The 166,667-nt window shown below is 46.7% G+C and carries 115 protein-coding genes and 1 tRNA gene; 61 read left to right on the forward strand and 55 right to left on the reverse strand.

Annotated features, from left to right (window positions below; genetic code table 11):
- Positions 1 to 141 precede the first annotated feature (141 nt).
- Together QUB77_RS14680 and QUB77_RS14685 are read right to left on the reverse strand one after the other, a co-directional pair.
- Entirely contained in the window at positions 142 to 681 is a 540-nt protein-coding gene (locus QUB77_RS14680; RefSeq protein ID WP_333177433.1) for a GIY-YIG nuclease family protein, read from the reverse strand.
- Between the two features lie 59 nt (positions 682 to 740).
- A complete protein-coding gene (locus QUB77_RS14685; RefSeq protein WP_333177431.1) occupies positions 741 to 1,067 on the reverse strand; it encodes a hypothetical protein in 327 nt (108 codons plus the stop codon).
- A 373-nt stretch (positions 1,068 to 1,440) separates the two neighbouring features.
- On the opposite strand from QUB77_RS14685, the gene QUB77_RS14690 reads away from it, so the two are divergent.
- Positions 1,441 to 2,241: a hypothetical protein gene (locus tag QUB77_RS14690; protein ID WP_333177429.1), complete on the forward strand. Its 801-nt coding sequence runs from the start codon at positions 1,441 to 1,443 to the stop codon at positions 2,239 to 2,241.
- A 125-nt stretch (positions 2,242 to 2,366) separates the two neighbouring features.
- On the opposite strand, the gene QUB77_RS14695 is transcribed toward QUB77_RS14690, so the two are convergent.
- Together QUB77_RS14695 and QUB77_RS14700 are read right to left on the reverse strand one after the other, a co-directional pair.
- Positions 2,367 to 3,230 (reverse strand): sulfite exporter TauE/SafE family protein, encoded by an 864-nt coding sequence (locus QUB77_RS14695; RefSeq protein WP_333177427.1) that lies wholly within the window; start codon positions 3,228 to 3,230, stop codon positions 2,367 to 2,369.
- Positions 3,231 to 3,310: 80 nt separating this feature from the next.
- Complete coding sequence (locus tag QUB77_RS14700) at positions 3,311 to 4,153, reverse strand: pentapeptide repeat-containing protein (RefSeq protein ID WP_333177441.1); 843 nt, start codon at positions 4,151 to 4,153, stop codon at positions 3,311 to 3,313.
- Positions 4,154 to 4,544: 391 nt separating this feature from the next.
- Here QUB77_RS14700 and ilvD point away from each other — a divergent pair, with 391 nt between their 5' ends.
- Entirely contained in the window at positions 4,545 to 6,230 is a 1,686-nt protein-coding gene (gene ilvD / locus QUB77_RS14705) for a dihydroxy-acid dehydratase (protein ID WP_333177440.1), read from the forward strand.
- Positions 6,231 to 6,340: 110 nt separating this feature from the next.
- Here the strand turns inward: ilvD and QUB77_RS14710 are convergent, their stop codons facing one another.
- A complete protein-coding gene (locus tag QUB77_RS14710; RefSeq protein ID WP_333177426.1) occupies positions 6,341 to 6,871 on the reverse strand; it encodes a hypothetical protein in 531 nt (176 codons plus the stop codon).
- Between the two features lie 252 nt (positions 6,872 to 7,123).
- A complete protein-coding gene (locus tag QUB77_RS14715; protein WP_333177423.1) occupies positions 7,124 to 9,055 on the reverse strand; it encodes an ATP-binding protein in 1,932 nt (643 codons plus the stop codon).
- A 1,614-nt stretch (positions 9,056 to 10,669) separates the two neighbouring features.
- Between QUB77_RS14715 and QUB77_RS14720 the strand changes: the two genes are divergently transcribed.
- The 5 genes from QUB77_RS14720 to QUB77_RS14740 all read left to right on the forward strand — a co-directional run bounded on the left by QUB77_RS14720 (position 10,670) and on the right by QUB77_RS14740 (position 24,504).
- The gene (locus QUB77_RS14720) at positions 10,670 to 18,907 is read left to right on the forward strand and encodes a PAS domain S-box protein (RefSeq protein ID WP_445251743.1); all 8,238 of its coding nucleotides are present in this window, start codon (positions 10,670 to 10,672) and stop codon (positions 18,905 to 18,907) included.
- Between the two features lie 9 nt (positions 18,908 to 18,916).
- Positions 18,917 to 19,993 (forward strand): hybrid sensor histidine kinase/response regulator, encoded by a 1,077-nt coding sequence (locus QUB77_RS14725; protein ID WP_333177417.1) that lies wholly within the window; start codon positions 18,917 to 18,919, stop codon positions 19,991 to 19,993.
- Positions 19,994 to 20,050: 57 nt separating this feature from the next.
- On the forward strand, positions 20,051 to 21,184 hold the full coding sequence (locus tag QUB77_RS14730; RefSeq protein ID WP_333177414.1) for a hybrid sensor histidine kinase/response regulator: 1,134 nt from the start codon (positions 20,051 to 20,053) through the stop codon (positions 21,182 to 21,184).
- 513 nt (positions 21,185 to 21,697) lie between these two features.
- Complete coding sequence (locus QUB77_RS14735; RefSeq protein WP_333177411.1) at positions 21,698 to 23,341, forward strand: GTP-binding protein; 1,644 nt, start codon at positions 21,698 to 21,700, stop codon at positions 23,339 to 23,341.
- A 233-nt stretch (positions 23,342 to 23,574) separates the two neighbouring features.
- A complete protein-coding gene (locus tag QUB77_RS14740; RefSeq protein ID WP_333177408.1) occupies positions 23,575 to 24,504 on the forward strand; it encodes a phosphoribulokinase in 930 nt (309 codons plus the stop codon).
- Between the two features lie 202 nt (positions 24,505 to 24,706).
- On the opposite strand, the gene QUB77_RS14745 is transcribed toward QUB77_RS14740, so the two are convergent.
- The gene (locus QUB77_RS14745; RefSeq protein WP_333177405.1) at positions 24,707 to 24,913 is read right to left on the reverse strand and encodes a hypothetical protein; all 207 of its coding nucleotides are present in this window, start codon (positions 24,911 to 24,913) and stop codon (positions 24,707 to 24,709) included.
- A gap of 112 nt (positions 24,914 to 25,025) precedes the next feature.
- Here QUB77_RS14745 and QUB77_RS14750 point away from each other — a divergent pair, with 112 nt between their 5' ends.
- The 6 genes from QUB77_RS14750 (at position 25,026) to QUB77_RS14770 (ending at position 28,355) form a co-directional block, all read left to right on the forward strand.
- Positions 25,026 to 26,006: an ABC transporter ATP-binding protein gene (locus QUB77_RS14750; RefSeq protein ID WP_333177438.1), complete on the forward strand. Its 981-nt coding sequence runs from the start codon at positions 25,026 to 25,028 to the stop codon at positions 26,004 to 26,006.
- A 594-nt stretch (positions 26,007 to 26,600) separates the two neighbouring features.
- Positions 26,601 to 26,948 (forward strand): IS110 family transposase, encoded by a 348-nt coding sequence (locus QUB77_RS14755; RefSeq protein WP_333177403.1) that lies wholly within the window; start codon positions 26,601 to 26,603, stop codon positions 26,946 to 26,948.
- Between the two features lie 79 nt (positions 26,949 to 27,027).
- Positions 27,028 to 27,174, forward strand: coding sequence for a transposase (locus tag QUB77_RS14760; protein ID WP_333177401.1), 147 nt, complete (start codon positions 27,028 to 27,030; stop codon positions 27,172 to 27,174).
- Positions 27,175 to 27,187: 13 nt separating this feature from the next.
- On the forward strand, positions 27,188 to 27,265 hold the full coding sequence (locus tag QUB77_RS31745) for a hypothetical protein (protein ID WP_445251745.1): 78 nt from the start codon (positions 27,188 to 27,190) through the stop codon (positions 27,263 to 27,265).
- A gap of 5 nt (positions 27,266 to 27,270) precedes the next feature.
- The gene (locus QUB77_RS14765; RefSeq protein WP_333177400.1) at positions 27,271 to 27,411 is read left to right on the forward strand and encodes a hypothetical protein; all 141 of its coding nucleotides are present in this window, start codon (positions 27,271 to 27,273) and stop codon (positions 27,409 to 27,411) included.
- A gap of 92 nt (positions 27,412 to 27,503) precedes the next feature.
- On the forward strand, positions 27,504 to 28,355 hold the full coding sequence (locus QUB77_RS14770; protein ID WP_333177398.1) for a hypothetical protein: 852 nt from the start codon (positions 27,504 to 27,506) through the stop codon (positions 28,353 to 28,355).
- A 17-nt stretch (positions 28,356 to 28,372) separates the two neighbouring features.
- Here QUB77_RS14770 and QUB77_RS14775 read toward each other — a convergent pair whose 3' ends face one another.
- From QUB77_RS14775 to QUB77_RS14815, 9 genes are all read right to left on the reverse strand, one after another.
- Positions 28,373 to 28,849, reverse strand: coding sequence for a hypothetical protein (locus QUB77_RS14775; protein WP_333177395.1), 477 nt, complete (start codon positions 28,847 to 28,849; stop codon positions 28,373 to 28,375).
- Positions 28,850 to 29,009: 160 nt separating this feature from the next.
- Positions 29,010 to 29,894, reverse strand: coding sequence for a PhzF family phenazine biosynthesis protein (locus tag QUB77_RS14780; protein ID WP_333177392.1), 885 nt, complete (start codon positions 29,892 to 29,894; stop codon positions 29,010 to 29,012).
- A 76-nt stretch (positions 29,895 to 29,970) separates the two neighbouring features.
- Positions 29,971 to 31,518 (reverse strand): anthranilate synthase component I, encoded by a 1,548-nt coding sequence (gene trpE, locus QUB77_RS14785; protein ID WP_333177390.1) that lies wholly within the window; start codon positions 31,516 to 31,518, stop codon positions 29,971 to 29,973.
- 131 nt (positions 31,519 to 31,649) lie between these two features.
- On the reverse strand, positions 31,650 to 32,510 hold the full coding sequence (locus tag QUB77_RS14790) for a GNAT family N-acetyltransferase (RefSeq protein WP_333177386.1): 861 nt from the start codon (positions 32,508 to 32,510) through the stop codon (positions 31,650 to 31,652).
- Between the two features lie 163 nt (positions 32,511 to 32,673).
- Positions 32,674 to 33,099, reverse strand: coding sequence for a photosystem I reaction center subunit II PsaD (locus QUB77_RS14795; protein WP_332949173.1), 426 nt, complete (start codon positions 33,097 to 33,099; stop codon positions 32,674 to 32,676).
- A 277-nt stretch (positions 33,100 to 33,376) separates the two neighbouring features.
- Complete coding sequence (locus QUB77_RS14800; protein ID WP_333177383.1) at positions 33,377 to 33,880, reverse strand: peptidoglycan-binding protein; 504 nt, start codon at positions 33,878 to 33,880, stop codon at positions 33,377 to 33,379.
- A gap of 1,099 nt (positions 33,881 to 34,979) precedes the next feature.
- A complete protein-coding gene (locus QUB77_RS14805; protein WP_333177380.1) occupies positions 34,980 to 36,995 on the reverse strand; it encodes a DICT sensory domain-containing protein in 2,016 nt (671 codons plus the stop codon).
- A gap of 642 nt (positions 36,996 to 37,637) precedes the next feature.
- Positions 37,638 to 37,949, reverse strand: coding sequence for a DUF2973 domain-containing protein (locus QUB77_RS14810; RefSeq protein WP_333177378.1), 312 nt, complete (start codon positions 37,947 to 37,949; stop codon positions 37,638 to 37,640).
- A gap of 158 nt (positions 37,950 to 38,107) precedes the next feature.
- Positions 38,108 to 38,437 carry a DUF2605 domain-containing protein gene (locus QUB77_RS14815; protein WP_333177376.1) on the reverse strand — a complete coding sequence of 110 codons (330 nt, stop codon included), beginning with the start codon at positions 38,435 to 38,437 and terminating at the stop codon, positions 38,108 to 38,110.
- A gap of 388 nt (positions 38,438 to 38,825) precedes the next feature.
- Here QUB77_RS14815 and thrS point away from each other — a divergent pair, with 388 nt between their 5' ends.
- The 3 genes from thrS (at position 38,826) to QUB77_RS14830 (ending at position 42,401) form a co-directional block, all read left to right on the forward strand.
- Positions 38,826 to 40,655: a threonine--tRNA ligase gene (gene thrS, locus QUB77_RS14820; RefSeq protein ID WP_333177374.1), complete on the forward strand. Its 1,830-nt coding sequence runs from the start codon at positions 38,826 to 38,828 to the stop codon at positions 40,653 to 40,655.
- Between the two features lie 109 nt (positions 40,656 to 40,764).
- The gene (locus QUB77_RS14825; RefSeq protein WP_333177372.1) at positions 40,765 to 41,556 is read left to right on the forward strand and encodes a DUF4058 family protein; all 792 of its coding nucleotides are present in this window, start codon (positions 40,765 to 40,767) and stop codon (positions 41,554 to 41,556) included.
- A gap of 32 nt (positions 41,557 to 41,588) precedes the next feature.
- Positions 41,589 to 42,401 (forward strand): DUF4058 family protein, encoded by an 813-nt coding sequence (locus QUB77_RS14830; protein WP_333177369.1) that lies wholly within the window; start codon positions 41,589 to 41,591, stop codon positions 42,399 to 42,401.
- Here QUB77_RS14830 and QUB77_RS14835 read toward each other — a convergent pair.
- A complete protein-coding gene (locus tag QUB77_RS14835) occupies positions 42,398 to 43,333 on the reverse strand; it encodes a DUF1350 family protein (protein ID WP_333177366.1) in 936 nt (311 codons plus the stop codon). The two genes, QUB77_RS14830 and QUB77_RS14835, sit on opposite strands and share 4 nt — an antisense overlap.
- Before the next feature lie 99 nt (positions 43,334 to 43,432).
- Complete coding sequence (locus tag QUB77_RS14840; protein WP_333177363.1) at positions 43,433 to 44,251, reverse strand: hypothetical protein; 819 nt, start codon at positions 44,249 to 44,251, stop codon at positions 43,433 to 43,435.
- A gap of 434 nt (positions 44,252 to 44,685) precedes the next feature.
- On the opposite strand from QUB77_RS14840, the gene QUB77_RS14845 reads away from it, so the two are divergent.
- The 6 genes from QUB77_RS14845 (at position 44,686) to QUB77_RS14870 (ending at position 48,945) form a co-directional block, all read left to right on the forward strand.
- Positions 44,686 to 44,904, forward strand: a complete 219-nt coding sequence (locus QUB77_RS14845; protein ID WP_333062727.1) for a DUF3285 domain-containing protein — start codon at positions 44,686 to 44,688, stop codon at positions 44,902 to 44,904.
- A 206-nt stretch (positions 44,905 to 45,110) separates the two neighbouring features.
- On the forward strand, positions 45,111 to 45,647 hold the full coding sequence (ybeY, locus tag QUB77_RS14850; RefSeq protein WP_333177361.1) for an rRNA maturation RNase YbeY: 537 nt from the start codon (positions 45,111 to 45,113) through the stop codon (positions 45,645 to 45,647).
- 161 nt (positions 45,648 to 45,808) lie between these two features.
- On the forward strand, positions 45,809 to 46,321 hold the full coding sequence (locus QUB77_RS14855; protein WP_333068132.1) for a diacylglycerol kinase family protein: 513 nt from the start codon (positions 45,809 to 45,811) through the stop codon (positions 46,319 to 46,321).
- Between the two features lie 178 nt (positions 46,322 to 46,499).
- On the forward strand, positions 46,500 to 47,087 hold the full coding sequence (locus QUB77_RS14860) for an aminodeoxychorismate/anthranilate synthase component II (RefSeq protein ID WP_333177358.1): 588 nt from the start codon (positions 46,500 to 46,502) through the stop codon (positions 47,085 to 47,087).
- 280 nt (positions 47,088 to 47,367) lie between these two features.
- Positions 47,368 to 48,150, forward strand: a complete 783-nt coding sequence (locus tag QUB77_RS14865; RefSeq protein ID WP_333177356.1) for an MBL fold metallo-hydrolase — start codon at positions 47,368 to 47,370, stop codon at positions 48,148 to 48,150.
- Between the two features lie 165 nt (positions 48,151 to 48,315).
- On the forward strand, positions 48,316 to 48,945 hold the full coding sequence (locus tag QUB77_RS14870) for a fasciclin domain-containing protein (protein ID WP_333177352.1): 630 nt from the start codon (positions 48,316 to 48,318) through the stop codon (positions 48,943 to 48,945).
- Between the two features lie 260 nt (positions 48,946 to 49,205).
- Here QUB77_RS14870 and QUB77_RS14875 read toward each other — a convergent pair whose 3' ends face one another.
- Positions 49,206 to 50,153: a cobalamin-binding protein gene (locus QUB77_RS14875; RefSeq protein ID WP_333177349.1), complete on the reverse strand. Its 948-nt coding sequence runs from the start codon at positions 50,151 to 50,153 to the stop codon at positions 49,206 to 49,208.
- A gap of 77 nt (positions 50,154 to 50,230) precedes the next feature.
- Positions 50,231 to 52,939: a phospholipid carrier-dependent glycosyltransferase gene (locus QUB77_RS14880; protein WP_333177347.1), complete on the reverse strand. Its 2,709-nt coding sequence runs from the start codon at positions 52,937 to 52,939 to the stop codon at positions 50,231 to 50,233.
- A 132-nt stretch (positions 52,940 to 53,071) separates the two neighbouring features.
- Between QUB77_RS14880 and QUB77_RS14885 the strand changes: the two genes are divergently transcribed.
- A tRNA-Phe gene (locus QUB77_RS14885) sits at positions 53,072 to 53,144 on the forward strand.
- A gap of 114 nt (positions 53,145 to 53,258) precedes the next feature.
- Here the strand turns inward: QUB77_RS14885 and QUB77_RS14890 are convergent.
- Entirely contained in the window at positions 53,259 to 53,444 is a 186-nt protein-coding gene (locus tag QUB77_RS14890) for a hypothetical protein (protein WP_333177343.1), read from the reverse strand.
- A 230-nt stretch (positions 53,445 to 53,674) separates the two neighbouring features.
- Positions 53,675 to 54,523: a site-specific DNA-methyltransferase gene (locus tag QUB77_RS14895; RefSeq protein ID WP_333177340.1), complete on the reverse strand. Its 849-nt coding sequence runs from the start codon at positions 54,521 to 54,523 to the stop codon at positions 53,675 to 53,677.
- Positions 54,524 to 54,693: 170 nt separating this feature from the next.
- On the opposite strand from QUB77_RS14895, the gene ribBA reads away from it, so the two are divergent.
- From ribBA to QUB77_RS14925, 6 genes are all read left to right on the forward strand, one after another.
- Entirely contained in the window at positions 54,694 to 56,412 is a 1,719-nt protein-coding gene (gene ribBA, locus QUB77_RS14900; RefSeq protein WP_333177337.1) for a bifunctional 3,4-dihydroxy-2-butanone-4-phosphate synthase/GTP cyclohydrolase II, read from the forward strand.
- Between the two features lie 49 nt (positions 56,413 to 56,461).
- Complete coding sequence (locus QUB77_RS14905; RefSeq protein ID WP_333177335.1) at positions 56,462 to 57,901, forward strand: pentapeptide repeat-containing protein; 1,440 nt, start codon at positions 56,462 to 56,464, stop codon at positions 57,899 to 57,901.
- A 98-nt stretch (positions 57,902 to 57,999) separates the two neighbouring features.
- Complete coding sequence (locus QUB77_RS14910; protein WP_333177333.1) at positions 58,000 to 59,733, forward strand: ATP-binding protein; 1,734 nt, start codon at positions 58,000 to 58,002, stop codon at positions 59,731 to 59,733.
- Positions 59,734 to 60,622: 889 nt separating this feature from the next.
- Positions 60,623 to 61,627 carry an RNA polymerase sigma factor, RpoD/SigA family gene (locus QUB77_RS14915; protein ID WP_333177330.1) on the forward strand — a complete coding sequence of 335 codons (1,005 nt, stop codon included), beginning with the start codon at positions 60,623 to 60,625 and terminating at the stop codon, positions 61,625 to 61,627.
- 464 nt (positions 61,628 to 62,091) lie between these two features.
- Complete coding sequence (locus tag QUB77_RS14920; RefSeq protein ID WP_333177328.1) at positions 62,092 to 62,589, forward strand: hypothetical protein; 498 nt, start codon at positions 62,092 to 62,094, stop codon at positions 62,587 to 62,589.
- A gap of 195 nt (positions 62,590 to 62,784) precedes the next feature.
- Complete coding sequence (locus tag QUB77_RS14925) at positions 62,785 to 65,322, forward strand: CHASE4 domain-containing protein (RefSeq protein ID WP_333177325.1); 2,538 nt, start codon at positions 62,785 to 62,787, stop codon at positions 65,320 to 65,322.
- Positions 65,323 to 65,469: 147 nt separating this feature from the next.
- Here the strand turns inward: QUB77_RS14925 and cobO are convergent, their stop codons facing one another.
- The 3 genes from cobO to QUB77_RS14940 all read right to left on the reverse strand — a co-directional run bounded on the left by cobO (position 65,470) and on the right by QUB77_RS14940 (position 67,514).
- On the reverse strand, positions 65,470 to 66,093 hold the full coding sequence (gene cobO / locus QUB77_RS14930; protein WP_333177323.1) for a cob(I)yrinic acid a,c-diamide adenosyltransferase: 624 nt from the start codon (positions 66,091 to 66,093) through the stop codon (positions 65,470 to 65,472).
- Between the two features lie 59 nt (positions 66,094 to 66,152).
- Positions 66,153 to 66,731 (reverse strand): Uma2 family endonuclease, encoded by a 579-nt coding sequence (locus tag QUB77_RS14935; protein ID WP_333177321.1) that lies wholly within the window; start codon positions 66,729 to 66,731, stop codon positions 66,153 to 66,155.
- A gap of 165 nt (positions 66,732 to 66,896) precedes the next feature.
- A complete protein-coding gene (locus tag QUB77_RS14940) occupies positions 66,897 to 67,514 on the reverse strand; it encodes a hypothetical protein (protein WP_333177318.1) in 618 nt (205 codons plus the stop codon).
- Positions 67,515 to 67,634: 120 nt separating this feature from the next.
- Between QUB77_RS14940 and QUB77_RS14945 the strand changes: the two genes are divergently transcribed.
- The 3 genes from QUB77_RS14945 (at position 67,635) to rimM (ending at position 70,524) form a co-directional block, all read left to right on the forward strand.
- Positions 67,635 to 68,909 carry a molybdopterin-binding protein gene (locus tag QUB77_RS14945; protein ID WP_333177315.1) on the forward strand — a complete coding sequence of 425 codons (1,275 nt, stop codon included), beginning with the start codon at positions 67,635 to 67,637 and terminating at the stop codon, positions 68,907 to 68,909.
- Positions 68,910 to 69,026: 117 nt separating this feature from the next.
- Positions 69,027 to 69,659, forward strand: coding sequence for a response regulator transcription factor (locus QUB77_RS14950; RefSeq protein ID WP_333129729.1), 633 nt, complete (start codon positions 69,027 to 69,029; stop codon positions 69,657 to 69,659).
- A gap of 223 nt (positions 69,660 to 69,882) precedes the next feature.
- Positions 69,883 to 70,524 carry a ribosome maturation factor RimM gene (gene rimM, locus QUB77_RS14955; RefSeq protein ID WP_333177313.1) on the forward strand — a complete coding sequence of 214 codons (642 nt, stop codon included), beginning with the start codon at positions 69,883 to 69,885 and terminating at the stop codon, positions 70,522 to 70,524.
- 70 nt (positions 70,525 to 70,594) lie between these two features.
- Here the strand turns inward: rimM and QUB77_RS14960 are convergent, their stop codons facing one another.
- The 8 genes from QUB77_RS14960 to QUB77_RS15000 form a co-directional block, all read right to left on the reverse strand.
- Entirely contained in the window at positions 70,595 to 71,065 is a 471-nt protein-coding gene (locus QUB77_RS14960; protein WP_333177310.1) for a phosphate-starvation-inducible PsiE family protein, read from the reverse strand.
- A 365-nt stretch (positions 71,066 to 71,430) separates the two neighbouring features.
- The gene (locus tag QUB77_RS14965; RefSeq protein ID WP_015179102.1) at positions 71,431 to 71,739 is read right to left on the reverse strand and encodes an RNA recognition motif domain-containing protein; all 309 of its coding nucleotides are present in this window, start codon (positions 71,737 to 71,739) and stop codon (positions 71,431 to 71,433) included.
- A 634-nt stretch (positions 71,740 to 72,373) separates the two neighbouring features.
- Complete coding sequence (locus tag QUB77_RS14970) at positions 72,374 to 74,581, reverse strand: nitrate reductase (RefSeq protein ID WP_333323259.1); 2,208 nt, start codon at positions 74,579 to 74,581, stop codon at positions 72,374 to 72,376.
- A gap of 375 nt (positions 74,582 to 74,956) precedes the next feature.
- A complete protein-coding gene (locus QUB77_RS14975; RefSeq protein WP_333177305.1) occupies positions 74,957 to 76,603 on the reverse strand; it encodes a nitrate ABC transporter ATP-binding protein in 1,647 nt (548 codons plus the stop codon).
- A 104-nt stretch (positions 76,604 to 76,707) separates the two neighbouring features.
- A complete protein-coding gene (locus tag QUB77_RS14980; protein ID WP_333177303.1) occupies positions 76,708 to 78,732 on the reverse strand; it encodes a nitrate ABC transporter ATP-binding protein in 2,025 nt (674 codons plus the stop codon).
- Positions 78,733 to 78,936: 204 nt separating this feature from the next.
- Positions 78,937 to 79,806, reverse strand: a complete 870-nt coding sequence (gene ntrB / locus QUB77_RS14985; RefSeq protein WP_333177300.1) for a nitrate ABC transporter permease — start codon at positions 79,804 to 79,806, stop codon at positions 78,937 to 78,939.
- 166 nt (positions 79,807 to 79,972) lie between these two features.
- Positions 79,973 to 81,307 (reverse strand): CmpA/NrtA family ABC transporter substrate-binding protein, encoded by a 1,335-nt coding sequence (locus QUB77_RS14990; RefSeq protein ID WP_333177296.1) that lies wholly within the window; start codon positions 81,305 to 81,307, stop codon positions 79,973 to 79,975.
- Between the two features lie 115 nt (positions 81,308 to 81,422).
- Positions 81,423 to 83,354, reverse strand: coding sequence for a ferredoxin--nitrite reductase (locus QUB77_RS15000; RefSeq protein WP_445251744.1), 1,932 nt, complete (start codon positions 83,352 to 83,354; stop codon positions 81,423 to 81,425).
- Positions 83,355 to 83,916: 562 nt separating this feature from the next.
- Here QUB77_RS15000 and QUB77_RS15005 point away from each other — a divergent pair.
- From QUB77_RS15005 to QUB77_RS15015, 3 genes are all read left to right on the forward strand, one after another.
- The gene (locus QUB77_RS15005) at positions 83,917 to 84,132 is read left to right on the forward strand and encodes a hypothetical protein (protein ID WP_333177293.1); all 216 of its coding nucleotides are present in this window, start codon (positions 83,917 to 83,919) and stop codon (positions 84,130 to 84,132) included.
- Positions 84,133 to 84,763: 631 nt separating this feature from the next.
- Positions 84,764 to 85,201: a secondary thiamine-phosphate synthase enzyme YjbQ gene (locus tag QUB77_RS15010; RefSeq protein ID WP_333177290.1), complete on the forward strand. Its 438-nt coding sequence runs from the start codon at positions 84,764 to 84,766 to the stop codon at positions 85,199 to 85,201.
- A gap of 363 nt (positions 85,202 to 85,564) precedes the next feature.
- On the forward strand, positions 85,565 to 86,467 hold the full coding sequence (locus QUB77_RS15015; RefSeq protein WP_333177287.1) for a PEP-CTERM sorting domain-containing protein: 903 nt from the start codon (positions 85,565 to 85,567) through the stop codon (positions 86,465 to 86,467).
- Positions 86,468 to 86,563: 96 nt separating this feature from the next.
- On the opposite strand, the gene QUB77_RS15020 is transcribed toward QUB77_RS15015, so the two are convergent.
- On the reverse strand, positions 86,564 to 89,218 hold the full coding sequence (locus QUB77_RS15020; protein WP_333177283.1) for a C39 family peptidase: 2,655 nt from the start codon (positions 89,216 to 89,218) through the stop codon (positions 86,564 to 86,566).
- Positions 89,219 to 89,652: 434 nt separating this feature from the next.
- A complete protein-coding gene (locus QUB77_RS15025) occupies positions 89,653 to 90,093 on the reverse strand; it encodes a peroxiredoxin (protein WP_333126462.1) in 441 nt (146 codons plus the stop codon).
- A 606-nt stretch (positions 90,094 to 90,699) separates the two neighbouring features.
- Between QUB77_RS15025 and QUB77_RS15030 the strand changes: the two genes are divergently transcribed.
- The 4 genes from QUB77_RS15030 to ileS all read left to right on the forward strand — a co-directional run bounded on the left by QUB77_RS15030 (position 90,700) and on the right by ileS (position 96,022).
- Positions 90,700 to 91,110 (forward strand): Npun_F0494 family protein, encoded by a 411-nt coding sequence (locus tag QUB77_RS15030; RefSeq protein ID WP_333177280.1) that lies wholly within the window; start codon positions 90,700 to 90,702, stop codon positions 91,108 to 91,110.
- A 490-nt stretch (positions 91,111 to 91,600) separates the two neighbouring features.
- Positions 91,601 to 92,164 (forward strand): Uma2 family endonuclease, encoded by a 564-nt coding sequence (locus tag QUB77_RS15035; protein ID WP_333177277.1) that lies wholly within the window; start codon positions 91,601 to 91,603, stop codon positions 92,162 to 92,164.
- On the forward strand, positions 92,149 to 92,283 hold the full coding sequence (locus QUB77_RS15040; RefSeq protein WP_333177443.1) for a hypothetical protein: 135 nt from the start codon (positions 92,149 to 92,151) through the stop codon (positions 92,281 to 92,283). The genes QUB77_RS15035 and QUB77_RS15040 overlap by 16 nt, the downstream gene beginning before the upstream one ends.
- A 145-nt stretch (positions 92,284 to 92,428) precedes the next feature.
- Positions 92,429 to 96,022, forward strand: coding sequence for an isoleucine--tRNA ligase (ileS, locus tag QUB77_RS15045; protein WP_333177274.1), 3,594 nt, complete (start codon positions 92,429 to 92,431; stop codon positions 96,020 to 96,022).
- Between the two features lie 83 nt (positions 96,023 to 96,105).
- Here the strand turns inward: ileS and QUB77_RS15050 are convergent, their stop codons facing one another.
- The 5 genes from QUB77_RS15050 to QUB77_RS15070 all read right to left on the reverse strand — a co-directional run bounded on the left by QUB77_RS15050 (position 96,106) and on the right by QUB77_RS15070 (position 98,073).
- On the reverse strand, positions 96,106 to 96,399 hold the full coding sequence (locus QUB77_RS15050; protein ID WP_333177270.1) for a hypothetical protein: 294 nt from the start codon (positions 96,397 to 96,399) through the stop codon (positions 96,106 to 96,108).
- 18 nt (positions 96,400 to 96,417) lie between these two features.
- Positions 96,418 to 96,753: a XisI protein gene (locus QUB77_RS15055; RefSeq protein ID WP_333177268.1), complete on the reverse strand. Its 336-nt coding sequence runs from the start codon at positions 96,751 to 96,753 to the stop codon at positions 96,418 to 96,420.
- A complete protein-coding gene (locus QUB77_RS15060; protein WP_006632859.1) occupies positions 96,741 to 97,157 on the reverse strand; it encodes a XisH family protein in 417 nt (138 codons plus the stop codon). Before QUB77_RS15060 ends, QUB77_RS15055 begins: the two co-directional genes overlap by 13 nt.
- Before the next feature lie 67 nt (positions 97,158 to 97,224).
- Positions 97,225 to 97,737, reverse strand: a complete 513-nt coding sequence (locus QUB77_RS15065) for a dihydrofolate reductase family protein (RefSeq protein ID WP_333177263.1) — start codon at positions 97,735 to 97,737, stop codon at positions 97,225 to 97,227.
- A 66-nt stretch (positions 97,738 to 97,803) separates the two neighbouring features.
- A complete protein-coding gene (locus QUB77_RS15070) occupies positions 97,804 to 98,073 on the reverse strand; it encodes a hypothetical protein (RefSeq protein WP_333177261.1) in 270 nt (89 codons plus the stop codon).
- Positions 98,074 to 98,338: 265 nt separating this feature from the next.
- Between QUB77_RS15070 and QUB77_RS15075 the strand changes: the two genes are divergently transcribed.
- A complete protein-coding gene (locus QUB77_RS15075) occupies positions 98,339 to 99,238 on the forward strand; it encodes an aspartoacylase (protein ID WP_333177259.1) in 900 nt (299 codons plus the stop codon).
- Between the two features lie 523 nt (positions 99,239 to 99,761).
- On the opposite strand, the gene QUB77_RS15080 is transcribed toward QUB77_RS15075, so the two are convergent.
- A complete protein-coding gene (locus tag QUB77_RS15080; protein ID WP_333178257.1) occupies positions 99,762 to 100,463 on the reverse strand; it encodes a phosphatase PAP2 family protein in 702 nt (233 codons plus the stop codon).
- A gap of 161 nt (positions 100,464 to 100,624) precedes the next feature.
- On the opposite strand from QUB77_RS15080, the gene QUB77_RS15085 reads away from it, so the two are divergent.
- The gene (locus QUB77_RS15085) at positions 100,625 to 101,704 is read left to right on the forward strand and encodes a M23 family metallopeptidase (RefSeq protein ID WP_333178260.1); all 1,080 of its coding nucleotides are present in this window, start codon (positions 100,625 to 100,627) and stop codon (positions 101,702 to 101,704) included.
- Positions 101,705 to 101,845: 141 nt separating this feature from the next.
- Positions 101,846 to 102,427, forward strand: a complete 582-nt coding sequence (locus QUB77_RS15090; protein WP_333178262.1) for a hypothetical protein — start codon at positions 101,846 to 101,848, stop codon at positions 102,425 to 102,427.
- Positions 102,428 to 102,589: 162 nt separating this feature from the next.
- On the opposite strand, the gene QUB77_RS15095 is transcribed toward QUB77_RS15090, so the two are convergent.
- Positions 102,590 to 102,823, reverse strand: a complete 234-nt coding sequence (locus QUB77_RS15095) for a hypothetical protein (RefSeq protein WP_190662685.1) — start codon at positions 102,821 to 102,823, stop codon at positions 102,590 to 102,592.
- A 193-nt stretch (positions 102,824 to 103,016) separates the two neighbouring features.
- On the opposite strand from QUB77_RS15095, the gene QUB77_RS15100 reads away from it, so the two are divergent.
- On the forward strand, positions 103,017 to 105,158 hold the full coding sequence (locus tag QUB77_RS15100; RefSeq protein WP_333178264.1) for a flavin-dependent dehydrogenase: 2,142 nt from the start codon (positions 103,017 to 103,019) through the stop codon (positions 105,156 to 105,158).
- Between the two features lie 38 nt (positions 105,159 to 105,196).
- Here the strand turns inward: QUB77_RS15100 and QUB77_RS15105 are convergent, their stop codons facing one another.
- From QUB77_RS15105 to QUB77_RS15115, 3 genes are all read right to left on the reverse strand, one after another.
- A complete protein-coding gene (locus QUB77_RS15105) occupies positions 105,197 to 106,528 on the reverse strand; it encodes a hypothetical protein (protein WP_333178267.1) in 1,332 nt (443 codons plus the stop codon).
- A gap of 274 nt (positions 106,529 to 106,802) precedes the next feature.
- Positions 106,803 to 107,465 carry a (2Fe-2S) ferredoxin domain-containing protein gene (locus tag QUB77_RS15110; protein ID WP_333178269.1) on the reverse strand — a complete coding sequence of 221 codons (663 nt, stop codon included), beginning with the start codon at positions 107,463 to 107,465 and terminating at the stop codon, positions 106,803 to 106,805.
- 73 nt (positions 107,466 to 107,538) lie between these two features.
- Positions 107,539 to 107,784 (reverse strand): Asr1405/Asl0597 family protein, encoded by a 246-nt coding sequence (locus QUB77_RS15115; RefSeq protein WP_333085491.1) that lies wholly within the window; start codon positions 107,782 to 107,784, stop codon positions 107,539 to 107,541.
- Positions 107,785 to 108,140: 356 nt separating this feature from the next.
- Between QUB77_RS15115 and QUB77_RS15120 the strand changes: the two genes are divergently transcribed.
- Positions 108,141 to 108,683 carry a Dps family protein gene (locus QUB77_RS15120; RefSeq protein ID WP_006632871.1) on the forward strand — a complete coding sequence of 181 codons (543 nt, stop codon included), beginning with the start codon at positions 108,141 to 108,143 and terminating at the stop codon, positions 108,681 to 108,683.
- A 128-nt stretch (positions 108,684 to 108,811) separates the two neighbouring features.
- Here QUB77_RS15120 and chlP read toward each other — a convergent pair whose 3' ends face one another.
- Positions 108,812 to 110,032, reverse strand: coding sequence for a geranylgeranyl reductase (gene chlP, locus QUB77_RS15125; RefSeq protein ID WP_333178272.1), 1,221 nt, complete (start codon positions 110,030 to 110,032; stop codon positions 108,812 to 108,814).
- Positions 110,033 to 110,472: 440 nt separating this feature from the next.
- Here chlP and QUB77_RS15130 point away from each other — a divergent pair, with 440 nt between their 5' ends.
- Complete coding sequence (locus QUB77_RS15130) at positions 110,473 to 110,865, forward strand: hypothetical protein (RefSeq protein ID WP_333057711.1); 393 nt, start codon at positions 110,473 to 110,475, stop codon at positions 110,863 to 110,865.
- A 1,090-nt stretch (positions 110,866 to 111,955) separates the two neighbouring features.
- On the forward strand, positions 111,956 to 117,325 hold the full coding sequence (locus tag QUB77_RS15135; RefSeq protein WP_333178274.1) for an AAA family ATPase: 5,370 nt from the start codon (positions 111,956 to 111,958) through the stop codon (positions 117,323 to 117,325).
- Between the two features lie 128 nt (positions 117,326 to 117,453).
- On the opposite strand, the gene QUB77_RS15140 is transcribed toward QUB77_RS15135, so the two are convergent.
- Both QUB77_RS15140 and QUB77_RS15145 read right to left on the reverse strand, forming a co-directional pair.
- Complete coding sequence (locus QUB77_RS15140) at positions 117,454 to 122,196, reverse strand: DUF4347 domain-containing protein (protein ID WP_333178277.1); 4,743 nt, start codon at positions 122,194 to 122,196, stop codon at positions 117,454 to 117,456.
- A gap of 207 nt (positions 122,197 to 122,403) precedes the next feature.
- Positions 122,404 to 126,252, reverse strand: a complete 3,849-nt coding sequence (locus tag QUB77_RS15145) for a CHAT domain-containing protein (protein ID WP_333178335.1) — start codon at positions 126,250 to 126,252, stop codon at positions 122,404 to 122,406.
- A 567-nt stretch (positions 126,253 to 126,819) separates the two neighbouring features.
- On the opposite strand from QUB77_RS15145, the gene QUB77_RS15150 reads away from it, so the two are divergent.
- The 5 genes from QUB77_RS15150 (at position 126,820) to QUB77_RS15170 (ending at position 137,463) form a co-directional block, all read left to right on the forward strand.
- Positions 126,820 to 132,921: an AAA family ATPase gene (locus QUB77_RS15150; RefSeq protein ID WP_333178280.1), complete on the forward strand. Its 6,102-nt coding sequence runs from the start codon at positions 126,820 to 126,822 to the stop codon at positions 132,919 to 132,921.
- Positions 132,902 to 133,165, forward strand: coding sequence for a hypothetical protein (locus QUB77_RS15155; RefSeq protein ID WP_333178283.1), 264 nt, complete (start codon positions 132,902 to 132,904; stop codon positions 133,163 to 133,165). The genes QUB77_RS15150 and QUB77_RS15155 overlap by 20 nt, the downstream gene beginning before the upstream one ends.
- Positions 133,166 to 133,689: 524 nt before the next feature.
- Positions 133,690 to 134,322, forward strand: a complete 633-nt coding sequence (locus QUB77_RS15160; RefSeq protein ID WP_333178286.1) for an alpha-ketoglutarate-dependent dioxygenase AlkB — start codon at positions 133,690 to 133,692, stop codon at positions 134,320 to 134,322.
- Positions 134,323 to 135,091: 769 nt separating this feature from the next.
- Positions 135,092 to 135,985 carry an isoaspartyl peptidase/L-asparaginase family protein gene (locus QUB77_RS15165; RefSeq protein WP_333178289.1) on the forward strand — a complete coding sequence of 298 codons (894 nt, stop codon included), beginning with the start codon at positions 135,092 to 135,094 and terminating at the stop codon, positions 135,983 to 135,985.
- Positions 135,986 to 136,188: 203 nt separating this feature from the next.
- A complete protein-coding gene (locus tag QUB77_RS15170; RefSeq protein ID WP_333178292.1) occupies positions 136,189 to 137,463 on the forward strand; it encodes a carbamoylphosphate synthase large subunit in 1,275 nt (424 codons plus the stop codon).
- A gap of 41 nt (positions 137,464 to 137,504) precedes the next feature.
- On the opposite strand, the gene QUB77_RS15175 is transcribed toward QUB77_RS15170, so the two are convergent.
- The 3 genes from QUB77_RS15175 to QUB77_RS15185 form a co-directional block, all read right to left on the reverse strand.
- Positions 137,505 to 137,933 carry a universal stress protein gene (locus QUB77_RS15175; RefSeq protein WP_333178295.1) on the reverse strand — a complete coding sequence of 143 codons (429 nt, stop codon included), beginning with the start codon at positions 137,931 to 137,933 and terminating at the stop codon, positions 137,505 to 137,507.
- Positions 137,934 to 138,256: 323 nt separating this feature from the next.
- Positions 138,257 to 139,570, reverse strand: a complete 1,314-nt coding sequence (hisD, locus tag QUB77_RS15180; RefSeq protein ID WP_333178298.1) for a histidinol dehydrogenase — start codon at positions 139,568 to 139,570, stop codon at positions 138,257 to 138,259.
- Between the two features lie 188 nt (positions 139,571 to 139,758).
- Entirely contained in the window at positions 139,759 to 139,989 is a 231-nt protein-coding gene (locus QUB77_RS15185; RefSeq protein WP_333178300.1) for a hypothetical protein, read from the reverse strand.
- Between the two features lie 465 nt (positions 139,990 to 140,454).
- Here QUB77_RS15185 and rpsT point away from each other — a divergent pair, with 465 nt between their 5' ends.
- From rpsT to QUB77_RS15220, 7 genes are all read left to right on the forward strand, one after another.
- Positions 140,455 to 140,757, forward strand: coding sequence for a 30S ribosomal protein S20 (gene rpsT / locus QUB77_RS15190; protein WP_333066838.1), 303 nt, complete (start codon positions 140,455 to 140,457; stop codon positions 140,755 to 140,757).
- 335 nt (positions 140,758 to 141,092) lie between these two features.
- The gene (locus QUB77_RS15195; RefSeq protein WP_333178303.1) at positions 141,093 to 141,872 is read left to right on the forward strand and encodes a TatD family hydrolase; all 780 of its coding nucleotides are present in this window, start codon (positions 141,093 to 141,095) and stop codon (positions 141,870 to 141,872) included.
- A 309-nt stretch (positions 141,873 to 142,181) separates the two neighbouring features.
- Positions 142,182 to 142,376 carry a hypothetical protein gene (locus QUB77_RS15200; protein WP_333178306.1) on the forward strand — a complete coding sequence of 65 codons (195 nt, stop codon included), beginning with the start codon at positions 142,182 to 142,184 and terminating at the stop codon, positions 142,374 to 142,376.
- Positions 142,377 to 142,474: 98 nt separating this feature from the next.
- Entirely contained in the window at positions 142,475 to 145,861 is a 3,387-nt protein-coding gene (gene rpoB / locus QUB77_RS15205; protein WP_333178309.1) for a DNA-directed RNA polymerase subunit beta, read from the forward strand.
- Between the two features lie 141 nt (positions 145,862 to 146,002).
- A complete protein-coding gene (locus QUB77_RS15210; RefSeq protein ID WP_333178312.1) occupies positions 146,003 to 147,094 on the forward strand; it encodes an HNH endonuclease in 1,092 nt (363 codons plus the stop codon).
- An 85-nt stretch (positions 147,095 to 147,179) separates the two neighbouring features.
- Positions 147,180 to 149,054 carry a DNA-directed RNA polymerase subunit gamma gene (locus tag QUB77_RS15215; protein WP_333178315.1) on the forward strand — a complete coding sequence of 625 codons (1,875 nt, stop codon included), beginning with the start codon at positions 147,180 to 147,182 and terminating at the stop codon, positions 149,052 to 149,054.
- 466 nt (positions 149,055 to 149,520) lie between these two features.
- Positions 149,521 to 153,654: a DNA-directed RNA polymerase subunit beta'' gene (locus tag QUB77_RS15220; protein ID WP_333178318.1), complete on the forward strand. Its 4,134-nt coding sequence runs from the start codon at positions 149,521 to 149,523 to the stop codon at positions 153,652 to 153,654.
- A gap of 311 nt (positions 153,655 to 153,965) precedes the next feature.
- Here QUB77_RS15220 and QUB77_RS15225 read toward each other — a convergent pair whose 3' ends face one another.
- On the reverse strand, positions 153,966 to 154,361 hold the full coding sequence (locus QUB77_RS15225; RefSeq protein ID WP_006632892.1) for a response regulator: 396 nt from the start codon (positions 154,359 to 154,361) through the stop codon (positions 153,966 to 153,968).
- A gap of 1,569 nt (positions 154,362 to 155,930) precedes the next feature.
- Here QUB77_RS15225 and gyrA point away from each other — a divergent pair.
- The 3 genes from gyrA to QUB77_RS15240 all read left to right on the forward strand — a co-directional run bounded on the left by gyrA (position 155,931) and on the right by QUB77_RS15240 (position 160,299).
- On the forward strand, positions 155,931 to 158,483 hold the full coding sequence (gene gyrA / locus QUB77_RS15230) for a DNA topoisomerase (ATP-hydrolyzing) subunit A (RefSeq protein ID WP_333178321.1): 2,553 nt from the start codon (positions 155,931 to 155,933) through the stop codon (positions 158,481 to 158,483).
- Positions 158,484 to 158,735: 252 nt separating this feature from the next.
- Positions 158,736 to 160,025 carry an ABC transporter ATP-binding protein gene (locus tag QUB77_RS15235; RefSeq protein ID WP_445251746.1) on the forward strand — a complete coding sequence of 430 codons (1,290 nt, stop codon included), beginning with the start codon at positions 158,736 to 158,738 and terminating at the stop codon, positions 160,023 to 160,025.
- A gap of 121 nt (positions 160,026 to 160,146) precedes the next feature.
- Complete coding sequence (locus QUB77_RS15240) at positions 160,147 to 160,299, forward strand: chlorophyll A-B binding protein (protein ID WP_333178327.1); 153 nt, start codon at positions 160,147 to 160,149, stop codon at positions 160,297 to 160,299.
- A 210-nt stretch (positions 160,300 to 160,509) separates the two neighbouring features.
- Here the strand turns inward: QUB77_RS15240 and rpoD are convergent, their stop codons facing one another.
- The 3 genes from rpoD to trxB form a co-directional block, all read right to left on the reverse strand.
- Positions 160,510 to 161,676, reverse strand: coding sequence for an RNA polymerase sigma factor RpoD (gene rpoD / locus QUB77_RS15245; RefSeq protein ID WP_333178329.1), 1,167 nt, complete (start codon positions 161,674 to 161,676; stop codon positions 160,510 to 160,512).
- 1,846 nt (positions 161,677 to 163,522) lie between these two features.
- Positions 163,523 to 164,407, reverse strand: coding sequence for an ABC transporter permease (locus QUB77_RS15250; protein WP_333178332.1), 885 nt, complete (start codon positions 164,405 to 164,407; stop codon positions 163,523 to 163,525).
- Between the two features lie 265 nt (positions 164,408 to 164,672).
- Positions 164,673 to 166,043: a thioredoxin-disulfide reductase gene (gene trxB / locus QUB77_RS15255; protein ID WP_333178333.1), complete on the reverse strand. Its 1,371-nt coding sequence runs from the start codon at positions 166,041 to 166,043 to the stop codon at positions 164,673 to 164,675.
- Positions 166,044 to 166,667 lie beyond the last annotated feature (624 nt).

The raw sequence follows: 166,667 nt of genomic DNA on the forward strand, positions 1-166,667 counted from the left end.
GGCAACGATCTATATATATCTTGCCTTACAGATTTTTTTTTGCTCACTTTTTCAGTGCCATTGGACTTTAGTCCTTAGAGAGAGGACTGAAGTCCTCACTACAAACAGGGTTGAGTGTGGGGAATTAACCTGATATCGCACTTACTTTAAATCCAGCAATCCGCTAGTTTTTAGCTTGGGATTAAACCGGATTTCTTCAGTTACGCCGCGAGCTTTCAACAGCGATAAAATTTCATTTTCCACGCGCCGCGCGACATTTTTCAACAATTTATCTTTGGCAATTTCATCGGCGAAGATACCTTCATAATTTGCCGTTTCTTGGGCGGTCATCACAGTTTTGGTGTCGATGGGATCGTTCCACTTGGCAGCATCGACACCGTTACCCTGGGGTTGGGAACCGTTTTCGGCAATCCAACTTTCTCTAATACTTTCTAGAATAGTGCGGCTGGGCTTGTCAATAGTTTGGACTTTCAGCCAGTAGCAATATTGGGTTTGGCGTACCAAATGCTGTTTAAGGCTGAGGTAAATGTCGCGAGAATAGCCGACAAATTGCAGCACTTTGTCGTTGTCAAAAATCGAGTAGACACCGATTTTTCCCTGGACAAAATCGGGCAATTTTCCCTCGGAGTCTATGTAGGGAATGAATTCTAAGCTGGCGAGAGATTGAATGTCTTCTGTCATCCGATTTTAGATTTTAGATTTTAGATTTTAGATTAAACCACAGATTAACCAGCCTTTACCTAACTCTTAAAAACTCGATAAATTGCACAGAGGCGGCTGGGTTTAAATATTTTGGCTTGGAACATGAAATTAGGCGGGACGTTGACGATCGCAAAATCGCTCGATTCGTGATACTTTTCAAATTCCGCAGGCATTCCCTTCGGCGTCTCGCTGCTGTAAGGGACTGGCTGAAAAAGTAACTCGGCAAACTCAATGCGCGAACACTGCAATTGTAGGGCTACTTGTTGGAGAAAGCTTTCACCTGTTAACAAACCGAACAGTGCAGTTTTAGCCTCTGGTTCGAGGACAAAACTGCTATCGTAGCTTTCAATAATCTTAAGACCCATTTTCTCTATACTCCTGACAGATGGCGGTGAATGGTTATTGGTTAACTGTTGAGCGATCGACTTAATCCTGAATTTTACCTGAGACTGAGCGTTTTAAACGCAGAACGTATTCGGCAGGAGGTCAATCGATTTTAGATTTTAGATTTTAGATTTTAGAATTGAAGCATTGACCCCACGGATAAATTCTGGGGGCAAGTTTCATCGGATACAGGTTTTTTATTTCTGGACGGATGAATCCGGCGGCTTGTATCCTGGATGCTTTCGGTCAATTAAAATACCACAATCAGGAAATTTTGACAAATAGGCCTGATTTATTTGCCGATCGCTTTTATCATGTCCGTATCGCCATCTATCCGACTACGACTAAAAGGCTATGCAGAAGATTGAAAAAGCATCATTCCCAGCTTCCAGAAGTGCCCCGAACCAGCCGGACTGGCTAGAATTGGCAGAATACGCCTCGGTTGGTGGTTCAGCGATTGGCACGATTGCTGCTGTATTGTCGGGCCAAATTCTCTACGCTGCCGCCCCCTTAACTGCAGCACTCTCCCTAAATCTCGCCAATCGCCAGCGTTTCGAGCAACAAATGCAACAAAAGGCAAATTCTGCGATTACGGACGTACAGGCGGCAGTAGAACGTCGCTCGCAGCAAGTTCAGATACTACCTGGAGAACCTGCGGAACTCTACACCGCCGTCTCCGACTTGCAGCAGAAACTCGTCGGCTTGGAATCCGGCGTCATAGCCGAGGTACAAGCTGCCGTAGCCTCCCTCGAACGCCAAGCCCAGGCGCTGCCAGCAGATTCTCAGGATTTCAACACGCAACTGTCGGATTTGCAGCAAAAACTCCGCATTTTGGAAAATAGCGCCCTGAGAGAGCATGATTGGGAAAATGTCAACGTCCGATTTTTATTGATGGGCGAACAGTTAACTGAAGTTAAAACTATTACGGCTCAGTTACAGGAGCGATCGAACGAAGTAGACTTGGATCAAATCCAAGGTTCTCTCAAGCAATTGCAGGATTTGCTCGATCGACCCACAATAGACACAGGGATGTTGCAAACCGAGATTCAGCAGTTGCAGCAGCAAGTTTCCGAGTTGCAGAGGCAAAATCAAGAAATTGTCAAGCCTTACTTGCAGCGTCTGACTCGCGCCGTGAAGAAACTATCAGCAAATTAGTCTTAGTTATTAATCTTTCGTAGGGTGCGCAATGCGCACATTCCCTCTTTCCTTCGTAAGGTGGTCAATCCGCACATTCCCCAGTCATTCGTAGGGTGCGCAATGCGCACCTTACCAATTATCAATTACCCGTTACTAAATTTTTGCCAAGCTTGCCAGAAAACATAAATCGATAAGATTGCCAAGAGCGATCGAAAAGCTAAACTAACAATACGATCGGGCAATCTCGGCAAAAACCGCGTGCTCACCTGGGCGCCCAACAAACCGCCACCACCCAGAATCAACCCTACAACCCAAAAAACATTACCGCGCGCCGCGTGTCCCGCCGTCGCCGAAATTGCCGTGATGACGATGACGCCCAAGCTGGTTTGGATTGCGGTTTTAATGCTTTCTCCTAATAGCAAAATTTGCAGGGGAACCATAATCACGCCGCCGCCTACGCCGAACAAACCCGCTAATAAACCCGCCGCACTGCCGGTAGCAATTTTAGCAAAGGTTGGATTGAATAAAATATTAGAATTATTGGGTAATTCGTGATTAGTAATTGGTAATTGAGCCTTGTCTCCTTGTCCCGCTTCTCCTCCTATTTCCCCTTGTTCTGCTTCCGCTTTCTTCTTAGCTGTCAGGTGCTTGCGAACTTCAATCAAATAAATATTCAGCCACAGCAACAGCCCAAAAGTAAGTAACAGCAAGTAAGGCGGAAAAAGCCCCGCCAAATAAGCACCGATTTGTGCGGTGATGACGGCGGGAAATCCGATGCCTGCGACTTGGCTCAAGCTGAGGTAGCCCATGCGCCAATTCTGGATGCTGCCAGAAATAGCTGTAATGACGATCGACAAACCGCTAGTAGCAACCGCTTCCACCGGATCGTAATTGAGAGCCACCAACAAAGGCACGAGCACCGTACCGCCACCAATACCTAAAAATCCAGCTAGAATTCCGGCAAAAATTCCGGCCGCACCCAACATCAATAATTCACTGATAGTCATTAGTCATTAGTCAACAGTTAACAGTCCACAGTCCACAGTCAACAGTTAACAGTTAACAGTTAACAGTCAACAATCAAATTTTAAGAATCATTAGTCGTGCCGTCCGGCATAATTGCCCGCCTCAAATCTGCATCGCGGAAGTTAGTTCGATTGAGATTAGCATCAATCAAAACCGCTTCCAACAAAACAGCCCCGCTAAAATTAGACCAGCACAGCTTAGCACGGTACAAATTAGCACCGCTCAAATTAGCTCTTGCCAGCGTTGACCAACTCACATTAGCAACTCTCAAATTAGCATTGCTCAGATTAGCTTCGCTCAGATTAGCTCCAATCATCGTTACTTGGCGCAAGTCTGCACCAGTCAGGTTGGCCCCGCTCACCATCGCCCCGCTGAGAATTGCCTGAGTCAGATTAGCTCTTTCTAAAAGCGACTCGCTGAGGATAGCATTTGTCAGGTTTACCGCTTTGAGAGTTGACCAACTCAAATTTGCCTTCATCAAATTAACGCGAATCATGCTAGCGTCGGTTAAGTTGGCCGCAAACAAATTCGCTTCGGTAAAGTTGGCTTCGGTCAAATTAGCTTCGGTCAAATTAGCCTTGGTCATGTTGACTTCTCTCGCCATTGAGCCGCGCAGGTTGGCTCCCATCAGGTTAGCCCCGCTGAGATTGGCGCGGCTCAAATCGGTACCGATGAGATTTGCTTCGCTGAGGTTGGCTTCTGTCATGTCCACCCCTGCCAATTTCACCTCGCGCAAGTTCGTTCCCGTCAGGTTAGCGCCTTTGAGGTTTGCGTCTTGGAAATTCGCTCTGGTAAAGTTAGCCTCGCTGAGGTTTACCCCTTTTAAGTCGGCCCCGACGAGGTTAATCTCTCGAAAATTTCTTTCTCCGGCCGCATATTGCCTCAGAATTCGATCGGCCTCCATGTCATTCGCCTCGCAATTTTTTTTAAACGTTAGAGTGATGGGTGTTACCACATCATCCCAGATAACTACGGTATTCACTCTGCACGCTGTAGTATCTGTAGAATCTTTGCATTGCTTTCCGGGCACTGCTGTGCCACTGCCTCCTAAAAGGTCTGACAAATATCAAAGCTTCTGAGAAAATCAACAATAGGGTAAAACTCTCGGCGCTCGGCACTGAGTCAGTCGATTTTAGATTTTAGATTTTAGATTTGCTCGACAGATTCATCTGGGAGCCGGAACTTTGGTCTAAAATTATGGGCTCACCACGACGATTATCGGAAACTTGTATTCGTTTTTGGGCGAGCTGACAACTGTCAACTGTCAAATGTCAACAGACAAAGGAAATTTTAAAATGCCTGAAAATTTGAGAAGCCAAGCTGTGACTGGGGGTGTGCAGCGCGCGCCCAACCGAGCAATGCTGCGGGCAGTCGGTTTTGGTGACGGCGATTTCACTAAGCCGATTGTGGGGATTGCCAACGGGTACAGCACAATTACGCCCTGCAATATGGGATTGAACGACCTCGCTTTGCGGGCTATTGCGGGTGCAAGGGAAGCCGGCGCGATGCCGCAGATGTTCGGTACGATTACTATCAGCGACGGAATCTCAATGGGAACTCAAGGGATGAAATATTCTCTGGTGTCGAGAGATGTGATTGCCGATTCCATCGAAACTGTTTGCAACGGCCAAAGTATGGACGGGGTGCTGGCTGTCGGCGGTTGCGATAAAAATATGCCGGGGGCGATGATTGCGATCGCCCGCATGAACATTCCTGCTATTTTTGTTTACGGTGGCACGATCAAACCCGGACACCACAACGGAAAGGATTTAACCGTTGTCAGCGCTTTTGAAGCAGTCGGTCAATTCAGCGCGGGCAAAATTGACCAAACAGAACTCAATGCAGTGGAACAGAATGCTTGTCCGGGTGCAGGTTCTTGCGGCGGAATGTTCACAGCCAATACGATGTCGAGTGCTTTTGAAGCGATGGGCATGAGTTTGCCTTATTCTTCGACAATGGCTGCTGAGGATGCCGAAAAAGCTGACAGCGCTGCCGAATCTGCAAAAGTTGTCGTGGAAGCGATCCGCAAACAGTTGTTACCGAGCCAAATTTTGACACGAGCGGCCTTTGAAAATGCGATCGCGGTAATTATGGCAGTCGGCGGTTCAACCAATGCTGTGCTGCATTTATTAGCCATTTCCAATGCGATCGGAGTTGAACTGTCCCTCGACGATTTTGAAACTATTCGAGCGAAAGTGCCGGTGCTGTGCGACCTCAAACCAAGCGGCAAATACGTAGCAACCGATTTGCACAAAGCCGGCGGCATTCCCCAAGTAATGAAAATCCTGCTAGAACAGGGTTTGCTGCACCCAGACGCGCTGACAATTACCGGTCAAACTCTTGCGGAAGTGTTAGCAGATATTCCAGCCGAACCCCGCACCGACCAAGATGTCATCCGCCCTTGGAACAACCCGATTTACGCCCAAGGACATTTAGCGATTCTCAGGGGAAATCTGGCAACAGAAGGAGCCGTTGCTAAAATTACTGGCGTTAAAAAAGCGCAAATTACCGGCCCGGCGCGGGTATTTGAATCTGAAGAAGATTGTTTGGATGCAATTTTAGCGGGCAAAATTCAAGCCGGAGATGTGGTTATCGTCCGCTACGAAGGGCCCAAAGGCGGGCCGGGAATGCGCGAAATGTTAGCACCAACTTCGGCAATTATTGGCGCTGGTTTGGGGGATTCTGTAGGGTTAATTACTGACGGTCGCTTCTCTGGCGGAACTTACGGCCTGGTTGTCGGTCACGTTGCACCCGAAGCACAAGTTGGCGGGACAATTGCTCTGGTAAAAGAGGGCGATTCAATTACGATTGATGCTCAAAATCGCTTGTTGCAGCTCAATGTTTCTGATGCAGAATTGGAGCAGCGGCGGGCTCTTTGGCAGCCTCCTAAACCTCGCTATACTAAGGGCGTTTTGGCTAAATACGCTAAGTTGGTTTCTTCTAGCAGTCTTGGTGCTGTGACTGATTTGGGTTTGGGTTAAAGTAGGAAATTTTTAACCGCAGATCAAGGCAGATAAACGCAGATGAACGCAGATAAAATCCTATCTGCGTTCATCTGTGTCGCTAATATCTGCCGTTAAAAAATTCCAAATTAACTGCGCTGATTCAAAAAGCGGCCTGCCATCGACATGGCGTCAGTAATATCTACGTCGCCGTCTCCATCTGCATCTAAAAACGTATTCAAAACGGGATTTCCACCCTGGGCTGGATTTTGGGGGTTGCCACCGGTTTGTAGCAAATTCAGTATGAGCGGCACCAAAACAGGTATCATCGCCTGCACTGTGGCGTTATTCAAACCGGTTCTGTGGGCGATATCGTTCACTATCTGCGTGAGTTGGCCGACTCCGAACAAACTCTGTACCGCTTGCGGATTGGGATTTGTGCCGCTAAATTGGTTGACAACTTGTTGAGCTTGTGCATCTCCTGACTGCGCTCGCACGTTTTGCAATGCCGATCGCACATATCCGCCCAAAACCGACATCGCTAGCTGAGTCGTGCCCGTATTGACGCCCTGGTTGGTGCTCAACTGTTCTACCGCACCGAGAATGTTGCCCAACTGATTGGGACTTGCTTGTTGGTTGGGATTGTCGATCGCGCTCAAAATTTGGTCAAATAGTCCCATAATTTTCGCTCCGTACAGTGATTGCTCAACTTTAAATTATAGCAAATCCTGTTTTTCAAGATTACCGAAAATAGTTTTGATGTGGGTCTTATAACTCATCTCTTGGCGTAGCGACAGTCATTCAAGCAGCAATCTCATACCATTTTAGATTTTAGATTTTAGATTTTAGAGGTGGAATGAATTCTGACATCAGAGTGGAGAGCTTGCTGGCAGTTGCATTCTTTTTTCAAACAGGGATAAAACGGATGATTTTTAAGTTTTTACAGTTCCTCTTTTTTCAGCCTTGGTTGGCACTTTCTCGTTGCCTATGGAATTTGATTCCCGAGCAATTGGAGGTTGTAAGAGCGTATTTTGCCTTAAATCCCCCTGCTTAATCGGCAGCGCGATCGAAAATTCCGTCCCCGTTCCCACCTCCGACCAAAAGTTAATTGTCCCCCCGTGTTTCTTGACGATAATTTCGCGACCAATTGCCAATCCCAAACCAGTACCCACACCTCTCGGTTTAGTAGTAAAGAATGTTTCAAACATTTTTTCTTGACTCTCTGGTGCTATTCCCGTACCGTTATCAGAAATTCGCACTACCACTGAGTCGTCGTCCAAGTATTCTGTAGCAATCACAATTCTCGGCGAAAAACTCGGTGCTTCCTGTTTCATTGACTCCGAAGCCGATTGTTTTTTCGCCTCGGCTGAGCTGGATTTCTCACTTTTTGCTTTCTCTTCCACAGCATCTAGTGCATTGTTCAGAAGATTCACAAATACCTGGTAAAGCAAACCCATATAGCCTTCAACAGTCGGAATATCCCCGTAATTTCGCACCACTTCAATGCCCTGTTTGATGCGGCTGTTGAGAATCAGCAAACTGCTGTCTATGCAGGCGTGCAAATCGACGGGATGAGGGGCGGCATCGTCGAGGCGAGAAAAATCTTTCAAGCTTAAGATAATAGCTTTGGCTCTTTCAGCACCTACTTGCATCGAGTCAAATATTTTGATCAAATCTTCTTTGAGAAAATCGATGTCTATTTCTTCGCCTTTCTCGATCACTGCGGCAGGGGGGTTGGGAATTTCTGTTTCGTAAGTTTTGAGCAAATCTAAAATATCTTCAACATAATTTCTGGCCGGATCGATATTGGCATAAATAAAATTGATTGGGTTGTTAACTTCGTGAGCAACACCGGCTAACATCCGCCCCAAAGTTGCCATTTTTTCATTTTGAAGTATCTGGGTTTGTTGTTCAGATTTCAATTCTTGTAGCAACTGATTTACTTTCTGAATCAGTTGATTCAGCGAAGCTGCTAATACTCCGACTTCATCGGTGCTGGTAACAGGTACTTGCAACTGAAAATTCGATTCTTCAGTCACTCGCTGAGCAATTTTAGTTACAGCGGCGAGGGGTTTGGCGATCGCCCGACTGGTGAAACCTGCTAGCAGTGCTGCAACGACGATCGACAGTGCCATGCTACCCAAAATTATTTGCACCCGCAGCGCCTGGGCTCGCAGCAGATCCTGCCGCCCTGCATCTTCTTGCTCTTGGGCGCGATCGATAATTTCTGCTATATCATTGACCGCCCTATCTAGTTGCAACCCTATTTTATCTCGATCTAAATTCGACAGCAACTTACGTTTTACAAGTTGTTGAGCGGGGTTATTGGGCAATTTACTAATTTCTTTATTAACTGTTTCTATTCGAGCAAGATAATTAGATAATAGCGAAGCGCAAGTTTTTTTAAATTGTTTTATGCCTTCTATGTCTTCCATGTATTTAGAGTTTTTGACTTCAAATAATAACAACTTCAATTTGTAAATGTTGTCTTGTAGTTGTTCGTATTTATTGTCAAAATTTTTGGGTTGTTCTAGCCCGTAGATAAGCCATTCTTGGCTGTTTTTAGTTCGCAGTAAAGCCACCTGTAACTTATTTAAAAGCTGAGTTTCTCGCTCGATGTGTACTTGATTGTTAGTTCTGCGATAGTAATGAGTGCCCACCAACATCCCGATAGTCGTTCCCCCAATCGCAACACAAAGAGCCAGTGCGTAGCCGCTGCTGATTTTGTCGCGAATACTGAGGTTGCCCAAGGAATGGGCTATGTGAGCGAAATAATTGGGCTTGAGTGGCTGGCTCTCTTTGATGTTATGCTCGCAAGAGGTAGAGAGTTCTTGTGAAGGCTGATTTAGATGTTTGAGCTGCATAGATGCTAACCTGTGAATAATTCACGCACTGACAATTCAGTCTAACTTAACTCGCGGCTGATTTGAGAGTACCGCATAGATACTTAATTTGATAATTTTTGTGAATTAGGATGCTCTTACCCTGCCTAAGAAACCCGGTTTCTCGTTTCCGCTTTCGGAGCTTCCAAGACCCACTTACGTTAACAAACCTGGTTTCTCTGTACTTAATGTCATATTTTTTTATTAATAAAAAACTATTGCTAGACTTGCGAGCGAATAACTCACTGAATAAATAAGTAGGTAGATGCAAATAAGCCAGCCTGCAGTTCTGTCTAGTAATAAGGTGTAGCTTAAGTAGGTAGGCGGGAAAAATAATCTTTATGTAACTAAATATTAAGTAGCGTGAACAAACTTAAATTTAACACGTTGCCTACGGTAGTTTCCTATTTCTCCTCTACCTTCTAATCCATGAATTACGGCGTGGCGACTTCTAACTTCGAGTCAAATATATCTCCCGTTAATTCATCTTTTTTTTTCATAGGTTGCCACTCCAATTCAATAGGGTTCCTTTCTACCCAATTTTGGGATAAAAAAATATGTGAAACCTATTTTCTTGTTTTTATTCTAACTGGCGGAATTCTTGACATCGGTGTATCAGCAGTTGTTGTAGATAGATGATTATTCGGGAGCGTCTACTTTTTTGAGCATATTTTGGGGGTTATTGCTCCATCATATTAATCTAAACTTTCGCTAAATATAACCAAACTTGTCAACAGTAAACCCAGCTAATTTAATGTTATAACAATAGTGCGGACATTTTTCAATTACTAACCGCATAATGGGGGTTTTAGCCTTCTCATTGAAGTCAAATACTAACGGTAAAATGAGGGTTTTAGCCTCTGGATCAAAAACGGTTCGGGGAAGTGAATTAATTAACAATAATTATAAAAATTTATTGTTGGGCTAGTTATTTTATAACAAGGTTTAATCTAGCTCTTTTAAGCGTTCTAATTTTCAAGTAATGCGCTTAGAAAATGCCAGAGTCTTTGTTCATTGTTTTCTCCCACTACACGAGATATTGCGGGAGCATCTCATATTTGTAAAAACACTTCTTCTGGCTCCTTCCTTCTTCCTCTTTTCTCCTGGCTCCTGACTCCTGACTCCTAACTCCTATTTTGGGCTTGGCTGCAAAAGTGAGATGCTCCCGATATTGCTGGTAGTATTTGACGCTTCATATCACATAATCGGCACATGAAAGTAATTAAAATTCTCACAGTTTATCACTTTAGGAAGAGTGTTACTTATGCTAGGTATAACTAACAGTAATCGTCAATCGTCAACAAATTTTATCTTTACGGCGAGTTCTCGGAGCTTCAACAGAGTCGTAAAGGGTTGACGGCACTTGCTCTTTTTATTATCTCAAGAAAGTGATGAAAGAGCGTTACCTTAGAGTCGCCGAATTTCCCTAACTCATTTTATGCAGGAGCCAACAGTAAGTAAATATAATATCTAGAGAATGTCGTGCAGCTAAGTAACTCTTATCGTTACTAGGGCTGACCCTAGGCTACGCTATCAGCTCATGTGTTTAAGGCGAAGTGTTTAAAAAAATAATCAGCAATAAAACCCTATAAACTCATGTTCATGCGTACTACGGCTCTGACTCCAATAGAGCTCAGGACTGCGATCGTCCGGGAACCATTGGTGGTTTCGCCCGATAGGACGGTGATAAATGCGATCGCCCAAATGAGCGGCGTGCGATCGCTCTGCAACACCCCTAGAACTGCCGACGGTCAACTCGACGACCTCCACCTAGAGGCGCGATCGAGTTGCGTGTTGGTAGTGGAAAACGAGCAATTGGTCGGCGTACTGACGGAGCGAGACGTGGTGCGGCTCAGTGCTGGGCAGCGTTCCTTGGAGAATTTGGCGCTCCGGGAGGTGATGGCACATCCCGTCGTCACCCTCCGCGAGTCCGCCTTCACCGATTTATTTTTGGCGATTAATCTGCTCCAGCAGCACCAAATTCGCCATTTGCCCATCCTGGACGAGCACGATCGCCTAGTGGGCCTAGTGACTCACGAAAGCCTGCGCCAAACCTCTCGACCGATCGACCTGCTGCGGTTGCGTATAGTAGCAGAAGTGATGACCCGCGAAGTGATTTGTGCTGCGCCAGATTCTTCCCTACTGGCGATTGCTCAACTTATGGCAGAGCATCGCGTCAGTTCCGTGATGATCGTGCACCCAGGCGGAATCTCTACTGAACCGCTACAAATTCCAGTGGGGATTCTCACCGAGCGGGATATTGTGCAATTTCAGGCCTTGGGCTTGAACCTGGAAACCTGTCTAGCTCAGGCGGTAATGAGTACGCCGATTTTTGCCGTTAGACCCGACGATTCGCTCTGGACTGTGCAGGAGATCGTGGAGCAGCGATCGATCCGTCGGTTGGCGGTGACAGGGGAGTTAGGAGAACTATTAGGCATCGTCACCCAGACCAGTTTGCTGCAAGCCCTCAACCCGCTGGAGCTATACAAACTGGTCCAGAAGTGGGAAGAGAAGGTGGTGCGCCTAGAGGCGGAAAAGGTGGCTCTGCTGGCAAATCGCAACCTTGAACTCGAGCAGCAGGTGGAAGCTCGGACAGTCGCCCTCAAAGCAAAGGCCGATCGAGAGCAACTTCTCAATACCATTGCCGAGCAGATCCGCTCCTCCCTGAATTTGTCAGATATTCTGCAGACTACGGTGCAGGAAATTCACTCGCTTCTGGGATGCGATCGCGTCATCATTTACCAGTTTCGGCCTGACTTGAGCGGCACGGTGATTGCGGAAGCGATTACTGACACGGCGCGATCGGTGCTCCATAGGGAAGCCCACGATCCTTGCATGAGCCCAGAATGGCTTGAACCCTATCGCCAGGGCAGAATTCGCGTCATCAACGACATCTACGGCGAAGAAATGACCCTGTGCCATCAGGAAATGTTAGTGGGGTTTGATATTCGCGCCAAGCTGATGGTGCCGATCGTAATTGAGCAACAACTGCGCGGATTAATGATCGCCAGTTATCGAGCCACTCCACACTCTTGGACGACTGAGGAGATCGAACTCCTGCGACAAGTTTCTCTACAGGTGGCGATCGCCCTTGGGCAATCCCTGATCCAGCAAAAATTGCAGAATGAACTGGTAAAGCGACAGCGGATCGAAGCCACCCTGATCGAGAGCGAACAACGCTACGCCGCCCTTGCCGCTGCTGCTCCTGTGGGGATTTTTCGCACCGATGCCGAGGGGCTATGCACCTATGTCAACGATCGCTACTTTCAGCTCAGCGGACTCAGACCAGGAGCCACTATCGCACAGGGATGGCAACAAGGAGTACACCCGGACGATCGCGATTTGGTTATCGCCCAATGGGAGCAATTCATTCAAGGGTACCGCTCTTTTGAACTCGAATTTCGCTTTCAACGTCCCGACGGTACGGTAACGTGGGTTTATGGGCAGTGCGTCGCCGAACTCGATGCCAATGGACATCGGAGCGGCTATATAGGCACCATTACCGACATTAGCGATCGCAAACGAACAGAAGCCTTCCTGCAAGAAAGCGAAGAACGCTACGCCAGCCTAGTGGAAGCCGTACCCGTGGGGATTTTCCGCGCTGATGCTGTGGGCAAGTGCATCTACCTTAACGATTGGTGGTGTCTGATCAGCGGACTCACCCCAAAAACCGCCATCGGGGAAGGATGGCAACAAGGGCTACACCCCGACGATCGCGATTGGGTCATCGCCGAATGGGAGCAATCTCTCCAAGAAAAAGGCTCTTTCCAACTCGAATATCGCTTTCAACATCCCGACGGTGGTGTGGCTTGGGTATATGGGCAGTCCGTTGCCGAACTGGATGCAGACGGGCAAGTAGTCGGGTATGTAGGAACTATTACAGACATTAGCGATCGCAAACTTGCCGAACAACAACTCCAGCAACTCAACCAACAGCTAGAAACCAAAGTCGCAGAACGCACCCAAGAGCTTTCGCAAGTCAACAGCCTGCAACGCGCCATCCTCGATGGTGCTGATTACTCCATCATCTCCACTGACCCAACTGGCATCATCCAGACCTTTAATGCTGGAGCCGAAAGGATGCTGGGTTACAGTGCTCGAGAAATCATCGGCAAAGCCACCCCCGCACTCTTCCACGATGCAAATGAGATAATTGACCGGGCAGCATCACTATCTGCCGAACTAGGGCAAAATATTCCCCCCGGCTTTGAGGTTCTTGTTGCCAAAGCACGTCAAGCTATTGTCCGCGAAGAAGAGTGGAGCTATATCCGCAAAGATGGTTGTCGATTTCCTATGTCGCTATCCGTCACCGCCCTCAAGGATGTCAATCAGCAAATTATCGGCTTTTTAGGCATCGCCAAAGATATTAGCGATCGCAAACGTGCAGAAGTGGAACTACAGAAAGTATCGGATCGCCTCGCTTTGTCTCTCAAATCAGGGGCGATCGGCTGTTGGGACTTCGATCTTGTACAGAACACCGTCTTTTGGGATGAGCGGATGTACGAACTATACGGTGTCACAAAACAATCTGATTCCCCTCTGCCTTACGACATTTGGGCAAACCGGTTACATCCCGAAGACCGCACCGCCATCGAAACATTGCTCCAGCAAGCCGTCTTAGGACAGGCAGAATACGATACCGAGTTTCGAGTGTTGCATCCCGATGGCAGCCTCCACTTTATTAAAGCCAATGGAGTGGTGGTGCGAGATGCCCAAAGCAATCCCCAGAGCATGATTGGGATCAACTTTGATATTAGCGATCGCAAACAAGCTGAACTCGAACGACAGCAGTTAATTCAAGAATTATCAGCCTTTAAACAGGCTTTGGATCAGTCTGCCATTGTGGTCATCACCGATCGCGAAGGGGTGATCTCCTACGTCAACGATCGCTTCTGTGTAGTCTCTGGCTACTCCCGCGATGAACTGATCGGACAAACCCATCGCATTGTCAACTCTGGCTATCATCCCCCTGCTTTTTTCCAAGACTTGTGGCGCACCATTAACAGGGGTCAGATTTGGCGCGGTGAAATTTGCAATCGGGCAAAAAACGGTAGCCTGTACTGGGTTGCCACCACCATCGTCCCCTTTTTGGACGAACAAGGGCGACCTTTTCAGTATCTAGCCATTCGCTTCGACATTACCGATCGCAAGTTGGCCGAAGCAACGCTTCGGCAGGAAAATACTTTCCGTCAACAAATTGTAGAAAACATGGCAGAAGGGCTGTGCGTTTTCCATCAAGTTGAGGAGTTTCCCTTTATCCGCTTCACAGTCTGGAATCAGCAAATGCAAACGATTACGGGTTACACCTTAGAAGAAATTAACCGTCTGGGGGCGTATCAAACCTTGTACCCGAATCTAGAAGATCGAGAACAGGCGATCGCCACCTGTAGACAGATGCAGCCGATGGCTGTGGAAAGGGAAATCCAGCGTCAAGATGGACAGCGGCGCACTATCTCCATTTCCACCTCTGTCCTATCGGGTGATGATGGACATCTCTATTCGCTGGCCCTGATCCAAGACATTACCCATCGCCAACAGACAGAGCGAGAAAATCGCCTGTTGAAAGAACGCCTCGAATTTCTTCTGGCATCCAGTCCCGCGATGATCTATAGCTGTAAGCCCTATCGCGACTATGACTCAACCTTCATCAGCAAAAATATCGAAACCATTTTGGGCTACAAGCCAAAAGAAGTTGTATCGACCCCCAGCTTCTGGATTAACCATCTTCACCCCGAAGATGCCTCTAGAGTTTTGGCCGATCTATCGGCTCTCTTTGAGTACGACACTCATCAGCATGAATATCGATTTTTGCATCGCGATGGTTACTACGTTTGGATACGGGATGCAATGCGCCTGGTGCGAGATGAACAAGGTCGCCCAACCGAGATTGTTGGCTATTTTGCCGATATTAGCGATGTCAAACAAACCGAAGAAACCCTAAAAATACAACTGGCGGCAATTGAGGCGGCGATCGAGGGCATTGCGATTCTCCAAGCAGATACCTACCTCTATTTGAATCAAGCCCATCTAGAACTGTTTGGCTACGAACATCCCCAAGAACTGCTGGGCAAAAACTGGCAACTTTTGTATTCCCAACAGGAGTTAGAACGGTTTGAGCGGGAACTCTTGCCGGTGCTGAGGCGCGATCGCGCTTGGGAGGGAGAGGCGATCGCCACCCGCAAAGATGGCTCTACCTTTGCCGAAGGCTTATCCCTCACCCTCACCGAGGATGGATTATTGATTTGTGTATGCCGCGATATCAGCGATCGCAAACAGATTGAAGCCGAATTAGCAGAGAGTGAAGCTAAATTCCGGCGGCTCGTAGAAGGGGTTAATGATTTGATCTGGTCATGTGAACCCGATGGCAGACTCACTTATGTGTCACCGCAATTCAAGACGATGTTTGGCTGGGACGAGAGTGCATGGATTGGTAAGTCGTTTATATATCTGGTGCATCCAGACGATCGCCCAATGGTAGTTACTGGTTATCGGGAGAATATCAAATTTGGTAAAAAGTCAAGTGATTATGAGTTCCGACACCGCCACCGAGATGGCAATTATGTCTGGGTGAGAAGCAGCGCCACACCCGTTATAAATGCTGAAGGGGAATTGATTAGCATCCAGGGAATTTTATCGGATATCAGCGATCGCAAACAAGCTGAACTCGCCAGGGAAAGCAGTGAAATGCGCTTCCGCCGGGTGTTTGATTCCTGTGTGAGCGGCATGATGTTTGCCGATTTTCAGGGGAAAATTACCGATGCCAACGATCGCTTCTTACAGATGGTTGGCTACACTAGGGAGGAACTAAATGCTGGGATGATTCATTGGGATGCTATGACCCCCCCCGAATATCTCCCCGCTGATTTTTTAGCGATCGAGCGCCTGACACAGGAGGGCGAGATCGAGTCCTTGGAAAAGGAATACTACCGTAAGGATGGCAGCCGGATTTCTGTCCTGCTCGGAGCCGCACTTCTTCCAGGCTCAGAGGATCAAACTATTTGTGTATTAGTAGACATCAGCGATCGCAAACAGGCCCAGAAGGCTTTGCAGGAATCTCAGCAGTTTCTGCAAACGGTACTCGATACCATCCCGCTTTCGGTGTTTTGGAAGAATCGAGAGTCGGTTTTTTTAGGATGCAATCAGCAGTTTGCCATAACTCTAGGCTTGCCATCTACGACCGAAAGTATAGGTAAAAGAGATTTAGATATTTGCCAGAAAGAAGTGGAGGCGCACGAGTATTGTGCGATGGATCGGCGGTTAATCGAAACGGGTGAAGCTATATTAGGGATCGAAGAAACCCTAACCCTACCCAATGGTAAACCAATATTTCTCGAAACCCACAAGGCTCCCCTGCGAGACTGCTCAGGTAATATTATTGGTCTGGTAGGCACGTTTCAGGATATCACCGATCGCAAAGAAGCCGAAGCGAGATTCCAACAACAAGCAAAACAGGAACGTTTGCTGGGAGCGATTACTCAACGGATGCGATCGTCTCTGCATCTGGACGAGATTCTCAATAGCACTGTTGAGGAAATCCATCAGGTATTGCAATCAGACCGAACGCTGGTTTATCGGATTTTTCCTGAAGGGACGGGAGCTGCCATTGCTGAATCTGTTTCGCCAAATAGGCTTAAGCTCCTGGATATCCTCTTCCCAGAAGAGGTTTTCCCCGAAGAGAACTACGAGCGCTATATCCAAGGAAGAGTTTATGCCCTCAACGATAGCGAAGATGAAAACGAGTCAATCTTACCATGCTTGGTTGAATTCCTCGCAGACATCGAGGTCAGAGCCAAACTCGTAGTTCCAATTATTCAGAATCAAAACCTCTGGGGGTTGCTGATTGTTCATCAATGCGATCGTCCGCGCCAATGGCAAGACTGGGAAATCAATTTACTTAAACAAATTGCTAACCAATTAGCGATCGCAATTCAGCAATCTTACCTCTACGAACAGGTACAATCAGAATTGGCTATCCGCAAGCAAACAGAAAATGCGATCGCTTTACAACTGCAACGGCAGCGAACTTTGGGAGTCATCGCCCAGCAAATTCGCGAATCGTTGGATATTAACGAAATTTTGGCGACTGTGACACAGCAAGTCAAAGAAATCTTGCAAGGCGATCGGATCATCGTGTTCCGGGTATTTGGGGATGGCAGAAGTCAAATTGTTGAAGAAGCTGTGTCTAGCGAGTTCCCCGCGCTCAAAGACCATCACTGGGAGGACGAACTGTGGTCTCAAGAAATCCTGAACTGGTACTGGCAGGGCAAGCCCCGCATCGTCCCCGATGTAATGACCGATATCTGGACTGATTGCTTGGTGGAATACGCAACCGTTTGTCAAGTCCAGTCCAAAATCGTTGCACCTATCCTGCAAGAAGTCCGAAGCAGCGAAAGCCATAGATGGGTGGCCCCAGGACAAACCAAGAAGCTCTGGGGGGTTTTAGTCGTCCATGCCTGTCGAGAACAACGAGTGTGGCAAGAGTCTGAAGCGCAACTCCTGCAACAAATTGCCAACCAGTTGGCGATCGCAATTCAACAAGCTAGCCTATTTAAGCAGTTGCAGCAAGAACTCACCGAACGACAACAAGCCCAGCAGCAACTCACCGAGCGCAACCAACAACTGGGAGCCTCTAACGAAGAACTGGCCCGTGCTACCCGTCTCAAAGACGAATTCCTCGCCAACATGAGCCACGAACTCCGCACCCCCCTTAATGCCATTCTGGGCATGAGCGAGGGGCTACAAGATCAAGTCTTTGGCATCGTCAACGAACAACAAATCAAAGCTTTACAGACCATCGAGCGGAGTAGCTCTCACTTGCTAGAGTTAATCAACGACATTTTGGATGTCGCCAAAATTGAATCGGGTCAAATGGAGCTCGATTGCACCCCAGTTTCAATCAATCATCTCTGTCAATCCAGTCTGGCATTTATCAAACAACAAGCCCTGCAAAAACGCATCCAGCTAGAGATTAAAGTGCCACTCAATCTGCCCGACTTATTGATTGATGAACGGCGGATGCGCCAAGTCTTGATCAACCTGCTCAATAACGCTGTCAAATTCACTCCTAACGGAGGACGCATCACCGTAGAAGTCAGCGGTCAACTGCGCCGGCCCGACCCAGATTCTGTTGATTCCCCACCCCATTTTTTGGTCAAAGAGACTCTGCGAATTGCCGTCATCGATACAGGTATTGGTATTGCCCCAGAACATATCAACAAACTGTTTCAACCCTTTATCCAAATCGATGGCGCCCTGAATCGTCAATATGCTGGCACTGGCTTGGGGCTTGCCTTGGTGAAACGCATTGTCGAACTCCACGGCGGGCAGGTGGGGCTCACCAGCACTGTGGGTGTAGGAAGTTGCTTCAAGATCGACCTTCCCTGCACTGGTTGTGCGCCCTCCTCTGTTGACCTGGAATCCCAGACAGAGCCAAGCATCGAACCCAGCGGGCCCGAACAGGCAGGTTCTCCCTTAATCTTGCTGGCGGAAGACAACGAAGCCAATATCAATACGGTTTCGAGCTACCTGAGAGCTAAAGGCTATCGCATTCTCTTGGCTAAGGATGGAGAGGAGGCGATCGCCCTGGCCAAGTCTGAAAACCCCAATCTAATTTTGATGGACATTCAAATGCCTGGTATGGATGGTCTAGAAGCTATGCAGCAGATCCGCTGCGACCCAAATTTAGTTGATCTGCCGATCGTTGCCCTAACTGCCTTAGCGATGACGGGCGATCGCGATCGTTGTCTTGCCGCCGGAGCCAATGATTACCTCACCAAACCCGTCAAGCTGAAGCAATTGGCAAGCACTATTCAACAACTTTTAGCTTCTAAGTAAAGATAACCCGTGAACAGACCCTCCGTTTTAATCATTGATGACGATCCCAATAATTTTGATGTAATTGAAACCCTCTTGAGCGACCAAGACTATCAATTGCATTACGCTGCCAGCGGGCAAGAAGCGATCGCATCCCTCGACATATTTGAGCCTGATATTATTTTGCTGGATGTGATGATGCCAGGAATAGATGGTATCGAAGTTTGTCGGCAAATCAAAGCCATGTCAAAATGGCAAGCCGTTCCCATCATTATGGTGACAGCATTAAACTCAAAATCAGACCTTGCCCATTGTCTGACTGCCGGCGCTGACGACTTCATTAGTAAACCTGTAAATGCTATTGAACTGCGTGCCAGAGTTCACTGTATGCTGCGAATTAAGCACCAGTATGACGACCTGCAAAGCTTACTCAAATTGCGGGAAGATATGGTTAAAATGGTAGTCCACGATTTACGCAATCCCCTGGCTGGTATCTTGCTTGGCTTGGAACTCCTAAAAAGCGTAGAGTATCCTAGAGAAAAACAACAAACACAACTGGCTCGACTTTGCTCTTCAGCACAAGCAATACAGCTATTAATTGATGATTTATTGCAAATTGCTTTACTAGAATCAGGTAAAAATCGTCTCAATTACACAGAGGTTTATCTGTGCGATCTCGTAAAGTCTGCCCTATCAAACTTTGAAGCTATCGCTGCTAACAAAAATCAATCGCTGGTCGCTCAATTACCCGAAGAAACCAGTAGGAAAGTCTCGGTTGATGCCACCATGATACATCGAACCCTGGATAATCTTCTCTCGAATGCCATTAAGTTTTCCCCACCCAATAGTCAAATCATAGTGAATGTAGAATTCCTCACATCTGGCAAGGCCAAAATCCAGGTTATAGACTTGGGACCGGGTGTTCCTGATACATTGCAGCACAAGATTTTTGAGAAATACGAGATTGGAAGTTTGATGTCGGATATCTCTCAAATAGGGCTGGGTTTAGCTTTCTGTAAAATGGTCGTTGAGGCACATGGGGGCGAAATTTGTGTAAGAAGCAACCAACCACAAGGAGCCATTTTTGAAATCACTTTGGCAGCCTAGCTGAAGGCTAGCACGTGAATTAATCAAACTTTTTACATTGTTGAACGGGTGACAATTATGTCTCAATTTTCTATCTTAATTGTTGATGATGAGCCGGATAACTTTGATGTGATTGAAACTCTGTTATCAGAGCAGGATTATCAATTGCATTACGCTGCCAGCGGGCAAGAAGCGATCGCATCCCTCGACATATTTGAACCCGATCTTATTTTGCTGGATGTGATGATGCCGGGAATAGACGGCATCGAGATTTGTCGGCAAATCAAAGCCATGTCAAAATGGCAAGCCGTTCCCATCATTATGGTGACAGCATTAAGCTCAAAATCAGACCTTGCCAACTGTCTAGCTGCCGGAGCAGACGACTTCATCAGTAAACCTGTAAATGCTATTGAACTGCGTGCTCGCGTGCATTCAATGCTCAGAATCAAGCAACAGTATGATAATATCCAGAACTTATACCACATCCAAGAAAAGACCATTAATGTCTTGGAAAGCACCCTCAATGAGCTGCGTGGCAACTTAGCTTCTACTCTATCCCACGAACTGAACACGCCCCTCAATGGCATCTTAGGCACGATCGGGTTGCTCAAGGACGATATCGAAAACATGGATATCGCCCAAATCCGTGAGATATTAGGCTGGGCAAATGACTCTGCCCGTCGCCTAGAAAAATTAACGAAAAAATTCCTGATTTATTTAGGATTAGAACTATCCGCAAGCCAACAGCACAAGATCCAATCTGCCCAAACTCAATTTTCAGCTTCCGCCATTGAAACCGAGTTGAAATACCAAGCTCAGAAGGTCAACCGTAGCAACGATCTGTTGTTCACTCTTGAGGAAGCGGAGATCGCTCTATCAGAGCGATATCTATCAACGATGCTCCGTGAATTAATTGATAATGCACTGAAATTCTCCTCACCAGAGACAACCATTAAAGTTAGTAGTCAAGTCCTAGGGGAGATGCTGCATTTATCTGTACATGACTCTGGGCTGGGCATGACAGAAGAGCAAATTGCTAAAATTGGTGCCTTCATGCAGTTTGAGCGCAAGAAGTATGAGCAACAGGGTACTGGCATCGGCTTAAAAATTGTCCATAAAATAGTCGAACTGGCAGGAGGAGAGTTCTCAATTACCAGTATCTATCAAAAGGAAACAACGGTACATCTCACTCTGCCGATTGTCCGCAATTAGCATGAGTTTTTCTATCAAGTCCGGTGGCATCGTTATGGAGTTTGAGAAGGAATAAATTTGCTTTGCATGGGAGCGGCAACAGATTAAAAAAGATGAACTAGCAGGATAAATATTGGACTCCCAGTTAGAGCTTGCTTCTGCGCTAATTCATGGGGTAGAAGGTAAAGAAAAAACCGTACACAACCTTACACAACCTATTAAATTTAACTCGAATTACCCTACTTAATCTTTTGTTACATACTGGTGGCACATTTTCCCACCGACCTAGTTAGTTCTCGTGCAAGCTACAATTGCAGACTCCGGCGCGATCGCACTTTATCTGCACCCGCTACCACTAAAGCCCCGCAAATCGCGCCCGCAGTCGGACAGAATCGGGATTTGCGGGTTCGCGCAGTACGATCGGGCGCTTCGCCATTTTAGATTTTAGATTTTAGATTTTAGATTTGCAATGACTGATGACTATCGGCGTAATGTAAAAATCAAAGCATAACCATTTTATTTGCCACTCCCCTCATGCCTTTGCCGCGCCTGTTAACCTTAATTGCTGCTTTATGCCTCGCCCTGGGGCTGATTATTGGGCTGGTGAGTTCCTTAACAGGGCTTTACAGTCAAGTTGCGTGGTCTGCCTCTCCGCTGTTGGCTAATTTGCTGATTTTCCTGATAATTGTACTTTTGGGAACCCTAATTTTTGCGCTGGTTTACTATTTTAGGCTGCTGCAACGCCCTCAGAAAGTTAAGGGAAAACGGCCGATTACTCCGAAGGTTCCTGTTGTCAAAAGTGAAGCAGCTTCGGAAAATCTCAAAGCAATCAGGCAACAAGTCGATCGCATTCAAGATGAAGTAGCGCGGCAAGCTTTGCTGTTAAGAGCCCGCGAAATTGAAGCTAGCATGGCTCGCGGCAGCGTTCGAGTAGTTGTTTTCGGCACCGGTTCTGCGGGCAAAACTTCCGCTGTGAATGCGCTGGTGGGGCGGATGGCGGGACAGGTGGGCGCGCCGATGGGAACTACGGAAGTTGGGGAAACTTACACTCTGAAATTGAAAGGAATCGATCGAGAATTAGCAATTACTGATACCCCAGGTATCTTGGAAGCGGGAGTGGCGGGGACTTACAGAGAAGAATTGGCGAGGCAGTTGGCGGCGAGGGCAGATTTGATCTTATTTGTTTTGGACGGCGATTTGCGAAAATCCGAGTACGAACCGCTGCGGACTTTGGCGGAAATTGGCAAAAGGTCGATCGTGGTTTTTAATAAAGTTGACCTTTATCCAGACACCGACAGAGATGAAATTCTCGATCGACTGCGGCAGCGAGTCAAAGGTTTTGTAGCAGCAATGGATGTAGTAGCCATTAGCGCCAATCCGCAAAAAGTTGTACTAGAAGACGGCACAATTTTTCAGCCAGACCCGGATATTATGCCATTAATTCGGCGCGTCGCTGCGATTTTGCGAGCTGAAGGCGAAGACTTAATTGCGGATAATATTTTGCTGCAATCTCAGCACTTGGGAGACCAAGCGCGCAAGTTAATTGATGCTCAAAGAAGGCGGCAAGCTGATAAGGCAGTAGAGCGATTTCAGTGGATCGGAGCCGGAGTAATTGCTGTCACGCCTTTGCCAGTTGTGGATTTGTTAGCGACAGCAGCAGTTAACGCTCAAATGGTAGTAGAAATTGCCAAGATTTACGGCTGCGAATTAAATATCGATCGGGCCAAAGAATTGGCATTGTCTCTAGCAAAAACCCTAGCAAGTTTGGGAATAGTTGAAGGAGTAATTCAAGTAGTATCAAGGGCGCTGCAGTTAAGCGTAGCGGGGTTTGTACTGGGCAAGGCAATTCAAGCAGTCAGTGCCGCTTATTTAACCCGAATTGCTGGTAAAAGTTTTATTGAATATTTCCGCCATGACCAAGATTGGGGCGACGGCGGCATCGCCGAAGTCGTGCAGAGGCAGTTTCAGTTAAATCGTAAAGACGAGTTTGTCAAAGCATTTGTCAAAGATGCGATCGCCCGGGTTGTCGAACCTCTAAATATTTATCAGCAGGAATCGGAACCAGAATTAGAAATGTCAGCCCAATTAGAATCAGAAATAGAACCAGAAGCATTGTATCAACAGCAGCAATACGATGATTGGGAAACTTACAACAACAAACGAAAGGATGACTGGTAATGAGGCATTGGGAATTGGGCAAACAGGGAATTGAGAATTGGGTAATTACGATCGTTCAATGAGATGTTCCCTGAGTATGATTTGTTTAATTTTATTAAGAAATTTTACAATAATTTTACACCTCGGATAGACTCCGGGGAGATCAAATCAAACCGAGCGATCGGATGGAACATAATTTTGATAAGATTTAAGCTTGATAACAAAATTTGCTATTGTGCGTCCGGGTAAAAACAATGAGCGATCGACCAATTATTCTCGGTATTGTCGGAGACAGCGCAGCGGGCAAAACTACCCTGACGCGGGGAATTGCCCAAGTATTGGGGCCAGAAAATGTCACTGTGATTTGTACTGACGACTATCATCGCTACGACAGAAAGCAGCGGGCCGAAATCGGAATCACAGCATTGCATCCCGACTGTAATCACCTCGACATCATGCAGCAGCACCTCAGCCTGCTGCGTACCGGACAAGCAATTCTCAAACCCATCTACAACCACACGACAGGTACATTCGACCCGCCGGAATACATCAAGCCCAGCAAATTTGTAATAGTTGAAGGTTTGCTGGGTTACGCAACCCGAACAATCCGCGATTCTTACGACGTAAAAGTTTATCTTGCTCCTCCTGAAGAGTTGCGAACTCAGTGGAAAGTTAAGCGCGATGTCATGAAGCGCGGTTATACTGAAGAACAGGTGCTTGCAGAAATAAAAAAACGGGAACCCGACTCTGAAGACTTCATTCGTCCTCAGCGCAAATCTGCCGACGTTGTAGTTAGTTTTTACCCGCCCGAAGCGGACAATGAATCAAATTTGAGCGTCCGTTTAGTGCTCAGGCCGACAATTCCTCACCCTGATTTTACTGAAATTTTAGGTCGAGGTAGCGATAGTTTTCAACCTGCAATTCGCTTGGGACTCGATCGGGATATGGGCAAACCAGTTGACGTTTTGGAAGTAGACTCGCACGCTACCAGCGAGCAAGTAAACGAACTGGAAATGATTTTGTGCAGCGAGTTGCCCCACCTGCGCGGATTTTGCTCCGCCCAAGGCAACCCGGAAATTGGCAAACTGATCGGCACAACAGGCGAAGTTTTGCAAAGTTACCCGCTAGCTTTGACGCAGTTGCTAGTTGCATATCACATGATGAAAGCAATTCATGTGTATTAATTGAGTGATACAACTCGGCGGTTGAAACCGCTCAAGAGTCAAACTTTTGTCGGCGGCTCGACTGAGCTTCCCGGCACTTCCTGGGCGGATTAAATAGTGGTAAGGTGCGCATTGCGCACCCTACAAATAGCAGCATTTCGCCAGTAGTGTTATGTACATAATTTAGGGGCGAAATTGCGTAATTTTAATTATATTATTTGTGTCACACTTGAGGATTTATCCTCAGTGATGGCCAATCCTGATTAACATTAGCCAACTGCTGAAGTGGCATGGAGACTGGCAACTGACTTTGAGGTGCGGGCACCATTTCGCCTCGGAAGTCGAGGAGGGTGACGAGCAGCAGATAGGCAACTGCTAAAATTATAGAAATCACTCCAGTGATAATAGCAACAAGTTTTGAACGATCCATATTCAGCAAATTTTAACTACAGCTAATATTAGTTTAACATTAAAAATAGCAACATTATTACTTAACTTATGCAATAGAATATAATCAGGTGCTAGTTATTTCTGTGACCAAAATGGAACCTCTTGTAGATGCGCCAAATCCCATCGAGATGCCCAGAGCTACCCCAGTGGTGGAAACATTTAACCTGGGGAAGTTCTACCGTACCGGCTTCTGGATGAATGAAAAAATTGAATCGCTCAAAAATTGCACTCTGACTGTCTCTGAGGGCGAAACTTTCGGGTTGTTAGGGCAAAATGGAGCGGGGAAAACTACGCTGCTGAAAACTTTGCTGGGTATAGTGCGCCCCACTTCTGGGCGGGCATTGCTTTTGGGGAGGCCTTTGGGCGATCGCACTGTGAAGCAGCGAGTCGGCTACTTGCCAGAAAATCCCTATTTTTACGATTATCTCACGGGCTGGGAATTCTTGCAATTTGCGGCGGGGTTATTTCAAATTCCCCCCTCGATTCAGCGGCAGCGAATTCCGAATTTGTTAGATTTAGTTGGGCTATCTCAATCGGCGGCAATTAAAAAACAGTTGCGCCAGTATTCTAAGGGAATGCTGCAACGGATCGGTATGGCTCAAGCTTTGATTAACAATCCAGATGTGGTATTTCTAGATGAGCCAATGTCGGGTTTAGATCCGATGGGGCGCTATCAGATGCGGGAGATAATTTTATCGCTGAAAAATCAAGGAAAAACAATTTTTTTTAATTCGCATATATTATCGGATGTGGAGAAGATTTGCGATCGGGTGGCAATTTTGGCGAAGGGTGAGTTAATCTGCATTGGTGCGATCGACGAAATCCTAGGTAATACTGAAACTTACCGGGTTGAAGGTAGGGGCGGCCACTTGAATATCCTGCACAAATGGATACCGGATATGGAAGTTGATAATGATTTGTGGTACGGTCATTTGCAGGGCGATCCGAAGGAGTTTCTTTCTAGTCTGAGCGGTACGGGAGGGCAGCTAATTGGGATGAATTTGGCTAAGCCGAGTTTGGAAGAGTTTTTTATGCAGCAACTGCAAGAAAGAGGGATTTATTCTAGTGGTTGATGTATCTTAAAAGAGGTAAATTGGGATTGATGGTGGCGCGGGGGCGGGTTTATGAGATTGTCGGTTTTTGGCAAATATTGTCGGTGAACCCACTTGTTGTATCTTAAAGGAGTGAGTTAGTCGATCGCCTGATTGATTCAGGCGATCGTAGCGACAGCAAGTGAATCTAAAGAAACAAGGAAAGTTTTGTATAAAAGGTTCTGTAACAGGCGAAAGTGCTGGCTATAAAACATCAGCAATCGGTGGAGTTGACCCGCCCCGAGTGACTGCATAAGCCTGTTGCGTAGATAAGCGGACATTACTGATGACAGCCGCACATAACACACAGGTGGTATCTTAAGCTCTCGGTATTATCGGGAAAGCCTGCATTCACAAGGTTAGTCTTCACTTACCTGTCGGTTCTTTCATAAATCGGAGTACATCGGGAGCAAAAAATGACATCAACAGTATTAGGTATAGACCTCAGTAAAAGAGATTTTCATGTCTCATTCCTAAAGGAAAGTCGTGCGACTAAACCCAAAAACTTTACTAATAATACTCAAGGGTTTGAGAGTTTACATAACTGCCTTAAACAACAAAGTGTAGTCGAGATCCATGCTTGCATGGAAGCGACTAGCATTTTGGCGTGAAGCCTTAGCCGAATTCCTATATGCGGCTGGCTTTCAGGTTAGTATTGTGAATCCCGATCGGATTAAAGGGTTTGCAAAAAGCGAACTCCTACGAACTAAAACTGACTCGGTAGATGCGGCACTAATTGCTCGTTTTTGTGCGACGATCAAAGCGGATCTGTGGCCATCAACCGCGCCCGAAGTCAAGGAATTACAAGCTTTGTTGCGACGGGTCGAATCTGTCATAGAAATGATGACGAGCGAACCAAACCGTTTGGAGACAGCTACGCCAACTGTTGCTGCACTTACCCTCGAACACAGGCGAGTATCTTAAACAACAGCAACAACTAATCAAAAAACTGATTAGTGACCATTTTGAGCAACACCCACACTTAAAACAACAGCGTGACTTGTTGACCTCAATTCCTGGCATTGGCGATTTAACAGCTTCTATATTATTAGCCCAAATTGGTGAGGTTTCCGATTACGATAATGCTCGTCAATTAGCAGCATACGCTGGTCTAACTCAAGCACGAACGGATTTATGGAATTTCGGTTAAGGGCAAAACTCGTTTGTCCTGCACTGGCAATGTCCGACTGCGAAAAGCATTATATATGCCCGCGGTAGTGGCGATGGCAATCCCTTGCTAAAAGCCATGAGTGAACGATTATTCGGTCGTGTCCAGGTCAAAATGCAGGTGATTGATGCCCTGATGAGGAAACTGCTGCATTTGGCTTTTGGGATTTTAAAATCCCACAAGCCTTTCGACCCCAATTATTTGACTGCTGCCCCTTGACAGGTCAAGACAGTATCTACCAAATCTGGGTAAATGTATTTTGCAAAAATACCGGGTTTTCCCCGCACAAGCAGTTAAAAATGAGATTTGGGATGAAAATAACAAAATCAGATTTTGTCGATCGCCAAACGGGAAGGCACTTGCTAGATTCCCTGTATGAAAAGTTTGCAAAACCGCAACTGCACGATACTTTTAAACCCAATAATCCTTCAATTTACATTCGGCACGAAGAAGGGCAAGTTATTGATGGAAATTATATCATAAAAAAAGTGTTTGAAGACTATCGCACTGGTTTTTATGCTGAAAGTCGTGTCCCCATTTCTGGCAATAATCCGCCTGTCTTTGTGATTCGCGGCTACGGTTCTTGGTATCCTTTCGAGCGCGTTTTGGAAGATACGCCAGATGTATTTATGGCCAAACTAGAACGCCAGTTAAAATCGGCGCAAACTGTGGGTGCTATTGATTGGATAAAGCAGCAATTTCACAGCGGGAATCCGCCGGATGTCATCGGAGAAAGTTTGGGCGGCAAAGTTGCTCAGCAAATAGCAGCAAAATACCCGGATTATATTCGATCGACTGTAACTTTTAATTCTTTGGGCGTTTCGGAAAAATTAGCTAAAACTTCCACCGCTAACAATGTTTTTCACTACTTTACTTTAGGCGAAAGATATGCTTTCTGGGCAAATGGAGGCGATTACATACCGGGAACGATTTTTGTGATTTCCCAGAAAGGGAAGAACTGTTGTTATAAAATCGAAGAGGCGATCGTCCGAATGGCGCGTTTTGAAGGCAAGTTTCTCAAAAGGCGCGCGATTGTGGCAATATTCGCTCAGTGGCTTTTGCTAAACAGACATAATGCGATCGTCCTCAACAAGCGACGGCCGGTAGTCGTTGAGATCGATCGCACTCAATTGCAAATTTTCCGAAAAAAGCGCTTTGTTTAAACTCAGATAGAATTGCTTCAGGCCGCAGATGGCTGATTTTCCCGCGCTGCGACTGCCAGAAGCAGACAAAGTGCTGCGATCGCTTTTTCCCATTCTTGCTTTACAGCGGTGGGTTGAACTTCATCAAAGGCGCTAACTAAACGAGGGATCGCTCGTTCTAATGCCTGTCTGGGAATTGATTTGTGCAGATCGACTAAACGAGTTAAACTTTCTTGATTCTTCAAAAAACCGACTACCCATTTCGTAGTATGATCGGGACTCTCAGGGACGTTTTTAATTCCTAGTTCAGTTTGCAACCAGTCGTAAAAAGGCGGCAGCTTTTGAGCTAAAACAGTTCCAGCAGTTGGCAAAGTTTCTTTGAGTAAAGCAGTATCCAGACTTCCCAAGACTTGATTGAATTCCGGTGAATCGAGCAAGCTGGTTAATGGCAGTGAAAGCAGGGCTTCAGAAGCGTCAGGGGATACATTTAAAGTCCGCGAAAATGTTTGCAGCATTGGAAAGTCTCTGGTTTTGATGACTTTTTTAGCCTAACAATCACGCGAATCAATGAATATGAGCTACCTCATATTAGCAAAATTGCAAGATCTCGATCGCCAAAGGAGCCTCTAAATCTAGCTGTCTGCATCTGCGGTTAATAATTTGCCATCAAATATTCTACACAAATTCTCCCTTAGCAACCATCACCACCTTACCCCCCACCAAAACTGTTATTTCCCCTTCATTCTTAGCGGCTTGTAACAACAGCAAAGAAGGCCGATCGATTTCATAACCCTGCTCAACTCTGACATCAATCTTTGCTTCCCCATAATAACCATATTCTACTAAATATCCAGCCAAACAGCCGTTAGCACTGCCAGTCGCCGGATCTTCAGGAATTCCTAATGAATGGGCAAAAACTCGCACGCTTAAATCATTAAGGTCGCTGTAGGTTTCTGGGCAAAATATCAAAATTTCTTTTGCTTCCATTGTATCAACTAGCTCAAAATATTTATCTAAGTTGACTTGAGCTTTTTTGAGCGAGGCGAGAGTTTTTAACGGTACAATAATAAACGGCACTCCGGTCGAAACTTCTTGAATAGGGAAGTTGACATCAATTTCATCGGGTTGTAAATTCAAAACATTTGCCAGAGTCTCGGCTGATAAAACTTGACCAAAACTAGGCGCGTTTTGTCGCATCCACAAAATATCTGCCGATTCATTGTGGTAATTAAATGTAACGGGAATTTGACCGACGGCTAGATTGAGAATTACTCGATCGACCTTTTCGCGAATAATCTCTTGCTGCAACACAAACGCAGTGCCCAAAGTCGGATGACCGGCAAAGGGCAATTCCTTCTTGGGCGTGAATATCCGCACGTCATAGCCACCATCTCGCGGATCGGGCGATCGAATAAACGTAGTTTCTGAATAATTGATTTCCCTCGCTATCAGCAGCATTTGCGCCTCAGATAGTTCGGCAACTCCCGCACCGCAAAATACAGCTAGCTGATTGCCAGCATATTTTGACTCCGCAAACACGTCAACTATATAAAAATTCACATTCCCCTCGTTCAACAGTAGTTTGTGTAGCAGCGGTATCAACCGCCGACTCCTTATAAAAGAAGTTTTTAACTTGCTATTTCAAACAGCGAATTGCTTCCAACATTCCCCTGGCTTTATTAAGCGTTTCTTCGTACTCCATATCCGGGTTAGAATCAGCCACCAAACCAGCACCTGCTTGCACAGAAACCGAATGTTTGTCACCACCTAAAGACCGAACAACCATAGTCCGAATGGCGATCGCACTATTCAATTGTCCCTCAAAATCATAATAGCCGTAAACCCCAGAATACGGCCCCCGCCGACAACCTTCCAACTCGTGCACAATCTCCATCGCCCGAATCTTCGGAGCACCGCTAACCGTACCTGCAGGAAAACCAGCTTTCAACAAATCCCAAGCTGTCTTATCCTCAGCCAATTCTCCCACCACATTGCTCACAATGTGCATGACGTGAGAATAACGCTCAATTTCCATTAATTCGTCAACTTTTACAGTACCGTTTCGGCAAACTCTGCCTAAATCGTTCCTGCCCAAATCAACTAACATGACGTGTTCCGCAATTTCCTTCGGATCTTGCAGCAAGTCAGCAGCCAAAGCATCATCTTCTTGAGGAGTTTTACCCCGGCGGCGAGTGCCGGCAATCGGTCGCAAAGTTGCAATCTTTTTGCCATCAGCAGTATTTTCCGCCTTCACCATAATTTCGGGACTCGAACCGATAATCTGCCAATCTCCGAAATGAAAATAAGCCATATACGGAGAAGGATTAATCAGACGCAAAGATCGGTAAAGTGCAAAAGAATCGCCACTGTATTCAGCTTCTAGTCGCTGCGAAATAACTACTTGAAAAATATCTCCGGCTTTGATATAGTCCTTAGCCTTTAAAACATTGGCACAATACTTTTCACGGGTAATATTGCTCGTGTAAGCCAATTCTGTATTTCCCGTTGTGGAACGGGCATCTTGCCCGTTATTGGGAGGTGTCCATTCTATGAGAGTAGATTGCCGAGAAAGCGGCGATTGCAGCTTCTGAACTAACTTACCAACCCGATCGCACGCTTGCTGATAAGCATCGGCCAAATCAACGCCAACCTCGCGCAAATCCGCATAGGCGACGGCCCAAATTTTCCGCTTCACCTGGTCAAAAATCAGCAAATTATCCACCTGCATCCACAACCCATCCGGCAAATCATTCTCGCTGGCTGGATGCACGGGAACTCGCGGTTCTATCCACTTAATTAACTCGTAACCCCAAAAACCGAATAACCCGCCAATTCCCGGCGGCAACTGCGGCAATTTCACCGGTTGATAAGACTCCAAACACTCGGTTAAAGCTACAAACGGATCGCCCGTAAATACTTTTTCGGAACCGTCACGGTAAACTTGAGTTGTGCGATCTCCCCTTGCCTCCAAAATCCACAACGGATCGCACCCTAAGAAACTATAACGCCCAAGTTTTTCCCCACCTTCTACCGACTCCAGCAGAAAACTGTAAGGTTGACCGGCACAAACCCGATACCACGCAGACACCGGCGTATCCAAATCAGCAACCCATTCTTGATACACGGGTACAAAATTGCCTTGTTTAGCCAGTTCCGAAAATTGTGAGAAATCGGGAAATATCATATATATCAGAAGGAAGAAGGAAGTTCGGCAACGGATTCTGTAACGGATGTAACGGATGTAACGGATGTCAGGAAGAAGGAAAATGCAATCCTAGGATTTCAGCGATTAAAAGCGTCCTAACCGTCTTGGGTTCAATAAACAAAAGACGGAAAGCAACAGCCATGAGGCTGCTGGTACTCGCCAATTGCCATCACCGCCATCGGTTTGAGCGCGCGCAGCCCCTCTTGCAAACACCAGCGAAACAAACTTGCGTAACGCACCGGCAAGTGGAAAGAAACCTGTGCTTCGGAGTTCGAGGCGGCCGCCCCCAACAGTAAAGCCTGCATATCCGCCTCAGTTTCTGCGACGCTGTGGCTCAAAGCCGACACCGCACAAGTATAAGCCACAATCCGACCTTGTTTGCAAGCAACCCAAGGAGAAAAGAAATTCAGGGCGTACTCAATATCGCTAGTTCGATCGCACCTGTATAATTTCTTGCACAACGCCGCACATTCACCAACATCCTCACTAGCCATCGCCCGAACCTCAAACCCATTCTGTGGCTGGCTGCGAAACTTCCCTTCCATTAACACGAAAGGTTCCTTCACCTCAAGACCCAAAGAAGCGTACAGCGACAGCGACGCCATATTAAAAGATTCCTGAACCAAACGGATGCCTACAGCGTCCTGTGCGCGTTCCAGCAAAGCTTTCATGATTTCCCGTCCCGTGCCGCGGCCTTGAAAAGTTCGATCGACACTGACGGGCCCGATACCGCGAATCGGGCTGCGTTCGTCCATAAACCCGCAGCCGACAACCGTACCGGAGCTCTCGGCTACTATGCCAAAAAACAACGGACTTTCGATTAGCAAGCCCGTTATTTCGGTTGCAAACTCCAGCGTCGGAAAATCTGTAGGGAATTGGTGGCGATCGGAAATATCTTTAAAAGCTTCATAAGTAATGGCAGCGCAAACATCGATATCAGAAGGCTGCGATCGCCTGATTACGACATTCATTTTTAATTTAACGATTAACTTTTAATAAGATTAGAAGTTTGCAGTAGTATTTTGGCGCTGCGGGCTTAGCCTGCTGCGTCAGAATACTACTGCAAAAACAAGTTTACAAGCTGAGCCTTACAGGGAATATTACCTATGTTTTGCTCAGCCATCCAGTCATGGTCTAAGGATCGAAAGTCTTCTTACCGCTGAACTTCAGCTTAGCCGGATTTGGATTGCTGCCAATATTGCGGTCAATCTTACCGTTGTAGGGACGACCTTCGTTCACCTTCTCAGGGAACACGCCATCCTTGGGATGCAGGTACTCAGTAGTACCGTCTGGAAACACGCGGTAAATTTTGTAGTTCGTGATTTTGAATTTAGCCCGCAGTTGCTGGCCGCCCAAAGCGATGCACTGCTCCTTCCGGGGCAGATGCAGCAAGTTGTCGCCTTGACGCATAATCGCAGCGCCACCCGTAGGCATTTCAAACACCTGCTCCTTGGGGCTAGTCCAAGTGATAGCGTACTTCTCTTCAACTAGCGCCTTGGTCAGCAAGCCGCCTGTGCTGCCGCCGAAGATTGGGGGTTGTCCAGTAAGTTGTTCGGCCATAGATATATCCAAAGGATTTTTACGGCATCGTATCATCGAGACTGCACGCTGTTCTCGAAATTGTAAGGAAAATTAACAGTTTTTTGGCGATCGATCTTTTCTGATAATTGATAATTGGTAATTTCCACCCAAGTTAGAAAACAGAATGAGGCAGCACAAATCCCGAAAAAATAATCAAAAAAAAACAGCAATTATTCTGGTGCTTGTGGGGCACCCGAATAATCGCACATCCCCCCAATTTCCCCCCACACACGATCGAACAATTTACCGCGCTACCCTAAGTCAAGAACCAATTAGGGTCATAGCCGCGCGGAATTTGGCTCAAAGCAGTCCAAGTTTCTTGATTGACAATCCCGTCGGCCTCAATCCTAAAGCTTTTTTGAAATGCCCGAACAGCTTTGTCCGTCAAAGTAGCAAAGTCGCCGTCAATTTTACCGCCATAATGCTGGGAAATTTTGAGAACTTCCTGAACAGTAGCGACTGCTTCCCCAGAACTGCCGAATTTGAGTACCGGCATATTAACTGGGGCACCAGTATAAAGCGCCTGCCAAGTCAGCGGCCCGACAATACCGTCCGGCGACAAGAAAACCCGAAACTGAAACAGTTTCACAGAAAATTCAACTGCTTTGTTAAAAAATCCTTTAGCAGGCTGCCGATAAAGGTGCAACTTAGTTAGCAGTTGTTCGAGTTCCAATACCGCTTTACCTTGAGAACCTAATTGCAGTTGTGGCTTATTGCCACCTATAGCTTGAGTAGATTTCATCTGGGTTGTTGATGACATAATCGATTTTTCTAACCTCTAGGTTTGAGTATTCTTCTGGAAAAAAACTTTTTCCGGGCGAAACATTTGCATTCTCAAATTTTCACGAATCAACACTGGCGTCGGCAGTGACTCAACAGATTCGAGCGACTTTTACCATCTCACAACTTGTGGACAGGAGACTTATAGCATTTTAGATTTTAGATTTTAGATTCGGCATGACTGATCACTATCGGGGTTTGCAGCTTACCTACAGTTGGATTCTTTTTTTAAACTGATATTAATTTTCGGCAGCCTCCCTAGGTATTCTGTCGCCAAATCGGCTTTAAGACGGCAAGCGCATCCTGAATCTGCTTTGATACTTTTGATTTTAAAGCTGAACACCGCGTCGCCACATCACCTTTAAGGCTGATCTCACAGGGTGAGGATTGAGGGTGAGAAAGGGTGTAGCAGCCGAGGCTGGTTTTGTGAAAACTTTTCTGTGCTATCGTGTCTCGGTCGATCGATTAATTCGAGCGATACTTGCGCGATCTGACACTCACAAACCCGGTTTTTTAACTTTGTTCGAGGGCTTTAAGCAAGTATTTTCGTTACCTAACAAAACCGGAAATAATCCACCCGATTTTGATTCGCATTGCTGACAGCGGGCTGGAAATACCGGAATCATATCAATTCCGGTAGCATCGGAATTGTATAATCCAGTCAACGGTCAACAATCACGGATGAGGCAACCGAAATCGATCTAATTCATCTGCCTTAATCTGTGTTTATGTGCCCTCATCTGCGGTTCAGAAAAAGAGAATGTATTAACCGCCCCGGACAAGGGATCGGCGCAGATTCACGCAAAAATCGAGAAGAGAGATATAAATAATTCCGCTGCTAACAGATTTGATATTAGTCATATAAAAATTATTTACAGCATTTGTTACAACAAAAGCAGAAGGCAAAGGTACGGGATTGGAACTGTCTATTGGCTATCAGATAGTAACTCAAAAACATTGGGGAAATTGGAAATGTTTGTCATCGCTAGAAGGTGGAACCGAGTTTGCGATCGGTATTCCAATGTAGGATAGACTGAGGGGTAGTTGGCAGTCATTAGTAATTAGTCATTAGTGATTAGTCATGAGTTAACACTTGTCAATTGATTCTCAACAGTGGGAATAGTAAAGTGAAATTCACTTCCTCGGTCTTTTCCTGCGGAATCTACCCAAATTTTACCGCCCCAGCCGGCAACAATCTGTTTGCAAATTGCCAATCCCAAACCGGTACCGCCGGCGCTGCGGCGCAAAGCTCCTTCTTCTTGATAAAATCGATCGAACACTACTTTTAAACTGTTCGCCTCTATTCCCCTCCCCGTATCGGCTACGAGCACTTCCACCATCCGAGAACCGTTGCATTTCGCTCTTATGGTCACGCTTCCTTGAGGTGTGGTGAATTTGCAAGCGTTGTCTAGCAGTTTGGAGAGCACCTCCACCAACCACTCTCCGTCAGCTTGCACTAAAGGCAATTCTGCCGACACTTCGGCGATAATTTCCGGTAACTGTCGATCGACCGTGCGCGATCGCACGCTGCTGAGGGCTAACTCAACGCATTCTTGCAGCGTCAGCGATTCTACATTCCATTGAACTCGCCCGCTTTCTAAATGAGAAAGAGTTAAGAAATCCTGCACGAGTTTCCGCATTCGATCGGCATCACCGAGGGCAGTTTCTAACATGATTTGCCGCAATTCTGGGGGCATATCTGGTTCGGAGTTCAAACTTTCCAAACAAACTTGAATCGTAGAAAGAGGGGTGCGGAGTTCGTGTCCGGTGATCGCAATTAGATTGCTGCGAGTGCGGTCTAATGCTTCTAATTGTTGGTTGAGTTCTTCTAAATGAGCGTAGGTTTCGGCTTGAATTAATGCCGCTCCGAGTTGGGTGGCGATCGCCTCTACTAAAGCAATTTCGTCTTCTTCCCAAGGCAAAACCGATCGGCACTGGTGCATTTCCACCATTCCCAAAACCCGCCCCTGATAAAGCACTGGCACCATTAACCAAGAGACTATTTGCCAATTTTTTACATTTTTTTCCAGGTATTTTGTATTGACAATCAGCGGGTGTTGTGCTGTGTCTTGGATGTAAACTCGCTCTTGCCGCGCCACCGCGTCGCTCCATATTTGATTTTCCTGCAACAGCCAAGTCTGATCCAGCATGGAACTAGCGCCAGGAGCCAAAAACTCGCGATCGATTTTGACCGCCACATCTGTGGCCTTGCACCGATAAATCAAACACCGGCTGGCCGACAGGGCAGTGCCCAGTTCTTGGACTGCAACTTCGACGATTTCTTGCGGGTTGAGAGACTGCCGCATTGCCGTGGTAATTAAGTTTACCAGGCGTTCTTTGCGTTCCTGAGCGGCGATCGCGCTGTATGCTTTGAGCAATTTGTGCTGACCTGCTTGCAAGTAGGTTACTAAGCGTTCGGTAAAAGCATCGCTCAATTTGGGATTGGGAATTTTTGAGTTTTTTCTCGTACTTATGTCGGGTTTTGCGGCTTTGGAAGTGGCGGATTTCCTCGTTTTTTTCGGTGTTTTGAGCTTGTAAGTAGTTCGCGCTCGATCGATCTTTTCGGCCAATTCCGGGCGATATTTGACAATTCTATCGAGCAACAATGCGGCCGCCTTGCAGCTTACCTCGCGATCGAACGTCCAAATTCCTTCAAATCTGCGAGCTTGATCCATCAACTGCGGCCCGCGATCGTCCTGGTTGTCGATCGGCACAATTTTTTCTTGACAAATCAGGCAAGTTGAGTAGTTTTGCCCCAGCACCACTAAGTGCCACTCTTTACTCAATCCGTCCTCCGGTGTAAACGCCACAGTTTCGTGACACTCCGAAGCATTTTTAAAGTCAGTTTCCGGTGCTGCCAGCACGTATACCTGAGACGAGCGTGAGGCAATTCGCCGATAGCGGTGAGCTTCCTGGCGGTAGAAGCGCTCTCGCTGAAAGCTTGCAATGACTAGCGGTTCCTCGTCGGAACCCGCCAAAACTAAGTCTTCCATCGCGTGAGACAAAGCTGTCATGGAAGATTTGAAATAAATTTGTGCCCGCAGTTGGGGCAAAGCTTGCAGAAGTTCTGCCAGTAGCGAAATAGGGACGATCATCTAGCCTTAAACGTGCATTTTTGCCGATGACAAAACAGGATCGATAGGAGGTTTAGAGCGATCCCTTTTCAGTATCTGATACATTTATGCTTCATAACACGACTCTTTAAGTCATATCATGCTAGCCATATCATTTAGACGAATCTAAGCAGAGGTATGCCTCCCAGACCTTGAGTTCATCCCAAAGTCACCTGTTTTTACCTCTAGGTTTTGACGCTAACTCATCTATTCAGGCTTCGATTCGGCCGTTAGCACTCTCACCATTCAGACTTGTTAGGCACCGCTTGCGGATCTCTTGCATTATACTATTCTTGAGGTATTTGATATCAGTGCCATCTGTATCGGTTTTGGGCGAACCAGTTTTTGGCGATCGATCGGGCTAATCGGTAATTAAACTTTCCAAAATCACACATAATTGGCCATTAGCTAAAAACTAACGGCCAATTATTTTGAGGACTTATATCCAATCTGGTTAGAGGCGGAATGAGCCACGGGTGCTCGGAAAATTATTATTCCGATGAAGCGCGGAAACGATTTTCACCAAAATCTATGAAGAAAAAGGGTTTCGGACACCTAGCGTGTAAGTCCTATATTTTTTTTGAGGCATCGCGCCTAAGTATAAATGCTGCGGCTGTGGTTGTCTTAGGCTAGTTCGCCCCCTTCGTCGCTGCCGCCTGGAGATGATTTGTAGAGAGCATCTAATTGTTCGCGGGCGTCTTGGACAGTCAGCGAACGCATCACTAACAGTGGCTCATTGACTATGTTGCCGTATTCATCTAAAAGTTCTGGATGCGGTACTGATTGAGAGCGAGGATAGGATGCGTAGGGATTATTTGCCCTGAACTGTTGAGGGCGCTGGGACTCCATACCTACCGTGACTAGACTGCGGATTAAGTTACCGACTGCCAGAAAGGCAAGAACGGTAAAAGCTAAAATATAAAGCAAGTGCAACATTATCTTCTCCTCCGGGCTAAACAGCCACACAGCAATTTACAAAAGTGTTTCAGCAAGTAATAACTTATTAACTGGAAATCTGTTTGAGGTTGTCAAGTCGGCCGCCACATTTCCCAAGGTTGGGGATTTGACTGCAAATTTAACTTGAACTCGCTTCCTTATTTTCCAGGGGGAGCTGACTGCCATGAGCGAAAGCGTGCCGATACTTGCCAGCATTCGGCGAGCAGTCTGTGCCACGGCATCAGTGCTGTGGTTTCAATCCCAACTTGACCTCCGGTTGCTTGAAATAGAGCTTTAGCAGCGCCTACTTCTTGCTGAGCCTGTTTGACTCGCGCCAGCAAGTCAGATTGATCCTCGTCGCCCAGAAAGGGAATTTCCTCAGTTTCTAAGAGCTTTGCCGATCGATCGAACCAGTAATTGAAATCCTCTAACAGCGGTTCCAGTAACGCTTTGAGCAATTCTGGCTCGGGCAAATTGGAATTAAGCATGGATCAAAATTGGGTTATTTATCTATTATAGTCTTAGACGGTCTTTACAAATTGTAACATATTTTTAACAAAAATTCAATAATTTAACAACAATTAGCAGGTGGGTGTGAATAAATTTAACTGTGCCAGCAGCGATTTTTGAGTCAAAATCCCCAAATTCTGCCAACTTTGTTCGTGAGTTCACGGATGGTTAGAACCGGGTTTTTTCAGGCAATACTTTAAAAAACCCGGTTTCTGAGAGTCGGATTGCGTCCCGCACTAAACGTGGCAACCATCAGGGCCCTTGTTGTAATTTCCCGGAGTGTCCCCCAGCCGGAAGTCGGCGCTTGCTGTCCCATTCTGAGTAAGATAGAAGCAACTGCAACTAAATTAATTGCTAATTCAGCCGATGTCTAGCTCACAATCCATGTCCCCTCCAGAAGAGTCCGTTAAGATTGAGTTGCCCCGCACGAGTGAGTCGGAGGCACTAAAAAAAATTCGCCACACCACCTCCCACGTTATGGCGATGGCGGTGCAGAAGTTATTTCCCAAGGCGCAAGTAACCATTGGCCCTTGGATTGAAAACGGTTTTTATTATGACTTTGACACTCCCGAACCTTTTACGGAAAAGGACTTAAAAGCCATTAAAAAAGAGATGATCAAAATCATCAACCGTAAATTGCCTGTAATTCGAGAAGAAGTCAGCCGCGAGGAAGCGGAACGCAGAATTAAGGAGATTAACGAACCTTACAAATTAGAAATTTTAGAAGGTTTGATAGAACCAATTACTCTTTACCATTTGGGCGAGGAATGGTGGGATTTGTGCGCGGGGCCTCACTTGGATAATACCAGTGAGTTGAATCCAAAGGCGATCGAGCTAGAAAGCCTAGCAGGCGCGTACTGGCGCGGCGACGAAACCAAAGCTCAATTACAGCGCATTTACGGCACTGCTTGGGAAACTCCCGAACAATTGGCAGCATACAAACACCGCAAAGAAGAAGCATTAAGGCGCGATCACCGCAAATTAGGCAAAGAATTAGGCTTATTTATTTTTGCCGATCCAGTTGGACCAGGTTTGCCTTTGTGGACGCCGAAAGGCACTGTTTTGAGAAGTATTTTAGAAGATTACTTGAAACAAGAACAAATCAAGCGCGGTTATTTGCAAGTAGTGACTCCGCACATTGCCAGAGTCGATTTGTTCAAAATTTCTGGACATTGGCAGAAATACAAAGAAGATATGTTTCCGCTGATGGCGGAGGATGAAGAAGCGGCAGGAAACGAACAGGGTTTTGTCATGAAACCCATGAACTGCCCTTTTCACATTCAAATTTACAAAAGCGAATTGCGTTCCTATCGCGAATTGCCGATGCGGTTAGCGGAATTCGGAACGGTTTACCGATATGAACAATCGGGAGAATTGGGCGGTTTAACGCGGGTGCGCGGCTTTACGGTGGATGATTCCCACTTATTTGTCACGCCGGAACAGTTGGATGCTGAATTCTTGAATGTGGTGGATTTGATTCTGTCAGTATTCAAGAGTCTGCAACTGAAAAACTTTAAAGCCCGTTTGAGTTTCCGCGATCCGAACAATTTAGAGAAATACATCGGTTCCGATGAAGCTTGGGAAAAGGCTCAAGGTGCAATCCGCCGCGCGGTGGAAACTTTGGGAATGAATTATTTTGAGGGAATTGGGGAGGCGGCTTTTTACGGGCCGAAACTCGATTTCATTTTCCAAGATGTTTTGGATAGAGAATGGCAATTAGGAACTGTTCAGGTAGATTACAATTTGCCAGAACGTTTTGATTTGGAATACGTTGCTGAAGACGGCACTCGCAAGCGCCCGGTGATGATTCACCGCGCTCCTTTCGGTTCTTTGGAACGTTTGATCGGGATTTTGATCGAGCAGTATGCGGGGGATTTTCCCCTGTGGTTGGCGCCAATTCAGGTGCGGTTGTTGCCTGTCAGCGCGGAGTTTTTGCCGTTTGCGAAGGAAGTGGCGGCGAAGATGAAAATGCTCGGAATGCGCGCTGAAGCTGATGAGAGTTACGAGCGTTTGGGCAAGTTGATTCGCAATGCTGAGAAGGATAAAATTCCGGTGATGGGTGTTGTGGGTGCCAAGGAGGTTGAGGCGAATAGTTTGAATATTCGGACTCGGGCTTCTGGGGAGTTGGGGGCGATTTCGGTTGATGAAGTGATTCGGAGGTTGCAGGCGGCTATTAGTAGTTATGGCGATTTTTAGGGGATTTTAATCGCAAATGCACGCGGATTAACGCAGATGATAGTTTGATATTGTCTGCGTTTTTTTTATTGAGCTGCTAAAATAGTAGTGGTAAACGGGAAGTACGCTAATGCCTAATCCATTTCCGGGGATGAATCCTTATTTAGAACATCCTGATTTTTGGCCAGAAGTCCATCATTTACTGATTAGTGTGATTAAGGAGTCGTTAACTCCGCAATTGCGCCCGAAATACCGCGTCGCTATTGAAAAGCGAATTTACGAAATTAAAGGTGAAAATTCTCTATTAGTAGCGATTCCTGATGTCTCTATCCAACAGAAACGCCGTCCCGCAAGTGCGATCGCATCTAATGCTGTCGCCGTCGCTTCCCGAACTGTGCAGCCTTTAAAAGTGAGAATCCCAGTGTCGGAAGAATTTAGGGAAGGATATTTAGAAGTAATCGATATGGCAACCAAGGAAGTTGTCACGGTTCTGGAAGTGCTTTCGCCTGCAAATAAACGCCGAGGGGAAGGTAGAGAAAAGTATGACAATAAGCGAAATAAAATATTTGATAGCAGTACCCATTTAGTCGAAATAGACTTGTTGCGGAGTGGGGAACCTTTGCCAGTTTTCGGACATTCCCATAAAAGCGACTGCCGCGTTTTAGTCAGCCGCAGCAATCAACGCCCGATCGCAGATTTATACTTATTTAACCTTCCCGATACAATTCCTGCAATTCCCTTGCCTTTGCGTCCAGAAGATGTAGAGCCTGTTCTGGATTTACAGGCGCTGATTAATCAAGTATACGATCGCGCAGGTTATGATTTTGAAATTGATTACACAGCCGAAGCAGTGCCCCCGCTGTCAGAAACGGATGCTGTTTGGGCCGATTCTCTGTTGCGGGACAGAGCGTTAAGGGGATAATACAAGTAGGTAAATTAACAGGAGCTAGATTAATGCCTAATCCGTTTCCAGGAATGAATCCTTATTTAGAAAGTCCTGAATTGTGGCGTTCTGTTCACAATAGGTTAATAGTGGCGATCGCAGATTTGTTAACTCCGCAATTGCTGCCTAAATATTTAGTAGATATCGAACAAAGAATTTATCAACTCAGCGGCGAAGATGCTTTATTAATTGGCATTCCCGATGTCACAATACAACGCTCACTCGCTCCAACAACCGAGACTAATTCTAATGTCGCCGTTGCCGCTCCGCCCACCCAGTCTTTGAAGGTGAGAATACCTTGGCCAGTGGAAGTTAAAGAAAGTTATTTGCAGATCGTCGAAACTGAAACTAAAAAGGTAGTGACTGTAATTGAAGTGCTTTCTCCAACAAATAAGCGCCCTGGCAAAGGGCGAGAAATGTATGAAGCAAAGCGAGAAAAGGTGTTTGGTAGTCGCACTCATCTGGTTGAAATTGACTTGCTGCGAAGTTACCAACCTCTACCAGTTTTTGGTAACGATATTGAGGCAAGTTATCGGATTTTAGTGAGTCGGAGAAATCAAAGGCCTTTGGCAGATTTGTACCTTTTCAATTTACCCGATATGATTCCTCCGTTTCCTTTGCCTTTGCGCGCGGGCGATGCGGAACCAATTGTAGATTTACAAGCGTTATTAAATGGGGTTTACGATCGCGCTGCCTATGACTTTAGAATAGATTACACCGCCGCACCAGTTCCCCCGGTGTCCGAAACTGATGCTGCTTGGGCGGATGCTTTGTTGGATGAGAGGGGATTGAAAGGGCGATCGCAAATAACAACCGATATTTAAGCGCCTAACCGCTTTTTCAAAGCCTCCAAAAAATGAACAGACCAATATTCAAGGAATCGGCTTTTCAGAGGTTTGATGAATTTATCCCAAGGATTGAGGTCAACAATATAATAACCGATTTTGATGCCAATTGGCTCTAAATGTTTGCCTTCTATTTCCTTGCTCAATAAAGGCAATTTTCTATTACTTAGCTGTTGAATGAGCCAAAGTACATCGCTGTTTTTTTGTTCTTCGGGGCTTTTGTTGATATCAGTGGTAGAACCAGCAATATCATCTGGATCAAAAGAAATTATTGCAGTCAAATTAAACAGAGCACTATTAGCAATAAAGCATTGAGTTTGTTCTCTGGTTGGTAGCACTCCTAAACGGAATTTGTCTAACAGTTTTGCTAGCGATCGCACTGGAATAGCGCTCTCTGTATTGCTGATATCAGGAGCTATTAATAAGGACGGCTGGTCTTTAATTGAAGGTCTGTCGATGCCCAGATTTTCGATTAAGCTGTGAATCTTTTCGTAGTCAGGGCGATCGCAGAATTTATTCACAATATTTGGATACCGATCGTCGCTTAAAAATTCTAAAAGAGCAATGTACTTGCATCCCAGACTGTGACCAACCCAAAAATAACTTGATGGTTCTTGATAAATTTCGCTTTCATAGCCTAATCGTTGAGCAATTTTGGTCAGTTCTGTTCTCAGTATCTCCTGCTCTTTTAATAACCCAATAGCGATCGGCCAGTGACGAAAAGTAAATCTAAATGGCAAAGCAACTACGGTATAACCTTCTTCAAACAACTGCTGTAAAAAATATCGATAAAACAAAGTTGGCAAACTACCAAAAAAAGTTCCACCAATAAATTGAACAACACCTTTGGGCTGCGGATGAACAGCCACCCAACTAAAAGAAACAGGCTGAAATTTAAATGAGTTCGACATTTGAATAAAGCTCAGTGAGTGTATAAGTAGGCTTAATTAAACGTAATCAAACGTAAGGTGGGCATTACCCACCCTACAGTTACTTATCATTTAACAGTTCTAGCCGCGAGACATTCTGACAGGAATATCGAATTTATCCATTACTGTATTTAGCTCTTTCAAATTGACATCATTGGCATCGAGTTGGGCCAGCAGTTGCACTAGCAGTTGAGCTTTTTCTGAATTGTCTGCTTCCAAAGTAGCCAAGTCCAAATTACCGTTGCGTAACTCTTCCAAAATTGGGCCAACAATTGGTAAATCGATGATAATTGGTTTACCTGGTTCAGGCGTAATCTCGTTCAAGCCTTTTCCACTGGCGATCGCTAAAGTGTAATTAATTTGATCGAAGTCTGGTAAAGTTGCAGTTGGTGATGGGAAATCGTTTGGCAAGAAAGTACCGCGAATTTCGGGATTCAATAACACCTTGACTGGTTTCTTGCTTTGTGGTGCAGGCTTTGGAAAGATGGAGCGCGCTGGCACAAATAGCGAGACATAGCCGCGCACTTCCAACAAACCTGGAGTCAGAGTTTTTGGCAGAATGGGCAACAATTGAACAGATGCAGTTTTGTGAGCGGGTATTGTGAAAAATCCGCGATATACCTTCGGTTTCCCTGGCTGCTGAGTCAGAGGTACCTCGATGTTACTGCCTTCAACGTCAACAACTAAGAAAGCGTTGTTGAGCAAGATTTTATTAGGATCTGCCGGCACGGGTAAGCTGATGGTAAACTCAATCCGATATCGCAAGTCGATCGCTTCGAGATTGGAGATGGTGAGAAAGTATCCCTGAACGATTCGACGGGCCACTGGGATGAGTTGTGGAGGGATGCCCATCACAGGTGCGATCGGTGCGGTGAGGATTTCAAAGGTGGAAACTTCCATGTTTGTGTCCGAGTAATGTAACTTTTAGCTTGGGTTATTTAGCCGGAAAATTTTGTTTCTGTCTTTCCGTGGCTATATCTATGAATAACTGCCCGTCGCGGTTGGTTAACAGTCGCTTTTTCTGGTGACACTCATTTGAGTTAACTAAAATGAGTGTCGCTTGATTGTGGGACTTGACAAGTTAAAAATTTTTGTTAAAGCGCACAGGATCACGGATCGGGAATTTAATTTATCCTCGTGTATCTGAAGATAAAAATAAAATATCAAATTGATAATCAGCCCGATCGCACATTAATCTGTTGGTATAATCCCCGTTCAAGGGGCCCGGGGCGATCGAAAGCCTAAAAAATCCTACACAAAACGTTACATATTTGTTACCATCGGGGCGAGTATGTTCTCAGCAGCCCCTCTGTTAACCATCTAAACTAACCGTTATGAGTCAACCTCCCTCAGCAATTCCCGCCTCCGAAGAGTCCGCCGAAACCCAGACAGCGCCGACAAACACTGCACCTCCACCGAGTTATGTCAAGCTGGCGATGCGGAACATGGTTCGCAAGCGGGCAACTTCTCTGTTTCATTTTGCTTTGACAGCCGCCGGACTTTTGGGCGTACTCGTCGGTTTGGCTTTTCTCGATCGATATTTCAATTCTTAATCGGGGATTCAAACAATCAGCCTCTAATTTCTGCTGATGTTTTTGATATTTCTTAATCGAGAGTTAAGCTGATTGTTCTGCCTGCCTGTTGCAATCTCTAACAGATTACTGTATCTTTCCAGCAACAGCAAAATCCCCTGCCGTTCGATCGCGCAATTGGAATTTGTAAAAAAATTGAATATATCCCTTGACAGGAGAGCAAAATAATGTTAATTGAGGTGAACGTCGAAGACTGTTACGGGGTCGCCCAGCAGTCAGCCGACGCTTCCAACCTCCCTGAGAGTGCACCCAGCGGGGAGATTTGGGCCGAAACCTGGGAAAATTGGTTTAGCGTTTGGCTGGAAAACCAGGCGGCGGATGTGCCAGCGGCCCCGGGCTACGAAGTCAGTCTGCGTTTAACCGCCGATACCGAGATGCAAGCCCTCAACCTCCAGTACCGCCAGCTCGATCGCTCGACCGATGTACTAGCTTTCGCAGCTTTAGAGGTAGACTGTCCTCAGCTAGAGGAAATGCAGTCATCTGAACCCCTATACTTGGGTGATATCGTCATCTCGATCGATACAGCTAACCGACAAGCTCAGCAGCAAGGACATCCCCTGAAGACCGAACTAGCTTGGCTGGCAGCCCACGGTTTTCTGCATCTTTTGGGCTGGGATCACCCGGATGAAGAAAGTCTGACTCAAATGCTCGATCAACAAGAAAAATTGCTGCTGGCGATCGGTCTTACGATCCAAACAGCATAACAGAAGTTGATGGTTATTTAACAAATCATGTCAGGCCCAACATAACTTTCTGAAATTAAACCAGAACTTTAGTAAAAACTTAGAAAAGTTACCTAGACTTGATGAAGTTAATTTGAAAAGTTTAGCTTTCATTCATCTCTGTAAATTAAAGTTGGTTCTTTATGACACTAGATAGACCCTCAATTTCATCACAAGTCGCACAGTTTCTGCCCATGCCTCAAGACTCTTCTAGCCAGACAGTCCACGAGCCTAAAAAAGCCTTGAAATACAACCGAGAGCTGTCCTGGAAAATCGCATCTAGCTTAGCTACGAGTTTTAGATACGCTTGGGGGGGTCTGAGTTATGCTTTTGAAACTCAGCGCAATTTTCGGATTCACACTGTTATTGGCACTTTGGCGATCGGACTCGGCCTATTTTTGCAACTGAAACCTGTAGAAATATCTGTGATCGGCGTCACCATTGGCATAGTTTTAGCAATGGAACTATTGAATACGGCGATCGAATCCGTGGTAGACTTGACAGTCGGGCAATCTTACCACGAACTAGCCAAAATTGCCAAAGACTGCGGTGCCGGAGCGGTTCTGGTATCGGCAATGGCTGCGATCATCGTCGGTACTGCACTTCTGCTGCCTCCTTTGTGGGCAGTCGTTCAAATTGCGATCGCCCGTCAGTAACTTATTGGGCGATCGCAAATTTTAGGTTTTAGATGACAAATTTGAGATTTTTAGTTTTATTCGTCTATATTGCAGCTATTTTTATCTTCGGCATCTATCTAAAATCTTGAAACCCTTGCTTTCAGACAGCGAGTTAACCTAAAATCTAAAATCTAAAACCTAAAATCTAACTTAACCCGTGATTATAGTCATCGATAACTACGACAGTTTTACATACAATTTGGTACAGTATCTAGGAGAACTCGGTGCTGAGTTGCCCGTAGCAAGCGAAGTGCAAGTCTACCGCAACGACCAAATTTCTTTAACAGAAATTCGCCAATTACAGCCTGCCGCCGTGGTGATTTCTCCAGGCCCGGGACGGCCGGAAGATGCGGGAATTTCTCTGGAATTAATCAAAGAGTTGGGGCCGACTCTGCCAATTTTAGGCGTGTGCCTCGGACATCAAAGTATCGGTCAAGTATTCGGCGGCAAAATTGTTTCTGCACCCCTGTTGATGCACGGCAAAACTTCTCAGGTAGAACACACAGGAGTCGGAGTTTTTCAGGGCGTGGAATCGCCGATGATTGCAACTCGCTATCACAGTTTAGTAATTGAAAAGCAGAGTTGTCCAGAAGTTTTGGAAATTACCGCTTGGGTTGAAGACGGAACTATTATGGGCGTGCGGCACCGGGAATATCCGCACATTGAAGGTGTACAATTTCACCCGGAAAGTATTTTGACGACTTCCGGAAAGCAATTATTGCGAAATTTCTTAGAAAGACTTTAGTTGGGTTTTGAATTGTGAGTTTTTCTGTAAAGCTTTTGGGTGCGCAATGCGCACCTTACGGTTGAGTATTTCTGGATTTGTAGGGTGCGCATTGCGCACCTTAATGTTGAGTGTTTTTAAGTTTGTAGGGTGCGCAATGCGCACCTTACGGTTGAGTATTTCTGGATTTGTAGGGTGCGCATTGCGCACCTTACCTTAAAACTAGATCGCACTTTTCGCACCTGGCGGTGTTTTGTGGTATAACAACAGACGACCAACACCCGATAACCGCAACCACAAGATGAAACGGCGACAATTAATACGTTACGCACAGACGGGTTTGCTAGCAGCTTTCTTCACTGGTTTACCATCTGCATGGGAAAGCTATCAAGCTCAAACTGCTGATTCTTTGTCGGTTCAGTGGTTGGGCCACACTTGCTTCTTGTTCGCCGGAGGCGGTGCGAGGGTGCTGGTGAATCCTTTTCGCCCCCTAGGCTGTACCGCAGGCTATCGCTCTCCTAAAGTGCCAACAGATTTGATTCTGATTAGCAGTCGCTTGCTTGATGAAGGGGCGATCGACGGATTTGCGGGCAATCCCGGCCTTTTGTACGAGCCAGGGGCTTACAGGTCTAACGGGCTGCGGATTCAAGGGATTCGGACGGAAAAAGACCGTGAGGGAGGAAGGCGATTTGGGGTCAATGTGGCTTGGCTGTGGCAGCAAGCGGGCGTTAAGATTTTACACTTGGGCGGAGTTGCTGGCCCGATCGGCATTGAAGAACAAATCTTGATCGGGCGGCCAGATTTAGTGCTGATTCCCGTGGGCGGCGGGCCGAAAGCTTACACTCCGGCGGAAGCGAAGCAAACTTTGCAACTTCTCAAACCGAAGATGGTGATTCCGACACATTTCAAAACCCAAGCCGCCGATGCTGCTGCGTGCGATTTAGTGCCGCTAGATGAATTCTTGGCGCTGATGGATGGTACGCCGGTGCGCCGATTGAATAATGACACGATTTCGATCAAAGCTGCTGACTTACCCCAAACGGGTTCGGTGATTGAGGTTTTGAGTTACAGATTTAGCGGTTGATGCCAGATTTCTTAGGTTGCGTTATATTAAGGAAGTTTTGTTCGATCGGGGATGCAAGAGAAATTTCTCTCTACCTTAGCCTCTGGCAACCTTGCCTTTTGTCGAGATTTGGCTAACATAACAATTCATGTTCACTGTTTTATCTCATAAGGAAATGCAAGCGAAATGAAAAATCAAAATTTACCTAGCTGGATGAAACAATTGACAGGTTTCGCAGGAATAATCGGCGCTAGCGCGTTAATCGGTTTCCCTGCTTGGGCTCACATCACCTCCAACACCAATGTTGCTAATGCAACTCAAACTCAACAAGTTGCAGGAAATGTGAAAACCGCTGCTTCACCGGCACCAACTGGCGCTTCACCGGCATCAACTTCCGCTGCTAAGGATATTGTTGGTATTGCATCGGGCGACCCTCAATTCAAGACGCTGACAAAGGCTTTGGAAGCAGCCGACTTGGTTGCAACTTTACAAAGAAAAGGCCCTTTCACTGTTTTTGCACCGACAGACGCGGCATTTGCTGCTTTGCCAGAAGGAACTGTGGAGAATTTGCTCAAACCGGAAAACAAAGCCAAACTTACTAAGATTTTAGCTTACCACGTTGTTCCTGGTTCGGTTGTATCAACTAGCCTAAAATCCGGCGATGTTGCAAGTGTGGAAGGCAGCTCGCTGAAGGTAGCAGTTAACGCAGGCAAAGTTACTGTCAGCGGCGCTAATGTTGTGAAAGCTGATATCAAAGCTAGCAACGGCGTGATTCACGTAATTGACAAGGTGCTGATGCCGCCCGATGCGAAGTAAGACTAGGGGTTTTTGCATCAATTGAGATCGAATTCGGTTAAATGAACGGGAAGTAAGGACACAACATTGTTGTGTCCTTATTTGTATGGCAGGCAATTCAGAATTAATACAGATAAAGCTTTAGCTAGCAGCAGGTACTTACCACAAAGAATTGGTTTAAAGCCGGAACCCTTCTAGGGAGAAATTAAAAGAAGACTATTCATTACTCCAATCCTCTTCCTTCCAGTTAGAGGTCGCTATCAACTGTCAACTGTCAACTGTCAACTGTCAACTGAAAAAAATGGCTGCCAACCCTTACCCCGATAGCCAAAATCGAAGATTTCGGGATGGAGAATTTCAGCTAAAATTTCTAACGAATCAACCAATCTCGGCCCCGGTCGATTAAAGTAAGAATTGCCATCAGTTATGTAAACTTTCCCCGTTTTTACAGCTTGCAAATTAGGCCATTCTGCGTATTTAGTTATCTGCATTGCTTCGCTGCGAGTGCGGTTTAAATCAAACCCACAAGGCATGAAAATAATTACATCGGGATTAGCTTCTACTAGCGATTCCCATTTTAACCAAGGGGAATGTTCCCCGACAATTCCAAATAGCGAATTGCCTCCCGCCATTGCCACTAATTCGGGAATCCAGTTACCCGCAGCCATCAAAGGCTCAATCCACTCGATGCAGGCTACTTTGGGAAATCTCTCTTTTGTGGTAAGAATAGATGATGCTTGTGTTTTCGAGGTAATAGCATTGATGCGGGATTGCAAAAGGTCGAGCGCACTTTTGCCATCTACACCCAAAGCCTCAGCAACTCGCTGAATATCCGTCCAGATTTCTGCTAGCAGATTCGGCTGCAAAGAAATAATTTCCGGCTTGCTATTTACCAGCGTGCTTACTGCTTGTTCAACCTCTGTTAGAGAACAAGCGCAGACTTCACATTGAGCTTGAGTAATAATGTGAGTCGGCTGCAATTTTTCCAAAGTATCTATTTCTACTTTATACACGCTTAGGGCATTTTGCAACAATTCTGTCACGCGGTTGTGAATTTCGCTGCTAGTTCCTTCGGGATTGAATTTAGGCTGAGTGCAAACAGGTAAATTTTGGATTTCTGGGGGATAGTCGCATTCGTGGGAACGACCCACAATTGCATCGGTTAATCCTAAAAGTGCTACAATTTCGGTGGCACTGGGAATTAGAGAGACAATTCTTGGTTGGTTCATTGGTTTTCTGTTTTTTACTGCTTAGCAAGTACAGGCAAAGCACAGGCGGGACGCCCGTGCCACTATAAAAGGGATTGTTAAATTTTTAGTTTTTTTAAGTATTGCAAATCTTGCCATGCTTGAATGAGATTACCTTGCATCAGAGCCGATACACCGTTTAAAATTCTAATTTCCGGTAGATTGGAGTTAAGAGCGAGAGCGGGTTTTAAGGCTGTTTGAGCAGCTTTGGGATGCCAGCCGTACAGGTGTACGAAAGCGAGATAGGCGTAAGCGTAAGGGTTTTTTGAGTCGAGTTGAGTGACTTTTTCTAAGGCTGCGATCGCACTTTCGACATTCTGCTGCAATACTCTAGAAAATGCCAAAGCATAAGCCAATTCTAGATTATTTGGTTCCTGTTTCAACCGATATTCTAACGTTTGTTCCGCTTGCACGGTATAATCTTGAATTGGATCGTACTGATTGATGCGCCCAATCTGCTCGAACACAGGTTCTAAACCTGGCAATCCTTTGGGTAAATTAACCGCCATCGCTCGCAATTGAGTCACCAAATCTAACTCAGGCTTATCTGTATTATCCTCGTTTCCACGCTCTGCCTGAGAACGCATATCCAGAGGCTCTGCCTCGATCTTAACACTAACTGCCGACACATTAATCGGATAAGTTTCGCCGGTTTTCCGATTTAGATAAGTAGCTTGCAGATGGTAAGTTCCCGGTGCAATATTAGCAGGAGGAAGCATCGCCGTGCGATCGACAACTCGAAACCCCACAGCAAATTTATCCGCTTCCAGAATCCCCGGATGCAAAGTCGCCTGGGCGATCGCGCGATCGTGTAAAATCCTGAAAGTCTGTCCCGGTGGAATATTGCCAGACTGCTGATTTTGCCACGTTACCAACACTAAACCAGACTGCAACTGCTGCCAAGGCCCAGACCAAGTATAAGTAACCGGCAGCGCCACTCCGGGAACTGCTTTTGCAGCGACAGTAACTCGATCTAATTGTACTTGCGATCGCGCTTCATTCAACGGCTGTATTTCGACAGGCTGTACTCGCTTGCGATAAAGATTTAAATTAGTATAATCTGGCAAAATCCAAGTTTTTTGTAACTCAAATTTATCGCCTTTTTCAATCGCAGTAACCGCTGCCTTTTGAGCTTGTTTAATCCGTTCCCGAATCGAACCTTGCGGGCCACTTTTAGTTACGAACCAAGAGAGCGATCGCACATCTTGCGGCACGTCTTTTAAATTCGTTCCCACCTGCCGCCCGTAAACCTGAAAATTCGCCAAAGCACCGTAAAAATTTAAATTATGCTGATTAATTTCCGGCGTCGAAGGCAACACGCCTAAAGTAGATTGCAAATAAGGTTCCTTATCAATAATCTCTGCAATTACCTCTCGGTGCGGCCACTCTTTCCCCAAGTAAGGATAGTGAGAATTGCCGGGACTGATAATTTGGGCTAAGCTATGTCCAAAAGCACCTCCCAGCGGCCAGATATGCAACAGCATTGCCAGAATTGCCAAGCCAATTGTACCCCAGCGAATTTGTCGTCCCCACCGAGAAGGCCACAGCGTTAAACAGTAGGCTAAGAAAATAGATAAAACGGGCAAATAAGGTATCACATATCGGTCGTCTTTGTTGATATTTAGAGAATTAATTAAATAAGCTCCTCCCCAGAAAACAGCCAGCCATCGGCAGGAGTTGAGATGCAAGATTGACGAACTATTTTGCCGACGACGCCAATAAAGTATCAATCCTACTAAGGGAATAAGTAACAGAGGCCAAGAAATGTGTTCGGGTAAGTGTTGACCGTAGTAAATCCAAGCGTCGATCGTATTGAGGGCCGGATCTCCTTCGGCGATCGCAGAATCCAGCGTTGCCCGTTTTCCCCCGGTCAAAATTAACAGCCAATTGGTTTTCGCCCACGGCCCAAACACCGCCACCGACAGCAACAGAGCACCAGTTAACTGACCTAATCTTCCCCAAGCTTTTTGCCGCACCGCACCCACAGCCAACCACACAATCGGGGTAAACAGAAATAATACGGTAGTGTGTTTAACTAATATTGATAAGCCGAGAGAAATTCCAAAGGCGATCGCCCAAAAGAAAGACGACGGGGAGAGGGGGAGATTGGGGGAGGGGGAGAGGGGGAGATTGGGGGAGGGGGAGAGGGGGAGATCCGGAGAATGGGGAAAATCTTCCTTGATTTCTCTTCCTTCTTCCTTCTTCCTTCTTCCTTCTTCCTTCTTCCTTCTTCCTTCTTCCTTCTTCCTTCTTCCTTCAGAAGCCTTCCACATAGTCAGACAATAGAAAGCAAAAGTAATCGCAGCAGTGAGGGGATAGTCGAGCAAAAATTGCAAGCGGAACCGATAAAGTCCCGGTAACAAAACGCAAATTGCAGCGGCCCACAAACCGACTTGCCTGTTAAACAGTTGGACGCCCAGACTGTAGACTGAGGCGAGGAGAATTGCACTAAATAATAAATGAACGAGGGTTGCCCGATCGCCCCCAGTACCGAAAACCTGAAGAAACGGAACGGTTAAGATGTATGCCAAGGGCGGAATTTTCGTCGAAAGCAGCCAGAAGTTTGTCCACCACTCCCCGGAAAGCCACTGAGGATGCTGCAATGCCTGCAAGTATTTCAGGCTGCTAGTCAGGTAGTCTGCTTGATCCCACGCCGGGACAGATCGATCGAGGGCAAACCAGAGGCGATCGCTAATTGCCCCCAGCAGCCAAATTATGCCCAAGACAAGCAGACTCTTACTCCCGCTGTCCCGATGTTGCTGTGCCATTGCGATTTTTGGATTTTAGGTTGCAGCTTTTAGCTTACAGGCGGGCGGTTCCGGGCGATCGAAAATTAATTTAGAAAAGTGCTTGCTAAATTCTGTATGTGTCTGCTAAGATAGTAAAGCGCGAAAAAACAAGCCGGGATAGCTCAGTTGGTAGAGCAGTGGACTGAAAATCCACGTGTCACGAGTTCAAGTCTCGTTCCTGGCATCGCAAAGCCCTCACAAAGTTGAGGGCTTTTTTTTATGTATAAAGTTGAGCCAACAAAATAATCACCAATGGCATTCAAGTCTCGGCTTGCAGTTGGAGAGACAAAGCATCGGCTCATCCCTGAACCTCTCGTGCCTTGCGAAACTTTTCCTGCAATTGCTCGCACGCAGTCTCTAACGGGATTCCCTCACCCCGTGATAGTTCCGCCTCCGCTTCCTCCACCGAAGAGCGAACCTCCTCCACCCACTCCCAATAAAGCTTCCGCGTTTGAGTCAAAGTCTGGAGGGCTTTTGTAATCACCTCTTCCGGCGAGCTAAACTGACAAGAGTGCTAATTGTGCTTCGATTAATTTCACCTGCTCAGGACTCAAAGTAATATTCATAAAAATCTCCGGGAGTCTCGCTAACACAAATCCCTTTTCTAAGAATAGCGCTACTTTCTGGGCAGTGCGATCGTCTTGAGGGCCGATCGCTTGAGACCGATCGCCCGCTCAAGGACAATTTAAATTAAGTTGCTGCAATTTACCAACTTTAGAATAAAGATAACTGTGCTTCTCTGATTTCCTTGTCGCCCAAAAAATTATCTATTCTATTAGCGACAATCTCACAGTAATCAGCCCTAATTTCAAATCCAATAACTTGACGCTGCAAACCCAGAGCCACAATTGCTGTAGTCCCGGAACCCATAAACGGATCTAAAACAATGTCGTTTAAATTTGATGCAGACTTGATGATGCGATCGACAACAGCAACAGGAAATTGAGCGGGGTGAGGCGTGCGTTCTTTTGAAGCTCGGTTTTTCCCAGACGTAACTTTTGGGAACTGCCAAACATCCGTCGGATTTTTGCCTTTTAAGTTTACTTTAATCTTGCCATTCTTTTTCTGATTCGGATATTTCACATTTGGGTCGCGCACTTCATCCAAATTAAATGTATACTTATCTTGATTTTTTACATACCATAGAAACTTTTCATTGCGAGGTGAAAAGAACTTGCTGCCCGCAACTCCCGCGCCGTAGTTCCAGACAACTTCTTGAATCAGATAAAAAGGCACTTTGTCCCAAAGTAGGTATGAAATCGGAATTGCTTTGGCCCGATCGCGAATTGACAAATAACCTAAATTCAGCCAAAACGCTCCTCGATCGAGCGTTACCCGGTAAACCTGCGCTATCCACTGCTCGCACCAGTTTAAATACTCATCTAACACCAAGGATTTTTCGTACTCTTTGCCGATGTTATAAGGCGGGCTGGTAACGGTTAAATCTACAAATTGAGCGGGCAGCACCTTCAATGCTTCCAAACAATCCATGTTATAAATTACGCAATTAGGAGCTTGAAAGTACGGTTTACCTAGAATCTTCGCGATATCAGTCAAGCTCATGAAATATTAGAGAGATATTTTGTTGACAAAGTGTAAAATTTATAGTAAGTGAGTTTAGAAATATTGTCAAACTCATCTGGACTGGGGAATCGCCCTGCCGGAAACAAAAGGTTACAATCAAAAATAGATTCTATTTCCATAACATTACTGTTTATAGCTTGAACTTCTCTGTGCCCAATAACAACACCTCAACTCAATCCTTTCAATTTGACTCAATTGACAGCGCCCTCGCAGACCTCAAAGCAGGTCGCCCCCTGGTAGTAGTCGATGACGAAAATCGCGAAAACGAAGGCGATGTGATTTGTGCCGCCCAATTCGCCACCCCCGACAACATCAATTTCATGGCCGTGAACGCGCGGGGTTTGATTTGTCTGGCCTTAAGTGGCGAAAGGCTCGATCGCCTGGAACTGCCCCTCATGGTCAGCAAAAACACGGACAACAACCAAACAGCCTTCACCGTCAGCATCGATGCAGTCAACGGCGTCAGTACCGGTATCTCCGCCGAAGACAGAGCCCGCACCATCCAAGTCGCCATCCACCCGGACACCAAACCTCAAGACTTGCGCCGTCCCGGTCACATTTTCCCCCTGCGGGCGATCGACGGTGGCGTCCTCAAACGCGCCGGTCACACCGAAGCTTCGGTTGACCTCGCCAGACTCGCGGGCCTGTATCCCAGCGGCGTCATCTGCGAAATTCAAAACCCCGACGGTTCGATGGCGAGGTTGCCCGAATTAATCGAGTACGCCAAACTCCACAACCTAAAAATAATCAGTATTGCCGACTTAATTAGCTACCGACTCAAGCACGATCGATTCGTCCGCCGCGAAACCGTCGCCAAATTGCCCACTCAATTCGGCGAGTTTATGATTTACGCCTACCGCGACACCCAAGACAATTCAGAACACGTTGCTATTGTCAAGGGCGACCCGGCAGAATTTAAAGACAAACCCGTGATGGTGCGGGTGCATTCCGAATGCTTGACCGGCGATGCTTTGGGTTCCCTGCGCTGCGACTGCCGGATGCAACTGCAAGCGGCACTGAAAATGATCGAAAATGTCGGTTCTGGCGTCATCATTTACTTGCGCCAAGAAGGTCGAGGTATTGGATTGGTAAATAAACTAAAAGCTTACTCGCTGCAAGATTTGGGATTGGATACGGTAGAAGCCAACGAACGGTTGGGATTTCCCGCCGACTTGCGAAACTACGGCGTCGGAGCACAAATGCTCAACGATTTGGGAGTTAAAAAAATTCGGTTGATTACCAACAACCCCCGCAAAATAGCAGGTTTGAAAGGTTACGGGATTGAAGTAGCCGATCGCGTCCCCTTACTAATTGAAGCCACAGATTACAACTCGATCTATCTGGCAACAAAAGCCGAAAAACTCGGTCATATGCTACTGCAAACTTATTTAGTAACAGTGGCGATTCAGTGGAACGAAACGAAGGAAGAAGGTAGAAGCCAGAAAACAGAAGGAAAAGAGGAAGATGCTGCTATTCAAAATCGGTACGAACACCTCGAAAAACTGCGGCATTTGGCGGCTAACCAGCACTTGCTGCTGCAAGAAGAAGCGCGGCCGGTGGGAATAGCCCTTTTCGGAGAAGGCTCCCTCATCGTTCACCTCGGCTTCGATCAAGCCGGACTCGCAGCCCCCGACTGGTACAAAGATCCAAACCATCCTTATGTCAGGGCGATCAGCAAAATTCTGGGCGAAATCAGCACTGAGCCGAATTTGCAAACATTAGAATTCATGGTTTCCTCCGGTGGAGATCCGCTCAAAACCCTGCAAGTCCAGCTCGATCGAGAAACCTTCCCCCTCGGACAAGTCGCGTCCGCGTGCGCGAGGCTTCAACCTCAAAAAATTTATAGTTTTGCTCCTATTCCCGATTGAGCTATCGGAATGCCAAGCTATGCTCAAAGAATAGAAAGGGCGAATTTACATGGAAATGAACGTTGGTGACTTTCTGCACCGGCTCGACCTCAGGGGACAAGCGCTTAAAGGCACCAACCTCGGCGGTGCGGAACTCCGGGGAGCAAACCTCAGAGGCACCGACCTCCGAGAAACCAACCTCAGCGACGCTAATCTCAGGTATGCAGACCTGATCGAAGCCGACCTCAGCGGCGCTAATCTCAGCGGGGCGGATTTAGCTGAATCATTTCTTAATTTAGCTAACCTCACTAGAGCTGATTTGACTGGTGCTGTCCTCCGAGAAGCTACTCTGGTAGGAGCCGAACTCACGGGCGCCAACCTCCAACAAGCAAGTTTGATCAAGGCTAATTTAGTTGGAGCCAATCTCCACGAAGCCAACTTAACCAGAGCCAACCTCAGCGGGGCAGATTTGCGCGGTTCTCAGTTGAGTGGCGCCATTTTAGACAAGGCGGTATATAACAACCGGACTATCTTTCCCGAGGATATTGATCCGGGTGCAATGGGAGCATTTTTGCTAGCTCCCAATGCTTCGCTCCCTGGCTTAAATCTGGCTATGGTAGATTTGACCGAAGCCGATTTAAAAGGAGCCGATTTGCGGCGGACAAACTTATACAAAGCTATTTTATTTGGCGCAAAACTCGATCGGGCAAACTTAACAGGAGCCAACCTCAGCGCAGCGGACTTGAGGGAAGCTAGTTTGAGCGGCACAATTTTGGAGAAAGCTGTTTACAGCAACAAAACATTGTTTTCAGAAGGCATTGACCCCTCTCTGGGCGGAGCTTATTTAATTGCTCCCAATGTATCGCTGCAAGGGGTAAACTTAACCGGAGCCGACTTAAACGGGTCAGATTTAAGCGGAGCTAATTTGAGCGGTTCTAACTTAAGTTCGGTCAATCTCAAAAATGTAGACCTCAGCAGAGCCAGCTTAAAAAAAGCTTACCTCAAAGGTGCAAACTTGGAGCAAACAGATTTGAGAGGAGCCGATTTAAGCGGCGCAATTTTACACCAAGTAAACTTTAGTTCTGCTGACCTCCGGGGTGTAGACTTAACAAGGGCTGACCTCAGCGGCGCTAATTTAAGGGATGCCGATTTGAGGGAGACAGATTTCACCGGAGCTACTTTGCTGTTCGCTAACTTGAGCGGGGCAGACTTGAGAGGTGTAGACTTGACAAAAGCTGACCTCAGCGGCGCTAAGTTAAACGAAGCTGACCTCAGAAAAGCAGATTTGATGAGAGTAAATTTGGAGGGAGCAGATTTAACTGAGGCAGACTTGAGCGATGCTCATTTATTCCGAGTTAATCTTAGAGGTGCTAACCTGAAAGGTACTAACCTCAAAGGCGCAAGTTTAAAAGGGGTATTTTTGACCGATGCTTATTTGAGCGAAACCGATTTGGCCGATATACATCTGAGTCCGAGTTTTTTTGAATTGCCACTAGAATCGGAATGGTAATTAGTTGACTGTTAACAATCGAAAATCTACAATCAAAACTCGCCCCGCGAAAATTGCCCGATTATTAACAATCGAAAATCTCAAATCTAAAATCTAAAATGGATCGACCGTTAGGCTCTGTTATTCAAGGTTCCCTGAGCAAGGGATTAGAAGTGCGACTGCACGCCGACGTTTCGGTGGAAGATATGAGGGTGGGGAAATTTCTAGTAGTGCGGGGGGTGCGATCGCACTTTTTCTGTATGCTCACCGACGTGTCTCTCGGAACTTCTAGCGCCCGCATTTTATCGAATCCTCCCAATCCCGACGACGATTTTCTTCTCGCAGTGCTAGCCGGTAGCAGCACCTACGGTACGATCGAACTGTCGCCGATGTTGATGTTGACTGCTGAAAGAGAAAAACAGCAGGCAATTTTCGACCCGACGAAAAACGGCGGAGTTCGCGAGAATAAGCTGGCGTTAGGAAATTTGGCTTCTTTTGAGTCACAAACCGGCGCGGATATTGAGTTGCTACCTGTCAAAACTATTCCCAGCCACTTTTCGCAGGTGTTTGATGCCAAAGAAACTGATTTTCGGGCAGTTTTTGGCTGGGAAGATGACCCGTACCGCCGCAATTTTGCGATCGGCAAACCGATTGACATGGATGTTGCTGTTTGCTTGGATTTAGACCGATTTGTGGAACGCAGCAACGGCGTTTTTGGCAAGTCGGGAACAGGAAAATCTTTTCTGACGCGCTTGCTATTGTCGGGAATTATTCGCAAGCAAGCTGCTGTTAATCTAATTTTTGATATGCACTCGGAGTACGGGTGGGAAGCTGTTTCTGAAGGGAAACAGTTCAGCACTGTTAAAGGTTTGCGGCAGTTGTTTCCCGATAAAATTCAGATTTATACCCTCGATCCAGAATCGACCAAACGCCGGGGAGTCCGCGACGCTCAAGAGTTGTTTTTAAGTTTCGATCAAATTGAAGTGGAAGACATCGCGCTGGTGCAGCGCGAGCTAAATTTGTCGGAAGCTAGTATCGAAAATGCGATTATTTTGCGAAATGAGTTGGGAAGTGGTTGGATCAACAAGTTGCTGGAAATGACCAACGAAGATATCCAAATGTTTTGCGAAGAAAAGCGGGGAAATAAGTCTTCGATAATGGCTTTGCAGCGGAAGTTAGAGCGATTGAATGATTTGAAATACATTCGGAAACGCTGTCCAAAAAATTATGTAACTGAAGTTTTGCAGTGTTTAGATAGTGGAAAAAATGTAGTAATTGAGTTCGGTTCGCACTCGGATTTGCTGTCCTATATGTTGGCGGCAAACGTGATTACTCGCCGGATTCACCAAGCTTACGTGCGGAAAGCTGAGAAGTTTTTGCAGAGCAAAAATCCGTGCGATCGCCCGCAGCCGTTGGTGATTACCATAGAGGAAGCTCACCGCTTTCTCGATCCGGCGATCGTGCGATCGACTATTTTCGGTACAATTGCCAGAGAAATGCGAAAATACTTTGTCACCCTACTGATTGTAGACCAGCGTCCCTCCGGCATCGATGCCGAAGTCATGTCGCAAGTCGGAACACGCATTACTGCTTTGCTAAACGATGATAAAGACATCGATGCTATTTTTACTGGCGTTTCAGGAGGGCAGAGTTTGCGTTCAGTTTTGGCAAAACTCGACTCCAAACAGCAAGCATTAGTTTTGGGGCACGCCGTACCGATGCCCGTAGTCGTGCAGACTCGTCCTTACGACGAGCAATTCTACAGAGAAATCGGGGATATTGACTGGCAAGAAATGCCCGACGAACAAGTATTTGCCGAGGCAGAAGCTGCTAAAATGGATTTGGGATTTTAGATTGACAACTGCTAGATTCATTACAGAACTTAGGCAAAGGTTACTCTAAATTAGTCTGGGCGCAGAATTGGCGATCGCTGGCAATGACAGAAATATCAGATTTTTGCCTCAGTTATAAACGCAAAAGTGCGATCGAACCTCAAAAAATTAGCCCCCAGCTTTCAGTCAGAAGCTTTTCCCCCTTCACCCCCTCACCCCTCATCCTAAACTGCCCAAAATTTGCATAAGCTTAAACATGATGGAGATGATGGAGCGTAGGGGCACAATGAAAGTCAAACAGGGCAACAGCCAGCCTTTATACACCTTGTCGTTACTCGTAGCAGAATTGGATTAGCATATTTAAATAAAAATGTCAATAAATATTTTAAACAGTTACTCGCATCTAATACGGCGATGGAGTTCGGTTATCTCGCATCCCACCATCTAGGCAGCGAGAAAATTTCAAGCGATGATAGAACAGAGAGCAAAAAAAGCCCTCGAATTGCATGAGTCTGTTTGCCTGAGCCTATTTGCATGAGTATTGTCAAGTTAAGTTGCAGTTAAAACTAACAGGGAATTCAAAACCTTAAGGAAAAATGTAGAATCTTGACCTTAAGACAGAGGTTTTTACCCTTTACGATCCTCAAAATTGGGAATAATATTGAGAAAACTAAACTCTTGCTTCACTTCGCCTTGAACTAGCCGTTAAAGCTAGCGAGCTACCGAAAATCGACGGGGATTACTGGAAAATCCAGCACAAAAGTAATCCCAAACAAAAAGCTTCTACCGATCGTCACCGATAAACATGAGGGAAACATCCCCTTTGTCGCAGTCTTTATCCCACTTGTAAAAGTGGGACAGGGTATCACCAACTTTTTATCTGTTGTTACAAGGAGTGCAATACTCACCCATGTCCACCACAACCCCCAAAAACAAAACAGTGAAAGCCGATCGCATGGGCAGCCGGCCATACTCCTCAACGGATACGGTTCGTACCTATCTGCACGAGATCGGTCGCGTACCCCTGCTAACCCGAGAAGAAGAAATTGTTTTCGGGAAGCAGGTGCAGCAAATGATGAAATTAATCGAAGCAAAACAAGCACTTGCTAAAGAATGGCAGCGGGATCTGACGAATCAAGAGTGGGCTGCCGAAATGGAGTTGACCGAACCTGAACTTAGCCGCATCTTACACATAGGGCGGCGGGCTAAGCAAAAGATGATTGAAGCGAATTTGCGGCTAGTAGTGGCGATCGCCAAAAAATACCAGAAACGCAATATGGAATTCTTGGATTTAATCCAAGAAGGTACTCTTGGTTTAGAACGAGGAGTCGAAAAATTTGACCCGATGCGGGGATACAAATTTTCCACCTATGCCTACTGGTGGATTCGGCAAGCAATTACCCGCGCGATCGCCCAACACGCCCGCACCATTCGATTGCCAATTCACATCACCGAAAAACTCAACAAAATCAAAAAAGTGCAGCGGGAACTCACCCAGCAGTTGGGCCGGTCTCCCTCCCCTGGGGAAATTGCCACCGCCCTCGAACTGCACCCTTCCCAAATTCGGGAATACCTGCTGATGGCAAGACATCCAGTTTCTTTGGACTTGCGGGTAGGAGACAACCAAGATACCGAACTGCAAGAACTCTTAGAAGACGAAACGGCATCTCCCGACAACTACATTACCTCGGAATTGCTGCGGCAAGACCTCGATACTTTGATATCAGAACTTACCCCCCAGCAGCGAGATGTAATAATTCTGCGCTTCGGTTTGGAAGACGGCACAGAAATGTCTCTGGCGAAAGTCGGAGAACGGCTAAATCTCAGCCGGGAACGGGTGCGACAGCTAGAACATCAAGCCCTCGCCCACCTGCGTCGCCGCCAATCTCAAGTCCGAGAATACTTGGCTAGTTAGTCACTAAAAAGTTGAGATGTCCCAAAATCTCAACTTTTTTTTACGTTTATACCAGTTTGAAAGAAGAATGTAACTGTAAGCCCGTGATTCACACAATTAGGTAATAGGTCATTCCTAATTATTCCATTCTTTAATCTAAAACAGGAGTTACGCACTATCGATCTTAAATCAAGGGTTTGAGATTGCTTCACTACGTAGTCTTCGGACAGAAAATCGTAGTATATGCGTCCAGGACTATAAAATTTAAAATCTAAAATGGTATTATTTGACGGGTGGATTGCCCAATCAGGGCGGACGCCAAATTTGTCAAAACTAATCTTAGATTTAAATTCAGGCATCGGGCGGGCGATCGTTCCTTTAAGTTTATAGCCAACATTAAGCCAAATACCCGGTTTCTCTACAATCTTTGTGAAACTGGTACAAGAGGCGTTTGGAACCAGCTATTTTAAATTTTGGGGTCTGGAGTGGTTTTGACTTATTTGATATTGACAGGAAGTTTAGAAGCGATCGCGATCGTGCTTGCTCTCTCGCCCGGTAACTTGAGCATCGCATTCCCCGCACGCCCGGTGCAGGACTCGGACATCAAATCCGACGTTTTTAGCTCGCAATCTCCCCCAACTCCGGCGCCAGATACAGCTAGCACAGGTTTAGCAGATGGCATTTACCTCTACGGCCAGTCGAGCCAGCCAGAGGAAATTAAACAAGAATATTTTGTATTTGAAATGCGGCAGAGTAAGGTAGTCGGCGCTTTTTACCTGCCTCGGTCTGCTTTTTACTGTTTTTACGGCACGGGCGATCGAACTCAGTTAAATTTAATAGTAGTGGACAGTTACGACGGCAGTCGCTCTCCCTACTCAGTAAACCTGCAACAATATTACCCAATTTCCACCATCAGCGAGAACGATCGGCGCATCTTGGGTACTTGCAAAGAATCTCACAAGCAGCAGGTGTGGGAAAAGTAGGAAAGACGCGCTGCGCCACTCGTCAATCGATTTTAGATTTTAGATTTTAGATTTTAGATTTTAGAATTGAAGAAAGCAACCCTACTGATACATCGGGGGCCCCCGGACCAAATTGCTTTCGCTCAGGGTTCAGGAAACAGTAGTAAAATTGCTCCTGAGTTGAGAATTTCGGACGGACACCACACACATGGCAAGATGAAACTGCGTCGGAAAACACTATCGATCATTGGCATTACCATCGCTGGATTGACTGGCATTCTGTATGTCGCCTCCTCAAGCATCCTCTTGGGCAGCCTGATCAAAGCAGAGGAACAAGAAGCCACACAGGTTGTCAAGGGAGTGCTCAGCGTGTTCGGGCAAACCGCCGATGACTTCAACTCGCGCTTTGCCGACTGGTCGTCGTGGGACGACACCTACGATTTTATCCAAAACCGCAACTCAGAATACATTGACTCCAATTTAATTCCAGAAGGGCTGGCTAATATAAGAGTTAATATAGCCATTTTTGTCAATACTTCTGGCAAAATAGTTTACGGTACGGGTTTAGACAGCGAAAAGCTGAAACTAACGCCTGTTCCAGAAGCATTAAAACGGCGCATTTCTCTCAGTGACCCGCTGTTGCAGCACCCTAACACCAAAAGCAGCCTCGCTGGTATCCTGCTGCTACCGTCAGGGCCAATACTGATTACTTCCCGACCTATTCTCACCACTAAAAGTACCGGCCCGATCCGAGGTACGCTGATATTTGGGCGCAATTTGGATGCTGCAGGCATTGCGAAGGTTTCTAAAATTACTCGTTTGCCACTAATCGTACACAGCGTGAATGAGGCTCATTTGCCTGCTGACTTTCAGCAAATGCGGGAGAAACTGTCGGAAAAAAAACCGATTTTGGTGCGTCCTTTAAGCGAAGAGTCGATCGCGGGTTACGCTTTGATCCGCGATATTTACAACCAACCTGCGCTGCTATTGCGGGTTGATATCCCCAGAGAAATATATCGGCAAGGTCAAATTAGTTTGCTGTACCTGCTGGGGTCTGTAGGGTTAGCGGGAGTTGGGTTGGTCGGCTGCACTCTGCTGCTGCTAGAGCGTCTGGTGCTGTCTCGGTTGAGCGGTTTGGCGAAAGCAGTGAAGCGCGTCAGTAGCAGCCAAGACCTCTCGGTGCGACTGCCGGTGACGGGCGAAGATGAGTTGTCAGACCTTGCCCATACTATCAACGGAATGTTGAGTGCGATCGCCCAAGCCGACAGCGAACAACTTGAGGAAAAAGCCCGCTACAGAGCCGTAGTCGAGCAAGCTACAGATTGCATTTTCCTGTGGGACGCTCAAACCAAACGCCTTTTGGAAGCCAATACAGCGTTTAGAAACTTGCTCGATTACAGTCCTGATGCTATTTCGCAACTGACTATTTACGATATCATCGCTTACTCTAAAGACCTAATTGACAACAATATCGAGTTGCTGCTGACGGACAAACAATTTAGAATTGGCGAAGTTCTCTACCGTCGCCGAGACAGTTCCTGCGTGGATGTGGAAGTGAGCGGCAGCGTGATTTCCTACGGCGGCCGCGAGATTATTTGCACTGTTGTCCGCGACATTACCGAGCGCAAACAAGCCGAAGCCGAACTGCGAGCCTCGGAAGAACGCTACAGACTTTTGTTTAAAAATAACCCCCATCCCATGTGGGTTTACGATCTAGAAACTCTGGAATTTATAGCCGTCAATCAGGCTGCTGTCAAACACTACGGCTACACTCGCGACGAATTTCTCAACATGACCGTTGCGGAAATTCGTCCTCCCGAAGAGCTGCCGAGATTGCTAGAAAATATCTTCCAATTTGATGCCGATATTGAGTTTGCAGGTCTGTGGCAGCACCAGAAAAAAGACGGGACAATTATTGATGTACAAATTACTTCTTATGCTCTGGTATTTGATAGCAGAAATGCTGAATTAGTGCTGGCTCACGACGTGACCGACCGCTTGCAAGCCGAGGCAGAACTCTACAAGGCAAAGGAAGCGGCAGAAGCAGCTAATTTGGCTAAAAGTCAGTTTTTGGCTAACATGAGCCACGAACTGCGAACTCCTCTGAATGCGATTATCGGTTACAGCGAGATTCTGCAAGAAGAGGCTTTAGATTTGGGCGAAGAAACTTTTGTCTCGGATTTGGAGAGAATTCACCATTCGGGCCAGCTTTTACTTTCCTTAATTAATGATATTCTGGACTTGTCGAAGATTGAAGCCGGTCACGCGGAACTTGAATTAGAAACTTTTGACGTGTCGGAGGCTGTTCAAGATGTAGCCAGAACTGTTGAACCGCTATTTTTGCGAAATACTAATCGCCTGAATGTGGAATGTCCTCATAATATTGGCGAATTGTATTCCGATCCAATTAAGTTTACTCAAATATTGTTTAATTTGCTCAGTAATGCAGCTAAGTTTACTCATAAAGGAACAATTACACTCAGCGTAGAAAGAATTAAAAATGACGAGAAAAGTAGGAATTCGGAACAGTTAATTATTAAGTGTACGGATACGGGAATTGGGATTACCCCTGAACAGCTACAAAAGTTATTTCAACCTTTTACGCAAGCTGATGCTTCGACTACCCGCAAGTACGGAGGTACGGGTTTGGGTTTGGCAATAGCGCAGAAATACTCTCAGATGCTGGGGGGAGAAATTACTGTGATTAGCGAGTTTGGCAAGGGGTCAACTTTTACTCTGATGTTGCCAGCATAGATATATTTTAGATTTTAGGTTTTAGATTTTAGATTGGGTAAAAAGTCCTGACTAGAAACAACATAAATACGGTTGGTAGTCAGGGCTTCAGTCCACTCCCAATCAGATTTTAGCTAATTAAGACTAAACTTTTGAAGACCAACAACATTAATACTCAATACCTGCTTGAGCTTTAATCCCTTGTTCTCGAAATGGATGCTTAACTAATGTCATTTCTGTCACCAAGTCTGCCCGTTCGATTAGCGCTGGCGGGGCGCCTCTGCCTGTTAAAATAATGTGGGTTTCTTCGGGTTTTTGGTCTAACCCGGAAAGCACTTGCTCGACTTGCAAATAACCTAGTTTTAATGCTATATTGACTTCATCTAGAAGAACTAATTTAAATTCGGGATTGCCGATAAAAGTTAGGGATTTTTCCCAGGCTTTTTGAGCTGTTTCGATATCTCGATCGCGGTCTTGCGTGTCCCAGGTAAAGCCTTCCCCCATTGCGTGGAATTCTAGCTGTTTTTCCCAGAGTTGAAAAACGGCTTTTTCTGCGGGTTCCCAAGCTCCCTTGATAAATTGTACTATGGCGACGCGGTATCCGTGACCGAGCGATCGTACAACCATTCCCAAAGCGGCTGTAGTTTTTCCTTTTCCGTTACCGGTATTGACTATAATTAAACCTTTTTCTTTGGAGGAGTTAGCGATTCGCTGTGATTGCACTTCTTGGCGGCGCTGCATTTTCTGTTTGTGCTGTTCGGCTGTTAAGCCAGTGGTTTCTTTAGTTTCCATTAGATTTTTTTTTACCGCAAATGAACGCCAATAGACGCTGATGGATGCAGACTTGTTAGTTATTGCCAGACTAGCTGCAAGTTTAGCACGAAACCCGGTAAAACATCTTCTCCTGAAAGTTCTGCGGGAGATTCCAGTATTTCGACTTCTTGTCCTTGGCGATAGATTTCGACTCTGCGGGTTTTGCGGTTGATTAACCAACCTAGTTTTACTTGGTTGTTCATGTATTCTTGCATTTTGTCTTGGGTATCTTTTAAACTGTCGGTTGGCGACATTAACTCTAAGACAAAATCTGGGGCGATGGGAGGGAATTTTTGTTTTTGTTCGGGAGTAAGTGCGTCCCATCTTTCCTTTTTTATCCAAGAGACATCGGGAGAACGATTTGCACCGCTGGGCAGTTTGAAGCAAGTTGAAGAATCGAAACAAATTCCCAGTTGAGTTTGTCGGTTCCAAATCACAAAATCCGCATTAATTTCTGAGTTATAACTTCCGATTTCTCCTCCGGTAGGTGGCATGATGATTATTTCTCCTTTGGCGTTGCGTTCAAATTTGACATCGGGGTTTTCGCGGCACAGTTGATAAAATTGGTCGTCGGTTAGTTTAACTATGGAGTTGAAGTTGATGGTAACTGATATCATGGTATTTTATCAGGAGGCGTTGGGATTTTTAAGCCACATAATGTATCTGAATGCGGATAAATGCCGAGCGAGGCAGATGCTGTAAATATTATTGATGTGGGAAGGAGGATTTGAGTAGTAGTTTTGGGGAGGCACTTGTGATATCATTATATCACCTACTTACAACTAGCTCTCCCTAGTTTTATAAAAAGCTTTGTGGAGAAAAGACTTACAGACATACCAATAATAAAATGCAATGTTAATTTCGCTAAACAGTTTAGGTACTCCTTCTAGTAAACTGGACAATATCTTGTTTTTTAAATGCAGGGAATCCACGCCGATCGCAAAAAATAACAAGCCCAAACCCGCTAACAGTATTTGGTAGGGAGTCAACTGTAGTTCTCGCCGAAAAAACCATCCGTAGGATGACAAAACAACGGCGTACAAAAGACTTACTCCTAGCTTGGGAATTCCCAGTGCTACCATATATATATGAATTCGGTAAATTTCATTTAGTAAAAATCCACCTGTTAACAAAGCCGAAAAGAGAATAAATCGATTTTCTGAAGTGCGCGGTTGAATACTTTGAGCTAATTTATAGGTAAAAGTACAAACAATGACTGGTACAGAACATAAAATCTGGAAAGTCCGAGTTAACAAGGCGACAGTGGGATGGGGATAAGAATAAGGCGGAAAGAATAAATCGCTGACTTTTAACCCTGAAAGTTGAGTGAAAAATATCAGTATCGCCACCACAAATAAGGATAAACAATTTAGTCGGACAACCAAGCGACAAATAGTCATAAGCAATTAATACCACCAAAAATTAGGTTGATTGCCAAAATACCAAAAAATTATATCACCAATATCTGGGGATATTTTGCTAAACTTAATTAGGAGTGTAATCAAAACGAGGAGACAGTCATGCTGTCAGTGAAGGAAGCAGAATCGATCGTTCTAAATGTGGCGCAACCCCTCGACAGTCAGCGGGATGTAGAAACTGTAGACTTGCTGGCAGCATCGGGGCGAATTTTGGCAGCAGCAGTCACTGGTTCCCTAGATTTTCCTTATTGGGATAATTCAGCAATGGATGGGTACGCGGTACGCTTTGCTGATGTGGAAAAATGTAGCGCCGAAAAACCAGTGGTACTCGAAGTAGTTGAAGAGATTCCAGCCGGATATCAGCCTCAAAATACCGTTCAATCTGGGCAAGCGGCGCGAATTTTTACGGGTGGGGTGATGCCTGCCGGTGCTGATACGGTGGTAATGCAGGAAGAAACAAGGCGTGAGGGCGATCGTATTTTTATCTTAGTTTCTCCTGAAAAACCGCAAGCATTTGTCAGACACAAAGGCGCTTTTTATCAAGCAGGAACACCTTTGCTAACTCCGGGTACAGTTATCAACGCCCCAGAAATGGCGGTGTTAGCAACTGCCCAGTGCATTCAAGTTCCCGTTTATCGGCGGCTGCGGGTGGCAATTTTTTCTACGGGTGACGAATTGATATCGCCTGACGAACCTTTGGCACCGGGGAAACTGGTAGACTCGAATCAGTATGCTTTGACAGTTTTGTTGGCACAAATGGGATTTGAACCGATTCGATGGGGGATTGTTCCTGATAATGAAGATGCGTTAAACAAGGCGATATCCCAGGCTGTTGCGACAGCGGATGTGGTGCTTTCTACAGGAGGCGTTTCGGTAGGAGACTACGATTATGTCGAGAAAATTTTGGCGGATTTGGGAGGAAAAGTTCACATTAGTTCTGTGGCGATTAAGCCGGGGAAACCTTTAACGGTTGCTGAGTTTAAACGAGGTGAAAAAAATGATGATTCGCCGAGTTTGAGTTCGGATTGTCTCTATTTTGGTTTGCCGGGAAATCCGGTTTCGGCTTTAGTCTGCTGTTGGCGGTTTGTTGTGCCTGCTTTGAGAAAGATTTCTGGGCTGGGCGCGGATGCTTGGGGGCCGGAGTTTGTCAAAGCTAGGTGTAATGCTGAATTGCGATCGCCTGGTCGGCGCGAAACTTATGTTTGGGGTAAACTGCATTTAGTTGCGGGAGTGTGGGAATTTGAACCTGCTAGCGGCAGCCAAAATTCAGCGAATTTAATTAATCTCGCCAATACAAGTGGTTTAGCAGTTTTGCCACCGGGGGACACCGGGATTTTACCGGGCGAATTCGTGGAGGTTTTAAAAGTTAGTCATTAGTTAGTTGTTATTGGTTCAGTATAAGTTCATGTAAAATATTAATAACTAAGTAATCTTCCTTCTCTCTGACATCCGTTACATCCGTTACACAATCCGTTGCCGAACTTTCTTGGTATTATGAAAATTTTAATTGTTGAAGATGACCCAATGATGCAACTGGGATTAGAGCAAGTTTTAGCCGATTCCCCAGAAATAGAAATAGTAGGACAAGCAGAAGACGGGTATTTAGGCGTAGCAGCCGCACTGAAACTCAAACCTGATATTATTGTGATGGATATCGGTTTGCCGCGACTCGACGGCATCGCAGCGACGCAGCAAATTAAAGCACAACTGCCAGAAGTTCGAGTAGTAATGTTAACTTCTCACACGGCAGAAACTGAAATTATTGCTGCCCTTTCTAGTGGGGCTGATGCTTATTGTATTAAAGGTGCTTCCGTAGACAGGCTATTAGCAGCGATTGCAGCCGCAGCAGAGGGGGCGACATATCTTGACCCTCAAATTGCCCGGACTGTGATCGAACACCTCAAACCCCCGATACCTGCCTCTACAACTACTTTTGGTCAGTTGTCGCAGCGGGAATTGGAGGTGTTAAGATTAATGGTGGAAGGTAACAGCAACCCGGAAATTGCAGCGGCGCTTTACTTGAGCCCAAATACTATTAAAACTCACGTTCGCGGTATTATGAATAAGTTGGCAGTGGATGACCGCGTGCAAGCAGCAGTTGTAGCGCTGAGAACTGGATTGGTGTAAAGAAGGAAGTTCGGCAACGGATTGTTTAACGGATGTAACGGATGTAACGGATGGATGTTGATGGAATAGGGAAGTTGGGCAGCGCATTGTTTAACGGATTTAACCGAGGTGGGGAAGAGGTTCGAGGGAAGAATTCCTAGTTAGCTATTCCTAATTACCAATTAGTAATTCCCACTTGCCAATTACAAATTATCAATTACTAGCAATTTGAGTGATATAATGTATGTCTGAGTGGATAGAAATCGGTAAAATTGTAGCAGCTCAAGGTTTGGACGGGGAAGTGCGAGTCTATCCCGATTCTGATTTCCCGGAAAGGTTTATCGAACCGGGGAAGCGGTGGATTTTGCGCCCTAACAAAAGTGAACCGGAACCGATCGAGTTTTTGGGCGGTCGCTACATTCCGGGTAAAGGGCTGTATGCTGTAGAGGTAGAGGGTGTGGAAGACCGCGATAGTGCTGAGGCGCTGCGGGGCTGTAAGTTGTTTGTTGAAAAGACCGATCGACCTTACCTCGAATCTGATGAGTTTTACGTCCAAGATTTGATCGGTATGGAAGTTGTTAACCAGTTAACCGGGGAAATCTTAGGGAAGGTAAGTGATATTATTCCCGCAGGTAACGACCTTTTAGAAGTAGAAACGAATCTAACGCCGCCGGAAACTGTCGCCGCAGAATTAGAAAAGCCAAAACAGCCTGAAACTCCCCAAGCCAACGCTGACCCCAGAAATACCCGCAAACCACGGAAAATTCGCGTTAAAGAGCCTAAATCGACAAAAATTTTGATTCCTTTTGTGGAAGAGATTGTGCCAATTGTTGACTTAGAACAAGGGCGAATTGAAATTGTGCCTCCTCCTGGTTTGTTGGAATAATATCATGTCCGGTCGATCGACCGGACATGATATTAGTTATTAACAATTCCCAATTCCCAATTTCCAATTCCTAATGTCGACTATTATCGTTTCCTCTATTTGTGGAACGCACTATCAAGTAACTGATGGAAAGCGCGAAAATTGCAACCGCCAAACCAATCAAGTCTGCTGCTGTTTTCTTTTCCAGGTCAAGAATGATGATTTTTCGAGATACTGCTATCAACGAAGTTACAATAACTAGCTCTACTTGAATTACGTGCTTTTTCAGATAAGCTGTAATATTTTCCAATATTTCCAGAGCAATTAAAACATTTAAAAATAACCCAAATATGACAAACAACGTGTCTTTTAACAAATCATCACTGTGGTTTAGCCATTCTTTTCCTAAAAAAATCAGCAAATCGCAAACGCTGAGGAGAATTACCCAAATCATCGCGAGTGATAAAATTTTCGATATTATTACTTCTACACTTTCTGTAAAATGCAGAAATTGTTCCTCATTCCCTAACTTGGCAATTTGCCTAAATATTTTTTTCAGCATACCAGTGATTTAGTCATCATTCTTAATTAATGATTTTGTCATTGTTCGGTACACTTTGCAAGCGCAAAACTCTGTGATTGCGTGGTTTCACGGCGCCTCCCGGTTGCTGGGGAAGGCAACTCTCTGGGCCTGTTATATTTTCTAGTTTTTCGTGTCAGCTAGGAATCGATCGCACGCGAGTCAACTCCTGATTAATAAATTTTTGCCATAAAAAAGCCTCAAACTATTGTCTAGCAATATTTTGAGGACTTCAAGGCGCGGTGCAATCACTGAACTAACTATCTATTCTCAACAGAGAATGATTGTTTACTCCCAGCTTGCTCCGACGCAATATATAAGATAGCTAAAAATTTAGCTCCGGTGGTTTAGTAGCGACGAGAATTGCCACCGCGATCGTTGTTACCCCAGTTACCGCCGCCACTAGGACGTTCTTCGCGGGGTTTTGCCTTATTGACCTTGAGGTCGCGACCCATCCACTCAGCACCGTCAAGAGCCTCAATGGCTGCGGCTTCTTCTGCTTCAGTAGACATTTCTACAAAAGCGAAACCCCGCATCCGACCTGTTTCCCGGTCAGCAGGCAACTGAACGCGCTTTACTGTACCGTACTCTCCAAAAGTTTGGTTGAGGTGCTCCTGCGTTACTTCGTAGGATAAATTGCCGACATAGATTGACATTGAACATTCTCCAGAATCAGAGGGTGTAGAGATTTAAATCCGGAGGAACGCCGATCGAACGAACTGTACTGCCGAAAATAAAGCCTTGTAAAACCATTATAGCACCTTGAGGTGCAAACTGCAATTGTCTGACTCGATTAATTAAAAAGAAAGCAGAAGCTCTTCGCCAGAAGGCATTCTGCGGAAGCAAAAACCCCCAATAAAGAAGGAAAAACTCAGAATACATAAATTTACATAAATTTAATTTTCTTTATTCCCGGGTTCTGCTGGGGAAACGCAGTTTTTAGGCTGCGTAATGGCATAACGATTTTAGGTTTTAGATTTGGGATTTGAGATTTAAGATTTATGTGTAGGGTATGTCCGGGTTCAAAATTGCTCGATCGAAAGAGGTTGTTACCCGAAAAACAGATACAAGCCTCCGACTCCTGTCTTGGAGAGATCCAAATTTTAGACTCTTGTTCAAAATCGCACATTTATCTGTGGAGTAAATCTCAAATCGTTCGACTCACGGCGATTGACTAAGCGCTTGTCGAACATCTCGCCAAACATCAACCCGGTTCCTCCCCATGTCTAAAGCCCGGGGCTTGCGGCTCGTTCTTCGGTGAGTTGTAACATCCCATTGTTGGACGGCAGTTCAAGAAGTGACGGCGAGAGTGGATTTTGCCCAATTAAACTCCCCAACTTCTGCGGCAACTTCTGCGGCAACTTCTGATCCAACTTCCGCCGCAGTTTCTGCCCCAACCAGCACTAACTGCACCGCACAAGCTTTTAACTCAGGCTGTTTGGAATCTGGACAGCTTGCAGCATGAGTCATGGCATTGGCTTCAGCCGCTTCTGCCCACAAAGAACCCCAGTGCATGGGTACAAATAGCGTACCAGGGGCGATCGCCTTTGTGACTTTTGCTGGAAACTGCGCCTTGCCGCGGCGCGATCGAACTTCCAGCAAATCCCCCTCCTTAATCTGCAATTTGGCAGCATCGCGGGGGTGAATTTCCAAAAACGGATCGGGGTGCAATTGATTAATTTTTTCTGTTCTTCCCGTGCGCGTCATCGTGTGCCAGTGTCCGTAAAGTCTCCCTGTCGTCAACACAAACGGATAATTCGGAGCGGGAGGTTCTGCCAGTCCCCGCGAGTGATAGGCCGAAAATCTCGCCCGCGCGTCAGCAGTGTGAAAACGCCTGTCAGTATACAGCCGTTTCGCTTCGTTCGCTGGATGCACAGGCTCGTTTTCCCGGCAAGGCCACTGCTGCGGCCCTTCTTGGCGGATGTATTCGTGGCTCAGACCGGTCATGTCGCAAGGCTGGCCGCGCGTCAACTGCGCGTACTCTGTAAAAACCTCCGCACTGTTGTCGAAAGCAAAGTGTTCGGCAAAACCCAACCGCCGTCCCACCTCGGCGAAAATCCTCCAGTCGTCGCGGGCTTCCCCGGAGGGAGTGTCGAAACCGGGACAAAAGGTAACGCGGCGTTCGGAATTCGTCATTACTCCGGTTTTTTCGCTCCACTGCGTTGCCGGCAGCAGGATGTGAGCGTAGGCGGAGGTTTCAGTGGGATAGTAAGCTTCTTGATAAATAGTAAAGGGCGATCGCAGCAAAGCGGCTTTAGTGCGTTCCAAATCCGGCATACTCACCACCGGATTAGTAGCTGCAATCCACAGCAACTCGACATCGCCAGTTTCCAAACCGGTAATCATCTCCCAAGCTGTGCGGCCCGGATTCGGGGAAATGCTTCCCGGTGCGATTCCCCAAAACTCCTCGACTTGGGTTCTGTGTTCAGCATTTTTCACAAAACGGTAGCCTGGGAGCAAATGAGACAGTCCTCCGGCTTCCCGCCCTCCCATCGCGTTTGGCTGGCCGGTGAGGGAAAACGGGCCGCATCCCGGTTTGCCGATTTGACCGGTCATCAAGTGCAAATTAATCAGCGATCGCACCTTTGCCGTGCCTTCCGACGACTGATTCATTCCCATCGACCACAGAGACAAAACGCGCTGCGACTGTTCCCAGTAGTTTGCCGCTGTTTCTAACTCGCTGACAGTAATGCCGCAGCGCGAGGCTACAAACTCCGGCGTGTAGCTGTTAATAACCTCAGCAAAAGCTGAAAAATTCGCCGTGCATTCTTCAATAAACTCAGAATCTATTGCTTGCCTGCGTAACAGCAAATATGCAATTCCGTTAAGCAAATCTATATCCGTACCTGGTTTAATTGCTAAGTGCAAATCCGCCGCTTCAGCAGTCGGAGTCCGCCTGGGATCTACCACAATCATCTTGACATGGGGATGCTTTTTGTGGTATTTTGCTAATCTATTGAATACGATCGGATGGCATTCCGCTGTATTGCTGCCGATAATAAAAGCGCAATCTGTTAATTCTAAATCGTCGTAACAGCAAGGCGGCCCGTCCGAGCCAAAGCTTTGAACGTATCCAGAGACTGCTGAAGACATACACAAGCGAGAATTAGCATCAAAATTATTAGTACCCAGACAACCTTTCATTAGTTTCTGGGCAATATAATAATCTTCTGTAGCGAATTGACCCGAACCGTAAACGCACAAAGCATCGGGGCCGCGGGTGCTGCGAATTGTTTGGATGCGATTAACAATTGCATCGAGAGCTTCGTCCCAGCTAGCGCGGCGGAACGGTTGGTCGAGAGTATCTCGCATCATCGGATACAGTAGCCGATCGCTCCGAATCGACTCTGCTACGGTTGCTCCCTTAATACAAACCATGCCTTGACTCGATGGGTGATTGCGATCGCCCCGCACTTTCCAACTTTGTTTTTTGTCGGGAACAACTTCTAGACCGCAACCTACACCGCAGTATGGGCAAAGAGTTTTTATAGTTTCCATCTGGTGATTTTAGATGCTAATTTTTGAAAGCTAATGGGTAATTGGTAATTCGTCATTATAGTCGGAACTGAGGGCTCCGGCAAATAATGTGTTAATAATTACTAACTTACCGCAAAAATGCTTCACAGCAACGGACAATACCCTGATTTAAAAATTAACCCCTCTCTTACTAAAACTCACGCTCGCTCTCGCTTGTAGTCACCTTCGGGCTGCTACTAAATCTTCCTCAAACATAGGAAATTCCAACCTAACTATTGTCACCCCCAAGAAAGGGGGCCAGGAGGAATTTTTGCCGAGTTCAAACAGCGCCCAGGTACTACTTTTGACCGAGTTGTTGATAGCAATGTGAGATTTAGTGCGGGAGTATGATGTCGCCTACTTCCCTGGTTTAACTTCAAATACGCCACCGTTTGTGGGGCTAAAAGTTACTTGGAACTCAGCAGTTTTTTCAGCGCCTGCTGCGGCACCTGCAGGAGTTTGCAAAACCGGCAGAGGAGTTTCTTTGACGAAATCTTTAGCTGCTTTATTTGTGGGATCGAACTGTAGGATATCGCCGTTTTGTTTGACTTTGACCCGATAAGTCAAGCTTTCGGTAAATGTCGGAGTTGTTTTCCATTTTTGGTCGATTTGTGCATACAACTGTTTTCCGATCGCATCGAGTTCGGCTTGGTCAGAAATCTCTGATGTGGCACTGGTTGCTGCATTGGCCGCGCCCGCGCTGTTAGCTGCAGCAGCGATGGCAGCAGGACTAGCAGCAGCGATTGGTGCAGGGCTGGCATTGGGTGCAGGACTTGCAGCAGCGCTTGGTGCAGGGCTAGCAGTGGGTGCGATCGAACTTGCTGCGATTTGCGGGCTGGGGGGAGAACTCACAATCGCCCCGGCAGTCGGCGCCTGTGGTGCAGTTTCTGCTAGTTTCGCTTGCTTTAGCTGGCTGGAAACAACAGACATATTGACCGCAGCTAAAGTAAACATTGCTACGAACCACGAGGCTGCCAGGATGCCGCGTTTGATCGACGAGGCTTCTGAGGGTTCGGCAGCGTGAGACACAAAAGGTGCAGGTGCAAGAGGCCTGTCAGCAACCGCAGGCTTTTTGCTAGCAGGTAATGGCATCGGTAGCGCGACGGATTCTGTCTCCGAGTCCGTTGCTTCACCTTCTTCGTGGTGGGCGTAGCGAGAAAACAGGAACTCCAAAGCAAAGTTGCGAAGTTCGTAGTATTTCGGGTCTTCCATAATCCGCGCCCGGTTGCGGGGACGGCTGAACGGAATGTGCATATCTTCGCCAATGGAAGCAGCCGGCCCGTTGGTCATCATCACGATGCGATCGGCCAAAAACAAAGCCTCATCAATATCGTGAGTAATCATAATGACGGTAATTTTTTCCTTCCGCCAAATTTTCAGCAATTCTTCCTGCAACTCTTCTCGCGTAATCGGGTCTAGAGCTCCGAAAGGTTCGTCCAAAATCAACAGTTTGGGACGAGTTGCCAGAGCTCTGGCGATCGCCACCCGCTGTTTCATCCCCCCGGACAATTGGCCCGGTCTTTTGTTACAAGCTTCGGTCAGCCCCACTAATTCCAAGTGTTCCTTGACGATCGTATTGTGTTCGTCTGCGGACTTTTCCGGGTAAACATTTTCAACGCCGAGGTGAATATTTTCAGTAGCAGTCAGCCACGGTAGCAGCGAGTAGTTTTGAAACACCACCATGCGATCGGGGCCTGGTTCAGTAATCTGCGAACCTTGCAGAGCCACTTCTCCGTTTGTCGGCCCGTTGAATCCCGCAATCATATTCAGCAAAGTTGATTTGCCGCAGCCAGAGTGACCGATCAAACAAATAAATTCGCCTTCATTAATAGTCAGGTTTACACCGTCGAGAACCACGTAAGGGCCTTTAGGAGTTTCGTAGACTTTCGATACGTCTTTAATAGTAAGAAAGTCTTGCTTGGGGGTTTGAATTAGAGTTGTTTGGGGGGTTTTTAGAGTTTGCATATTTTCAGGATTTGGATTTTGGATCGGGGAATTAGACATGACAACTTTCGATTGAGAATTTGAAATTATGGAGTTAGGAAGCGGGAAATGTGGAGTCTTGTTTCCTGATTTCTTGCTCCTGATTCCCTCTTCCTATTTGCTGGTTAGGCTGGCAGTTTGATGGAACACTGACTGCCTATTTGTTCAATTAAGATTTCTTCAATGCGGACGGCACGTTTGATTTTGACATTGTGAAGATAGTCGATCGGGTCGTCGAGATTAAACACAGTGCCGTCAAATAGCTCGATCGTCCGGCGATCTCTGGCGATATCCGGCAAGCCCAATTCGCGCACTGCTTGACCGAAAACATCAGGCCGCAAAACTCGATCGACCACTTCCACCCAGTTTTTCGGGAACGGGATCAGCCCCCAGCGAGCCATCTGCGCCATCACCCACACCATTTCTAGGCGGTCTGGAAAATTGGTTTTGTCAACAGAGAACTGGTTGAAGTTGTAGAGCATTTCTGGTTCAGCCTCCGTACCGGAGTTGTACGGATCGATGAACCCTGGACGGATGTCTTTGGGATCGGCGCCGATGTATTGTTCTTGGCTAATCAATCCTAGGACTTCTTCGCGGTTGCGGCGATCGTCGCAGTAGTCGCAGGCTTCCAAAAGCGCTTTGACGAGGGCGAGGTGGGTTTGAGGATATTTCTGAGCCCAATCTTCGGTAACACCGAGAACTTTTTCGATGTGTCCGGGCAGAATATCGAGGGAACGGGCCATGACAAAACCCGTACCGCTGTTGACTGCGTGGGAGTTCCAGGGGTCGCCTGAACAGTAGCCGTCAATGTTGCCTGCTTTTAAATTCGCGACCATCTGCGGGGGCGGAATCACGGTCAAGCCCACGTCGAGGTCGGGGTCGATGCCACCGGCAGCCAGCCAGTAGCGGAACAGCAGATTGTGCATGGAGGCCGAGTGGACCATGCCCAAGGTGTGAACTTTATCGGGACTCTTGGCGATCGCAGCTTTGAAATCCTCTAATGTCCGAATGCCTTGTCTGTAAAGGTCTTTGTTGAAAATAATCGAATTGCCGTTGCGAGAGAGCGTCATGGCGCTACAGACTGGTACAGGGGCTTCACCGTCGAGGCCCAACAGCATCCCGATCGGCATTCCTGCGACCATTTGCGCCGCGTCCAGCCGTCCTTCGGCGACTCCTTTGGCGATCGCTTTCCAGCCCGGTTCGCGGCTGAGAGTAACTTCTTCCAAGCCGTGGGCTTTGAAAAATCCTTTTTCTTTAGCTACTACTAAGGGGGCGCAGTCGGTGAGGGGAATAAAGCCGATGTCGAGGTTGATTTTTTCCAGGCCGTTGCGGGCGATGACAGGCGGTTGTTGTTTGGCCCGGCGCTGTTTGACCCGCTTTTGCTGGTTGAGGAAGTAAACCATTTCGTTACGCAGCGCGTAGTAACTCGGATGGTTGACAACTTCCATGCGCTTGCGGGGGCGGGGAATGTTCACTTCGAGGATTTGCCCGATTTGCGCTTCCGGGCCGTTGGTGAGCATCACAATGCGATCGCTTAGTAATAAAGCCTCGTCAACGTCGTGAGTTACCATCACGCTAGTTACTTTGCTTTCCTCGCAAATTTTCATCAACTGGTCTTGCAAACCGCCGCGAGTTAAAGCATCGAGAGCTCCGAAGGGTTCGTCTAGCAGCAGCAATTTTGGTCGAATCGCTAGGGCCCGGGCGATCGCAACTCTTTGTTTCATCCCCCCAGAAATTTCCCCTGGGCGTTTGTCGGCGGCGTGGCCGAGTCCGACCAATTTAATGTGGTGTTCGATCACCAACTCGCGATCTTCTTGAGAGTTACCGCTGTAAATTTCATTTACTGCTAGGGCGATATTTTCGCGCACCGTCAGCCAAGGTAGCAGCGAGTAATTTTGAAACACCACCATTCTGTCCGGGCCTGGATCGCGGACTTCGCGTCCTTCTAAAGTAATCCCGCCCTGACTTGCTTTGTCGAGGCCGGCGATGATATTTAGCAGCGTAGATTTGCCGCAGCCAGAGTGCCCAATTAAGGTGATGAATTCTCCTTTTTTAATTTTCAGTTCGATATTTTTAAGAGCGATGTATTGCTCTCCATTGGGCAAGTTAAATACGCGGTCAACGTGGTCTACTTCAACAAATACTGACATGGCAATTTTAGGTTAGTTTGTAATTTGTAGATTAATTCAATGTAGGGTGCGCCTGGTCACACCTTCCCTTGTTGGCTGTAGGGTGCGCAGTGCGCACCTTACTGGCTGTAGGGTGCGCAGTGCGCACCTTACCTTGTTTAGTTCTAGTGGCTGTAGGGTGCGCAGTGCGCACCTTACCTTGTTTAGTTCACTCTCAAGCCAATCCTATTTCTGTTCTTCGGGAACAACTTTGGAAGCGATGAAACCAACGATTCTGTCTAAAATCAAACCTACGATTCCTACATAAAGCACTGCTAGAATCACTGCACTGAGTCGAGAACTGTTGTAAGCGTCCCAGATGAAGAAGCCGATGCCGACGCCGCCGACTAACATTTCCGCAGCTACGATCGCCAGCCAAGACAAACCGATGCCAATTCTCAAGCCAGTGAAAATGTAAGGAACAGAAGAGGGAAGCAGGATTTTCCAGAAGTATTTTTGGTTGGGGAGGCGCAAGACGCGGGCGACGTTTCTGTAGTCTTGGGGGATTTGTTGAACGCCTACTGTGGTGTTAATTAGAATCGGCCAAATTGCTGTAATTAAGATTACGAAAAGAGCAGAAACTTCGTTAGCTTTCATCCCCATGCCTTCAAAGGGATTGAACTGTTGAAATACAGCCAGGGCGATCGGCAGCCAAGCCAGGGGCGGGATAGTTCTGAATACTTGAAACAGCGGGTCTAAAGCATCGAACATTAAGGAGTTTGTGCCGATCAGGATTCCCAAACTGATGCCGAGAACTGCTGCCAAACTAAAGCCGATCGCCACCCGCTGCAAGCTAGCAAAAATTTGCCAGAACAAGCCTTTGTCTGTACCGCCGTTGTCGAAGAAAGGATTGATAATCAGATTCCAGGTTTCTTGGACAGCTTTGATTGGCCCCGGCAAGCTGGACTCTGGACTGTTGCAGAGGATTTGCCAGATTATCAGCAGAACTGTAATTGCTACGAGCGGGCGGATGATTTTTCGGCGGTTTTTTTGAACCTCATCCAGAACAAAGTTTAGGGGATTTTTGCTTTTAGTAACAGCGAGATTTGTTGCCATTTTTCTTGTTGCAGTATTGTGAATAATCGATTATTTGTAGATACTTTGAACAGAGTTCAACTGGTTTGGTTCGTGGAACGCACCCTGCGTTTCACTCTGTTCAACACCGTCACTTTTAGGTAGTTGTCAAGTGCCAACAGTCAACTGTCAACACTCAACCAACTAATTATGCTTTTTTGATTGCCAGACTCTTCAGATATTCTTCTGGTTTTTCTGGGTCAAACTTCACACCGTCAAAGAAGGTTTCGACACCGCGAGAAGTGGTAGTAGGAATTTGGGTGGCGGGGACGCCAAGTGTTGTCGCTGCTGCTTTCCAAATATCTTCGCGGTTAACTTTATCAACCGTGGCTTTGATGTCGGTAGTTGCCGGGATATAACCCCAGCGAATATTTTCAGCTAAGAACCAAGCATCGTGACTCTTGTAGGGATAAGAAGCATTATCAGCCCAGAATTTCATTGCCACAGGGCTGGCGGCTTCAATGCGGCCGGTACCGTAGTCAATTTGAGCTTTAGAGCGACCGATAATATCTGCTACTGGAACTTTTAACCACTTATCTTGAGAGATGATTTGGCACATCTCATCGTGATTTTCTGGCTTGTCGCACCACTGCTGGGCTTCCAGTACGGCCATTGTAATTGCTTTTGCTGCTTTGGGGTTTTTGTCAACCCAATCTCCTCTTAAACCTAAAGCTTTTTCAGGATGATCTTTCCACATTTCTCCAGTGATTAAGGCGGTGTATCCTACCTTTTGAGTAACTAGCTGAGCATTCCAAGGTTCGCCTACGCAAAAGGCTTCCATGCTGCCAGATTTCATGTTCGCTACCATTTGGGGCGGCGGTATGGGAATCACGGAAACATCTGTATCTGGATTAATACCGCCGGCTGCTAGCCAGTAGCGTATCCACAAATCGTGGGTGCCGCCGGGAAAGGTCATAGCAATAGGAACGTTTTGATTGCCAAAAGCTGCTTTCAGAGGTGCGCTGTCTGTACCTACTTTTAAATCTAGGTATTTTTTGCTCAGGGAAATTGCCTGACCGTTAGTATTTAACCGGGCGACAATGTACATCGGCACTGGCTGATTGCCTTTGGTAATAGTGCCTAATGTCATGTGGTAAGGCATCGGGGATAAGATGTGGGCGCCGTCAATGCCACCTTTGTCGGAACCGAGTTCTAAGTTGTCGCGAGTAACTGGCCAAGATGCTTGTTTGGTAACTTGTACGTCTTTCATGCCGTACTTGGCAAATAACCCTTTTTCTTGGGCGATGATCAAGGGTGCTGCGTCGGTGAGAGCGATGAATCCGAGTTTGGCTGCGGTAACTTCTGGGGCGTCGGCAGGGTTGATGTTGACTGCTGGGGCGGCGGTGGGTGATGCGCCGCCGGCTGCGGGGGTTGGACTTCCGTTAGATGTGGTGGAACTGGAACTGCAACCGTGGGCTAGGAGGGTGCCGGCTGCTGTTGCTCCGGCGGTGATGATGAATTTTCTTCTCGAAAGGTTGCTCATTTGTCTTGAATTGTTGTTGTACTTTGAGATGGTGGAAATGTGAGATGTGAGATTGCCTCGCGACCTTCGCAATGACAGAATTCGGTTTGGCAGTCTCGTATCTCACATTGTGAGATTAGGCGTCGATCGTCACTTTGCCGACCGCCCGCGCGCTGCAAGCTAAAATGAACCCTGGTTCTAAGTCTCGGGCCGCGTCGGGTTGGCTGTCGTAGACTGTTTGGCCTTCTAGGAGTTTTTGCTGGCAAGTGCCACAGCTTCCCGACCGGCAATTGCTGTCAAGTTCGATTCCGGCCCGTTCGGCAACATCGAGAATGAACTCATCTTCGCTGCAAGCAACTTCTTTGCCCGATCGAGCGAAAATGACTGTAGATGTCTGAGGTTTGGCTGCGGGGACTGCCGTTTCGTCCCTGTCAACCGTCAGTTGCAGTTGCCGGTTCAGCGAAACTACATCTTCTTGAGATTGATTGGGAACAGCCCCGAAGTTATCGACTAACAGTTGGCGCAGCACTGGTTTGAGGTCTTCGCAAGGGATGCTTTTTTGGACGCAAGCACCCAAATGAGCGTCTTTGCCAACTGTGCCTCCCATATAAATGTCTACACCTTCGAGGGTTTTGCCGTTCTTGCGAACTTTTGTTCCCATCAAACCGATGTCTGCTACTTGAGGTTGACCGCAGGAATTGGGGCAACCCGTCCAGTGAATTCTCACCGGTTTGGGAACTGACAGTTCAGCTTCGAGTTCCTCAATCATTGCCACGGATCGGCTTTTGGTTTCGATGAGGGCGAAGTTGCAAAACTTGGCCCCGGTGCAGGAAACCAAGGCTCGCGTCAGGGGTGCGGGGTGGATCGAAAAACGCTGCAACAGCGGTTCTTTGACCAGCGATTCAATCCGCGAGTCGGGAACGTTAGGAATAATCACGTTTTCTTCAACGGTGAGCCTGAGTTCGCCGCTGCCGTAAACCTCGGCGATTCTGGCCAAATCGAATAAATCCGATGCCTGCAGCCGTCCGACTGGAACGTGCAGCCCTACATAGTTGAGCCCTGATTGTTTTTGGGGGTAGATGCCGATGTGGTCGCGTTTCTCCCAAGTGATTTCATCTTTGGGTGCGGCGGCGGGCAAAGTGCGACCTAATTCTTGTTCGACTTCGGCTCGGAATTGTTCGATTCCGAGTTCGTCAATCAGCCACATCAGCCGCGATTTTTGGCGGTTTGCTCTCGGGCCTCGATCGCGAAACACAGTTAAAATTGCTTTGCACAAATCTACAACGTCGCTGGGACTTGCCCATGCGTTGAGAGGAATTGCAGCTTCGCAGCGTTTGGCAGAGAAAAAACCGCCGACTAAAACGTTAAAGCCGATGTTGCCGTCTTTGTAAGCGGGTACGAAGGCGATGTCGTTGATTTCTGCGTGGACTGAGTTGTCGCGGCAGCCTGCGATCGCAATATTAAACTTTCTCGGCAAATTTGAAAACGCGGGGTTGCCTTCGCCGCTGTTCGTAATCAGGTCTTGGACTTGGTTCGCCAGTTCCCGCGTATCAATCAGTTCGTCGGCGTCCAGGCCCGCGACTGGGGAACCCGTGATGTTGCGTACGTTGTCCATGCCAGACTGGATGCTGGTCATGCCCGCTTCTTTGAGGCGGCGGAAGATGTCGGGTACGTCTTCGATGCGAATTCCGCGCAATTGCAGGTTTTGTCTGGTGGTGATGTCGGCGCTGCCGTCGTCGCCGTAGCGTTGGACGATTTCTGCTAGCGTTCTGGTTTGATTGCTAGTAATGATGCCGTTGGGCAAGCGCAGCCGCATCATGAATTTGCCGGGAGTTACTGGCCGAAAGAAAATGCCGAGCCATTTGAGGCGGTGCTCGCGATCGATTTCGTCCATTGCTTCCCAGCCGATGGCGGCGAAGTGGTCGAGTTCGCCTTTTAATGCTAAGCCATCTTTTTCGGCTTTGAGTTTTTCAAACTTGTTCAGGCTCGCTTGGGCTTTGGGTTCTACTGTCTGGGTCATCGGTTTACCCTCGCTGCTGGCTTGTGGGGAGGTATTGACTTGGAGCATAAAGTGTGTGTTTCCTGCTAACCTTAGTGACTGTATGGATTTAAAACTGTATATTTAGTTACTAGAACGAATTTCTTTTAAGCATGGTTGGTCTTCTGTAAACTTGAGCTTGACTGGGCGCTAGCTCGAACGTTGCCAAACTATTTATGGTTATAGTTGCTACCGATGATTCGGTCGATCGCTGCGTTTCGATGCACCTTTGTTATGAGCTAATGTAAGGCCCACGATTGTAAATATTCGTAGCTATTTTTACAAAATATTGAGTTTTATGAATATTTCGCATAGAGATCATGCGTTTTATACATGGGTAATGGGTAAAGACACCCCCAAAAGCGAAAAATCTCTCTAAATCTTTAGATTTAGGACGGAAGAGGGAGAAATTGGAATATCTAAGATTAATGTTGTGAGTGCGATCGCAGACTTAAAACGAGATCGTCACAACATTAGAGCGGTCGCTGTCACACAGTTGGCCTCAAAACATCACGTTGTGTGCTATGCCAGCGTCACTATTAATTTTTGGAGAACGAGAGATGATATAAGCATCGAATTCAGGGAACGTCTCATGCTTTTAGTTCAACTTCTCCCCGGCGCTATTTCCGAAATGCTTGCTTCTGTTACGGATACGGGTTGTTTGACTCTAGCCGATCGCTACGGCTTGATGGCCGCTGTTTTAGACGACTCTCTCGACGATGAATGCAGACTTTCGATCAACCGCCTGCTGCGTTCTGTGCTCAGGGGAAGAGTCAAGATAGTCAACGAACTGTCGGCGATATATTAACAGCATTTAAAAATTTGATTTATTTATGCAGCGCTGCAAGTGCAGAAACCACCGCCCGAGTTAGAAGGAACCCACGATGGCTGCAGCGGATGTAGGGCCGGAAGTTTATTGACAGTTGTAAAAACGTGCGATCGTTCCTCGCCGTCAGTCGATTTTCGATTTTCGATTTACTCCACAAGACTTGCATTGCATCAATCTTCGATCGATAAATTGACCGCAGATGAAAAGCAGATAAACAGAGATGAACGCTGATGCTTTTCAAGATAGTTTCTGAATGAATCCCATGCAAGTCTACAGATGAATGTGGGCTCTTGAACAAGAGCGTTACCCGTTCACCTGCCCAAGAGTCGAAGGGGCTCAAGTTTTTCTCCCTCCACTACAACAGTCGGGGGCTTGGCTCCATTTTTGGGCGGTGTCAAAAAATTTTCGGATTATCCAATTCTGGCAACAAGTGCGCCACTTACAGAAAAAGTGTTGCTCCACAGTGAGTGTCGAGCGGCGAGCGAGTCGGTGCGGTCGATCGCCTATAATAGAATTTTGGGCGATCGGCATTTTAGGACTTTGAAGACTGAAGTCCTCACTACAAACATAATTATCATTATTGAACCGGGCTGGAGATGACAGGCAACTTATGAAAATTATTAATCAAACAATCGAAATACTAACAGATTCAGGAATCGGTATCTACAACATCACGCCCCAAATTGTCGAGCTTCTTGACAGCAGTGCGGTCAAAAATGGACAATTGCTAGTATTTTCCCGACACACAACTACAGCTTTAGCAATCAATGAAGATGAAGAAAGATTGCTAACAGATATTAAAGTATACCTGCAAAAATTAGCGCCTCCTAGCGACAAATACCTGCACAACGACTTGCATTTAAGAATAGTTCCGCCAGATGAACCGATCAACGCTCACTCTCACTTGATGGCAATGACGCTCAATACCAGCGAAGTAATTGCAATTGTTGAAGGTAAATTAGCACTGGGGACTTGGCAATCTGTTTTATTTTTCGATTTAGACGGGCCGCGAAATAGAACTGTACTTATTCAAATTATGGGTGAATAGTTAGTAGAAGGAAGAAACAAGAAGTAGGAAGTCATAAAACATACACAGCAAGCTTTTTAGCCAGCCATATTTTATGTTTAATCAGGTGGATTTACTTATTACCAGAAAGAATTGGTTTAAAGCCGGAACCCTTGTAGGGAGAAATTAAAAGAAGACTATTCATTACTCGAATCCTCGGACTTCCAGGTAGAGGTCGCTGTCAACTGTCAACTGTCAACTGTCAACTGTCAACTGAAGCGATCGCCCGACCAAATCTTTAGCAAAATTTTAATATATTCAGCCGGAATATATGATTTACTGAAAATTAAAAATAGTCGATCGAGCAGACTTGACAATTTAACAATGATTCCTAGGGAGCATTTTATGAAATCCATTGCTAAAAACAGCATCCACTGGACTTACTCCGTGGCTATTTTCTGTGTCCTTTTCGCACTACAGCAACAAAAAGCTACAGCAGCAACGCTATCTAACGGCTGGAATTATGCGATCGATTCCTTCAACGACGGCGTGACAGGGCCCCAAATCGGCGGCGGGGAATTTGAATTTTACGGCATCGCCATCAAAGAAACATCAGATACAGCTTTCATCGCCATCAACTCCAATCTAAGTTTAGCAGGATATGCCGACCCACTAGCTCAAAGAGGCAACATCAACTACGGCGATTTATTCTTCAATTTTTCCGGTCAAAACTTCAATACAGCTAACGCAAACGGCAGTTTGTTTGGTATCCGCTTTGCCGAAGGCAATGACTCCGGTGTGGCGACAACAGGCGTTTACAGAAATGTTACAGCGAAAAACGTCACCCAAATTAACTCTGGCTTTAGCAATTTAAATCAATTCAATACGGTAGTGGCATCTCAAGGCGGAACCCCATCAATGGGGGATTTAGCTGCCACCGACTCATATTTTCAACAAACAGGTAACTGGACGGTTCTCAACTCAATAGCTACGGGTACAAAAGTAGGAGATATCAATGTTTTAACGCCAGCAACTTTGAGCGCCCTAGGTCTTAATTTCGGTCAGTTTAATGCAGTAGGTTCTCAAACAATTGGATTCAGTTTCAATAAATCCTCAATGCCTTCGGGGAATTATATTGCTAACTTTTTTGCCGAGTGTGCTAACGATGCGATCGCTATTCAAGGCTCATTTGAACAAGGCTCTGCTGAACCAGTACCAGAACCTGCTACTATCTTCGGTACTTTAGTAGGATTGAGCTTTTTAGGTATTGGCGCCGCAAAACGAAAAATTAAGTGCAAGATTTCCTAAGTTAGGTTGGGTGTGCATTCAGTACCTTACGAAGAGCTGTTATGCACACCTTACTAATATGCGTAGGGCCTCACAAATTGCCAACAGTAGAGTAGATTATGGATAGATAAAATGCGCCCAAACATTTCCGTCTGGCCCAGCCACTTGATTTACGTAACTGTAGGGATACATCAACTTTCTCCCCTCAGTATCGCTGTAACCAGTGAGTGCATTTCCCCAAGGATCTTGCACGATATAACCCTGAGAATTGTAGCCAATTACAGTAAGAATGTGACCGGCAGCAGTAAAATCTCCTGCTAAAACTACTGGCCGCCCATTCAGCAATTCCGATCGCACATCGGCCCATTTGCGAGTCGTACTAAAATTCGTCTTAAACCCGTAGGCTTGAATCAGCGCCGAAAGCACACTGTGATCCGTTTGAGAACCCTGGCCGGCATAGTCGAAACACCACTGCAACAACTCATCCTCCAACTGTCCGCCCCATTGAGAACGAATGCCGTAATAATAAAGCACCATTGCGATCGAAGTTACGTTGCAAGTAGACCAGTCAAAACGCGGATTGTCCCGTTGCGAAAAATACGGCACGTTTAATTCCACATTGTTCGGAACCGGATCGAAAATTTTATCTCCGCGCTTGAACTGAACAAAACTAGGAAAAACATAACCTGTATTGCCAAAATTCGGCAGTTCTTCAGTCAGGGAAACTTTCAGGTGAGATCCTTCCGCACCGTAGCTGTTCACGCCGTAAACTCGACCTAAAGGCAGCGTAGTTTTCTCGCTACTGCTCAGGCTAGCAGAATCTACCGGCCGTTTTTTAAAGACAGTTGCTTGCAGGATTGTCATGGTCAAAGCATCGGGGTCAAAGGGAACTTCTTTGCCGTCTTTTTTAATTTTAACGTCCTGCCAATAAATAAATCCGATATTGCCGAAACCGGGAATTGGTTGGGCGAGAGTTACTCGGAAATGCCCCAAAATGCAGGCATAACCAGTGATGGCATAGGTAGTGCCTAAAAGTAGGTCAGCAACTTGATCGGCAGGCAGTTTCGATGAATCTTCGGGCTTAGCTTTAATCAGAGTTGTTTGAATTACCAACAGTTGAGCACTGACGTTGCTATTAGGTACGTCAGCCAGGTTAAATTTGAGAATTTGAGTACCTTTGGCCAACTGAACGTCGGGTTCATAAAAATAGCCAAAAGTGCCGATCGGCCAAATTGCTGAATCCAGAACTACCTTGAGATGCCCGTCAATAAATCCGTATTTGCTAACCCTCAAAGTCTGGCCTGCTTTGACAAAAACTTTTTGCTGATTGTTGAGCCGGGAAGAATCAAGGGGAGCTACCTTAAACAAAGTATCAGAAACTATCTTTAAGGTCAAACCTTGTCCGACAGTTAGCGGATCGGAAGTTACGGTAATGTAAATTATTTGGCTGCCAGTAACGTTGCCTTTGCTGTCAGTTGCCCGCAACCTCAGCCACCGAGATCCCGCTACGCTAAATCCTTTAGACAAATTAACTTGCCAAGTGCTGGCTTCTTGGTTTAGAGTGACGGTTAGGGGAAATTTATCCTCAGCTATCACGTCAATTTTTGCGGTTTTTTCTCGGTCAAAAGTACCCCGAAGGACGATCGGCTGATTTACTAAAACTTCTGACGGCCCTTGATAAGTTAAATTCACAGCGGGATTAAAAGATTTGCCACCGCGACTGAATTGCACAAAATCGGGATAAATGAAACCCGTATTGCCAAATTCCGGCAAATTCTCAGTTAAAGAGACTTTTATGTGGCTTTGTTCGATCGAGAATCCGGCAATTCCGTAAATCATTCCCGCCGGCAAGGTAGTTTTTTCTTGGGGTGGCAGGCTAGCCGCATTTAGCGGGCGCTTTTTAAACACAGTTGTTTTGATGATTGTCATCGTAACTGCATTTCTATCATACTCAATTCCCCTGCCGTCTCGCAAAATTTGGACGTGCTGCCAGTACAGAAATCCCGAAGTTCCCAAGTTAGGAACTGCCCGAGCAAAAGCGACTCGGAAATGGTTTTCCACGCAAGCGTAGCCAAGAAGATTGAAAGTTTCTCCCAGGTTAAGTTGTAATTTCTGAGTCGATCCTAAAGTTCCAGAATCTACGGGGGTGAACTTTAACCAGGTCTTTTTGATCACCCACAGTAACTGCATTCCAGGTGGCGGGGTGGGTAACTCGGCGCGATCGAATATGAGAATTTTTGCGCCTTTGGTTATAAGTACGTGTTTTTCGTAGAAAAAGCCAGAGGTTCCCACCGGAGGAATTGGATTAGTTAGTTGAACATTCAGATGTCCGTCTTCTAACTCGTAGTCCCTAATTGGATAAATTTTCCCTGCTGGTATGTCCGCTTTTTGCAGCTCGTTGAGATTGCTGGCGGGCAGTGTTCCGGCTTTGAATTTGGTATCTGTAAGAGTAATTAACGTGAAAAATTGAGCGGGTGACCCAGAAGCAGGATTAACTTTGATGTTAATTGTTTGTTGACCGATAACTTTGCCCGTCTTATCAGTTGCCCTCACCTGTACTGTGCGAGTTCCGGCGCTATCGAATCCTTTTTCTAAACTGATGTTCCAAAAGCCTCTAGAGAGATTGATCCCCACATTCAGCGCATTTGAGCCTTCTGCTGCTGAAATCGCTGTCACTAGATTTTTGTCAAAAGTCCCAACTAAGACAGCGGCTCTATTGACCTCAATTTCTCGCGGGCCTAAGTAACTTAAAATAATGTTGCTGTTTGTCATTATATATCCCTCTACCTACTTAGTTATTCAGCTAAAGCAAGGATAACTTCTGATTTTATTAAACACAATGACCCGAACCAGGACAAAATCGCCCCTAGATTCACCCTACGGGCGGTTAATGCCTTTTCCAGCATAAGTTTTTAATTATTGGCTGGAGTTGCGCCACAAATCTAACTTTAGACGTACCATAAGCACATTAAGCGAATATATGCCTGGTTGAGCAGATATGTGGTGCAAGTTTTGAGGGAAGGAATTTAATTCGAGTAGGTTGTTTCCCCCTGTACCCTTGACCCATCACGGGCTTGGTCAGGACTTACGAAAAAAACCCGGTTTCTACGAGAATATTGCTTATAGCAACAAGGCATCTAGGAAGAAACCGGGTTTTTAGCCGTTTGGTGCATCTAGGAAGGTTAGTGCGATCGGCTAAACTTCGACTAAACTATTGTGACGAGAATATCTTGAGCGTGAGAGTCAACTTTCAGATTTTCTCCTTCATAAACCTGAATGATTTTGCCGGTACCGTCGATGACGAAAGTAACGCGCTTGGCATAATCGCCTTTCTCGACATCATAAGCTTTGGTAATCGTGCCATCAACATCTGCTAATAGCTGGAAAGGCAAACCGTATTTCTCTGTGAACTTTTGGTGCGATTCCTCGTTGTCGCGGCTGACACCGAGAACTACTATATCTTTGCCTTTGTATTCTTCATGGGCTGCTTTGAAGCTTTGGGCTTGTCTTGTGCAACCGGGGGTGTCATCTTTAGGGTAGAAATACAAGATGACGGTTTTACCGGTGAAGTCGGAGAGGGAGACGGTGTTGCCGTTGGTGTCTTTGGCGGTAAATTGAGGAGCAGCGCACCCAATTGGTAATGTCATAGTTTTGTTTGCCTTGCGATTGATAAAGATATTTTAGTTGATTTTGTGCTGCTACCGTCAATCTTTTGAATGTGAGCTTCAGGATTGAGTTTGTCCCAGGAAAATTTGGCGCTTGGAAATAGTTCGCTCTGGTGAGTTTTTGAGTTGACTTGCGGGCGATAGCGTGTTATATTATCGGTTTTTTAAGCAAATTTTATGAGTTAATTAAAAGTGATTTATTAAGTAAAATATGATGAATTTATACACTTTTATTTAAGAAAAAGTGCTGAGGATGGGTGTTAAATCGGTTTATAAAATAACTGGTGTAACAAGGCAATACTCCCGAACACTTTCTCGATAAAGTCAAATAAATATTGAGTCTTTTTGCGAACTCTATAAATTAGATATAATTTTGGTTTTTCCCGTTTTTCTATTCATTATTTACACGAGTGTCTGAGTTTATGAGAGGCGGCAAATCAAAATGCTTATGAAGTAAAAAAAGTTTATGCCTAAAATTATTGCTTTCTGTTCAATGCCTGTCTGAAATTTTATATAAATTTCATAACTCCAATTTGGCTCTAAATCTGCAATCATAAAAAATATAGTAGCTACTCAAAAGTTCTCTCAATGACTTTTATCCCCTCCGAAGCGTTTAAATCAATTAACTATCCCGATCGCACCGTCAAAAGAGCCGATCGCGCCGTCCGGTGCAGCCCTTTTCAATTACACTTCTTCCAGACCATCCGCGATAACAGTGTTTTCCTAAGTGCGATCGCCTCAAACGCGGGTGTCGAAAAGGGCTACACCCGATCGCCCGTATCCGAACTCGCAGCCGAAAACTCCCTGCTGTGGCTGATCCAAGTCGGCGTGTTGCGGCGGGAAGTAGACGGACAAGGGATTACCGACAGTTTTCGTCTCACGCCCCTGGGCCGCCAACTCGTGGAAAAATGGGAACAGGAAGGACAGGGAGTGCCGGCCGCGTCATTGTGCGATCGTATGGGAAATGCCGTTAGCCGCGGGTTTGGACTATTTCTATGAGGGGTTTTCACTCGCCCGAGTCCGACATTCCGACATTCCGACATTCCGACATTCCGACATTCCGACATTCCGACAGGGAATGAATTCCCTGTCTCATAGCGAAAGTCGGTTAAAACCGACTGCAAGTGTCAATTCAATTCGATGTTGAGTTTCGCATAAAACCGACTGCAAGTGTCAATTCAACTCGATGTTGAGTTTCGCATTGCACGTTAATCAACCTCCTCAGTCCTCTTGCAGAGGACTTGCGCTATGAGACAGGGATTTCAATCCCTGTCGGAATCGCCCTCAAACGAGTTAGACCGCGATCGCACTTGAGTTTCTTAGAAGGACTGGGGTGTGTTTTCTTTCGCGGAGAATCCCACAAGCAAATTTATGCTTTTTTGTGGAACAGGCCGGAAAGCCTGTTATTAAAAATGGTGCAAGATGTGAGTATAAATTAAATGCACGATCGCTTAACTAATACAAATTAAACTTAAATCCAATAAAAATAATGCTTCAAACCGCTTCTAAACCTTTGAGTCTCGATGAATTTCTCCAACTGTCGGAAACCAAACCCGCCAGCGAATTCATCGACGGTCAGATTATCCAGAAACCTATGCCCCAAGGAAAACACAGCACAATTCAAAGCTATTTGGGTGCGGAAATCAACCGGGTACTCAAACCCCAACGCATCGCCCGCGCCTATCCAGAATTGCGCTGTACCTTTGGCGGTCGATCGACAGTACCCGATCTTGCAGTCTTTACCTGGGAACGCATTCCCCGCGACGAAAACGGCGAAGTAGCCAACACTTTCGCCATCGCCCCCGACTGGACAATCGAAATTCTTTCCCCCGACCAAAGTCAAACTAAAGTCGTCCGCAACATTCTCCACAGTCTCGCCCACGGGACTCAGATGGGCTGGCTGATTGACCCGGAAGAAGAAGTGGTATTTGTCTATTTTGCCGATCGCACCATAGCAGTTTTTGAAGAACCGGGCGATCGCATCCCCGTTCCAACCTTTGCCGAATCCTTTAATCTCACTGTCGGTGAAATGTTCAGTTGGCTGACTCAGTAGCGCCACCTCGGTTTATGAATGATTTAACCGCAGAGGGCGCAGAGGGCGCGGAGGAGGGAGAAGAGAGATCGCCCTACGGATTTGCTTCGCTCAAATGTGCGGTCGATCGCTTATACTAGAATATCTGGTTGTCAGCCCTTCAAGGACGAGAGAGGACTAAAGTTATCACTATTAACTTAATTATGATTATTTAACCGGACTTGATATCATCTCTCAAATAACCGCTAACTACTAACAACTAACTACATAAAACGTTTCTCAAAAATGGAAGCTAAATCTTACAAAGACACGGTAAACCTGCCCAAAACCAAGTTTGATATGCGCGCCAACGCCGTCAAACGGGAACCAGAATTGCAACAATTTTGGGCAGATCAAGAAATCTACGATCGCCTATCCCACAATAACCCAGGCGATTTGTTCATCCTGCACGACGGCCCACCCTACGCCAACGGACAACTTCACATCGGCCACGCCCTCAACAAAATCCTCAAAGACTTTATCAACCGCTACCAAATGCTGCGCGGAAAAAAAGTCCGCTACGTGCCCGGTTGGGATTGTCACGGATTGCCGATCGAACTTAAAGTATTGCAGAACATGAAATCCGAGGAGCGGCTAAATCTGACGCCGATCGAACTCCGCCACAAAGCCGCCACCTTCGCGCAGCAAACAATGGAACAGCAGCGCGAATCCTTCCAGCGCTACGGCGTTTGGGGCGACTGGAAACACCCGTATTTAACCATGAAACCCGAATACGAAGCGGCTCAAATCGGCGTTTTCGGTCAAATGGTGCTCAAAGGCTATATCTACCGCGGCTTCAAACCTGTTCACTGGAGTCCGAGCTCGAAAACAGCCCTCGCCGAAGCCGAATTGGAATATCCCGAAGGCCACACGTCGCGCAGCATCTACGTCGGCTTCCATGTGAAAAAATTGTCAAAATCCTTGCAAACGAAGCTCAAGCGCTATATGCCGAGCCTCTGGGCGGCGATTTGGACGACTACCCCCTGGACAATTCCGGCAAACTTGGCGATCGCAGTCAATCCCGAATTGACTTATGCGGTGGTGGAACCGCCGGCAAATTCCCACATCGCACAACAATTTATGTTAGTAGCTGTCGATGCGGTCGATCGGCTGTCGGCAACTTTTAACACTCAATTAAAAATACTTGCCACCTTCAAAGGCAAAGAATTAGAAGGTTGCAGTTACAAACACCCGCTGTTCGATCGCGAAAGTCCAATTGTTGCCGGCGGCGACTACATTACCGCTGATTCCGGGACGGGATTAGTGCACACCGCACCCGGTCACGGACAAGAAGACTTTATAGTAGGAAAACGCTGCGGTTTACCAGTTTTAACACCCGTAGATGAGAACGGAAATTTCACCGCAGAAGCCGGCGGACAGTTTGTAGGTTTAAATGTCCTCGGAAATGGCAATGCCGCAGTGATTGATGCCCTTGCCGAAGCCAATTGTTTGATTAAAGAGGAAAGTTACGCTCACTCTTATCCTTACGATTGGCGCACGAAAAAGCCGACCATTTTTCGGGCGACGGAACAGTGGTTTGCCTCGGTTGAAGGGTTCCGAGATGAAGCTTTAAAAGCGATCGCCGAGGTGAATTGGATTCCCGCCCAAGGGGAAAATCGGATTACTGCAATGGTTGGCGATCGATCGGATTGGTGTATTTCTCGCCAGCGAACTTGGGGCGTTCCGATTCCCGTGTTCTACGACGAAGAAACCAACGAACCGCTGTTAAATGAAGAAACGATCGCCCACGTGCAAGCCATATTTGCCGAACGCGGTTCGGATGCTTGGTGGGAATTGTCGATCGATGAATTGCTGCCGGAATCTTACCGCAACAGAGGCCGCACTTACCGCAAGGGAACCGACACGATGGATGTGTGGTTTGACTCTGGTTCTTCCTGGGCCGCAGTTGCCAAAGGTCGATCGGAATTAAACTATCCTGCTGATATCTATTTGGAAGGTTCAGACCAACACCGCGGCTGGTTTCAATCGAGCTTGCTGACCAGTGTAGCAACAAACGGCGTTGCTCCTTACAAAACAGTTTTGACTCACGGTTTTGTGCTGGATGAAAAAGGCCGCAAGATGAGCAAATCTGAAGAAAATGTCGTCGATCCGGCCGTCGTAATTAAGGAATATGGAGCCGATGTTTTGCGGTTGTGGGTGTCTTCGGTAGACTACTCGGCAGACGTGCCTTTGGGCAAAAATATTCTCAAACAGCAGTCGGATGTTTACCGCAAAATTCGCAATACAGCTAAGTTTTTGCTGGGCAATTTGCACGACTTCGATCCGGCAAAAGATGCCGTTGCTTACGAGGAATTGCCGGAACTCGATCGCTATATGCTGCATAGAATGGGCGAGGTTTTTGCGGAAGTCCAAGATGCTTTTGAAAGCTTCCAATTTTCCCGATTCTTCCAAACTGTACAGAATTTCTGCACGGTGGATTTATCGAATTTTTACTTGGATATTGCCAAAGACAGACTTTACATCAGCGCGACAGATACCCTTCGCCGCCGCAGTTGTCAGACGGTGATTGCAATTGCTGTGGAGAATTTAGCACGGGCGATCGCACCTGTTTTGTGTCACATGGCTGAGGATATTTGGCAGTACCTTCCCTATCCGACTCCCTACAAGTCCGTGTTTGAAGCCGGCTGGGTGCAAATGGATGCTTCATGGCACAATCCAGAATTGGCTACTCGCTGGCAGTATTTGCGACAAGTGCGCGGCGAAGTTAACAAGGTTTTGGAAAAAGCCCGGATGGAAAAGGCGATCGGTTCTTCTTTGGAAGCTAAGGTTTTATTGTACGTTCCCGATGTTGAGAAAAGAGAGCAATTGCAAGCTTTGAATCCCAGCACCGAAGAATTGGTGGATTATGTGCGATCGCAAAATTCAGTCATCGAGTTAGCAGCAGAGGAGAAGGCAAAAGCAGCACAAGATAAACAGGAAGAAGAGGCAGCAAAAGTTGCCAAAGTATTGACAGAAAACACAGTTTATGTAGAGGAGGAAACGATCGCAGAAAAGGGCGATCGATCTTCTGAGATAATACAGTATTCTGTCCCTGAACTGTCGGCTTCAGATTCGCAGCCAATCTTAGATCGAGCCGCCGAGTTTGTGGCTAATTTGCCTGAATACGCGGGCAACTTTTTTACAGAATACCAACAAGCGCTGGTAACACTTGGGCTGTTAGCCTCTGTGTTAGTAACGGGCAGAGTAACGCTGGCGATTTTGGATACGATGAATCAGATTCCGATCTTGGGAGGCCTCTTTGAAGTCATCGGCATCTTATTTACAATCTGGTTTGCTTTCCGTCACTTGCTGTTTGCCACCAACCGTCAAAAAATTGCAGAACAAATTGATTTCCTGACAGCAGATGTGGTGGGCAGGAGTACAGCGCTTGTACTTGCAGAAACAAAGGCGATCGTCCTCGCACCGGCATTAGATACAGCGCTTGTGCTTGTAGAAACAGGGGCGATCGCACAAACAGCCCCAGCCGAAAAAGTGTTTGTAGAAACACCCCAAATCCAGGAAGCAGAATTAGTTGCGATCGAACCCAAACCAGAAATTCCTGCTTCCATAGCTGCAGGGCACGATTCTACAATGACCGGCAAGGGTGTAGACGAACTGCGGTATTTGTTCATTACTTCGGAAGTTGAACTGGTAGAATCGAATGCAATCATGCAAGAATTGCCGTACAGCTATCAGTCTCCCGAGTTGGCGATTGGTGTAGTGAAAGCAGACGGGGAAAAGTGCGATCGTTGCTGGAATTACTCGACTCACGTCGGAGAGTCGATCGAACATCCGCTAATTTGCGAACGCTGCGTTTCAGCAGTTGACGGCAAATTCTAACGTAGGGTGCGCTTCGGGAAAAATTCTTGAGTTTGTGGTAGCCACATTCACCCCGAAGCGCACCTTACAATAACTTCATTTGCTTATTTCTGATTAAAAAAACGGCAGACGATTTCGCCAGGGTTGTTTTGTCCAAACGCCAAAACGGTTCCATCTTTCTTAACTGTAGTGCGATCGCGGCAATTGTAGACTTCCAGAGGCTGTTTAACTCCATCAACACTCAGAATTACCCTGTATTCCCAATAGTTTTTCGCACTGCGTTTGATATCGACAATGCAAATCTCGCTTCCTTGATAATTGCGGCATACAGATGCCTCAGCAGAAAGCGCCCAGAAAAAAGATATTAATAGCAACAAGCAGCAAACACATTTCCTCATCTGCGATCGCATTTTCCTTTACCCTACTCCGAACCCAGTATGCGGACGCTTGTAAGGCGGATGCAACCCCAACACAATATCCTCCTCAGACACCCCCATCTCGACAAATTTCCGTGCAATATCCACTTCTGTCATATTGCGCTGAATCCAAATTTTGCTATCCTTGATATCCAAATGAATGAAACAGTTGTATATCCGCTTTAGCCCCTCCCAGCCAACATCTAGTAACTGATAGTGGTCATGTTCCCCATCAAAAACAAGCTGGCATTCAACGTCTGAATTAGGCTTTTCTCTCCTTGCTTGTTGAGTTAGCAATTTGCGGATACATTGGCGGTAATGCTCTACTCTTTCCATTCCACAATTACCTCTTTTTGCGGATCGTAAACGACGAGTTTAAGTTGATACACATTGACCGCTTCTTGTATAAATGGCTCTTGAAAAAACGAGTCAAAAGTATCAAAGGGTACTGCTAGATACAGTGTTCTGTCCGGTTCTTTGATTTGTAAGGCAAGCCGATAATTCAAAAATTGACCCAAGGCGAGATGAAAGTCAGTAATTGCAGAGTTGTTGAGAAAGCTTTTAATTTCAACAGCAATTTTTTGCCCTAATTTTTCCGCCGCCAAAATCTTCTCTGCAGCTAAATCAATCTCAAACTTAACACCCTGAATTTTGACGACCAGCGGATCTGCGGTGATTTCCCACTCCTCCTTCTGAAGCGCTTTTTTTACAGCATCGTGAAATAAATCTCTAGCAGCCATTTCTCCCTCATACAGCTTCTATATCTCTCTTATAGCAGCCAAAGCGCGCAAGCTGCTGCGATCGCCCTCAAGTGGCGACATCGTAAGATAGCTGAACCATACCAGAACTATATGTCTGACATCCAGTTAACTGCAAAGCTGTAGTATTTATGGGATTAACAAATAAAGGGATTCCCTCGCCTAAAATAAGTGGGTGCACCGAGAGAATAACCTCGTTGACAAAGTTTTGATTGAGGAAATCGCGAATCAGCAGAGCACCTCCCACCAACCAAATATTTTTGCCGTCAAGCAAGCGCAAATCATTGACAAAGTTCTCTAAATCTGTTACCACTTCGACATCAGAAGTGGCTTGAAAATCTAGATTTTTCGTAAAAACATAACTCTTTTTTTCCTGGTACGGATACTCGCCAAAAGTTAGAACTTGGTCGTAAGTTTTTCGGCCAATGAGCACCGTATCGATGCTATCTACGAATTTAGTATAACCGTAATTTTGGTCTGTAAACAGCCAGTCAATATCGCCATTCGAGCGGGCGATATAACCGTCCAAACTAGATGCAATGTATAATACAATTTTTCGCATGGCAACACCGAGGTTTTTGGGGCTATTGGGGCGACGATCGCCCCACTCACCTTAATTTTAAATGATTTAGCGTCCTGACGGTAAATTGAGTTCGATACCCAGCTTTTGACCGAGGTCGATCGCCGTATTAGCAAAATCAGTCACGCCAGCGATGCCAACTCCGATCGCAGTCGCCGTCGCTACAATATCGAAGTTTCCCAACACCAACGTCTCAAGCTGCGTGCACTTGCCAATCTCCGGCGGCAATTCCTCCAAGCCCCGCCCCGCCAAATCAAGTTCCGTCAATTTTTCCTCGGCTGCTTGGTCAATTCGCCCCACTGCTTCCTCTCGCGTCATGCCCTTTGTCTCTCGGTAGGATTGATTTTGTGACAGGAATTTTTGGCATCGAGGCGAGAAACCGGGTTTCTACGAGCTTTTAGTTGGGTGACGATAAATATCGAGAGAAACCCGGTTTCTGAGATTCACCGATGGGGCGAGAAACCGGGTTTCTACGAGCTTTTAGTGGGGTGAGGATAAATACACCAAGAAACCTGGTTTCTCAGGTTTGTTTTACAAAGAGATGACAAAGGGTGCTACGCTTGCCATAGGAAGTTATTTGTTTATGAATCAAATTAAACGTGTTGCCATAGTGGGAGGAACCCACGGAAACGAACTCACAGGAATTTACCTGGTGAAGAAATTCGATCGCGCGCCAGAGTTAATTGGGCGATCGACTTTTGAAACTATCACCCTGCTAGCCAATCCCAAAGCTTGCGAAATCGGGACACGCTACATCGATATCGACCTCAACCGCTGCTTTAGAAAGCAAGATTTAGAAAATCCCCATCTCTCCAGCTATGAAGCGCAGCGGGCGAAAGAAATCTACCGCATTTTTAGTTCAAAAAACACTCATCTGCCCAACTTAATTATCGATTTGCACAGCACCACGTCCAACATGGGGCTAACTTTTATTCTCGCCAGCCATCATCCATTTAACCTGCAACTAGCAGCTTATTTAAGCTCTGTGTATCCCCACCTCAAGGTACTCGCTTCTACAACCAAGAATCATGATAGTCCTTTGCTGCGATCGCTTTCCGAATTGGGCGGTACGCTGGAAGTTGGTGCAGTGCCGCAAGGCGTCTTGGATGCGTCTTTATTTCAGCAAACTGAGCAAGTTTTAGGCACAATATTAGATGGCGTAGAAGCCTACAATCAAGGCACAATGCCTGCTGCAAAGAATCGCCTGACTATTTATCATACCATTGGGGCGATCGACTATCCCAGAAACGAGAACAGAGAAATTCAGGCAATGATTCATCCTCATCTGCAATTCAGAGATTATCAAGCCCTAAATCCCGGCGATCCGATGTTTTTGACCTTAGATGGTGAGTCGGTATTGTATGAAGGTAAATCGACAGTTTATCCAATTTTCATTAACGAGGCAGCTTATTACGAAAAAGGAATTGCCATGTGTTTTACCCAAAAGCAAATAGTCAATCGATTGCGCGATTTTAGATTTTAGATTTTAGATTTTAGAGGCGACCCCACGGATAAATCCGGGGGCTTGAGGATTTTCGATTTTCGATTTGGGATTGATTCCACGGATAAATCACGTGGCGGGTACCATCAATCGATTGCGCGATTTTAGATTTTAGATTTTAGAGGCGACCCCACGGATAAATCCGGGGGCTTGAGGATTTTCGATTTTCGATTTGGGATTGATTCCACGGATAAATCACGTGGCGGGTACCATCAATCGATTGCGCGATTTTAGATTTTAGATTTTAGAGGCGACCCCACGGATAAATCCGGGGGCTTGAGGATTTTCGATTTTCGATTTGGGATTGATTCCACGGATAAATCACGTGGCGGGTACCATCAATCGATTGCGCGATTTTAGATTTTAGATTTTAGAGGCGACCCCACGGATAAATCCGGGGGCTTGAGGATTTTCGATTTTCGATTTGGGATTGATTCCACGGATAAATCACGTGGCGGGTACCACCTTTGAAATTCCTGGTCAGTCTCCAGTAGAAAATTAAAAATTATTCTTGAGAATTTTCAGGTGACAAAAACTCCTCTTTAGAAGCCGTAGTCAAAGAACGCAATTCCTTCCATATTTCCAAAGTGATAATACAGGTAATCAGCCACACCAAACCAGCCGTATAACCGGCAATAACATCCGTAGGCCAGTGAACTCCTAGGTAAAGCCGGCTCAAACCAATAGCAGCAATTAATACAACTGTCAAGCTGTAAATCGACCAGCGCTGCTTGGGAAAGCGTGTACCCAAAAAATATCCTAGCAAACCGTAAATAACCATTGAAATCATCGCGTGTCCGCTAGGAAAACTGTAAAATGTTACATTAACAACGTGCTCCCAAAGTTGAGGTCGATCGCGGGCAAAAAGTTTTTTTAACAGTAAATTTAAACCGATCGCTCCCCCACCGGCGAACGCAATAGTGGCGGCTTCCGAGCGGTGGTTGCGCCCTAGCAAAAGAATACCCAAAATCAGACAAATCACTAGCAGCAACTTGGGCTCGCCCAAAAAGGTAAAGCCCAGCATTATTTGATCGCGCAACGGAGTGTGCAATTTCCTCAGAGCTAGTAAAATAGAGGTATCGAAAGCGTAACTTTCTTTTTCCAACACCTCTTCGGCAATAGTGGCAAATCCCCACATCGCCAAAGCCGCAACAGCAAGCCCGGCCAGCCGAATTATCGAAATGAGCGATCGAATTTTAGAGCGCATTTTTTAAGTAATTTAAACTTTTAAAAGTTTCAACTGAAAATAATACAACAACTATCGGAAACGAAAAAGCCTTACCCATCGTCTAGATTCTTGAGCAACTTTATTCTGAATCATTAATTGATTTTTCACTACCCACCTCAGCTTTTACATCCAACCGGCGAATGACTATACTATCAAAAAAATACATTTCTGCAATTTTGTTGACCTTTGGGTTGACAAGTATTTATAGTTGTGCTAACAACAGGGGGGTAAGTGCGCCGATCGCCGAAGCCCACACGATCGCCCAGCGTCTCGTTTCGACCGCAGTCGCCCAAAAGCCCAACAAGCCACAATTCGGCCAGCCGATCGACTGTACCCTAGGCAAAGACTGTTTTGTATTGCTGTATTTCGATCGAGAACCCGGCCCCGCCGCCGTCGATTTTGGCTGCGGGCGCCAAACCTACGACGGCCACGACGGCACAGACTTTGCCATTCCCGACGCCAAAGCAATGGCAAAAGGAGTTCCAGTTATTGCCTCCGCTGCAGGCAAAGTTTTGCGAGCACGAGATGGTGTGGTCGATCGGCGTTTACAAAACGATACAGACAAAGCCAGCATCGCAGGCACAGAATGTGGCAACGGCATGGTAATCGACCACGGCGGTGGTTGGGAAGCCCAATACTGCCACCTCCGCAAAGGCAGCGTTGCCGTCAAACCGGGTACGCAGGTACAAAAAGGCACAGTTTTGGGCATGGTGGGAAACTCTGGGATGGCCTCTTTCCCCCACGTACACGTAACTTTTCGCTATCAAGGCAAACCCGTAGATCCCTTTGTCGGGCCCGACGCGAAGTTAGGCTGCAACATCGCCCGCAATCCAATTTGGGACAAGCCGATCAACTATATTTCCACAGGTTTAATCCGCGCCGGTTTTGCAGATCGGCCGCCAGACGAAAACACTGTTTGGGCCGGACAATTTTCCGAGACTCAACTGCCTGCAAACAGTCCAGCTTTGTTGTTTTGGGTGCAAAGTTACGGAGTGCTCAAGGGCGATCGCGAACAATACAAATTATTTGCACCCAACGGCACAACCATCGCTGACCAGACCAATGAAATTAAAGCCCCCAGCCGTACTTGGTTGGGTTATGTCGGCAAAAGAAACAGTACAAATTCTCCTCTGATTCCCGGAGTTTGGCGGGCAGAATATCGGTTGACGCGGGGCGATCGAGTTTTGGCAGAAGTCAAGCGAGAAGTTGAGTTGCGTTAGTCGCCAAGTTACTCATACCAAATTCCTTTGAAAATGAGCATCAAATATGTTAAAATAACAAAAATATTTTTTCATTTTTGATGGTCAACTTTTCCTGGTCTTATAATAAAAATGTCATACAGCCAATTCACAAACTTAGAAATGATTGAAACCAACTTTGGCATAACCATTGCTGACAAAGTTGGTATTTTTGCCGATTTACCTGAAGCAGAGTATAGCGATCTTCTCAGCCAAACTCTGCAAGAAAACATTTCTTTGGCTTTAGCAATTAATACTGAAAAAGCTCGCTCCGAATTAATTGTTACACCTATTTTAGTAGAACTTAGAAAGCAGTTTAAGTATCAAATTAGCTTTTTTTCAGGAAAAGAGTTTAATGTAGATTTAGAAAAAGGATTAACGGGTTTCTGTGATTTTATGATTAGTCGTTCTCCCGAACAACTGCTAATCAAAGCCCCTGTTGTCGCCTTAGTAGAAGCTAAAAATGATAATATCCAAGCTGGGCTTCCACAATGTATGGCAGAAATGATTGCCGCTCAAATATTTAATGAAAGAAAAAACAATAATATTTCCGAAATATATGGAGTGGTTACAACAGGGACAAATTGGAAATTTTTACGGCTTAATAATCAAATTATGGAAGTTGATTTAAATGATTATTTTATTGATAATATTAGTAAAATTATTGGCATCTTAAAATATTTAATCGAGGCAGCTAACCTATGAAACTGGGAGCCAATTTATGAAATTTGCTCAATATTGATAAATTTAACAATGACTTAACCATAATTTTTACAATATCAAAAATTCTCCGGGACAATCTAGCTGTCATCAGCTTATTGTCGCCGGCTCGATCACGTTGGGAAGAATACTTTGGATGTGGAAAATTTAGGGCAAATTGTTCCAAGCTTGAGCCACAATGTCGCTCAGCCATAGCCTCTGAGCAAAATCGAGCAGATTGTCGTCGGCGAGTACCTCAGCCTTTAATTCATCCAAAGACTGAGATCGCGATCGAGCTATTTGAATCACACCCGCGATCGCCGACGCCACCAATTCTTCGTTCAGCGGCTGCTGTCGCAAAGCAATCATTTCTTGAGGATTCGTAGGAATGGGATAATTCATAGAAGTGCATACCGAAAGGAGTAGATATTCAGCCACTGCGGGCCAACCGAGAGCAAGAGCGATCGAAAACCTAAAAATCTGAGAACATTGTAAACTTATTTAAAACTCAATAAGTATTCGGGAGTATAGCCTACTTTGCTCCCTTGTCAACTCCCCCATCTTTATTAATTTATTCAGAATTGAGAGCCTAATCATGCAAGAAATTCTTTATCTAGAAGTCCCGACACCGGATACAGCAGCCGTCTGCACTTGGTTGCAGCACGAATTCGATCCCGGAATCGGAGAAAAAATTATTACTGCTGACGGCTTTCGACTGCTTTCACCAGCCACAACAGCCGAGGTTCTCAAGTCTGGAACTCAAAATGCCAATCTTAAACCCGCCTTGGCTGACACCAATTCAGGAAACCAAAATTGGCGATCGACAGAACTTTCCACCTTTGTCTGGTCACTGCAGCGCACCACTTATTTAAAAGTCTTTCGTCTAGAAGAGGCGCCTGCGGGAGAAAAAAAGTTCCTGGAAAATCTGAATCTTGCTGTGAAAAACAAGTTTCCCGATCGCTACCCAGAACCCCCTGTCATAGACCTCTCCAAACAGTCAATTTTTGAGGCTCTTGCCCCCTATTACCCGCTCACCGTCAAATACTTCCAAAAAATGCCTCAAGGCGAATACGACCTCAAGCGCGTCTACTGGTGGGAGCAACGTTGGCGCGAAAGCACTCGCAATCCTCAAAAGCCAAAACAAGTAGTGTTTTTGAAGGAAGAGGGAAGGGGGAAGAAGGAAGAGGGAACAGGGGAGAAGGCCGAAGGCACAATTTTGGTGTCTGATTCTGGCGATACTTTTTATGACTTAATTTATATTGGCGGGGCCTTGGGAGTGATTCACGCCGCAGTCATGGCGAGATTGGGCTACCGGGTGCTGCTAGTTGAGCGAATGCCTTTCGGGAGAATGAATCGCGAGTGGAATATTTCGCGGGATGAAATTCAAAGCTTAATTGATTTGGGTTTATTTACTGCTGCTGAAATCGAAACTTTGATTGCCAGAGAATACAAAGATGGCTACAACAAGTTTTTTGATGCTAACAATCCACCCGTGGCTAAAGCGCCAGTTCTGCACACACCAAAGGTACTCAATGTAGCTTTGGACGGAGAGAAATTGCTGAATTTAGCGGGAGTTAAGCTAACAGAAGCGGGTGGGGAAATCTGGGACGAAACTGAGTTTCTCAGAGCCGATGTTGAAGCGGAAAAAGTAGTATTTCAGGGCCGCCACTTGCCGACAAAAGCCGATCGCACTGCATTAGGACGGCTGCTGGTGGATGCAATGGGTTCGGCTTCTCCCATCGCTTGGCAATTGAACGAAGGGCGGACTTTTGACAGCGTTTGTCCGACAGTGGGAGCAGTCATCGACGCAGGATTTGAGCCGGGAGTGTGGGATTCCGAGTACGGGGATGTGCTCTACACTCACGGGGACATTTCTCGCGGGCGCCAGCTAATCTGGGAGTTGTTTCCCGGCGCCGGCACAGAATTGACAGTTTATCTATTTCACTACCACCAAGTACATCCAGAGAATCCCGGTTCTTTGCTGGAAATGTACGAGGATTTTTTCGCAATTTTGCCGGAATACCGCCGCTGCGATGTCGATAAATTGGTGTGGAAAAAACCGACCTTTGGTTATATTCCGGGGCATTTTAGCAGCAACAGCAGCGATCGCTCCGTGGCGATCGATCGCCTAATCTCGATCGGCGACGCAGCATCCTTGCAATCTCCCCTCGTTTTCACCGGTTTCGGCTCCCTCGTCCGCAATCTTTTCCGCTTAACAGACCTTTTGGATACTGCTTTAAAGCACAATTTGTTGACGGCAAATCACTTAAACCAAATTCGCGCATACCAGAGCAATGTTTCAGTAACATGGCTATTTTCTAAAGGCATGATGGTTCCTACCGGCAGCAGTTTGCCGCCTCAAAGAATTAATTCAATTCTCAATACCTTTTTCGGTATTTTGGCAGCACAAAAACTCACCGTAGCCGAAACTTTTATTAAAGACAGAATCGACTGGCTAACTTTCAATCGGCTGGCGCTCGAAGCAGCCGGAAAAAACCCTTCTCTCCTAATGTGGATTTTAGATTTTGTCACCTTGAGGGATATTTGGCGCTGGCTGGGAAGTTACTTGAATTTTACTCTGCTGGCTTTGGCCAGTTTGCTGTTCGGATGGCTTCCCAGCTTCGCCCGCAGGGTACAGCCTTGGTTGGAGCCCCGATATCCGGCTGTTTGGCTGTGGCTGTTGGCTACCAGCTATGCTCTCACCTACGGCATGGGAAAGGGGAGAAAAGAGTGTTGAGTTTTGAGTTTTGACTCTAAACTAGCAACTTCAGTTCGCTATCGAAAACTCGGCAATTCAATTTCAGCTAGCGATCGACGTTTTTTAGAAGCCCGCAGCGGACTGGCAATCAAGCTCAGCCAGTCTGGTTGGGCGACTGCTGTAGGTTTTGCCACACTCGATCGCACTTCTTGAATGCCAAAGGTTTCAACAGAGTTCAAAATTTGAAAAGCCCTAGCCAATTCTGGGGCCTCCACATTGGTAGCAGTTTCGGGTTCAGACTCAGCCACCGGCAGTTCAGGTTCCGCAACCGGTTCGGCCGAGTCAGTTGCCGGCTCATCAGGTTGGTAGGTTTCGCTCTTCTGTAATTGAATGGCGGATACTTCGGCTAATTTGTTGAGTTCTAGAGGGGCCGGGGATTCAGGCTCGATCGCCCCGGCAGCAGGCGCTACCTCTGGAAGCTCTTCTGGTTCCGACCAAGGTTGGACAGGGGAAGCGTTGAAGGCTGGCGGCACCGGCATCTGAGAGCTTTTGACCGCCGCGAGCAAAGATTCTAATTGTGCGCTGGCGGTGTCCAGATTATTGTCAGGCGACTCGATCTTCGGCGACTTTACCTGTGGCCTGTCCAAACTTCTTTCCAAGGCAGCTTTGAATTGCAGAGTGTGGCGCTGCTGGCGGTGCAAGCGGGCTCGCAATTCCCTGCAAATATTTTCTGTGGCTACTAACTGCTGTAACTGTTCGTTGTAGCGCTGCACAGTAGACGCGCATTCTCGCTCAACAGTCGCTAGCCTGAGTTGGCTGGTTGCCAACTGACTTCTTAAACTTTCGACTAAAATTTCTTGACTTTGGAGGGTTTGATGGGAAACTTCCACTTTGCCAAACAGTCGCGTCAATTGTTCTTGAGTATTTTCGAGTTCTGCAGTCCGCTGTTCTAGCAAAGTTTCGCGATTCTGCAATGTTTTTTGGGACTCTTCGAGAGCTGTTTCTAGCTGGGCGATGCGCTGTAAAAGGTCGCGGTTGCATTCGTGCAGCGCTTGCATGAGGGTGACTGGGGTCGATCCTTTGCCCTTGGCCTGTTCGGCATTCCCAAGCATATTTTTTAGATTGTCTGAAATCGGGGGCGAGCCCGCCTCAGTCGGCTGTGTCGGAGATTGCGACTTTTTTGTTTCAGGTGTTGTGGGAATTGCATCTACGCTGATGGCGTTGGGAAAATCTACTGTTTGCCAGTCTTCTTCTGGCTGTTGGGGAACCGTTGCGGGAGGGTCTGTCGCATCGGGGGCGATCGGCTCAAAACCCCCAGCAGCAGCAAAATCTGACTGCAATGGTTCGGTATCGGATGGAACAGCAGGGTACGGTTGGTGCTGATGGGCTCGAAGATCAGCTTCTGACATGGCTTTTTATCCCAATACTCACAGGGTCTCAGATACAGTCTATCCTTAGATATTCTCCCGAAGGAAGCCCCTCAGTGATAGTTTTTGGCATTTTTCCGATTTTTTCGGACAATAGCCTCTGAATCGAGTGGCGCGATCGAACTACAACCCGAACTCAAATTCAGGCGTAATATGCGCCTATGAGCACCCTACAGACGTGAGTTTTGGGTCCAGAGTTCTATCAAAATAATTTTTCCTGATGTCTAACGCACTGTTTCGGTACGCGTGCGATCGCCTAAGCTTTAACAACTGCACAATGTTTGTCAATGATTGCTGGAACTTCTGCCGGTGCAATGCGACTGTAGCGAGTTTTGTCCGGCATCACAACTATATTTGGGCCCGCTTTGCACTGTTTGAGACATCCGGTTCCCTGAACTGTCACTTTGTCTTCTAAACCGCGCGCATTCAAAGCATTTTCTAAAGCTTTACAGACTCCTCCAGCGCCCCGCTTCACGCAGTCGGATTTTTGACATACTAATATTTTGGTTTGGGTTTTTGCCGGAGCTTTTACAGTTTGAGCTGCTGTGGGAGAGGTGACTTCGGTTTTGCCGATCGCGCGATCGTCGGATGTCAATACCGCAACAGGCCCATTGGTGGAGTCAAGGTGTTCGTGCGATCGATCGTTGTTACCCTGAGCCAGCTTGAGGCTGCGAGCTTTAAGTTTTATTTTACCGTTTTTCAAATTGAGTTCTTTCTCACCTACAACTTGAACTCTCAACCCCGGTGTCAAAATAGGCGACAGAAATGACCGCAATTCCTTGCAAAGTTTAACAAGATATTCTACTCCGCGATCGCTGCTAATTCGCAAATATTTAAGTTTGCAGCCATCTTCAATAATTAGACCGACGATTTCTCCCTCTAAACTGAATTCGGAAACTTGCTTGCCAGATTTATACATTGTTATGACTCCTTTAAATCCGTTACATCCGTTACATCTTCTACATTGCTCGTTGCCGAACTTCGTTCTACCTTTAGCCCCTTTGCCAGCAGTATTCCAGCCACTGCACCAGTTCGCATCGAGGGGCACTGACTTGCCTCAACACGCTCATTAACTGAGCCGCTTGTTTAACTGTGTTGACTTTTGCCCGCAAAGGTTGGTCAACCGCACACCAGCAGGGAATTTCTAGTTCTTGCAAGCGTTTGTAAACTTGCCACCTATCTAGCCAACTAACTTGCACAATGTCACAAACTTCTAATTCTGGATCTGCTGGATTCATTTTTTAACAACAGTAATAATTTGCATTAATTTTTACCCTGACTGGTAGCGGGTAGAAGTTAAAAGCCAGATTTCAGCAGAACATCTTTGATGTTCAAAAGCCCTTCCTGAAAAATTCTGCCTTTTTGCCCTCTGCCTTCTGACTTCAGAAGGTTCGCCCCACTTTCAGGAAGCGCTCATAACGAGGATCTTGTTCAAGCATAACCCAACTGCTAATAATTCTCAATAGGTTTACAAAAAAAATTTCCTACTCTATAAAATCTTCCACTATCGAGGCAGACTCTGCTTGACTGGTAAATTTACAGTGCTAGACTGACTCTATTGGCAACAAAACTGCCTATTGAGAGGAGAACACACATGGCTGAGACTCAGAGTGCATTGAGACCGTTTGGCCACATAGCCGAAAACCCAGTTCTACTGGAACATTCAGTCACAGCACCGATTTGTGAAGGGATGAACGCGCTGCTGGCCAGTTTTCAGGCTCTATACCTGCAATATCAAAAACATCATTTTGTGGTGGAAGGGGCAGAATTTTACTCCTTGCACAAATTCTTTGAAGAAAGCTACGGAGAAGCTCAAGATAGCGTCCACGAGTTGGGCGAACGGTTAAACGGGTTGGGCGGCATACCGGCAGCTAGCTTTAGCAAGTTAGCCGAGCTGTGCTGTTTTGAGCCGGAAGCCGACGGCGTATATTCCTGCCGCCAAATGCTAGAACACGATTTAATTGCGGAGCAAGCTATCCTAGGTTTGCTGCGCCGTCAAGCAGGACAAGCAGAAAGTTTGGGCGATCGAGCTACGCGCTACCTCTACGAAAAAATCCTGCTGAAAACAGAAGAGCGGGCTTATCACATTTCCCACTTCCTCGCCCCCGATACCTTAGTGCAGTTGAACTTGAACTAACAATTCTTCTTGTTCCTCTTCCTTCGCGCCCTTTGCGCCTTCACAGTTCATTATCTTAGATCAAAAAAAAAGCGAGCAGTTTTCCGACTGCCCGCTTTTTTATACAAAGTGCGCTTATTCGCCGGGAATTAAGGCGCTAAAGCATTGCCGCGCAACAAGCTACCAATGGTTTTGGCGGTAATCTTCATCTGGATGAAAGGATTGGCCGGTACTACTGTCTTATACAAGTAGCTATCGAATGTGAGTTTCTGCACATCGCGATCGGCACACATTTCCACAAAAGCTTCGCGAGTAGCGTCGGAACGGTAGAACACGCGCTGCAAAATGTCGAGAACTTTGTAAGTAATGCCGTAGGCTTTATCCCACCGCTTCAAGTAAATCTTTATTTCCTCTTCAGTCGGAATGCGCGCGCCTTTATTGGAAATCTCCACAATAGTTTCGGCGCACATCCGGCCAGACTTGGCTGCAAAATAGATACCTTCGCCGGAAGACTTGGTAACGTAACCTGCAGCGTCACCTACGAGAGCAACTCGGCCGACAACCCGGCGGGGACGCGGATGTTCCGGGATGGGGTGAGCTTCCACTTTGATAATCTCACCACCCATCAGTTTTTTGGCAGCGCGGGCGCGGACGCCTGCTTGCAGCTTTTTGATGCTGGCTTGATTGACTTTCATCGTGCCGGTACCGACGGCTACGTGGTCGTATTTGGGGAACACCCAAGCGTAGAAGTCGGTAGATACGTCGTCGCCGACGTACATTTCGGCTAAGTCTTCGTAGTAAGCCATTTTATCTTCTGGCAGGCGGATGCGCTCTTGGAAGGCGATCGCATAATTGTAGTCGCCAGCGTCGATCGCCTTTGCTACGCGAGAGTTAGCGCCGTCAGCCCCGATTACCAAATCCACCTTCAGAGTTTTCTGAATTCCCATTGCGCTGCCGTCGGAGTGGTCGGCATAGTGGAGAGTGTAGGGGTCTGTATTGTTTGAAGGAATTTCTAATTTGTGAACGGTGCCGTTAATCAGTTTTGCACCCAAGGAAGCGGCGCGATCGCGCAGGAAGCCATCGAGCACTTCGCGGCGGCACATACCGATGTATTCGTGTGCGTTTTCAATATTGATGTCCACCTCGACGTTGGAGGGGGAGATCATTTTCATTTTTCTGACTTGGCGGTCAATAATATTTTGCGGCAAGTCAAATTCGCTGACCATGCAAAGGGGAATCGCCCCACCGCAGGGTTTGGCGTTGTCTAATTTACGCTCGAATAGGTATGTTTCGATGCCTGCTTTTACCAATGTTTCGGCGGCGGAAGAACCCGCAGGGCCTGAACCTACTACTGCAACCCTTAGTGTCAAAGCTTTTCTCTCCAGTTTTTTTCTATAGGCATTACTCAGGTGTGATGGTATCACGGACTTTGGATGCGGTGGGGTGAAGCAGGGGAGATTTCAATGAAATGAAACAGAGCTTAACAGTTCGATACGAAAATCGGGTCTGGGGCAGTAGGTGCGATCGAAGATCTTAAATCTTTAACGGCAGATGAACGCGGATGTGCGTTTATGTGCGTTGATGTGCCCTAGTGTGCGATCGAACTTCTCAGAACAAGCTTTCGGGCTGGTTCCACAACAGATGAATTTTCTGCTTGTGGGGTGGACTTCTAGGCTGAACAAGCTTTCGGGCCTGTTCCACAACAGATGAATTTTCTGTTTGTGGGGTGGGCATCTTGCCCGCCCCTAACAGGTTAGAACCAGTCCAATAAGTTACATTAAAGTTACTTGCACTTATATCTAAAATTCTTATGCTCGGTAATTTTCAACAAAGCAACCTGCGGATTGAGCTTGAAGCTTCCGAAACAGCGATTAGAGACAGCTTGTTGCGTCCGAGTCAATTGCAGCAGTGGCTGTGGCCGCAGCAGTTGTCTAGCGGTTTGCCGGAAGAATTTGCTCAAGGTTTGACCTTTACAAGTTGGCTGGGCCCCGTGGCAGTTCAGCATCACGTTGATATTGTTGAGCACAATTGTCTGCGCCTGTTATTGAGTCAGGGAATTGACGGATTTCACGAGTGGTATTGGGGCGATGGTTGGGTGCAGTCTCGCTTGGAGGGGGTGTCGCTGCTGCCACTGAATTTGGGGCAAACCGCTAGTTTACTGCGACTGCGGGAGTTTGTAGCGGGGAAGGGTAAGCGGAAGTAGATCAATGACTCTCCAAAATCCTGAGAACCAAGTCTGGTACTCCTGGATAGCAAGGAAAAATTCTCAATCCTTTTAGGGATAAAGAAGCCTTGTATTGATGAATAAAATACCACAAAGCTCCCACATGATTTGAGAGCTTTTTAGATTAGGAAAGGCTCTTTCTTACAACAATAGCGAGATATCCTGTACATCAGGGAGTTCTTGCATCTTTAGAGATCAGAAGTTTTGCCCGTATCTTTCCCGACAGATTTGTGTCGCTGGCGAGGCAAAACTTTTTTATATGCGACCCAAAAATCTGTATAATAGACAGCAAATCGTCTCTCAACTACTGGGACTGAATCTGACAAACCTGTAGCACCCATTTCAACTAGACTTCCTATATATAGCCATCCTAAATCATTTGTGAATTTCTTACTCCCTCCCCTTAGTAAGGGGAGGGTTGGGTGGGCTGGGGTAAAAAATTTACGACTCATGTAGGATTGCTATAAACCGCTAGAATTTCTTTGGTTAAGGCATCTATTGGCAGCTCTTTCCACTGCTTGTTCCCCTTATTGCCTACAAACGACTACATTTGATCGTGTTGGATCGTTACCTTGCCTTTATTTTTTGACTTTACTTGAACTTTCCGGGGGACTGATGCTAATTGTTGAAAAACACATAGTATTAGAACCAGCGGGGGACACCCTCGTGACTTTGACAATCGCGACTCAAGATATTTTTTCTAATAAAAGCCGATCTCTCAATTTTTTTGTTTCTTCTGAAATCCTTTGATGTGCGCGGTTTTAAACAAACTGCCTATGACAATATATAGATTTAAAGTTTTGCTTAGCGCTGGGGGTGGGACAATTTTTAAGGATGTTTGGAGAACCGAAACGGGGACAATTCATGGAGTTGAGAATTAACAAGGCTTAGATACGTCGCATTATAACTCCTTACCCTTACTCTGCCAGACCACCTGAAAGCCACTTCGCTGCCGAAAAACTAAGAGTGTGTTATAAAAACATAATTTGTTCCTTTCTAAAGCGCTATTCTCGACACAACGAATCCGGTGTGTTTTGAGTAAACGTTAATTTTTACCAAAAAAATAAATATGCTCTCCATTCCAGGCATTGCCGTCCAGAAACTGCTTTACGAAAGTACCAACTCTCTGGTTTACCGGGGGATTCGGGAAGCGGATCGCCAACCGCTCATCCTGAAACTGCTCAAAGAAAGCTACCCCACACCTCAAGAATTGCTACGCTACCGCACCGAATACCGTATCACTAGAGAGCTGAAAGAGGCGGGAGTCGTGCAAGTTTATGACTTGCAAAAATACCAAAATAGCCTCGTAATTTTTGTGGAGGACTTTGGCGGGGAATCCTTGAAAATATGGATGCAGCAGCGAAAGTTTAGCCTCAAGGAGTTTCTGATCCTGGCGATCGCTGCCACTGAAACTTTAGGGCAAATTCATAGCGCCAATATTATTCACAAAGATATTAACACCTCAAATATTGTTTATAACCCGGAAACGGGACAGCTCAAAATTATCGACTTTGGCATTTCCACTCAGCTAACGCGAGAAATGCCAACCCTGAAAAATCCCAACGTTTTAGAAGGAACCCTCGCTTACATCTCGCCGGAACAAACTGGCAGGATGAATCGCTCTATCGATTACCGCACTGACTTTTACTCGCTCGGCGTCACCTTCTACGAATTGCTGACAGGAAAACTGCCTTTTGAGACAGAAGACGCTTTAGAGCTAGTTCACTGCCACATTGCCAGACAACCAGTTCCCCCGCACGAAATCAAGCCCGAAATTCCCGTAATTGTGTCTCAAATTGTCAGTAAATTGATGGCAAAGAATGCGGAAAATCGCTATCAAACTGCATTGGGTCTTAAGCAGGACTTAGAAATCTGTCTGGTTCAATTACAAGAAACCGATAGCATAGAAGAATTTGACTTGGGAACGCTGGATCTTACAGACCATTTCCTGATTCCCGAAAAGTTATACGGCAGAGAAACCGAAGTTGATCATCTATTAGCGGCATTTGAAAGAGTTCGTAATGCTAGTGCCGAAATGATGTTAGTAGCTGGCTTTTCCGGCATTGGGAAAACCGCAGTCGTGAACGAAGTGCATAAGCCGATCGCCCGACAGCGCGGCTATTTTATCAAAGGCAAATACGACCAATTCCAGCGCAATATCCCCTTCAGTGCATTTGTGCAAGCATTTCGGGAATTGATGGGACAATTATTATCAGAAAGTGACGCTCAGTTACACAGATGGAAAACCCTAATACTCACAGCAGTAGGCGAGAGCGGGCAAGTCTTGATTGATGTAATTCCTGAATTAGAACACATCATTGGCGCTCAACCTGCTGCACTAGAATTGTCGGGGAGTGCCTCCCAAAATCGCTTCAATCTGCTGATGCAGAAATTTGTGCAAGTATTTACCCAAGCAGAACATCCCTTAGTGATGTTTCTGGACGATTTGCAGTGGGCAGATTCAGCATCTTTGAAGTTATTACAACTGTTGATGGAGGATACGGGGCATCTGTTAGTATTGGGTGCTTATCGGGATAATGAGGTATCACCGGCTCATCCGTTTATGTTGACTGTGGATGAGATCGTGAAGTCTGGGGCCACGGTGAATACGATTACCCTGCAACCGTTGAGTTTAGCAGATCTCAATCAGTTGGTAGCAGATACGCTGATTTGCGATTTATCTTTAGCCGGGCCCCTGACAGAATTGGTTTATCAAAAAACCCAAGGTAATCCCTTTTTCTCGACTCAATTCCTCAAGGCCTTGTATGAAGATGGTCAAATTATTTTTAACCCCCCTCAATCCCCTCTGAGTAAGGGGGCCAGTAAAGGGGGGTGGCAGTGCGATATTAATCAAGTTAAATTTGCCGACGCCTCGGATGTGGTGGAGTTTATGGCGGCGCAATTGCAGAAGTTGCCGGCGCCTACTCAGGATGTTCTCAAACTGGCGGCGTGCATTGGGGCACAGTTTGATTTAGAGACATTGGCAATAGTCAGCGAAGAATTACCAGAACAAACGGCATCAGCGCTGTGGAAAGCCTTGCAAGAAGGACTTATTTTAGTGATTTCTGAAGGCTATAACTTCATTCAAGCAGATGCTCAATCCCCGAATCAGTCTGTTGCTAATCCCACTTATAAGTTCCTGCACGATCGCGTCCAGCAAGCGGCTTATTCATTGATTCCTGACGACCAAAAACAAGCTACTCATCTGAAAATAGGACAGTTACTGCTACAAAGTTCTTCCGAGATAGAAACAGAAGAAAAACTCTTTGATATTGTGGGGCATTTAAATCAAGGAATTGAGTTAATCAATCAATTAAGTGAACGCTCAGCCTTAGCCCAACTAAACTTAGAAGCTGGACGTAAGGCCAGAAATTCTACCGCCTACGCTGCGGCAAATATCTATCTACAAACGGGAATTGACCTACTGACAGCAAACTGCTGGCAAACTCAATATGAATTGGCGCTAAATCTTTACGTTGCTGCTGCTGAAATTGCCTATTTAAATGGTGACTTTGATGGTATGGAACAGATGGCAGCACTGGTTTTGCAAGAAGCCCAAACAATTTTAGATCGAGTTAAAATTTACGAAATTCAAATTGCCGCTCAGACAGCCCAGAGCAAGGTGTTAGAAACGATCGCAGTAGCCAGAGACGCACTCTTACAATTGGGCATTGAACTTCCTGCCGAACCTGATGAAGCCAAGATTGGCAAAGCGCTACAAGCCCTTGCGGGCCAACTAAGCGGCAGAAAGATTGAGGAATTGGTTGACCTACCTGTGATGACAAATCCACAGACTCAGGCAGCTATGCAACTGTCTGGTATGTTGTTTCCACCCATTTTCCAGGGAATGCCCGGTTTGCTGCCCCTGCTGAGCTCCACGATGGTAAGTTTATCGCTCTCCTTTGGGAATGCGCCCGCATCGACGGTGGGTTATGCGATGCACGGGATGGTATTCTGTGCCTTTTTACAAGAGGTGGAAACGGGCTATGGCTTTGGGCAATTGGCACTCTCATTGCTGGATAGGTTGAATGTACCCGAATTCAAGTCCACAGTTTTACTTTTGTTTGGTGGCTGGATTCAGCATCGCCAAGAATCTCTTTTGGCAACGATACCGACGCTGAAAGAGGGCTATAGGTTGGGCATGGAAACAGGCGACTTTGTAAACGCTGGCTACAACATATATATTTGTTTTTATACTTATTTATTTGCTGGGGTAGAACTAGACACTTGGGAACCAGAAATAGCAAGTTACAGGGCTGTCATGGCGCAGTTGAAACAATCTTCTGCTGGGGTTTATTTGGATATGATTCAGCAGACGGTGCAAAACTTGAGGGAAACCCGTATTCGACCGGATTTGTTAATAGGCGAGGCCTACGATGAAACGGTGATGATTCCCAAGCACTATCAGGATAATGAATTCACGGCGATCGCTTGTGCCTGCATCTTCAAACTGCTGCTTGCTTACTGCTATGGGAATTATACGGCTGCCCTAGACCACATTACCCAAGTCAAAAAGTATTTGATGGGAGTATCTGGATCGGCTTTTGTTCCCATTTTTCATTTTTATGCCGCCCTGACGCACCTGGCACTTTTTGAGGCACAGCCAGCTATTGAGCAAACTGAATTTATTGCCTTAGTGGAAACCCATCAAACCACGCTGCAAAAGTGGGCGCAAAATGCTCCCATGAATTATCTGCATAAATGGTATTTAGTGGAAGCAGAACGGCAACGGGTGTTGGGCAATAAAGCCGAGGCGATTGAAATGTACGATCGCGCTATTTCTGGAGCCCAAGAAAACAAATATGTTAATGACGAAGCCCTGGCCAACGAACTAGCAGCCAAATTCTACGGGGAATGGGGCAAAACAAAAGTTGCTCAAGCCTACATCTTTGAGGCGTATTATTGTTATGTTGAATGGGGAGCCACTGCTAAGGTAACGGATTTAGAAACGCGATATCCCCAATTATTCGCGGTAACTCAACCGGGAAGGAAAAACACTCAAACTACCGTAGCAATGACAACGACTGGTTCGGGTAATCACCTAGATATCACGGCAGTCATGAAAGCTTCTCAGGCGATTTCTGGAGAAATTATGCTAGATAATTTACTGTCTAGCTTGATGAAAATTTTGATGGAAAATGCAGGGGCGCAACGAGGCTATCTGATTTTGTTAAGCCAGGGACAACTGTTCATTGAAGCTGAAGGAACAATCGATGACGAACTCGTCACCGTGTTGCAGTCAATCCCCGTTGCAACCTGTCAAGACCTTTCCTCCGCAATTGTCAATTATGTGAGTCGCACTCAAGAAAGCGTCGTACTAGATGATGCTGCGCGATCGGGACACTTTACCAACGACCCCCACATCCGAAAGCATCAGCCCAAATCAATTTTATGTGTGCCGCTGATTAACCAATCTCAAATCATTAGTATTGTTTACTTAGAAAATAATCTGACAGCGGGAGCTTTTACCCCTGAAAGAGTGGAACTATTAAAAGTGTTATCTGGACAGGCGGCGATCTCGATTCAAAATTCTAAGCTTTATACAGAAGTACGCAAAAATGAAAGCAGGCTGGCTCAACTCAACAAAGCTTACGAGCGATTTGTTCCCCATCAATTTCTCCAGTTTTTAGAGAAATCAAGCATCATTGATGTGGAATTGGGCGACCAAGTACAGTTAGAAATGTCGGTGTTGTTTTCCGACATTCGTAATTTTACCACGCTTTCGGAAACTATGACACCGGAGGATAATTTCAAATTTATCAATTCTTATCTTTCTCGCATGGAACCTGTTATTAATCAAAATCACGGGTTTATTGATAAATATATTGGCGATGCGATTATGGCGCTGTTTAGTGGGGAAGCTGATAATGCGGTGAAAGCGGGAATAGCGATGCTGCACCGTCTCGTTGAATATAATGAATACTGCGCTAACGCTGGCTGTGCGCGGATTCAGATTGGGATTGGGATTAATACTGGTTCTTTGATGCTGGGAACTGTGGGCGGACCAAATCGCATGGACGGGACAGTAATTAGTGATGCCGTTAATTTAGCTTCTCGCGTGGAAAGTTTGACAAAAAACTATGGGGTTTCGCTGTTAATTACTCAGCCAACTTATACGCGCCTGAAAAATCCATCTCAGTACACAATCCGCACTCTAGACACGGTAAAAGTCAAGGGAAAATCCGAAGCTGTGACGATTTATGAGGTGTTTGATGCAGATCCGCCAGAAATTAAACAGGCTAAGTTAGCTACGCTGGAATTGTTTGCAGAAGCTAGGACACTTTACTCGGAAGGGAAGTTATTTGAAGCGGCGCGGCTGTTTTCCGAGTGTTGGCGTCAGAATCCGGGCGATCGCGTTGCTAAAATGTACTGGGAACGCTGTGAGTCGGCATTGGTGACTCGCACAAAAATCAAAGACAGGCTACACAATTTACATTAAGCGGTTGCTATACCTGAAAATCACAGCAAAAGTGCGATCGACTGTTGAGGCATCCTATCCACTAGGCGATCGAAATCGGGTAGGTATGTTGTTGCGCTTTAGCGCTAAAGCGCAACAACATACGAAGTCTAAAAAGTTACTGCCTGAACTATACTGCTGGCAGTGACTCCTTTCAATATAGCTAAATATTCCCCTGTTACCTGATACTGAATTATAGTATCGCTAACAAAAGCACCTGTTCCTTGATAAATATTTAACTGGCTAAAAGCAAGGGGGCTAATTAAATCAATTTTGTCTTGATTTAGCGTAAAATCAGTAATCACATCAGCAGCGGCTAAGGCAGTTCCACCAGTATCGATCGCGATCGCAAACACATCAAAACCCAATCCGCCTGTGAGAGTGTCGGCACCCATTTCTCCAAATAAGTAATCATTGCCCCCGTCGCCAAACAATAGATCGTCGCCATCGCCGCCGTAAATGCGATCGTTTTCCTTACCTGAGTAAATCAAGTCAGTACCGCCGTCGCCAGTAATAAATTCACTCCCTTGGCCGCCAAAAATAATGTCATTGCCATCACCGCCCCTGATGCCGTCATCCCCTTTTTGTCCGTAAAGCAAGTCATCGCCTGCTTTGCCATGAAGATAGTCATTGCCGGGGCGTGCGTGGATAATGTCGTTTAATGGCGATCCTGTGACGCGATCGTCCTTATCTGTCAAACCGATTACTGACTTGTTCAACAAGGTTTTGACATCGCCTAAGTTATCGTTATCGCTAATATTGACTGTGAGAGGGGCGACTAGATTATTATACAATGTGTCAGTGCTGGTGGTGGCGTGGCTAATTGAGCTGACACGATCGCCCTCAACAACCGTATCGTCAACCGCAGTTACCGTTACCGTTTGGGCTACATTCCAGTTGTCCGAAGTAAAAGTAAGGGCCCGCAGGCTGACAGTAACTTGAGTTTCAGGGGTAATGGCGACGGTGACATTAGCAGTTGGTTGAGTATTTAGTCGCACTTTGTATATATCGCTGCCCAAGCTTTCGAGTACCTGGGTACTGCCAAGTGGTTCAATGAAAATGACAGCGGGAGTACCTGGAGTTGTTGTCGGAGTCGGAGTTGGCGTTGGAGTCGGAGTCGGAGTTGTTGTCGGAGTCGGAGTTGGAGTTGGAGTCGGAGTCGGAGTTGTTGTCGGAGTCGGAGTTATTGTCGGTGTTGGCGTCGGAGTCGGAGTTATTGTCGGTGTTGGTATTGGAGTCGGAGTTGGAGTCGGAGTTATTGTTGGAGTTGGAGTCGGTATTGGAGTTGGCGTTGGAGTCGATATTGGAGTCGGAGTTGTTGTCGGAGTCGGAGTTATTGTCGGAGTTGGAGTCGGAGTTATTGTCGGTGTTGGCGTCGGAGGCGGAGTTATTGTCGGAGTCGGAGTTGGAGTGGGAGTTGGCGTGGCAATGTTAACAGTAAAACTGCCTAAATTGCTAGCTACAACTTGATGGCCAAAAGTATCTTTTACTTGCGATGCTTGCAAATTAACAGCATAACTCCCATTATCTGTATCATCCCAACTTCCCCCAGGCGGAGTTAGAGAATAAGTTGCCGTGCGAGGTGTGCCATTACTATTAGTATCGACGCTGACAAATGTAGCGGGAATTGCACCACCTGACCAGTTTACTACCAGATCAGAATTATCTAAACTGCTAACATCAACTCCACTGCTATCAGTGAAAGTAACTGTCAATGTCTGACTGGTGCCGCCCGCTGTAGTAATGTTAGAAATTGTACCCAAGCTAGCAGTAGGTGCGGTAACATCAGCAGTACGAACCAGTTGAGTGGCAGCCGTATGGGTATTACTCGCTGTATCAGTAGCTTTAGCCTCCGGTACATCAACTGTGACAGCGCCATCAGCATTCGGTGTGACTGTAAAATTATAAGTCGTGCCGCTACCTGTAAAGCCGCTAACCGTACCGTTAGTAACATTAATACCACTCGAACTAAATCCTGTCACATTTTCACTGAAAGTGGCGGTGACTAAAAATGGTGCATTTATTGTTGTTGCTGAAGTGGAGGTTAAGGCAACTGTTGGTGCTGTAATATCAGCGGTACGAGTTAACTGAGTGGCAGCGGTATTGTTATTACTCGCAGTATCCGTAGCTGTTGCCGCAAATACATCAACTGTGACGGGGCCATCAGCATTCGGTGTGACATCAAAGGTGTAGGTTTTGGCATCAACTGTGACAAAGTTACCGACAGTCGCATTGGCGACGGTGATATCAGTATTATTAAAGCCAGCGACATTTTCACTGAAAGTTGCTGTGACTAAAAATGGCGCATTTATTGTTGTCAGTGATGGGGATGTTAAGGCAACCGTTGGCGGTGTAATATCAGCAGTGCGAACCAGTTGAGTCGCTGCAGTATTGTTATTACCCGCAGTATCCGTAGCTTTAGCCGCAAGTACATCAACGGTGACATTACCCTCAGCATTCGGTGTGACATCAAAGGTGTAGTTTTTGGCATCAAGTGTGACAAAGTTTCCGACAGTCGCATTGGTGACGGTGATATCAGTATTATCAAACCCAGCGACATTTTCGCTGAATGTTGCTGTGACGCTAAATGGTGCGTTGACTGTAGTTGCTGAAGTTGAGTTTAAGGCAACTGTGGGTACAATGGTGTCTACAATTATGGCTCTGCTATCGGCTAAAGATTGTCCCGCAGGAATAGTTAAAGTTGCATCATTTCCAGCAGTATCTTTTAAGGTTGCACCAGTCGCTAAAGTTATACTATTTGAATTAAGGTCGAGGCTATTTTGTCCGGCTGCTGGAGTATAACTGCCGACAGCAGATGTACCCGTAAAAGGTGCAATAGTAACAGTGCCACCTGTGTCTAAGGGGACACTCATATTACCGCCTGCTAAGGTGACGGCTTCGCTGAAGTTGACGGTGACGTTGATGTTGCCAGTTGTGTTGTAACTGCCGTCAGTGGTGGTAGAGGTGACGCTGGCGATGGTGGGTGCAAAGGTATCAATAACTATGGCTTTACTACCGCCGAGTGAGTTGGCTGTGGCGGTATCGGGGAGGGTTAAGAAAGCGTCAAAGGCTGTACCAACAGTTTCTTTAATGGTGCCGCCGTTGAGGGTGAGGGCGGTGGTGGCGAGGTATTCTAAGCCACCGGAGGTGTCTCCGGGTTGCACTACATAGTTGAAGGTGAGGGCTGTAGTGCCGCTACCGCTGGTATAGGTGGCAAAGCGGTCAGTTGTGCCTGTTTCTAGTTGCAGTTGGGGTGTGCCACCTGTGGTATCTACGTTGACAGCGGCATCGAAGGTGACAGTGATGGCGATGGTATCACCTGCTTTGTAGCTGCCGTTAGCGGTGGTGGCGGTGACAGCAGTAACTTTGGGGGTGGTGTTGAGCAGGATGCCGGCGTTGTCCTCGCCCGGGTTCCCCACAGCTAAGTCAGGTTTTCCGTCGCTGTTGAAGTCGCCGATGCTGACGGAGCGGGAGTAACGGCCAATTGGGAAGGGAACTTGGGGGGCGAAAGTGGGAGTGGCGGCTCCGGTGGTAGTGGTATTGAGCAGGATGGAGATGTTGTTGCTGAAGTTGTTCGCCGTTGCTAAGTCAGGTTTTCCGTCGCTGTTGATGTCGCCGATGCTGACGCCGTAGGGACCAGCGCCAGTTGCGAAGGGAACTTGGGGGGCAAAAGTGGGGGTGGTGGCGAAGGTGGCAGTGGTATTGAGCAGGATGGAGACGGTGTTGCTGCTGGTGTTCCCCACAGCTAAGTCAGGTAAACCATCGCTGTTGAGGTCGCCGATGCTGACAACGTAGGGGCCAGCGCCAGTTGGGAAGGAAACTTGGGGGGCGAAGGTGGGGGTGGTGGCGAAGGTGGCAGTGTTATTGAGCAGGATGGAGACGCTGTTGCTGCCACTGTTCGCCACAGCTAAGTCAGGTAAACCATCGCTGTTGATATCGCCGATACTGACGGAGGCGGACTTAGTGCCAGTTGGGAAGGAAACTTGGGGGGCGAAAGAGGGAGTGGCGGCTCCGGTGGTGGTGGTGTTGAGCAGGACTGAAACGTTGTTGCTGGTGTAGTTCGCCGTTGCTAAGTCACGTTGACCGTCGCCGTTGAGGTCCCCGATGCTGACGCTGAAGGGGCCAGCGCCAGTTTGGAAGGGAACTTGGGGGGCGAAAGTGGGGGTGGTAGCTCCGGTGGTAGTATTGTTGAGCAGGATGGAGACGGTGTTGCTGCCGGTGTTCGCCGCTGCTAAGTCAGGGAAGCCGTCGCCGTTGATGTCGCCAATGCTGACGGACAAAGGGTTAATGTCAGTAGGGAAGGTGACTTGGGGGGCGAAGCCTAGTAAACCGCTGTAGGTTTTGAGGGTGGTTTCTGTGAGAATTAGTTTTGGCTTTTGAGGGGATGGGGGGATGAGTTGGAGGATGTCCCAGGTGCCTCCTCGTTTGCTGTTGCCTGTAGGGTGGGGGTTGGCGGCGATGTTTGCGCCTGTGAGTTGGTGGAGTTGAGTGAGGAATTGGTGGCCTGTGTCTCCGGCTGCTAGGTTACACCCATAAATGAGAATATCGGCACCGGGAATTAATGCTTGGCGCCACTGTTGGAGTTGAGGGCCGAAACTTTCTATGTTGCTGTTGTTGAGTGTATTTGTACCGAGATGTACTGCACCAGGACTGCCGTGAGAGATGATGTGGATTGCTTCTATATTTTGTTCAATTGCTAGCCTTTCGGTGATTTGCTCAATCCCATCCCGCGTTTCATCTAGGATAATTACTTCAGCATTTGGGGAAACGCCACTAATTAAGCTCGGATAATCTTCAAGATTTGAGTCAATAAAAACTAGAATTGAGTCCCTTTTTTGGTGTATTATTTGCATTATATTTAATTTTAGATTTTTAGATTTTCCCTTCAAATAATATTTATATAATCACTAGCCATCAGATGCTAGTGCTTCCATCAGTCCTTGCGATTGCTTTGCTTCGTTCGCAATGATATGGTTAGTATTTATGCACTTACTCCTAGGTCATTACGAATAACAAAGTAATTTTGCGAATCAAGAAGCAATTGCAATCACCTTCATACCTTACCAAGGACTCCCAATCATTGTAAAGCCAGACCAATAATAAGGATGGGAGAGGTTTTCATTACCTAGTTTAGCTAATTCTGGTGGCAATTCTAACTCCTTATTTAAGTTTGACAAAAATAAACGACCATTATCAATGCGAACTTGACCTTTAATCATAGCAATTTGAGCCTGCCGCAAAGCTTCTGCTTTAATCGGCGCGACTTTTAACTCATGGTAAAATTCAGCCATTAACCCTAAAGTACCTTCATCGCTGACGTACCAAAGACTCGCCAAAACTGACTTCACCCCCGCTTGCACAGCTAGCCCCGCAAAGCCTAATTCAGCGTCATTATCACCCACAGCAGTTTTACAAGCGCTCAACACCAATAGCTCAACTTTAGGCGGCTGATTCCACCCTAGTTCGCGCACGCGATCGAGTGTTAACCTTCTATCTGATAACTGGATGTAAGAATTGCTCGGTGCTCCTGGCTTAAATTCTCCGTGAGTGGCGAGGTGAATAATCCGATAGGGTCTGTCATTGCGCTGCGATTGAAGATTATTGAGAGTAAAGGTTTGATTGAGGAAAGATTCGCCTTTCCATTCTGAGGCAATAGCATTAAGTTCTGCAGGCACTGCTGGCAAGGGTTGGTTATTGGTAAATTGCGAGGCTCCCATTGCTAAAACTTCAGCATTTTTAACGCTTTCATAGTTAGTATCGGTCAAGTTGACGCTGGGAATGAGTCCGATGCTGTACTTTTCTACTAGAAATTGGGAACCGTCATGGAGGGCGGCTAAGGGGAGCGATCGCAACCCCGCATCCATACTAAAAACTAGCGTATCGATGCCCTCAGCTTTCAAATCAGCTTCCAAGGGCGCAATTATCCACTGGTAAAGTTGTTGGGATGCTGGCAAATAGCTCTGAGTATTGATTTTGCTGGAACTAAGGAGTTCAGACCTGAAGCTAGCGACGACTTGCATCAAAGTTTCGCGCCGGGCGGCGGGGATGCTTTTATGAATTGGAATGCCTGTAGGGGGGACAATGATCAGGTCTAATTGTTCAGGGCGGGCTAAGGCGTAAATAATGGCTGGTTTCTTACCAGTTTGGTTGGCGATCGTTCTAATTCTTCCCTGTATGGCCGTAAAAGATTGCAAGTCCCGCCGGATTTCCTGGTTGACGTATGACCCCACTTGTTGGCTATAGAAGATATCCATAAACAAAGTGGCTTGAGAGATATCGCCTCTATCGATTAGCCCTGTGATATCGCTGGGACTAACTATATTTAGAGGCGATGCCGTTTGGACAACTTCGCTTACCCAATCGGATCTGTAGTTAAAAAGAGATTCAATTCTATTAATGATACTCAGGTTGCCAGATTGTGCGATCGCATTGGTAATTGAGATATCCGGTAAGGGCAAGGCGGCGTCAAGAGACGGAGATAAAGTTGGTATCGGAGTAGGTAATGGCATCGCGGCTAGCATTTCAGGCGCAATGGAGGGCACAAGCAATATCGGAGACGGTATTGCTTGTGGAATTGGCGCGGGTGATGGCGTTGGTTCTGGTATTAAAGATGGCGCAGGTGATGGCGTTGGTTCTGGTATTAAAGATGGCGCGGGTGATGGCGTTGGTTCTGGTATTAAAGATGGCGCAGGTGATGGGGATGCCGTTGGTTGTGGGGTTGGAGATGGTGTCGGTTCCGGTGTCGGTTCCGGTGTTGGAGATGGCGTCGGTTCCGGTGTTGGTTCCGGTGTAGGAGATGGTGTCGGTTCCGGTGTCGGTTCCGGCGTTGGAGATGGTGTCGGTTCCGGTGTTGGAGAGGGCGTTGGTTCTGGTGTTGGCGATGGTGTCGGTTCTGGTGTTGGAGATGGTGTCGGTTCTGGTGTTGACGATGGTGTCGGTTCCGGTGTTGGAGATGGTGTCGGTTCCGGCGTTGACGATGGCGCGGAAGTAACGATCGCAATATTGCCCTGAGTGTAAGTGCTAGGTGGCACCGGCACCGCGAACTGTGGCGAAATTGTCTCGGAACCTGATGTAATGGCTCCCGCCGTCCCATTCGTTGTCAAATCGCCGACAATAAAAGGTGTAGTCGTGCTCCCCGCGTGGCGAATAGTAATCGCGCCGCCACCCGTGCCATTAGCGCTGGAAATGCTCACATTTACACCGTTACTATCTGTAAAAGCGCCGCTGACTGTGAGAAGATTGCCAGCCGTGAGGTCAATACTGCCGCCAGTAGACTGAAGAGTGCCTGTAACGGCGATGTCGCTGGCAGCTTTGAGAGTAATATTACCCCCAGAAGTGGCGATCGCATCCAGCGCAATGTCCCCTGCTGATTCCAAAATCACAGGCCCGCCTGCTGTCGAAATCGCTCCCACTCCGATGCTATTGCCCGAAGCAACACCGGGCGAAGCAAAAAATGTCTCCCCTGCGGTGACATTCGGCGGCAGATTCGCAGCATTCGCCAGAGTCGAAACGCCCGATCGCAGAATTAAAGCTGCACTACCTGAAAGCAGCGCCGCATCTGGATCGGCGGAACCTGACAAAGTAGTGTCCGGCCCAGTGATACTAATATCTCCCGCCGCGATCGCGCCTTTTGCTTCTACCTTAAGTGAGGTTCCAGTATAATCACCAAATCTCACATCTCCCTCCGAGCTAATAATCGGGTCGTACAAACTCAAAAAACTGCCGCCGTTGCCAGACAATGTGAGAATACTTACATTACCTCGCGCAGCGAAGTGAGCATCACCGGAAACATTGCCATTGCTCAATAATGTGATATCCCCTGCGGATTGGAATGCAGGGTTAGGGTAATTTAGGGCGAAGATATCAATATTTTGATTACCTTGTATAGTAAGATTGCCGCCTGCGATCGCCCTGAAAGCGTTATTTCCATCCCGCACCCGCACCGTATCTCCTGCCAACAGATACAAATTGTTCTCAGTAAGTAGCTGGCTTTCTACCAAAGTGAGATTACGTGCTGCCGAGAGTGTAGCATTGTGACTATTAACAGTAGAACTAGCGATCGCCACATCCCCGCTTTCCACCCTCAAACCCGCCGTCAAAACCACTTCTCCTGCACCGTTAACGGAGATACCAGTAGCAGAGTTCCCACCTGCACCCGCAAGCAATTGCGGCAGAGACAAAGGCAGAGATAATTGCCCATTCTGTGCCAACAATCCCCCGTCAACAGCTCTTATTTCTAAACTTAATAAATGTCCTTGTTGACTAAGCCGAATAGTATTCTCACCGGGAACAGCAGCGACAATAATATTACCTTGTGGAGCATTGAGGGAACCAGTGTTGACAACTGTGCCGCCAATTAAACTTATACTTTGCCCCGGCATGACTGCTAAATTACCTGCATTGATGATACTTCCCGGTTGGCTGAGGTCAAAGTAAAAAGTGTTCGGAGTTCCTATCAGGGTACTGTAATCGTTCGCTCCTGCAACATTAAACAAACCCGACTCAAAACCGATGTTAGTAGCAGTAGTAGCTGTAAAAGCAGCCGGAAGATTCAAGCTCGCATTAGGGCCAAAGATAATACCCGAAGGATTTATTAAAAACAGGTTAGGATTGCCGCCACTTACTTGAATTAAACCGTTAATAATAGAAGGATTGCCGCCTACTACCCGTCCTAAGATGTTGCGAATAGCGGGAGTAGAAATAAAATTAGCAATCTGCCCTTCGCTAAGCCCAAACTGTTGAAAACTGTGGAAAAGATTCGCTCCATCTCTAGAAGTTTGACCGCCTGTGATATTGAAGCGATCGCCGTTGTCAGGCGTGACAGTAGTGCCCGCATCATTGGGTGCGGGAACAATGGGTTGTGCTTGTCCCACCGCTGTACTCAAAATAGTGGCTGCGATCGCTAGCATTGCAGCACCATGTATAGAAAAGAAGGCTAGTTTCATTAGCTTTGAGCTGGCAGAGCACGTATCTGACAATTATCACTTTAAGGTATTGGGTGCTCAGTGCGACCAACTGCGGCGTAGACTTAGCGATTAAGAACCTCGTCACCATCAGGGCGGTTGCTATACCTGAAATCCACATTCTGCACCCTCAACTGTCACGCTCGGTTTTTACTTATTTTTATCCAGCAATAAAGCTATAAATTATAGCTTTATACCGTACATTGACTGATAAAAAACTTTTTAAACCCCTAATTTATTACTTTAAAAATAGAGTTTTCTGCGTAATTATGCTGTGTCACTCCCCAAGCAGCGTAATGTGGGCTGAAAATCACAGCAAAAGTGCGATCGACTTTTGGTGCACCATACAAATTAGGCGATCGAAATCGGGGCTACCACAAAGTATTTGCAGGCTGCTACCGGAAAAACTAAACATTTGTTACAAAAACAAAAATTTTTCCTTTATAACGCGCTATTCTATACAGAAAGCTGGTGCTTTTTGAGTTAGCTTTAATTTTTACCATAAAAATCAATATGCTCTCTATTCCAGGCGTTGCTGTCCAGACGCTGCTTTACGAAAGTGTCAACTCTCTGGTTTACCGGGCGATTCGGGAAGCAGATAACCAACCAATTATCCTCAAACTGCTCAAAGAGAGCTACCCGACACCTCAAGAATTGGTGCGCTACCGCACCGAATACCGCATCACTAGAGAGCTAAAAGAGCCGGGAGTCGTGCAGGTTTATGACTTGCAAAAATACCAAAACAGCCTCGTGATGTTTGTTGAGGACTTTGGCGGCGAATCCTTGACAATTTGGATGCAGCAGCGCTCGTTTACTCTGGAAGAATTTTTGCTCCTCGCTATTGCCACCACGGAAACTTTAGGGCAAATTCACCGCGCCAACATCATCCACAAAGATATTAACCCCTCAAATATTGTTTACAACCCGGAAACGGAACAATTAAAAATTATCGACTTTGGCATTTCCACTCAGCTAAGCCGAGAAACACCGATACTGAAAAACCCCGGAGTTCTTGAAGGAACTCTCGCTTACATCTCGCCGGAACAAACTGGCAGGATGAATCGCACTCTCGATTACCGCACTGACTTTTACTCGCTCGGCGTCACCTTCTACGAATTGCTGACAGGAAAGCTGCCTTTTGAAACAGCAGATGCTTTAGAGCTAGTCCATTGCCATATTGCTAGACAGCCAGTTACCCCGCACGAAATCAAGCTAGAAATTCCCCTGATTGTCTCCCAAATTGTCAGCAAGCTGATGGCGAAGAATGCAGAAAACCGCTATCAAACGGCATTAGGGCTAAAGCACGATTTAGAGAGTTGTCTAGTTCAATTACAAGCAACGGGTAACATTGAGCAGTTTGCCTTGGGAACGCGGGATGTTGCAGACCATTTCCTAATTCCCGAAAAACTATATGGCAGAGAAAATGAAGTTTTTAATATATTAGCGGCTTTCGAGCGGGTGAGTACAGGTAACGCCGAAATGATGCTGGTAGCTGGCTTTTCTGGGATTGGTAAAACCGCCGTAGTGAACGAAGTCCATAAGCCGATCGCCAGACAGCGCGGCTATTTTATTAAAGGCAAATACGACCAATTCCAACGCAATATACCCTTCAGTGCATTTGTGCAAGCATTTCGGGAATTGATGGGGCAATTATTATCAGAAAGTGATGCTCAATTACCAACATGGAAAACCCTGATTCTCACAGCAGTAGGCGAGAGTGGGCAAGTCTTGATAGACGTAATTCCTGAGTTAGAACGCATCATTGGCTCTCAAAGTCCTGCACTAGAACTGTCTGGAAGTGCCGCCCAAAATCGGTTCAATCTGCTGATGCAGAAATTTGTGCAAATATTTACGACTGCCTCACATCCCTTAGTAATATTTTTGGACGATTTGCAATGGGCGGATTCAGCATCTTTGAAGTTATTACAACTGTTGATGGAGGATACGGGATATCTGTTAGTATTGGGTGCTTATCGAGATAATGAGGTGTCACCGACTCATCCGTTTATGTTGACGATCGATGAGATTGTTAAGTCTGGGGCAGTGGTGAATACGATTAATCTGCAACCGTTGAGTCAAGGAGATATGAATCAGTTGGTGGCAGATACGCTGATGTGTAATTTATCTTTAGCCGATCCCCTGACAGAATTGGTTTATCAAAAAACCCAAGGTAATCCATTTTTCTCTACTCAACTCCTCAAGTCGCTATATGAAGAGGGTCAAATTAGCTTTGACTGGGATGTACGGCATTGGCAGTGCGATATTGATCAAGTTACATTTGCCGATGCCTCGGATGTGGTGGAGTTTATGGCGGCGCAATTACAGAAGTTGCCTAAAGAAACTCAGGATGTTCTCAAGTTGGGGGCTTGCATTGGGGCGCAGTTTGATTTAGAGACATTGGCAATAGTCAACGAAGAAGTACCAGAAAAAACGGCATCTGCGCTGTGGAAAGCCTTGCTTGAAGGGTTCATTTTAGTGATTGCAGAAGGTTATAACTTCATTGAAGCAGATGCTCAATCCCCAAATCAGTCTGTTGCTAATCCAACTTATAAGTTCCTGCACGATCGCGTCCAGCAAGCAGCTTATTCCCTAATACCCGAAAACCAAAAACAAGCCACTCATCTCAAAATTGGACAGTTACTCCTACAAAAATATTCTCCCAGAGAAAGAGAGGAAAAATTATTTGATATTGTGGGGCATTTAAATCAAGGAATTGAGTTAATCCATCAATTAAGCGAACGAGAAGCCTTAGCCCTACTCAACTTAGAAGCGGGAGGTAAGGCAAGAAGTTCTACCGCATACTCTGCGGCAAATATCTATCTGCAAACAGGGATTGAGCTACTGACAGCCAACTGCTGGCAATGTCAGTATGAGTTGACCCTGAATCTTTATGTTGCTGCTACCGAAGCTGCCTATTTGAATGCTGACATTGAGGTTATGGAACAGATGGCAGCACAGGTATTGCAGAATGCTCAGACAATTTTAGACAAAATCAAAATTTACGAAATTCAAATCGCCACGCAGACAGCCCAGGGCAAGATGTTGGAGGCGATCGCAATCGGTAGAGAGGCCCTGCGACTATTGGGAATCGATTTCCCCACCGAACCTGACGGAGCCACGATTGGTAAAGCGCTACAAACCCTGAAGAGCCAACTTCAGGGCAGACGAATTGAGGAACTGGTTGACCTGCCTGTGATGACAAATCTCCAAACTCAGGCAGCCATACAACTTTTGGGAATGTTATTTTCACCCATTTTCCAGGGAATGCCGAGTTTAACGCCCCTACTTAGCTCCACGATGGTGAGTTTATCGGTTCAATTTGGGAATGCACCCGCATCGACGGTAGGGTATGCGATTCACGGACTGGTTTTGTGTGCTTTTTTTGGAGATGTCGAAACGGGCTATGATTTTGGTAAATTGGCATTCTCATTGCTGGAGCGGTTCAATGTGCCCGAATTCAAGTGCCAAATTATAGTTTTGTTTGGGGGTTTTATTCAGCATCGCCAAGAAGCTCTCTTAGCAACGATACCGACGATGAAAGATGGCTATACGGCTGGCATGGAAACTGGCGACTTTCTAAACGCTGGCTACAACATAAGTGGTTACTTTTATGTCCATTTCTTCCGTGGGGTAGAACTAGACACTTGGGAATCAGAAATAGCAGGTTACAGCGCTGTCATGGCGCAGGTAAAGCAATATTCTGCCCAGGATTTGTTGAATATGACGCAGCAGACGGTGAAGAACTTGAGGGAAGCCCGTATTCGGTCGGATTGCTTAATCGGAACTGCCTACGATGAAACGGTGATGATTCCTAAGCACCATCAGAACAATGACGTGACAGCGATCGCTGCTGTCTACATCTACAAACTGCTGCTTGCTTACTGCTATGGCAATTACACCGCTGCCCTAGACCACATTACCCAAGTCAAACTCTATTGGATGGGAGTATCGGGATCGGTTTTTGTTCCCATTTTTCATTTTTATGCCGCCCTGACGAATTTGGCACTTTTCCCTACACAGCCAGAAACCGAGCAAGCCGATCTTCTCGCCTCTGTGGAAACCCATCAAACCACTTTGCAACAGTGGGCCCAAAATGCTCCGATGAATCATCTGCATAAATGGTATTTAGTTGAGGCCGAAAAGCATCGGGTGTTGGGCAATAAAGCTGAGGCGATTGAAATGTACGATCGCGCCATTTCTGGAGCCAAAGAAAATAAATTCCTCAACGAAGAAGCACTAGCTAACGAACTAGCAGCCCAATTTTACCTAGAATGGGGTAAAGAAAAATTTGCCCAACTCTACATGATTGAGGCATATTATTGTTATGTCCAATGGGGAGCCACTGCTAAGGTAACAGATTTAGAAACGCGATATCCCCAGTTATTGAAACCAATTCAATCGAGAAATAAAAACACTAAAGCTACCGCTAGAGTGACGATCGGTTCGGAATCTAACTTAGATATCACCACAGTAATGAAAGCTTCTCAGGCGATTTCCGGTGAAATAAGGCTAGATAAGCTAATGTCGAGCTTGATGAAAATTTTGATTGAAAGTGCAGGGGCGCAACGAGGATATCTAATTTTTTCCAGCAAGGAAAAGCTGTTAATTGAAGCTGAAGGGACAATCGATGACGAACTCGTCACCGTTTTGCAGTCAATCCCCATCGAAAATTGTCAAGAAGTTTCTTCCGCAATTGTCAATTATGTAGCCCGTACTCAAGAAAGCGTGGTACTGGACGATGCTGCCAAATCGGGAAAATTTACCAACGACCCCTACATCAAAAAAAATCATCCCAAATCAATTTTATGTGTGCCGCTGATTAACCAATCTCAAATCCTCAGTATTGTTTACCTAGAAAACAATCTGACAGCCGGAGCTTTTACGCCAGAAAGAGTGGAACTATTAAAAGTCTTATCTGGACAAGCGGCTATCTCCATTCAAAATTCTAAACTCTATACAGAAGTACGCGAAAATGAAACCAGGCTGACTCAATTCCTCGAAGCGATGCCAGTAGGGATAGTTGTACTTAAACCCAGTGGTACAACTTACTACGTTAATCAGAAGGGGCAGCAGCTTCTGGGAAAAGGAGTTGCGCCTGATGCCACGCCCGAGCAATTCGCAGAGGTTTATCAACTATATACTGCTGACACTTCCAATCCCTATCCTGCTGAAAAAATACCTGCAGTGCGGGCATTAAATGGTGAAACTTCCACTGTTAATGATATGGAAATCTACCAAACTGACAAGGTTGTACCCATCGAAGTTTGGGGAACGCCTATCTATGATAATCAGAGCAATATTGCCTACAGCATAGCAGCTTTTCAAGATATAACGGAGCGCAAAAAAGCCGAAACAGAGCAGATCAGGTTCACCAATGAACTATTTCAACTCAACAAAGCTTACGAGCGCTTCGTCCCCAATCAGTTCCTCCATTTTTTAGACAAATCAAGCATTATTGATGTGGAACTGGGCGACCAAGTGCAGTTAGAAATGTCGGTGCTATTTTCTGATATTCGTGACTTTACTACCCTTTCGGAAAGTATGACGCCGGAGGATAACTTTCAGTTTATTAATGCTTATTTATCTCGGATGGAATCTGCGATTATTGAAAATAATGGGTTTATTGATAAATATATTGGTGATGCGATTATGGCACTATTCAGCGGTGATGCTGATAATGCAGTAAACGCCAGTATTGCCATGTTGCATCAACTTCAAGTATACAATCAAGAGCGGGTTAATTCTGGTTATGCCCCGCTTAAGATTGGCATTGGCATTAATACTGGGAATTTAATGTTAGGCACGGTGGGCGGGCAAAATCGCATGGATACGACGGTAATTAGTGATTCAGTGAATTTAGCTTCTCGTGTGGAAGGATTAACAAAAAATTATGGTGTTGCTTTACTGATTACACAGCAGACTTTTAATAAATTAGCTAATCCTAGCAACTATGCTATGCGGATGATTGCTCAAATTAGTGTTAAGGGAAAAGTAAAGTTATCTACCATTTATGAAGTTTTTGAGGCAGATATTGCTGAAACAAAGCGAGGTAAGTTAGCAACAAAAGATTTATTTAACCAAGCTTTGAGTTTATACCGACAACAGAAATTTATCGAAGCCACAGCATTATTTGCTCAATGTTTAGAACTCTGCCCTTCGGATCAAGTTGCTCGAATTTATTTGGACTGGTGTGAACAAAAAACTATCACTTTAAACATCGAGCTATTAGAGAGAACTTTAGCATTAGTTAAACCTCAATCTGATGAATTTGTAAGTAACTTTTATGAAATACTTTTTGAGAGTTCTTCTCAGATTAAAACTCTTTTTCTGAATACAAATATGCGACAGCAAAAAGAAAAGATTTGGCAAAGCTTAGAAATAATTATTGAAAATTTACGGAAACCTAAGTTAATTAATGTTTTTGCTAAAGGATTAGGTGCAACTCATGCCAAATATGGCGTGGTAGTAGAACATTATCCTGTTGTCGCTAATGCACTCATTCAAGCCCTGAAGGCGCAGATGGGTTTAGAGTGGACACCTGAAACTGAAAAAGCTTGGGTAGAGGCTTATACAATTATTGCCTCAGCTATGATTGATGGAATGGCTGTTATGTGACCTCGATCGGGTTTTTGATGCTGACACGCCAGAAATCAAAGCGGGCAAGTTAGCTACGCTGGAATTGTTTGCAGAAGCGAAGGCAAATTACTTGCAAGGGAAGTTAGCTGAGGCGGCTGGGCTGTTTGCCGAGTGTTGTGGTCAGAATCAGGGCGATCGCGTCGCTAAAATTTACTGGGAACGCTGTCAGTCTACTTTAAGAAATCGCACAAAAATCAAAGACAGGCCACACAATTTAGATTAATGATAAAATTCCAAAGCTCGATCGCTACATTGTTGGGAGGGGAGATCATTTTCATTTTTCACCAGTGGTATTGGGGCGACGGTTGAGTGCAGTCTCGGTTGGAGGGATTGTCGCTGCTACCGCTGAATCTGGGAAAAAGCGCTAGTTTGTTGCCGCTGCGGGAGTTTTTGGCGGCTAAGCAGAAAGGTTCAGAGTGATGTGAAGGGCGCTTCATTGAGGACTAGGATTAGGTCAAGATCCATCAAAGCAGCGATCGCGGGCAAGGAAGGCAAAAGCAAGAGTAACCGAATTTTTCTGGCATTATCTAAACTTATGTCCCTGTGTAAAAACATACCAGAACATATTCTAGACTTTTCGCCCAATTCGGTATGCAACATTAGGTGTAAGTTTAGGAAAAGTAATTATCCTTGTCTTGTTAAAATGCTAAAATTAGCTTTACATGATTAATGGTAAAGCTGGGCAGTGCTTGTGTCAAAAACTGTATATTTATAAATTTCACTAAAACGTAATCAACGAGCAGATTTATGTATACTCAACTTTCATTGTGGGAAGAGCCAAAAGCAGAAAGCCAGAAGCACGGTCAGCAATTATCTCTGCCAGATGCCGAAATAATCATGTACCGCGACTTCTTCAATAACAATGAGAGCAACGAGATATTTTCGGAATTGTACAGCAATATTAATTGGAAGCAAGAGGTGGCTCTGCTTTTTGGCAAGCAAGTCGCTATACCGCGACTTAGCGCATGGTACGGAGATACAGGTAAATCTTACACTTACTCCAAAATAAAAATGGAGCCTAATCTATGGACACCTACCCTCATAACAATCAAATCTAAGATAGAAGCAATAGCAGGTACATGGTTTAACAGCGTGTTGCTTAATCTATATCGCGACGGCAAAGATAGTGTAGCTTGGCACAGTGATGATGAATCAGAACTTGGTGAAAACCCAGCGATAGCTTCTGTAAGTTTTGGGGCTACTCGTCGTTTTATGCTCAGGCACAAATACCAAAAAGAAACGAAATTAGAAATTCAATTAACTCCTGGAAGCTTCCTGCTGATGAAAGGAGTAACCCAGCATTTTTGGCAACACCAAATCCCGAAAGCGCCCAAAGTTACTGAACCAAGAATTAACCTTACTTTTAGGAAAGTAAGCTAAATAAACTCCGGGTAATTTGTAATTTATATATCCGTTTATATGGCTTTAGTTGCGGTTTTTATAAAAAAAATGCCACTTTTGTTAACAGTAAAAGTAGCGGTTTTCGCACAGGAATAACAGTACCGCCGAATTAGCGATGATCGCACGGGAGTGCCGCTGCTAAGGCTGAGTTTGGGTCAAACGGCTAGTTTGTTGCGGCTGCGCGGATTTTTGGCGGGTCAATCGATTGCGCGATTTTAGATTTTAGATTTTAGAGGCGACCCCACGGATAAATGCTCTTTCTTGAGGATTTTCGATTTTCGATTTGGGATTGATTCCACGGATAAATCACGTGGCGGGTACCACCTTTGAAATTCGCTTCTCAGCAGAAAGGCTCAGACTGATGTGAAGGTCGATCGCACTTCTTTTCTCTCAAAGTCTCATTCTTCACGTTTAGCAATTTTGCCTGTTAAGGTGTAGTGCATCCCCTTAAGTTTTACCTCATCTTTATTCCCTAACTCTTTCAAGTTCCTTAACTAACTCGAAGCTAAATGTGATCAAACTATTGACCTAACTTTAGCAACATATATATTAATAATTCGTAAATAGCTAGGTCGCGAGGAATACAAATCTCGACAAAAATAATTATATCTGAAGATAGACGAATCCTAAATTCAACACAGCTAGGCTATATAACTAGCATCAAATAAAATACTTAAAAATTGCTTATAATAAATTAATTAATATAAGGAATTTTTAAGTAGAGCTTCAGATAAAAGAAAGGAAATTTATGGTATTGAGTATTATTGTTCACGGTGGAGCAAAAACCATCACAGAAGACAAGGTTGCAGCCAACAATGCAGGCTGTACCGCAGCAGCAGAAGCTGGTTGGGCAGTGCTCGCAAGCGGGGGTACAGCAGCAGAAGCTGTTGAGGCAGCTATCCGGGTTCTGGAAGCTGACCAGACATTTAACGCAGGCTTTGGATCGGTTCTCAACAATAAGGGAGAGGTAGAGCTAGACGCAGCGATAATGGAAGGCGGTTCATTAGCTTGGGGAGCCCTTGCAAATGTTCAAGGCGTGCGCCATCCCATCTCAGTGGCGCGAAAGATTATGGATAAAAAACCCATGTTCTTAGTAGCGGATCACGCAGAACATTTTGCGGCAGAAAGTGGAGCCGAGATGTGTACAAAAGAAGACTTAATCGCGGATGAGCAACAGGAAGAGTGGGAGGAGGAAAAAGAAGTTATTGACCGCCCCAATACCGTTGGTTGTGTAGCTTTGGATAGCAGCGGCACCTTAGTTGCCGGTACCTCAACTGGGGGCACTATGAATAAGCCCGCCGGTCGCGTCGGCGACAGCGCCATTATTGGCTCAGGCTTGTTTGCTGACAGTCAATACGGCGGTTGCTCGACCACAGGCGATGGTGAGTCGATTATGCCAGTAGTTTTGGCTAAGGTTGCGATCGACTTTCTAGCCTCCGGCAAGCACCCAGACGAAGCAGCGCAGATGGCAATTGAGACTTTGGCATCTAAGGTGGCAGGAGAAGCTGGGTGCATCCTCATAGACCCTCAAGGGCGGGTTGGCTGGGCGCATAACTCAACCGACATGGCTTGTGCTTATAGAACCTCAGAAATGAACAAGGTGGCTGTGTTCACTAAGAAAAAACAACTCGTCCATCATTGAAATTATTGAGGTTGCATTCTCCCTAGTTGGAGAGTGTTTAATTTCCGCAACTAATATCTTGTTTCCTAGGTATTAAGTAGCTGGACATCAATAAACATTTTTTCAATTTGTAGGGCGGGCAATGCCCACCCTACTTTTAATTATGTCGAGCTACTTAGTGGCCGGTAAAACAGTTCAATTCAAACTCTACTTGAAGGTTTATTATGAACTCAACATACGACTTTCCTTACTTTCAGGGTAATTCTCTTTCCGATTTGTTTGCTGCAGACATCACAGATGCACGTTATGCGTTCATCCTAAATTACCCTGCAACTGCCAGTTGGGCTGCTTACCCCAACCGAAAAAAATACTTTATTCAAGACGGCAGCAGTGAAGCCACCAAAACTTCCTTCGACAAGATTGGTCAGAAGGAACCTTGGAAAAATCTGGCTGTGTTAGGCGATACTATCCCAGGGATTGTGATTAATTCGCCGCCGAACTCGCTGATTGACTATTGGCGGGAGCATTTTGGCTTCAGCTACAGCAGTATGGAAATGATAGACTGCTCAACTTATCTCGAAGATCTCAGCGTAAGCGATCGCTTTGACAAACTCCTGACTCTATTTCCCTTCGACAATCTCAAACCGGAAAAACACGCCGTCCATCCCGACATCCACTACCACTTACTCAGCAAAGCCACGCTAGCAGAATTAGGCGTGCAATGTCCGAAATACCAAACCTACAATCTGCACGAAGTCAATCTCGAAAGCCTTCAGTTACCAGAGCAATTCCCCTACTTGATTAAAACATCCCACGGACTTTCTGGAGAAGGCACTTATATTATCAAAAGCGCCAGCGATCTGAACTACTGCTTGCAGGAAGTGAGGAAATATCTTGATATCAAGTTGCTGGATACGATTATTGTCTCGGAATTCGTCAAGAATGAAGTGCAGAACTACTGCGTGCAGTTCTATGTAAGCAAAACCGGAAATATCACGCTTATCGGCACTACCAGCCAACTTGTCACCCCAGAGGGCAGCTATTTAGGGGGACTGATTCACTACCGCGAAACCGACATGAGTAGGTTTTTTGAGATGATTGCCGCTATTGGTAAATATGCTCACCAACAGGGTTATTTCGGCGTTATTGGCTTCGACGTGCTGGAAGACTCTGAGGGACAGTTGTATGCGATTGATGCCAATTTCCGAGTTAATGGTTCGACTCCGCTTTGCTTGCAGCGCCATACCTTACTGGGGCGGGGAAAGGAGGTGGCTCAATATTCCAGTAACTGGCGAATGGATGGGACTTTGGAATCGATTCTTGTCACGCTGAAATCAGAACTCGATCGCAAGGACTTGATAATCTTGTCGGCTTTAGAGAAGGTTAAATACGGAAAAATCTACACGGAAATTTACGGGATAGTTGCGGGTGAGGATATGAAGGAAATGCAGCACATTGAGGAGAACTTGCAAGGTAAGGGATTGCACCAATTTGGTTGATATCTACTCTACCCATTGCTGCGGTTGTGCGGTTCTCTCCCTTATTTTGCGCGCACCACCAACACCGAACAAGGAGCCTCAGCCACAACCTCAGCACTCACCGAACCCTCCAAAATCCGCTTTAAACCAGTCAAACCCCGACAGCCGATCGCAATTAAATCCGCTTTATAAATATTAGCCAAACGGACAATTTCTTCTGCAGGTTGTCCCGAAACAATCTCCAATTCGCTCTGGCAAGGCAACTTTTCCTGATAAGATTGCAGTAACTTCTCCACCTCTCGGTAAGCAATCTCATCTCCCTTAGAGTGAGGTCGATCGACAACCGCGTCAAAATCCGACGTACCAGAACTCACAACATGAACTAGAATCACCTTTGCCGTCGGTTCTAGGTGAAATTGTCCTACAACTTGCAAAACCCGTTCTGCAAGCTCTGAATTGTCGATCGCTACCAAAACAGTATTCAATACCATGCACCTTTAAATCTCAGATATTTAGACTTTAACTTTTTCGTTGATTGTCGCCTACTTTCCATAATTTCGCGCTTGCCACCAACATCATTATTACCTACCCAGAAACCCGGTTTCTTAACATAATTGCGTCATTTAAGCAAGATTTTTGAAGAAACCGGGTTTCTTAAGCCCGCAGTGCGTAAGTAGGTAGGTGCACATAAACTGGACCGCTTGTCACAGAATGTAAAGCTACCATAATCGCAAGAGAATTGCTTCCTTTCATTGCATTTCACTAGCTTTTGACTACCTCTGTATTTTGCCGATCATCTACTTAAATCTACCCTCTAAAACTCACCCTTTCCCTCATTTTCAGTCCGCAGCCGCACCGAATCAGCGTGAGAAGGAAGCCCCTCGGCTTCCGCCAAAACATTAATCGCCCTACTCACCTTTTTAAGTGCTGCAGGCGAATATTGAATCAAACTCGAATGCTTCATAAAAGTTTCGACACCCAGCGGCGACGCATAGCGCGCAGCCCCAGAAGTCGGCAAAGTATGATTCGGGCCAGCCAAATAATCACCTACAGCTTCCGGCGTCGATAAGCCCAAGAAAATCGCCCCAGCGTGGCGAATTTGGTCGAGCAAAGCCCAGGGATCTGCAACTTGCAATTCCAAGTGTTCCGGGGCAAACTCGTTAGAGAGTTCCGCCGCCGCTTTGAGCGAGTCAACTACCACGACTAAACCATAGTTGGCGATCGCCTTTTCTGTTAAAGTTCGGCGCGGGTGATTTGCCAACTGTCTGTCTACCTCAGCCACCACCTTCCTAGCCAGCACCGAATCCGCCGTCAGCAAAATTGCCGACGCCATCGAATCGTGCTCAGCTTGAGCCAACATATCCGCAGCCACGTGCACGGGATTCGCCGAACCATCCGCAATAATCAACACCTCCGACGGGCCAGCCAGAGAATCGATCCCCACAGTCCCGTAAACCAGTTTTTTAGCTAGGGTGACGTAAATATTCCCCGGCCCAGTAATTAAATCCACCTTCGGAATAGTTTCCGTACCGTAGGCCAAAGCCGCGATCGCCTGCGCCCCGCCTACCCGATAAATCTCATCAACTCCCGCTTCCTGAGCCGCTACCAGCACCGCAGGATTCATTTTCTTCTCCTGTCCGGGGGGAGTACACATCACCAGTCTCGGAACCTTGGCGACCTTCGCAGGAACCGCATTCATGATCACCGAGCTCGGATAGGACGCCTGACCCCCAGGAATGTAGATTCCCGCTCGATCGACCGGCGTGTAGCGCTTGCCCAAAACAATCTCGTCATCGCCAAACTGCACCCAAGACTTGGGTACGCGCTGTCGGTGAAACGCCTCTACCTGTTTGCAAGCTGTGCGGATTGCATTTAATAATTCTTTCGACACCTGCTGGTAAGCAGCATCCAATTCGGCGCCACTGACCCGTAAATCTTCCACATTTAGGGTCATGCGGTCAAATTCAGCAGTGTAGTGCAGCACAGCCTGATCGCCTCTGCGCCTTACAGCTTGCAGCACCTCCCGCACGGTGGCTTCTTTGTGAACGACAAGTTCGTCATGGGTGCGATCGCAGATCCGTCGCAGTTCAGCTTGTGCCTCAACCCACTGAGTAATGATTCGCAGCATGGAGATTAGGAATGCCGTCTATAACTTCACTAACATTTGCTTGACAATTGGGGATTTTTGTGGGGGTTCTCCTAGAGAAGTAGGCCACCACCAGCCCACAAGCTTAAACCGCGAGAGTCGCGGCATTTTCCAAGGCTTCAGTGCAGCGTTTAAATCTCTGTCGAGGATTTTGCAACACTGAGGACAAGTCACAACCTTCTCTCTTGAATTGCCCGCCAGAGAACCGGGTGTCCGGGGAGAGGGTTGGAACGCAGAAGGGGAGAGTGTCCGACCCCGATAATATCTGAGAGGGAGAGTGCTCGATCGGAAGAATTTTGATTCTGCCTTCTACCTTCTACCTTCTGATCCGGCTGTCTTCTACCTTCTACCTTCAGCTTTTTACCTTCTACCTTCGGTAAGTGCTTCTTGCCGAAGCCCAAATCACCCGTATTCTTTGTTATAGCTTAACTTGGATTTTTCAGAGAATTGGATTTTAAGCAGAATAGGTGCTATATTAGTTTTTCAAACACCTGATAATTTTTTTATAAAACGCCAAATTATTGTATACTTGAAAATTGCGCGTAAGAAACCGTGACTTTAACTGGTGACGGTGGAAACACCGCAAAACGCCTCCGAAAGACCCGTGTCATACCTTTGGGTATTGTCAGGGGTAAAAAACAGGCCGTTAAATGAGTCAATAAAAAATTATTGCGCGGGCGTTGCCAAAAAGTACCCGCAGACTCAGCTCAATCTGAGCCCAGGGAGAATGGCTGTCTGACTCAGCCTTTAAAATTCAAGCTTTTTGGGGATCGCTCCCGAAAAGGTTGTCCTTCTAAATCCCCGTGTCTTGAGACTGTCTTGAGACTAGGGTGTATCAATGAATACCTACTTCCAGCAACTGAACTATGGCAAATATTAAGTCCGCCGTCAAACGAGTCAAAATCGCCGAACGCAACCGCTTGTACAACAAATCTTACAAGTCAGCGGTCAAAACTTTGATGAAGAAGTATTTCGCTGCCGTTGACAAATACGCCGCAGCTCCGAGCCCGGAATTAATGCAAGAAGTCCAGCAGCGAATGTCTGAGGCATACAGCAAAATTGACAAAGCTGTCAAAAAAGGTGTACTCCACCGCAACAACGGCGCTCGCAAAAAGTCCCGCTTGGCAAGAACCCTCAAGCCGCACGAAACATCCTCGGTAGCATCTTAAGGAAGCAGAAAGTTCGCCAACGAAGCAGTGTACAAGATTGAAGGGATGGATGTTGAGGGAAGAAGTCATTCGATTTTAGATTTTAGATTTTCGATTGACCCCACGGATCAATTCGGGGGCTTGAGAAGTTTAGATTTGAGATTTTGGATTGATTCCACGGATAAATCACGTGGCGGGAACCACCTTTGAAATTCGCTTGTCAAGCAGGAAGAAGGAAGAAGGAAGAAAGAACACGGAAGATTTTTCCCACTCCCACTCCCACTCCCAGACTCTCTCACTCCCCCTCGCCCTATCCCACCAGGACTCTCCCGTATCACCTCTAATCTGCTTCCCACATGCAGCTCATCGACACTCACGTTCATATCAACTTTGAGACCTACAAATCAGAGTTAGAAGCCATTCGAGAACGCTGGCGCGAAGCTGGTGTAGTTCGGCTGGTTCATTCTTGTGTAGAGCCAGAAGAGTTTGCCGGCATTCAAGCAATCGCCAATCAGTTTGCCGAAGTCTCCTTTGCGGTTGGACTCCACCCCCTAGATGCCGACAAGTGGAAAGACGAAACTGCAAGCCAGATTAGGGAATTAGCAAGATCGGACTCTAGGGTAGTGGCGATCGGCGAAACCGGACTGGACTTTTATAAAGCTGACGATCGAGAACACCAGTTTAAAGTGTTTGAGGCACAGCTTGAAATCGCCCAGGAACTTGACAAACCAGTCATTATCCACTGTCGCGACGCCGCCGCCCCAATGGCCGAAATGCTGAGGAACTTTTGGCAAACACGCGGGCCAGTGCGCGGGGTCATGCACTGCTGGGGAGGCACACCCGAAGAAACCCAGTGGTTTTTAGACCTAGGTTTCTACATCAGTTTTAGCGGAACAGTCACCTTTAAAAAAGCCTTGCAAATACAAGAATCAGCTTGTATGGTAAATAGCGATCGCATCCTAGTCGAAACAGATTGCCCTTTTCTCGCCCCCGTACCCCAGCGGGGAAAACGCAACGAACCAGCCTACGTCTACTACGTAGCCGAGCAAGTTGCTAAATTGAGAGGAGTTTCTCTCTTAACTTTGTCGCAGCAGACAACCGAAAATGCCTGTAAGCTATTCGGTTTTTCAGTTTAGGTTATTCAGAACAAAGAAACGAGGAAAACAGGTCGATTTAGAGCCTGGCGATAGGGAGAATCCCATTTCTCTCCTGTCATAAAAACCGGATTCATCCTTTATTGGAGATTCTTTTGGCATTGCCTGTTGCGATCGGATTTGCGTCCTATAATAAAAAGAACCGACCGATCGGGCGTTGGCTTAGTATCCGATCCTGCGATGTCGCCCGCTTGAGGCCAACACAACGCGAGTACGCTAACCTTCGGGATCGGTCACAACTTCACGCAATACCTCAAACTTACACACTCAAACTTACACATCAGAAGAAACTTGGAACCTCAGCAATTTGGCAATAGCGGTCAAGTCAATTTTAGGAGTCAAAAGTGTAGGGGATTTACCCAGGAAAACCACGATATCGGAGCTAAAAGCATCTCGATCGAAACTAAAATCCGCACAAAAATACGGCGAGCCACCAGCAATAATAATCGTTGCAGCAGTTGGCAGGCGATCGAAAACATCATATAAATTCTCTCACACAATCAATCAAAAAAACGCAACAAGGTAAAAAAGCCCAGCCTTGGCGCCATGTAAAAAGCTAGAGCCACTGCGGAAAAAGGACCCCCATGACCACTAAAGATTACACAGAATTCGCCTTCACCTTGCCCGATTTGATCGAAATCCAGCGGGCAAGTTTTCGCTGGTTTCTAGAAGCCGGGCTGATCGAAGAACTCGACAGCTTCTCCCCGATTACAGACTACACGGGGAAGCTGGAACTCCACTTCATGGGCAAAGACTTCAAACTCAAGCGCCCCAAATATGATGTGGACGAAGCCAAGCGCAGGGACAGCACCTACTCGGTGCAAATGTACGTCCCCACCCGTTTGATTAACAAAGAAACAGGGGAAATCAAAGAACAAGAAGTCTTCATCGGCGACTTGCCCTTGATGACCGAGCGCGGCACTTTCATCATCAACGGCGCCGAACGGGTGATTGTCAACCAAATCGTGCGTTCCCCAGGCGTCTACTACAAATCGGAAACCGACAAAAACGGCCGCCGTTCCTATAACGCTTCGCTAATACCCAACCGAGGCGCGTGGCTGAAATTTGAAACAGACAAAAACGATTTAGTCTGGGTCAGAATCGACAAAACCCGCAAACTCTCGGCTCAGGTGCTGCTCAAAGCCCTCGGACTCACAGACGGCGAAATCTACGACAGTTTGCGCCACCCGGAATACTTCCAAAAAACGATCGAGAAAGAAGGACAATTCGGCGAAGAAGAAGCTTTGATGGAGCTCTACCGCAAACTCCGTCCAGGTGAACCCCCCACCGTGGCGGGCGGCGAACAGCTCCTCAACTCGCGCTTTTTCGACCCCAAACGCTACGATTTGGGCCGAGTGGGTCGCTACAAACTCAACAAAAAATTGCGCTTGACAGTCCCCGATACCATGCGGGTGCTGACATCGCAAGATATCTTGACAGCGATAGACTACTTAATTAACCTCGAATTCGACATCGGCTCCACCGACGACATCGACCACTTAGGCAACCGTCGCGTCCGCAGTGTCGGAGAACTGCTGCAAAACCAAGTGCGCGTCGGACTAAACCGCTTAGAACGGATCATCCGCGAAAGAATGACCGTCTCGGATGCCGACTCGCTCAGCCCCGCTTCTCTGGTCAACCCCAAACCGCTGGTAGCAGCAATCAAGGAATTCTTCGGTTCCTCCCAGCTATCGCAGTTCATGGATCAAACCAACCCTCTGGCAGAACTGACGCACAAACGTCGGCTTTCCGCCTTGGGCCCTGGAGGTCTGACTCGCGAACGCGCCGGGTTTGCAGTGCGGGACATTCACCCGTCCCACTACGGTCGGATTTGCCCGATAGAAACACCAGAAGGCCCCAACGCCGGTCTGATCGGTTCCTTGGCAACCCACGCCCGCGTCAACCCCTACGGCTTCATTGAAACTCCTTTTTATCCAGTAGAAAAAGGACGGGTGCTGCGCGACAAAGCCCCTGTTTACATGACAGCAGACGAAGAAGACGATTTGCGCGTCGCCCCCGGAGACATCAGCCTCGACGAAAACAACAACCTCTTGGGCGAAACCGTAGCCGTCCGCTACCGCCAAGAATTTACGACGACTACACCGATGCAGGTGGACTACATGGCGATTTCGCCTGTGCAAATCGTCTCCGTCGCGACATCCTTGATTCCGTTCCTAGAACACGACGACGCCAACCGAGCTCTGATGGGATCGAATATGCAGCGGCAAGCTGTGCCACTACTGAAACCAGAACGGCCCCTAGTTGGTACGGGCTTGGAAGCTCAGGCGGCGCGAGATTCCGGGATGGTTGTGGTTTCCCGGATTGACGGCGAAGTGATTTACATCGACGCTACCCGGATTATTGTCAAACCCCTAGCTGAGGATGCCGAATCTAATTCCAGCGAAGAACATTTCCTGATTAAGGAATACGACGATCTCAAACTCAAACAGCCCTCGGTTTGGAAGCAAAAATATGCTGGCTGCATCGAACACGAACTGCAAAAATATCAGCGTTCTAACCAGGATACTTGTTTAAACCAGCGTCCGCTGATTTATGAGGGCGATCGAGTCGTAGCAGGTCAAGTGCTCGCCGACGGTTCCTCCACCGAAGGGGCAGAACTCGCCCTCGGCCACAACATCCTCGTAGCTTATATGCCTTGGGAAGGCTACAACTACGAAGACGCGATGCTAATTAGCGAGCGTTTGGTGTACGAAGATGTCTACACTTCGATCCACATTGAAAAATACGAAATCGAAGCCCGCCAAACCAAACTCGGTCCCGAAGAAATCACTCGCGAAATTCCTAACGTCGGCGAAGACGCGCTGCGCCAGCTAGACGAACAGGGCATTATCCGCAAAGGTGCCTGGGTAGAAGCCAGCGACATCCTAGTCGGCAAAGTCACCCCTAAAGGCGAATCCGACCAACCGCCGGAAGAAAAACTGCTGAGGGCAATCTTCGGCGAAAAAGCCCGCGATGTGCGCGACAATTCCCTCCGCGTCCCTAACGGCGAAAAAGGCCGCGTAGTGGACGTGCGGGTGTTTACTCGCGAACAGGGCGACGAACTGCCCCCCGGCGCAAACATGGTCGTCCGCGTCTATGTAGCTCAAAAGCGGAAGATTCAAGTCGGCGACAAAATGGCCGGCCGCCACGGGAATAAGGGTATTGTTTCCCGGATTCTGCCAATGGAGGATATGCCTTATTTGCCCGACGGGACTCCCGTTGACATAGTTCTCAATCCCTTGGGCGTACCGTCGCGGATGAACGTGGGTCAGATTTTTGAGTGCTTGCTGGGATGGGCCGGCGAAAATCTGTCGATGCGGTTCAAGATGGTGCCTTTTGATGAAATGCACGGCGCTGAAAAGTCGCGGGAAACCGTACACGGCAAGTTACAGGAGGCGCGCGAAAAAACCGGCAAGCCTTGGGTGTTTAACGAAAAGCACCCCGGCAAAACTATTGTCTACGATGGCCGAACTGGTGAACCGTTCGATCGCCCCGTCACAGTCGGCATCGCCTATATGCTGAAGCTGGTGCACTTGGTAGACGATAAGATCCACGCGCGCAGCACAGGCCCTTACTCGCTGGTAACGCAGCAGCCTTTGGGCGGCAAAGCGCAGCAGGGGGGTCAGCGGTTCGGAGAAATGGAAGTCTGGGCTCTGGAAGCGTTCGGCGCAGCTTATACTTTACAAGAGTTGCTGACTGTGAAGTCGGACGATATGCAGGGACGGAATGAAGCGCTGAATGCGATCGTCAAAGGCAAAGCTATTCCGCGCCCCGGTACGCCGGAATCTTTCAAGGTGCTAATGCGGGAGTTGCAGTCTTTGTGCTTGGATATTGCCGTGCACAAGGTGAATACATCCGACGAGGGCAGCGAGCACGTTGAGGTGGATTTGATGGCCGATGCTGGGGGCAAGCGATCGCCCTCCCGGCCTACTTACGAATCGCTTTCTCGTGACGAACTTGACGAGGATTAGGCATTAAAGATTAAAGATTAAAGATTTTTTGACAGCATTCAATTCTTTAATCTTTAATCGACAATCTCAAATAAAAATGCCTCAGCAGTGGTACGAACACTGGTGAGGCGAATCAACGCTCTAAACAGGAGAGACGCTGACATGACCATTGTAACAGTTGTCCCAGGAATAGAAGGAGAAGTTGACCGGGCGACAGGCTGTATTAACTGGCAAGGGGGCAAGTTTGGCAACGGTTACGGGCGCAAGTGGCTCGATGGCAAAACGGTATTAGTCCACCGATTAGTCCTCGAATCAAAAATAGCAGGATTCCTCAGTTCCGGTTATTTTGCTTGCCACACCTGCGACAATCGAAGCTGCATCAACCCAGCACATCTCGTAGCGGGAACTGCGGCCCAGAATACGCAGCAAATGATGGATCGCGATCGCAAAACTCCCAGACGGAAAAGTATTCCGGGTATTGGCAAACTGTCGATCGAACAACTGCGGGAAATTCAGCGTCACTATTTAGCTGGAACTACCAAAAGCCACCTAATAAAAAAGTATGGCGTACACTATGAAACTATTAGTAAGATACTTCAAGCAAATATTCCCCATAACTTCACTACAGTTCCCCCCGGTTTTGTAGGAGAAATTCAAGACAGCGGCTGCATAATTTTTCAAGGTGCAAAGGATGGTCAAGGTGGTTATGGCAGGTACTTTAAAAATGGGAAATCCCAATCAGTTACTCGTGCTGTTTTAGCAGAGAAATTAGGATGTGAAGTTCCTACTTCGATGGATGCTTGTCATACCTGCGATAATCCCAGTTGTATTAATCCAGAACATCTTTGGGGTGGAACTCGCACTCAAAATTTATTAGATGCTTCTAAGAAAGGACGCACTCAAGGCAAAAGTCATCCCCTTTCCAATGCCAAATTAGACTGGGAAAAAGTGCGAGAAATTCGGCAAAAACTAGCAGCAGGAGAGAGAGTGAAGGATGTAGCTCAGGAATACAGTGTTGGTCGCAAAACCATACACGACATTAAGTATCACGTTACTTGGAAGGAAGCAGCCGAAAATGTTCCAGTTCCTCGCATGGGTGGATATCTCGATCGCAAATTGACTTTCGAGCAAGCTCTTGAGGTACGAAAAAGAATTAGAGCTGGAGAATCAATCTCTAAAATCGCTGATGACTTTGGAGTATCGTCAAGTGTCATCTCTGATATAAAAAACCACGTCACATATAGAGGAGTCTAACATTGATTTAAGCCGTAAAAAAAAGCAAACAAAAAAGATAAAGAACCACAAATAATCGACTGTAAATTATCAATTGGAGTCAAGAATGGCTAAAATAGAACAACGCTTTGATTACGTCAAGATAGGGTTAGCTTCACCAGAAAGAATTCGACAGTGGGGAGAGAGAACTTTACCCAACGGTCAGATTACTGGAGAAGTGACAAAACCAGAAACAATAAATTATCGCACGTTAAAACCAGAAATGGATGGCTTGTTTTGCGAGCGCATTTTTGGACCTGCAAAAGATTGGGAATGTCATTGTGGGAAGTACAAAAGAGTTCGCCATAGAGGCATTGTTTGCGAAAGATGCGGTGTTGAAGTCACTGAATCTCGCGTCCGCCGCCATCGCATGGGCTTTATCAAATTAGCAGCTCCAGTAGCTCACGTTTGGTATCTCAAAGGCATTCCGAGTTACATGGCAATTCTGTTAGATATGCCGCTGCGAGATGTCGAACAAATCGTGTATTTCAATGCCTACGTTGTCCTCAATGCAGGTAATGCAGAAAAACTGCAATACAAGCAATTGCTCACGGAAGATGCTTGGCTGGAAATAGAAGACGAACTTTACAGCGAAGATTCCACACTCACAGGTGTAGAAGTGGGGATCGGTGCTGAAGCTTTGCAAGTTTTGCTGCAAAATATTCCGCTAGAAAGTGAAGCGGAAAAGTTGCGGGAAGATATTGCCAATGCTAAAGGTCAAAAACGGGCAAAGTTAATTAAACGCTTGCGGGTAATTGACAACTTCATCGCTACGGGCTCTCAACCCGATTGGATGGTGCTCAATGTGATTCCGGTGATTCCCCCCGACTTGCGTCCGATGGTGCAGCTAGACGGCGGGCGTTTTGCCACGAGCGACCTCAACGACCTTTACCGGAGAGTCATCAACCGCAACAACCGCTTGGCGAGACTCCAAGAAATTCTGGCGCCGGAGATTATCATCCGTAACGAAAAGCGGATGCTGCAAGAAGCTGTGGATGCCCTGATTGACAACGGCCGCCGGGGCCGGACGGTGGTGGGGGCAAACAACCGCCCGCTGAAGTCGCTGTCGGACATCATTGAAGGGAAACAAGGTCGCTTCCGGCAAAACTTGCTGGGGAAACGGGTTGACTACTCCGGGCGTTCGGTGATTGTGGTGGGGCCGAAACTAAAAATTCATCAGTGCGGTTTGCCGAGGGAAATGGCGATCGAACTTTTCCAGCCTTTCGTCATCCACCGCCTGATCCGCCAAGGATTGGTCAACAATATCAAAGCAGCCAAAAAACTGATCCAGCGCAACGATCCCAGCGTTTGGGACGTGCTTCAGGAGGTGATTGAAGGACACCCGGTAATGCTAAACCGCGCGCCGACCCTCCACCGTTTGGGGATTCAAGCCTTTGAGCCGATTTTGGTGGACGGGAGGGCAATTCAGCTTCACCCGCTAGTCTGTCCGGCTTTTAACGCTGACTTTGACGGCGACCAAATGGCAGTACACGTGCCTTTGTCTCTGGAATCTCAGGCGGAAGCGCGCTTGCTGATGCTGGCTTCTAATAACATTATGTCGCCAGCAACCGGAAGACCGATCGTTACTCCTTCTCAAGATATGGTGCTCGGTTGCTATTACTTGACAGCCGAAAATCCTGACGCTCAAAAAGGAGCCGGTCACTATTTTTCCAACCTTACCGACGCGGTTGTAGCTTACGAACAAGGAATCGTTGACTTGCACTCATACGTTTGGGTGAGGTTTCAAGGCGCCATAGAAAGCTCAGAACCCGAGGGAGAACCGCTGAAGGTGGAACGTTCTACCGACGGTATCGTGACGAAAGAATACAAGTTCCGCCGGGTTCGGGAAGACGGAGACGGCAAGGTGATCAATCAATTCATTCGCACTACTCCGGGCAGGATTATCTATCACCAAACGATCGAATCGGTAATTAACAATTAGAAATTGGGAAGGGGTAAGAGGTAATGGGTAACAGGTAATAGGTAACAGGTAATGGGTAATAACTGGCCAATAATTGCTAACAAATAATAGCGATTGAAGACGAAAAAATTCCCCATTACTACTTACCAATACTTCGGCTACGCGGTTCCGGCGCGAAGTCGAAGGGCAGTAAAGGTTACTAATTACCAATTAAGTAGGTAGGTAAAAGTAAACTTTATTAGGGGAAGGGCAGGTGAGTGCATTCATCTCCTAGCATAGCTCTCTTCCTTATACGCTAAACCCACCCCTACAAAATGCTTGTTGTTTTTTCCCGCCACTTAACTTATCAATTACCACTTACCAATTACCACTTACCAATTACCAATACTTCGGCTACGCGGTTCCTGAACCCTTGGGCTTGGCTCAGGGGAACCGAAGTCGAACGGCAGTAAAAGTTACCAATTACCAATTACCACTACTCAGAAAAATGACAGAAAATAAGGAAATAGTTTTTCGCAATCGAGTTGTTGACAAAGGTCAGCTCAAAAAATTAATCTCTTGGTCATTCATGCACTACGGAACGGCCCGTACAGCGCAAATGGCCGATAAACTCAAAGACTTGGGTTTCCGCTTTGCGACACGAGCGGGAGTTTCGATTAGCGTAGACGATTTGCAGGTTCCCCCGTCAAAACGATCGCTCCTTGATGCAGCCGAAGAAGAAATCCGCATCACCGAACAAAAATACACCAGAGGTGAAATCACCGAAGTCGAACGCTTCCAAAAAGTAATCGATACCTGGAACAGCACCTCAGAAGACCTTAAAGACGAAGTAGTCAAAAACTTCCGAGCCACAGACCCCCTAAACTCGGTCTACATGATGGCCTTCTCCGGGGCGCGGGGAAACATTTCTCAAGTGCGGCAGCTAGTCGGAATGCGCGGGTTGATGGCTGACCCCCAAGGAGAAATCATCGACTTGCCAATTAAAACCAACTTCCGCGAAGGACTGACCGTCACCGAATACATCATCTCTTCCTACGGCGCGCGCAAAGGCTTGGTAGATACAGCTTTGCGGACGGCAGACTCTGGCTATCTTACACGTCGCTTAGTGGACGTATCCCAAGACGTAATTGTGCGGGAAGTGGACTGTGGCACTCAGCGGGGAATTCGAGTACGGCCGATGACGGACGGAGCAACTGTGCTGATTCCCCTCAAGGACAGGCTGCTAGGGCGGGTATTCGCCAAAGATGTGGTGCACCCCAAAACCGGGGAAATCGTGTCTTACGGCAGCGAAAAAGCCGTGCGAAATCAGCCAATTACTGAGGAGTTGGCGGGGGAAATTGGTAATTCTGGGGTGGGAGAGGTGTATTTACGATCGCCCCTGACTTGTGAATCTACCCGATCGGTTTGTCAGCACTGCTATGGCTGGAGTCTCGCCCACTTGAAAATGGTGGACATGGGAGAAGCGATCGGGATTATTGCAGCTCAGTCGATCGGGGAACCGGGAACCCAGCTCACGATGCGTACCTTCCACACGGGCGGCGTATTCACCGGAGAAGTCGCGAAACAAGAACGCGCACCCTTCCCCGGCGTAGTGAAATTCAAGAACTTGCGTACTCGCTCGTTCCGCACCAGACACGGCGAAGAAGCACTGGTGGCAGAAAACAACGGCAAACTTGTATTTGAGGGCGACGGATTTGAAGAAGGGAAATCCGGCGCCAAAAATCAAAAACTGAAAATCGAATTGGCGATCGTCCAGGGTTCGACTCTGATGGTCAAAGACGGACAGCGCGCCATTCCCGGTCAAGTTTTGGCAGAAGTGCCGATCATCGGTCGCGCCGCCCGCAAAACTACGGAAAAAGTGACTACAGACGTGGCTTCCGACTTAGCCGGAGAAGCAAAATTTGCGGATTTGGTGCCTGAAGAAAAAACCGACCGCCAAGGGAACACAACCCGCACAGCCAGCAAAGGCGGGCTGATTTGGATTCTCTCAGGAGAGGTCTACAACTTGCCCCCTGGTGCGGAACCGGCAGTGAAAAATGGCGATCGCATTCCGGCCGAAAGCGTGATTGCCGAAACTAAACTCGTCTCCGAACACGGTGGCGTAGTCCGCATCGCTGACCCCAGAGAAATTGAAATTATCACCGCCCAAGTCCTGCTCGACCAAGCAGTCGTGCGCGCTGAAAGTGCAGGCGGCCGCGACCACTACACGATCGAAACATCTTCTAAGCAGCGGTTTTCCCTCAAGACGGCTCCTGGGAGCAAGGTGATTAACGGGGAAGTCGTCGCCGAACTGCTCGACGACAGCTACCGCACAGCTACAGGGGGAATTGTCAAGTACGGCGGGGTGGAAGTCCACAAGCGGGGCAAAGCTAAACTTGGCTACGAAGTCGTTAAAGGCGGCACTCTGCTCTGGATACCGGAAGAGTGCCATGAGGTCAATAAGGATATTTCTCTGCTGCTGGTGGAAGATGGCCAGTACGTTGAGGCCGGTACAGAAGTCGTTAAGGATATTTTCTGCCAAACCAGCGGGGCAGTGGAAATCACTCAGAAAAATGACATCCTCCGGGAAATTGTGATCAAACCGGGCACACTCCATGTAGTTGACCGCCCGCCGCTAACATTTGGGGAAGGTCAAATCGTCAACGCCGGTCAAGAAATTTTCCCTGGCTTGGTTGCCGAAGAGTTGGGCTATGCGGAGTATATCGAAACTCCCGAAGGCCCGGCTTTGCTGCTGCGGCCTGTGGTGGAATTTCCGGTGCCAGATAAGCCACCTGTGCCTTCTCAAACGGCGCTCAATGAGTCCATCTCTTTGAAAGCGGTGCAACGACTTCCTTATAAGGATGGGGAGCGCGTCAAATCTGTCGAGGGATTGGAACTGCTGCGGACTCAGCTTATCTTGGAAATTGGTTCTGGAGCTCCGCAACTGGCGGCGGATATCGAGCTGCTGCCGGATGAGGATGATGCTATGGCTTTTGGGGCGGATGGTTCGGGCCCGGCTTGGGGATCGGCCGGGGACGGTACGGAGTCCCAAGAATTGGCGATGACAGTAGCCGATGGGGGCGATCGAGCTTCCAAGACTTTCCGCTTGCAGTTAGTGATTTTGGAATCGCTGGTGATTCGGCGTGACGTATCTGCCGATCCGACTCAGGGCAGCACCCACACGCGGCTGTTGGTCGAAGATGGGCAGTCGATCGCGCCCGGGGCAGTAGTCGCCCGCACAGAGATTCTCTGCAAAGAAGCGGGTATCGTTCGAGGCATCCGTGAGGGGCATGGCGAACCAGTGCGCCGACTGTTGGTGATGCGAGATGCGGATTCTATTTCGATATCTGTGGCAGGTACGCCGGATGTGAGTCCAGGTCAACTGCTGGTGGCTGGTACCGAAATAGCTCCGGGGGTTGTTCTCGAAGAGTCCGGCCAAGTTGTGAAGGTTGTACCTGCGTCGGAGACAGAACCGGCGAAACTCTTGCTCAGGGTGGCTCGTCCTTACCGGGTTTCGGCTGGTGCTGTGCTGCACGTAGACGATGGCGACTTGGTGCAGCGGGGCGACAATTTGGTGATTCTGGTGTTTGAGCGGGCAAAGACTGGGGATATCATTCAGGGTTTGCCACGGATTGAGGAACTTCTTGAAGGGCGGAAGCCGAAGGAAGCTTGTATTTTAGCCAAGCGGCCGGGGACGGCTCGTGTGGTTACGGATGACGATGTTGTGGAACTGGCGGTGATTGAGGATGATGGCCGGATTGAGGAGTATCCTTTGTTGCCTGGTCAAAACCCGATCGTTTCCGACGGACAGCGCGTAGGCGTCGCCGAAGCTTTGACCGATGGGCCTGCTAATCCTCACGAAATTCTGGAAGTGTTCTTCCACGTGCTCAAGGAGCGGCAGTCTACTTTTGAGGCTGCCTTGGAGAGTTTCCAACAGGTGCAGACCTTTTTGGTTAATGAGGTGCAGTCGGTTTATCAGTCTCAGGGCGTGGATATTTCTGATAAGCACATCGAGGTGATTGTCCGCCAGATGACCAACAAAGTCAGGATGGAAGATGGCGGCGATACTACTATGCTCCCCGGTGAGTTGGTAGAATTGCGGCAGGTTGAGCAGGTGAATGAGGCGATGTCAATTACTGGTGGAGCCCCGGCTGATTATACTCCGGTGTTGCTGGGGATTACTAAGGCTTCGCTGAATACTGATAGCTTTATTTCTGCTGCTTCGTTCCAGGAGACTACGCGGGTGTTGACTGAGGCTGCGATCGAAGGTAAGTCTGACTGGCTGCGCGGGCTCAAGGAAAACGTGATCATCGGCCGCCTGATTCCTGCAGGTACTGGGTTTAATGCCTATGAGGATGCTGGGGTTCAGGATGCGGGTTTTGATGGTGCTGTGTTTGATGACGACATCCACGATTTACAGGAGGATGTGGTACTTGATGACCGTACTGCACGCCGCGCTTATACGATAGAGAGCGGTTTTGAAATCGGGCGCCCGTCTGATCTTGAGGCTGATGAGGATTTTGAGGAAGTTGAGGTTGATGAGGACGATTTTGTCGCTGAGACTGAGGATGATGCCTTGGGACCGGATGTTGACGATGATGATGATGATATCGGTTTTGACTTCGATGAGGACGAAGACTAATCATAGTTTTGAGTTTGCATGAATGAGTGAACAGCGTTGTGTTCGCTAAGGATAATTTGGTTCCTCGCCACAACGCACACTCCGATTTCATGAGTTAAAAAAAACTCAAACTTTTCCTCACAAATTACAAGTCCGAACTCATAGCATTGTGCGAGGGGACATCGAAAGGAAGAAGGAAGAAGGAAGATTCAGAGTTTAAGCAAACTTTGTAAATAAGAGAGTTTTAATTGTTTGTTGGTTCAAAAAACAATTCTTTCTTCCTGCTTCCTTTTTCCTTCTTACTTCTTATTCCTTCTGCATATATGGTTCACTCAATCAGGCAGCAAAGCCTTGATTTGATTAACAAACTCTTGATGGTCTACCACAGGTTTAGAGATGTAACCGTCGGCACCGCTTTGATCCAGAAATGTTTCTTTATCACCAGCCATCGCGTGAGCAGTCACCAAAATAATCGGCAGCGAGGCCGTTTGCGGGTCAGCTTTGAGCAGTTGAGTAATCTTAATCCCGTCAACAGATTTGCCCTGGTACACGCTGCGCGAAAGAGACACATCCATTAAAATCAAATCAGCTTCACCGTTGGCAGCAATCTGCATCACCTCTTCAACATTTTCCGTGTGCTTCACGGCTAAGCCCCCCCGCTTAGTCAGAATTTTGGAAAAAACCCGAGCATTAACCAAATCGTCCTCTACAATCAGAACGGTTTTCATAAATAAATATGGGAAGTATAGAAACTTTGTGACTTTAGTCCAAAGAGGAACACGAGACGGGGACTACATTCCCCGTCAAAAATGCAGAGTTTTTAGCGCCATCAGCCGGGAACCCTGCAAAACCCGTATGTATATCCTTGAGCCACTAGCTGTGAGAGGGTTTACAGATGCCTAGAAGCATCCAGTACCATCATTTAGACTACTACACACAGACAGTTTAGTTCTTTTTTATAATCTAGACCTGACACTGGTGAGAGTCTCAAGATTCTCAGGTAGCAGGTTTCTAGTACAATCCAGGACGCATGGACGACGCCTCGAAACCGGGTTTTTGCTCGTTTCGGCGGGCTATAACGAACTATTGCTATGAAAAAACCCGGTTTCTGACTACCAGTGCGTCCTGGACTTATAATATCCTTTCTTTCGGTCAAGCCTCTGGCTTCTACCATTTCTGATTTTATATTTTATATTTTAGATGGGAACTGATTGACTGGATATCAGTTTGGCTCGCGAGCCTACAGTTGCATTATTTTTTGAACTGGTATTAGAATCGGGAATGTGTGATAATTATTTCCTTCCTCGCGTCGCCACAGCAGTCGAAGTAGCGAATCTAGCGGGGATTGTTGGAGATTCCTAATTCTCAGTTTTAACCCCTCAAAACGGCTTAAAATATCGACGCTTTCTTTGATCGAGCGGATGCCAGACTAGGACATATCGCCAAGAGAGCTTTTGAATGATGAATTCATCGATATCGGCATTTTTGACACTTTCAGCGAGGGGAGCATCTGATAATTTGTACAAACACTTCTTCTGGCTCCTTCCTTCTGACTCTTTCCTCCTGGCTCCTGTCTCCTGCGTCCAATTTTGGGCTTGGGTGCTTTCATTGAGATTCTCCCTCAGCGAGTCACCGCCACGCTCTATTGTTGAATAAGCCCAAAAGTTGGACTTTACTCATAGTCCAGTCGCCTCTACACGATCAGAACAAGTACCACTACCAGGGGTATTCCAATTGCGCTTACTTTTCTTTTTTAATACTTTCGGAGTCCATCACGCTTGCCAAAATACGGTAAGCTCGATCGTCTACCATTGCTGCTTGATCGACGCTACGACTGTACTGAGACGAGATCAATCTGGGGTTTCTCCTGAATAGAATATTTCTTCGTGTAGATGGTTATTCCTAATTGCAATTAAATTCTATCATAGATTGACGGGGACTCAAGTCCCTCGTGATGCTTTCCTAGGAAGAGCTACAGCCTCACTACGTTCTGAGTTTCTGGCATTCCGTGTTCTCTCTGTGAATCAACCTTCTCACGGCAGAAGGTAAATAGACAGGTAGGCGCAAATGAAGGCAACATAGAGGTTAGGGTAAGAGTGGAGAGTAAGAGGCAAGTGTTGCCCGTCTTCGGGACTCTGATTCTGCTTTCACAAGTTAAGTTTATTTTTATTCTTCAACTGGGCGGTTGGATCGAACTTTCGGTTCGCCTGCGGCAAAGGCTTTTAAATCGAGACAGGGAACCTCGGCATTATTGACAGAGGCTGTTTTCACTCAGGAATTAACGGACACAAGGACTCATGGCTAAACAACTCAACCTACTTTCCGGGCAAGTAATTTCTACGCCTCTGCACGCCGAGATGCAGCAATCGTACCTCGAATATGCCATGAGTGTGATCGTCGGGCGAGCTTTGCCTGATGTCCGCGACGGTTTAAAACCAGTTCACCGTCGAATTTTATATGCGATGCACGAACTCGGTCTGACGCCAGACCGACCTTACCGTAAGTGCGCCCGGGTAGTTGGAGATGTTTTGGGAAAATATCACCCCCACGGCGACCAATCGGTTTACGACGCTCTGGTACGCATGGTTCAGGAGTTTTCGAGCCGCTATCCTTTACTGGCGGGTCACGGCAATTTCGGTTCGGTGGACAATGATCCGGCGGCTGCTATGCGCTATACGGAAACGAGGCTAGCACCGATCGCCCACGAAGCTATGCTAACCCAAGTCGGCGAGGCAACAGTTGATTTTACTGGTAACTTTGACAATTCGCAGCAGGAACCGACGGCACTGCCTGCTCAGTTGCCGTTTCTGTTACTCAACGGCTGTACGGGCATTGCTGTGGGGATGGCAACTAATATCCCGCCGCACAATTTGGGGGAGGTGGTAGACGGTTTAATTGCTTTGATTGAAAACCCGGAACTATCGGACGAGAAGTTGATAGAACTGATTCCGGGCCCGGATTTTCCAACCGGAGGGGAAATCGTCGCTACAGAGGGCATTGTTGACGCCTACACTAAGGGTCGAGGCAGCATTGCGGTCAGGGGTGTGGCCGGGGTGGAAGAGGTGGCAGGTAATCGCAAGGTGCGTACTAAAACGGCGATCGTGGTGACGGAGTTTCCGTTTCAGGTAAATAAGGCGGCTTGGATTGAAAAGGTGGCGGAGTTGGTCAATGCTGGCCGCCTCGACGGTATTTCTGATTTGCGTGACGAGAGCGATCGCGAAGGCATTCGAGTTGTGATTGAACTCAAGCGGGAATTTACCCCAGAAGCGGTTCTGGCTCGCCTTTACCAACAAACTGACCTGCAAACAAATTTTGGCGCGATTTTGCTGGCAATTGTCAACGGTCAACCGCGACAGTTGACGCTGAGACAATTGTTGCAGGAATTTCTCGATTTCCGGGAAGTGACTCTTACCCGCCGCTACAATTACGAGTTGCAAGCTGCCGAACGCCGCTGTCATATTGTCCAAGGCTTAATGTTGGCTTTGACAAATCTCGATACAGCGATCGACATTCTCAGAAATTCTCCTGATGGTTCTACTGCTAAGCAAACTTTGCAAGTTCGCCTCAATTTGAGCGAAAGTCAAGCTGATGCGATTTTGGCGATGCCTATGCGGAGGCTGACTGGTTTGGAAAGGCAAAATTTGCAGTCTGAGTTTGATGAGTTGATGGCGAATATTCAAGAATTGCAGCGGTTGTTGAGCGACCGACGCGAACTTTTGAAGGCTTTAAAGAAGGAATTTCGCTCGCTCAAACGCAAGTACGCTGACCCCCGCCGCACTAAATTCGCCAATGGAACTGCACGCGCCGCCAACGCCGAACCACAATTTTCTGGTAAGAAAAATTCTGCGGTGAAGCAGTTGTCGCCGGCAACGATTCAGCCTAGCTTATTACCGGTTCTAGAGGCAGAGGAAACTATTGTTGAATTTTCGCACAAGCAGTACGTGCGACGCTTGCCGACTGGGGAAAAGCCACGCTCGAAAAGTCGCGAAAAATCTGTTTCAGCTTTAGAAAAAAATGAAGATTTTATTGTGACGGCAAATCTGACAAAAACCGATCGCACTTTGGTCGTCTTAACTCCTAACGGCAAAGCTTACCCGCTGAAAGTGGCCGATATTCCTAGTAGTAGCGCCAAAGACCGGGGAACGCCGATCGTTAGTTTGTTGTCGCCGAGTGCTACTAAAGAAAGTGCCGGTCGTGCTTTGTCGGAAATCACAGTTGCACACTTTATTTTGCCGGAAAATTCGGAAGCAGCAGATTTAGTAACTCTGACTCAGCAAGGGAAAATTAAGCGCTTGCCGATGCAGGAATTTGCTGATTTGACTAATCGCGGCGTTACTGTTGTTAAACTCAAGGAGGACGATCGGCTGCGCTGTGCGAGTCTGGCTAAAGTCGGCGAGCAAGTGGCGATCGCAACTTCAGGAGGCCGAGTCCTCCGCTTTGAGATCGATGATGAACAACTGCCGCCAATGGGCCGCAGCGCCCAGGGTTCTCAAGTAACCAGATTGCGGAAGCAGGAAGAGTTGGTGGGTTGTATCACTCTCGACCCGGAAGACAGTCTGGTGCTAATTTCTGAGTTGGGTTGGGCAAAACGAATGCCTGCGGGTTCTGTCAGACTTACTAACCGAGGGGAAATTGGCACTCAAGCTTTTCGTTTCTCAGAGCCTAAAGATGCTTTAGTTGGCTTGCTGCACGCTGTTGCGGGTACGGATGTTAAACTTTTTACTAATTCTGGCCGCCTGCTGCGATCGGCTATTGATGCTATAGCTTTTTGGGGGAAAGATGCGGCGGGCGATCGAGTTTTTGACCTCAATCCAGGTGAAAAAATTATCAAAGTTATCAGCAGTCAATAGTTATTGGGCATGGGGCATGGGGCATTATGCCCCATGCCCAATTCCCCAATCTAAAATCTAAAATCTAAAATCTAAAATCGTCTGATGGCGCAAGTTGTATTAGAAAATATCTACAAAAGTTTTCCACTCCGCCAAGGAGAACAGGAAAAAGCAGCAAACAGCGTCGCAGAAAGTGTCTCGCTGGAGGCCACTAGCTCTTCGTCTAACAGCGTTTTGCGGCGCATTAACCTAACGGTCGAAGACGGGGAATTCATGGTGCTGGTGGGGCCTTCGGGCTGCGGAAAAAGCACTTTGCTGCGATCGATCGCTGGTTTGGAAGTTTTGACGGCCGGTAATATTTGGGTTGGCGATCGGCTCCTTAACGATTTGCCTCCTAAAGACCGAGATATCGCTATGGTATTTCAAAATTATGCTTTATATCCTCACTTAACAGTTTACGATAATCTCGCCTTTGGATTGCGCCGCTCGGAAAGGGAGAAAGACGAAAGAAGGAAGAAGGAAGAAGGAAGAAGGAAGAAGGAAGACGAAAGAAGGAAGACGGAAGAGGAAAGACGAAAGACGGAAGAAGAGCTAAGGCAGAAGGCAGAAGGAGGAAGAGAAGGCAGAATCCAGAATGCAGAAGGAATCAGCAAGAAAGTAGAAGAGGTTATTAATTATTTAGCCTCTAATTCTTTTAAAAATCCTCTTATTTATCTTTTGTTTGAGGACTTTTTAGGAGGAGCGACTCGCAAGTTGCCTCCGGGTTTACGCTATTTATCGGAACGGGAAAAAGCTGTAGGAAAACGAGTGCGAGAGGTAGCTGAATTATTGCAAATAGAATCTCTTTTACATCGCTTGCCGAAACAACTTTCGGGAGGGCAAAAGCAGCGGGTAGCTTTGGGTAGGGCGATGGCTAGGAATCCTGAAGTTTTTTTGATGGACGAACCGTTATCGAATCTGGATGCGAAATTGAGGGCGGAAACTCGATCGCAAATTGTGCAGTTGCAGCGACAGTTGGGAACTACAACTATTTATGTAACTCACGACCAAACTGAGGCGATGACTATGGGCGATCGGATTGCTATTATGAATAGAGGCCAGCTTCAGCAAGTAGCTCGACCTCTAGAGCTTTATAACAAGCCGGCTAATCTGTTTGTTGCTGAGTTTATCGGTTCTCCGCCGATGAATTTTTTGTCTGTGGAATTTAGTGCTCCACTGTTGATTTCTCACCCGCAATTTCGCTTTACTTTACCCGATACTTGGGCAAAAAGTCTACAACAATATGACGGGCGAGGGCTAATTTTGGGCATTCGGCCGGAACATCTGAGTATTAACCCTCCGGCTACCAAAAATCTTTCGGTACAAGTGGAAATTGTAGAGGCTTTGGGACACGAAACTTATTTGGGGGTTTGTTTGACGGATGCTCCGGCGGTGCGGATGCAAGTGCGGGTTCCTCCTGAGCGATCGATCCGAGTTGGCGAGGAGCTTTGGTTGGCTATCGCCCATGACAAAATTCACTTGTTTGATCCTGATACCGAGTTGGCTATTTTTCCTGTTAGGTAAAATCATCAAGGTCGATCGACCGCTGTGACCGATATCATTAATCACAAACTTGCATTTTTATCAAGGAATGTTATATTTATTTACATAAGCCTTACACAAGTTAACGAAAGGAGTTCGCACTATGCAAGAACAAAAACGCAACGCTTGGAATTGGGGCTTCACCGAAGGAGCGGAAAATTGGAACGGTCGTTTGGCGATGATTGGTTTCTCTGCCGCTGTCATCATCGAATTGGTTTCCGGTCAAGGCCTGCTTCACTTTTGGGGCGTGATGTAATTTTCTAGTTAAGGATTTTGTGACACTGCAAAGTTTGGGAGTTCCGTCACGGACTCCCTAAATTTTGGCAGCGCGATGTGGGTGGCAAATAGCCACTTGCTCCGGGCACTTAGGAGCACAAAATTTAACAGCTATAGCTGAAACCGGGGCGGGGGGTCTCCCACCCAAAAGACTGCGAATCACTCTTTTGGGTGATGCTAGCAAATTACTCTAGCGGATATATTCTTTTAAGATGCTGTTCCGGTTGGGATGGCGCAATTTCCGCAGGGCTTTAGCCTCGATTTGGCGAATTCGCTCGCGGGTGACGTTAAAGATTTGACCAATTTCCTCTAAGGTCTTCATCCGTCCATCATCTAAGCCGTAACGCAGTCGCAGTACATCCCGTTCGCGGGGGCTGAGAGTATCCAAAACGCTTTCTAAGTCTTCCCTGAGCAAGTTTTTCGAGACTTGATCTTCTGGTGTTTCCCCGTCTGATTCAATAAAATCTCCCAGACGCGAATCTTCTTCTTTGCCGATCGGAGTTTCTAGAGAGATGGGCAACTGTGCGGACTTAGCAATGAAGCGCAACTTCTCGATCGTCATCTCCATGCGGGTAGCAATTTCTTCTTCCGTAGGCTTGCGACCCATTTCCTGAGACAGGAGTTTGGTAGTTTTCTTGATCCGCGAGATGGTTTCGTAAAGGTGAACCGGTAGGCGGATAGTGCGGGATTGGTCGGCGATTGCCCTAGTGATGGCTTGACGTATCCACCAAGTTGCGTAGGTAGAAAACTTGTAGCCTTTTTCGTGATCGAATTTTTCAGCAGCCCGGATCAGACCCAAAGAGCCTTCCTGAATCAAATCTTGGAAAGACAAACCGCGATTCATGTATTTTTTGGCGATCGACACCACCAAACGCAGGTTTGATTGCACCATTTTTTCCTTGGCCCGACGACCGACGTGCAGTCGGTGACGGAATGCAGGAAGTGCCATATCTACAGCATTAGCCCATTCGCTGTCTTTGGGTTCGCGGTTATACTCTTCGAGCAGTTGTTCTCGAACTCGCTCTAATTCCAGCAAATCTGCAATCTTGCGTGCTAGTTCAATCTCTTCGTCAGCTCGCAGCAGTCGAATCCGACCGATTTCTTGCAGGTAAAGACGAATAGAGTCTTCAGTATAATGCTTTTTCTTTGCCTGTGCCCGACGGCGGGCTTTGGCGCCTTTGCCAGATTTAGGGTCTTCCTCAGATTGAGAGTCTAAGAATTCTTCTCTATCGTCTTCTTCGTCGATAAAGAGTTCTAACTCGCTCTCAGGTAGAACGCTTTCGGCGCCCCGAAGCAACTCGAGTGTTTCCATTTCCGGTGTAATTGTGGTTGCGAGTACGGTGTTAGCTGGGATCATGCCGTCTTCCTCATGCTCCTGAATTAAAGAATAAATAACAGTGGAATAGTGTCTGTTTGTAGTTTAGACAAGTTGGCCAGTATTGACATTCCCGCAGGAAGAAATAGTGGGATTTTTGGTCTGCTAGCTGAATTTGTTACCGAAACTGCACCTGTTTTATGAGTCACGGTTCGAGTTCTGGTTTGAAGCAGTCAGCGCATTCAATTGATCGCAGATTTTAACATCGCGACCTTAAATTGAGCTAGCGGCTTTTTCTTTCGGAGCGAGTTACCACATCATCTGCAATACCTTGCCCCGAGAGGCAAACCATGAAGTGCGATCGATCGCACTTCCAAAAATACTGGCTTTTTACTCGGTACTTCGAGCTTTTACCCGTACAAGTTTTCCCGCACGGAACCCTCTAACTTTTGTATTGGAGGTGTCGAACTTTTGATTCGCCTTGCTTTCACTCTGGTTGTCAGACATGACAGTTGCACGGCAAGTTTTCGCCACCTTGGATGCCGGTCTGCTGCCTCAAATGCAACAGCAGAGGGTTGAAGCACCAAACGGGGAGAATCGGATCTTGCAAAGACCTTCCCGATTGTAGCCTTTCTCACAAAAAATGGAAGTTGTTTTCCATTGTTGGTCAAGAACTAGGAAAACTCTGTCAGCTTAGCTTGACAATACTAACTCATGTCCGGCTCTGCTAAATCCTGAGAACGGCCCGCAAAAACTTTGGCACGATCGAACGGCCCTGTTTTCTGCGTATATCTGGGTGAACGGCTGCGGCGTAGTTGGCCAGACAGTTAGCAGACAATTTTTGAGTTGCCCAAATTGGAACCAATACAATCCGTGTAGATACACCCATCATTACCCTGTTTCCCTGAATTGAATCATACGCAATCTGCGATTGAATAAAGCTCGTAGCTTTAGTTTTAAGTCGGTACCTCTGGATTAGAGACCGACTCTGACCCCCAATGAAGCGTTGCGGGTTGAGTAGTGCAACAGGGGCTTTCATTGTTAAGTTAGCTCAAATCTCAGAAATTGGGTTTAATTTTCACGTTAAATCACATTAAGTTCTTAACGTCACATTCTTATTTAAGCAGTTCGACACGAGTTTGTCGCGTTAATGGCAAAAACCACCAGGATAAATTCTACTGAGAGTTAACCCGCCGCGCAACTCTCGGCTGCGGATTTCTCTAATTTTTTTTGGCTTTCGGTTCGCACTTGCGCGATCGCACATTCTCACAAACAACACAATTCGCCATCTCTCGGAAGTATAACTTCACGATTCCTTTAAATATATCGTGACCGTGTGAAGATTCCATAAAGCCCCTCAATCAATTTTAGGTAGCATTCCCGAATTGTCTTGATAATTTCAAGCAGACGCAAAAAAATCCCCAGCGGATGTTGATGCAACTGCTTGCAGATGATAAACCCTCCAAGGAATAAAAAGTTTTCCAGTTAGTGATGTGCTTGCTATGGTTAGAGATGGCGTAAACTCCACGATACTTAACGCAATAAAACGGTAGGACATTGGTGCGATGCTCAAAATTTTGTTATTATTGCCAGCGTGTCATCAGAAAGCACAGAGCATTGCTTTATCCTCTACTCGGGTTGAAATTATGTGGCTTGACCTTTAGAAAATGAAGCTATCAAGAAAAATTTCAGATCCGTGTCTCTATTGACAACCCAATGAAGGTTTACGAGAAAGAATTCACCTGATTGAGATAAAGATTTAGTAATTAATCGGGCCGAGATTACCATCTCTTTATAGCGCCTGTTTGTAGTCAAGACTTCAGTTTTTTTATATTTGTGAATAAGCACTAAAGTCCTGACTGCCAATTTAATTTAACCGCGAGACAGATTACTGCTGATTCCGCAGGCGAGGGTTAACAAACTCGTTTAATCCTTCACCCACCAAAGACAGTCCCACCACCATAAAAGTCATCGCCAAACCGGGAAACAAAGCCGTCCACCAAATTCCAGTAGGTAGCGCATCTAAAGCTAAACGCAAGTCGTGTCCCCATTCGGGAGTTGCTTCGGGAAGTCCTAATCCGAGAAATCCCAAACCTCCTAATGTTAAAATTGCATCGGCAGCGTTGAGCGCAAACAGCACCGGTACGCTCTGAATCACATTCAGAAACAGGTAGCGCGAAAGCACTGTCCAAGTGTCAGCACCCATTGCTCGGGCGGCTTCGACAAACAATTCGGTTTTGACGCTGACGGTGTGATTCCTGACGACGCGGTAGTATTGAGGGATGTAGGAAATGCTCAGGGCGATCGCAGCATTCAAAACTCCTTTTCCCACTACAAACGCTAGCGTCAAAGAAAGCAGCAGCCCCGGCAAAGTATAAATTGTATCCATTAAAAATAACAACACTCGATCGAGCTTACCGCCCAAATAACCGCTAACCAAACCCAGCGGCACACCGATAAACAAACTCAAAGCAGTGGCTAAAATCACCACTTGCCAAGCAGCCCGAGAAGCAAACAGCGTGCGGGAAAACACATCGTAGCCGCTGCGGCTAGTACCAAACCAATAATTCGCCGACGGCGGTTCGTGGATGGGGTTAATCAAAGCCTCGGTAGGATTTTGCAGCCATCCCCAAGCTTGCATAGCTGGAGACAAGGTGGCTACCAATATAAACACGGCAGTTATTGTCAAACCTGCCCACATCATTTTCATTGAGAGGCTTGAGGGCGAGGCACTGTTGAGAAATCGCGGCAGTCGGAGGCGGCTTTGAGCCATAATGACGATCGACCTATATGAGACTTTTAGATTTTAGTAGCACTGAGGCGAAAAAACCCAGAACAGTCAAAAATCCTCTTTCTCATTCGCCAAACACTCGCGAGAAACCGGGTTTTTTCGGGGGATACTGCTAAAAAAAACCCGGTTACTCTCCTGCTGGGGACTTGCGCGCAGGGGAGAAACCAGGTTTTTGGGAGGCGGGATGCAAGTCGAGTTTAGGTTAAATCTCTCTTGGCGAATCTCACATCTAAAATCGATCGAATTCCTACAAATTACTGGCAATTAACTCGCGGTACTGGCTTTTTGGCTTCACTCCTTTGAGTTCAGCCACCAAATCTTTGTCTTTGAAATACTGAATCGTCGGCGTACCAATCACGCCAGCATTTTCAGCAATTTCTGGATCTTCTTCGATGTCAATTTCCACGTAGTGGATTTTGCCCTCGAACTCATCTACTACTTTGCTCAAAATCGGCTTGAGGCTGTGGCAAGGCCCGCAACTCGGAGAGGCATATTTGACCACAATCAGTCGATCGCTATCGTGGAACAACTTCCGCAAAGCATAACCTCCTTCGTGGCGCGTGTCTTGGATATCAAAGTTCGCGCTGGTTTTGCGTACTTTTTGAGCTTCCGGCGCTGCGACGGGTTGCTCGGATTCCTCGGTTTGGCGGAATTCCTGAGCTAAACCATTGGACGACAGCCACCTTTCTGCCAGCATCGCCCCCATACAACCGCTACCGGCGGCGGTAATGGCTTGGCGAAACTCGTGGTCTTGTACGTCGCCGACGGCGTAAACTCCCTCGACGCTGGTTTCTACCGAACCGTGTTTGGTAACGATATAGCCTACTTCGTCGAGTTCTAACTGACCTTGGAACAGTTGAGTGTTGGGAGTGTGACCGATCGCGTAAAACAATCCCTTCACCAGCAAATCGCTTTCGGCACCCGTCTCGATATTTCTAATTCTCACCCCGTCCATTTTGCCGCCCGCTTCGCCCAAAATATCCAGTGCTTCGGTGTTCCAGTGCACGGTAATTTTGGGATTGCTCAGCACTCTGTCTTGCATGGCTTTGCTCGCGCGCATTTGATCGCGTCGCACCAGCATATGTACGTGAGAGCCGTATTTTGTCAAATAAATAGATTCTTCCGCTGCTGTATCGCCCGCGCCGATGACAGCTAAATCTACTCCCTTAAAAATTGGGGTAGCGCCGTCGCAAATCGCACAGGCAGAAATCCCGTGACTCCAAAATACGTGTTCGCTAGGCAGCCCCAGCCGTTTCGCCGTCGCGCCTGTAGCTATTACTATCGTGTGGGTTTTGATTTCTCTGTCTTCCGATCGCACTGTAAACGGCCGCTGGCTCAAATCTACGTAAGTTACATCTTCGGTGTATAATTCTGCACCCCAGCGCGCTGCTTGAGCTTTCATCCGATCCATGAGTTCCGGCCCGGTGATGCCTTCGGGGAAACCGGGGAAGTTTTCGACTTCTGTGGTGGTCATCAGTTGACCGCCGGGGACACCTCCGGCTTGGTAGCCTTCAAACACTACGGGTTTCAGGTTTGCCCTCCCGGCGTAGATGGCTGCGGTGTAGCCTGCGGGCCCTGAGCCGATAATTACTAGGTTTTCTACGGTTTCGTTGGTCATAGCTATTTACTTAAACTCATAACGACTTCGTTTTACTAATTCTAGCAGAGTTCGATCGAGTTTGGTTGGATGCCATTGGGCGATCGACCATCTGTATCTATTTTTGAGGGTCGATCGGTCTTCGGGGCAATTCCAGCTTGTTTTATAAGCAAAAACAATCTAAAAGTCGATTTAGTTTTAAATGTTCGATCTATTTTGATGGCTGAAATCTTAAGAAAATCTAAAGATGACCAAAATTATTGACTTCATTCTCAATTATTTTACCTATTTACTTGCTTTGAGGCTTGTGGTAGGATTTTCACAATCCAGGGGCATTATGACTAATTTAAATTTTTGGCGCTGAAAGCTTTTAAACTCGTAAAATTAACGAACTCTGCAAATGTAACAAGTACAATTGTTTATGCAAAATCCGCATTTGATGGTTTAAGAATTGTAACGCAGATTTTGCCAGGTTTGACAAAATACATGATTTGTGGTATGGAAGGTGCGATGGGCGGGAAATTGGATTAAGATTTTTAACCGCAGATGTGGGCGGATTAACGCGGATTAATACCAATTTAATATGAAGCTGCATAGAATAGGGCTTCAAGAATAAACTTGTAAGATGACAACGAACTAATTTGG

The sequence above is a fragment of the Microcoleus sp. AT9b-C3 genome (assembly GCF_036705485.1).
Classification (GTDB): Bacteria; Cyanobacteriota; Cyanobacteriia; order Cyanobacteriales; family Microcoleaceae; genus Microcoleus.

Bases quoted from the DNA above. Each gene is read 5' to 3' on its own strand.
- QUB77_RS14680 (WP_333177433.1), bottom strand. From the start codon at position 681: ATGACAGAAGACATTCAATCTCTCGCCAGCTTAGAATTCATTCCCTAC.
- QUB77_RS14685 (WP_333177431.1), bottom strand. From the start codon at position 1,067: ATGGGTCTTAAGATTATTGAAAGCTACGATAGCAGTTTTGTCCTCGAA.
- QUB77_RS14690 (WP_333177429.1), top strand. From the start codon at position 1,441: ATGCAGAAGATTGAAAAAGCATCATTCCCAGCTTCCAGAAGTGCCCCG.
- QUB77_RS14695 (WP_333177427.1), bottom strand. From the start codon at position 3,230: ATGACTATCAGTGAATTATTGATGTTGGGTGCGGCCGGAATTTTTGCC.
- QUB77_RS14700 (WP_333177441.1), bottom strand. From the start codon at position 4,153: ATGGAGGCCGATCGAATTCTGAGGCAATATGCGGCCGGAGAAAGAAAT.
- ilvD (WP_333177440.1), top strand. From the start codon at position 4,545: ATGCCTGAAAATTTGAGAAGCCAAGCTGTGACTGGGGGTGTGCAGCGC.
- QUB77_RS14710 (WP_333177426.1), bottom strand. From the start codon at position 6,871: ATGGGACTATTTGACCAAATTTTGAGCGCGATCGACAATCCCAACCAA.
- QUB77_RS14715 (WP_333177423.1), bottom strand. From the start codon at position 9,055: ATGCAGCTCAAACATCTAAATCAGCCTTCACAAGAACTCTCTACCTCT.
- QUB77_RS14720 (WP_445251743.1), top strand. From the start codon at position 10,670: ATGTTCATGCGTACTACGGCTCTGACTCCAATAGAGCTCAGGACTGCG.
- QUB77_RS14730 (WP_333177414.1), top strand. From the start codon at position 20,051: ATGTCTCAATTTTCTATCTTAATTGTTGATGATGAGCCGGATAACTTT.
- QUB77_RS14735 (WP_333177411.1), top strand. From the start codon at position 21,698: ATGCCTTTGCCGCGCCTGTTAACCTTAATTGCTGCTTTATGCCTCGCC.
- QUB77_RS14740 (WP_333177408.1), top strand. From the start codon at position 23,575: ATGAGCGATCGACCAATTATTCTCGGTATTGTCGGAGACAGCGCAGCG.
- QUB77_RS14745 (WP_333177405.1), bottom strand. From the start codon at position 24,913: ATGGATCGTTCAAAACTTGTTGCTATTATCACTGGAGTGATTTCTATA.
- QUB77_RS14750 (WP_333177438.1), top strand. From the start codon at position 25,026: ATGGAACCTCTTGTAGATGCGCCAAATCCCATCGAGATGCCCAGAGCT.
- QUB77_RS14755 (WP_333177403.1), top strand. From the start codon at position 26,601: ATGCTTGCATGGAAGCGACTAGCATTTTGGCGTGAAGCCTTAGCCGAA.
- QUB77_RS14765 (WP_333177400.1), top strand. From the start codon at position 27,271: ATGAGTGAACGATTATTCGGTCGTGTCCAGGTCAAAATGCAGGTGATT.
- QUB77_RS14770 (WP_333177398.1), top strand. From the start codon at position 27,504: ATGAAAATAACAAAATCAGATTTTGTCGATCGCCAAACGGGAAGGCAC.
- QUB77_RS14775 (WP_333177395.1), bottom strand. From the start codon at position 28,849: ATGCTGCAAACATTTTCGCGGACTTTAAATGTATCCCCTGACGCTTCT.
- trpE (WP_333177390.1), bottom strand. From the start codon at position 31,518: ATGATATTTCCCGATTTCTCACAATTTTCGGAACTGGCTAAACAAGGC.
- QUB77_RS14790 (WP_333177386.1), bottom strand. From the start codon at position 32,510: ATGAATGTCGTAATCAGGCGATCGCAGCCTTCTGATATCGATGTTTGC.
- QUB77_RS14795 (WP_332949173.1), bottom strand. From the start codon at position 33,099: ATGGCCGAACAACTTACTGGACAACCCCCAATCTTCGGCGGCAGCACA.
- QUB77_RS14800 (WP_333177383.1), bottom strand. From the start codon at position 33,880: ATGTCATCAACAACCCAGATGAAATCTACTCAAGCTATAGGTGGCAAT.
- QUB77_RS14805 (WP_333177380.1), bottom strand. From the start codon at position 36,995: ATGATCGTCCCTATTTCGCTACTGGCAGAACTTCTGCAAGCTTTGCCC.
- QUB77_RS14810 (WP_333177378.1), bottom strand. From the start codon at position 37,949: ATGTTGCACTTGCTTTATATTTTAGCTTTTACCGTTCTTGCCTTTCTG.
- QUB77_RS14815 (WP_333177376.1), bottom strand. From the start codon at position 38,437: ATGCTTAATTCCAATTTGCCCGAGCCAGAATTGCTCAAAGCGTTACTG.
- thrS (WP_333177374.1), top strand. From the start codon at position 38,826: ATGTCTAGCTCACAATCCATGTCCCCTCCAGAAGAGTCCGTTAAGATT.
- QUB77_RS14825 (WP_333177372.1), top strand. From the start codon at position 40,765: ATGCCTAATCCATTTCCGGGGATGAATCCTTATTTAGAACATCCTGAT.
- QUB77_RS14830 (WP_333177369.1), top strand. From the start codon at position 41,589: ATGCCTAATCCGTTTCCAGGAATGAATCCTTATTTAGAAAGTCCTGAA.
- QUB77_RS14835 (WP_333177366.1), bottom strand. From the start codon at position 43,333: ATGTCGAACTCATTTAAATTTCAGCCTGTTTCTTTTAGTTGGGTGGCT.
- QUB77_RS14840 (WP_333177363.1), bottom strand. From the start codon at position 44,251: ATGGAAGTTTCCACCTTTGAAATCCTCACCGCACCGATCGCACCTGTG.
- QUB77_RS14845 (WP_333062727.1), top strand. From the start codon at position 44,686: ATGAGTCAACCTCCCTCAGCAATTCCCGCCTCCGAAGAGTCCGCCGAA.
- ybeY (WP_333177361.1), top strand. From the start codon at position 45,111: ATGTTAATTGAGGTGAACGTCGAAGACTGTTACGGGGTCGCCCAGCAG.
- QUB77_RS14855 (WP_333068132.1), top strand. From the start codon at position 45,809: ATGACACTAGATAGACCCTCAATTTCATCACAAGTCGCACAGTTTCTG.
- QUB77_RS14865 (WP_333177356.1), top strand. From the start codon at position 47,368: ATGAAACGGCGACAATTAATACGTTACGCACAGACGGGTTTGCTAGCA.
- QUB77_RS14870 (WP_333177352.1), top strand. From the start codon at position 48,316: ATGAAAAATCAAAATTTACCTAGCTGGATGAAACAATTGACAGGTTTC.
- QUB77_RS14875 (WP_333177349.1), bottom strand. From the start codon at position 50,153: ATGAACCAACCAAGAATTGTCTCTCTAATTCCCAGTGCCACCGAAATT.
- QUB77_RS14880 (WP_333177347.1), bottom strand. From the start codon at position 52,939: ATGGCACAGCAACATCGGGACAGCGGGAGTAAGAGTCTGCTTGTCTTG.
- QUB77_RS14895 (WP_333177340.1), bottom strand. From the start codon at position 54,523: ATGAGCTTGACTGATATCGCGAAGATTCTAGGTAAACCGTACTTTCAA.
- QUB77_RS14905 (WP_333177335.1), top strand. From the start codon at position 56,462: ATGGAAATGAACGTTGGTGACTTTCTGCACCGGCTCGACCTCAGGGGA.
- QUB77_RS14910 (WP_333177333.1), top strand. From the start codon at position 58,000: ATGGATCGACCGTTAGGCTCTGTTATTCAAGGTTCCCTGAGCAAGGGA.
- QUB77_RS14915 (WP_333177330.1), top strand. From the start codon at position 60,623: ATGTCCACCACAACCCCCAAAAACAAAACAGTGAAAGCCGATCGCATG.
- QUB77_RS14925 (WP_333177325.1), top strand. From the start codon at position 62,785: ATGAAACTGCGTCGGAAAACACTATCGATCATTGGCATTACCATCGCT.
- cobO (WP_333177323.1), bottom strand. From the start codon at position 66,093: ATGGAAACTAAAGAAACCACTGGCTTAACAGCCGAACAGCACAAACAG.
- QUB77_RS14935 (WP_333177321.1), bottom strand. From the start codon at position 66,731: ATGATATCAGTTACCATCAACTTCAACTCCATAGTTAAACTAACCGAC.
- QUB77_RS14940 (WP_333177318.1), bottom strand. From the start codon at position 67,514: ATGACTATTTGTCGCTTGGTTGTCCGACTAAATTGTTTATCCTTATTT.
- QUB77_RS14945 (WP_333177315.1), top strand. From the start codon at position 67,635: ATGCTGTCAGTGAAGGAAGCAGAATCGATCGTTCTAAATGTGGCGCAA.
- QUB77_RS14950 (WP_333129729.1), top strand. From the start codon at position 69,027: ATGAAAATTTTAATTGTTGAAGATGACCCAATGATGCAACTGGGATTA.
- rimM (WP_333177313.1), top strand. From the start codon at position 69,883: ATGTCTGAGTGGATAGAAATCGGTAAAATTGTAGCAGCTCAAGGTTTG.
- QUB77_RS14960 (WP_333177310.1), bottom strand. From the start codon at position 71,065: ATGCTGAAAAAAATATTTAGGCAAATTGCCAAGTTAGGGAATGAGGAA.
- QUB77_RS14965 (WP_015179102.1), bottom strand. From the start codon at position 71,739: ATGTCAATCTATGTCGGCAATTTATCCTACGAAGTAACGCAGGAGCAC.
- QUB77_RS14970 (WP_333323259.1), bottom strand. From the start codon at position 74,581: ATGGAAACTATAAAAACTCTTTGCCCATACTGCGGTGTAGGTTGCGGT.
- QUB77_RS14975 (WP_333177305.1), bottom strand. From the start codon at position 76,603: ATGTCTAATTCCCCGATCCAAAATCCAAATCCTGAAAATATGCAAACT.
- QUB77_RS14980 (WP_333177303.1), bottom strand. From the start codon at position 78,732: ATGTCAGTATTTGTTGAAGTAGACCACGTTGACCGCGTATTTAACTTG.
- ntrB (WP_333177300.1), bottom strand. From the start codon at position 79,806: ATGGCAACAAATCTCGCTGTTACTAAAAGCAAAAATCCCCTAAACTTT.
- QUB77_RS14990 (WP_333177296.1), bottom strand. From the start codon at position 81,307: ATGAGCAACCTTTCGAGAAGAAAATTCATCATCACCGCCGGAGCAACA.
- QUB77_RS15000 (WP_445251744.1), bottom strand. From the start codon at position 83,354: ATGCTCCAAGTCAATACCTCCCCACAAGCCAGCAGCGAGGGTAAACCG.
- QUB77_RS15005 (WP_333177293.1), top strand. From the start codon at position 83,917: ATGCTTTTAGTTCAACTTCTCCCCGGCGCTATTTCCGAAATGCTTGCT.
- QUB77_RS15010 (WP_333177290.1), top strand. From the start codon at position 84,764: ATGAAAATTATTAATCAAACAATCGAAATACTAACAGATTCAGGAATC.
- QUB77_RS15015 (WP_333177287.1), top strand. From the start codon at position 85,565: ATGAAATCCATTGCTAAAAACAGCATCCACTGGACTTACTCCGTGGCT.
- QUB77_RS15020 (WP_333177283.1), bottom strand. From the start codon at position 89,218: ATGACAAACAGCAACATTATTTTAAGTTACTTAGGCCCGCGAGAAATT.
- QUB77_RS15025 (WP_333126462.1), bottom strand. From the start codon at position 90,093: ATGACATTACCAATTGGGTGCGCTGCTCCTCAATTTACCGCCAAAGAC.
- QUB77_RS15030 (WP_333177280.1), top strand. From the start codon at position 90,700: ATGACTTTTATCCCCTCCGAAGCGTTTAAATCAATTAACTATCCCGAT.
- QUB77_RS15035 (WP_333177277.1), top strand. From the start codon at position 91,601: ATGCTTCAAACCGCTTCTAAACCTTTGAGTCTCGATGAATTTCTCCAA.
- ileS (WP_333177274.1), top strand. From the start codon at position 92,429: ATGGAAGCTAAATCTTACAAAGACACGGTAAACCTGCCCAAAACCAAG.
- QUB77_RS15050 (WP_333177270.1), bottom strand. From the start codon at position 96,399: ATGAGGAAATGTGTTTGCTGCTTGTTGCTATTAATATCTTTTTTCTGG.
- QUB77_RS15055 (WP_333177268.1), bottom strand. From the start codon at position 96,753: ATGGAAAGAGTAGAGCATTACCGCCAATGTATCCGCAAATTGCTAACT.
- QUB77_RS15060 (WP_006632859.1), bottom strand. From the start codon at position 97,157: ATGGCTGCTAGAGATTTATTTCACGATGCTGTAAAAAAAGCGCTTCAG.
- QUB77_RS15065 (WP_333177263.1), bottom strand. From the start codon at position 97,737: ATGCGAAAAATTGTATTATACATTGCATCTAGTTTGGACGGTTATATC.
- QUB77_RS15070 (WP_333177261.1), bottom strand. From the start codon at position 98,073: ATGACGCGAGAGGAAGCAGTGGGGCGAATTGACCAAGCAGCCGAGGAA.
- QUB77_RS15075 (WP_333177259.1), top strand. From the start codon at position 98,339: ATGAATCAAATTAAACGTGTTGCCATAGTGGGAGGAACCCACGGAAAC.
- QUB77_RS15080 (WP_333178257.1), bottom strand. From the start codon at position 100,463: ATGCGCTCTAAAATTCGATCGCTCATTTCGATAATTCGGCTGGCCGGG.
- QUB77_RS15085 (WP_333178260.1), top strand. From the start codon at position 100,625: ATGACTATACTATCAAAAAAATACATTTCTGCAATTTTGTTGACCTTT.
- QUB77_RS15090 (WP_333178262.1), top strand. From the start codon at position 101,846: ATGATTGAAACCAACTTTGGCATAACCATTGCTGACAAAGTTGGTATT.
- QUB77_RS15095 (WP_190662685.1), bottom strand. From the start codon at position 102,823: ATGAATTATCCCATTCCTACGAATCCTCAAGAAATGATTGCTTTGCGA.
- QUB77_RS15100 (WP_333178264.1), top strand. From the start codon at position 103,017: ATGCAAGAAATTCTTTATCTAGAAGTCCCGACACCGGATACAGCAGCC.
- QUB77_RS15105 (WP_333178267.1), bottom strand. From the start codon at position 106,528: ATGTCAGAAGCTGATCTTCGAGCCCATCAGCACCAACCGTACCCTGCT.
- QUB77_RS15110 (WP_333178269.1), bottom strand. From the start codon at position 107,465: ATGTATAAATCTGGCAAGCAAGTTTCCGAATTCAGTTTAGAGGGAGAA.
- QUB77_RS15115 (WP_333085491.1), bottom strand. From the start codon at position 107,784: ATGAATCCAGCAGATCCAGAATTAGAAGTTTGTGACATTGTGCAAGTT.
- QUB77_RS15120 (WP_006632871.1), top strand. From the start codon at position 108,141: ATGGCTGAGACTCAGAGTGCATTGAGACCGTTTGGCCACATAGCCGAA.
- QUB77_RS15130 (WP_333057711.1), top strand. From the start codon at position 110,473: ATGCTCGGTAATTTTCAACAAAGCAACCTGCGGATTGAGCTTGAAGCT.
- QUB77_RS15135 (WP_333178274.1), top strand. From the start codon at position 111,956: ATGCTCTCCATTCCAGGCATTGCCGTCCAGAAACTGCTTTACGAAAGT.
- QUB77_RS15140 (WP_333178277.1), bottom strand. From the start codon at position 122,196: ATGCAAATAATACACCAAAAAAGGGACTCAATTCTAGTTTTTATTGAC.
- QUB77_RS15145 (WP_333178335.1), bottom strand. From the start codon at position 126,252: ATGCTAGCGATCGCAGCCACTATTTTGAGTACAGCGGTGGGACAAGCA.
- QUB77_RS15150 (WP_333178280.1), top strand. From the start codon at position 126,820: ATGCTCTCTATTCCAGGCGTTGCTGTCCAGACGCTGCTTTACGAAAGT.
- QUB77_RS15155 (WP_333178283.1), top strand. From the start codon at position 132,902: ATGGAATGGCTGTTATGTGACCTCGATCGGGTTTTTGATGCTGACACG.
- QUB77_RS15160 (WP_333178286.1), top strand. From the start codon at position 133,690: ATGTATACTCAACTTTCATTGTGGGAAGAGCCAAAAGCAGAAAGCCAG.
- QUB77_RS15165 (WP_333178289.1), top strand. From the start codon at position 135,092: ATGGTATTGAGTATTATTGTTCACGGTGGAGCAAAAACCATCACAGAA.
- QUB77_RS15170 (WP_333178292.1), top strand. From the start codon at position 136,189: ATGAACTCAACATACGACTTTCCTTACTTTCAGGGTAATTCTCTTTCC.
- QUB77_RS15175 (WP_333178295.1), bottom strand. From the start codon at position 137,933: ATGGTATTGAATACTGTTTTGGTAGCGATCGACAATTCAGAGCTTGCA.
- hisD (WP_333178298.1), bottom strand. From the start codon at position 139,570: ATGCTGCGAATCATTACTCAGTGGGTTGAGGCACAAGCTGAACTGCGA.
- rpsT (WP_333066838.1), top strand. From the start codon at position 140,455: ATGGCAAATATTAAGTCCGCCGTCAAACGAGTCAAAATCGCCGAACGC.
- QUB77_RS15195 (WP_333178303.1), top strand. From the start codon at position 141,093: ATGCAGCTCATCGACACTCACGTTCATATCAACTTTGAGACCTACAAA.
- rpoB (WP_333178309.1), top strand. From the start codon at position 142,475: ATGACCACTAAAGATTACACAGAATTCGCCTTCACCTTGCCCGATTTG.
- QUB77_RS15210 (WP_333178312.1), top strand. From the start codon at position 146,003: ATGACCATTGTAACAGTTGTCCCAGGAATAGAAGGAGAAGTTGACCGG.
- QUB77_RS15215 (WP_333178315.1), top strand. From the start codon at position 147,180: ATGGCTAAAATAGAACAACGCTTTGATTACGTCAAGATAGGGTTAGCT.
- QUB77_RS15220 (WP_333178318.1), top strand. From the start codon at position 149,521: ATGACAGAAAATAAGGAAATAGTTTTTCGCAATCGAGTTGTTGACAAA.
- QUB77_RS15225 (WP_006632892.1), bottom strand. From the start codon at position 154,361: ATGAAAACCGTTCTGATTGTAGAGGACGATTTGGTTAATGCTCGGGTT.
- gyrA (WP_333178321.1), top strand. From the start codon at position 155,931: ATGGCTAAACAACTCAACCTACTTTCCGGGCAAGTAATTTCTACGCCT.
- QUB77_RS15235 (WP_445251746.1), top strand. From the start codon at position 158,736: ATGGTGCTGGTGGGGCCTTCGGGCTGCGGAAAAAGCACTTTGCTGCGA.
- QUB77_RS15240 (WP_333178327.1), top strand. From the start codon at position 160,147: ATGCAAGAACAAAAACGCAACGCTTGGAATTGGGGCTTCACCGAAGGA.
- rpoD (WP_333178329.1), bottom strand. From the start codon at position 161,676: ATGATCCCAGCTAACACCGTACTCGCAACCACAATTACACCGGAAATG.
- QUB77_RS15250 (WP_333178332.1), bottom strand. From the start codon at position 164,407: ATGGCTCAAAGCCGCCTCCGACTGCCGCGATTTCTCAACAGTGCCTCG.
- trxB (WP_333178333.1), bottom strand. From the start codon at position 166,043: ATGACCAACGAAACCGTAGAAAACCTAGTAATTATCGGCTCAGGGCCC.